Here is a 226,725-nt window from a genome sequence, read left to right on the forward strand (position 1 = left end):
GCATGGGCTGCATGGAAGGCGACCGGTCGCGCCGCTGCGGTATGTTTTGGTGCCCCTCGCATGGCCACCGTTGCCGATGCCTTGCGTGAAAGGTATTCCGCTGCCCGCTTGGTAGTCTTGCCAGACCGGGGAATGGAAACCCAAGCGGCAGCAATTGCCCTAACGATTAACGGGGAATGGTGCGAACTGCCCGGCGACAAGCCCGGCAACTACGATGCAAACGATTTCATGCTTGAGCACGGCGCCGAAGCGCTGGCACACCTGTTAGAACGTACCAAGACCTCGCCCAAGCCAGAACCGCGCTTCAAGCTCCTGGGTAGCTTCGACCTTCGCGTATTGCAGCCGCTGGGCTGGCGGGTTCAGGGCGTTTTTCCCCCCGAAGGTCTGGCCGGGCTGTATGGCCCAAGTGCGTCCGGCAAATCGTTCCTTTGTTTAGATATGGCCGCTGCCATTGCTGAAGGCAACCGCTGGTTCGACTGCCGCGTGGAGGCGACGCCGGTGGTATACGCAGTCTTGGAAGGCGAGGCAGGGTTCCGGCAGCGCGTGGCCGCATGGGAGGCGCATAACCGGCGCAAATTGCCCGATGACTTACGTATGGTGATGCAACCGTTCAAGCTGACCGAGCACGCCGACGTACGAGACTTGGCAGCCGTGGTGCCTGCTGGTGCTGCAATTTTTATCGATACATTGAACCGTGCTGCGCCGACTGCCGACGAGAACAGTAGTCGTGACATGGGCCAGATTCTGGAGGCAGCTAAGCATTTGCAAGCCTTGACCCGCGGGTTGGTTGTGCTGGTCCACCATACCGGTAAGGACTCCACCAAGGGACTGAGGGGCCACAGTTCGTTGTTCGCTGCCTTGGATGCCGCCATCGAGGTCTGCCGGGACGGTGAGCGCCGGGAATGGAGAGTAGCGAAATCCAAGGATGGGAGGGACGGGCACGCCCACCCGTTCAAGTTGCAGGTTGAAACGCTTGGCATCGACGAGTACGGCGACATCATTACATCATGCGTAGTGGTGCCCGATACTGCCGCCGAGGACGTAAAGCGGGTAAGGCTGCCCCAGGGGGGCAATCAAAAACTAGTGCTAGATGCATTGCGCCCTTTGTTCAAGAAAGATGGCAAGACCGGCAAGCCGGGCGCGCCGCCGCTAGTGCCTTGCATTGAGCTCGAAGGCGCGATTGCATCAGCATCGAAGCATCTAACCTGCGAAACATTCCGCCGCGCTACACGCGCCAAGGAAGCAATCACTGGGCTTATTTCCCGCGGCGTGATTGGTTGCAATGAAGGGTGGATATGGCTGGTGCAATAACCGAAAACATCCGGTTTCCTCGTTTTTGGTTGTTTCCGGTAACCGAAAACATCCTCTCCCCCTATAAGGGGAGGATGTATTCGGCGGTTAGCTGATGGGCTGTTACGAAAGGCTTTCCGGTAACGAGCAACAGTCAATGTGGGACAACGACAAGTCCGAAGAAATCGAGCTAAATGAGGTGATAAAGGCCGTTGATACTTCTTGGCCGGCAGATAAATATAAAAGAGCTATCTGCATGATGTCTCGACTGGTCCTGCTCGGCTTCGCAGGTTCTAAAAGTTCGCTGGGCAAGTTGAAGGGAGGGCCTTACGGGCGTGGCGAATTGCCATTAGCAGAAATTGGTCCGCAAAGTCCGCATAACTCCGCACCCTGCAAAGGACCATTCTTGGCGCCCCGGTGTCAAGTGCGCAGATTGTCCGCAGCAGAGCAGGGGCAATTAAGTAGCGTATTTCGGCATGGCGCCGTTTATCCCATGCCAACAAACGGCAATGACTTCAAGGTTTGTGTACAGGTTTGAACTCTAATGAATGCAGGAGATAAGAGCAATTAGTTCGCACTAAAGTACGCACCAAAACGTCGACAAGAAATGAAAGCCACCGCCGGCTTAACTGGAGAAGGCCAAGAGTCATTGTAGCCTTCGACATCGGACTGCCACTTAGCACTCCACAGCCATTTCAAGCCAGCCTCACTTTTTCACTGTAGCGTGCAGCTTTAGAGATAAGACAATTTGTCCTTACTCACACCATGCTACTTGACGTCCACGGTTCTTAAGCGCTTTAGAGAAAGCGAGTTAAGGGACTATGCAGTTGAAACATTACACAGCGCTGTCCCTGCCTTCGTCTTGACCCGATACAAAGGGGACATTTCCCCGATGAGTAGCAGGACAAGAGTTTGATATTCCAAGTTCTTTTTGCCACACTTGGCTTCCAAAACCATCACAGGAAATCGATATGAGCACCTTTTTGCTTCCAGCCGCTCGAAAGCAAATCGTTAACGCACTCCGTGAGGCACAGGTATCGTGGACGGATACAATGCTACGGGAGGTCTTCGAGGAACCCTCGGCTATTGCAAACCTTGAGTTGTTCGTCGATGCTCAGGTAGAAGCGATTGCACAGTGGCTTGCGGCACACCCGAACGGCGCGGTGCTTCTAGAAACGTTCGCATTGAGTCTTCTAGACGAGGCAGCGAGGAGCAGTCGTGCCAAATAATGAGATGGCAGGAAGTGCAGATACTCCTGGCACGTGATTTGGAAAATTAAAAGACGTCCGGTGATATTGGTTCGAGAGCGTCATAGAACAACGTTGTCATGTCAATAATCGAAACGTCGAGATGAAATATTAGGCCTTGTGCAAAGCGCAAATCAATGATGACCCGAGAACGTTCTCAGAACGAGCCAAGTGAAGTTATTTCAGCTGTTGCGGAGGCCCAAGCCGATTGGCTGGACCGCATCACTAGCGAAAACCTCAAATGGCCCTACACGCACGAAGAAGTTTCTTGGATTCTCGAAGGTCAAGCACGCGGAACGATTCAATTCTTACAAAAGCGATGGAATCGGAATGCAATGCTTCGCAGCGTCGCACTTTTGATCCTAAGCGAGCTCGACGATGAACTTTCCGAAGAGGAGGAGTTATTCCTTGAGCGGATGGGCATTGACTCGTCGGAAGTGTTCAACGCTAAAGGGATGAAGCCGCGGAAAGCATGGCAGGACGCAATGTATCGGGTTGGTGCGAAGGTCGCGCTAAATGCTGGCATTTGCAGTAGCGGACATCGACTGAAGTGGCATTCCGGCCACTGCGCTCAATGTCGTACTGAAAACCCGGCATACAGCGCCCGCCACAAGGCGAGCGGAGAAGTGTACATCGCCTACTCGCGTAGGGGACGGCTGGTAAAGGTGGGTTTTTCGCAAAGCTCGTCCAGACGAATTACCGAACTTTGCAGTGGGAAGCACGGAGGGTTTGACGATTGGGAAATCAAACATGCAGTGGCATGTCCCGCCGCCGGCAACGTTGAGTGCAAAGCGCAGCGCCTTTTGAGCAAGTACCGTGTACCTCGTCTTTATATTAAAGACGTGGGTATCGTAAAAACCAGGGAAACGTTTTCGTGCAGTCTTGCCCAAGCCCGAGATGCTCTGGAGAAGGCGTGTAATGAAGAGCAGTAGTCAGGTGACAGCGCGCATGGGCAGAACATAGTGAGTAAAAATAGGCCCATTCTGTCAAAATGACTGTTTCCTGGCGCCTTGGCCGCGACTGAGGTACTAGATACTCATGAGTCCGCCGCTTGCGACTACACAAAGAATGCAGCTCAGATTCATCGGGCGCGTCTTCGGCGCGCTTTTCGTCGTAGTGTTAATTAGCTTTGCTGTTGGGATGCTTGCTGGTCCGCTTTGGGGCTTGGGAACTCTCTTGTTCTTGATGTTCGCTCTTCGTTTTAAGGAATGGAAATAGATGGAGTTTCCATTTGGTGGGTGGATGCCCGAAACGGGAAATCCGGGAAAAAGCGGGAAGTCACTCCTTGCCCGGCGAAGGCTTTAAATAGCTTACGAGGCTCTGCCAAGGCACTCGAAATGACTATGGGCAGTTGGCGTTAGAACTCAAGCGTCAATACGACCGAGTAACACTCGGGACAACCAAAAGCATTAAAGCGGCATGTTACCAACCGCCGCATTAACTTACAGGAGTGTACTCAATACCGTTTTGAATACCGACCAGCGTTGCCTTATAGTTCTCGGGACTCTCTGAAAAGTTAATAAGTAGTTGTGAGCGTGACAGGCCATTTTCCAAGGCATTTACCTGATAAGCATATCCATCACTATCGGGAGCACGATGTAAAACATTGGCGTAGAGCTGGTTGACAAAAGAGCCATTGGACAAAGCCGCGCCGTACTTGGTCTTGAACTCGGGCGAGTCAATGAAGTTCTGTGCGACTTGCTGAAGTGTCAGACCTGAGTCAAGTGCGTTTATTTGAAACCCTAATCCGCCCTTGTCGGGGGGGCGGTTAAATGACGCCTGGTATAAGCGATACGCTTGACCGGCTACTCCATCTACATCGAAAGCAAGGCTTTTGTCGGCAAACTGAAGGCGTTCCACATCGTGCAGATAATCGGTCCCATCTCGACCGCTTGACGAGTCTGATACAACGGTACCCTTTACGAGAGCTCCATCTGGCTTTCGATAATCCCGCAGTCCATCGCTGAATGTCACTTTGTATTCGCTATACCTTCCTTGATATGTTGCTACGTCGTTTCCTGGACCCCCAAAGAACACGTCTGGCTTCGAATAGTCTGAGCGTCCTGTAAAACGATCATTGCCGGTAAGTCCTTGCACAAGGTCGGGACCGTCGGAGCCATAAAACGTGTCATGTCCAGTGAGCAGAGGTGGGAGGTTTGTGTCTTCAGTTCTTATTGATTCTGGAATGCTTGCATTAAGTACACCGTTCCGGTATCCATTGAACGATGTCAATACAATGTAGTTGCCGGCATCTAGATAGGTCGGTCCGCTACCTGGGTACGTTACGAAGTTCAAATCGCGGTCAAAGACAGCTGCCCTTGCGCTGTCACCACTGGCAATAAGAAAGAGATTTCCACCACTCTTTATATTCAACGCATAAAAGTTTACATAGCTACTAGCTTGATAGCTTCCGCTAGAAAGGTCGCGTAAGGAGTCGAAAGCTAATTGCGATGGAATATAGACATTCATCACGCCATTGGTAGGGCTGCTATATTTGGCGTGTACGTTATACGTTCCAGCCTCAAGGAACAGTGGCGTTCCAGTCGTGGTTCGGCTGACATACTGCATATTGCTATCGTAAATAGCGGAAGTCCCATTGTCTCCAGACACTTCAATGAAGACGTTGCTGCCTTGCCGAAGATTTAGCGTGTAAAAATGATCATATGTGCTTGCGCGGTAGGTGCCAGTTGTTAGATCCACACATTCTCCCAAAGATGCGCTATCGCTCTCGCTTATTAGCAAGCTAGAAATTATGTCAAAAGATTGGGCCTTCAGTAACCATCGCAGAGCATACTAGTAGTCAACTAGAACCAGCGAGTAAGATTGGCTTCTAGGTCGGTTTGGGTCGAAATCCTGAGTTGCAGGATGGCCTGTCTGCTCGTGTTGAAGTCCCGTTTCGGCTATTCAATCCCTTATCTCATCCTATTTAACGGATTAGGTAATTACGTGAGTTGCCCGTCCAGATTTTAGACAGCAGGGATATATTCAAACCCGTTCTGAATGACGCCAATGAGTGAGGCTTGGTTCTCCGGTGACTCAGAAAAACCAACGAGGGTTTGAGCGCGGGACATACCGTTAGCCAAGTTCTTGACGTGATAATCGAGTCCGTTTGCATCAGGCCCGCGATGGAGCACATTTGCGTAGAGCTGCGTGACAAACTGCATGTCATTGAGACTTCCGTAGGTCTGGCTGAACTCGGGACTATTAATGAAGTTCTGAGCGATTTGTGTAAGAGTAGCGCCATTATCGAGGTCATTCATATGAAAACCAAGGCCGCCCTTATCCGGGGTGCGATTGAACGCGGCCTGGTACAACCTGTAGGCTTGTCCACCAGAGCCAGAGATGTCTAAGGCAACCGTCGCGTCCACGAATTTGATTCGCTCGACGCTCGTCAAGGTATCGGTGCCGGTCGCGCCGGTGGCATCCGTTAGCCTTATCGAGTTGCCGGAGCGGGTGATTGTCACATTGCTACGCGAGGTATTGAGCACCACAGTATCGATGCCGTCGCCTCCATTGATTGAATCGTTACCGGCTCCACCCGTTATAACGTCATTGCCGTTATAACCTACCAATACGTCCGCGTATGCAGAGCCGGTTATCTGGTCATTTCCAGCCAGGACATCGTAGATCAGCACGCCTGACGAACCCGAGTTGATGTATTTGGCCGCAAGGTTTGCATCGTAGGTGAACCCATTAGCCGTATAGGTCAGTCCTGTAGCTGTGTTGATGTACCGCGTCCCGGTAAGGACGCCGAAAACGTCGGTGGCGCTATAGTTGAAGCTGCCGTAATAGTCTTGGCGCTGTGATCCTGACGCTACAGTCAGTTGGGATGTAGTATTTGTGATAATCGAGCCATAGAAGGTTGTGTTATCACTCATGTTCACGCCGGCTTGACTCGCCGCAGCGGTAAATACTGTCACTGTTGGTCCTTATTGATTGTCTTGGGCAATTGATCACCATACTGCAATGTCATGAGTGGGGGAATCTCATGTTTATGGGGGGGATGCAGCATCAAACATGTAGGAGAGGCGCCCGATGTAGCAATTAGGTTTGCACTTTAGTTCGCGGCTAGTGCGCAGTTAATTGCGTCAAAAGCTAGTGCGCAAGTTAATGCTCTGCTGCGCCTCAAACTACCTTCTGCTAAGAGCTTTAGTTCATGCGCGCTGGTCGTACTACGTGCTAGTGAGAGTGATGAAATCTTGCGCCTTTGGACGGATATCCCGCATTCATGGGATGTTGGCACACTCTGCCATAGATATCATCACTCCCAATTTTTCTATTCTAAGGCAGCTATGATAAGAAACACTGCTTCACTTATCGATAGACCTCTACGCTCCGTCACCTTGTGGGATGGCCAGCTGTACTGGACTGGCGTTACCGAACAAAGTCTTACCGCAATTGCAGAGCTTGGTGCAAGCGCGGTAACACTGAGTTGGTGCGAATACGTCGACCCGACTACAGGCAAAATTCTTGATCACAATGGTGCTGGATGGCAAAGGGAGACTCTCAAAGATATCGAGAAGGTTTCCGCAATCGCCAGTGAGAAGGGGCTAGAAGTCATCCTGCAACCGTACTTCCAGTTAGCTACCACGTCTGCCGGCACCGGCGTTAACACGTCCTTTGGGGAGTATTTCGGAAACTACGAGGAGATTGCTAAGGACCGAAGCAAGCTAGACAGCTTTGTTACCATCTTTAAACCAAGCTATCACGAATATCTGGCAAAACTGGGAGGGATTGCACAGAGGATTGAGGCAGTTTACGTCGCAATCGGCGGGGAAATGAACCCGCTTGACTCAAGGCTCTACAACTTGTTCTGGAAAGAAGCCGTTTCCGTAATGAGAGACAGCTATAAGGGGCTGCTCTCCTACACGGCGTGGGGCTCAATTCTTGACGAGCACCCGTGGGCGTACGCAAATAGTCCAATGAAGAACACAGAACTTTGGCAATACCTCGACTTGATTGGCCCGCAGATTCACGACCTCCTTACCCGAGAAACGACGAAACCAACTTATGAGCAAGGAATACAAGGCTGGATAGCGAATAAGGCATATACGACAAGCCCAACAAGCATCATTGATGCTTATAAGGCGCTTTCTGTGAAATATGGCAAGCCGGTTGTTTCGGCGGAAAGCGGCTTTGCGAGTTCGCCGGACCCATGGTCGGCTCCTAGTCTAGCAAACCCTTACATGGGGGAGCCTTCGGACTATGTAATGCAGGCTGTAATGACGCAGGCCTATCTGGATACTTGGAAAAGCGTTGATTCGAAATGGTTTGCTGGTTTTTCCTACTGGGGATGGGTGAACCTTGAGGTGACAAATCAGGTAGACCCAAAGCACGACGAGCCACTCTCACCTTTCTGGTGGTGGGATAACGGATGGGCGATTTACAACAAGCCCGCCTTTTTCACGCTCCAAGCCGGCCTCAAGAACACTGACAATTTGGTGGGAACGGACGACGAAGATACGATTGTTGCCCTCGTCGGGCGTAAGAGCGCGATTACTGGCCTTGCAGGAAATGACACGATTATCGTACTTCAGGCCGAAGGTAGTCGATATGACGGAGGAAGCGGAAATGATACCGCGAAGTACAGCGGGAACAGTGTCGGCTATTCGCTATCGCATGATAATGGAAACTGGTCAGCAGCTTCACGAGCGACCATTGGTAAGACCGATACGCTCGTAAGCATTGAGCGTATAAGCTTTGAGGACAAGGCAATAGCCTTAGATATCTCCGGCAACGCGGGACAGGCTTTCAGGCTGTACCAGGCTGCTTTTAACAGGACTCCCGACAAGGAAGGTCTTGGATACCAAATGAACGCCCTCGATACTGGACTTTCTCTGACTCAGGTTGCCCTAAACTTCATTAACAGTCCTGAGTTCTCTCAAACCTACGGTAGCCTCGATGACGTCCGCTTTGTTACACAGCTTTATGCGAACGTGCTCCATCGCGTTCCGGATTCCAGCGGTTTGGATTTTCATGTTAAAAATCTCGCAGGCGGAACTTCACGGGCGGCGATACTCGTGGGCTTTTCGGAATCTCCGGAGAATCAAGCAGCCCTTCTTGGCGTAATTCAAAATGGTATAGAGTACATTCCGATAGCCTAAACCCAGACTTTCTTAAGAGGGGCAGTGGGCCTCGCAGTTTCTAAAGGAGCTGTATTTCGCATCGTTCAAGCTGCATACGCAGCGAAAAAGTCACAACACCCAGTAGGGCAACTCTACTCGGCTTTCGCTTTAGTCACTTTGGCAGAACGGTCACACGCGAGGATTCCCTTGATAAAAACAGCCCAGTCCGAAGGGCTGGGCTAAGTGCTCGAGAAGAAGTACTGGGAGGCTATAGATCACCAACGTAAGGCTTCCTTTGCAGCCCTAGCGTCTGAAGCCTCACCTTCGTTGATCCACATTTGAGCAATTGCGGCAAGCATGGTGGCGGTGCGGGGAAACGCGGGAACTGCTCTAGACCATGCTCGGGCTTGCTCAGCCAGGTCCCGCTCCTGCTGACCACCTTCACCAACAGCTTTACTGTATACGCCTCTCATGTTAAATCGCTCAAGACGTATAGCATTCTCAACTCTATCAGACGAGAGTTGCTCTAAGAGTCGTCGTACTGACTTATGGGGCCAAACTTGGTCATCCGGGTCTACTGGCGCATGAGCAAGCAGGTGGCCTATACGGCCATCAGTAACGGACCTTCTGTCGACGTCAGCCGAGCGCCGCTGTACCTCATCACACCATGCGCTAAGTTTCGCGAAGTCTACTTGGGCGCCAACTTGCCCGGGCAGTACGTCCAACCCATTCAATAGTTCGTATGCAGCGGTCGCATGTCGCCGCTCACTGTCGGACAAGGCTGGCGACTCTCCGTTTTCCGGTTTGAAGACAGCACAAATTGTGGAAACGAAGAATTCAGGGCTTTCTGCCATCATCTTGTGCAGTGTCAAGGGACGCTTGCGTCGATGAAAGAAGGGTAGATATATAAACTCCATTCGGGCCAACTCGTCCTTCATCACGTCGGTCCGTCTTTCCAGTTCCTCGAAGATGTGCTCAATGTAGTACCTGAGCATATTGGCACTATTGCCCCCAGATGCGTTGATTTCTACTACTGCTGAATCTAGCAAGCTCAATAGGGTTGGAGAGTCAACATCTTTCAGCCGGCGATGTGTCGCTTCAATTGCTCCTAGCGTTCGACCATGCTCCTGATATCTTGTTATAGCGTAATGGAGGTCGTCGAGCGTTCCTGTGAAGCCGGAGGCGCTTTTCTGACGCCAGTACTCCGCGTCAATCTCAGCTCCAAAAGTGCTGACTAGTTCCCATGTGGGCCTCGTATCTTCAAAGGCTAAGAAAAGCCGTGCGCTATCTGTTGGACTAAGCTGAAGGTCTGAAATGAGATTGCGAATCGAGGCGGCCCACGAACTGCCATATACAACGAAGGCTTGGGCAATTAGAACTGCTCCGAGCGACTTGCACTCTCCATCCATCCCCAGGAGGCGACTGATGAGACCGTAGAGAGGCATCTCATCCAATGCTAGTCGGCGAAGTGCAGTTGTCATCTGGATTGGTAGTTTGACTCGTTCTGCCATCATTGCCAAGCCATCAAAGCCATATGCTATGACGACGTCTTGAAGCGCCTTCGTTCTAGCATCTTCAATCGCTTCCATTGGCTCATCATCATTAAGCTTGCCAGGAACGTCCGGCATCCAGTCGTCGAACAGCCAGGTGTTGAGCAATATGGGGTCATCAGGCTGGAACTTGGCTACAAGGGCCTCTAGCCGTTGAAGGGGGGCATCCCGAAGCGCCCATTCGGCGCCACTAAACGCTCGATGTTTATTCAATTCCTTTCGCAAAGCATCCCACGTCGTCATCAGTTCCTTAGGCGTCTGCCTACTCATGCAGTCTTCGAGTGCAATCAAGACGCGCTCAAAGCTGTCTGGCTGCAATTGGCTGAGTGCCTCGATAAGAGTTGCCCAACGCTCTGGCATGAGGCCCGCATTCTCGACGGCCAAGTCAACAATTGCCGACTGGGTCTCCCAAACAATACCGTAGGTGAGGGTCTCTTGGCCTCCAGGGGACGCTTCTGCAAATATCGGCTTTTGGGTTGGACTTACGCTGTCGTGATGCTGAGGTAAGAGCTTTACAAGAAGTGGCCAAGCGATAGAAGGCATGGCCCGTACGACATGTGCAAGAACGCTAATGCGCCGCTGATAGGTCGCGTTTGTGTGCGGTGACCAAGACAAGAGTATGTCTCGGAGGCTGTTTATGGGGCGGTTCGATAGCTTGCCTCCCGGGTCAATGGCAGCCAGTTTTGCCAGACACATTGCTGAACGAAGAAGGTAGTCAGCGTCCCAAGCAAGCAATTCCAAAGCCCAAAGGAGTCCTGTATGGGAGCTCTGAGGCGCAAAGAAACTGTCCTGTTCGGAGAAAATGGCTTTGATGTTCTCGGCGTCGCCCTCAAGCAGGCGCTCGAGGGCCTCAAAGAAAGGGACGGGTGCAGCCTCCGCAAGCAGTGGAAGTTTGTCTCCGAGGCTTCCAAGCAGACGATGGTTGGATGACAGTCCTGGCAGATTTCGAACGATTTGATCAACGAAGTATTGAGGCGTTGAGCCCGTTACGACAAATCCTGCTTTTTCATGGAGCGCTGCCATGTGAAGCATCGTTGTCATCATGCCCTCTCGAAGCCAAGTGCTATGTTGGTCAACCCTTGATTTAGACAGGCGAAACACATCCTCGGCTTTTGGAGGCTCAGTAATCTGAGAGAACACAGATTTAGCCTGTTCAGCAAATCGCTGTAGGTGTTCGCCACCAAGGAGATGGCCGAGGTGCAAGAATGCGTCGACAGAGGAGCGCATAGTCCATACGTCGTCAACTCGGTCGACCGGCGGGTCTTTTAGCTTGGTGAGTTTCCGAAGCGGAGCCTCAACCTCTTCGTAAGTTGCGCGACCACCCAATGCTGTAAGCACGTCGGCGTCTGCTTTAACCGATGGTTTCCATGCACCTGCCAATAGTGCGGGTATTAGAGCGTCTGAGGATTGGAGCCACTCAGGAGGCTCTGCTGTCCCGCTGGGTATTTGGCGGGCGAGTACCGCCAGACTTCGGCCGCATCTACGCGCCAGTTCATAGCCTTCGGATTCAGTAATACCCATCGAGACGAAGGATTTTGCCAGTTGAGAACTGGTCGGTCTTGTTAGGACTTCATGGTGAGAGCGTTGATCATCGGCGCCGGCACTAACAACTGTTGGTCCAGCTTGCGCCAAGAGGCCAACGAATGAACGTGCTTGTCCCCTTGGTAGGAATATCAAGCCCTTTCTAACGGCGAGCTGCCGTGCAGCGTCCGCGCTTTCGACCACGAGGACGCGGGTTTCCAAGAGCTGGCGGACTTCCGGCTCGGCACGTCGAATGGCCGCGATTGCGAAGGCAATTACTTCGTCCGCGGAGTCTGCGGCATAAGCTAACTTGCTACCGCCATCGCCCAGCAGCCTGATTAGCTCAGCTGCTTGCGACTCACGTCCAGCAAGCAGTACATCCTCCACCAATGCTGGAGCGAAACGGGTCGAGAACTCGTCCCAGAACTCGTTTGAGCTATACGCTCCCGTATGTGGAGAAAGGCCCAGTTCGTACCGGGCATACCGGGCCGCGACTGCGGGGTGCATATCGAGCCAGTGTTCGAGTGCCGCACCATCGAAATACTCGACTCCCTTCCACGCTCCTAGGGCTCGCTTTTCATTCAGCCATTCAGTTATTTGTTTTTGTGGGCGGTCCCAAGTTCGAGGCGTCGCAAACACAAACGTTGTACTTGCTCTGACTTCTGCGTCGAGTTCCTCCGTTCGTTTCTTGAAGTCCTTATCCGCTTTGCCAATCACATCGCCGTTTACTCCGAACTCCCATATGGAAGCACCGTCGGGGACGAACGGCGGGACGCCCGTTGCTTCAAGAACGCCGTCAAAGCCCCGAACCTGTCCTTTCTCGCGATTTGGGAACCGGAAGGCTGTAATATCCGGGACTGACGCTGCCACAAGGTCAGCTATGAGGCCCGGGAAAACAGTCCGCGCTGCAAGTGACTCGGCCCATTGCTGGAGGTTGTGGGCAGTTATCCATTTCATCGAAAGTGTCCTTTTCGTCTCGCTTATCTGTAGCGACGATTGATGCTCGCTTCTTTCCGATGCGTTGAGGCGGAGGAAGTGGCAACACGCTGAAGAGGCGAGTTTAACAACTGCTTCGCATGATGGACAGTAACGTGGCTCCGTCTTTTCGTTACTTGCCTATGGAATTTGACGGTGTGGCGGAATGACTGGCTGAGAATTTCGCAAATCGGGTTACACACCGGTTACATGAGAACTTTCGGCCGCTAAAAAGCAAAAAGCCCAGTCCGAAGAACTGGGCTAAGCGCTTGAATTATTTGGGGTGGCCGATGGGACTCGAACCCACGACGACAGGAATCACAATCCTGGACTCTACCAACTGAGCTACGGCCACCACTGAAGTCTTTGCCGGACTGCATGTCAGGCAAGCCCGTCATTATACAAACTTCGGGGCAAAGTGGCAAATACTGCTTTTTCAACCCGTCGCGCCGACTGTGGCGACCGGCGGGGTGAGGTGGAGAAGGCGGGAAAACGCCGTCTTCAGGGCGGTTTCACTGCCGGTGGTGAACGCTGCGATCTTGCCCGGCCCTTGCTGCCGGAGGAGGCCGCGCGCAGTAAGCAGCCGGACCAGCTGGCGCGCAATCGGCTCTCCGGTGTCGACGATGGCGACCGGTCGAGTCGTCAGTTGCCCGACGATTTCTTCGATCAGCGGCAACACGAACGGGTAATGTGTGCAGCCGAGCACGAGTGTGTCCGCGCCTTCCGCAATCAGCGGTTCGACGTAGCGGCGCAGGAGAAGGGCGGTCTCGGCCGATTGCAGCTCACCTTTTTCCACCTGGTCGGCCAGGCCGATGCACGCTTGGGGGAGGAATTGCACATGGGTCGCAGTGCTGATCTGCTCGCGCAGCAGCCTGAATTTCTCACTCGCCAGTGTTCCCTTAGTCGCCAGTACACCAACGTTGCCGGTCTTCGACAAGGCCGCCGCCGGCTTGAGGCCGGGCTCGACGCCGACCAGTGGGATGTCCGGATAGCGTGTCCGCAGCGCCTTGATCGCGGCAGCCGTTGCCGTATTGCAGGCGACTACCAGTGCTTTTGCCTCGTACTGCATCAGGAATCCGGCAATGGCGAGCGAACGTTCGACGATCTCGTCTTCCGTCCGTCCGCCGTAGGGGGCATAGCCGGAATCGGCGAAGTAAAGCAACTGCTCGTTGGGCAGGCTGGCGTGGATGTATTTCAGCACCGACAGACCGCCGATGCCCGAGTCGAAGATGCCGATGGGCTTGTCTGACATGGGAGTGGGAATTGCGAAGACGAGCAATTTTACACCCGGCAATCCACCGCGTTGAACCGGCATCCTCCGCCGCACTCCTAAGGTCAGGGTCGCTTGACCTTTTGTCATTGTCGATTGACAACCCAAGGAGAACGAAGATGATCAGACTGGCTATCATTGTCGGCAGCACCCGGCCCGGACGAAAGGCGGAAGACGTCGCGCGCTGGGTGTTCGAGATCGCAAGGCAGCGCAACGATGCCCAGGTGGAACTGGTGGACATCCAGGATTTTAATCTGCCCCTGCTGGACGAACCGGTGCCGCCGTCGATGGGGCAGTACAGCAATGAGCATACGAAGGTCTGGGCGGCGAAGATTGCGTCCTTCGACGCCTATGTGTTTGTGACGCCCGAATACAATCACGGCACCTCGGGGGCGTTGAAGAACGCGATCGACTACCTCTATGCGGAGTGGAACAACAAGGCCGCCGGCTTTGTTGGTTATGGCAGCGCAGGCGGTGCACGTGCGGTGGAGCATCTGCGTCTGGTGATGGGCGAGTTGATGATCGCGGACGTGCGGGCGCAGGTGATGTTGTCGCTGTTTACGGATTTCGAGAACTTTGCGACTTTCAAGCCGGCGCAGCATCATGAAAAATCGGTGACGGCGATGCTGGATCAGGTGATCAGCTGGGGGACGGCGTTGAGGAATGTGAGGAAGTAAGTTGCACGCCTGGCGAGGTTGGAATGCGGGCTCGCACTCTTGATGATTCACTCGCCTTTTCCCCGTCGTTCCCGCGCAGGCGGGAACCCATGGTGACGTAGAACGAGCGGATTGCTTATGGGTTCCCGCCTTCGCGGGAACGACGGGGATGGGGCAAGGTGCTGAGCATTTGTAGTCGCCCGCGTGCAAACGCATTCAGAAATAAAAACGGGCCGCATCGCGGCCCGTTTAACTTCCAGCAGTCGCAGCCTTACTTCACCGCGACCGGAATCCCACCAAGGTTGCCAGAGGCAATCCGCTCCGACCATTCCTTCGGCCCGGTGTTGTGCACCGAAATACCGTTGGAATCGACCGCCACCGTCACCGGCATGTCCTTCACCTCGAACTCGTAGATCGCTTCCATGCCGAGGTCTTCAAAGCCCAGCACCTTGGCCGACTTGATCGCCTTCGATACGAGGTAGGCCGAACCGCCGACCGCCATCAGGTAGGCCGACTTGTGCTTCTTGATCGACTCGATCGCAACCGGGCCGCGCTCGGCCTTGCCGATCATGGAGATCAGGCCGGTTTTCTCGAGCATCATGTCGGTGAACTTGTCCATGCGGGTCGCGGTGGTCGGGCCTGCCGGGCCGACGACTTCATCACGTACCGGATCGACCGGGCCGACGTAGTAGATTACGCGGTTGGTGAAGTCCACCGGCAGCTTCTCGCCCTTGGCCAGCATGTCCTGGATGCGCTTGTGCGCGGCATCGCGGCCGGTCAGCATCTTGCCGTTCAGGAGCAGGGTCTGCCCCGGCTTCCAGGATGCGACTTCTTCCTTGGTCAGGGTGTCCAGGTTGACGCGCTTGGACTTCTCGGTGTCGGGCGCCCAGCTCACGTCCGGCCATTCGGACAGTGACGGCGGCTCGATGTAGGCCGGGCCGGAACCGTCGAGCACGAAGTGCGCGTGACGGGTTGCAGCGCAGTTCGGGATCATGGCGACCGGCTTGGATGCGGCGTGCGTCGGGTACATCTTGATCTTGACGTCGAGGACGGTGGTCAGGCCGCCAAGACCCTGCGCGCCGATGCCGAGCGCGTTGATCTTCTCGCACAGTTCAAGACGCAGTTCTTCGGTCTTGTTCTGCGGGCCGCGCTTTTTCAGCTCGTACATGTCGATGTCTTCCATCAACGATTCTTTCGCCATCAGCATCGCCTTCTCGGCGGTACCGCCGATGCCAATGCCGAGCATGCCCGGCGGGCACCAGCCGGCGCCCATCAGGGGCACGGTCTTGAGCACCCAGTCGACCAGCGAGTCGGATGGGTTGAGCATGACGAACTTGGTCTTGTTCTCGGAGCCGCCGCCCTTGGCCGCGACCTGCACGTCCACCGTGTTGCCGGGAACGAGTTCCATGTGCACGACGGCCGGCGTGTTGTCCTTGGTGTTCTTGCGATCGAACTGCGGATCGGCGACGACCGATGCGCGCAGCACGTTGTCCGGGTGCAGGTAGCCGCGGCGCACGCCTTCATTGACCGCATCGACGATCGATCCCTTGAAGCCCTCGAAGCGCACTTCCATGCCAATCTTCAGGAACACGTTGACGATGCCGGTGTCCTGGCAGATCGGACGCTTGCCTTCGGCGCACATGCGCGAGTTGGTCAGGATCTGCGCGATCGCGTCCTTCGCGGCCGGGCTCTGCTCGATTTCGTAGGCGCGTGCGAGGTGCTGGATGTAATCCACCGGATGGTAGTACGAGATGTACTGCAGCGCGGCGGCGACCGATTCGATGAGGTCTTCTTGCTTGATGATAGTCATGATGATGTCAACAGAGGGTCAATGGGATTGCTTGGAGTGGGAATCGGGGCCGCTCATCAGGCGGTCGCAGTAGGCGATGGCCATCGCCGACAGCAGGAACGTGATGTGGATGCCGGTCTGTGCGATCAGCGTCTTGGCGTCATAGGCGTTGGCGTTGATGAAGGTCTTCAGCAGGTGGATCGACGAGATACCGATGATTGCTGTAGCGAGCTTCACTTTCAGCACGGAGGCGTTCACGTGCGACAGCCATTCCGGTTGGTCGGGGTGGTGTTCGAGGTGCATGCGGGACACGAAGGTCTCATAGCCGCCGACGATGACCATGATCAGGAGGTTCGAGATCATCACCACATCGATCAGGCCGAGCACGACCAGCATGATGGTGGTTTCGGTCAGTTTGGTCGGGCGGGGCGCACCTTCGATGGCGACCGCACTGATGATGTGTTCCAGTGCGGCTTTGTTACCCATCGCCGCACCCACCAGGTCGACCAGTTCGACCCAGAAATGGTAGACGTACACGCCTTGCGCGAGGATCAGGCCGATGTACAGCGGAAGCTGCAGCCAGCGGCTCATGAAGATCAGGTTGGGCAGGGGGCGGATTGGTCGTACAGCGGCAGGGATCTTGTCGTTTGAACTCATGTCTTATGGGAAAACAGGCAGGAATGAAACCCCAGCATTTTACACGGGCTGGCGTTTTCGCTCCGCCGATTCTTGCAATGCAACAGGCTGTTGCAAGTCGCTCATCTTGATATTAAAAATGCAATTTTGCTATGCTTTCGCGCGCTGCCTTGACGCGCTTGTGCGCGGGGCGCATGAGCATATGCAATTGACATGTAAGGCTTTAGTAAGAGTAAAAGCTTAACTTCGCTTCAATTCAACATGAGCGCGGGAGAGACACAAATGTCCGATATCGAAACCCTGAAACAGGAAAATCGCATTTTCAACCCGCCGGCAGATTTCGTTAAGAACGCGAACATCTCCGGCATGGAAACCTACAAGGCGATGTGCGCTGCAGCAGAGCGCGACTACGAGGGTTTCTGGGCGCAACTTGCACGCGAGAACATCGCTTGGCAAAAGCCCTTCACCAAGACCCTGAACGAGTCCGAGGCACCGTTCTACCGCTGGTTCGAAGACGGCCAGCTCAACGTTTCCTACAACTGCCTGGACCGCAATCTGCAGAACGGCAACGCCGGCAAGACCGCGATCATCTTCGAAGCGGATGGCGGCCAGGTCACCAAGGTCACCTACAAGGAGCTGCACGACAAGGTTTGCCAGTTCGCCAACGGCCTCAAGTCCATGGGCATCAAGAAGGGCGACCGCGTGGTTGTCTACATGCCGATGTCCGTTGAAGGCGTCGCCGCCATGCAGGCTTGTGCCCGTATCGGCGCGACCCACTCGGTGGTGTTCGGCGGCTTCTCCGCCAAGTCCCTGCAGGAACGCATCATCGATGCCGGCGCCGTGGCCGTCATCACCGCCGATGAACAGGTCCGCGGCGGCAAGCACCTGCCGCTGAAGTCCATCGTCGACGAAGCGCTCGCCATGGGCGGCTGCGAAACGATCAAGAATGTCGTCGTCTACAAGCGCACCGGCGCCAACATCAACTTCGTCGCCGGCCGCGACAAGTGGCTCGACGACGTCCTCGCCGGCCAGGCCGCGACCTGCGAACCGGAATGGGTCGATGCCGAGCATCCGCTGTTCGTGCTCTACACCTCGGGCTCCACTGGCAAGCCGAAGGGCGTGCAGCACGCCTCCGGCGGCTACCTGCTGTGGGCGATGCTCACGATGAAGTGGACCTTCGACATCAAGCCGTCCGACGTGTTCTGGTGTACCGCCGACATCGGCTGGGTCACCGGCCACACCTATATCGCCTACGGCCCGCTGGCCGTCGGCGCGACGCAGATCGTCTTCGAAGGCGTCCCGACCTACCCGAACGCCGGCCGTTTCTGGGACATGATCCAGAAGCACAAGGCAACGATTTTCTACACCGCACCGACCGCGATCCGTTCGCTGATCAAGGCGTCCGACGCCGATGCCGACGTGCATCCGAAGAAGTACGACCTGTCGTCCCTGCGCCTGCTCGGCTCCGTGGGCGAGCCGATCAATCCGGAAGCCTGGATGTGGTACTACAAGAACGTCGGCAACGAAAAGTGCCCGATCGCCGATACCTTCTGGCAGACCGAAACCGGCGGCCACATGATTTCCCCGCTGCCGGGCGTCACGCCGATGGTTCCGGGTTCCTGCACGCTGCCGCTGCCGGGCATCATGGCAGCCGTCGTGGACGAAACCGGCCATGACATGCCGAACGGGCAGGGCGGCATTCTCGTCGTCAAGCGTCCGTGGCCGTCGATGATCCGTACCATCTGGGGCGATCCGGAGCGCTTTAAGAAGAGCTACTTCCCGGAAGAGCTGGGCGGCAAGCTTTACCTGGCCGGCGACGGCGCCGTGCGTAACGAACAGACGGGCAACTTCACCATCACCGGCCGTATCGACGACGTGCTGAACGTCTCGGGCCACCGCATGGGCACGATGGAAATCGAATCCGCGCTGGTTGCCAACCCGCTGGTGGCGGAAGCCGCCGTGGTCGGCAAGCCGGACGAGACCACCGGCGAAGCGATCTGCGCCTTCGTCGTGCTGAAGCGTGCACGTCCGACCGGCGACGAAGCCAAGGCAATCGCGAAAGAACTGCGTGACTGGGTGGCGAAGGAAATCGGTCCGATAGCCAAGCCGAAGGAAATCCGCTTCGGCGACAACCTGCCGAAGACCCGCTCGGGCAAGATCATGCGCCGCCTGTTGCGTGTGCTGGCCAAGGGCGACCAGATCACCCAGGACGTTTCGACACTCGAGAATCCGGCCATCCTGGAGCAACTGAAGCAGGCTCAATAAGCCAAGCCGAACAACGCGAGGAGACTGAAAGGACCGGTGCGGCCACAAGCCGCACCGGTTTTTTTATGGCTTTTCCGGCATGAAACAGAAAATGTGCAACAAATCGAAAAGTCTTTGCTATAATCTTTGGCTTCGCGCTTGCGAACCCGAATCCAGGAGAGGTGGATGAGTGGTTTAAGTCGCACGCCTGGAAAGCGTGTATAGGTTCATAGCCTATCGGGGGTTCGAATCCCCCCCTCTCCGCCAAGTCGTAAAGAAAACCCGCATCGAGCTGTCAGCTGATGCGGGTTTTTTGTTTTCCGGTACTGCCATTTTGTGTGTGGCGTTTCAAGTCGCGAACGGCAGGCTGGCGCGGGTGTCCAAATACATCAAGCCTGCGAAGGTTCATCATGAAATGGCATTGCCTCCCCCTCTGCGCCATGGTTGTCATATCTGCATGCGCGCACCTCAGTGCCGAACCGCCGGTGAAGATGCTGGGTGATCCCGCGCCGGACACGGCTGCCACCCAGACCATCGAGATCCGCTCCGACACAAAATGGGTCAACGTTACTGGCGGCGACATCGTGAAGTTCGTTGTCGGCGGCAAATCTTTCGCCTGGGCGTTCAACGTTGGCACCGGTGTAAGCCGCTTCGATCTCAGCCGGGTTGCTCCACCGGGTGTGCTCGACCGTCCGGTATTCGTCTACCTGGCACCCGACCCCCGGTACATCGGAGGAGGGGATGGAGATCGCGGACTTGGCCTATAAAAGCATCGGCCAGGCGTCACCTGCCTGAAGCGGTCAGGCGAGGTTGTACAGTTCGGTGCTTGAGTGACGGCGCCGCTACACGCTGGCCTTGCCCGATATCTACGACGCGTGCATCGCCTCCGCCTTCATTTCCCAGCTTGAACACCGCAACCGCTTGCACGAGCTGCTGAGCCTGCGTGCGCAGACTCTCGGCTGCGGCGGCGCTTTCCTCGACCAGCGCTGCATTTTGCTGGGTGCTCTCGTCCATCTGCTGCACGGACTCGTCGATCTGCTGCATGCCGCGGCTTTGCTCGGCACTGGCTTCGCTGATTTCGCCGACGATCTCGGTCACGCGACGGATCGCACTGACGACCTCGTTCATCGTCGCGCCGGCGCGGTCGACCAGGGCAGTGCCGTGCCCGACACGCTCGACGCTGGAGTGGATCAGTTCCTTGATTTCCTTCGCGGCGTCGGCGCTCCGGCGAGCGAGGCTGCGCACTTCCGTCGCCACGACGGCGAAGCCGCGGCCCTGTTCGCCCGCGCGGGCTGCTTCGACCGCGGCGTTGAGTGCGAGGATGTTGGTCTGGAAGGCGATGCTGTCGATGACACCGATGATGTCGGCGATCTTCTTCGAGCTGTCGTTGATGTCGCGCATCGTGCCGACAACCTGGGTGACGACTTCGCCCCCGCGTGCGGCGACTTCGGATGCATTGACGGCGAGTCCGTTTGCCTGCCTCGCGTTGTCCGCGTTCTGGTGCACGGTCGAGGAAAGCTCTTCCATGGACGCGGCAGTTTTCTGGAGAGCGGCCGCCTGCTGCTCGGTGCGGGCGCTGAGGTCGCTGTTTCCAGCGGCAATCTCATTGCCGGCAGTGGCGACGTTTTCGGCATTGGCGCGCACGGCCGAGACCGTGGTGGCGAGGCTGGACTGCATTTCGCGCAGGGCCTTGAGCAGGTCGCCCATGGGGCCCTTGTCATGGGCAATCTGGTTGGCGAGATGGCCGTCGGCGATGCGGCGGGCAACGGCGGTAGCGTGGGCGACCGGGCCTGTCAGTACGCGGATGATCCAGGCGGCGAGGGCGACGGCGACCGCCAGGGCGAGCATGCTGACGGCGATGACCATGACGCGCACGCGGCTCGCTTCGGCCTCCAGCTCCTTGATCCTGTCCTGGGAGGCCTGGGTGTGCAGGCGGATCTGTTCATCGAATGCCTTGACCAGGGATGCGCCGACCGGGGTGGTGAACTTTCCGCGGTATTCCTTTGCTTCATCGGCCTTTCCCTCCAGACGCAGTTTGAACCACGGCGGGCGCACTTCGGTGTAGCGTTGGAACACGTCCCGCAGTGCGGTGAGGGCGCGGGCTTCCTCGGTGCCGAGGTTGGTCTGCCGGTATGCGTCCAGCGCTTTCCAGATCGCTTTATAGATGTCTGCTTCCGCATCTGCATACTTGCGCACGCCCGCGTCATCGGCAGAGGTCGCCTGTGAAATGGCGTAACGCAGCTGCCAGAGCCCGCTTTCGGCGGCTGCCAGTTCGGCCGTGCCTTCGGTTTTCAGGTGCAGCGAGCGATAGTCCGCCGCGGCTTTCCAGGTGAACCAGCCGGCGACACCAGCGCCAAGGGCAATCATCAGGATCATCATGCCGAAAGCGGCAAGCAGGCGGGTGTTCAGTGAATTCTTCATTTCGCAGTCCTTTGGGTTGGGCAACGGACAAATGCGCCGGATGTACACGCAATGTCACTCCAGCAGCGCGCGGAGCTTGCTTTTGGCTGGCGGCGCGGAGCTAGCAAAACGAACGGGGGAAGGCAATGACAGGAGTCAAGAAATATCTAAATGGCTTGCCTTTTTGCAATTAGAAAGGATGCAGTTGCTTTTTTGCATACCATATTCATGGGATTTTTTTGCCATGTGATGACATAGCTTAAGTGTGAAGTGGTGTGTGAACAACAACGATCACACTGAGCCACTGTCTAATCGCCACTGCTACCCCAACGAGGTGCGCTTTGACATCCACGATGCCATTTGGCGAAGAGTCGATCCGACAGCTCGCAAAGGCCGACATCGTCCCCATGTGCTGCTGGAAGCTTGACGGCGGCATTGTCGAGGCGAACGACCTGTTCTGCCGGATGACCGGATATACGCCGCAGGAACTCCAGGCGGGCACTGTCAGGCTTGCCGACCTCAGCGCGCCGGGAGCGCTTTCCGTGGACTTCCGCGTGCGCGAAAGCCTGCGCGCTTCCGGAAGCATCCTTCCCTTCGAGACGGCAATCACCGCCAAGGACGGTCGTCGCGTCCGCGTCCTTGCCGGCTGCGCGCTCTTTGCCGATTCACAGGAACGGGGCGTCGCGTTTTTCTTTGCGCTCGACGAACGACGCCAGCTTGATGCGGTTCCGGAAAACGAGGAGATATACCGCCAGGCAGCGGAAGCGGCGGCCGATGCCATCCTGATCCTCGATCGCGATGGCGGGATCACATACGCCAATGCTTCCGCGGGACATGCCTTCGGACTTCAGACGGATACCTTGACCGGGCGGAACCTTGTCCGGATGATTCCCGCGCATTGCGCCGGAGACGCGAGCGCCCTCAGGGAGGCGCTTGGGAGCGGCAAGGCTTCGGAAAACTGGCAGAGGATCGAGGCGACCGTGCGCCACGAGGAAGGTCACACCATGCTGCTCGAAATTTCCCTGGGAAAGTTCCGGCATTCCGGCAAAACCTTGTTCGCCGCCGTCGTATTCGACATTACGGAACGCAAAAAGACGCAGTTGATCTGTACCGGCCAGAACCAGCTGCTGGAAATGATCGCGCTTGGCGCGCCGATGGATGAGGTACTGGAGAAGCTCGTTCTCCTGATCGAGTCGCAGACGCCAGGCATGCTGGGTTCCATTCTGCTGCTGGACAAGGATGGCGTCCACGTCCGGCATGGCGCTGCGCCCAACCTCCCGATCGAATACATCCGTGCCGTCGATGGGCAACCGATCGGACCGACCGCCGGTTCGTGCGGCACGGCGATGTACACCGGCAAGCCAGTGATCGTGAGCGATATTCTCGTCGACCGGCTTTGGACCGATTACCGCGAAGTCGCCACCCGGCACAAGCTGCGGGCATGCTGGTCAACGCCGATCCGTGTATCTGGAGGGCAGGTGCGAGGTTCCTTTGCCATGTATTACGTCGAGCCGCGCAGTCCCAAGCCCGAAGACCTGCGGGTGGCGGAACTGGCTTCGCATATTGCAGGCATTGCGATCGAGCGCAGGGATGCCGAAGAACGCATCAGTCATCTGGCCCGACACGACGCATTAACAGGTCTGCCCAATCGCACGATGCTGCACGGCGCGCTGGTCCAGGCGATTGCGCACGCCGGGCGCCGCAAGTCCATCGTCGGCCTGCTGTTCATCGATCTCGACAATTTCAAGCGCATCAACGACTCGCTTGGCCATCATGTCGGCGACCTGTTGCTGCAGGGCGCGGCACGCAGGTTGCAGGCCTGCCTGCGCAAGGACGATATGCTGGTGCGGCTGGGCGGCGATGAGTTCGTGATCCTGCTCGCGTCGCTGCGGCACTCGCAGGAATCGGCACTGGTCGCCGCGAAAGCACTGAGCGTACTCGATGCGCCGTTCGAGCTGGAAGGGCATGTCTTGCATACAGGCGGCAGCATCGGCATCAGCCTGTACCCGGATGACGGGAAGGACGCGGAAACGTTGATGCGCGCCGCCGATACCGCCATGTACCACGCAAAGGCGAAGGGGCGCGGCAACTACCAGTTCTTTACGGAGGAACTGAACGCGTCGATCCAGTATCGCCTGGCGACCGAGAACCAGCTGCGTTCGGCTCTCTCTCGCGGCGAGCTTTCCTTGCATTTCCAGCCGCAGGTGGACATGGAGAGCAGCCGCATCTTTTGCGCGGAGGCGCTGGTGCGCTGGCATCATGCGGAACGGGGCATGGTCCCGCCGGAACAGTTCATTTCCATTGCCGAAGAGAGCGGACTGATCGTGCAGATCGGCGAGTGGGTGTTGCGCGAGGCGTGCGCGCATCTGGCGCAATGGCATGCGCGCGGACGGATGGATATGTGCGTGTCCGTGAACCTGTCGGCCAGGCAGATTTTCCAGCAGGATTTTCCCGAACTCGTGGAACGGGTCCTGAAGGAATTCGAGGTGCCCGCGCGCGCGCTGGACCTCGAGATCACCGAGACGATGCTGATGCAGCCGAGTGACGACAACATGGGCACGCTCACGCGCCTGAGCGAGATGGGCGTCCAGTTGTCGGTGGACGATTTCGGCATCGGGTATTCCAGCCTGTCCTACCTGAAGCGCTTTCCGATCCATGCGCTGAAGATCGACCGCTCCTTTGTCAGCGGCATCGGCCGCGACCAGAACGATATGGCGATCACCAGCGCCATCATGGGCATGGCCCAGGGGTTGCATCTCAAGGTCGTGGCGGAGGGCGTGGAAACCACCGAACAGGCACATTACCTGAGGTCGATCGGCTGCACCTCGGCACAGGGTTTCCTGTTCGGGAAGCCCGTCGCGGCGGACGCCTTTTCGCGTCTGCTGTAACGCCCTTCCGCGCGGGAATCGAGCGCGCGTTGTCACATTTTCAAGCATCAAAATCTCATCTTTCATCACATCCGGCTTGAATCGCCGGTGCGCTTCCTATAATCAATTTCATAGACAGACACGTCGGCGGGCAAGACCCGGCGGCCCATCCGGGAGGAGCGCACCATGTTTCATCGACTTCAATCCATGAGCATCGCCAGAAAACTCGGCATGCTGACCGTAAGCGCCGTCCTCGGCATCATCGTTCTCGCGGCGCTGTTCCTGTATTCCGAACGCAGCCTGATCCTTGACGAGCGCAAAACGAGCGTTCGCCAGTCAGTTGAGACCGCGCACGGACTCCTCGCGCATTACGAACAGCTGGCGTCCAAGGGCGTGCTGGGGCAGGAAGAAGCGAAGCGGCAGGCGATGCAGGCAGTCAAGGCGCTGCGCTACGGCGGCAATGAATATTTCTGGATCAACGACATGCATCCGAAGATGGTTATGCATCCGATCAAGCCTGAACTGGACGGCAAGGACCTGTCGGAAAACAAGGACCCGACGGGCAAGCGGCTGTTCGTCGAATTCGTCGACACGGTCAAGGCAAGCGGCGCCGGGTACGTTTTCTACCTGTGGCCGATGCCCGGCAAGGACCAGCCGGTGCAAAAGGTTTCCTACGTAAAGAGTTTCGCGCCGTGGGGGTGGGTGATCGGATCCGGTGTCTATGTGGACACTGTCGATGCGGCGGTCATCGCCCGCGTGCAGAAATTCTCGGTCGGCACCCTGGTCCTGGCGACGGTGCTGGCAGCCATCTGCCTTCTGATCGCGCGCGGCCTGCTGCGCCAGCTCGGCGGGGAGCCGGAATATGCAGCCGAAGTCACGCGCCGCATCGAACAGGGTGACCTGACGGTCGACATCGTCCTCAAGCAGGGCGACAACAACAGCCTGCTGCATGCGATCAAGGGCATGCGCGACAGCATCGCCTCCATCGTCACCCAGGTCCGCACCGGCACCGATACTATCGCCAGTGCATCGAGCGAGATCGCGGCCGGCAACCTTGACCTGTCGGCGCGCACCGACCAGCAGGCAAGCTCCCTGGAAGAGACGGCATCGTCGATGGAGGAACTCACGTCGACGGTGAAGCAGAACGCGGACAATGCGTCGCAGGCCAACGGCATGGCGCGCTCGGCGGCAGAGATTGCCCTGAAGGGCGGCATGGTGGTATCGCAGGTCGTCGACACCATGTCCTCGATCAACGAGTCGTCGAAGAAGATCGTGGACATCATCGCGGTGATCGACGGGATTGCGTTCCAGACCAACATCCTGGCGCTGAATGCGGCTGTGGAAGCGGCAAGGGCTGGCGAACAGGGCCGTGGCTTCGCGGTGGTGGCCGCGGAAGTGCGCAGCCTCGCCCAGCGTTCGGCCACCGCGGCAAAGGAAATCAAAGCCCTCATCGGCGACTCGGTCGAGAAGGTCAATGCCGGCACCCGTTACGTGAACGATGCCGGCGACACGATGCAGGAGATCGTGGATAGCGTGAAGCGCGTCACCGATATCATGGGCGAGATCACCTCTGCCAGCCGTGAGCAGAGCGCCGGCATCGAACAGGTGGGGCTGGCGATCAACCAGATGGACGAGGCGACCCAGCAGAACGCGGCGCTGGTGGAGCAAGCCGCCGCAGCGGCAGCCTCGCTGCAGGAGCAGGCGCATTCGCTGAAGGAGATCGTGCGCCTGTTCAGGATCGACGCATCGGAAGAATCCACGGTGGAAGCCGGGCAGGACGCACTGGCAAGAACCGCCGCGCCGAGGCCGACCGGCCGGGTGATCAGCCTGGGAAGCTGGCGAGCGGCGTGATCGCTCGGCGATGCACAAAAGAAAAAGGGGGCTGCATTGATGCAGCCCCCTTCTGAATTTTGGCTCCCCGACCTGGACTCGAACCAGGGACCTGCGGATTAACAGTCCGTCGCTCTACCGGCTGAGCTATCGGGGAAGAGAGGCGAGATTGTAGTGGCGCATCGTCAAAAAGTCTAGTGTCGCCGTGCAATGAATGCGGACGCCTTGGTTTCGGCACCAATCCCACTCTCAGTGTAGACCGGTCTCGCCGAAATGCGAGTCGCGATTCTCCGGCCGTCCCGGCGCTTTTCTGTCCGGCATTTCATTTGCTGAAATGTCAGCCGTAAGGGACGTGGCTGCCTTCCACGATCACTTCCGCCGAGCTCAGGTAGCCTTCCACCGGGTCGACGGAGCGACGGCGCCGGCCTGTCTGTCGAGGGCTGAGCAGCTCAGGCGCGATGCGTTCGAGCAGGTCGGCCGGCAGCGATTCCGCGCACGCAGCGACGACTTGTGCCGTTTCCGGGTCGATGCCTCCGTGCGTGGCCGCTTGTTCGGCCACTGCGGCAAAGCGTTCGCGCGCGACCTGCATCAGCAATGCATGCATGCGCGCGGATGAGGGGTTGATGTCCGCGGCCTCGCGAAGGCTTGCATGGTCGATGACGGGAATCGGTGCGACTCCGGTCCCCGGCCGAGCGAGCCGGAAGGCATCGAAGCCGGCTTTCAGGAGGAATTCCAGGAAGCGTTCGTGGAAGACATGGTGTTCGACGCCATCCAGCGCGAGTGCATGAAAGGAGGGGCCCGCACCCTCGTTGTATGCCTGTGCGCCGTCTCGTGCCAGGGTTTCCAGTCGCGTCCAGTCGAAGTGCGCGGGATCCTTTTCCCAGGTTTCCTGCAAATCAGTGAATTCGCCAATGAGGCGGTTGATGTCATTTACGCCAGTCTGGCCCATGTGCAGCCTCCAAAGCTCGTTTGTCGCCGTATCGCCGGAATCGTTCACGCTGTCATGCTATCGCCCGGGCCAATCGATAATGTGTACGGCACAACGCGCTCCTGTTCGTTCGCATCATTGCGTGCGACCACTGCGCGCGCCGGTTCCGTTTCGCTCAGGTTGATGGCCTCATGCGGGACGCCCGGTGGAATGAAGAGGAAATCGCCGGCCACGGTCACCACGGCGTGTTCCAGCGCCATGCCGTAGCGCGTCTCCACGCGACCCTCGAGCACGTAAATGGCTGTTTCGTACTCCGCGTGCACGTGGGGTGCAGCACGCGCGCCGGGTGGAATCACCACGAGATGCATCGACAGGCCACGCGCGCCGACGGTTGCTTCGGATATCCCGATGAAATACGGGAGACGCTGGCGTGTCAGGACTTCCGCATCCGGCCTCACGACGGTCACGCGCTGCTCTGCATTTTGTTCGTGCATGCATTTTCCTTTGGCAGGAGAAACCCGATCACCGCGACAGTATATGTCTGTCGCGGCGGCGGAGATTTGTCCGTCCTCGACCGCGGTGTTTGCTGCCAGGGTCTTAACTTGTGTCAAGGAATCCGCAATAGTCTCTCATTGCCGACTGGAAATCCCATATCCATGTCTTGAGGCCAACATTGCTGCTCCCTACAATTCGACCCGGCGTTGCATTTTCAATAGTTGGCAGCAAGGAGCGGGAAGTGAATAAGGGAGCGGGATTCTTCAAGGCAGTCGTGGGCTGCGCAGTGATCACGCTGGTCGCGGGATGTGCGTCGAACAAGGCGGAAAACGGAACGTCGAAGCGCGCCGGCGGCGAGCGGCAGCTGAACCAGGTATGGGCCGGCAAGCCGTACAAGGACCTGCTCGAAACCTATGGCGAACCAAGCACCGTCATGGACTATCCGAACATGCGCAACACCACGGTCGTCGTCTACCGCGATCATGCGAAGCTTCCCGCGAACTGCGCGCACGCCTTTACCGTCAATCACGCAGGCGTCCCGACCGTCGTGAATTACTTCTGCCGTTAAGAGCGGTCCCCGGGGCGCGTCACGTGCCTGCCAAGCCGTACTGCATGTGCTACTATCGATCGGCCCGCTTACCCGGGCCTTCATGCATATCCAGGACGCCATGCTCGAGCTGTACAGCGATTCTTCCATAGAAATTTTCCTCGACTCAGACACTCACATCCTTCATGCCTGCTGGAAGGGGTACCAGAGCATGAACACTGGTACGCACGGATGCGCGCATCTCCTGGACATGATGGTTCGGCACAAGGCGTTTCGCATCCTGAACGACAATACCGAAGTGCGCGGCCTGTGGATGGGCGCGGCGGAATGGGCGGCGAAGGAATGGTTCCCGCGCATGAAGGAACTGGGCATGCAGCGTTTTGCCTGGGTCTACAGCCCGGCAAAGTTTTCCCAGATCTCCGCCGACACCGCCATGGCTCTGCTCGATCCCGATGAACTCGGCGTCAAGGTATTCCGCGCGAAGGCGGACGCGCTCGACTGGCTGGCAGAGCCTGCCTGAGACGGTCGAACCCTCCCTCCCGGACACGCTCTAACTTCATCGAACGCGTATCCGGAGGCATTATGAAATTCTCACTTCTCGCGCTACTGGGTGCGGCTTGCCTGGCGGGCTGCGCATCGGTTCCCAACGGCCACGACACGGCAGCCGCAAATGATCCCAACAGCGTCTACAGCGATCCAACCTACCCGGGCGCCGGTGTTCACATCGGCATCGGTGCCGGATCGTGGGGCGGCCGCAGCGGGGGCGGCGTCGGCATCGGACTGGGATGGTGACGGAACATGGGGAAGCTTGTCATCGCGCTATGCATCGCGGCTGTCATGGCCGGATGCATGATTACCCCCGAAGGGGCGCGCCTGAGCCCGCCGCCTCCTGCAGTGCAGGGGTCAAATGATGCACAAGGCGCACCTCTCTCGGTTCCTGGCGCGGGCATGGGAGTCGGGGCCGGCAATCCTGCGGCTCCGGGACCCAGTGGCATCGGTGCGGAACCCGCCCGATAGGCACTCCATTGCGGCCCTGTCAACCTTCGCTGTCAACATGACCATAAAAGGGGCCTGAATTCCTCTTTTTCGGGTAACGGGTTGAACCGCGGAAACGATTTGCGGTCTAGGACGGTCACCGCAGTGAAGAAGGTAGACCATGCCCCCACGTCCCACGCCTGACCGACTTGCCATTCTCGTACTGATCGTCGTCTCGGTTGTCGCCGCATGCGACCGTCGGCATGACGATGGCAACAAGGCGAAAGCTGTAACACCGCGACCAGGAGGAGGGACATTGCCGCCGGTCGTGCCGGCGCTTGGCATACGTGGATAAATGACACTCCATCGGCTGTTGTTTTTGCGGCGGCGCAATTGCGATTGTGCTTGCTGTCACATTCCCGTCATGACCTGCTTCCTATAATTTCTGTAACTGGATGTTTCCAGTGATCGGAGGAGACGACATGGGAAGGTCATTGCACAACAGGATACGTTTAAAGGGAAACCGCCTTGCGCTCTTGAATATGGGCAGGCTGCGTTCAGCGGCTATCAGGGCATCGGCGTCGATCGGGTTGATCATCCTCGCCGTCAAGTCGTTCAAGTAAAGCGTTCGTTGCCCGTCATATTGACGTGAACGGCAGGCCGCTTCCACACGCAAGGTGGAAGCGGAGCGCTATTCCTTTGCCGGCGGCGTGGTGGATTTCGCTTTCTGCGGCGCCTTCGCGGGCTTCGGCGCGCAGACCACCTTCAGCAGCAATTCCTCAATCGAATCGGGCACGACGTCGGCGAGCTCCGCCTTTGAGCGCGATGTGCCCACCACTGCGCCGAATCCGAATCGCTCGGAATAATAGGCGACATCCGTGGTTCCCGTGCGTGCGCCCTTGCAATCGACAAGCATGCGGTCACGCGTGGAGAGATAATGTTTCTCCTTGTCGATGTACCCCGGTGAGGGCAATTCATGATGCGTCCACACCGACAGCATGCCGTTGTCGGCCTTCCTGATCTCCTGGTGGACAAATACCGCAGACTCACGGGTCTTCCCCAAGCCGCGCCAGTTCGGCGCCATTTCGCGCTGTCCTCGTTCGTAGAGGGAATCGAGGATCTTGTCACCATTTGCCTGGGCGAAGGATGGCGATGCCGAGATCGCCATCGCCGCAGCGATGCATTTCGCCAGGAACCTGTTCATTGCGCTCACTCCCCGATGTTATTGTTTTCCGCCAACTCTGGAATAGTAGCGGCTTCACGGGGACATTTCTATCGCTTTGCAGGTACGGTGTGATGAGGATGCGCCGAGGGCGCCGTGCTGAGGGAGAGTGAAGGGATACCGCCCGGGGCGCAAATTATTCCATTGCGCTCGCGGGATGTTGTAGTATTCGGTATCCCCAAGCCCTACAAGGGTCCTTCTCAAGCCGGCCACGAGCCGGTTTTTTATCGCCTATTCGAACCGCTTCATGGAAGGATTTCGTCCCGCCCAGGGACGGCTCGGCAGACACAGGTCGCCGGGCTCCGCTGCATCATCCTCATTGAGGTACAAGCTTGCCCAGATGTTGATGCATCGCGAAATATCTTCGCGGCTCAACTTGTCCTGCGGCGGCTCTCGCTTGGCGGAAGCGCCGCGCTGGCGAACCACCACATTGAGGTTGAACGCATCCTTGCTGACGGGCGGCACACGCTTGGTCAATGGCCGCGAATGTGATTTTTCCATGATCGCCTCACAGGTCACTGCATCGCACAAATTTCAGTATAAGTCTCGATCTCCGGCTCGTACCACGGGACGGTCAGTTTTAGAGTTTTTATTCTGACGGTGTCGATAAATCGACACACACTTTCCAATCGTCACGTCCATTTCTCTTCGCTCGCGAAATCGTCTCAGCCATGCCAATGCAGGTCGTTCCGTGCGGCATCTCACGCGCGCTGTTTCGACCAGTCGTAACAGTGTGTTGCAGGCGATGCGCAAATGCACCTGCCTTAATAGTTCTCAAGAAGCGATTTTTCGAAGCAATAGATGATGAGCTTCAGCCGGGAAAGCAACGGGTATCGCGCCGCCTCTCCGGCATGCGTATCTGTGCATTGGAATGGCGGCGTGCCGTTCAGGTTCCTGCCGGCAGAGAGAAATCGACACGGATCCTCGTGCTCAATCGGGGAACGTCAATGCGACAAACATGAAAGGTTCGGGATGGAAAAGCTCATCGATAAAAAAGGAGCGGTGCAAGCGTTCTCGGGAAGGCACCGCAATAACGCCAGCGCTGGGGAGCGAGACATGGAAGGCCATCGCTTCAGCATCAAGCCGCTCTGCGCCGCGCTCATTGCCGCCGCAGTATTGACTGCCTGTGGTGGCGGTGGCGGCGACTCGCCGGCAGCGGCACAGCCGGATACATCAACCGGTGGAACGCCCTCGACTGGTACGCCGTCAACCGGCACGCCCTCGACTGGTACGCCATCGACAGGGACACCGACTTCGCCCGGCACGGTAGCAGGGGCGACGACGATGAGCTGCGCCGATGGTGCAGGGTTCCAGTGCAGCGGCGGCGGCATCATTCGCACAGACAACGGTGTCGGCCTGTCGAGCTCCGGTGTGCAGGTCTACGGCAAGTCGACCAGCGACCTGGCGGCAAACAACACGATGAAGACGAGCGCCTCGGGCTTCGCGCTCGAAGATGGTAATGGTGTGGCGGAGATGCGCATTGCCAAGGACGCGGCCGGCAACGTGACGACCGCCGGCCTGCTGCTGAGCAACCTCGGTTTGTCCTGGGATGGTCGTACGGAGCGTCCGCCTATCATCGAAACCTTCCGCACGGCACTGAGCCGCGCGCAACTGAACGCATCCGGCGCGCTTGCATTCAGCACATTGCCCGACCCGTCCGATCTGAACTTCTATGACTTCGCCACGCGCGGCACATCAGGTACCCAGGCGAACTACGCCAACAATGCCTATTTCCCCCGTCCCAACAATCCGTCACGCTGCCCGGCGGACGTCACTCCCTGCCCAACCGTTGAATCGGCCGGACTGCAAAACCAGGCCGGCGATTGGCGCGCAGGCGGAACGACACCGGATTGGGTAAGCGCGGGCCGGCTCCATGAGGACGGTGACATTCATGCCGGTAACGGCACGCCTGGTCCGAACGGTAGCGTCACGATTCTTTCGGGCGGTACGGGTGTCGGCGTTCCTTTCCCCGGATCGAAGGGCTATCGCAACTTCTCGAACTGGGGCCTGCAATATGCGAACCTTGGTACCTGGGTGTCGCAGGACACGGTCCTGATCGAGGAATGGGCCAACCTCGGCAACGAGCACAACAAGAACCGCCGCGGCATTGTTGCCTTCGGTGATGTGACGGCGCCGGCGTCCGTGCCGACGACCGGCACGGCAACCTATACCGGCATTGCCTATGGCTGGTATGGCAGCGGCACGCTGACGGAGCCGCCGGTATTCCGCGGCACGGCAACGGTCACGGTCAATTTCGCGACGCGTCAGGCGACGGTATCGGTGCAGAGCACGGCGACCTTTGATGCGGCAGGAACACCTGTCCCGGCAACGTTCACCGCGACGACTGCCTTGGGTGCGTCCGGCGCCAACGTCGCCAACTACCTGACCGGAACGGCAAGCAACGGCACGTTGAGCGGTGGCGTCGGCGGCCGCTTGTTCGGTCCGGTTGTGGCGACAGGGTCCAGCGGTTCCGGGCCTGCCGAAATCGCCGGTGCCTTCCGCATGTCGGCTGCAAGCGGTGCAGCGGTCATTGGTGGCTTCATCGGCCGCAAGCAGTAGTATTTTTCCTGAGTTGCCACGGCCTGTCAGGGGCCGTGGCATTCCGCGTCCCCGCGTTTATTTCTTCACGCAGCTAAGGAATACGTAGCTGCTCGTCAGCAGCGCAATCACAATGCAGGAAAACGCAAAACCAATGCCGGCGCTCATGCAGAACAGCGTCGCATAGAGATGGTTTGCACTTTCAACCGCAGTGGCGGCCATGAGTCCGGATAGCAGGCGCATGATCTGGAACATGCAGATCGCGATGCCAATCCATTTCCACACGTAAAAGGGAAGGATGTTTCGCTGCGAGCGGTTATGCCGGTAGTTCGCAATGCGCTGTTCCAGCGTTCCTTTGCCGGCGTCACGGAAGCGCCAGAAAGGAACCGCCAGGCGCCAGATGTACTGCACACTGTGAACCAGCTTCTGCCATCGAGACCGATCGTTGCAATCCATTCGTCGGTACCTCCTCCTGCTTAGTCACACCGAGATGACACGCGTTCACTATTGTAGCGATGAAACCTGAGGGAAGGGGAGCGACAGAGGGCGCTTTCAGTGCGCGTTGTCGATATCCTCGAGCTGCAGAAGGACGTTGATGCATGCGCCGGCGACAAGTCCGGCCGTAATGAGTCCTGCGAGCGCGATCACGGCAAACAGCATGGAAGTCTCCTTGATGGTTGTTGTTTTTCCTGATTACACCATCTCGCGGAGGCCAGGGAATTGCGTCTCGTCATCGGCCTGGCGCGCCCTGGCTGCGCGCGCTCAAATGGCGATTACGTCTTACGGAAGAGCTTGCGCGAATACCGGTCCAGCATCATGCGGAACTTGTGGGCAGCGCGCTGGAGCGCCGTTTCATAGCGCAGATAGTAGTAGGCAAAAGAGTGCCGGCGACGCGAGCGCCGCGAAGAACGCGCGCGGGTCGGGCCTTGCGAAACACTGCATTCCCTGAATTCCGGTTCACCGATATTGCGTGCCGACGCTTCATTGCGGACGATCCAGTCATCATGCTCGCGGCGCTTGGCCGGATCTGACAGCACCGCGTAGGCGGAGTTGATGATCTGGATGATGCGAATCGCCTCGGCGCTATTGCCGTGGCGGTCGGGATGGTATTTTTGGGACAGCGTCTTGTAGGCGGCGCGGATCACTTCAGGCGGAGCATCGCGGGCGACCTTCAGGTTGTCGTAATGCGTGTGGATCCGTGCCATGGCGGCAGCTCGAAAAGGGTTTCTTATGTAATGGATTCAAACGGCTGCGCGACGTTCGCAGAACCTTGTGCCATGGTAGACGCATGGGAATGCATCTCATTGCACTTTATCAAGAGGGAGTGCTGTTGCCAGGATACGCCGTGTCAGCGGCAGAAATAGTCCGACACCATCACGTCGTCCTCGGATCCTGGACGAATGACGGTAAAGGCATCGATACAGTTGGAAACCTTGTCTACGGTGCCGTAGACAACGACCTCGGTTCGGATGACGCGGTAGCCCGGAACGTTCATTACCATGCGCGGCGTGCCGAAAGCATCCAGCAGGGACTGATAAGGCCGCCCGCGCCATGCGGCTCGCAATGCGGCTTCACGTTTCAGCCGCAGACCCGACTCGCCCCACTGGCGTACCGGGCCGTCTCCGGATGTCGTTGCGCATCCGTGCAGGAAAGGCGCAAGGCCTAGAAGCAGCACAAATTGACTGCCTCTGCGTGGCCAATCTTTCATAAGCCCTTCCTTGAAATGAAACGCATCCGAGGCCAAGGGCCGGATGGCCGGTCGCATGCGGGACGATCTGATTGCAAGGATGACCGGTGGGACGTGCATGCACAGTTCGCCACAAGACCATTATGCCAACAGGGACAAGAAATGACATTATCCCAAGTCAACGAAATCCTGTCCCTAGGGAAACGAAGTGACGCAGTAAAGAGGTCAGAGCCGGCCGGATTCGATAAGCGAGGTGCCGGCACGACGCGCAACGTCGATCGCGTCTTCGTAAGTGGGGCACGGGTGGTCGCTCGCATGCCGCTTTTCGACGACGCATCGGAAATCCTGCTGTTCGTCGTCGAAGCGGAGGATAGTAATAAAAGGATCCCACGCCGCCTGGCCGGGCAGTTCGTGCGCGATGAGGTGAAGCTGGTATTTTCCGATGGTCTCGATCTGCATTGCCTTTCCTTTTCAATCATCCTACCAAGCGAACTTGCAGGCTTTTTGACGAGGATCACGCGCGCGAAGGGCGAAGGGAAAGGGAACATGTTTGCCGATACGGAACAAAGCATCCAGGAAGAGGTCTAGGGAGTTCGGATCTTCTTTAACGGAAATAAAAGCATGTCAATGCACTCATGTTCCGGCGAACTCGCCGCATTGCGCAAACTCGAGCAGGCTGTGCGAGCTTGTGGTCTTCCGACCATGATGGTGTCGGGCCAGGTGCAACTCGACATGCTTGCGGAGGCGTTGCGGGAGGTATTGCAAGCGCGTACCGAGGCACAGCACGCCGGAGCGGAAGCCGCGGTTTAATCCCCGCTGTTCCACCATGCACCCATCAGGCCGCTGAGATAGGTGGCTCCGCCAATCGTTAGCGCAACGGTCGCGGCAATCGGTGATTCCGCGAAGGCAGCGAATACCCCTGCTGCGAATACGACTGCCCCGAGCAACTGGACCAGCTTGTATTCCAGGTCGGCGTTTCCCGAGCTCTCGTGCCGGATGTACTCGCGGGTGTGAGCGGTCACCGGATAACCGCATTCCGAGCAGGCTTCGGCTTGCGCGGGCAAGCGCGACCGGCATTCGGAACAGTAAACCATCGGGTTGTTCTTTTTTCTCCACATGGCGTCGAGCGGTGGCGTGCAATGAGTCGGTTTTCAAGTGTGCATTTAAACACCGCACTTGTTGCCGGCCTAGCCATATATATGGGAGAGTCGCCGCTTTTTGCCTCTTTACGCCCGGTTTTGGCGCGGCACGTATTTTGCTGGAGAAACACGGCGCGTCCCGGAGAAACATGCGCGCGCCGGATTCCGTAACGCTGATGTGACAACGGGACGCAAAAGCCGATGGCCGTTCATTGGCGCGTCATAAAGCACGTTCAGACTGTGTAGGTGAGGAATAAACGTGCGTCCAATCATGGGAGGTCCAGCATGAACACACGGGTGACCGAAGAGATGCTCGAGGCGGCCTTGAAAAAGGCCGTGGAAGCCGGCCTGCTTCCACGTACGGCATGCCGCGAAGACAGGCCGGAGTACCAGGAGCTCGTACGCTATGTCGTGCAGGCAGCGCTCGATGTCGCCCCAACGACCGCCAGGACGTACCGGCAAGGTGCACAGCCAGCGAGAAATGCGATTCGAGAACGCCTCGCGGAGGTGCGCGACATGGCGCACTGGCTGCATGGCTACACGGGTAATCAGCGGGCGCGTTAGAGGTACCGCGCGTAATACAGCGCCGGATACGACATGGCGCGCCAGTATTCCATCGCCGCACTGACGAAATAGGCGTTCAATGTTGCTGCTGCATTCAGGCCGTCCTTGTAGTTTTGCATGGCAATTCCCTCCCTCGTTGTGAGCGAGCAATGTAGCAGGCGGCACGTCCGCGCGGCTTGAGCATTGTCAAGCAGGGTGCGTGCGTTCTCGGGGAAGGCGACGCCTTACTGCTGCCCGGGCAAGTTTGATTGCACATCGGCGCGCAGGCGCGGCAAGTGGCCTGGAAATTCCCTCTGGATGTAATCGACCAGCCCCTCGCGAATCCGGCAGCGCAAATCCCATGCGCGCCCGGCATCTCCCGCGCTGACCAGGACGCGCACATGCATCGCGCGCTCGTTCGAGTCGACCACTTGCGTCACGCAGAGTCGGCCATCCCATTCGGGCGCATCACGGCAAATGCGTTCCGCCTCGGCCCGCAAGGCAGGAACGGGCATGCTGTAATCCACCCAGATGCTGACCGTTCCCAGAATCTCGGAGCTCATCCTGGTCCAGTTCTGGAACGGATTCTCGATGAACCATTGCAGGGGCACGACCATGCGCCGCTGGTCCCACAGGCGGACGACCACATAGGTGCCGGTGATTTCCTCCACGTGTCCCCATTCGTTCTGGACGATGACCACGTCCTGCAGGCGTATCGGCTGGGTCAAGGCGATCTGCATGCCAGCGAGGAGATTGCCGAGAACTGGCTTCGCCGCGAAACCGACAACAAGGCCGGCGACGCCGGCGGACGCGAGCAGGCTGGTGCCAATCTGCCGCAGGCCGGGCAAGGTCATCAAGGCAGATCCGCCACCGACCAGCACGATCAGCACGATCATGCTGCGCGAGAGGACCTTGGTCTGCGTCTGGATGCGCCGCGCCTGGAGGTTATCCGGCGCATCCGACGGATTCATCTCCACGATGGTCATCGCCACAGCCTTCACGCATCGCACGCCGAGCCAGGTCAACGCGGTGATCAGGAGCAGCGTATTCGCGTGCCGCGCAAGATCGAGGCCGGGCAGGGTATCAGGGGCGTTGCGCAGGATGACCTGGGACGACAGGAAGAAGACAACGACGCCGCCGGCACGGTGTCCATAGTCCACCAGCTTCCTGGAGAACGGCAGTGTTGACGTAATACGCGCAAGGAAGCGGGTGCCCACGCGATGAAAGATCATCACGGCGAACAGCGCCACCAGCAATTGCACGACGACGCCAACCCAGGGAATCCGGTGCAGGAGGAAGGCCCAAGGCATGACCGCGTAGGACAATGTCTCGAGCCAGTCGGGCATGCGCTCGGTCATTCAACGCGACAATGCAAGGAGGGCTCCAGCTGTTTCATTGGAGCGGTCATCAGAGGGATGCGGCGGGCAATTGCGCCGCTGCGTCTTATTCGCGCGCGGCGTCGACGTCTTTGCGCCGGGCAAGTCTTGCGACGGGGTTGTGGTCGGGAACCGGATCATCGCCGGGGGCAGGGAGTTTTTCCGGCACGGGATCATCAGCGGGTACAGGTTCCGGCGGGACCTGGTGCTCATCGTTTATCAACATCGCTCGCTCCAATGGATGATGTGATCGTACGCCGTGCATGACCTGCTTTCTTGAGCAATGTCATGCATGCGGAGGCACACGGCGCGCGCGACCGCAGCGAATCATTCCATCCGCGGTAGCAGGAGCAAGCGCGCAACGACGACTCAGCCGAAAGTGCACGGATCCGCGGGATCAAGACTGTCGTCCGCGTGCGGCATGCGGACGACAACGAACGCAGATCGCCAGTGCGGCTATCAGGCGGCAGTATTGGCCGAGCCCGACACGCCGGCCTTCGGCTTGAACTGCTTGTCGCTGATGCGGAACTTGGTCCGACGATCGCCCATCAGGTGGCGCAGGTCGCGAATGCTCAGCTGCGACACTTCATGCATGCGGATCAGGAGGGAGGCGCCAACCGGAAGGCGACGATGGCGGATTTTGCTGATCAGCGGTGGAGCCACCTCAAGCGCACGCGAGAGCGCAGCATCGTTTTTCAAGTTCAGTTTTTCAATCAGCGACTCCAGCAGGTTGTTGGGGTCGTATTGATACTGGTCCTGGGCGCTTAATTCTTTAGTTTCGTTCATCTGGCTTTTCCCCGTTTCTGGTTCGATCTGGATCTTATTCTGACCAATCGTATGGATGCATTTTTGATAATTGTCAGAGGTGCTTATTTCTTTGCTGTCAGCCGCGATAGTGTGCGCTTGCGTTTGATTCAATCGGACTCGCACGCGCGATGCAAATCAAACGAACACGCTCGACGCGTGCGTCGCGATGTCACACGAAGTAGGCTGCGCCCAACACAAGTGGCGAGCCGCTCACACCAGCGACGACAAGCCGTCGCGCGACGCTGTGGATCTGGTCCTCGAATGCTCGGTACGTCTCCATGAAATCCATCTGGCCGCCCTTCATGCGGCGCAGGTGCGCAAGCGCATTCTTGGATACCAGGCACTCGCGGTCGGCGAAGCCGACTTCAACAGTGAAGGTCACGCCTTCCTCTGCAACGCGCGGTTCGGCTGCGGTTCTGATCATGCGATGTCTCCGTTGTTGGAATGAAGTGAAAGGAACCTGCTTGTGTTCTCGATGGTAATGAGTCAACCCGGCAAGGTCTTGAGAGTTGTCAATTTCGAGAGCGGTCGCCGGCATGTGCGGTCGGCGCCTGGTACAAGGTCAACTCCCACTCGCGCGTCGCATGAAAATGACGGAGGATGAAGATGGAGGATTCGTCGGCCTCTACCTTGAAATAGCTGCAATCCGCTGACAGCCAGCGGTCGAGAATATTCACGACAACGACGCGCCGGGCGCCGAGAAGGAACGCGACAGGTTCCCGATCTCCATGGGGACCGGGTAGGGTTTCGACATCGAGAATCATGATCTTTCGGCATGAGGGTCGATGTCTGGTTCCTTCACGCGGAGGGTGCATAGTTGCACCGGAACCCATACAATGCGCGTATACGCAGCAACCACGGAGACGAACGCGATGTACCTGGACCATCCGAAAATCAGTGCTACCAACAGCGGGACGGAACCCGACCGCATCGAGCGGGTGAACCGCGTGTATGGCTACGCCGTCGCCCTGTCCGACGTTGCGGGCGACACGGAATTCCTTGGCAAGCTCTCACACCTGCACGACCACAAGGGAACCCTGATCGTGGTGTGGTTCGAGGAGCCGAGCGAGGCTCAGAAAAACTTCTTTGTCTCGGCGTGGAAAAGCAAGGTGGGAGATGAAAGCGCCAATGTCGAACATGAAATCAAGACAGCCGGCACGTGAACTGCCCTTGACATGAGTTGCATGACATGCAACTTGCACTGTCTGAAAAAAGCCCGCCTGCGATTTGCATCGGCGGGTTTTTCTTTTGACCTCAATGTCATCGCTGCTTATTTGGTCGCGGGGACCAGTGTGATGACGTTGTTGCTCGAGATCTGATCCTGGATCTGCTCGATTTCTGCCAGCAGATTCATCAACGCACGCAACCACGGATAGCGGCTGTAGCGAATCGTCCTGTTGCTGGTCTCGAGGTCCTGGATGAACTGGATCGTCATGATGTGCGGATGCCGTGTGCTGCACACCCCTCCGTGCAATTGGGCGCGCTTGCCGAGATAGGCCATCGCACACGCACGCTTGTATTCGGCTACGCTCCCGTAACGATCAAGGACGCTCTTGTCGTCCCTGCAGCGCGCGATGCACTGGAGATAAGCCTTCCAGTCGCCCTCGCGTATTTCGATGGCCGCCGACCTGACCGCGCTGACGCTGGAAACCGTATTTTCTGAATCTGGAACTGCTGACACACTACCTCCCGGGCGTCGCGATGTTGTGGGTATTGCTTGATGGCCTTCTTTGACGCAGGGCGAAGGGGAAAAGTTCACCACGGAAACACCACAAAAGCGACCACGCCACGTATGGCGGAGCGTGCGTTGAGGGTAAGTATTCACGTGCTGGGCGAGTCGTGCCTGATGCACCGAATTGGGCAGCAAACCCCTGTCTGATCGCAAGCTCGCTTCACCTCCGGAATGGTGAAATACAAGAGGCGCGAATGCTTCTCGCGCCGGTGTTCCTTCCAAGGTTGAGAGATTCGCCCGCCGCCGCAAGGCCGGCGGGCATTTTTCTTTCCGCTGCAGCGAACAATGCAGCCCGTCAAATTTTTTGCCATACTTTTCAACTCGTCCAGGCTTCGGACTATACTTCTCGCATTGCAGCCTCATTGCGGTTGCAATCGAGCAGGCACTCCTGGCCGGCCCGCACGGCACCTGAGCAATCGCAGGTGCACTCCAGTACCTTTTGATGGCGGCTGAATCATGAGTGATGCAGACCAGATTGACGATCGTACTGAGCCTGTCCGACAAGCGAAGGCCGCGCAGCCCGTCAGCCTCGCCGATCTGAAGCCCAAGGGAGCATGCTGGTATTGCAATCAGCCGCTGGACAATGTGCGGCGGTTCTGCAGCAAGACGTGCGCCGACGATTACCGCGTTGAGGAAGAAGCCTTCAATAATCCCTCCTGACTGGACATTCGATATCGGAACGGTCCACTCAAGAAGCTTGAGCCATGACAATTCAGCCGGCTCTCCGATCGCGGTTACCGCAGAATGAAGGTCAATAGTCGGAGATATCTTTCCGGGGACGCTGTCCAATCGCACACCGCCCGCAACGGGCGGGGTCCAGGAGCTGGAATATGACCCCCGATGAAATAGTGAACGACATTAATACAATGAACCGCGAAGCGCTGTACGGCCGCGTGGACTATCACAATCTGACGCACGAGGAAGTGCTCGAGTTGATGGACGCCGCTGCGATGCAGGGCTTCCGCATGGGAAGCAATCTCGCGCTGTCGATGGTCAAAGGTGCGCTTCTCGTGCAGCTTACACGCGCCGCCGATGCGCCACGTGACACACCCGTATAGCGATCTGTTTCCGGCGTTGCCGGCGATACATATCGTTACAAAGTTCCTGTACCGTCTTTGTCCGCTTCCTGCGTTAACCCTGTGGTTGATACAGGGAGGCTAATCATGAACAAGACGCGAGCGGGACTGCTGGTTTCCCTCGTATGTGTCGGCACACTGTCTAGTGCCTTTGCAGCAGATTACGAAGATTTTGCGCGCGTTGTCAGCGTGACGCCGCAGCTTGAGCAGGTCAATTATCCGCAGCAGGAATGCCGCACCGAGTACGTCCCCGTGCAGCGTCAGCAGCAACGCGGCATGGGCGGCTCGATTGTCGGCGGATTGGCCGGCGGCATCATCGGCAACCAGGTGGGCGGCGGAAGCGGTCGCACCGCTGCCACAGCAGCCGGCGCGATTGCCGGCGCCATCGTGGGCGACCGCCTGGAAAACAATCAAGGTAGTGTCGTGAACGAGCAGCAGCCGGTGCGTCAATGCAGGACGGTCGACAACTGGCAAAGCCGTACCAACGGCTACGCGGTGACCTACGAATACCACGGGCGCATGTACACCACGGTGATGCCCTACGACCCCGGTGAGCGCATGCGTGTGCGCGTATCGGTCATGCCTCGCTGACATTTGTCGCCAGGAAATGCGCCGCTTCCTGTCGCTGCTGCCGGCCGTGCTGATCGCCGGCTGCGCCAGCCTCTCCCCCGAACAGTGCAGGCACGCCGACTGGCGGCAGATCGGATTTGCCGACGGTGCGGGCGGCGCTTCGGCAGCCCGCATCAATGACCATGCAAAAGCCTGTGCCGAAGTGGGCGTGAAACCGGATCTGGATGGTTACCTGCGCGGCCGCGAACAGGGACTGGTCAATTATTGTCGGCCAGAAAACGGATTTTCCGTTGGAAGGGGAGGAGGGGCCTCCAATGCGGCCGATTGCCCTGAAGGCATGAGGCTGGCATTCATGGACCAGTACCATCGCGGACAACAGATTCACTTTCTGGAAAGCGACCTCGCGCGGCGGCGGCAACGCATCATCGACAATAACCACCGTATGCGCCGGGATAACGAGCGCATTGCGCGCGTCCGTGAGGAATTGCGCAAGAATGACCTGCCGGATGAGCCGCGCAAGGCGCTTCTCGAGGAATTCGAACGTCTCGTTGAACGCAAAAACGCGGCAGGCCGCGAGAACGCCTTTCTCATTCCTGACGCGGATCGCCTTCAATTCCACCTGCAAATGAAGCTGCGAGAGGCCGGATACTGGCAGTAGTCCGATTTCATGACGCCCGTCAGAATCGGACCCTTATCAAGGGAACAATTGCGCACCTGCGGAGTCTGCACGGTACGTTCAACCGGTACGCCCATCCCAAGAATCAACGAGTCGAACAGGTTGAAGCAGTCCTTGTTCATCCACATCGGTCGGATTTGACCGAGCATGACATTCCTGCAGGAAGCCCGGGCGCTCGAGCGACTCCTTCCGGTTCCCTTTCCAATCCCATTTGCGCATGAATTCTTACCGTTCCCAATCTTCGTCAAGACTAACGGCCACGCCAGCCCTGGAACTATGGGGCGGGATTGAATGCACAATCGCACGGATCGGTGACCGATTCCGTGACCAGTCGGCGGAGACCGGGCACAAGGACAGGGAGGGGGATCTTGATGCGATCGCCGCTCTCGGGATCAAGACGCTGCGCTTTCCCATCCTTTGGGAAAGTGTGTCGCCCGAACGGCCGGACGAATCGGACTGGCGCTGGCACGACGCGCGACTTCAACGGCTGCGGGAACTGGGTATCGCGCCCATCGCTGGTCTCGTTCATCACGGCAGCGGCCCAAAATACACGAACCTGCTCGACCGGGATTTTCCCGTGATGCTTGCACGTCACGCGGAGCGCGTCGCTCGGCGCTACCCGTGGATTTCAATGTACACGCCGGTCAATGAGCCATTGACTACCGCGCGCTTCAGCGGCCTCTATGGGCATTGGTACCCGCATGGTCGGGACGTGCCAACGATGCTTCGCGCGCTCTACAACGAATGCCTCGGCGTCGCATTGTCGATGCAAGCCATCCGCCGCATCGTCCCCGATGCCAGGCTGGTCCAGACAGAGGACATGGGCAAGACGTTTTCGCTTCCCGACCTGCAGGGACAGGCCGACTACGAAAATGAGCGGCGCTGGTTGTGTTTCGACCTCCTGTGTGGACGCATCGATCCGGCGCACACATGGTACGAGGAGTTCCTGCGGGCCGGACTCACCGCGCGCGACATGGCGTTTTTTATCGACACCCCGTGCGTCCCGGATGTAATCGGCATTAATCACTACGTCACCAGTGAGCGCTTCCTGGACCGGCGCAAGCGCGACTATCCGGCGGCCTTCCGTGCGGAGGGCGTGCCCTATGTCGATGTTCACGCCACTCGTGCTTATGACGCGGATGGATTGACTGGGCCCGCCGCCCGCCTGCGTGAAGTGTGGGAGCGTTACCGCCTGCCGATAGCCGTGACCGAAGCGCATCTCGGCGGATCACGTGACGATCAGCTGCGTTGGCTGCAGGAGATGTGGCAGGCCGCACACACAGTGCGGAACGAAGGCGCCGACATCCGTGCCGTCACTGTCTGGTCGCTCTTCGGTTGCGTCGATTGGAATTCGCTGCTTACCCAGGACCATGGGTTCTATGAAAGCGGTGTCTTCGACGTGCGTGGAAAGGCGGCTCGGCCGACTGCGCTCGCGGATGCTGCTGCGTCCCTGGCCGCAACAGGGCACTTCGACCATCCCGTGCTGGACGGCGCGGGATGGTGGCAGCGCAATGACCGTTTCTTCTTCACCCCGTCCAAGGTTACAGCCGCGCCCAACATCATGAAATCGACGCAACGCAAACTGATCATCACCGGCGGCACGGGTACGCTGGGACGCGCGATCTCGCGCGTGTGTGACCATCGCAGTCTCGCGCACGAACTGCTCAGGCGGACCGACATGGACATTGCCGACGAGGCGTCGGTGGAAAGGGCGCTCGGCAGCCGGCGTCCCTGGGCGGTGATCAATGCGGCCGGTTATGTACGCGTAGCGGACGCGGCGCGTGAATCGGAACGCTGCTTCCGCGAGAACGCAGCGGGCGCGGAAGTGCTTGCGCGGGCATGCGCAAAACTCGGCATTCCTTACGTGACGTTTTCGTCCGACCTCGTCTTCGACGGCAGCCTTGGACGCGCGTATGTAGAAAGCGACCAAGTCTCGCCGCTGTGCGTTTACGGTTCCAGCAAGGCCGAGGCGGAGCGGCGCGTGATGCAGGTCTTTTCCGACGCACTGGTCGTGCGCACCAGCGCTTTCTTCGGGCCCTGGGACCGGTACAACTTCGTGCACATGGTCTTGCGCGAGCTGGCAGCCGGCCGGACCATCGAAGCCCATGGCGATGTGCATGTGTCCCCAACCTACGTGCCTGACCTCGCGCACGCTGCACTGGACCTGCTGATCGACCGGGTGAACGGAATATGGCACCTGACGAACCAGGGTGTCACCTCGTGGCACGAATTTGCCGAGCGTGTGGCCCGCGAGGCCGGAATGGATACGTCCGCGATCGTCAGGACGCACGGCGGCGGGCGCGGCATGACCGCGCTGACGAGTGAACGTGGCTTGATCCTGCCGAGCTTTACAAGCGCAGTGGAGCGTTACGTCCGGGAAAACACGGTCGCCTGGAATGATGACGCATCGGGACGCGCCGCGGCCTGACTGGCTGCACCGCAAATCTCCTGACAGTAGCGGGAACAGCAATGCGTTGAAATACTCCAACCCGGATATTGTCCGTATGGAGGAACCGGCATGGCAGAGAACGCATACCCGCGCCCGCAACTGGTACGTGAGCACTGGCAGTCCCTGAATGGCCAGTGGAAATTCACCTTCGATGATGAAAAGAAATACCGGCGCCCGAGCGACCCGATCCAGTGGACGCACGAGATCACGGTTCCGTATCCACCCGAGTCGAAGGCAAGCGGGATCGGGGACCGCGGCTTCCACCGGGCATGCTGGTACCAGCGCGAGTTCGACATCGCCGCCGAAGGGCAGAGGGTGCTGATCCATTTCGGCGCTGTCGACTATCGTGCGCGCGTGTGGGTCAACGGGCATCGCGTCGCCGATCATGAAGGCGGGCACAGTTCGTTCTCCGCCGATGTCACCGATTACCTCAAGGACAGTACCCGCCATACGGTGACCGTCTATGTCGAAGACGACCCGCACGACCTGGCCAAGCCGCGCGGCAAGCAGGACTGGCAGCTGGAACCGCATTCCATCTGGTATCCGCGCACGACGGGCATCTGGCAGCAGGTATGGATCGAGCGCGTGCCGCGGACCTACCTCCAGAAGCTGCGCTGGACTCCGCATTTCGAGGGCTTCGAGATCGGCTGCGATACCTATATCGCCGGCGACGACCCGGAAGAAGATCTGTTCGTTGAAGTGAAGATCCGGCATGGCAGCAAGATGCTGGCCGACGACTACTACAAGATCATCGGCGGCGAGGCCAGCCGGAAGATTTCGCTTTCCGACCCGGGCATCGACGACTCGCGCAACGAATTGCTCTGGAGTCCCGAACATCCCCGCCTGCTGGATGTGGACATCACGCTGCGCCAGAAAGACAAGGTGCTGGACAAGGTGAAGTCCTATACCGCCTTGCGCTCGGTGGCCATCAACCGCGACCGCTTCATGCTCAACGGGCGTCCCTATCACCTGAAGCTGGTCCTGGACCAGGGTTACTGGCCGGACACCATGCTTGCGGCGCCGGACGACGATGCCCTGCGCAAGGATGTTGAACTGGCCAAGGCGATGGGCTTCAATGGCGTGCGCAAGCACCAGAAGGTCGAGGACCCGCGCTACCTCTATTGGGCCGACCGTCTTGGGCTGCTTGTCTGGGAAGAGATGCCGTCCACCTACCGCTTTACACCGCAGGCGATCAACCGTCTTGTGCGCGAGTGGAGCGAAGTGATCGAGCGGGATTACAGCCATCCCTGCATCATTGTATGGGTGCCGTTCAACGAATCCTGGGGCGTGCCGAATCTGACCTCGACCCAGGCGCACCGCAATGCCGTCGAAGCCTTGTACCACCTCACGCGCACGTTCGATTCAACGCGTCCCGTGATCGGCAATGATGGGTGGGAGGCTTCCGCCACCGATCTGCTGGGCATCCACGACTACGACGGTGACCCGGAGCGTCTCGCCGCGCGTTACTCGGTCAATCCGCAGGAACTGTTCGACCGGCGGCGTCCGGGCGGACGCATCCTCACTCTCGACGGCTACCCGCACCGCGGCCAGCCGATCATCCTGACGGAGTTCGGCGGCATCACGTATGCAAAGATTCCCGAGGCGGGCGTGAAGGATGTTTGGGGATATTCGATGGCCGACAGCGACCAGGACTTCCATCAGGTCTATAGCCGGCTGCTGGAAGTGGTGAGCGAGACGCCGCTGTTCAGCGGCTTCTGCTATACGCAATTCGCGGACACCTTCCAGGAGGCGAACGGTCTGCTGACTGCGGACCGCACGCCGAAACTGCCCATCGAGCAGATCTACGCGGCCACGCGCAACATCAAGCCGAATGCGAAGGCGCAGTACGGCGTATGAGGCTTACGCCGGTTCCTGCTGCGCGCCGCAGCATTTCTTGAACTTCTTCCCGCTGCCGCACGGGCAGGGATCGTTGCGGCCTGTCTTCGGTGTTTCGTTCTTTACCTGTTGCACCGCCGATTTGCGATGCGGCTGCCAGAACTTGTGGACGTGGGGAATCGCCGCCTCCATTTCCACCGCAAGCTTGTGGCGCTTGACGGGATCGTCGACCAGCGCCATTTCCTCTTCTTCAATTTCCTCCGCACCGAGCAGATAGACCGGCTTGATCATGTCGGCGAGGTTCGATTCCCAGATGGGCGCCCAAGCGTCCGCACGCAAGTTCATGCCTTCCCAGAAACCCCACGCCCACGCATCGCCGTCGAGCAGTGAACGGCCTTCAACCTCGTGTTCGCAGAATAGCGGCTCGAACTCCTTCGGCGCGACTTCAAAGGTGATCGCGATTTCGTTCATGAAGCGCGCGATCAGCATCGCGATGCGTTCGGCTTCCTTCGGCGTCTTGAACTTCGGGCCATCCTTGCCTGCGGAGCCCCAGACTTTGGGCAGCCACTCTGCCATCAGGACTTCCTCGGGGCCGATCGCCAGCGCGGTCAGGAAACCGTGGAGCGAGTCCATGGTCATGCCATCGTCGGCGCAACGGTCGGAGAGCAGGAATTGATCGAGTTCGTTAAATTCCTTGTCGGAAAGGGGTTCGTCGAGGTGCATGGAATGGCAGGCGGAAAAAATGGCGTCCGGTAGTTCACTTGCGTGACGGACAGAGAATGAGGACCAAAGACCGCATCATACACTGTCGCCGGGCTGCCCCGACGGTACAATCCGCACCATGAACCGAATCTTTTCCCATGCGTTCTCCGGACTGAGCCCGGAGGTTGTCCTCGATGCGATCGAAAGCATCGACCTGCGGCCGGACGGACGGCTGCTTGCATTGAACAGTTACGAGAACCGGGTTTATCGCATCGGGATGGAGGAGGGGCCGCCACTCGTGGCGAAGTTTTACCGTCCGCAACGTTGGAGCGACGAGGCAATTCTTGAAGAACACACCTTCGTAGAGCAGCTCGCGGAACACGAAATCCCGGCGGTGCCCGCCATGAAAGCGGGTCGCGGCGGGACATTGCACACGCACGAGGGATTCCGTTTTGCCGTGTTTCCGATGCAAGGCGGCCGGGCTCCGGAGCTCGATGATCGGGGAACGCTGCAGTGGCTGGGACGCTTCATCGGCCGTATTCACGCCATCGGCGCCACTTCACCTTTCCATGCAAGGCCGCAGATCTCATTGACGACCTTTGGTACGGAATCCGTGGAATACCTGCTTGCGCACGATTTCATCCCGGAAGATTTGCGCGACGCATACCGCAGCGTCAGTACCCAGGCGCTCGAGAGCGTACGCCATTGCTACGAACGCGCTGGTGACGTACGCATGCTGCGCCTGCACGGCGACTGCCACGTCGGTAACGTCCTCTGGACGGAGAAGGGGCCGCACTTCGTCGATTTCGACGACAGCAGGATGGGACCGGCGGTGCAGGACTTGTGGATGCTGCTATCCGGCGAGCGAGCCGACATGGCCAGACAACTGGCCGACCTGCTGGCGGGCTACGAGGACTTTCTCGAATTCGACGAGCGGGAATTGCAGCTCATCGAAGCGCTGAGGACACTGCGCCTCCTGCATTACTCGGCCTGGCTCGCACGCCGCTGGGAAGATCCGGCATTTAAGGTCGCATTCCCCTGGTTTAACACCCAGCGCTACTGGCAGGACCGTATCCTCGAAATCCGTGAACAGATTGCCCTCATGAGCGAACCGCCGCTCTGGGGCGGCTGACGCAAAGCCGTCTCCCAACTGTTTCATCCTCTCGCCGGCCTCAATCCCCTGCCTCCCCGCGTCGCCTCCGTGATCCTGTCGGCTTGATTCCGGCAGGAAACCGCTCGTCTGGCAAAAACGACCGCTGGTCGGCGTGACAACTTGCAATATTTCCTTTTTGATAATCTTGCTTGTCATTTTTATATTGCCAATTTGACCATGCGAACCTCTCCGCACTCAGGCTTTACGCTTATCGAATTGATGGTGACGGTCGCCATTGCCGCAATCCTGGCCGCAGTCGCATTACCGTCGTACACGGATTACGTGAAGCGGGGAAGAATTTCGCAGGCGACCAGTACCTTGGCCAGCATGCGTGTAAAGCTGGAGCAGTATTACCAGGACAACCGCACCTTCGAGGGTGCATGCAAGAGCGGCACGGTTGCCGCGCTTCCTGACAACGATGACTTTGCCTATAGCTGCCCGACACTGAGCAATACCGAATTCGTGGTCCAGGCCACCGGCCTCGCCTCCGGCACGATGGATGGTTTCACGTATACGATCGACAACGACAACAAGAAAACGACGACGGCCCTCCCGAGCGGCTGGGGCACGGCACCCGTCAACTGCTGGGTCACGAAGAAGGGTGGCGCATGCTAACGCGCGCGCGATGCGGCATGAGCCTGGTCGAACTCCTTGTGGGCCTGGGGATCGCGGCATTCCTGATGATGGCCGGCGTCCCAGCCTTCGTTACCTGGCTCCAGAATGCGCAGAACCGGACAGCCGGAGAGCTGATCATGAACGGCATCCAGCTCGCCCGCCTTGAGGCCGTCAAGCGCAATGCGGTTGTCCGTTTCGATCTCACCGACGAGACGGGACGCATTGCATGGAATGTCGGATGCATCACCGTTACCGACGAGTGCCCGGCGACGATACAAAGCCGCCCCGCCGACGAAGCCGCAGCCAATGCAAGGGCAGGCGTCAGCAAGACAGTACTGCCCACCTCCATCCCCCCTGGCTACTTTTCATCCCCCATTTCGGCAGGCACAGAGTTGGCCGCAGGCGTCAGCTTTAACGGGTTGGGCAGGGTGGTGAACGAGGGCACGGATATCGCCCGCGTCGACATTACGAACCTCGCCAGCGCGGACGCGCGGCGATTCGTCGTCATGGTGTCTTCCGGCGGCCTCGTACGCATGTGCGATCCCGCTCTTTCCCTCGCAAAGAATCCCCAAGGCTGCAGTTAAGGACCGCATCCATGAACCGTCGATTCCATTACAAGCAGGAACAAGGCATGGCCCTCCTCGAGGGGTTGATTGCCATTCTTATTTTCTCGATCGGCATTCTGTCGATCGTGGGTCTGCAAGCGGCCAGCCTTCGGCACGCCAACGATGCAAAGTATCGCGTTGACGCCAGCTTCCTGGCCAACCAGGCGTTGGGCGCCATGTGGGCAGACCGCGAGAACCTCACCGCATATAAGACGGAGGAAAGCCTTCCCGCACTGCCGAAAGGCAAGCGCACGATCGATGTCGATGGCAGCCAGGTCACGGTGACCATTACCTGGCAATTGCCGGGAGAGCCCGCGCCGCATCGCCATGTCGTCGTTGCAAATATCAACGGTTAAGACATGGAGTGAACGAATGCATCATCGTCAGAATGGTTTCAGTCTTGTTGAAGTGATCGTCGGTCTGGGAATCGGCCTGATTTCCATGCTTGTCGTCATGCAGGCATTTGCCGTGTTCGAGGGGGAAAAGCGCACGACGACGTCGGGTGTGGATGCGCAAAACAATGGCGCCATCTCCTTGTACATGATTGAACAGGATGCACGGATGGCCGGCTGGGGAATGGATGCGACGGTCTATACCGGCTGCGACACGACCTATTCCTATTGCGATGGCAGTGCGGAATGCGGGGGCGCGGTCGGGGCACTTCCTGGTCTGGACTTCGCGTCGCTTAAAGCGGTCGACGGCGGCACAAGGCCGGATACCTTCGCCGCCCAGTATTTTGCAGACGTCAAAGTGGCGTCGTTCAGCCTGCCGACCAATACAACTTTGCAAAAGACCATGCCCCGGCCGTCCGCCGAGTTGGACGTGGGCAGCGTCAACGGCTGCAACGAGGGGGAATTCGTACTCGTCCAGCAGGCGGGAAGCTGCACGCTGATGCAGATCACGCATATCCAGGACACGGCGCTCAAGATCCAGCACAACCCCGGTTCAAGCGGCCCCTACAACCCGCCGGAAGCCTACCAGAAGGAAAACGGCTGGCCGGCTTATACGAGGGGAGCCAGGCTTTCCTGTTTTGCGAAGCCAAATGCCGGTGCGCTTTTCCAGCGCAGCTATTCGATCGATACCAAGACCTGGCATCTGCAGCGCACGGACTCGGGCAATAAGGAAGTCATCGCGTCGGACATCATGGACTTGCAGCTTCAGTACGGCATTACGGCAGGAGGCGGCAGCCAGGTCGTGAATGATTGGGTCGACGCCGCGGGCGAGACCTGGGGAAATCCATCCAGTGACGACGCCAAGCGCATCAAAGCGGTACGGATCGCATTGGTAGCGCGCAGCACGCAGTATGAAAAGCCCAAGGACGGCGTGTGCAAGACAACGACGCCGGAGATGGTCGAAAAGTGGTCGGATTGGGCGGCGTTCAAAACGGGCCACTACCCCGACGATTGGCAGTGCTATCGGTACAAGGTATTCGAAACCGTCGTCCCCTTGCGCAACGTCCTGTGGGCAAAACTATGAAAAAAATACACTCGCCTCGTCAGGAGGGCGTCGTCCTCATCATTGCGCTCATCGTGCTTGTTGCCATGACCCTGGCAAGCGTGGCAATGGTGCGTTCGGTAGATACGTCGACGCTAATTGCCGGCAATCTCGCCTACAAGCAAAGCGGTGTAACGAGCGGCGATGCGGGGATCAACGAAGCGATCAAGTGGCTCGACGGGAATGGTGCCTCGCTTGAGAAGGATGTGGCGGCGGACGGATATTACGCGACCGCCCAGACCTGTCTGGACCTGACGGGGAACGGCAATGTGGATACAAAGAAGTGCCTTCCCCCATTCACCAAATTCAATTGGGCGAGCGGAACCGGCTCCAGGACGCTGGCGGGTAAAGACGCCGCGGGAAACGAAATTGCCTACGTCATACATCGCATGTGCACTTCCGCAGGCGCACTGACTGCGGAGAACTGCACCGTCGAAGAGAGCGAGCAGACAGGCAGCAGCCTCGGGAGCGCGAGGCAGATGCTTACCTATCAGCCGGGCAGCTGGAATTCGGTTGCCAATCGCGGCTACTACCGGATCACCGTACGTGTGACCGGCGCGCGCAACAACGTGAGTTTCGTGCAGGCCGTCGTTTCGCGATAACGCAATCATTTCGGGTTGTAGGGCCAGGGAAGGAAAATAATGATGAGTTGGAAGCTGCTTTTTAACTGGCGCTTGCAGGCCGCTTTGATGTCGGCGGGCTTCATGCTTGCGAGCGCGACGCGCCTTGCCGGCGCCGCCACCGATCTTTCAGACGTCCCCTTGGCGAACGCATCGTCTGTCACGGTTCTCCCCAATATCGCGTTCGTCCTGGACGACTCCGGCTCGATGTCGGACGAGAATATGCCGAATGATGGCGATACCAACCTGGGTCGCAATTGCTACGGCTGGTACCGCTACAATACGCTGGCTTATAACCCGGCACAGCTCTATCGGCCTCCAATGAAGTCCGATGGCACCCGATATCCGAATGCTGTGTTTACAAGCGCACTGAAGGATGGATATTTTGGTGAAAGCGAAAAGCAGTTCGACAATACGAAGAACAGTACAGTAAACCTGTCCACGCCCGGCAACGCATTCCCGACGACTGCCGTCATCGCATTCGAACCGTTCGGAAAGAAGTCGAGTTACTACGTGACCTCGATCAAGGTAAAGCTGCTGGACGGGACCTCAATTGAACTGATGAAAACGAGTCCGGCGCCGAGCGATGCGACGGGCAATGTCGACACGCTGGGCAGCAAGGTCCGTGACAGCATCAATGAGTTGAAAGGCGCGACGGGTTTCAGCGCGACCTATAACAGCGCGACCGACGAACTCATCCTGTTTGCACCAACCTCGCAGGCAGGACTGACGAGCACACCCACCATTACGCGCGTGAACAAGGGCAGCGATGATCGCAGTGTCACCATCACGCCATTCACCAGCATCTACTATGCAACGCACAAGACGACTCCCGGCAGCACTGCATGCGATAGCAATGCAAGCTATGCCACAGCACTGTCGCCTTCGCAGATTGCGGCACCAGGTGTTGCAACCGGCAGCGCCGACGCGCTGACCAACTTCGCCAACTGGTACTCCTACTACCGCAAACGCGCCTACCTGATGAAGGCGGGTGTTGGCGAGGCATTTTCGAAGTTGGAGAATGGAAAGTTCAGGGTAGGTCTCTTCTTCATCAATGGATTCCGCTCGAAACCGAGCAACAGCAATTTGCAGATCGACGCGTATGCCGGAGATCACCGGGCCACCTGGTTCAGCCGGCTCTATGGCGCGCACGAAGGGGGAACCACGCCGCTGCGAGGGGCGCTTTCGAGGATGGGGCAGATGTATGCGGGGAAGATCGGCGGATGGGATCCCGTCCAGTACTCTTGTCAGCGTAACTACACCATCCTGTCGACTGACGGCTACTGGAACGAGTATGACGAGAGCTCGGCGTTCGGGCCGTTGAAATCGGATGGGGCCACAGAAGTGGGCGACCAGGATGGCACCTCAGACAGCCGACCATCAAAGGACGACCTGAAGGCGCCGAACACGCTTGCGGACGTCGCCTATTACTACTATCACAATGACTTGCGACCCGGCGCATGCTCTGCGCCGGATGTGTGCACGAACAACGTGGCACCCTCGGGAACGAATTCGAACGTCGATGACGTTGCCACGCACCAGCATATGACCACGTTTACGCTCGGGCTCGGTGTCAGCGGCAGCCTTTCTTACACAAGCGGATACAAGACCTCCGCATTCGGGGATTACTTCGCCATCAAGGAGGGCAGCAAGTCATGGCCCCATCCAAACGACAACGTCAATGACAGCGCACATCGCATCGACGATCTTTGGCATGCTGCCGTCAATGGCCGGGGCACATACTTCAGCGCAAAGGATCCGGTATCGCTGGCGAATTCGCTCGCGTCGTCGCTCAATGCGATCGAGGCGGTATCGGGCAGCGGCGCCGCTGCAGCGACGAGCAACTTGCAGCCGACGACCGGGGATCAGTCCATCTATATTGCGAATTACCGTTCGGTGCACTGGGATGGCGATATCAGCTCTTATACCGTCAACCTGTTGGACGGCAAGATCTCTTCGGAAGTGAATTGGGAGGCGGGAACGCTGCTGGCCTCGACGATCAAGTCGCCGGGAAATGCCGACACGCGGACGATCTATACCTCCGATGGAACAACCAGGACCTTGTTCAAGGAGGGGACTGGAGGCTTGACCACGGCCCAGCTGGCATTTTTCAACAATGCGAAGCTGAGCCAGTTTGCCGAGTGGAGCGACGACCGGAAATCGACGGCGACATCCGCCCTCCTGGTGAACTATCTGCGCGGCCATTACATGCATGAGGACCAGGACGGTAATGCAGAGAATAACCGCCTCTACCGCGACCGCCAGAAGGTACTCGGAGACATCATTCACTCCCAGCCAGTTTATGTGAAGGCCCCACCGCATGACTTCAAGGACGACGGTTATTTCGAGTTCAAGTCCGACTTGAAGGATCGCACGGAGACCCTGTATGTCGCCGCCAACGATGGCATGCTGCACGCGTTCAACGCGACAACGGGCGAGGAACGATGGGCATACGTTCCACCTATTGTCATTCCCGAGATGTGGCAGCTGGCGGACAAGACTTATAGCGCGAACCATCGATTCTTTCTTGATGGTCCGATCACGATCAGTGATGCGAAGATTGGCGGTAGCTGGAAAACGATACTTGTTGGCGCGCTCGGTAAGGGAGGACGCGGGTACTACGCGCTGGATATCACCAATCCGTCGGATCCAAAGCCGCTGTGGAGCTTCGCTCCTACGGCCACCGAAAATCACAACATCGGCTATTCCTACGGTACGCCATTCATTACCAAGCTGAACGATGATGCAAAGACGTGGGTGGCGGTGCTGACGTCCGGCTACAACAACATTCCAGAAGGCGGCAAGTACATGTCGGCAGACGGGAAGGGATATGTCTTCGTCGTCAACCTCGCTACCGGAAGCCTCATCCGATCGACTTCAACGAATGAGGGCTCGGTTGCCAGCCCCAGCGGACTTGCACGCATCAATGTGGAAGTCGAGGACTTCTCGAGGGACAACACCGCCGTTGCCGCGTACGGCGGTGATCTTTACGGGAACATGTGGCGGTTTGACCTCGCGACCGGTGCAGTACGAAAGGTGGCTGTCCTCGGCAGCAGCAAGCCAGTCACGGCAGGCCCCGAGATTGGTGATATCGACGGAAAGAAAGTCATCTTCTTTGGCACGGGGCGTTACCTCGGCACGACGGACCTTTCAAAATCCGCAAGTGCCGACACGCAATCGATTTACGGAATCAGGGACGACGGGACCACTACGGTATCCGGTACCTCCGGCCTCGTGCAGCAGACGGTTTCGACAGGCGGGACGACCCGGAATATCAGCACGTCGTCGGTGGATTGGAACAGCGGGCACGGATGGTTCTTCAACCTGCCGGAGGCCGGGGAGCGCGTCGCGATCGAGCCGCAGCTTTACTTTGGTACGCTGGTCGTGGCCAGTATCGTTCCGGAGGCGACAGAATGCCAGCCGGGCGGCCATAGCTGGCTTTATCAGGTCGATTACCGCACCGGGGGAAATGTGACAAGCGAAAAGCCGGCTGCAAGTTTTCAGGGGGCGCCAATTGTCGGCGTCACTGTGTCGAAGTTGCCGGGTGGGTCAGCGATTATTTATCCTGTTCCCGCAGATGGACGGAAGCCGCTTCCGGTCGAAATGAACCTGCCGCCTTCGGGAAGCACCGGTGGCTCCAAGCGGGTGCTCTGGCGTGTATTGAGTGACTGAGCAGGTGAAGCGTACAACGTGGAAATCGTCATGGATAAGCTGCGCGGCCCTGGCGGCAGCGTTGACGGTGCATGCTGCTTCCATTCACTTCTTGACGCACAGTTCCGCTGGTCGACCCGTTTCGGGGCCTGCGGCGTCAAATGCCGTAATGAAGGTTGTACGCGTCGACGCGCGGCCAGTAGCGCAGAGCAGCGCTGAGGCGCAGTTGGCGCGCCAGCCATTAATAGAAAATCCTGCCACCGGGCCGCAGCGGGAATTGCCGCAGGAAGCACAAGGGCTCGTCGTGGCGCAGCCGGCAGGACCACGTTACTTTCGCCTGAGCGAACTGACGCAACACCCATCCGTCAAGCAGGATGCGTTGACCGGCCTCGTATTGCATCATCCCGGATTGCCGCCGCAACCCGTGATCCTGCGTCTTTTGATCAGCGACGAAGGCAAGGTCGACCGGGTCCTCGTGGAGAATTCCTTCGTCGGCGCCGACGTCGAGCGCCAGGTAAATGAGGCTCTGTCCCGCGTCATGTTCGAGCCGGGGAAAATCGGTCGGATTGCCGTTCGCAGCCAGTTACGGGTCCAGGCGAGGCTGGAACCGGTTGTGCACAAAACCCTCTAGAACGGCGGACTGAACGACGTCAGACCTTTTGCCCCGCGGCCGCCAATTTGTCCAGTTGCTCGATGACCTTTTCGGCAGACTCGCTGCTGTTCGAAATGAGTACTGCCCGCTCGATCGCATCGTCCCTGCTGTTTTTCGAATAGAAGTTCAGCAGGTAATCCGCATTCTCCGTTCCCGGAACCCCGAGACCGCCGTCCTTCGATAGCTTGCGTACGTACCACACCGCATAACCGTTCGACTCTTCGCAGCAATACACCTCGGCCGAGTGGTACGGGCCGAGCGGATGTTCGTCCGGGTCGGTGTGCCAGATCACTTTTCGCCACAAGTGATTCTTCTTGGTCTCGGCGATGGTATGCATGGAAAGCTCCTTGGTATCTTGGTGAGTCTAGCCAATTCGGCGGCGGCTAGATTGGACTGCGGTCAATTCTCTTCGTCAGGATGATGGACGTCGAAGTCTGCCGTACGCCGTCGGTTGCGCCGATCTGGTCAAGCATGCGGTCGAGTTCGCCCGTCGACTGGCAGCGTAGCGTCAGCATGTAATCCACTGGCCCGCTGACGGCGCAGAGCGTTTCCACCTGCGGCATTTTGTCCAGCACCTTGACCAGCGCCGACGCCTTGCGCGGATCGACGGCGATGCCGACATAGGCACGTACCGCCGGCTGGTAGAGCTCTTGGTTCAGGCGCACGCCGTAGCCGGCGATGATGCCGCGCTTTTCAAGGTTGCCGATGCGCGCGATCGCCGTGGTGCGGGCAATGTCCACGCGCTTGGCAATGGTCGCCACCGGCATGCGGGCGTCATCCATCAGCAAGGCGAGGATCTGGTTGTCGATGTCATCCAGCTCGGGCTTCATTTCGTGCGATCTGTCCTGTTGTTTCGACGATTTGTCGTGCAATCATACACTTTGACGACGCTTTGCTCTCTATTTTCTGACAGCAAGCGGACTTAGACTTTTTGCATCGTCACACTACAACACGAGAGCAAGAAAAATGAAGACCAAACTGATCCTCCTCGGCGCCGGCAAGATCGGCGACGCCATCCTGAACCTGCTGTCCCATACCGGCGACTTCAAGATCACGGTTGCGGACCGCGACGCGCACCGCCTCTCGCATGTAGCCGCCATGCAGTTCCCGGATGTGACGACTGTGCATACGGACATTTCCGACCATTCGACGGTCGTCGGTCTCATCGACGGCCATGATGTCACGCTGTCCGCCTGCCCGTATTTCCTGACGCCGGTCATTGCCGGGGCAGCAAAGAAAGCGGGCTCGCACTACTTCGACCTGACCGAGGACGTGGAAAGCACACGCATCGTCAAGCAGCTAGCGGAGGACGCCGCTACGGCCTTCGTCCCGCAGTGCGGACTCGCGCCCGGCTTCATTTCGATTGTCGCCAACGATCTGGCCGGTCGTTTCGACAAGCTGCGCGACGTCCACATGCGCGTGGGCGCATTGCCGACGTTTCCGAGCAATGCCCTGAAGTACAACCTCACCTGGAGCACCGACGGCCTCATAAACGAGTACTGCAATCCCTGCGAAGCGATCGTCGACGGGCAGCTGCGTGAAGTGTCGCCCCTGGAGGAGGTGGAGCATTTCTCGCTCGACGGGATCGACTATGAGGCCTTCAATACTTCCGGCGGTCTCGGCACCCTGTGCGAAAGCCTGGCCGGCAAGGTGCAGAACCTGAATTACAAGACCGTGCGCTATCCGGGACACAGGGATATCATCAAGATGCTGGTGCGTGACCTGCAGCTCGGCCTGCTCGACCGCCGCCCGATCCTGAAGGAAGTGCTGGAGTCCTCGATTCCGATCACGAAACAGGATGTGGTGCTCGTCTTTTCCAGCGTATGCGGCATGCGGGAAGGCCGGCTGGAGCAGGAGACCTACGCGAAGAAGATCTACAGCCAGCACGTTAACGGCCACTTGCTGTCGGCCATTCAGGTGACGACCGCCGCGGGCATTTGCACGATGGTGGACCTGGTAACGCAGGGCAAGCTGCCGAAAAAAGGACTGATCAGGCAGGAGCAGGCGAAGCTGGACGACTTCCTGTCCAACCGCTTCGGCCGCTTCTACGCCGCTTGAACAAAGGAAAACAAGGATGGAGACCGTACAGAACCTGTTGGCTGCGATGGGCGCGGACCTGTCGCGCTACCGTGGCAGCGATATTCACAGCAGGACCCCGATCACCGGCGAGACGCTTGCGGCGTTGCACGCCGATACGCCAGCGGCGGTGGCGGAAAAGATCGCGCGCGCTGACGCCGCCTTCCTCGCATGGCGCAATGTGCCGGCACCGAGGCGAGGAGAATTGATCCGCCTGTTCGGCGAAGAACTGCGTACGCACAAGGAGGCACTCGGCCGGCTGGTCACATTTGAGGCGGGCAAGATCCTGCAGGAAGGACTGGGCGAAGTGCAGGAAATGATCGACATCTGCGACTTTGCAGTCGGGCTGTCGCGCCAGTTGTACGGACTGACGATCGCGTCGGAACGTCCTGGCCATCGCATGATGGAAACCTGGCATCCGCTTGGCGTGGTCGGCGTCATCTCGGCCTTCAATTTCCCGGTCGCGGTCTGGTCGTGGAATGCCGCGCTGGCTTTCGTCTGCGGCAACAGCGTCGTGTGGAAGCCGTCGGAGAAGACGCCTCTCACTGCGCTCGCCGTGCAAGCGCTGTTTGAAAAGGCGGTAGCGAACTTCGGCAGTGATGCGCCTGCGGGATTGTCGGAACTGATTATCGGCGGACAGGAATGCGGACAATTGCTGGCCGATGATCCACGCGTGCCTTTGATCAGCGCCACCGGCAGCACGCGCATGGGCCGTGCTGTCGCGCAGGCCTGTGCGCAGCGCTTGGCGCGTACCATCCTCGAACTCGGCGGCAACAACGCCATGATCGTCGCACCGAGCGCTGATCTCGAACTGGCGACGCGCGCCATCGTGTTCTCCGCAGTCGGAACGGCAGGACAGCGCTGCACTACGTTGCGCCGGTTGTTCGTGCATGAAAGCATCAGCGATGCGCTTCTCCCGCGTCTCAAGAAAGTGTATGCCTCCCTGCCTGTCGGCAATCCACTGGAGAAGGGCACGCTGGTCGGTCCGCTGATCGACGGCGGCGCGTTCGACGCCATGCAGAATGCGCTGGCGAAGGCAAAGGCGGATGGCGGCATCGTGACGGGCGGCGAACGCGTACAGCCGCCCGGTGGTGACGACGGATTCTATGTGCGTCCGGCGCTGGTCGAGATGCCCGCACAGACGCCGGTCATGCACCACGAAACCTTCGCCCCCATTCTCTACGTCGTGCGCTACCGCACGCTGGATGAGGCGATTGCCTGGAACAACGCGGTGCCGCAAGGCCTGTCGTCGAGCATCTTCACCACCGATATCCGCGAAGCAGAACGCTTCATGTCGGCCAGCGGCAGCGACTGCGGCATCGCCAATGTGAACATCGGACCGAGCGGCGCCGAGATCGGCGGGGCATTCGGCGGCGAGAAGGAAACCGGCGGCGGCCGCGAGTCCGGTTCCGATGCGTGGAAGGCCTACATGCGCCGCGCGACCAATACGGTCAACTACAGCCACGCCTTACCCCTGGCGCAGGGCATCAGCTTCGATCTCTGAACAGGTAGTTCCCGGCGTCGAAGCGGTCTTCAAACTGGCCGCTTCGGCACGCCGGCCAGTTTGCGCCGATAATAGGCGCCCTCCAATTAGTAACCAATAATCGATGCCTAAGCATATTCAGGGCGTAGCCGCGCTATTGATCGTCACGATCGTCTGGGGAACGACCTTTCCCGCCATGAAAGACTTGTCGGAGCATTTCTCCGCGGTCTGGATTGCCTTCCTGCGCTTTACGCTGGGCGGCGTGCTGCTGGTGCCTTTCCTCTTGCGCGGGAAGCGGGTGGATTTTGTTGCGGGTGGCATTCTCGGCCTGCTGCTGTTCGCCGCATTCATGTTCCAGGTGGAAGCGCTGGGACAGATGAGCGCCAGCCGCAATGCCTTCATCACCGGCCTGAACGTGCTCATCGTGCCGTTGCTCGGCGTGGTGGCGGGCCGCATGCCGGAAAACCGCATCATCATCGCCGTGCTGCTGTCCATGGCGGGGCTGTTCGCCATGTGCTGGGACGGCGGTTCCTGGAGTGCGGGCGATACGCTGGCGCTGGCCGGTGCGCTCTGTTTCGGTGTGTACGTGAAGCTGATGGAGGTGCTCACGCGCCGCGCGAACGACATGATGGCGCTGACAGCGGTGCAGATCATCACGGTCGCCCTGTGTGCCGCGGCATGGATCGTCATGACCGAACCGCAGACGATCGACTGGACCGACGTGGGCGACAGGATACGCGGCAATTTCTACAACCTTGTGTACCTTGGCGTATTCGCGACCGCGGCCATCATTTCGCTGCAGACCTGGGGGCAGCGCCACGCGAGCGCCAACGAAGCCGCCATCGTCTATGCGTTCGAACCCGGCTGCGCGGCGATTGCCGCCTACTTCTGGTTGTCGGAAACCATGACCCTGCGCAGCATCGCCGGCGGCCTCTTGCTAATCGCCGGCATGGTCGTCAGCCAGTGGCGTCCCACTGCGCGGACGGCGCCGGCCTGAATTGTGTAAAAGCGACGGACTCTTTTGAATTTCCGGCAAGGGTATTGGTGCGGCGTCAATGTTGGATGACAATGCGGTTGAATTAACGCCACCACTTTCCCTTCATGCCATTTTCCAGTCTCGCCAGCCTTGGACAGGAAGCGCCCCTGCGCATTCTCTTGGTCGATGCGGGGAAGAGCATGTCGATTGCGGCTGCCGGTGTAGTCCAACCCTGGCGCACCGTCGCGCGGCTGATGGGGCCGCAGTGCCTGCAGGTCGAGGTGCTGCCCATGCAGGACATCTTCGACGGGCGCGCGCCGCAGGGGCAATACCGGCACATCTCGCTGGTCGTTTCAGATGAAGAATTCGTACCGCTCGTTCCCGCCCATTTGCGTGCGCTGAGCGAATATTGCCAACCCTCGAAAGTGTGGGGCGCCGTCGGCTCCGCCGTACTCTGGCTGGTGCAGGCCGGCGCGATGGATGGCTTGCGCACCGCATTGCCATGGTCGCTGTACGGTGAGACCGACGAAGCGGCCGACCGTGCAATCCTCACACCCAACCTGTTCGAGTTCGATGGCGGGAGATTCTCCTGCTGCGGCGGCATGGCGAGCGTCGATTTCACGCTTACCCTGATCGAGGCGTTGTACGGCTCCGATGTGCAGGCTCAAGTGAAGGAAATTCTCTGCATCGATCGTGTGCGCGCACAGTCCGATCGCCAGCGCGTCGCATTGCAGGCGCGCTTCGGCGCACTGCAACCCAAGCTGTCCGAAGCCGTGGCCCTGATGGAAGCGAACATCGAAGAGCCGCTCGCCACCGACGACATCGCCAACCTCGTCGGCATCTCGCGCCGGCAGCTCGAACGCCAGTTCAAGCAATACCTCGGCAGCGTCCCGTCGCGTTACTACCTGGAGCTGCGTCTGCAGCGCGCGCGGCAGTTGCTTCTCGATACCAATCACTCGATCGTGCAAGTCGGCCTGATGTGCGGATTCTCGTCGGGCTCGCATTTCTCCACAGCCTATGGCGCGCTGTTCGGCCTCACGCCGCGCGACGAGCGCCAGCGCAAGCTGCGTCCCGCGGCTGGCTCCTCTTCCGTCATCTGATAGTTTTTTGACAATACCGCGCCGCGATTTTCTGAAATTCGGCGTCGCAGATTGAAAAGAGTTTTGCCCGCGCGCTTTCTATAATTCCATCATCAAGACAGAGGAGCATGGAATGAATTCGATTGAGCGAGTTGATATGACGGCAATTTCCCTGGCGGAACCGGTGGCGCGCCAGACCTTCGACGAAGTGATGGTGCCGACCTATGCACCGAGTTCCATGGTGCCGGTGCGCGCGCAGGGGCTCAAGTTGTGGGACCAGGCGGGCAAGCAATACCTCGACTTCACGGCAGGCATCGGCGTCACCAGCCTCGGTCACGCGCATCCCGGCATCGTTGAAGCGCTGCGCGTGCAAGCATCAAAGCTGTGGCATGTCGGCAATGGTTTTACCAACGAACCGGTGCTGAAACTGGCCCGCGCGCTCACGTCCGCCACTTTTGCGGATCGCGCCTTTTTCGCCAACTCCGGCGCGGAAGCCAATGAGGCGGCGTTCAAGCTGGCGCGCAAATATGCGCATGCGAAGTACGGCGCGCACAAGTCGCGCATCGTTTCCTGCGTCAATTCCTTCCACGGTCGCACGCTGTTCACCGTATCGGTTGGCGGCCAGCCGAAATACACTGAAGGCTTCGAGCCGCTGCCGCCGGAGCTCCAGCATATTCCCTTCAACGACATCGATGCCGCCTGTCTCGCAGTCACCGATGACGTCTGCGCGGTCGTGGTCGAACCGGTGCAGGGCGAAGGCGGCGTGCTGCCGGCCGACGTCGAGTACTTGAAAGCCTTGCGCACGCTCTGCAATGCAAAGGGCGCGCTGCTGATCTTCGACGAAGTGCAATGCGGCATGGGGCGCACCGGGAAGCTGTTCGCCTACATGGACTACGGCGTGACGCCGGACATCCTGACCTCAGCCAAGGCGCTCGGCAACGGCTATCCGGTCGGTGCGATGCTGACGACCGACGCGATTGCCAGCGCGTTTTCGGTCGGCTCGCACGGCACGACCTATGGCGGCAATCCGCTGGCTGCGGCGGTGGCGCTGGAGGTACTGCAGACCATCAACACGCCGGCCTTCCTCGACCGCGTGAACGCGGCATCGCAAAACATCATCGGCAAACTGAACGCGGTGGTGCGAGACTATCCGCAAGTGTTCGAGAAGGTACGGGGCCGCGGCTTGATGCTGGGCATGGTGCTGGCCGATGCCTGGCGCGGCAAGGCCAAGGACATCACCAAGGCTGCCGAAGCCGAGGGCCTGATGCTTCTCATCGCCGGACCCGATGTCGTGCGCCTGCTGCCGGCCCTGGTGGTGTCGGACGCACAGATCGACGAGGGCGTCACGCTCCTGCGCCGCGCGCTGGATGCCGTGCTGTCGGCGGCGAAATAATCAACGACAGGATTGGAGAACCCTATGTACGTCGTCCGGCCTGTGGAAGCAGCGGATATCCCGGCGCTCGAAGCCATGGCGAACGTGGTTACGCCAGGCGTGCACACCCTGCCGCGCACGCGCGCGACGATCGAGCGCGCCGTCGAGCGATCGGTTGCGTCGTTCACATCGCAGCCCGACGTGCCGACCGAGGAGTCCTACTTCTTCGTCCTGCAGTCGGCCGAGGATGGAACGATCGCGGGCACCGCGGCGATTGCAGCGACGGCCGGAGCCAGCGGGACCTTCTTCGCATTCCGCAACGATGTGCTGAGCCAGGTCTCGCGCGATCTCAATATCAGCCACAACGTCCATGCGCTGACGTTGTGCTCGGACCTTACCGCGTGCTCGCAACTGTCGAGCTTCTACCTGCGCAACCGCGTCGAGACGGGAGATGAGGCGGCCTTGCTGTCGCGCGCACGCCTGTTGTTCGCGGCGGTGGCACCGCATCGCTTTGGCGAGAAATTTTTTGCGTCCATGTCGGGCATTACCGATGCCAATGGTCGCTCACCCTTCTGGGAAGCGCTGGGCCGCAAGTTCTTCCAGATGGATTTTCTCGAGGCCGAGCGCATGATCGAAGGCGCGCGCAACCGTACGCTGATTGTCGAACTCATGCCGCACTATCCGGTCTACGTGCCGCTGCTGCCGGGCGATGCGCAAGCTGCGATGGGGCAGGTGCATGCGGAAGGCGAGCTGCCATTCCACATCCTGACCGACGAAGGCTTCGAGCCCGACGAGTACATCGATATCTTCGACGGCGGCCCCATTTTGCAGGCGCACAAGAATGCGTTGCGGTCCTTCTCGCAATCGACTATCCGTACTGTCGTCGCGCGAACCAATGACGATGCCCCGCCCGCAAACTTTCTCGTTGCCACGGTGCGAGAAGAGCGCTTCCGCGCCGTCATGTGCCCGGTCCCGGGGCAGTCCGACCTTGCGGCGCTGGATGCGCAAGCAATGCGCGCGCTCGATGTCGCGCCCGGCGATTCCGTACTGTGTGTGAAACTGTGAGGCCGCCGATGCTAGTCGTACGCGCAATCAGGGAAGAGGATCTGGACGGACTAGTCGCCCTGGCCGAAAAGGTCGGATCCGGCATGACGACGCTCAAGCCGGACCGCAAGTCGCTGGCGCAGCGCGTGGAAATCGCCTGCGCATCGTTTGCCGAGCAGATCGCGCCGCCGCAGCGCGACTATGTGTTCGTGATGGAAGATACCGAAGCCAGAAAGGTCGCCGGTGTCTGCGCCATCAAGAGCGCGGTCGGGCTGGAAGAGCCGTTCTACAACTACCGCATCGGCACGCTGGTCCACTCCAGCAAGGAGCTCAAGGTCTTCTCGCGCATGGACACGCTGTACCTGTCCAATGACCTGACCGGCTGCGCCGAATTGTGCTCGCTGTTCCTGCATCCGGACTATCGCCACGGCACCAACGGCAAGCTGCTGTCGAAGAGCCGGTTCATGTTCATTGCGCAGTTCCCGCACCTGTTCTCCGAGAAGCTGATCGCGGAGATGCGCGGCTTCCAGCGCGCCGACGGCCGCTCGCCGTTCTGGGACAGCCTGGGGCGTCATTTCTTCAAGATGGAATTCGACCGCGCCGACGATCTGACTTCGCTTGGCAAGAAATCGTTCATCGCGGAGCTGATGCCGCGCCACCCGCTGTATGTCGCCTACCTGCCGCAGGAAGCGCAGGAAGTGATCGGGCGCGTCCACGTCGACACCGCGCCGGCGCGCCGCCTGCTGGAGCAGGAGGGCATGTACTACGAGGGCTATGTCGACATCTTCGACGCCGGCCCGGTCATGCAGGCACGGGTGGCCGAGCTTCGCGCGCTGCGCGAGAGCGACCTTGCCATCGTCGATACCGGCCTGACGCTGGAACGCGAGGAGCCGCCCAGCCTGGTCGCGACGACGCGCATGCAGGACTTCCGCGTCATCGTCGCGCCGACCCACGCCCACCGCAGCCGCATCGCGCTGTCGATGGAACAACAGCAACTGCTGGCCTGCCGCCCCGGTGAAGCCGTGCGCGCCATGCCGCTCAACCCGAAGAAGCCGCATCATGCATAGTCATTACCTGAACGGCCGGTGGATTGCGGGCGATGGCCCCCAACTGGCCACTCATGATCCGTCCACCGGATTGCAGACCTGGAACGGCCACGCTGCCACCGCCGGGGAAGTGGACACCGCGTGCAAGGCCGCACGCACCGTATTCGAGGCGTGGGCCATGCAGCCTTTCGATACGCGCGCAGGCATTTGCCAGCGCTTCCGCGACCTGCTTAAGGAACACAGCGATGAGCTGGCGACGCTAATTTCCATGGAAGTCGGCAAGCCGCTTTGGGAAGCGCGCACCGAAGTCACGACGATGGCGAACAAGGTCGATATTTCGCTGCAATCGTATCAAGCGCGCACCGGCGAAACGCACAGCAAGGTGGCCGACGGCGATGCGGTGCTGCGGCACCGTCCGCACGGCGTGTTCGCGGTGTTCGGCCCGTACAACTTCCCCGGCCACCTGCCGAACGGCCACATCGTGCCGGCACTGATCGCGGGCAACACCATTGTGTTCAAACCCAGCGAATATGCGCCGCAAACGGCGATCAGGACAGTCGAGCTGTGGATCAAGGCAGGCCTGCCGGAAGGCGTGCTCAACCTTGTCAATGGCGCGCGCGACACTGGCGCGGCACTGGCGGCCCATCCGGACATCGACGGCATCCTTTTCACGGGCAGCTACCAGACCGGCGCGATCCTGCATCGTCAGTTCGCCGGCCAGCCGGGCAAGATGCTCGCACTGGAAATGGGCGGCAACAATGCGCTGGTGGCATGGGACGTGGGAGATATCGACGCCGCAGTGCATCACACGATCTTCTCGGCCTTTGTCAGCGCCGGACAGCGCTGCACCTGCGCGCGGAAGCTGATCGTCGAGGATTCGGAAAAGGGCAGGGCGCTGGTCGACCGTCTGGTGGAAGTCGCATCGAACATCGCCGTCGGCCGCTACGACCAGACGCCGGCGCCGTTCATGGGTCCGGTCGTCTCGGCGCAGGTCGCGCGCAAGCTGGTGCAGGCGCATGACGACCTCGTGGCGCGCGGCGGCAAGAGCCTGTTGCCGATGCGCCTGCTGCAGGAAGGCTGCGGTTTCGTGTCGCCGGGCATTGTCGATGTCACCGGCGTCTCTGGGATTCCCGACGAGGAATGGTTCGGCCCCTTGCTGCAGGTGATTCGCGTTGCGACCTTCGACGAGGCAGTGCGCGCGGCAAACGCCACGCAATACGGACTCGCGGCGGGACTGCTCAGTGACGATCCGGCGCTGTGGCAATCCTTCCTGGTTCGCGCCCGCGCCGGCATCGTCAACTGGAACCGGCCGACGACCGGCGCCGCGAGCACCGCGCCGTTCGGCGGTATCGGTAAGTCGGGCAACCACCGTCCCAGCGCCTTCTATGCCGCGGACTACTGCGCCTACCCGGTCGCATCGATCGAAAACAGCGCGCTGGAAATGCCGAAGCAGCTCTCGCCCGGCCTGGCATTCTGAAGGAAACATTCATGAGCACTGCACGCGAATTCAACTTCGATGGCCTTGTTGGCCCGTCGCATAACTATGCCGGGCTGTCATTCGGCAATGTCGCATCCCACAACAACATCAACAGCGTCTCCAATCCGAAGGAAGCGGCGCTGCAGGGATTGGCGAAGATGCGCGCCCTGGCGTCGCGCGGCTTCGCGCAGGCCTTGCTGCCACCGCAGGACCGGCCCAATTTCCGGCTCCTGCGCAGCATCGGCTTCAGCGGCAGCGACGCCGACGTGATCGCGCGTGCGTACAAGGACGCGCCCGTCGTCCTGGCCAGCGCGTATTCCGCCTCGCCAATGTGGACGGCGAATGCGGCGACCGTCAGCCCCTCCGCGGATACCGCGGATGGACGCACCCATTTCACCGTCGCCAACCTCAACAACAAGCTGCATCGTTCCTACGAGCATGCGCAGACGGCACGGGCGCTGCGCGCGCTGTTCCGCGACGAGAAGCATTTCGCGGTGCATGATGCGCTGCCGCCAACGCCGGCCTTCGGCGACGAGGGCGCGGCCAACCATACCCGCCTGTGCGCGGCGCACGGCTCGCCCGGCGTCGAAATGTTCGTCTATGGACGCGTGGAGTTCGAACCCGAAGCGCGCGCGCCGAAGCGTTTCCCCGCGCGCCAGACCCTGGAAGCCTGCCAGGCCGTCGCGCGCCTGCACGGACTGGATGCGCAGCGCGCCGCATTCATCCAGCAGGATCCCGACACGATCGATCAGGGCGTGTTCCACAACGACGTAATCGCGGTCGGCAATGGCAACGTGCTGTTCTACCACGAGCAAGCCTTTGTCAACGAAGCCAGCACCATCGCGACGCTGCGGCAAGCGATGGACGGTGTGAGGGCTGAACTGCGTCCGGTACGCGTAGCGGCGAAGGATGTCACCGTCGAGGACGCGGTCGGCAGCTACCTGTTCAACAGTCAGCTGCTGTCCCGGCCGGACGGAAAAATGTCGCTGGTCGTTCCGCAGGAGTGCCAGGAAAACCAGGCTGTCGCGCGTTACCTGCAGGGCCTGGTCGCCAGCGGCGGTCCGATCGACGAACTGATCAGCTTCGACCTGCGCCAGAGCATGCGCAACGGCGGCGGTCCCGCCTGCCTGCGCCTGCGCGTCGTGTTGACTGATGCCGAGGCGGCGGCGATGCACCAGGGGGTGATCATGACCGATGCGCTGTACACGGGACTGGTGGACTGGGTCGGCCGTCATTACCGCGATCGCCTCGCGCCGTCAGACCTCGCGGATCCCGCGCTCGCCGTAGAAGTGCAGACTGCTTTGGACGATTTGACAACGATCCTCGGGCTCCCCGGCCTGTACGACTTCCAGAAATAGCCGATTTGCATTGCCGCTCCATTGGGGGCGATAAATCGGGCGCAAACCCGCGTGGATGCTAGTGTGTGCCCGATTTTTCATTGTGTGCCGATCGTACGCCGGCGCAAAAATAGGTCGTTTGACCGAATTTTCTTTTATTTCCCCACATCACTTCCGATCTTTCTTCGCGCATCGGCGGGTTAAGATCGCGCGCCTTTTCGATATCGGAGTATTACCCCTTTCGATGTCGCATTTTTTCAAGATTCCGTCGCGATGCTGTTTTGTCCATGTTGCCGCAACTGGTCCAATAGCCACTCGACAGAACACCCGTCTTGAAAATAAGAGCAAATAAACCTTTCCAACCCGGAGGAACACATCCATGAAGAGTCTCAAGCACTTGCTGGTCGTCGTTGCCGGCCTGGTCGTCGGCATGACGGCGCAGGCCCGCACATTTGAAGAAATCAAGGCGAGCGGCAAGATCATCGTCGCCACCGAAGGCGCCTACCCCCCGTTCAACTTCTTCCAGGGCTCCAAGCTGACCGGCTTCGAAGTCGAGCTGGCTGAAGCGATGGTCAAGAAGATGGGCCTGGCCCTCGAGTGGAAGGCGCTGTCCTTCGACGCACTGCTGGCCGGCCTGCGCCAGGACCGCTGGGACATGGTGATCGCATCCTTCGGCATCACCGAAGAGCGCGCCAAGGCCGTGACCTTCACCAATCCGCACTACTGCAGCGGCGGCGTGATCGTGTCGCGCGACGGCTCGATCCGCACGCCCGACATGCTGGCGGGGAAGACGATCGCCGTGCAGACCGGCTCCACCTACATGGAAAACGTCAAGAAGCTGCCCAACATCAAGGAAGTGAAGAACTTCCCGCAGGACACCGATGCCCGCGCCGCACTCATGAACGGCCGCGTCGACGCCTGGGTCAGCGACCGCTTCGTGGTCAAGAATGCCATCGAGAACAACCCGAACGCGCCGCTGAAGCAGGGCGGTTACCTGTTCGTCGAAAAGGTCGCCACCGCAGTGAAGAAAGGCAACACCTCCCTTGCGGCAGCCGTGGACAAAGCGCTGGCGGAAGTCATGGCGGACGGCACCTACAAGACGCTCTCCGAAAAGTACATGAAAGAAGATATCCGCTGCCAGCAGTAACACAGCGCATCGATATCGAGTAAGGAGAATGCGGTGAGATCAGCAATCAGTTTGTTACCGGCGGAGTGGTCGCGCGAGAAGCGTAGCGCAGTGTCCATCGCCATTTCCGTGGCGGGCCTGTTCGCCTTCCTGTGGCTGATGGCCATCCCCCTGAGCTGGATGCCGGAACCGATCGGTTCCAATGCAGACCAGTTCGCGGAAGGGGCCAAGACCACGATCATGCTGACGGTGGTGTCGGGCGTCATCGGCATCGTTTTCGGCATGCTGGCCGCGCTGGCCAAACTGTCCAAGGTCATTCCGTTCCGGCTGGCCGCTGACTTCTACGTCTGGGTCATCCGCGGCACGCCGCTGCTGGTGCAAGTGCTGTTCGTGTTCCTCGCGCTGCCCGCGCTGGTACCGGGCCTGCAACTGTCGGACTTCAATTCGGCGGTCGTTGCACTGGCGTTCAACGTCGGCGCTTACAACGCCGAAGCGATCCGCGCCGGCATCCTGGCGGTGCACAAGGGACAGACCGAAGCCGCACGCTCGCTCGGCCTCTCGCCCTTCATGACCTTCCGCGATGTGATCTTCCCGCAGGCGTTCCGCATTTCGCTGCCGCCTTTGGTGAACAACATCGTATCGCTGCTCAAGGATTCTAGCCTGGCCTATGTGATCGGCGTGGTCGAGTTGTCGAACATCGGCAACCGCATCCAGTCGGCCACGTTCCAGCCGATCCCGGTATTCATTACGACCGCAACCATCTACCTGCTTCTGACCACCGTGCTGACACAGATCTCCGGTGCAATCGAGCGGCAGCTGGATGTGGAACGCCACCATTGAGCGGGGAAAAGGGGATGAACATGGCAGAAGTACCGGCAGGCGCGCAGGACGCGTCCAAACCCGCAACCAGGGAACCGCTGATCGTCGCGGAAAACATCAACAAGCACTTTGGTCAGTTCCACGTGATCAGGGACGTATCGACGAAGTTCTACCAGGGCGAGGTGACCGTCATCATCGGCGCGTCCGGCTCGGGAAAGTCGACCTTCCTGCGCATGCTGAACCGGCTCGAGACGCACGATTCCGGCCGCATCGTGATCGACGGCATCGTCCTCGACGATGACCTGAAGCATATCGACGCCGTGCGGGCCGAAGTCGGGATGGTGTTCCAGAGCTTCAACCTCTTCCCGCACCTGACGGTGATGGACAACGTCACGCTGGCGCCTCGCCGCCTGCGCGGCGTCACCCGCGCTCAGGCGGAAGAGGCGGCCAAGGCGCTCCTTACGAAAGTGGGCATGGCGGCCCACGCCCACAAGTATCCGCACCAGCTTTCCGGCGGACAGCAACAGCGGGTGGCGATCGCGCGTTCGCTCGCGATGCAGCCCAAGGTGATGCTGTTCGACGAGCCGACTTCTGCGCTCGATCCGGAAATGATCAAGGAAGTGCTCGACGTGATGAAGGACCTCGCGCGCGGTGGCATGACCATGATCGTGGTGACGCACGAAATGGGCTTCGCACGCGAAGTTGCCGACCGCGTGATCTTCTTCGAGAAGGGGCAGATCCTCGAGGAAGCGCCGCCTGCCGAATTTTTCAGCAACGCCCGCAACGAACGCATTCGCGCGTTCCTCGGGCAGATTGCTTACACAGCAAGATAAATAATCCAATTGGGAGAAACAAGAATGCAATTCAAACTGACGACCCTGACTGCATCCATCGCACTGATGTTCGCCGCCGCCATGCCGGCCCAGGCGCAGACCGCGAAGGAATTCGAAGAACTGCGCGCCGAGATGCGCAAGCTGCGCGCCGAACTGGAAGCGCTCAAGGGCCAGAAGCAGGAAACCTCGAACGCAGTACTGGCCGACCGCGTGGAACAGGTGGAACTCCGTGCCAAGGACGCCGTCGTCCTGGGCGATATCCCCAACTCCTTCCGCCTGCCGAATTCCGATACCTCGCTGCGCGTGTACGGCTTTGCCGAGCTGAACGCGGTGCATGAATTCAAGGGTGACAACAGCGACCAGGACTACTCCACCTTCCTGCCGTACGCGCCCCTGAAAGGCACCGCCGCAGGCAACCGCAAGGGCCGCACCTACCTGACCGGCCGCACCTCGCGCTTTGGCATTGAAGCCGCGACGCCGTCGCCGTACGGCCCGATCGCGATGAAGATCGAAGGCGACTTCAACAACGACCCGCGCACCGGCAATTCCGCCGTATACGGCACCGCCGGCAACATCTTCACCCAGCAGGCGACGAACAGCTACAACTTCCGCCTGCGCCATGCCTACGGCCAGTTCGGCGGCTTGCTTGCCGGCCAGACCTGGTCGACGTTCATGGACCTCGACAGCCTGCCGGAAACCGTGGACTTCAACGGCCCGATCGCCGCCACCTTCATCCGCCAGCCGCAGATCCGCTACACCTACCCGATGGCCGGCATGGGCAGCTTCACGGTCGCCCTGGAAAACTCGGTCAGCTACGTGCTGGACAATACCGCCACCGTGACGCCGGCCGGCTTCTCGCGCGTGCCCGACCTGGTCGGCCGCTGGGACAAGGGCTTCGACTGGGGCACCGTCAGCCTGCGCGCACTCAGCCACGAGCACCGCCTCGACGACGGCGCCAGCGTGAACCTGTCGCGCCGCGGTTGGGGTGTTGCGGCAAGCGGCATGGTCAAGACGGTCGACAACGACTTCCTGACCTGGACCGTCACCGGCGGCAACGGCATCGGCCGCTACCTCAACTACGTTGAAGGCGCGTTCTACGACGCCGGCACCAACCGCATCCTGATGGAAAAGGCAGCGGGCGTCGTGCTCGGTTACCAGCACAAGCCGTCGGACACGCTGCGCTACAACTTCGCGCTCGGCTACCAGAAGAACTTCAAGAACGAGTACACGGACTTCGCAGTGGCCAACGGTCTCGACAGCGGCCGCTTCGGCATCAACCGCAAGCTGTGGCAGGCGCACATCGGCGCCATCTGGAATCCGGTCAAGGGCGTGGACATCGGCACCGAGTACATCTTCGGCCGCCGTACCACCCTGGCGGGCGAGGATGGCGACATGAGCCGCATCAACCTGTCGGCGAAGTACAACTTCAACTGATCGTAGTCGCTTTTTGCAGCACGAAGAAAGCCCCGGAAACGGGGCTTTCTTTTTTTCGCTTCATCCGCATCAATTCCGCCCCGATAAATCACCGGCAGACCGCCTGTTTGGCGGCTATATTGGAAAAGGAATTTCCATCGTCAAATAGATGCGCTGCAGCATCACGAATAAGCTTTTGCAAACAAAGGAATTAAAGAATTTCACACGGCAAAACCATCGCTAATATTTGAAGTACTGGTCCCCACAAGGGAAGCATGTGTGCCGTGCCGATATAAATCGGTGTCGCTCAGCTGCAAGACAGCGAAAGCGAGACGGCGCAGACTAAAACCATATTCATGGAGAAGCGCATGACCCAGCAACCGCAAGACCTCCGTACGCGTACATTGGAACGTGTCCTCGCCGGCATACAGAGCCCGGCACCCGCCACCGAATCCCTGATCCGCGCCTGGCTCAATTCCCTGGAGGAAGAAGACCTCGCCGGCATCACCTTCGATTGCCTGGCGTCCTCGCTGTGGGAGGGCTTCTCCCGCCTGGCGAAGTGGACGCCGAAGGAAGGTTGCCGCATCGAAGCGCTCACCTACGCCGACGGTCGCGGCGGCAAGGCGACTGCGCTGCTGATCCTGAATCCGGACATGCCTTTCCTCGTCGACTCCATGGTGATGGCGATGCGCCGGATGCGCGTGCCGTCGCGCGCGGTGCTCAACGCGGTCCTCTCTGTCGAACGTTCAGCGGACGGGAACATTCTCAAGGCGGATAAAGTCGGCAATGGCGGGGGCGCTCCCGAGTCCTATGTCCTGTGCCTGATGGCGGAAGAGATCGGTGGACAGGACCTCGACACCTTGCTGGCGGGTATCCGCATGGCGGCGGGTGATGCCTCGATCGTCAGGCAGGATGCAGCGGCGCTGAAAGCGAAGATGTCCGAGGTTGGCGCGGCCGCCGTCGCACGCGATGCCACCGGGCAGGAGGTCGCAGCGTTCCTCGACTGGGCAAGGAATGAGGGCTTCGAGGTCTTTGGTTATGCCCGTTACCACGTCGTTTCCGGCCAGCGCGAACTCGTCCGCGAACCTGGCAGCGCGCTAGGCGTGTTGAAGGACAAGAGCCATCCGGTCTACGGCAATTGCCTTGCCGGCATCCCGGGCGATTTCGATACGCTTGCCGCGCGCAAGGAAACGCTTTCGGTGGTGAAGGCCGATGTGCAGTCCACGCTGCATCGCGACCAGCAGCTCGATTTTGTCGGCGTGCGCGACAGCGACACCCAGGGAACGATCCTTGGCGAGCACTGCTTTGTCGGACTGTTTTCCCGCGCTGCAACCGCAAGCACGTTGCCGCAGCAGCCATTTGCGCGCGTGCGCATCAAGCAGGTGCTCACCCTTGCCGGTGTGCGCTCCGAAGGCTTCCGTGCCGAGAAATTCCTCGAAATTCTTGAATCCCTGCCGCGGCCCGAAGTGATGGAAGCCGAGCCATCCTGGCTGGCCGCCGTTTGCGGTGCCGTGGTAGCCCTGTACAAGCAGCCGCGCGTCAAGGTGTTCGCACGCCGCGACGTCTATGGCCGCCACCTGAACGTGCTGGTCTACATGCCGCGCGAGCGTTACGGCGCGCATTCGCAGGAAGTGCTGGCACAGACACTGCGCAGCATTTCCGGCGCACGCGACGTACGCGTGCAGGCGCTGCTGGCGGATGGACCGCTGGCGCGCGTGTACATGATCGCCAACGGCGCCAACATGGGACTCGACCTGGAAGCCGACGTCCAGCAGCCGCTGCTCGCCGTGCTGGAAGGCTGGCACAACACCTTCGACAGCCTGGTCGATACAACCGAGGACGCCGGCATCCGTGGCGGACTGCGCAAGCTGCGCGCTTCCCTGCCTACCGATTACATCAACGGCGTATCGCCGCAGGTCGGCTATCGTGACTTGTGCACGCTGCTCGGCAACCCGCAGCCATCGCGCGTCAAGGTGCGCATCGAGATCGGGGCAGGGGATGCGGTCAACATCCGCCTGCATTCCGTCAACACGGTGCCGCCGCTGTCGTCCATCCTGCCGGCGCTGCAGAATGCGGGCGTCTCCATCCTGCGCGAACGCACGCATGCGATTCCCGCGCTCGACGGTTCCCGCTTCTTCGTCTCGAGCCTGTCGGTTGATGCCCAGAGCGCGGTGAACCTCGCCAAGCCGCACGTGGCGCAGGCCGCGCAGGAACTGTTCGAATCCCTGTTCAATGACGAGGCGGAAGACGGCCGCATGAATGCGCTGGTGGTGGAAGCCGGCCTGCGCATGCGGGAGGTGCAGCTGATCCGCGCCTATGCCAGCTACTGGCGCCAGGCGGGCTGCCGCTTCAGTTTGCGCTATATGGCGGAGCGCCTCAAGACGCAACCGGCGCATGTGCGCACGCTGGTCGAAGCCTTCCTGGTACGCTTCAATCCAGTCTTGTCCGATGAGCAGCGCGCATTCGGCACGACGACATTGTCGACCTTCAAGCAACGCCTGGCTGATGTCAATCATGCGGATACCGAAAACATCCTCCGCGCCATTGCCGACCTGATGCTCGCCACGCTGCGCACGTCCTATTTCCAGAACGCGCAGGCGGGCGACACGATCATCTTCAAGTTCGACAGCAGCCAGCTTGCGCTCTTGCCGCAGCCGCGTCCGTACCGCGAAATCTTCGTCTTCGCACGGCGGTTTGAAGGCGTGCACTTGCGCGGCGGCCCGGTGGCACGCGGCGGCCTGCGCTGGTCCGACCGGATGGAGGACTACCGCACCGAGGTGCTCGGCCTGGTCAAGGCGCAGATGGTCAAGAATGCCGTAATCGTGCCGGCGGGGGCCAAGGGCGGCTTCGTCTGCAAGATGATGCCCAAGGACGCGACGCGTGAAGTCATCGCGGTCGAAGGCGAAGCCGTGTACCGCCTGTTCATCGCCGGTCTGCTGGATGTCACCGACAATCGGCTGCGCGGCGAAGTAGTGCGTCCGTCGGAGACTGTGTGCTACGACGATCCCGATCCCTACCTCGTGGTGGCGGCAGACAAGGGCACTGCGACGTTCTCCGACATTGCGAACGGCATCGCGGTCAAGCGCGGTTTCTGGCTGGGCGACGCCTTTGCCTCGGGCGGTTCCAACGGCTACGACCACAAGAAGCTGGGCATCACCGCCAAGGGCGCCTGGGAAGCGGTCAAGCGGCATTTCTATGAAATGGGCCACGACCTCAACACCACGCCGATCACCGCCGTCGGCATCGGCGACATGTCCGGCGACGTCTTCGGCAATGGCGTGCTGCTGTCGCGCCAGCTGAAGCTGGTCGCGGCATTCGACCACCGCCATATCTTCATCGATCCCAATCCCGACGTGGAGAAGTCCTTCAACGAACGCCAGCGCATGTTCGCGCTGCCGCGCTCGTCCTGGGACGATTACGACAAGTCCCTGATCTCGGCGGGCGGCGGCGTCTGGCCGCGCACGGCACGCAGCATCGACCTGTCGCCCCAGGCGCGGGCCGCACTTGGCATCGAGGCAACGAGCATGCTGCCAGAGGAATTGCTCCATGCCATCCTCATGGCGCCGGTGGATCTGTTCTACAACGGCGGTATCGGCACCTATATCAAGGCGTCGACCGAATCGCACGAGCAAGTCAAGGACCGCGCGAACGACGCCATCCGCGTCGACGGCAAGGAACTGCGCTGCAAGGTGGTCGCGGAGGGCGGCAACCTCGGTGCGACACAGGCGGGCCGCATCGAGTTCGCGATGAAGGGCGGACACATCTTTACCGATGCGATCGACAACTCCGCCGGCGTCGACTGCTCGGACCATGAAGTCAACGTCAAGATCTGGCTGGATACGGAAGTCAATGCCGGCAAACTGGACGCGGACGAACGCAATCGCCTGCTGAACGAAATCACGCCGGACATTGTGCGCCTGGTGTTGCGGGACAACACGTTGCAGACGCACCTGCTGGTGCGCGAGCTGCAGGCCCAGTCCGATCATGTCGTACTCGACAGCTATGCGTCCCTGATTGCAAAGCTCGAGGCGGAAGGCGTGATTTCACGCAAACTGGAGCAATTGCCCGCCGCCGCCGAGCTGGTGACGCGCAAGAACGAGAGCCGCGGACTGACCACGCCGGAGCTGGCGGTGGTCGTGGCGCATGTGAAGAACCGCTACAAGCGGCTGCTGTCCGAGCTCAACCTGACGCAATTCACTTGGGCACGCACCATGCTTACGCCGTATTTCCCGCATGCGCTGGTGTCGACGCGCGATCCACTCGAGCATCCGCTGGCGAATGCCATCCTCGCCACTGTCCTGGCGAACGAGGCGGTCAACCGCTGCGGGCCGGTGATGCTGATGGAAATTGCGCAGGCACGTGGTGTGAAGGAAACGGACGTCATCTGCGCCTGGGCGCAGGCATGGTCGGCACTGAGCCTCGCTCCTGTCTTCGGCACACTGGATGCTCATGCACTGCAGGTGCCGCGCGAGGTGTCGCTCGCGGTCGACCAGCGCACCCGGGCGCTGCAGAAGGTCGTAATCCAGGGCGTGCTGTCGGTGCCGGAACAACAGCTGCGCGAGTCGAGTGCGCTTGCGGAGCTGACCACGCTCTTCCGCAAGCCGGAAACCGTGCAGGAATTGGCGCCGTCCGTGCCGTCCGCATTGCCGCTGGAAGGTATGCCCGCATCCTTCGTGCAGTCGTGCGAAACGGTGGAAGCGATCGAAGGCATTGCCGACTTCCTGTTCGCCGGCCTCTCGGTGCCGCGTCCGGAGGGCATGAGTCTGACGCAGTTCCTCCAGCTGGGCATGGCATTGCGGCGCCAGGCCGGCATCGACGGCCTGGAGCGCGTGCTGATGCATGCGCCGGCCAGCGCGACGCAGGAACCCTTGCGCGACCACGCACTCCAGGCATTGCGCCGTGCCCAGCAGCGCTTGCTGATGCGTGTGCTGAAACAGGCGCCCGCCGGCGGCAAACCTTCGGACGACCCGGCGTCGGTGGTAGCTGCCCTCATCAACAAGCTCAAGGTCGGCGCGCGTACCGCCAGCACGGGCGGCCAGCAAAACCTCGAACTCGCGGTGCTCGACGTCTGGGCGTTGTCAGAGGCGGCGTCGACGGCCGTTGATGCAACATGATGGCGGCTGCAATGGAAAACGGTATTCACGACAGCGTGCGCTTGTTGGCGGAAGGGGATTTCACGCACATTGCGGACAGCTTCGCCAATGCCGGCTTCAAGGTGCGCCTGCCGGCAAGGGGAATCCTGCAGGTCGTATCGTCGAGCCATATGCTGCGCCGGCCGCGCCTGCTGATCTCCGTCGGCGTCCATGGCGATGAAACGGCGCCGATTGAAATGCTGGCGCAGCTGCTGGCGGTGCTGGAACGCGGGCCGCATGCACTGGCGGTCGATCTCATGGTCGCGGTGGGCAACATGGCGGCCATCGTGGAGGGAAAGCGCTTCATCGACGCCGATCTCAACCGTATGTTCCGTGCCGACCGCGGCGATCTCGCGTCCGCTGCCGAGGCCACGCGCGCCGATGTCCTCATGCGCGCGACGGCCCAGTTCTTTGCAGGCCCGGATGCCGACAAGTGGCATCTTGACCTGCACACAGCCATCCGGCCTTCGGTCTACCCGACCTTCGCGGTCGTGCCGGCTGTGATTGCGGTCACCCGCAGGGACGCGCTGCTTGGCCTGCTCGGTCGCGCCGGCATCGAAGCAGCCATTCTCAATACCAAGCCGGCGGGCACGTACAGCGCGTATTCCGCTGCCAGTTTCGGGGCGGCGAGCGCGACCGTGGAGCTCGGGCAGGTGGGCGTCCTCGGCAGCAATGACCTTGGCGTCGCTGCAGTCATGGCTGGTACGCTGGATCGCTTTATGCGGACAGGGCGGCTGGAAGCGGACGAGGCGCGACCGCGGGTGTTTCGGGTTGCCCAGGAACTGGTCAAGCAGTCTGATGCATTCCGGATGACATTCGGCAAGGACACGCAGAACTTCACGGCGCTCCCGCCGGGCAGTGTGATCGCCGAGGATGGCGACACGGTCTATCGTGTCGGCGGCGAGTCGGAGTACGTGGTGTTTCCGAATCCCGACGTGCGTCCGGGATTGCGTGCCGGGCTGATGGTCGTGGAAGAGCGTTAGCGCTTTTGCTTCATGCAGTGGTCGATTGCTTCGACGACCTTCACGGCGTTGAAAGGCTTGACGACAAAGCCGCTGATGCCAATTTGCAGCGCCTTCTGCACATTCCCCAGCGTTGGCAAATTGGTCACCATGATCATGCCGACGCCGGGCGCCGCCTGCTTGATCCGCTCGGCGGCGGAATGGCCGTCCATGCGCGGCATGTCGATATCGAGGAAGGCGATGTCGGGTTTGAACATGCCGCACAGCTCGACCGCCTTTTCCCCATCCTGGGCTTCCGCCACGACCTGGTGACCGTGTTCGCGGAGCAGCAGGCGCAGGACATAACGGGTGGTGCTGTCGTCGTCGGCAATCAGGATGTTCAGTTCTTTTTGCAAGGCCGGCATGAAGTTACCTCAGGGCGTGAGCAGGGATTGCAGCTTGCCGCAGACGCGACGGTATTCGTTTTCGATCGCGTCCATTCGCTGTTCGAAGCTTTCAAGCGAGCCTGCCTTGGCGGCGGTTTCGACCGTCTTGCTCAGGGCCGACAGGCCAGTCGCACCGATGGATGCGCAACTGCCGCCGAAGGCGTGTGCGACCTTTGCAAGCTTCGCGCAATCTCCTGCAGCAGCCGCTTCGCGCATCGCCGCCAGTCTTGGCGCGCCGTCGTTCTGGTAGAGCGATGCCAGCTCCGAAAAGTCGGCACCAAACATTTCCTTTACTTCATCGAGTTCATCTTCACAGGGAGTGGCGTCGTTCGTCGTCACCGCCGCAGCGCGCGGCAGCCAGCGGGCGAGAACGTCGCCAAGCAGTTGCGGGCGGATGGGTTTGGACAGGAAATCGTCCATGCCCGCCGCGAGGCAGCGCTCCTGTTCGCCCTGGCCGGTACATGCAGTGAGGGCGATGATGGGCGTTCTCCGTTCCGTGCCCTCGGCTGCTCGAATGCGCTGCGTGGCTTCCAGCCCGTCGAGCACCGGCATCTCGCAATCCATCAGGATCAGGTCGAAGCGATTCCAGGTATGCATTTCGATTGCCTGCATGCCGTCGGCGGCAACAGCAGCCTTGCAGCCCAGCTTCTCCAGCATCCGCGCGGCAACCTGCTGGTTCACCGGGTTGTCGTCGGCCACCAGAATCTTATAGCCGGAATAGTCGGGCGCCGCGTCTTGCTTCCGTTGTATTCCCTGTAAGCCGGATGAGGAGGGCGCCTCGCCATTGCCCGCCATGCACAGCGATGCCAGCGCGGCTTCCATTTCCACGGCATTCGCCGACATGCTCAGGCTCCCGGCAAAGTTATCGTCCGTCCTGGGCGAGCGATGGACCGCATCGTCCATCAGGACAATGAGCGTATCGCGATGTGCCTGATTGGTCTTGATTGCGCTGCCCAATACCCCTGCGTCCATGCCCCCGAGATGGGGTTCAAGCACGACGACACGATAGGGCGCGCCGTTGCGGGCAGCCAGGTCGATGGCCGCGAGACCTTCGTGGGCGGTTTCAAGGAAATCGACCTGCAGCCCGTGGCGTGCCAGGGTGGCCGCCGCAGGGGCCATTTGTCCCCTACGCGTCGCAAGGACAAGAACGCGTGTTCCTTCCAGGGCATCCGCGGCGATGGGAAGGTCGATGGACGTTCGTAGCAAGGTCGCTGGCGGGTTTGCCTGATCGATTGTGATTGTTCCCTTCATCATCTGCACGAGCCGGGTGCAGACTGCCATGCCGAGCGTGTCGAGCGAACCTGCACCGGCTGGCATCGGGTCGGCGCTGCCGAGCACGGATGCAAGACGCGCACTGTTTTGCGACGATTGCGGAATTTTCGCTTCCAGCCCGATCCTGCACTTGCCTCCCGGCAGGTAACGGGCGCTGCAGGCGAGCGTCATGAACTCGCCGGCCGCGCAGTGAAGTGCGACGTCGCCAAGTGCAGAGAGCGCCGCGCGCAGGCGTGCCGCATCGCCATGAAGGCGGATCGGCGCGGGATAGGTGATCGAGACTTCCAGCCCCTTCACGCGGCCGCTTTCCTGCTTGCCCGCCAGGGCAGCATGGACTTCCTGCAGCAGGTCGAAGGGAGCTTGGTTGAAACGGAAGCTGTTGGTCTCGATCAGGGACATGTCGACTATCCGCTCCAGCGACTCCAGCAGCGTGTCGACATTGTGCTGCGCAGTCCGCGCATAGGCCTGTTGCGACGGCGTCAGGCCGGTATCAATCAAGAGTTCGAGGATTCCCCGCACACCGTTCATCGATGTGCGGATGTCATGGTTCATCTCGGCCAGCAGCGAGCCCATGGCCAGCGTGCTGTTTTTATCATGGCCGGCCGCTACGGCCATCTCGTTATGTTTATGCATGTCTCTCCCAGTGGCGTGCAAGACCGTTGCGTCCATGGCAACGGCCGAGCTTGTCCGCCGATGACAATCATATCTGCCCGGCGACTGAATGGCACGCAGACAGATATTGAAACGCCAACTCTCCCTTATCCACCACCCCATAAACATGGGAAATCGTGTAATTCGGAGCCATTTCCCTGAAATGGCTCGCAATTCCCCTTCTTTTCAAGGGGCTGTTTTTCCCGGTCGGTCCCGATAATGCACCTTAAGAAATTCCGGCCCAGCGCGCGCACAAAACAACCGCCGGAATCGCTCATCCAGCGGGAGCAGACATATGGACACAAAGCAGGCGATGCACAACAACCCCGAACTTCAAGGAACAACCCTTGAGGACGAGGATATGGGCGATACGGGAACGCAGGCAGGTTCGCCGCAGTCGCGCACGGGCGGTGTCGACCTGAAAGCCATCCGCGAGGCGATCGCCCGCGTCGAAGCCGAAGCCAAGGCGACGGTTGCCGCTGAAAACCGTGCCCACGCCGAAGCACGTGCCCGCGCACTCGCCGAAGACCGTGCAAGGCTGGATGCCGCCGCCGCGGCCGAGGCCTACCAGAGCGCACGCGCCGCGGAAGAAGCCATCGAAGCCAGCCGCACCCGCTTCGAAGCAGAGCGTCAGGCACGCGAAGCGGCCGAAGCGCGCGCCGCAGCCGTCAAGAAAGAAATTGCCGAACTCCGTGCCCGCGCCGAAGCGGAAGCCGAAGCGAAACGGATTGCCGAAGAGCGCGCCCGCACCGAAGCCGAAGCTCGCCAGCGCGCTGCGGAACAGATCGCCGCGGAAACCCAGCTTGCCGCGCGCGCCGCGGCCGCCGTGGAAGAACTGGCACAGGAAACTGAACTTGCCCGCTGGCAGGCTGCACAGCGCGTTGCCGCTGCCGAAGCCGCCAAGCAGGAGGCCGAGGCACGCGCTCGCGCCGATGCACGCATCGCCGAACTGGCCCGCGAACAGGAGCGCCGCGAAAAGGAAGCCCGCGTGTCGGCGGAAATGCTGGCCAAGGCACGCAGCGAAGCACTCGAACTCGCACGCGAGCGCGAGCGCGCCGAAGAGATGGCCCTGCAGGCTGCCCTGAGCCGTGCACCGGCCGAAGTCCGCGCCCGTGAAGAAGCGCGCGCGCGTGCCATCACCGAACAGGAACAGGAAGCGGTCGCCCAGGCGCGCATCGATATGGAGCGCAAGACCGCGCAGGCGCTTTCGGTGCGCCTGCAGGCCGAGTCCGAAATGCGCGAAGCCGCCGCACGCCGCCAGCATGCGGAATCCGTCGCTGCCGCAGCGGCGGAAGCCCGCCGCGAAGCAGAAGAGAGCATCCGCCTCGCCACCGAGGCACGCATCCGCATCGAGCGCGAACTGCAGGAAAAGGCCTTGTCTCGCATCGAGGCTGAACACAAGGCCGATGTGCAGGCGCGTGCACGCGTCGCCGCCGAAGAACGGGCCATCCAGGAAGCCCGCGAGCGCGCCGTCGCCGAACAGAAAATCATTGAAGCAGTCAAGGCACGCGAACAGGAAGAGCAACGCGCCCGTCAGATTGCCGAAAAGCGCGTGGAAATCGAACGTGCTGCGGCACGGATCGCTGCCGACCAGGTCATCGCCGAGCAGGCCGCCTTTGACCGCGCCGCCGAGCACGCGGAGCTTCAGCGCCAGAACGCCGAGATTGCCGCCCTGAAGGCGCGCGAAGCAATGGAAACAGCCCGCGCCGAGCGCGAACGTGCCGATGCGGAACAGAAAGCCGTCGTCGCGTTGCAGGAAAGGGTGCGCGCCGAGGAAGCCGCCGTCGCGGAGGCCGATGCGCGTGTGCAAGCGGAAAAGCTGCACACGAGCCTGCTGCGCGACCAGGAGCAGGCAGAGCACGTCGCCCGCGTTGCCAAGGAACAGGAGTGCGAAGCGGCAAAGCTTGCACTGGCGAAAGCGATCGAACGCGCCGACGCCCAGCGCGAAGCCGCGCAGGCCGCCCTGCTGAAGGCGCGCGAAGCGGTGGAACTGGCGCGCGTCGAGCGCCAGCGCGCCAAGGATGAGCAGGAAGCGCTGCAAGCCCTGCAGCAAAAGGTCCAGATCGAACGCCAGCGCGCGGAAGTTGCGCAGAAGGCGCTCAGGGCTGCCCAGCAAAAGCTGGCCGCCGGGCAGGCTGCACATGCCCAGGCCGAAGCGCGCCTGCGTGCCGAAGAGGAACAAACCGCCGCGTTGCGGGAACGCGAGGAAGCTGACCGTGCCTTGGGTGCGGCGCGCTTGGCGGAAGCCACCGCCGAGAAGCATTCCGCCGAACAGACCCGTGCCGCCGCCGAATTGCAGCGCAAGGCCGCACAGGCGGCGCTGCTGAAGGCGCGTGAAGCCACCGAACTGGCGCGTGTCCAGCGCGAACGCGCCGAGGCCGAGCAGCGTGCATTGCTGGCGGAACAGGATCGCCGCCAGGCGGAAGAAGCCGCACGCAACGAAGCCGAAGCACGCGCACGCGGCGAGGAAGGCCACACTGAATTGCTGCGCGCCCGCCAGCAGGAAGAGCTGGAAGCGCGCCGCGCCATTGAAGCGAAATCCGCCGCCGAAAAACTCGCGCTCGAACAGGCCGCGCAGCGCGCCGACCTCGAACGCCAGGCAGCCGAAGCGGCGGAAGCCAAGGCGCGCGAAGCCATGGAACTTGCGCGCACCCAGCAGGAACGTGCGCTCGCCGAACAGCAGGCCCTGGAAGCGATCCAGAAGAAGCGCGCTTCCGAAGAGGCCGCGCGTAACTACGCCGCCGAACGCGCGCGGATCGAGACGGAACTCGCTGAAACCATTCGTGCCCGCGAGGAAGCAGAGAAAGCAGCGCACGACGCCGTGACTGCAAAGCAGGCCGCCGAGAAGCAGCAGCGCGAAGCTACGGAGCAGCAAGCCGAACAGGCACGCCAGGCGGCCCAGGCCGCCGAAGCGAAGGCACGCGAAGCCGTGGAGCTGGCACGTGCCGAGCAGCAGCGCGCCGAAGCCGAGCAGAAGGCACTCGAAGCCGTGCGACAGCACCTCGCCGCCGAGCAAGCCCTGATGGCGGAGGCGGAGACCCGCACCCGCGTCGAGCGCGAGCATGCCGAAACGATCGCCGCGCGCGAACAGGCCGAGCAGCTTGCCCGCAAGGCGGTCGAAGCACAGCTGATGGCCGAGAAGCAGCAGTTGCAAAAGGTCGCCGAGCGTGCCGAGTCGGAGCGCCGTGCCGCGCAGCTGGCCCTGAAGAAGGTCCGCGAAGCCATCGAGCTGGCCAAGGTCGAGCAGGCCCGAGTCGTCGCCGAGCAGCAGGCGTTGGTCGCGATCCAGAGCAAGCTCGAAGCCGAGAAGAAGCTTCGCATCGAAGCCGATGCCCGCACCAAGGCTGAAGAAGAGCAGGCCGCCCACATGACGGCCCGCGAACAGGCCGAGCGCACGGTGCGCGAAGCCATCGAAGCCCAGGCTGAAGCCGAAAAGCAGCTGGTGGAAAAGGCCGCCGAACAGGCAGCATTCCAGCGCAAGACGGCCGAAGTTGCCATTGCCCGGGCGCGTGAGGCGATCGAACTGGCAACCGCCGAGCGCCAGCGTGCCAAGGCGGAGCAGAAAGCCTACGCCGCGCTGCAGGAAAAGATGCGTGCCGAGCGTGAGCGCACTGCCGCCGCCGAAAAGGCGCTGGCAGCAACCGAACTGAGGCTGGCCGCCGAAAAGAGCGCTTGCGAGGATGAAAAGGCCCGCGAACGCATCGAGACCGAACTGGCAACCATCACCCGCGCGCGTGAGGAAGCCGCACGCACGGCACGTCTTGCCATCGAGGCAAGGGCAGCCGCCGAAAAGCAGTTCCTCGAGAAGGCCGCCGAGCAGGCACAATCGCAGCGCGCCGCTGCCGAGGCGGCTGAAGCCAGGGCACGTGAAGCCATCGAACTTGCTCGTCTTGAAAGTGCACGTGCCAAGGCCGAGCAAGAGGCGCTGGCATCGATTGCCGAAAAGGTCCGCGCGGAAGAGGTTGCGCACGCCGAGGCGGAAAAGCGCGCCGCGCTGGAGCGCGAGGCCGCCGAACTTGCTGCCCGCCGCATGACGGCCGAAACCGAAGCGCGCGCTGCCGAGGAAATGCGCGCCGAGGCAGAGCGCCGCGCCCTCGAAGCCGCCCGTCGCCAGAAGGAATATGCCGCATCGACGACCGAACAGGCCGACGCGCTGCGCGAGCAATGCGAACGTGAGCAGGAAGAAGCGCAGGCTGTCGCCAAGGATCTGCTGGAGCGGATGAAGGGCAAAAGCGAAGCTGTCGGCCAGTGGCGCGTCCGTGCGGAAGCCGTGCTTGCGGACTCTCCCGTCCCGGCTTCCAAATCCCGGACGGTGCGCCGTCCGCTGGTCGCCATGCTGGGCGGCGCTGCCTTTGTTGCCGGCGTTGCCGTCGCCGCAACCTTCACCATGCAAGGAAGCCAACCTGTCCAGGTGATGGCTTCGCCGTCACCGGTGATGGTTCCCGTGGAAGCCGTGGTTCCGGCAAAGTTGCAATTGTCGTATCAGCTCAGCACCGCCGCGCTGCCGGCACAAGCCGGCAACGACGGCAAATGATGTTCCTTTGACATGCCCGGCGGCCCATGTCAACTTCATGTGCCGCTGGTACTTTTCCCTCTTGTTCCCCGGTTGTCCCAGTGGTACGCACAGTGTTCCAAAATGGCGTATTTAAGCCAGTGAGGTTAGAATGCACTGGTTTCAAAATGCCGCCCGCCGCGCTTTCCGCCGCCGCCGGAAGCCGGGTTGCATGAGGCCAGTTGCCGCACCAGACACCAACAATCACCCATGACTTTCTCGACGCGCCGCATGATCAATCTTCGTTTGCGCCCCGTACTGAACAACACCATCGCCATCTCCGGTCTGGTTGCCGCGCTGTTCGCCGCTCCCGCATTGGCCGACGAGTACGCCGATGTGACCAAGTTCATGCGTGGCGGCCAGTACACCGAGGCGCTGTCGCGCGCCGATGCGTTCCTCGCACGGAACCCGCGCGATGCGCAAATGCGGTTCCTCAAGGGCGTGATTCTGACGGAGCAGAACAAGACTTCGGAAGCGATCACCGTCTTTACCAAGCTGACCGAAGACTTCCCGGGCCTGCCCGAGCCATACAACAATCTCGCCGTGCTGTACGCGGCGGCCGGGCAGTACGAAAAGGCACGCCTCGCACTCGACTCCGCGATCCGCACCAATCCAAGCTACGCGACCGCCTACGAGAACCTGGGCGACGTCCATGCGAAGCTAGCCAGCCAGGCCTATGACAAGGCGCTCCAGCTTGATTCCGGCAATTCCGCGGCCAAGTCGAAGCTGACCCTGGTGCGCTCGCTCGTCGGCAACATGGGCGGCACCAATGCCAGCGCCAAGGCGCCTGCCGCAGCACCCGCCCCGACGGTGGTCGCGAAGGCGCCTGAGCCTGTCGCAGCCGCTCCGGCTCCCGCGCCTGCCAAGCCTGTGCCTGCCGCGCCTCCGACAGTCGCAGCACCGGCACCCGCACCTGCACCTGCTGTGAAGGCGCCTGCACCGGCACCGGCGCCGGCTCCCGCACCGCAGGTGGCCAAGGCCGAGCCGAAGTCTGAGCCGGCCAAGACCGAACCCAAGCAGGCCCGCAACGACGACGATCGCGATGACGTACTCAAGGCCGTCAACGGCTGGGCGCGCGCATGGAGTTCGCAGGACGTGAAGTCCTATCTCAATCATTACGGCAACGACTTCCAGACTCCGAATGGCGTCGCGCGCAAGGCATGGGAAGAGGATCGCCGCGCACGTATCGCCGGCAAGGGCAGCATCAGCGTCAAGGTCGAGGCGCCGCAGGTATCGGTCAACGGCAATACGGCGACGGTGAAATTCCGCCAGGTCTATGTATCTGATCGTCTGACTGCCAACACCCGCAAGACGCTCGTGCTGACGAAGCAGGGCGGCAAGTGGCAGATCAAGCAGGAGACGACGGGTAGCTGATGTTTCGCTTCCAATTGAAAATCGGTGGCTCGGGAGCGCGTCCTTCGAAGGCAGTGCTCCTGGCAATGACGTGGCTGTTGGCCGCCAGCGTGGGTTCCTCGCCGGCGACGGCAGCGTCGAAGAAGTCTGCGCGCGCGCAGGCGCAGCCCCAGGCAGCCGCACCGGCGCCTGAAGTCGAGGATCCGGAAGTCCTGCTTATCGAGGTGTACAAGGCGCTTGGGTCGAACAACCTGCGCAAGGCACTGGCGCGGGCAGACAAGTTGGTGGAGGCGTATCCCACCTTCCGTCTCGGTCACCTGATCCGCGGCGACCTGCTGCTGATGCAGACCCAACCGGTCAAAACGCTCGGTGCGGTCGACGGTCCTGAAGACAAGCTCAAGAACCTGCGCGAAGAAGCGATGGTGCGCCTGAAGTCGCTGCGCGAGCGTCCCGATCCCGATCTCGTTCCCCGCCTTGTGCTCAAGCTGCGCGAGGACCAAAAACATGTGCTGGTCGTGGACGCGCGCCGTTCGCGCCTGTATGTGTACGCCAACCGCGGTGGCCAGCTCAAGTTCGTGACCGATTATTACGTCAGCCAGGGCAAGCTCGGCGTCAACAAGCTCAAGGAAGGCGACCAGCGCACGCCGGTCGGTGTGTACTACATCACCAGCCATCTTCCTGGGGCGAAGCTGCCGGACTTCTATGGTTCCGGCGCGCTACCGATCAATTACCCCAACGAGTGGGACAAGATCAACGGGCGCAGTGGCTCCGGCATCTGGCTGCACGGCACGCCGTCCGACAGTTTCAGCCGGCCGCCGCTGTCGTCCGACGGTTGCGTGGTGCTGACCAATCCGGACCTGCACAAGCTCACGAATTCAGTCGAGATCGGCAAGACCCCGGTGGTCATCGCCGAGAGCGTCGACTTCGTCAACAAGACGAAATGGGACAATGACCGTCATCTCGCTGCGCGCCTGGTGGAGGGGTGGAAGCGCGACGTGGAGACGCTCAACACCGCGCGCATTGGCGAAAATTATTCGCGCAAGTTCAAGTCGGAACGTGGCGAAAGCCTGGATTCCTGGCTGGGCAAGCAGCAACAGTCCATGAATGGCGTCCGCGGCTTGTCGGTCACGCTGCGCGACATGACGCATTTCTTCTATCCGGGACGCGAGGACATGCTCGTCAGCACCTTCACGCAGGAGTCCCAGTTCGGCAAGAACAAGACATCGATCCGCAAGCGCCAGTACTGGGCCAAGGAAGGTTCGCACTGGAAAATCGTGTACGAACTGAACCTGTAATGCCCCTGCATTCCATTGTTTGAACGGCTGCCTTCTGGCAGCCGTTTTTCCTTGTGCAAACGCACCGCGCAAACCCCCGGAAACATTGCATTGACGCAGCGCGCTTGTCGGCCTGATTCGGATCAATCACCGTTCGAATTCATCGATCAAGTTATGTGAAAGCGCAGGGGGCGCGCCTATCCTGTTGAACTTGGATCTACTGCCGAAGGTCATTCATTTGCGCATGCAACTGGATGGCGTGCGCAGGACGACATGCAATGCCCGAATTGCGGGACGGACAATCCGGAAACTGTCCGGGTTTGCGTCTCATGTCACATGACACTGCCGGCCATGCGTGCCAATGCACGCCGGCAAAAGGGCTACGTGTACGCAAGGCATGACGGGGGCAGCACCTGCCTGCACCCGACGCTTTCCACTGCAGACAGATACAGGAGGACGCGTCTCTTGACAGGCTCATCATCTGCAAGGACCACAACAACCGGTACGTCAAACCAGCGCGGTGCACCTGGCAACGAGGCCACTGGACAGTGGTCTGCCCGCACCGACCGCGCTCCCGGTGATCCGCCAGCCAATCAGCGCATCGAACCGCGTATTGACGACAACGCCTTCCCCCAGGGGCCGAGCAGTGCGTACGAACGGCTGCACGGCTTGGGGCCGGAATTCGGCGAGAGCGGATTCCAGGCGCCCGTCGGTTCACGGCTGCGGCGCGTCGTCATGATGGCAAGCGTGTTTGTCGTCGGCGCCGGCGTTGGCCTGGCGGCGGCATGGTGGTTCCATCAACCTGCGACGGTGGCGCCAATTTCCGCTGCTCCTGCTTCCACGGTGCGGAGTGCGCCAGCGTTGCCCGCTACCGAAGTCAACCGATCCGCGGCTATCCGGGGCATCAGTCCCAGCGAGCTCCCGTACGACGGTGCTCCGCCACCGGCAGCAGGTCAATCCACCCCGGAGCCGGTGGCGTCGAAGGAGCCTGCCTTGCCGGAAGCCGGGGTCGGCACGTCAGGCGCCAATCCGTCCGGCGAGCGTAATGCCGGACGAGGGGGCGCCGAAGCGGACGCGGCGCTGTCCGCGGCTCCACCGAGTATCGAACAGTCCGCGCCCCAAGCGGCGCAGGCCGTTGACGATGCAAGAACAACGAATGCCTCCAAGGCAACGAAGCAGGGCGGCGCCAGTGTGGCGAGCACAGTGCCGAAGCGTAAGAGTGTCGCAAGATCCGATCGCGAAATTGAGCGCATTCGTCGCCAGGTCGACGAGGAATTAAAAAAAAAGACTGAGCAAGGCCGCGGACTGAGTTCTGGAACCGGTCAGGGCGCGCGCAACGACCGCGGCGGTCGCCGTGATGCCATCGCCTCGGGTGCCGTTTCACGTGTCTCTGCAACACGGGCTTCGCTGGCCCGTTGCGACAAGAAGACAAACTTCATCCGCCGTGAATTCTGCCGCTGGCAAGTCTGCAACGGCTCCTGGGGCAAGAACGGCTGTCCCTCCTACCAGCAGCAAGCCTCCACGTACTAATTGCCCTTCCCGGCGTCGACCGACGCATGGCGCCGGGATTGACCCCAGTTCCGCGAAATTCCTGCCTCTTCCTCCTTGAACGGCATCGCTCTCGCCGCCCCCTTCTGAGTTAACACTTCAAGTCATTCATTAAAAATCTCTACAGTAATTTCTTAAATACGTATGTACAACGTTAATACCATGTTGTAACAAAAGCTGCCAAGTTCCAACATTGTTCAAATAAAAATATTCCCATTGGCAAATATGTAGTACTATGTTCGAACATTCTGTTAAAGGAATTTCCATGAAGACTGCCATCCGCAAGATGGGTAACTCGCAGGGGGTGCTGATCCCCAAGCCGTTCCTGTTACAGACCGGTCTTGATATTGGCGAGGTAGAAATCGAGGTCGAAAACGAGTCGATCGTGATTCGCAAGCCGAAGCGGAAATCCCGTGAGGGGTGGGCACAGGCATGTCAGCGCCTGGCGGAAAAGGCAGCAGCACAGGCAATCGCCTGGCCGCTTATCGGCAATGACGTGGAAGCAGATTTTTCATGGTGATGCGCGCAGATGTTTGGCTGGTCGACTTTGAAAAGCCGGTCGGCAGCGTGACGCAGCAACGATGGCCGTGCGTCGTGGTCTCGCCCGAGGAAATGGACGAGTACCTGAGCACGCTCATCCTGGCGCCCATGAGCACGCGCGAACTTCCGGCGCCGTTCCGGATTCCGGTGCGCTTCGTGGGCAAGGAAGGACTGATCCTGCTGGATCAGATTTGTACGATGGAGAAGTCGCGGTTGATAAGAAAGCTCGGATCCATCGATGAAGTGACGATGGCCAAGGCTCTTGAAGTTCTACAGGAAGTTTTCGCTTACTAAGATAAGGACCGACTCACATGACCAACGATTATTTGGCAGAAATTCGCGACGTCAATCTCAGCTACCTGATGATTGCGCAACAGATGATTCGCCACGACCGCGCGGAAGCGATTTTCCGCCTCGGCATCAGCGGCGAGATCGCCGATCTGCTGGCGGGCATGAGCAATGCCCAGGTGCTGAAGCTGGCAAGCTGCAACGTCATGCTGTCGCGCTTCCGCTTTACCGACACCGAGATCCTCTCGACCCTGCTGCGCGACAAGGCGGGCAATGCGACCGCGCCGGTCCATGCTTCGATCATCATGTCGTCGCAGGCGCCGGAAACGATCCTGTAAGGACGACAGGCGAGGCCATGTCGATCCTGTCCCTTCGTGCCGTTGGTTGCGTCGCGTTGCGCCTTGCCGCAGCGGCGTACGCCTGTCGGCTGACGGGAGAGCGCTGACATGCACGCCCTCGAATTGCGGGACAACGCCCTGCAGTGGGAAACCGAGCGGCAGAACCGCCTCTTGCAGAGCGCCGCGGAGCAAAAAAAGAAGCAGGCGCGGCTCGAAGCCGTCCAGCGGCAGCAGGCACCCGCAGCGGGAACCGAAGCTGCTCCCGCCATGCAGTTGAATGAGTGGGTGGACAAGGTCAACGCCATCCCGGAGATTCGCTCGGCACTGATTCCGCTGGATGACGCGGATGGCTGGAGCAAACCGTTTTCCCTCGCCAAGGCCGATATGGAGCCTTGGTTTTCGTTTTTCAAAGGCTATCGCCAGTCGCGCCTGTTCATGAGCCAGGCCGCGCCCGACGCCGCCAATCCCGACGCCGCCACCATCGATTACCCGGTGCGCGCGCTCCTGGAACTCAAGAACGCCGACACCCGCATCATCACGGAGCCGCCTGTTCAGATCAACGGGCAGGTCGAGTACTTCGACACCGACGGCTCGCTGAACGCCGGCTACGATGCCAGCGAGTTCAGGGCGTTGTTGCGCGGCGCCATCCTCACCCACGACAAGCAGTTGAAGCTGGCCGAGGAGAAGGGGCGCGCCATGGGTGACGCCTTGTACGACGCATTGATGGGCGAGGGACACTCCAATCTTATCGGGGCCTGGGAGAAGGTGTTCCATCGCAAGCCCAATATCGATGAATTGCACCAGATGCTGACCTCGGGACGTGTCCGCGTCGCGGCGGACAGGAAGGCGGCCGCCGTTGCGGCAAGGAAGACCGCCGCGGAGATCCCGCCGGCAACGCCTGCACCGCGTCCTGCTCCAGAACGCAGGGCGGCCATTCCACCGGTTGAAGTCCAGCATGTGCCGCGGCCGGTGCCGGTCGCCCAAATGGATACGGAAGACGATGAAGACGACGAAGATGACGTCGTTACGCTTTTCAGCCCCAAGAAAAAGAGCGGACTTCCGCGCAAGGTCTTGTGGTCGGTTGCGCATGCCGCGATCGGCTTCGTCGCGGTCGCTGCCTACATCTATCTGTTCTAGCAAATACGGGGCAATTGCTCCCCGCTGAGCCAGTCTACGTTCCGCCGCCCCCCAAATGCCGTCCGCATCTGGACGAAACAGTTCGTATCCTCACGGACCTCACCAATGATGGCGGCATCCCTGCCGAGCGGGTGTGACCGCATGGCATCCAGCAGGCGAGGCGCATCCGTAGCGCTGCAAATGGCAACAAGCTTGCCTTCATTGGCGACATAAAGCGGATCAAGGCCCAGCATCTCGCACGCCGCCCGCACTTCCTGCCGCACCGGCAGCGCGCGCTCATCGATATCGATCCCGACCTGTGACTGCCTGGCGAATTCATTCAGGGTTGTCGCCAGGCCGCCACGCGTCGGATCGCGCAGGCAATGGATGTCCGGCACGGCGGCGACCATCGCCGCGACGAGGCGATGCAGGCTCGTAGTATCGGAGGCGACCGATGTCGAAAAGCTCAGGCCCTCGCGCTGCGACATGACGGCAATGCCATGGTCGCCCAGCGTGCCGCTTACGAGGACTTTGTCGCCGGGTCGCGCACGATTGCCGGAGATGTTCACGCCCGGCGGCACGATCCCCACGCCGGTTGTCGAGATGAACACGCCGTCGCCCTTGCCTTGCTCGACCACCTTGGTGTCGCCGGTCACGACAGGCACGCCAGCCTCACGTGAAGCGGCAGCCATCGACTCCACGATCCTGCGCAAGTCCGCCAGTGGAAAGCCTTCCTCCAGGATAAACCCCGCAGCGAGGGTCAAAGGCGTTGCGCCTGCCATTGCCACGTCATTGATCGTTCCGTGCACCGAGAGACATCCGATATCGCCGCCCGCAAAGAAGAGTGGCGACACGACATGGCTGTCGGTTGCCATCACCATGCGCCCGGCCGGGACGGTGAAGGCTGCCTGGTCGTTCATCTGACGGAGGGCTGCGTTGTCGAAGGCCGGCAGGAAGAGTTCGTCGATCAGCTGCGCCATCGCACGGCCACCGCTGCCATGGCTCATTTCCACGCGGCCGTGCTTGAAATCGAGACGGCGGGCATATCCGGGTTTGATGCTGCTCATGCGTTTGCTTCCACAATCGGGATGGTGAATCGGCCAAAGGTGTAATAGGCGGCGCAAGCGCCTTCGGAGGAGACCATGCAGGCGCCGACCGGGTTCTCCGGGGTGCACACGGTGCCGAAAATCTTGCAGTCCTTCGGTTCCTTCCTGCCGCGCAGGATAGCGCCGCATTCGCAAGCCTTGGCATCGGCAACCGCGCGTCTTTCGAGCGTGAAGCGCGCTTCGGCGTCGAACTGGCGATAGCGTTCGCGCAGCTGAAGCGCCGACCAGGGCACTTCACCGAGACCACGCCATTCGAAACTCGGCCGTAATTCGAACATGTCTTCCACCATGGCCTGCGCCTTGCGGTTGCCTTCGGCGGTGACGGTACGCGTGTACTCGTTTTCGACCTCCGCCCGCCCTTCGTTAAGCTGGCGAATCAGCATACGTACCGATAGCAGCACATCCAGCGGTTCGAAGCCGGCAATGACCAGTGGCTTGCGATAACGCGCGGTGAACGCATCGTACGGCTTGCTGCCGATGATGGTCGACACATGCGCAGGCCCGACGACACCGTGGACCAGCGACGCGTCCTCGTCTTCCGCGCTGAGGATGGCGTCGAGTGCCGCCGGCGTCAGCACGTGGTTGCAGAACACGCTGAAGTTGGGCAGTCCGAGCGCCTCGGCCTTCTTGACCGCAACGGCCGTCGTCGGCGTGGTCGTTTCGAAGCCGATGCCGAAGAACACGACTTCCTTGTCCGGATTCTGCTGTGCGATCGTCACTGCGTCGAGGCTCGAATACACCATGCGGATATCCGCGCCCCGCGCCTTCGCCTTCAAGAGGCTCATCTGGCCCGATGCAGGAACGCGCAAGGTATCGCCGAAACTGCACAGGATGACGTTCGGACGGGATGCGATGTCGATCGCATTGTTGATGCGTCCGATGGGCAGGACGCAGACCGGGCAGCCGGGGCCATGGATCATGCGTACGTTGCGCGGCAGCAGGTCGGGCAGGCCGTAACGCGCGATGGCATGCGTGTGCCCACCGCAGAACTCCATCAGGTTGTATTGCCGTTCGGGATCCACTTCCCGGCGGATGGCGGCGCCAATGGCCTGCGCCAGTTCGCCATCGCGGAACTCATCGATGTACTTCATGATCCAGCCTCCGGCAGCATGCCGGCTTCCGCCATCACGCGCAGGGTTTCTTCCGCTTCCTCGGGATCGAGCCGCTGCAACGCGCAGCCGACGTGCAGCACGACATAATCGCCGACGACGATGTCATCCACGAGCGCCAGCGAGATTTCCTTGCGCACGCCGCCGACATCGACCAGCGCCATCTGTTCCGGCCGCAGTTCGACGACCTTGACGGGTATTGCGAGGCACATGCCTTGCTCCTTTACGAATCCAGTTGTTGAAGCGCGACCCATGCCTGACCGAGGCTGAGGCCGCCATCGCCGGGCGGTGCCGCCGCCGCTTCGAATACGCGCAGGCCCTGTGTTTCCAGGCGCGCGCGCAGGGCGGCGCTCAGCAGCGCGTTGATGAAACATCCTCCGCCCAGCACGACGTCCTCCACGCCGTGCGCAGACGCCATTCGGGCGACCCATTCCGCCAGCCCGGCCGCGAAGGTGGCGTGGAAGAGGGCGGCAGCCTGGGCCTTGTCATCCATGCCTGCAATCACGGAGAGCAGCGGCATCATGTCCAGGACGCCTCCCGCGATGGCATAGCCTTGCTGCAGTGGTGCAACCTCGCCGAGCCCGACCGGCAGGCCTTCCAGCAAGGACGCTGCCTGTCCCTCGAAAGTCGTCACCTTGCTTACCCCGAGCAGTCCGGATGCCGCATCAAACAGGCGGCCCGCGCTACTGGTTCGTGGGGAGTTCAGGTTCCTTTCAAGCATGGTTGCGATTGCCGACGAGGCAGGACCGAATCGCGCCGTGATCTGCTCGCGTTGTCCCATTTCGAACAGCGCCGACGCGGCCATTCGCCAGGGTTCGCGTGCTGCGCGGTCTCCGCCGGGCAGCGGGAGCGGACGCAAGTGGCCAAGGCGCCGCATGGCTGCGCCCTCCGCAAGCAGCAGTTCGCCTCCCCAGGCGCCGCCGTCGCTGCCCAGTCCAAAACCGTCGAGCGCAACGCCGAGCGCCGGGCCCCGCAAGCCGTGTTCGGCCATCACTGCGGCGACATGGGCGTGGTGGTGCTGGACCTCGACCACGGGCAGGCCGCGTTCGGCCGCGAGGGCGTACGCGAATCGCGTGCTGTGGAAATCGGGATGCAGGTCGCAGGCAACCCAGCGGGGCTCGACCTGCAGGATGTCGAACAGGTGGGTCACCGTCGTGTCGAAGGCCGCGCAAGCCATGCGCGTTTCGAGGTCGCCAATGTGTTCCGACAGGAAGGCTTCGCCGCGCCGCGCAACGCATACTGTGTTGTTGAGGTACCCGCCGACGGCAAGGCCCGCGGCTCCAGTGGTTGCCAGCCGCACCGGCGAGGGCACGTAACCGCGCGAGCGGCGGACAAACTGGACATGCCTGGTCGAGGTGGGGCGCACGACGCTGTCGTCGCAGCGAATCAGGATCTCGCGGTCGTGCAGCAGGAAGGCATCGGCAATCCCCGACAGGCGTTCCAGCGCTTCGTCATTGCCCGTCACCAGCGGTTCGCCATGCGGGTTGGCGCTGGTCATTACGAGGACGGTCGGTTGCGGAGCGTCCAGCCACTGCGTGCCGTACGGGCGGCCCGCTGCTTCGTGGAACAACAGGTAATGCAACGGTGCGTAGGGCAGCATGCAACCGAGCGAAGCGAGTTGCGGGGCGACACCGGGAAGCATGGCGTCGCAGTCCGCACGTTTAGGCAGCAGCACGATGGGACGCTGCGCAGAGGAAAGTAGCATGGCCTCGGTCTCGCGCATGTCTGCGAACACCGGGATCGACGCGAGATTGGCAAACATGACCGCGAACGGTTTCTCTTCGCGTGCCTTGCGTTCGCGTAGCCTGCGCACCGCGTCTCCATTACGGGCATCGCAGGCGAGGTGGAAACCGCCGAGACCTTTGACCGCGAGAATTTCACCTCGCGCCAGCCGTGCGAGGGCTGCCGCAATGACGTCTTCCTCCTGCACCAAGTGGCCGGACGCGTCGGCCATCCAGATTCGCGGGCCGCACGAAGGGCAGGCATTCGTCTGCGCATGGAAGCGGCGATTGCCCGCATGCTCACGCTCGTCGCGGCACTGCGGGCATTCGGTAAAGGCGGCCATGCTGGTATTTGCGCGGTCATAGGGAAGTCGCGCGCTGATGGTGTAGCGCGGCCCGCACTGAACGCAATGCGTGAAGGGATGCCGGTAGCGGCGGTTTGACGGATCAAACATGTCGGCAAGGCAGTCCTCGCAGACAGTGCTGTCCGGCGAAATCGAGGTGGCAGTGACGTCCGCGGTGCTGTCGATGATGGCAAAGCCGGCCGTGCTCACTTCGGTCGTACGCGTCTCGCGTTCGATGCGCTCAATCCGAGCGGCACGGGGAAGCTCACGGGTGAGGCGATGAACGAAGCGTTCCACTTCAGCCTGCCTTCCCTGGACTTCAATCTCGACGCCGATCCCGATGTTCCGCACCCAGCCGTCCAGCGACATGCCGGTCGCCAGGGTGAAGACGAAGGGGCGGAAGCCGACGCCCTGTACCTGCCCGTACACACGGAGTCCGGCGCGAACCGTGCCGGACAGGTCGAGATCGGTCGGAGCGTCCATGGTCGTCAGCCCCGCGCGGCGGCGTCCTCGATCCATTCGTACCAGGCCGGCATGCCGTGTCCCGACGTGGCCGACACTTGCAGTACCTGTATTTGCGGATTGACCCGGCGCGCGTTGGCGATGCACTGTTCGACATCAAAGTGCAGGTAAGGCAGCAAGTCCACCTTGTTCAGCAGCATCAGGCTCGCGGCGCGGAACATGTCGGGGTATTTGAGCGGCTTGTCTTCGCCCTCCGTCACCGAGAGTACGACGACCTTGTGCGCTTCGCCGAGATCAAATCCCGCCGGACAGACGAGGTTGCCGACGTTTTCGATCATGACGATGCTGCCGTCCTGCGGCGCAAGGCGGGTGAGCGCGGCGCGAACCATGGCCGCGTCGAGGTGGCACCCCTTGCCGGTGTTGATCTGGATCGCTGGCGCGCCCGTCGCACGGATGCGGTCCGCGTCGTTCGTCGTCTGCTGGTCGCCCTCGATGACGGCAATCCGGTGCCGGTCGCGCAAGGCGAGGATCGTTTCGGTCAGCAGCCTCGTCTTGCCGGAACCGGGACTGGACAGCAGGTTGAGGGCGAGGATGCGCTGTCCGGCGAGCTGCCGGCGGTTCTCCTCGGCGTATTGGTTGTTCCTGGAAAGAATATCCTGTTCGATCTGCACCATGCGCCCTTGCGACAGGCCGGCTGCGTGGGAATGCGCGGGCCCGAGGCCGAAGTGCAGGCCGCGTTCCTCTTTCACGACCGGCGCCGCCGGTTTGCGGAAATGGTATCCAAGAGAGGCAGGATGCAATGCACCGAAGGGCTTGAGCCGTTTCAGATCGCTTTCATCATCGCCTTCAATGCGCAATTCACCCGTTGCGCAGCCACAAGTCGTACACATAACACCCTCTAGACAACATCCAGTTCCTTGACGCGCAAACCCCTGCCACCTTCGACCTGTACGGCGACGCTGCCGCATTGCGGGCAGGCGTCGATCAGGTTGGCGACCGGATGCACGCTTCCGCACTCCGGACAGGTGCCCTTGCCCGGCACCTCGACAATCTCCAGTCGCGCGCCTTCCGCCAGCGTGTCGCGCGTGACGGCGTCAAAGCAGAAGCGCATTGCATCCGGTTCCACGCCGGCCAGGCTCCCGACTTCAATCCACACTGCGCGCACCTTCGTGAACTGTTGCGCGACGGCAGCGTCCTCGATGATCTGGATCACGCTCTCGGCAAGCGACAATTCATGCATGGCAGCCCGCAGTGCAATGGGTGGAAAGCCATTTTTCCACTGTTGAAAGCGCCGCGGCGAGATTTTTTTCTGCCTGCGGTGACAGCGGCACGCCGAGGTCGAAGTCGTATCCGCGGATGCCGAGAAGAAAGGCCGGCGGCGCATCTTCGCCGTGGAAGTTGCGGTAGACCGCGAGCAAGGCCGCTGGCGAAAGAGCGTGCGAGGAAATCGACGCGTCTTCTTTCGCCACCAGCGGCCCGAAGAAAAACGGCTCCGTGCCGTTGGCAGCCGCATCGATGAACACGATGCGCTCACGCCCGGCCAGGTCGGTCACGAACTCGATCTGGAGCTGGAAGTCCGTGACCGTTTCGACGTCGCCCCATTCCGGATGCCCGGCTGCAAGCCGCTCGATCGCTTCAATGGCGGCCGGCCCCAGCGCGTCGTCGCCGCGACTCGGATTGCCGTAACCGATGATGAGGGTAGGTGCGGTCATGATGGCACGCTCAGTCGCGCGTGAGGCTGTGCACCACCCGGCCCTCGGCGTCGACCAGCTCGGCCGTCAGCGGCATCTTGCCCAAGGCATGCGTAGCGCAGGAAAGACAGGGATCGAAGGCACGAATCGCCACCTCCACGTGGTTCAGCAGTCCCTCGGTGATCTCGTTGCCGTCAAGGTACTGGCGGGCCACGGTGCGGATCGCTTCATTCATTGCCTGGTTGTTATGCGTGGTCGACACGATCAGGTTGCACATCGTCACCAGGTCGTTGTCGTCGACCTCGTAGTGATGGATCAGCGTGCCGCGCGGCGCCTCGATCACGCCCACGCCCTGATGCGCGCGCTTGCCCGTGGCGACGAGATCCTTGCCCAGCAGGTCGGGATCATCCAGCAGGTCGCGGATGACTTCGGCAGCGTGCAGCAGCTCGATCATGCGCGCCCAGTGATAACCGAGCGGGGCGTGCATCGGCCCTTCGGAGTACGCGATGAATTCCTTGCGCTCCTGTTCCGCCAGCGGCGTCGGGATGAAGTCGCAGTTCTGGATGCGCGACAGCGGGCCGACGCGGTACCAGCCGTCCGCCGGGCCGATGGATTTCAGGTACGGGAACTTCATGTAGCTCCAGGGCTTGACCTCTTCCTGGATCAGGGACTCGTACTGCTGGTAGTCGACGCCGTCGAACAGGATCGCGCCCTTGTCGTCGCGCACGCGCAGCGTGCCGTCGTAGAAATCGAGTGCGCCACTGCGGCCGACGAGCGACATCATGCCCGAGCGGAAGCTGCCGAAGCTGTCGTACAGCGCTGGGTTCTGGCGATGCAGGTCCTTCACCATCTGCACCGAAGCAACGCCCCAGTTCACGATCTCGTCGATGTCTTTCCTGAGCTGGTCGCGTTCTTCGGTGCTGAGCGACTTGTTCATGCCGCCCGGAATGGAACCGGTGCCATGCACACGCTTGCCGGAGGTGATGCGGATCACTTCCTGGCCATACTTGCGCAGCAGCACGCCGCGCTTGGCGGCCTCCGGATACTGGCGCGCGACGCCAACGATGTTGCGCAGTCCGACTTCGCTGTCGAAGCCGAAGAGCAGGTCGGGCGAGCACAGGTGGTACAGGTGCAGGGCATGCGACTGCAGCATCTGGCCGTAGTGCATCAGGCGGCGCAGCTTCTCGGCAGCCGGCGTGATCTGTTTTGCGCCGACGATCAGGTCGAGCGCCTTCGATGCCGCCAGGTTGTGACTGACCGGGCAGATGCCGCACAGGCGCTGCACCATCACCGGCACTTCCCAATAGGGACGGCCTTCGATGAATTTTTCAAAGCCGCGGAACTCCACGATGTGCAGGCGCACCTGCTGTACCTGATTCTTGTCGTCGAGCAGGATCGTGACCTTGCCGTGGCCTTCGACGCGCGACACCGGTTCGATCGCGACGCGACGCAGGTTTTCCGGTTGGGCCGCTGTTTCGAGGTTGGAAATCATAAGGGTGTTCTCAATCGAAATGGATCAGCGGGTAATCGAGGTTGGGCTCGCGTCCGCCCAGCAGGTCGGTCAGCACCTTCCAGATGGTGTCGGCGGAGGGCGGGCAACCGGGGATGGAGTAATCCACATGGACGACTTCATGCAGCGGATACACCTTGTCGAGCAGCAGCGGCAGTTCCGGATCGTTGGGAATGCCGGAGTTGCTCATGCCCCGGCGGTCGACATAGACCTTGTTCATGACATCGTCAAGCGGGAGCGCGTTGCGTTGCGCGGGAAGACCGCCGTTGATCGCGCAGGCGCCAATCGCAATCAGCGTCTTGCAGTTGGCGCGGAACTCGCGCAGCACATGCACGTTCTCCGCATTGCAGAGACCGCCTTCGATGATGCCGATGTCGCACGGTCCGCAATGCTTGATGTCGGTCAGCGGCGAACGGTCGAACTCGACCAGGTCGATCAGCTGGAGGAGGCGTTCGTCGATGTCCAGGAAGGACATGTGGCAGCCGAAACATCCGGCCAGCGACGTCGTGGCGACGCGAACCTTGGGTGGGGCGGGGGCTGTCACGTCTTTTCCTTTCGTTCAATGGCGGTGAACACGCTGATCGGCTTCTCATCATAGGTGCGCTCGCCGATCGGCACCGCAAAACCCTTGCGTTTGGGCAGGATGGCGCCCACCGGACAGACTTTCGCAGCCTTGTCGTCGGCCGAGAACTCCGTGTCGCCAAGCTTGCCCGACGCGGAGTTGACGATCAGACGGGTATGGATGCCGCGACCGCTCAGGCCGAAGATGTTCTTTCCATCCACGTCCCGGCTGGCGCGCACGCACAGCGAGCACAGGATGCAGCGGTTGGTGTCGAGCAGGAAATCGGGATGGGACGCGTCGACCGGGCGGTTCGGGAAGAACTGCGGGTAATGCGGCGTCATCATCTTCATGTCGTAGGCCGTGGCCTGCAGTTGGCAATTGCCGCTCTTTTCGCACGACGGGCAGAAGTGGTTGCCTTCGACAAAGAGCATCTGGATCAGGGACAGCCGCTCTTCATGCAGCACCGCCGAATCGCTCTCGACCACGAGGCTCTCCTGCGCGAGCGTGGTGCACGACGCGATGAAGCGTTCGCCGACCTTGACCGTGCATACCTTGCACGAGCCGTGCGCCTTCATGTCCGGGTGGTAGCACAGGTAGGGAAGGTAATGGCCGGCGTCCATAGCTGCCTGGATGATGGTCTGCCCGGGGGTGAACGGGATTATCTTCCCGTCAAGGGTAAATGAATGTTCACTCATGTTCTTCACCAAAATGGGCTGCGGCATCGTCGCGCTGGGTCAGGCGACGCGCCGGTGCAAGGGCGCCGTCGAGATCGAAGGCGGGCACGAAGTTCTTGTGCACCAGCCGGCGCTCGTACGCTGGCCGGAACTTGGCGATGGTTTCCAGTACCGGGTTGCATGCCGAATGGCCGAGTCCGCAGTGGCTGAGCTTGAAGAGGTGCTTGTTCAGGTCCTTGATTTCCATGAAATCGGCCGGCGAGCCTTTGCCTGCTTCCAGCTTGTCCATCATGTTCACAAGCAACGACGTGCCGACGCGACAGGGTGTGCAGAAGCCGCAGCTTTCGTGCGCGAAGAAGTGCGTGAAGTTGCGCGCCACTTCGAACATGTCGCGGCTGTTGTTGAACACCATGAAGGAACCGGCGGTCGGAATATCCTCGAAGGCAATCTTGCGCTCGAATTCATCCGGTGCGATGCAAACGCCGGCGGCGCCGCTGATCTGCACCGCCTGCACGTTGTACGCGCCGCAATCGGCCAGGACCTGCGCGACCGTGACGCCGAATTCGTATTCATAGATTCCCGGACGGTCGCAATCGCCGGAAATGCTCAGGAGCTTGGTGCCGGTCGATTTCGGCGTTCCCAGCTTCGCGTACCACTCGCCGCCCTTGCGCGCGATCATGCACGTCTTGAGCAGCGTTTCGACGTTGTTCACCACCGTGGGCTGGTTGAGATAGCCGCTGGTGACGGGGAAGGGCGGGCGGTTGCGGGGCGTGCCACGCTTGCCTTCCAACGATTCGATGAGCGCCGATTCCTCACCGCAGACATAGGCGCCTGCGCCAAGGTGGATCTCGATGTCGAAATCGAATCCCTGTTTTCCCTGGATGGCTTTGCCAAGCAAGCCTTGGGTGCGGCGACGCGCAAGCACCGCGTTCAGCGGTTCCAGCAGGTAGCGGTATTCACCGCGCAGGTAGAGGAAGCCGCGGCGTGCGTTGATGACGGATGCACAGATCGTCATGCCTTCAAACACCTGGTCGGCGCAAGAGGTCAGCAGCACCCGATCCTTGAACGTACCCGGTTCGCCTTCGTCCGCGTTGCAGACGACGTAGTGATCGGTCCCGGCCGCCTTGCGGCACAGTTCCCACTTCAGGCCGGTATGGAAGCCCGCGCCGCCGCGTCCGCGCAGGTTCGATGCCTTGATCTGTTCCAGCATGCCGTCGCTGCCGAGGGCAAGCGCGGCAGCGATTGCTTCGCCGGGCTTGAAGCCATCTTTCAGCAGGACGTCCGCACGCCGGATGTTGTCCGTGACCTGGAAAAATCCGCATGGCCAATGGTCAACGGGTACCTCCTTGCGGATCAGTTCGCAGATCTGGTCGATGCGTTCCGCTGTCAGGCGGCTAATGGCACGCGTGTTGACCAGCATGGCAGGACCCTGGTCGCACATGCCGGTGCATGAGGTGGTGTCGATGCTGACCAGCCCATCCTGCGAGACCTCGCCGCGCTTGATCCCGAAATGCGCCGCCATGCGGTCGAGCAGGGCCATGTTGCCGAGCATGCGGTCGGTGATGTTGTCGCTGAACAGCACGCGGTACTTGCCGACCGGTTCGGTGTACAGGAAGGAGTAGAAGCCGGCGACCGCCTCGATCTTCGTCCGCGGAACGTCCATCGCAGCCTCAAGGGTGCTGATCGCGTCGGGCGAAATCCATCCTTGCTGTTCCTGCACTTCGCGCAATATCTGCAACAGGTAATTGGGGTCGGCGCCGTAGCGTTCGACGATGGCGCCCAGGGGGCTGCCGGCGCCAATGCGCGGATCGGTCATGTCTGCTGGTCCTTGAATGAATGACTGCCTGAAAGCTTCTGCCCCGATTGGAGGAAAGTCAATGAACTCGATCAAACAAGCCAAAGTGCCTTTGCATAAGGATTGTCCACATCCCGTTTCGGACGTGAAATGGCTGAAATGCCGGCATTTTCGGCAGACGCGGGGTTTCAAAAAATTATTGCACTTTCACTATATGCCGAAAATTGCGTGCGCCAAACAGTGCAGTCCGAACCCCGCGAATATGATGAATGAAGACGACGCTCCCTCATCGCTTAACCATGGAGGTACCAATGACGGCAAGTGCAGGGCGCTCCGCGGCGCCGGGAGGCATACAACTGACTCCCCGTTCGGGCAAGGATTTCGTCAATGAAGTTCAGGTTCCCTGGACCCCTTGGGTCATGCCGGGAACCAGCTTCAAGCTTTTCTGCGTCAACTACCAGACCGGCGGATTTACCATGCTGCTGAAAATCGAGCCCGGTGCTGACACTCGGGTTTACAAGCATATCGGCGCAAGCGAGGCGTTCCTGCTTGAGGGCGATATTCGCTGCAATGAAATCGACCGGGGAACCGCCGGCGACTATTTCTATAAGGGCGGTGGTGTCGTGGACAGGCCGCGCACGGCAAATGGCTGCATACTATTCGCCATGGCCCACGGCCCGAGCGTCGAGCTGGATCCGGGTGGCCAAGTGATTCTGTCTGTCGATGCCACGACCATGATGCAGCTCGCTCGTGCAAACCGCGCGCACGAGCATGTCGCGGAGGTCGGCAAGATCTAGTACAGAACCCCCGATGTCGGCACTTTCCTCATTTCTGCTTTCTCTCTTCCCTTGCGGCGGCCACCGTGCTTGATCGTACGCCCGGCGTCCGCCCGTATCGTTGATTCGCTTCCTGCTCCTGGCTCCTGCATCGCCCGCCTGACCGCGCGTCATCTCCCGGCCGCATCCAGTTTTCAAAAAAATCGCGATTTCTCTCTTATGCCGGACATGCGCCCGGCGCGCAGTCCAGCGCCTGATGGCGCGACTAATATTTAATCAGGCGATTTGCCTTTACATCATAAATTCGAGGAGACAGTGATGAATGCACCCGTCATGACAGCAGTATCCGAAAGCGACCGTTTGCTTTCCGCACGCACCGGTAAAGACTTCTGCAACGAAAAGGACGTTCCCTGGACACCCTGGGTGATGCCCGGCACCTACTTCAAGCTGTTTTGCGTCAACTACCAGACCGGCGGATTCACGACGCTGCTCAAGATCGATCCGGACTTCCGGGCGCCGGTCCACAGGCATCTCGGCGCAGCGGAGGCATACATCCTGGAAGGTGGCTTCTATTACGACGAAGACGACCAGGGCATGGCGGGCGACTACACGTACGAAGCGGGCGGCATTACGCACGAGCCGTACTCGACGCACGGATGCGTGATGTTCGCCATCGTCCACGGTCCGAACGTTGGCCTGGATGACAACGGCAATCCGAACTTCGCGATCGACGCCACGATGATGATGCAGATCGCCCGCGAGAACAACGTGCATGCCCACGTTATCGAAGTCGGCAAGGTCGGATAAGAAAAACAGACAACCCACGAGAGGAGGAGGAGCCATGAGAACGAGAATAGAGGGGCGCGGGGTTGCAAGGGGTCGGATCGCTGCCGCTGTGGCAGCCGTATGTTCAGCCGCTGCATGGAGTCCGGCGCATGCCGGGGACTTCACGCTCGGGGAGGGCATCGAAGGCACATGGAGTTTCTCCAGCAGCCTGGGCACCAACGTCCGCATGCAGGGACGCGATCCGGCCCTGACGTCGGCGGGTAACGCCAACCATAACGGCGGCGTCGCCGGCAACGGAGGCGGCACCACCGATGACGGCGACCTGAACTTCGGCAAGCATGACGTGTTCTCCACGGCGCTCAAGATGGTCGGCGATGTGGACCTGCGATACAAGAACGTCGGCGCCCTTGTGCGTGCGAAGGCGTGGTATGACTACACGCTGGCCAACAAGTCCGTTCCTCATGGCAGCTTCGATACCGCTTATGTCCCGGGCAAGCTGGACGACCGGAATTTCGACAAGGTCGCCAAGTTCCAGGGTGTGGACTTGCTCGATGCATTTGTGTATGGCACATGGGATGTAGGCGACACCAACAAGCTCAATTTCCGACTGGGCAACCAGGTCGTGAACTGGGGCGAGAGCATCTTTATCCAGGGCGTCAATGTCATCAACCCCATCGACGTGCCCGCGGCGCGGCGTGCCGGCGCCCAGGTGAAGGAACTCCTGCTGCCGGTGCCGCTTGCGTACGCCAACCTGGGGATGGCCGATGGCCTGAGCCTGGAAGCGTTCTACCAGTTGCGCTGGAAGAAGACGGTCGTTGACGGTTGCGGCACGTTCTTCTCTCCCGCGGACGTCATCAATTGCGGCGGCGCGCAGTTCGGGCCCGACCTGTTCTCCGACAAGGAACTCTACGACGGCGTTCCGGCGTTCGGCGGACTCAACTTCCGCGCAGATCGCCTGGCGGATCGCAAGCCGAAGAACATGGGGCAATACGGCGTCGCGATGCACTACGTCGAACCGACGACGCAAACGGACATCGGGTTGTACTACCTCAATACGCACACACGAGTGCCTTATCTCAGCCTGTCCAGCCAGCCGTCCACGCCCACGTCCCTGTACGGGACGTTGGCGCCGCTTTCGTACGCTATCGATTATTCGGCCGAGAACATCAAGACGATCGGCCTGAGCCTGTCCAATACCATCGGCGGCGTGTCGGTGGGCGCAGAGCTGTCCTATACCAAGGACTTGCCGGTGCAGGTCAATGGCGGCGACCTCGTGCAGTTCGGTATTTCAGGCGGCACGCAAGGCCCGCTGGTCGGATCGCGCGCCTACAACCCGGCTGGCGGCCTGATCCAGGGTTACGACCGCAAGGACAAGGTGCAGTTGCAGCTCGGTGCGATCAACGTGTTCAGCCGTGTCCTTGGCGCCCAGTCGCTGCTGGCCGTCGGAGAAGTGGGCTTCAGCTGGACGCGGGGATTGTCTGACCCGGCCTCCGGCGTCCGTTATGGCCGCGCCTTCACCTTCGGCACGGCATGGTCGCCGACGTACACCAACCCGGCGCTTTCCACCCAGGCCGGCTGCGCGGCGGCAAACACGGCCGGCGGCACCAACCCCGGCAACTGCGACCAGAGCGGCTTCGTCACGCCCTTTGCCTGGGGCTACCGGCTCCTTGGCGAGCTGGAATACGCGAACGCCCTGGCGGGCTGGACGGTCAAGCCGCGCGTGTTCTGGTCACACGACGTGCGCGGCAATTCCGCCGACGGCGCATTCCTCGACGACCGCAAGACCCTGGGAATCGGCGCGAGCATCACCAAGCTGATCGACAGGTGCCGTTGGACGTTCGACGTGGCGTACACCAATTTCCTTGACCGTTCGCGCTGGGACACCAACCGCGACAAGGACTTCCTCGCCGCCAGCCTCAGTGTGTCGTTCTAAAAAAATCAATGGAGACGAACGTGTTCAAAATACATGCAAATACACTGGCGATCCTGTGCTTCGCAGGCGCCATGGCGGGACAGGTCCACGCCAAGTTGAACAGCGATGAGATCGCAAGGCTCGACAAGGACCTGACGCCGGTCGGCGCGGAACGCGCCGGCAACAAGGCCGGTACCATTCCGGAATGGAAGGGCGGGCTCACCAAGCCTCCCGCGGGCTTCGACATTGCGAAGGGACACACCAGTCCGTTCGCGAATGAAAAGCCGCTCTTCACCATCACCGCGCAAAACTGGGAGCAGTACAAGGAACATCTCTCGGCCGGGCATATCGCGATGCTCAAGCGCTATCCGAACACCTACAAGATGCCGGTCTACCCGACCCACCGCACGGCCGCCTTGTCGGATGCCGCCTACGACAAGATCCGCAAGCAGGCGGACAAGGTGGAGCTGACCGGCGGCGGCACCGGGATCGCGAACTGGGGAACCTCTCCCGTACCGTTCCCGATCCCGAAGAATGGCGCCGAGGCGATCTGGAATCATGAAGTGCGGAACCGCGCCGGCGGCATCGATCGCCGCCACCTGATCGGCGCGGTGAATCCAGACGGCTCCTTCAATGCCTACGGCATCGATGAAAGCTGGATCTTTCCCGAAAACATGGACAAGCCGGACGAGAACCGCTTTTTCTATTTCCTCGCCAGGCTGTATGCGCCGTCCGACGTGACGGGCGACGTGGTCCTGATCCATGAGCCGCTGGATTTTTCCAAGGACAGCCGGCTTGCCTGGGTCTACAACTCCGGCCTGCGTCGGGTGCGTCGTGCGCCGCAGATCATTTACGACTCGCCGGGCAGCTTCTCCGAGGGCACGCGGACGGAGGACGACTACGACATGTACAACGGCCCGATCGACCGTTTCGAGTGGAAGCTCGTCGGGAAGAAGGAGATGTACATCCCGTACAACGCCTACGCTTTGCATAGCAAGAGCCTCAAGGCCAAGGATGTGCTGAAGGGGAACCACATTGAGCAGAACCTCGCTCGCTACGAGTTGCACCGCGTGTGGGTGGTGGAGGCGACGCTGAAGCCGGGCGCGCGCCACATTTACGGCAAGCGCGTGTTCTACATCGATGAGGATTCCTGGACCGTCGCCGTCAAGGAGCAGCACGACGGGCGCGGCCAGCTCTGGCGCGTCGGCGAGGCACAGATGATGCAGTTCTACGACGTGCCGCTGCCGTATTACGCGTTCGAGAACATGTACGACCTGCAGGATGGCCGCTACTTCGTCGCCGGCTTCTCGAACGAAGAGAAACCGTGGCGCTTCGCGGCGAAAGCACGGCGCAACGACTTCGATCCTGACGCGCTGCGCCGCGCCGGGACCAAGTGACCCGCGAGGAGACTGTCATGACTCATTCAGCCGCATCGTCATCCCGCAATACGCTTATTCCGCCTCGTATCAGATGGGCGATTGCAGCGGGGTGCGCAGGCATCCTGGCGGCCGGCATGCTTTGGACGCGAGATGGCGCTTCGGCTGCCGCCAACAAGACGCCGCCGGAACTCATCCCGACGGCGTCCGCGGGCGGGCAACCGTTCGACCTGCTCGAAACGCCGGCCCCGCAGTCGCCGCGCGCCGCCGCGCAGCTCATGAATGCGCTTGCGCGGGCCGGGTCGCGGCTCGTTGCGGCCGGCGCGCGCGGGACCATCATCTACTCCGATGACGAGGGAACTAGCTGGAAGCAAGCCTCGGTACCGGTGTCGGTGATGATCACGGGCCTGGCATTCCCGACCGAGAGCAAGGGATGGGCCGTCGGCCACGACGGCGCCATCCTGCACACGGCCGACAGCGGGCAGACCTGGGTGCGGCAGTTCGATGGCGTGGCCGCGGGCAAGCTGATGCTGGCGCATGCGGAAAAGCGCGTGGAACAGCTGCGCAAGAAGGTGGATGGGCAAAAGGCGCCCTCGGGCGAGCTTGCCGATGCCCTGGAGGCGGCGGAGGATGCGCTGGCCGGTATCGAGTCCGCATCGCGCTTCGGTCCGTCGCGTCCGCTCCTGGGAACGTGGTTCAAGGATGAGAACGAGGGATATGCGGTCGGTTCGTTCGGCATGGCGTTTTCCACGCAGGACGGCGGCAAGACCTGGACGCTGATGTCCGACCGCTTCCCCGATGCGGGCGAGCGCCACTACTACACGATTACATCGCCGATGCACGGCGTCATCCTGATCGCGGGCGAGGAAGGCACCATCCTGCGGTCGGCCGATGGCGGCAAGACCTGGCGCGAGCAGCCCTCCCTGACCAAGGGAAGCATCTATGGACTATTGACCAGCCGGCATGAAGGGAAAACGCGGGTGCTGGCATTCGGCTTCGGCGGCGTGCTGTTCCGCAGCGAGGATTTCGGCGCCACGTGGTCCCAGATTGAACTCGACACCAAGAGCGCGCTGTACGGCGGCGCCGCGCTGGACGGCGGCAGCGTGCTGGTCGCAGGGAACAACGGTGCGCTTGTCAGCAGCGAGGATGGGGGTGCTTCATTTGCCTTCACCCGAACTGCCGGCGGGCGACCGTTGACCAGCGTGGCGAGATTGAAAACCGGCGTGCTGCTCGCCGGATGGGGCGGCGTCATTCAACAGGGAGTAGAGCGATGAACAAGCCTGTGCATTCCGCCGACACGGCCGGGAAGGACGCGGGTGGCGGCCCGCTGCATCAACTGGAACAATTCCTGGCCCACCTCCTGTTTCAACATCGGAAGGGCGTGCTGATCCTCTTTTCCGTGCTCACCGTTCTGTTCGCGTGGCAAGCGTCGTCGCTGCGGCCGAGCGCCAGTTTCGAGAAGATGATTCCCACCCGTCATCCCGCCATCGTCAACTACCTCAAGCACGAGGGCGAGCTGCGCGGACTGGGCAATGTGGTGCGCGTGATCGTGCAGAGCCGCAATGGCGACATCTTCACGCGGGAGTTCCAGGAGGTGTTGCGGAGCGCCACGGACGAAATATTCTACATTCCGGGCGTGGACCGAGCGGCGATGCGGTCGGTATGGACGCCCAATGTACTGTGGGGGGAGGTAACGGAAGAGGGTTTCGAAGCCGGGCCCGTCATTCCGCAGGGCTATGACGGTTCGATGGCGGCGCTGGACCAGCTGCGGCTGAACGTCTACCGGTCGGGCGAGGTGGGATCGCTGGTGGCGAACGACTTCAAGTCGGCATTGATCCTCGTGCCGCTGCTCGAACGCAATCCCGATACCGGCGAGGCGCTGGACTACGCAAGGTTCTCGAAAGACCTGGAAGAAAAGGTGCGACGCAAATACCAGAACGCGGACATCGAAATCCGCATCGTCGGCTTCGCGAAAGTGATCGGCGAGCTGATCGACGGCGCGGTACCCATCCTCGGTTTCTTCGGCCTGACCCTGCTCCTGACCGCTGGCTTGCTGTACTACTATTCGCGCTGCGCCCGCAGTACCGCCACCACGATCTTCTGCTGCCTGGTCGCGGTGGTCTGGCAGCTCGGCTGTGTCGCGCTGATGGGGTATGGCCTCGATCCCTATTCGATACTCGTGCCCTTCCTCACGTTCGCCATCGGCATCAGCCATGCGGTGCAGAACATCAATGCGACCGCGCTGGCGGTGGCGAATGGCGCCGGACGCATTGAGGCCGCCAAGGCGTCGTTCCGCACGCTGTTCGTCGCCGGCACGGTTGCCCTGCTGTGCGATGCCGTGGGGTTCGCCACGCTGCTCATCATCGACGTGGGCGTCATCAAGGAACTGGCGATTGCCGCGAGTATCGGCGTGGCCGTCATCATCTTCACCAAGATGTTCCTGCTTCCCGTGCTCATGTCCTACACGGGCGTCAGTCCGGCGGCCGTCACACATGCACGGAACAAGTGCAGCAGCGTATCCGGCATTTGGCGCGCCGTCGCCCGCTGCGCGGAGCCGAAGACAGCGGTTGCGGTAGTGCTCGTCAGTGCGGCAGTCCTGGCATTCGGCTTCATCGCCAGCCGCGACCTGCGCATCGGCGATCTGGATCCCGGCGCCCCGGAACTGCGCAAGGACTCGCGCTACAACCGTGATGTCGACTATCTCGTCACGCACTATGCGACCAGTACCGACATGCTGGTGGTCATGACGAAGACGCCGGCCCAGGGATGCCGCGACTACCAGGTGCTGGCCGGCATGGACCTGCTCGCCGCCGAGCTGGAGAAGATTCCGTCGGTGCAGCGCACCCAGTCCGTTTCGGATTTTGCCTACCGCGTCCTGGCAGGCAACAACGAAGGCAACCTGAAATGGTACGCCATCAGCCGCAACAAGTACGCCCTGGGCAGCGCGTTCAACAAGACGCCCAAGGAATATATCGGCAGCAATTGCGCAATGACGCCCTTCATCGTCTACCTGAACGACCACAAGGCGGAAACCCTGTCCGAGGTCATGAAGGCGGTACGCGACTTCAGCCGGACCAACGACTCGGAACAGGTGCGCTTCGTGCTCGCCGGCGGCAACGCAGGCATCGAGGCGGCCACGAACGAGGTGATCAAGGAAACGGAACGCACCATGCTCCTGCTGGTGTATGGCATCGTCGGCTTGCTGCTGCTGCTTGAATTCCGCTCATTCAAGGTCATGGTCTGCATTATCGTTCCGCTGTACATCACGTCGGTGCTGTGCGAAGCGATCATGGCGCGCATGGGGCTTGGGGTGAAGGTGGCGACCTTGCCGGTGATCGCATTGGGCGTCGGCATCGGGGTCGACTACGGCATCTACATCTACAACCGGCTGCAGCAGTACATGGAGCAGGGATACGAGTTCAGCGAAGCCTATGCCAGGACGCTTATGACGACGGGGCGGGCGGTCGCCTTCACCGGGCTGACGCTGGCGGTTGGCGTGCTGACGTGGATCGGTTCGGAGATCAAGTTCCAGGCCGACATGGGCTTGCTGCTGACATTCATGTTCCTGTGGAACATGGTGGGAGCGCTCGTCCTGCTGCCGGCGCTGGCGCGTCTCATCCTCGTGCGCAGGCCCGCACTGGCTGGCGTCCCCGCCTGATCGTCGGGTGACTCAAGAAAAAGGGGCTGCCTTGGCAGCCCCTCATGCATTTCAGAGGCAGTTTTTCGTCGCGTCAATGACGGCGGCCGGCTCTGCAAGATCGACAACGTTGCCGACGAGGGGGACGGATTGTCCGCGGTAAGCGGAGGGCGTCAACGATGTGTGACGCCGGAAGGTGGTGGAAAAGTGCGCCAGGTTCTTGAAGCCCGTCAGGCGGGCAATGTCCCCGATCGGGAGTTGCGGCTGGTCGCGCAGCAGGCTTCGCGCACGCTCCATCCGTGTGGCGAGCACATAGTCATAGGGCGTCTGCCCGATCGTTTCCCGGAAGGCCGACAGGAAATGGCTCTTGGACATGCATGCCAGGTCGGACAGGTCCTTGAGGCAGATGTCGTCGGCGAGCCTGTCATGGATCATCTGCTCGATCTTCTTGAGCACGGAGGGGCGGAGGCGGCCCACTGCGCGCATGGCGAGCAGGTCCGGATCGCTCTTCTTTTTCGAGTAGTTCTTGACGAGGTGGCGGATCACCAGGCTTTGCATCTGGTCGACCAGCAGCGTCTCCATGTGGGTGCCGGAGTCGGAGGATGACGCCGACTCGGTGACGAGCATCCTGAAAAATCCGTCCAGCCAGGGATCGATGACAGAGAAGAAGTCGGTGATACCCAGGGGTTCCCGGGCGTCGTGCGCATCCGCCGAGAAGGCGCCCAGCGCGCTGTCCGGAAAATACAGGTGCAAGACCTGGGTCTTGCCGCGCAGGAGCCAGTCGCATTCCTGGTTGGCCGGTATGAAGGTGACGCTGCCGACCTTGGACCGGGATCCGGTGACGCGGCCTGCGCGCAAGCGCTCCACGTCGGTATTGCCCGAGATGTGATAGCTCAGGACGTGCTCGGTCGTTTTGCGCGGATGCGCAATGCACGGACCGAAGTTGAAGCGGGCGCCGACAACGGAACCGGTATAACTGCTGATGACGTAGTCGGGTGCCGACTGCGTTGCGTCCCCGATGATTTGCGGGGTCGCCAAGAGGGATGCCATGCAAAGTCTCCTAATTTCTTGTTTTTGATGGATGTGGTGCCGGCAGGCATGATTTTTCTTGTTGGATGGCACCTATTCTTGTCACTTTAGTTCATTTTTCAAGGCCTTCAAGACAGGTTGTTTCAGTTTCGGACGATTTTTGGCAACCGCGTGGCAAGCCGCCGAAGCGCTGATAAAAATACGATGCTGCACTCGGTGCGACGTCATCTTCGCGCTTCAACGTATCGTCGATGTACTGTTCGGCGAGGACGCAGGTCGCCTTGTACACGGCGCAGCACAGTTCATACGCGGTCTTGCCCGGCCAGTCCTTGGGAAGCAGGACCAGCGGAAGCTGCGGATCGTGCAGCGTCACGCGGCGGAAAGCATGCGTGACGAGAATGCGTATAGCGAAGGCTTGCTCCGGTTCGATGCCGCCCCTGCCCGCCAGCAGGTCCGTCAATGGCGAGAAGCGCGCGATGAAATGCGCATAGTCCGCGATTGCCGGCGCCAGATCCCAGTATTCATTCACCATGGCATCAGTCGGACGTCCCGACGGCAGGCCCGCATCCTGTGCCCGGCATACATAGACGTCACCCGTCACGCCCACGCGGTGCAGGATTTCATTGAGCGGCTCGTCGTCGCGCCCGGGATGAGCGAACACCATCGGGGCAACCATCGCATAGCCCTGCCACACCAGTTCCCGGCGCAGGCTCGACCGCTGCTCTGTCGTGAGGGATGCCGAGTTCGCCATCAGCAGGGTCCATTTTCCATCCCAGGACTGGAACGACGGGGCATAGATGCGCTCATAGGCACGCTCGAACCGCGGCGCCGATTTCGGGTTGAGCGCGTATTGGCTGCGCCGGCCTTCGCGCTGCGCATCCAGCCAGCCTTCTTCCGCGAGCCGGAAAACGCTCGTGCGCACCAGGCGGTCATTGATCCCGAACGGTGCGAGAAGGTCGATCAGGCTGCCGAGCCAGACCTTGCCTCCATGCGGCGTGATGACGTCGCCGAACAGCGTCATGACCAGCGACTTCGCGCGCGGCGGATCGCTGGCCAGGTAGGCGTCGATCCATTTTTTCAATGTGCTGCTTTTCTTTGTCATGAAAGTGCGTGTGGCATTGAGTTGATCGTGATTTACCGAAAAAAGCGATACGATTTGAATAATATGATACACGAACGCGCGTTTACATTCATGAATACGTATCATATTATCGAATCAATGGAATTCAAGGTTGGCCGGATAAGAAAACGGTTGAATGAACAAAGGAGACTTTCGTGTACGCACAGTTGGTTGAAACCGGCGTCAAGGCGCTGCGTTCCGCGGAGGAGATGGCGCCCGAGGAGCGCGCATTTCAGCAGCGTATCGATGCGGGCGTGAAGATCGAGCCGAAGGATTGGATGCCGGCGGCGTACCGCAAGACGCTCATTCGCCAGATATCCCAGCACGCCCACTCCGAGATCGTCGGCCAGTTGCCGGAGGGGAACTGGGTGACGCGCGCGCCGACGTTGCGGCGCAAGGCCATCCTTCTGGCCAAGATCCAGGACGAAGCCGGCCACGGACTCTATCTGTATTCGGCGGCGGAGACCCTCGGCGTGTCGCGGGAGGCGTTGGTGGAGGACTTGCATGCCGGCAAGGCGCGGTACTCGAGCATCTTCAATTATCCGACGCTTACTTGGGCCGACGTGGGGGCAATCGGATGGCTGGTCGATGGCGCGGCTATCGTCAACCAGATCCCCTTGTGCCGCTGCTCTTTCGGGCCCTACGCGCGGGCAATGATCCGTGTCTGCAAGGAGGAATCGTTCCATGCACGGCAGGGGTACGACATCATGCTTTCGCTCTGCCGGGGCACGCCCGCGCAGAAGCAGATGGCGCAGGACGCGCTGAACCGCTGGTGGTGGCCGGCGCTGATGATGTTCGGTCCGTCGGATGCCGAGTCGGTCAACAGCGCCCAGTCCGCGGCCTGGCGCATCAAGCTGTTTTCCAACGATGCGCTGCGGCAGAAGATGGTCGATCAGACGGTGCCGCAAGCCGAGTTCCTCGGCCTGAGCATTCCCGATCCCGATCTGAAATGGAACGCCGAGCGGCAGCACTTCGATTTCGGCATCCCCGACTGGGACGAGTTTTATCGCGTACTGCGCGGGGACGGTCCATGCAACCGGCATCGCCTTCGGACGCGGGTGAAGGCCTATGAGGATGGGGCCTGGTTCCGCGAGGCGCTCGTGGCCTACTCCGCCAAGCACGCCGACGATAAGCATCGGTCGCACAACCCGGCCTGAGCAGGAGATCTCGTGGATACCAAGTGGCCCCTCTGGGAAATTTTCATTCGCAGCCAGCACGGTCTGGCGCACAAGCATGTCGGCAGCCTGCACGCGACGGATGGCGAAATGGCGATCAACCATGCGCGCGACGTCTACACCCGGCGTAACGAAGGCGTGAGCATCTGGGCAGTGCGCGCCGTCGATATCACCGCCAGCAGTCCCGGAGACAAGGGGCTGCTGTTCGAGCCGTCGAACAGCAAGGTGTACCGGCATCCCACTTTCTTCCCCTTGCCCGACGAAGTGCGGAACCTGTAATCGACGCCGGGGAGAAACAGCATGCATGATCATCGATTCGAATACCTGCTTCGCCTTGCGGACAATGCGCTGGTCCTGGCCCAACGTCTATCCGAGTGGTGCGGCAAGGGGCCGGTCCTCGAAGAAGACATGGCCTTGACCAACGTGGCGCTTGACTTGATCGGGCAATCGCGCCAGTGGCTTGCCTACGCCGGGGAGGTCGATCCCGCGGGGCGGGATGAAGACACGCTCGCGTTCCTGCGCGATGCGCACGAGTTCCGGAACCTGCTGCTGGTCGAGCAGCCGAACGGCACCTATGCCGACACGATCGCCCGCCAGTTCTATTTCGACACCTGGCATTTCCTGCTGCTGAGGGGTCTGCTCGGATCGTCCGATTCACGCATCGGGGCGATTGCCGAGAAATCGCAGAAAGAAGCGGCATACCATGCGCGGCGCAGCGCCGACCTCGTCGTCAGGCTGGGCGAAGGCACAGAGCTTAGCCGCACGATGATCCAGGCGTCGCTCGATGGATTGTGGACGTATACCGGCGAAATGTTTGCCCTGGATCCGGTCGCCGCGGCGATGGCACGGGCAGGCATTGCACCGCTTCCGGCCGCGCTGCAGTCCCCGTGGATCAATCATGTGCGCTCGGTTTTCGACGAGGCAGGACTGACAATGCCGTCGTCGGAAGCATGGATGCAGCAAGGCGGCGTGCGTGGCGTGCATACCGAGCACCTGGGCTACCTGCTGGCGGAGATGCAGTTCCTGCAGCGCGCCTACCCGGGGGCGCAATGGTAGGAAAAACGGGGTTCAGCGTGCAACAAGTCTGGGAGTGGCTGGAGACGGTTCCCGATCCGGAAATTCCTGTGGTCTCCGTCGTCGACCTCGGCATCGTGCGCGCAGTTGGCATTGCCGGCGAAGCCTGCACGGTCCTGGTGACGCCGACATACAGCGGTTGTCCGGCGATGCAGACCATCCTGGACTGCATCCATGCGGTCCTGCGCGAGAAGGGGATCGCGGACGTGCGCCTGGAAACGCGGTTGTCGCCGGCGTGGACGAGCGACTGGATATCCGCGAAGGGACGAAGGCGGCTGGAAGAGTACGGCATCGCGCCGCCGGTGACCTCCGCCCGGGCGCAAGTGATCGACATCAGCCGCCTGCACCGCGGGAACGATCGCGAGGCACATGTGCCATGTCCACGCTGCGCCTCGTCGGACACGCGCGAGGTCAGCCGATTCGGTTCGACTGCCTGCAAGGCCCTGCATGTATGCAACAGATGCCGGGAACCCTTTGATTACTTCAAATGCCACTGACGGTTTGTTCGGGCAAGTCCCGGGCTTCCCGCGTGGCCGGATAACTCTTGTCATGAGCACGTTTCATCGACTTACGGTAGCACAGGTGCAGCCGGAGACTCGCGACGCGGTCGTCGTCAGTTTCGACATCCCCGACGACTTGCGCGAGACGTTCAGGTTTACGCAAGGCCAATACCTGACCCTGAGAGCGACGATCGACGGAGAAGAAGTCCGGCGATCCTATTCCATCTGTTCGGCGGTGCAGGAAGACGCGCTGCGCGTGGCAATCAAGCACGTTTCGGGCGGTGTGTTCTCGACCTGGGCCAACACAGCGCTGAAGGCCGGTGCGTCCCTCGACGTCATGCCCCCCGAAGGCCGCTTCCACGCACCGCTGGACAAGTCCAGCGCCCGGCATTACCTGGCCATCGCGGCGGGGAGCGGCATCACGCCGTTGATCTCGATTATCAAGACGACCCTGCATGCGGAACCTGGAAGCCGGTTCACGCTGGTCTACGGCAATCGTTCGTCCTCATCGGTCATCTTCAAGGAAGCGCTGGCCGACCTGAAGGACAGGTACATGGAGCGCTTTCGCCTGGTGCACGTCTTGAGCCGGGAACACCAGGATGTCGATCTCTTCAACGGCCGACTCACGCGCGCCAAGTGCGAGGAGCTGTTCCGGAACTGGATTCCCCTGAGCGGCATCGACCTGGTGTTCATCTGCGGTCCCGGGGAGCTGATACGAGAAGCCTCCGAGGTGCTGACGGCGAACGGCATGCCTGCAGAGCGGATCAAGGTCGAGATGTTCTCGGCTGGCGCACCGACACGCAAGAAGCATTCGCAGGCGGCGGGCACACTTGCCACGTCGCACTGCGCGGTGACGGTGATCTCCGACGGCGCGCGCATGGGATTCACGATGGAAAAGGACAAGGAGTCCGTCCTGGATGCCGCCCTGCGGCAGGGGATCGACTTGCGCTACTCCTGCAAGGCGGGCGTGTGCTCGACCTGCCGCTGCAAGGTCCTGCAGGGGAAGGTCGACATGGACGTGAACTATGCGCTTGAAGACTATGAGGTCGCGCACGGGTTTGCCTTGTCCTGCCAGAGCTTCCCGGTGACGGACGAACTTGTCCTGGACTTTGACCAGGGCCACTGACGCCGAACACAACGCATTCCCATTCCACCTATGACAGACGAGGAAAGCATGACGCATCCCTTTTTCGAACGCCACCGATTGTTGCTGCGCGAAGCGGTGGACGCCATCGCGAGCCGCGCGTACTGGAGCGCCTATCCGGAGATGCCCAGCCCGAAGGCATATGGCGAGCATGCCGCCACGGAGGGCAAGGCGGCCTTCGACGGTTACCTGGACAAGCCTTTCCCCCTGGAGCAACCGGCGACGGCAAGGACCACCGGAGATGAACGCTCCCCGTACGGCTTCCGCCTGGGCGTCCGCTATCCCAAGGTCGAAATCGACGACGTGTTAGAAGCGGCCGGTCGCGCCCGCAAGGCCTGGCACGCGGCGGGACCGGCAACCTGGGCCGGCGTGTGCCTGGAAATTCTCCATCGCCTGAACCGGCGCAGTGTCGAGATTGCCCATGCGGTCATGCATACCAGCGGGCAGTCCATCATGATGGCGTTCCAGGCAGGCGGACCGCATGCGCAGGACCGGGGACTCGAGGCGGTCGCCTATGCTTGGCAGGAGTTGCAGAAGATTCCCCCGCACGCTGACTGGGAGAAGCCGCAAGGAAAGAATCCTCCTTTGCGCATGCGCAAGACCTACACGGCTGTCCCGCGCGGCATCGGCCTGGTGATCGGCTGCTGCACCTTCCCGACCTGGAACGGCTATCCCGGTCTGTTTGCGAGCCTGGCCACCGGCAATGCCGTCATTGTGAAGCCGCATCCTGCAGCGATCCTGCCCCTGGCAATCACGGTCCGCGTGGCGCGTGAGGTATTGCGTGACGCCGGCTTCGATCCCAATGTGGTGATGCTCGCTGCCCATGAGGCCGGCGAGAGCATGGCGCAGGATCTTGCCCTGCGGCCGGAGGTGGGGCTGATCGACTTCACCGGCAGCTCGGCCAATGGCAACTGGCTGGAGCAGAACGCGCGGCATGCGCAGGTCTATACGGAGAAATCCGGCGTCAACCAGATCGTCATCGACTCGACGGACGACTTGCAGGGAATGGCACGCAACATCGCCTTTTCGCTGGCCTTGTATTCGGGGCAGATGTGCACGGCGCCCCAGAACATCTACATCCCGCTCGGCGGCATCGATACGCCGGATGGCTGCGTCGGATTTCACGAGGTCGCCCAGGCGATCGGCGCCGCGATCGACAGGCTCGTCGCTGATCCGGCCCGGGCAGTCGAGGTGACCGGTGCCATCCAGAACCGCGCGGTCCTCGAGCGCATCGATGCGGCGCGCCACCTCGGGGAGGTGGTCGCCGACAGCCGGCCGGTGGTGCATCCCGCGTTCCCGGATGCATGCGTCCGTACACCGCTGTTCCTGAAAATGACCGAGGTCGACGAGAGCAAGATCATGCAGGAACTCTTCGGCCCGATCTCACTGGCCGTCGCCACGGACAGCACAGCACACAGCCTCGCGCTCGCCGGGAAGACGGCCCGCCAGCACGGGGCGCTGACCTTGTCGCTTTATTCACGCAAGCCGGAGGTGATTGCCCGCGCCCGGGAAGTGGCCGCGGAAGGCGGCGTTTCGTTGTCGATCAACCTGACCGGCGGTGTCTACGTGAACCAGTCGGCGGCCTTCAGCGACTTCCACGGCACCGGCGCCAATCCCGCTGCCAATGCGTCGCTCTGCGATACCGCCTTTGTGGCTAGCCGTTTCCGCGTCGTGCAGTCGCGGGAGCACGTGTGAAGCCCCGCCATGAGGCAACCGTGAGCTACCGCCATATCCTGTTCGAGGTCGAGGCCGGCATCGCATGCCTGACCTTGAACCGTCCCGAGAAGTTGAACAGCTTCAACCTCGCCATGCATGACGAGGTGCGTACCGCCCTGGAGCGTGTCCGCGCGGACCGTACTGTGCGTGTACTCGTGCTCACCGGTGCCGGACGTGCCTTCTGCGCGGGGCAGGACCTCGGCGACCGCGCGGTGGCACCGGGCGACAACGCCGTCGATCTCGGGGAGTCGGTGGAAAAGTATTACGGCCCGCTCGTGATGGCGCTTCGCGCGCTTCCTGTACCGGTCCTCTGCGCGGTCAATGGCGTGGCCGCGGGGGCCGGCGCCAATCTCGCCCTTGCCGCCGATATCGTCGTCGCCGCACGCTCGGCGTCCTTCATCGAACCGTTCTGCCGTCTCGGACTGATTCCCGATACCGGGGGGACCTATTTCCTGCCCCGGCTTGTCGGCACCGCCCGCGCCCTAGGCATGACCCTGCTTGGCACAAAGCTGGATGCGGAACAGGCGGCGCAGTGGGGGCTGATCTGGAAGGTGGTGGACGACGACGCGCTCGGAAGCGAAATCGAGATGCTCGCGCGCGAACTGGCACGCGCAGCGACACTCGGCCTGGCGCGCACGAAGCAGGCGATCTACGCCAGCCCGTCCAATACCTTGGAACAGCAACTCCGGCTTGAGCGCGACCTCATGCGCGAGCTCGGATACAGCCACGATTACCGCGAAGGCGTGAACGCATTCATGGAGAAGCGGCCCCCCTGCTTCAGGGGAGACTGATGATGCACAGGCATGCGTACGTCTGCTCGAAGAAAAAAGCGAATTCCCTGCCACAAGAGAAATGGATGACTGGAGCCTTATATGCTGCAACGACGCAAACCTGATCCACGCGAGTTGGAGCCCATCGAGCTGGCCAGCAAGGATGAACTGCAAGGCCTGCAGGTCGACCGGCTCAAATGGTCGCTCGCACATGCCTACAAGAACGTGTCCCACTACAGGCGCATGTTCGACCGTGCCGGCGTGCATCCGGAAGATCTGAAGACATTGGCGGACCTCGCCCATTTCCCGTTCACGACCAAATCCGACCTGCGCGACAACTATCCGTTCGGTATGTTTGCCGTCCCTCGGGAAAAAGTCGTCCGTGTGCATGCATCGAGCGGCACGACCGGGAAAGCGACAGTCGTCGGTTATACCCAGCACGACATCGATACCTGGGCGGATATCGTCGCGCGCTCCATTCGAGCCGCCGGCGGCAGGCCCGGAGATGTTTGTCATATCGCCTATGGTTATGGTTTGTTTACCGGCGGGCTGGGTGCGCATTACGGAGCGGAACGCCTCGGCTGCACCGTTATTCCCGTGTCGGGAGGCCAGACGGAAAAGCAGGTGCAGCTGATCATCGACTTCAAGCCCGACATCATCATGGTCACGCCGTCCTACATGCTCAACATCATCGAGGAATTCCAGCGCCAGGGACTCGATGCGGCAGGCAGTTCGCTGCGCATCGGGATCTTCGGCGCGGAGCCGTGGAGCGGCGCCATGCGAACGGAAATCGAAATGCGGGCCGGCCTGGATGCCGTCGATATCTATGGTCTTTCGGAAGTCATGGGGCCGGGCGTGGCCAACGAGTGCATCGAGAGCAAGGATGGCCCGGTCATCTGGGAGGATCACTTCTATCCGGAAATCATCGACCCGGACACTGGAGAGGTTCTGCCCGACGGCGAGGAAGGAGAACTGGTCCTGACGTCGCTGACCAAGGAGGCCCTGCCCATCATCCGCTACCGTACCCGCGATCTCACGCGCCTCCTGCCGCCGACCTCGCGTTCGATGCGGCGCATCGGCAAGATCACGGGACGCTCGGACGACATGCTCATCATTCGCGGGGTGAACGTCTTTCCATCGCAGATCGAAGAGCAGATCCTCAAGGAGCAGGCACTGGCGCCGCAGTACCAGCTGATCGTCACGCGCGACGCGCATCTGGATAAATTGGAGGTGCTCGCCGAACTGCGTCCGGAGCTGTCGGGCAGGCTCTCACACGAGCAGATGGGAATCATCAGCGGCGATCTGCAGCATGCGATCAAGGTGCACGTCGGCGTGACGACAAAGGTGCGTGTGGTGCCAGCGGAGAGCATCGAGCGTACGCTGACCGGAAAGGCGCGGCGGGTGGTGGACCTGAGGGCGAAATACACTGGCTGAACGCGAGGCGCAATCGCACATCCGGACCCAAGGGTTTTCAAAAATCGCTCGATTTTTTTCTTATTCCGGACTTCGCGCCGGTTGCCTATCGGTCCAGGAAATCCATCGATATGATTTGTTCATGCCGTGCAGATTTGTGTGCGGCACGTCGAGGGAGGCAATCATGGATTTGCGGAACTATCGCATTGGCGTACGGCTCGGAGGCTGCTTCGCAGCGATTCTGATTGCCCTGGTCGGCATGATATGGGTGACGTATTTCACGGGGGAGGAGGAAACGCGCACCGCCTGGTCGCAGACGCGCAACCTGGCGGCAAAGGCCAGCGCAATCGCCGAACTCCAGGCGTCCATCCTGCTTGCAAAAAATGCGGCGGCGGAAAGCGCGACGCATGCGGACTCGATCGTGAAGGACCGCGCGGCGCTGGCGATGCATCACTATCTGAACCGGTATGCCGCGGCGCGTGAACGCATCCTGGGCAGTGCGTTATCCAGTGATGAACTCCGCTACCTGAACGATATCGAGGATGTGGCGAGTGAACTGCAGACGATGCTGCATATTGCGTCTGCCAGCAGCAGCAATGGCGCGAGCGTGGCGACGGAATGGCGGGACGGCATTTTTGGACAAGTCACGGCACTCTCCAAGGCGCATGAAGCGGCTATCGAAGAGCAGGTGAATACGGCGCGCAGCAGCGGGAGAATGGCGGTGCTGCTGATGACATCCTTGATCGCCACGGCACTCGCATGGCTCCTGGCGCGGCGGTTGTCGCATTCGATCACCGCTCCTTTGCAATCCGCCTTGTCGCTTGCGAAGCGCGTTGCCGCCGGCGATCTTTCTTCGCAGCCGAAGGTGACGGGAAAGGATGAAGTGAGCGATCTGGTCGGCGCGTTCGCCACGATGAATGCACAGTTGCTCAAGATCGTGACCCAGGTCCAGGCCAGCACGAAGATGATTGCGCAGGCGTCGGACGGTGTCTCAACAGGCAGTGCGGACCTCTCGGAGCGGACGGAGAGCCAGGCCAGCTCACTGGAAGAGACGGCGTCGGCCATGGAGGAGCTTACCGGCACGGTACGCCAGAACGCCACGAGTGCGTCTTCCGCCAGCCGGCTGGCGGGAAGTTCCGCCGCGATTGCGGAGGAGGGTGGACGGACCGTGCAGAACGTCGTGCGCACGATGGAGGCGATCAAGGACCGTTCGCGCCGCATCGCGGACATCGTTGGTGTCATCGATGGTATTGCGTTCCAGACGAATATCCTGGCATTGAATGCGGCCGTCGAGGCGGCGCGGGCGGGAGAGCATGGCAGGGGATTTGCCGTGGTGGCATCCGAGGTGCGTGCATTGTCGCAGCGTTCCTCAGCGGCGGCACGGGAAATCAGGGACCTGATCGACGGGGCGGTCAAGCAGGTGGAAAGCGGGAACGCGCTCGCCGAAGATGCTGGAAGGACCATGCACAACATCGTGGCATCGGTTCAGGAAGTGGCGGCACTCATCGGCGAAATCGCGCAGGCAAGCGGCGAGCAGAGCGACGGCATCGACGCGGTAAGTCAGGCCATCTCCAGCATGGATGCCATGACCCAGAAGAACGCCGTGCTGGTGGGCCAGAACAAGGCGTCCGCGGAGAGCCTGCACGAGCAGGTCGCAGCGTTGTCCGGGGCGGTGAGCGTATTCCGTATTGAAAGCAACGTGGATGAAGCCGTGGCCATGGTTGGGCGTGCCGTGCGCGAAGTGAAGCAGAGCGGAAGGGAGCCGGCGCTGGAGGCGTTCTCGCGTCAGGATCCGACCTTTAAATACCAGGACCTGTATATCAACGCGATCGATGTGCGCGGAAACATGCTGGCATCCGGAGAAAACCGGGCACTTGTCGGAAAGAACCTGATCGACCTGAAGGACGCCGACGGCAAGTCGTTCATCAAGGAGTTTGTCCGGGTGGCCACCAGCGTAGGGAAGGGCTGGGTCGATTATCGATGGAAGAACCCGGTGAGCGGCGTCGTGGAATCGAAGTCCACCTACATCGAACGGGTCGGCGATCTTATCCTCGCTTGCGGGATTTACAAGTAGCCGGCGAGCGGGGCGAATGATTTTTATTGGTCATCTAGGACAGGATCAGGAATGACGGGCGTCACACATTTTTTGCAAGCCAGGGATTTTCTGCTGGAACACCGCACGGACTATGGAAAGGCCAATGTGGGCTTTTCCTGGCCGGTGCTGGACGAGTTCAATTGGGCGCTCGACTACTTCGACGCCATGGCGCAGGGGAATTCCAATCTCGCGCTCTGGATCGTTGGCGAAGACGGCTCCGAGAGAAAGCTGACGTTCAGGGAGCTGTCGAAGCGTTCAAACCAGGTCGCCAATCTCCTGCGCAGCCTCGGCGTGTCGCGCGGCGATCATGTCCTGATCATGCTGGGGAACGAGGTGCCGCTATGGGAAACCATGCTGGCGTTGATCAAGCTGGGCGCCGTACTGATTCCCGCTACCATGCTGCTTTCCAGCGACGACTTGCGCGACCGGATTGAACGCGGCAATGTCAAACATGCCATCGTCGGGGCGGCGCATGTCGAGAAGCTGGCGGGACTGGTCGACCGCTGCACGCGCGTGTGTGTCGGCGGAAGCCGCGAGGGATGGACATCCTACGATTACTCCAGGCATGGCTGCGAATTCATGCCCACTGGAGTGACCAAGGCGCGGGATCCGCTCCTCTTGTACTTTACCTCAGGCACGACGTCCAAGCCGAAGCTCGTGCTGCACTCGCATCAGAGCTATCCGGTCGGGCACTTGTCCACGATGTACTGGATTGGCCTGAAGCCGGGCGACATCCATCTCAATATTTCATCGCCTGGTTGGGCGAAGCATGCATGGAGCTGCTTCTTCGCGCCCTGGAATGCTGGCGCCTGTGTGTTTGTGTTCAACTACACGCGCTTCAATGCCAAGGCAATGCTGGAAGTGCTGGCCTCCTGCGGCGTCACGACGATGTGCGCGCCGCCGACGGTGTGGCGGATGCTGATCCAGGAGGACTTGCCGGCCTACCGGGATCGCATGCAGCTGCGTGAGCTGATCGGCGCCGGCGAACCGCTGAATCCGGAAATCATCGAACAGGTACGCAGCGCGTGGGGCGTCGCCTTGCGCGATGGTTTTGGGCAGACCGAGACGACGGCACAGATCGGCAACCCTCCCGGGCAATTGATGAGACCCGGTTCCATGGGGCGCTCGCTTCCAGGCTATCGCGTCGTCTTGCTCGATGCCGATGACCGTGAGGCTGACGAAGGTGAAGTATGCCTCGTCCTCGATCCCGCCCCGCTTGGCCTCATGCTCGGCTATCTGGACAGCCCGGAAAAGACAGCGGAAGTGATGCGCAACGGGTATTACCGCACGGGCGATGTCGCGCGCAGGGACGACGATGGGTACATCACCTATGTTGGCCGTGCCGACGACGTGTTCAAGGCGTCCGATTACCGTATCAGCCCATTCGAACTCGAAAGCGTCCTGATCGAGCATCCTGCGATCGTCGAAGCGGCGGTTGTACCCAGCCCTGATCCGATCCGCCTGGCTGTTCCGAAGGCGTTTATCGCGTTGCGCCAGGGATGCAGAGCGGATAGCGCGCAGGCAAAACATATCTTTTCATTCCTGCGGGACCAGCTTGCGCCCTACAAACGCATTCGCAGGATCGAGTTCGCCGATCTGCCAAAGACCATCTCCGGCAAGATCCGGCGCGTCGACCTGCGGATGGCGGAGGCGGCAAGGCGACGGCACGGTGAGAAGGGAACCATGGAATTCTTCGAGGAAGACTTTCCGGAAGTGAAGGGATAAAGCGGGCATTCCCCGACCGGGAATGCCGTCGGCATCAAAGACGTATGTTGTCTCTCCTGCATCCAGGGGCTTGCGCGGACCAAAAGTCCGCGTTTTTTTTGGGATGTGCAGATTGAGGCTGCAAAGCAAAAAGCCCACGAACGTAAATTCGTGGGCTTCCTGGATATTTCTGGTAGGCCGTGCGGGACTCGAACCTGCGACCAACGGATTAAAAGTCCGCTGCTCTACCAACTGAGCTAACGACCCGAAAGACCGAGATTATATGTAAGTTTCATGCTACCTGTCAAATCACCCATGATGATTTTTATCAGGAATCTTGATCTTGCATCCCAGGCGGAAACCGCGTGTCCGAAAAACGCTTACTTCAGGACCGTCAGCCGCTCCTTGGCCGTCTGGGCTGCCGGAGCGTCCGGGTATTGGGCGATCAGCGTTTCCAATGTCTTTTTGGCGGCTGCACGGTCCTTCAGTTCCATGTAGCAGCTTGCGATGTTGAGCAGCGCATCCGGCGCCTTCGGATTGTCCGGATAGTTCTTCACCACCACCTGCTGGGCCGTGATCGCGTTCTTGTAGTCGCGCTGCGCATAGTAGGTGTTCCCGAGCCAGTATTGTGCCGAGGGGGCAAGACCGGATTCGGGGTAACGGCGCGTGAAGTCGTAGAACGAAGCACCGGCATTGCGGTAATCGCCGGCCTTGAAGAAGGCGAGGGCGGCGTCGTACGCCTTCTGCTCGCCTTGTTCCATCATGACTTCCTTGCCGTCGATGGTGACCTTCTGCGGCTCGAGCTTGCGCACGCGGTTGTCGAGGTCGACGTAGAAATCCTTCTGGCGCTTCTGCGTGTTCGCCAGCTCGTTGGTCAGGATTTCGATCTGGCCGCGAAGGCGCGCGATTTCCTGGCGCAATTGTTCATTCTGGTTATTCAGGTCGAGGTTGTTGCTCTTGTCCGCCTTGGCATTGATTTCCGACTGCATGTTGGTGAGCCGGGCGCGGATTTCGAGAATGGCCTTGCGTGCCTCCTCGTCCTCGAACAGTGCCGCCTGCGATTGCAGGGGCATCAAAGAAAACGCGGCCACGAAGGCCGCTGCGAGTGATGATTTGATGGTCTTGTTCATGATTGCTCTTGAACGCCTCGTTAACCGGTTGTGCCCTTGTCGGGATCCCCTTCCCTGGAAGCAGGGAAGGGGGCGGAGGATGAGTTTTGGAGACCGCCACCCATCACTGCAGTATTACTGATAAGCGATGTCGGCGCGGCGGTTTTCTGCCCATGCCGCTTCGTCGCTGCCTTGCGCCTTCGGCTTTTCTTCGCCGAACGACACTGCCTCGACTTGCGCGTCGGACACGCCCAGCAGGTTCAGCGACTTGCGAACGGCTTCAGCGCGCTTCTGGCCCAGTGCCAGGTTGTACTCGCGGCCACCGCGTTCGTCGGTGTTGCCCTGGATGATGACCTTGCGGCCCTTGTTTGCAACCAGGTACTTGGCGTGCGCTTCGACCACCGGTTTGAACTCGTCCTTGACGATGAAGCTGTCGTAGTCGAAGTAGACGCTGCGCTTGGCCAGGATGCCCTTCGGATCGTTCAGCGGATCGGTGGAGCCGGTGGTGATCGGAGCAACGGTGCGTGCATCGGCGGTGCCGGTCGGGGTGGCGCTACGCTCTTCTACCTTGACATTGTCATCCAGCTTGACCGAAGAGCCGCAGGCGGTGAGTGCAAAAACGCCCGCGAGCATGAGGGCAAGAGTGGTGGTGTTACGCATTAATGGTTCTCCCAAGAAAAAATTTCCAAAACCCATATTATTTCATGAACGGGCCCCATGTGGGCTCCCGGATGTCGCCTGTCTGGGTTGTCAGGCGGTGTTTGACGCGGCCATCCACCGACACGACGGCCAGTGCGCCGCGGCGTCCCGCCTCGGTGGCGTACATGACGTACTTGCCATTTGGCGAGAAGCTAGGCGACTCATCCTTCGCCGTGTCGGAGATGCGCAGCTCCTGGCCGCTTTGCAAATCGAGGATGTAAAGCTGGAAACGGCCTTCGCGGCGCGAGATGTAGGCCAGGCTCTTGCCGTCGGGCGCGACACGCGGGCTGATGTTGTAGCCGCCGGAGAAGGTGACGCGCTGGGCGTCGCCGCCATTTACGCTCATACGGTAGATCTGTGGGCCGCCGCTGCGGTCGCTGGTGAAATAGATGAATTGGCCGTCGGCGGAGAACTGTGGCTCGGTTTCGATGCCGTTGGTGTTGGTCAGCTGGCGCAGTCCGCTGCCGTCCGCATTGACGATGTAGACCTGCGTAAAGCCGTTGCGAGACAGTGCCAGGGCCAGCCGGCTGCCATCCGGCGACCACGAGGGCGCGGAATTGCTGCCGCGATGGTTGGCCACGACGGTGCGCTGGCGGCTGGTCAAGTCCTGCACGTAGACGACCGGCTTCTTGGCTTCGAACGACACATAGGCAACCTTGGTGCCATCCGGCGACCATGCGGGCGAGATGATCGGCTCGTTCGAGCGCAGCGCAACCTGCGTGCCTTCACCGTCGGAATCGGCGACCTCGAGCCGATACTCGTTGCCGGACTTGGTGACGTACGCGATGCGGGTCGCAAATGCGCCGCGCACACCAATCAGCTTTTCATAGATATCGTCTGCGATCTTGTGTGCCGCAACGCGCAGGCGATCCGGTCCTGCCACCTGGCCGAAGCCGGACAGGTTGGCTGCCTTCACCGTATCCAGCAGGCGATAGCGTACGTCGTAGCGGCCATCGGCCAGGCGCTGCACGCTTCCGATCACCAGTGCGTCGGCGCCATGTGCTTTCCACTCGCCGTAGTTGATACTGGTCGTTTCCGACATCGTGTTGCCGGTATCGATGATCTTGAAATAGCCGCTGCGCGCGAGGTCGGCCTTGATGATCGCCGTAACCTGCTGCGGTGCCATGGTCTCGTCGGCAAAACCCGCAATCGCAATCGGGATCTGGGTCGCCCCGACGCCAGAGGTTTCCACCCGGAGCTGCGCCTGCGCCACGCTGGACAGGCAGAAGGCAAAAACGGCGAATCCACGCAAGAAGAGATTTTTCATCATGGTTGCTTACTGGTCTTTCGGTTTATGGATGCCAATAAAAGTGGCGGGGACGGCGCCGGACTTGTCCCGTGGATAGGGCTGCGAACGCTCGATTGCACGGGAAACCGCCTCATCGAAGCCGGGCACGCCCGAGGGCTTCAGCTTGCGGATGCCCGCGACTGATCCGTCCGGCAACAGTCGAACCTCATATTCTACCGGCGGGTTGCCCTGCAAGCCTTCCGGCACGATGAACGCGATGTTCGAGCGAATCTTCGCCGCAATGCGCTGCACATAATCGCCGTCGGCACGGCCGCCCTGCGACTTCGGTGCTTCGCCGGTGCCGCCGGTTCCCACGGCGCCGGTCATGCGCTTCAGTTCATCCTCGCGCAGTTTCGCCATGAGCTTCTGATCGGCTTCTTCCTTGCGCTTCTTGTCTTCGGCTTCTTTCTTCGCCTTCTCCGCCTTGGCTTTTTCCTGACGCTTGGCTTCCTCGAGCTTCGCCAGCTTTTCTTTTTCTTCTTCCTGGCGCTTCTTTTCCTTCGCTTCGTCTTCGAGGCGCTTCTTCTTCTCTTCTTCCTTGCGCTTCTTTTCCTTTTCCAGCGCGATGTCAGGCTTCACGACCGGCGGCTCCTCGACCTTCGGCTTCGGCGGTTCCTTGACCACGGGCTTGGGGTCGGGTTCGGGTTCCTTCTCCTTCGGCGGCTCGGGGAGCGGCGCGGCTTCGCGCGGCACCGGATCCCATACCTCGGCTTCGATCGTCACGGGCGTTTCGCTCTGCCAGGTAACGCCAACCCAAAGGAACAGAAGCAGCGCAGCATGGACCAGCGCCGCAAAAACGAGCGCACGTCCGCCGCCGGGTTCCTTCGGGACGATATACGGAGTTGCGTCAGTCATTGCTTCGTCGCCAGCCCCACGCGGGTAATGCCGATTTTCTTGGCTTCCGAAATCACCTGGATCACTTCGTCGTACTTGATGTCCTTGTCCGCCGAAATCATGACGGGCAGCTCGGGATTGGCGCCGTGCATCGTCTTCAGTTTCTGGACGAGCGCGCTGCGGCCGCCCACCTTCTCGGGCTGCGCGCTTGCACCCTTGCCGCCGTTGAGACCGATGGTCGCGGAGGTGTCAGGCTTCAGTGAAATCTGGATGTACTCGGACGGCGGGAGCGAGGATTTTGCCGCCGTCGGCAGGTTGATGACGCCAGGGTTCGTCAGCGGCGCCGCCACCATGAAGATCACGAGCAGCACCAGCATCACGTCGATATACGGCACGACGTTGATTTCAGACTTGAACTTGCGGCTGCGCCCGCCGCGCATGGAACTGTTTGCCATCAGCGTACCTGTCGCTGGAGGATGTTCGAAAATTCTTCAATGAAGCTCTCGAATCGGATCGCGAGGCGATCGATGTCGTGCGAGTAGCGGTTGTAGGCGACCACGGCGGGAATTGCGGCAAACAGGCCGATTGCGGTAGCGACCAGTGCCTCTGCAATGCCCGGTGCGACGGATGCCAGCGTGGCCTGCTGCACGTTGGCGAGGCCGCGGAATGCGTTCATGATGCCCCACACCGTGCCGAACAGGCCGACGTACGGCGACACTGAACCGACGGAGGCGAGGAATGCGAGGTGCGATTCGAGCGCATCCATTTCGCGCTGATACGCCGCGCGCATCGCCCGACGGGCGCCGTCAATCATGCTGCCTGGATCGACCGTTCCTTTGCCGGCAAACGTTGCCTTGCCTTTGATGAACTCGCCCATTCCGGATTCGAAGATGCGCTCCAGTGCACCGCTCTTGCCGCCGCTGCGGCGGCGATTCGACGTCGCTTCCTCGTACAGGGCATTCAGGTTACCCCCCGACCAGAATGCGCGCTCGAAGTCCTCGGTCTGCGTTTGCGCGCTCTTGATGGCAAACATCTTCCGGAAAATGTAGGTCCAGCTCATGATCGAGACGAGCAGCAGCAGGGCCATGACCAGCTGCACCAGGAGGGATGCGTTGCTGATGAGTGAAATGAAAGACAGGTCTTGGGTGACGGTCATGTGTTTCTGTTAAATGTTTGCAAATTGGTCCCGCGGCACGAGTTGCTGCATGCGGGCAGTCGTCGTGAGGCGAGGAAATTCATCCAGTGTTCTTTATCCGGTCAAGTACTTCGTCCGGAATGGGGCTCGGCCGGAATGTGGATGTGTCCACGCAACCAACCTTGATGCGGCCGCTGGCCAGCAGCCGAAGATCCTCTCCCTCGACGCGCCAGGCTTCTTGTATGAATTGCACGGAGGCGCGTCCGAGTCGTTCGACAACGACGGAGAGTTTCAGTTCATCATCTAATTTCGCGGGGGCATGATAATCGACCGCCGTGCTTTTGACCACGAACATTACATGATGTGACACAGTCAGGAGCTGCTGCTCGATCCCGGCGGCGCGGAGCCATTCGGTCCGCGCGCGCTCGAAGAACTTCAGGTAATTTGCATAAAAGACAACGCCGCCGGCGTCGGTATCTTCATAGTAGACCCGGATATTCCAGGTGAAATCGGAAGTCATCGCCGGCGGATCCGTTCTCCGCGACGTGTTACGCAGGATTCGTTCATCAGATATTTCGTTTGATATTGAAGGGGGAGAAACCCTGGCACGTGGGCATCATCTCGATGTAGTTGATGTTGACATGTGGCGGCAGGGTGGCGATCCAGTATGCCGACTCGGCAATGTCCTTCGCGGTCAGCGGAACGGTGCCTTCGTACACCTTCGCTGCCGCGGCATCGTCCTTCAGGCGGACATTCGAAAACTCGGTTCCGCCGCACAGGCCGGGCGCGATATTGGTCGCGCGCACACCGGTGCCGACGAGGTCGGCACGCAGGTTCATCGTGAACTGGTCGACAAAGGCCTTCGTCGCGCCATAGACATTACCGCCCGGGTAGGGGTAGGTGCCCGCCACCGAGCCGATGTTGATGACGGTGCCGCGTCCGCGCGCCACCATGCCGGGGAGGACGGCGTGCGTCATGGTGACCAGGCCCTTGCAGTTCGTGTCGATCATGGTTTCCCATTCCTCGAGCGACGCCCTGTGCGCGGGTTCAATGCCGAGCGCGAGGCCAGCATTGTTGACGAGGACATCGATCTCTTTCCACTCCGTGGGGAGCGCCGCAAGCGCGGCATTGATCGACGCCTTGTCGCTTACGTCCATTGCAATGGGCAGAAGCGATGCGCCGAGTTCGGCCGCGAGGCCGTCCAGGCGTTCCTTGCGGCGCCCCGTGGCGATGACCTTATGGCCCGCCTGGGCAAATCTGCGCGCCATTTCTGCGCCAAAACCGGAGGTTGCACCTGTAATCAGGACGATCATGTTGTTTTCCTTTCGTGCGGGCGGATGGTTGCCAAAATTGTAGCCGAAAGGGGCTGTCTTCATCCGCCCGGCATGCTGCGCGGAAGCGAATACGCGTTCGAAACGGCGATCCTTGCTGAAAAGTGGTGGCTATCTTACAATCTAGCTCCATTTCGTCTCACGTAACTGGCGAGAAGCCGGGGCTGCGCCCCAGCGAAAAGGTGGGAATCCACCGGGGAACGTGAGATATCCATAGCCGTTCGCCTGGGCAGCCCAAATGGAATGCACGACTGAGGCTGCCTGTCATTTCCCATTGGCCCTCATTCGATTCAGGCAAACCCGATTTGCAATCGATTGGAGTTTTTCATGTTCGCAAAAGACCACACCATCGCCAAAGTCGATCCCGAACTTTGGTCCGCCATCCAGCAGGAAAACACGCGTCAGCAAGACCACATCGAGCTGATCGCTTCCGAGAACTACACCTCGCCCGCCGTGATGGAAGCGCAGGGTTCCCAGCTCACCAACAAGTACGCCGAAGGCTATCCGGGCAAGCGTTACTACGGCGGCTGCGAGTACGTCGATATCGCCGAGTCCCTGGCCATCAGCCGCCTGAAGGAACTCTACGGCGCGGAAGCCGCCAACGTTCAGCCGAACTCCGGTTCCCAGGCTAACCAGGGCGTGTTCTTCGCCATGCTCAAGCCGGGCGACACCATCATGGGCATGTCCCTCGCCGAAGGCGGCCACTTGACCCACGGCATGGCGCTCAACATGTCGGGCAAGTGGTTCAACGTTGTTTCCTACGGCCTGAACGAGAAGGAAGAGATCGACTACGACGCGATGGAACGCCTCGCGCACGAAAAGAAGCCGAAGATGATCATCGCCGGCGCATCCGCTTATGCACTGCGCATCGACTTCGAGCGGTTCGCCAAGGTGGCCAAGGACGTCGGTGCCTACTTCATGGTCGACATGGCCCACTACGCGGGCCTGATCGCCGCTGGCGTCTATCCGAACCCGGTGCCGTTTGCCGACTTCGTTACTTCGACCACGCACAAGTCGCTGCGCGGCCCGCGCGGCGGCGTCATCCTGATGAAGGCCGAGCATGAAAAGGCCATCAACTCCGCGATCTTCCCGGGTATCCAGGGCGGTCCGCTGATGCACGTCATCGCAGGCAAGGCCGTGGCGTTCAAGGAGGCGCTGTCTCCTGAGTTCAAGGCTTACCAGCAGCAGGTCGTGAAGAATGCCGACGCGCTCGCGAAAACCCTGATTTCCCGCGGACTGCGCATCGTTTCCGGCCGCACCGAATCGCACGTGATGCTGGTCGACCTGCGCGCCAAGAAGATCACGGGCAAGGAAGCCGAAGCCATCCTCGGCTCCGCGCACATGACCTGCAACAAGAACGCCATTCCGAACGATCCGGAGAAGCCGTTCGTCACTTCCGGCATCCGCCTCGGCAGCCCGGCCATGACCACCCGCGGCTTCAAGGAAGCGGAAGCGATCAAGGTCGGCAACCTGATTGCGGACGTACTCGACAACCCGCACGACGCGGCGACGATTGAGCGCGTGAAAGCGGAAGTCAAGACGCTGACCGACGCTTTCCCGGTCTACGCTTAAGGCCTGAAAATAGCGCTACACTGATCGCCATCCCATAAGCATGGGATGGCGATATTTGCAAAAAGATAACAGAATTGCTTTATTGCTAACTTTATGCGTCCCTTAACGGGACGCTTTTAGATAGGGCTGCGGCACTGCCATGAAATGTCCCTTCTGTCACCACGAAGACACCCAGGTCATCGACACACGCGTGTCGGAGGAAGGGGACACCATTCGCCGCCGCCGGCGCTGCGCGCACTGCGACAAGCGCTTCACCACCTATGAACGCATCGAGCTCTCGATGCCCGTCATCGTCAAGAAAAACGGCAGCCGTGCCGATTTCGACCCCTCCAAACTGCGCGCCAGCCTCATGCTGGCATTGCGCAAGCGGCCCGTATCCGCCGAAGCTGTCGACAACGCCATCCATCGCATTGAAGAGAAGCTGCTCTCGACCGGTGCAAGGGAAGTGATTTCCGGCCATATCGGCGAGCTCGTCATGCGCGAGCTCAAGCGCCTCGACAAAATTGCATACATTCGCTTTGCCTCCGTCTACAAGAGCTTTGAAGACGTGGCGGAATTCCAGGACGCGATCGCCGAAGTCGGCCGCGAACGCAAAGCTCCCGCCAAGTAAGCCGGTTTTTCCCTGATCGTGATTTCGCACGTCTAAAATGTTGCATAAAAGACAATATAAGTAGGGTCGAGAGAATGAAAATGAAGTTGAAACGCCACGCGGGCTTCTCGATGACGGAAGTCCTGGTATCCATTCTTCTCCTGTCATCAGGTGTCGTCGGCGTGATGGGCCTTCAGCTGGCATCGACGCGGACCACGCAACAATCTTCCTACCAGACGATGGCATTACTGCTCGCCGCTGATATTGCAGATACGGTCGGCTCCATGATGTCTGACGAACGATATGCTCACGCTGTAGAACCCTTGTTCGACGTGGACTACACGTCGTCGCCTGGAACATCGCCCGCAACCGATGGCTCCTGTCATTTCTCCCGTTGCGGGACCAGCGAGTTCGCCGCTTTCGAAATCAACGAATGGAAAGCGAGCTTGGCCGCAAACTTTCCCACTGCGCGCCTGCGCATCTGCCGCGATGGCAATCCCTGGAATGAAGCCGCGCATGTATACACGTGGGACTGCAGCTCGGGCATCGCCGGCGCCCCGTTCGTCGTAAAGGTCGGATGGAAGGTGAAGAATCCGGACGGAAGTTATTCGGCGGATGGTGCCGGCTTCCCGCCGAGTGTTGTCATTCCGGTTGCATCGATTTAGCAGAGGGTGTCCCGCATGCAGCAAGTCATTCCCCTACGTGCCGGACGCAGGCGTGAATATGGTGTGACACTCGTCGAGCTAATGGTCTCAATGACCGTCGGTCTGTTCGTTGTCGCGATCGCCACCGTCGTACTGGTATCCGCGAAGTCAGGTTATGTTGCTCAGACCGAGAGTGCCCAGATTCTTGATACCGGCCGGCATGCAATCGACATCCTTTCCAGAACTGTCCGGCAGGCGTCCTATTTCAACTGGGATGGCACCGATTTCAGTGCATTGAAGGAAGGCGACGGGCCAGCAATCTTCGGAATGGATGCCAGGAGCCTGAAAAGCCGCTCCGAGGATATTTCCTCGCCGCTTGCCCGTTCAATCAATGGCAGCGATGTCCTCGCGGTTCGCATTGGCGGATCCGGCGAGGGGAGCAATGGCGACGATTCGGTGCTCAATTGTGCCGGCTTCGGTATCGGAACAGGCGATGCGCCGGAAAAGCATGAACGCGGGTGGAGCATCTTCTACGTCGCTGAAGACGTCAGCGGCGAACCGGAGTTGTACTGCAAGTACCCGGGCGAGGATGGCTGGGCGGCGCAGGCGATTGCGCGCGGCGTGGAGTCATTCCAGGTCCTGTACGGGCTCGACACCGATGGAGACGGCTATCCGAACTCGGTCGTGAACGCAACGGAGGTTGAGGCAATGGCGAAGCTTGCGTCCGACAAATTCGAACCATGGCGGAAGGTGGTCGAGGTGAAGGTCGCGGTCCTCGTTCGAGGCGCCGGTGCCATCCTTGCCGAAGGTGAGTCCCGGGATTATGACCTCTTCGGCGAGACTTATTCATCCGTCCACGCTGCGCGCGACAGGGGCGTGCGGATACAGGTTTCGGACTTGCCGAAGGCGGTCCGGAATCGCGCACGCAAGGTGTTTGCGACGACAGTCTGGTTGCGTAATCGACCGGCAGGCGGATGAACATGCGACCTGACTTCTCGCGCGTGCACGAGGAGGGCGCCGCGCTGATCGTTTGTCTGCTGATGATGGTCGTCATTCTCCTGCTCGGGACATCCGGGGCACAGATTGCCCTCCAGGAAGAGAAAGCTTCCCGTCACGAGCGCGACAGGCTTATGGCCTTCGTTGCGTCCGAAGCGGCGTTGAAGGATGCCGAACTCGATATCTCGAAGTCTTCCAGAGTCTTGCTGTACACGAAGGAGGCCAAGGATCTTGCAGCCGGTCGATGCGAATCCGGTGCTGCAAACCCCTTGCTTGGACTGTGTCAGCCCGCTGCGCCCGGCATGTTCCCCGCGTGGCAGAGGATTCACCACAATCCTGGAATGATTTCTGTCCCATTGGGTTATTTCACAGGGCGTAGCAGTGCGCTGGTCGACAGCGCCGCCCCGCCGCGCTACCTGATCGAAGTCTTGCCCGATCCTGCACCGCATCTGGAAAGTACGGACAGCATGGCCAGGACGAGCTTTCGAATCACCTCGATCGGATATGGAAGCAATGAACAAACGCAGGTCGTGCTCCAGTCCTATTTCCGGAGAGCGGCGGATGGGCGGTGGGGCAGGCTGGGTTGGCGTGAAATCCTGAACTGGGAGGAGCTTCGTGAGGCACTTGAACGGGAATAATTGGGCGAGGGGATTTTCGCTCCTCCAGGTGATCATTGCGCTCGCCGTCGTCGGGATACTTGCAGGGTTTGCGTTTCCCTCCTACACGGAGGCGTCACGCAAGGCCAAGCGTGCAGAGGGGCGCGCGGCACTATACCAATTGATGCTCCAGGAAGAGCGCTTCTATTCCCAGCGCAACAGCTATATCGCTTTTTCCGCGGGCTCCTCGGGAGAGGATGAAAAACAGTTCAAGTGGTACTCGGGAAATAGCCCTGAAAGCAGCGGCTATGAAATCAAGGCGGAGGCATGCTCCGGCGGCAAGATACAGGACTGCGTTCGCCTCGTCGCCATCCCAGGAACCGCCAACGTGAACGCGAACTTTGAGGATCCATTGTGCGGAAATCTCTCCTTTGCAAGTACCGGGGAAAAGGAAGCGAATATGCCGGAATGCTGGAGGTAAGCCGGAATGAAACGACGCTCGCCATTTCTTCTGCGCTCCAGCCGGGGATTTACGCTGATCGAACTTGCCGTCACGTTGTCCGTAGCAGCGATTCTCTTTACGGCGGCTGTGCCCAGTTTTGTCAGCTTGATCCGGAATACGCAGATTACCGCCACAACGAACGATTTTTTCGCAGCGATCAACCTTGCCCGTGCCGAAGCCGTACAGCGAGGCATACGCGTGGACATGGTGCCCGCCGGCGAAGAGGGGGATTGGGCGCAGGGGTGGGTTGTTTTCATCGACAAGAACCGCGACCAGCGAGCCGGAGACAAGGATGTCATCATTTTCAGGCATGGGCCGGCGCCTAAGGGCATGCATATCACGGCCAGGCTGACGGATTCGACAGTACAATACCTTGCATACAACGGGGCGGGGCGTACACGGACCCATGACAATGGGTATCGGACTCAGTTCGGAACCTTTACTTTCGAGCTGGAAAGCAAGGTCAGGAAGATCAAGCTGAACTTCATCGGTCGTCCCCGCATCTGCAATCCGGAAATCGATACGGACACCTGCTAGCCTGCCATATGCGGGCACAGTCCCCGTGAACCAGACAGGCAATCAGTGAGAATCGACAACGACATGCAGGGCATGGAGCTGGCCCTCCAATGGGCAGCAAAATCCATGTTCATTACGACGCCCAACCCACGCGTTGGGTGCGTCATCGTCAAGGACGGTACGGTCATTGGGGCGGGGAACACGCAACCTCCCGGCCAAGCGCATGCGGAGGTGCAGGCGATGAACGATGCCTTGGACCGGGGTTATGACCTCCGAGGAGCGACCGTGTATGTGACGCTTGAACCGTGCAGTCATTTTGGACGTACCCCTCCTTGCGCCGACGCCTTGATCAAGGCAGGAGTGGCGAAAGTCGTCATGGCGGTCGGCGACCCCAATCCACTCGTTGGGGGGCAAGGGCGGTCGAAGCTTGAGGCGGCGGGCATCGAGGTCGTGTCCGGTGTGCTCGAAGAACAGGCGCGCGAAATCAACATCGGATTCATGTCCCGCATGCGGCAGGGCAAACCCTGGGTGCGGATGAAAGCTGCTTCCAGCCTGGACGGCAGGACTGCCCTGCACAATGGACTGAGCCAGTGGATCACGTCGCCGGGTGCGCGCGACGATGGGCATTGGTGGCGCGCCCGCGCCTGTGCAGTCCTGACCGGCATCGGTACGGTGCTGGAAGATGACCCGCAACTGACGGTCCGTGCCATTGAAACGCCTCGGCAGCCGCGACGGATCGTCGTCGACAGCCGCCTTCAGATCCGAACAGACGCGCGAATCCTTGAAGGAGGTGGTACATGGATTGTCACGGCAGTTTCGGACACCGAAAAAGAGGCATGCCTGCGTGACAAAGGCGCTGAAATCATCCAACTGCCCAACGCCGCTGGCAAGGTCGACCTACCCGCGCTCATCAAGGAGTTGGGTGCGCGCCAGATCAATGAATTGCATGTCGAGGCCGGCTTCAAGCTGAACGGCTCCTTGATTCGCGAAGGATGTGTCGACGAACTGTTGCTGTATCTTGCTCCGAGTCTCCTCGGGGATGCGCGCGGCCTGTTCGATCTTCCCGCGCTCGAATCGCTCGACGGCCGAAAGCACCTCACATTCCACGAAATCAAGCAAATCGGTCCCGATTTGCGTATCCTTGCCCGTTTTACCTGATCGGATCTGCCCATGTTTACCGGAATCGTTGCCGCCGTCGGCAAAATCACATCCATCACTCCGCTTGGCGGCGAGGCGGACGCCGGCGTCCGCTTGACGATCGACGCTGGCGGACTGCCAATGGCAGACGTCGCCCTGGGCGACTCGATCGCCCTGAATGGCGCGTGCATGACTGTGGTCAGCAAGACGGAAGCCGGGTTCACCGTAGACGTTTCCCGCGAGAGCCTGAATCGCACGGCAGGACTGGACGCTACGGGTGAGGTCAACCTGGAAAAGGCGCTGACGCTGGCCGATCGGCTTGGCGGCCACCTTGTTTCCGGCCATGTGGACGGGCTGGGTGACGTGCGCAAGTTCGAGTCGGTGGGCGAGTCGATGGAACTCGTGATCGCCGCCCCCAGGGAGCTGGCGAAATACCTCGCCTACAAGGGGTCCATCGTCGTCAACGGGGTTTCCCTGACGGTCAATCGGGTCGAGGACACAAAGGATGCCTGCGCGTTTTCGATCAACCTCATTCCGCATACTGTCGAAGTAACAACGCTCAAGCACTTGAAGCCGGGAGTCAAGGTGAACCTCGAGATCGACCTGATCGCGCGTTACGTCGAGCGGATGTTGAGCGCCAAGGCCTGACGATTTGGCCGCGCCGTCCGCACAAGTTTCAAACTTGAAAGTGGGACGGCCCCCAAATCCTTTAAAATAGCGAGCTACACAGGATTCAAGTCATGGCTATTTCAACAACTCAAGAAATCATTGCCGAACTGCGCGCGGGCCGCATGGTCATCCTCGTTGACGAGGAAGACCGCGAAAACGAGGGCGACCTCGTCCTTGCCGCCGAGTTCGTCACTCCGGAAGCAATCAACTTCATGGCCAAGTTCGGGCGCGGCCTGATCTGCCTGACCCTCACCGAAGAACGTTGCAACCTCCTGAACCTGCCGATGATGACGACCCGGAACGGGACGTCCTACGGCACCAATTTCACGGTCTCGATCGAAGCGGCGGAGGGTGTCACAACCGGTATTTCCGCAGCGGACCGCGCAAAGACCGTCCAGGTCGCGGTGGCCAAGAATGCGAAGCCGTCCGATATTGTGCAGCCGGGCCACATCTTCCCGCTGAAGGCACAGAAGGGCGGCGTCCTGATGCGCGCCGGTCATACCGAGGCAGGTTGCGATTTTGCCGAACTGGCCGGGCTGACCCCCGCAGCCGTAATCTGCGAAATCATGAAGGACGACGGCACCATGGCGCGTCTGCCGGACCTCATCGAGTTCGCAAAGGAGCATGGGCTGAAGATCGGCACCATCGCCGACCTGATTCATTATCGCAGCCAGAACGAAAGCATCGTCGAGCGCCTGGCCGAGCGCACCATGCACACCGTGCATGGGCCGTTCAAGGCCATCGCATACCGTGACAAGCCGAGCGGCGGTGCGCACCTCGCCCTGGTTCATGGCGATATCACCCCGGATGGCGAAACGCTGGTGCGTGTGCATCAGCCGGTTTCCATCCTGGACCTGCTCGAAACACAGGCGACTACCCATTCATGGAACATGGCTTCGGCAATGGCGGCCATCAAGGCGTCCGAACGCGGCGTCATGGTCCTGCTCAACTGCGAGGAGTCGGCTGAACAAATGTTTGCGCAGTTCGATGCGCTTAGCAAGCCCGAGCAGAAGCCGCAACCGCGCGAGTCGCGCATGGACCTGCGTACCTACGGCATTGGCGCCCAGATCCTGAAAGACCTCCAGGTCGGCAAGATGAAGCTGCTTGCCAGCCCGCGCAAGATGCCATCGATGACCGGTTTTGACCTTGAGGTGACCGGCTACCAGGCAAAGCCGGAGAACTGACATCTCCCCCCCGGGCGCCAGCGCGCCGAGGGCTGATGACATGTCGAATAAGAAATGGCCAAGCACTGCCTCGTCGGACGAACGTGGTGCTCGGTCCCAATACCCATGAGCGCAATCGCGCATGAAGGAAATACCATGACCGTAGGAACTTACGAAACGAATTTGAGCGGCGAAGGCCTGCGTATCGGCATCGTGCAAGCCCGCTTCAATGAAGACGTTTGCCACGGCCTCCTGTCTTCCTGCCTCGCCGAACTGAAGCGTCTTGGCGTCGCCGACGAGGATGTATTGCATGTCACCGTGCCGGGCGCACTCGAAATTCCGCTGGCGCTGCAGAAGATGGCGGAAACCCAGCAATTCGATGCACTGATTGCGATTGGCGCGGTCATACGCGGCGAGACTTATCACTTTGAACTGGTATCCAACGAATCCGGCGCCGGTATCACCCGCGTCGGCCTGGATTTCGGCATTCCCATCGCCAACGCAGTCCTGACGACGGACACCGACGAGCAGGCTGAGGCGCGCATGGCAGAGAAGGGCGCCGACGCTGCGCGTGTCGTCGTGGAAATGACCAATCTTTCGATTGCGCTGGAAGAACTCGCAGAAGTGACAGAGGAAGAGTAAGCAATGACGCAAAAGACGACTGTCCACGCGAATCCGAACAAGAATCGCACACCGCGCCATCGTGCGCGAGAATTTGCGCTGCAGGGCCTCTATCAATGGCTCCTGAACAATGAGGATGCCGGCGCGATTGACGCCCACATTCGCGAGGCGCACGGTTTCAACAAGGCTGATGCCGAGCATTTCGACGCGCTGCTCCACGGCGCGATCAAGCAGGCGGTTACCTTGCGCGAAGGCCTTGCCCCGATGATCGATCGCCCGATCGACCAGTTATCGCCAGTCGAGCATGCCGCCCTGCTGATCGGTGCATACGAGCTGACCAACCACATCGAGATCCCCTACAAGGTAGTGATTAACGAGGCAGTGGAGCTGACCAAGTCCTTTGGCGGCATCGATGGTCACAAGTATGTCAACGGTGTCCTCGACAAGTTTGCAGCGACTGCACGCTCCGTCGAGGTCGAAGACGCGAAGAAGCGCGGCCAGCACTGACCGTTCTGCCGCACCTCCCCTTGTCGCCGGCCACCAGCCGGCGATTGCACGACTCACATCCTGCGATGAATCCAATCCTCGCTTCCCGCCTTGCCAATATCGCCCCCTTCCACGTCATGGAGCTGGCGAAGATGGCAACCGAACTGGAACGGCAGGGCCGCTCCATCATTCACATGGGCATCGGCGAGCCCGACTTCACGGCGGCGCCACCGGTTATTGAGGCCGCGGCGCGCGCCATGGGTGACGGCCGGCTCCAGTACACGTCTGCTATCGGCATTCCCGCGCTGCGCGAAGCAATTTCAGAGCATTACTTGCGTGTCTACGGGTTGCAGGTCGCGCCTTCACGCATCGTGGTCACGGCCGGCGCCTCGGCTGCGTTGCTCCTTGCTTGTGCTGCGTTGGTCGAAACTGGTTCCGAAGTGCTGATGCCGGATCCGTCGTACCCTTGCAATCGCCATTTCGTCGCCGCGTTCAATGGGCAAGCGAGGATGATTCCGAGCGGCCCGGAGCAGCGTTTCCAGCTGTCCGACGACGTGGTCCGGGAGCAGTGGACCGACAAGACGCGGGGCGTGTTGCTCGCGTCGCCTTCGAATCCGACCGGCACATCGATTCCGCATCACGAGCTTGCAAAGATCGTAGGGACCGTTCGGGACAAGGGTGGTTTTACGATCGTCGATGAGATCTATCAGGGACTGACCTACGACGAAGAGCCGTTTTCGGCGCTGTCGCTCGGCGAAGACGTTATCGTCATCAACAGCTTTTCAAAGTACTTCAACATGACGGGCTGGCGCCTGGGCTGGCTGGTCGTACCTGAGTTCATGGTGCCGCAAGTGGAAAAGCTGGCGCAGAACCTGTTCATCTGCGCATCCAGCATTGCTCAACATGCGGGCGTCGCCTGCTTTGCGCCCGAGTCGATCGCTATCTACGAACAGCGCAAGGCGGAGTTCAAGCGGCGGCGGGACTACATCGTTCCTGCGCTCAGGCAGCTGGGCTTCAAGGTGCCGGTAACTCCTGATGGAGCTTTCTATGTATATGCGGACTGTTCAGCACTTTCGGATGATGCCGACAAGCTGACGATCGACATGCTGAACCAGGCAGGGGTTGTGCTGGTGCCCGGCCTCGACTTCGGGCCGTTCACGGCGAGGCAGTACATCCGGCTCTCTTATGCGACCTCGCTGGATAACCTGCGCGAGGCTGTTTCACGTTTGGAGAAATTCTTCGCGGAGCGCCGCTGAAATCAGTCACCAGGAATAAAAAAAGGAGCCGCAGGCTCCTTTTTTTATTGGCTAAACGCCGCAATTACAGTGCGGACGCGTGGTCGGCCTGTGCGAGCGGTTGGTTGGCAGAACCCGAAGCAGCCGCTTCCTCGACGGCTTCGACCTTGCGTTCCTGCGGACGTGCCTTCTGCACGGTCGAACTCGCGGAGGTGGAGTAGACCGGCACCTTCTTGCCCATCGCGACTTCCTTCAGTCGCTGGTACTCCGCCAGCACCTTGGCACCGTAGCCAGCGTCCGACTCGGATGCGCCTGCGCCAACGTACAGCTTCAGGCCCGCTTCGACGGAGCCACCACGGTTCACATAGTCCTTCAGGATCAGCGAGCCGACTTTGATGTTGGCGATCGGATTCAATGCTGCTTTTACGCCGCCGAGTTCTTCAAACTTGTCGCGGTGGACCTTGGACATTACCTGCATGAGGCCTTGTGCGCCGACAGGGCTTTCTGCAAACGGATTGAAGCGGGATTCAATGGCCATGACCGACAGGATGAGCAGCGGATCGAGCTTGATTTCCTTGGCCGTCAGGTAGGCGGCAGACACCAGCATGTCGGTCGCATCGGTCGCGACACGGTACCGCTTGGACAGCCATGCGGTCACCCATTGCTGCTGTCGGGTGCTGGCGGCCTGATTCTTCGCGTCAGTGCGCACGGCGGCATCTGCCTTCTCAGCCACGTCTTGCTTGGCGATAGTGGGCGCGGGCATATCCAGCAGCTCGGCGGTCTGGGGCAGTTCCGCTTCTTCGATTTCTGCCTGTGCGAACGGCGACAACGCCTTCAGGTGGTCGGTGACCTCGGGCTTGACGAACATGATGCCCAGCGCTGCGATTGCGAGAATGCCGAGCACCATCAGCATGTGGTGCGCGGTGGTGATGAAGCCGCTGACGGTGTCACGGGCGACGACCGCCCATGCCGCCGACTGGCTGGCTTTCTTGCGGGTGAAGTCGGACGTCACCCTGATGAAACGATTAATCATTTGAATCTCCCTGAAATCTCGCGGCAAGCGAAGAGCCCACTACAGAGCCTTGTAGACGCTTGTGTTTGCCGTGAATCAGTTACATCGTCTGTCATCGCGCGCGGCGCAATCGGCAGACGTCGGAATTGCTTGCTCAGGACTGGCGGCGCAGAAGGGGCCGGAACAGTGGCAAGCAACTTTTTTCGGGGATAAGGCAGACGCCTTTTGAAAACACTCCTTAAAATGTCATGTGGGACCCCGATCCCGTGAGTGATGAGGATTCTCGATGCGTAGCCCTGCTTCCCCCGGCCCGCTTCCTCATCAAGTTGGGCGAATTTTAGGGGGGTGTTTATATCGAGTCAATACTATAGAATCAAGTCTTTATTACTTTTGAATCTTGAAATCTCGCTGCGGCGCAACATTAAGCCAATAAAATCAACGACTTGGGCTTGAATTTTAAAAACAGAAGTTGCCCTCACACTTTGTCAAAAATCATGAAATATTCCGATTTGCGGGATTTTATTTCCCAACTGCAACAGTTGGGTGAATTAAAGCGCGTCCAGGTTGCGGTTTCGCCGTATCTCGAGATGACCGAGGTTTGCGACCGCACGTTGCGCACGGGCGGCCCGGCGCTTATTTTCGAGAAGCCTGAAGGGCATTCCATCCCCGTCTTGGGAAACCTGTTTGGCACGACGCGCCGCGTCGCGCTCGGCATGGGGGCGAACGATATCAGCGAGCTGCGCAAGATCGGCCACGTGCTGTCCTCGCTAAAGGAGCCGGAACCGCCGAAAGGCTTCAAGGATGTGCTCGGATTGGGTTCCATGGTGAAGTCCCTCTGGGACATGGCGCCGCGCGAGCATCGTTCCGCGCCGTGCCAGGATGTGGTGTGGGAGGGTAATGACGTAGATCTCGCAAAGTTGCCGATCCAGCATTGCTGGCCTGGCGACGTGGCACCGCTCATTACCTGGGGGCTTGTGGTGACCAAGGGGCCGAACAAGAAGCGGCAGAACCTCGGCATCTATCGCCAGCAGGTCATCGGCCGCAACAAGGTCATCATGCGCTGGCTGGCGCATCGGGGTGGTGCGCTCGACTTCCGTGAGCACGGCATCGTCAACAAGGGCAAGCCTTATCCGATCGCTGTCGCGCTTGGCGCTGATCCCGCGACAATCCTGGGCGCAGTGACGCCGGTGCCGGATACGCTCTCCGAATATCAGTTTGCAGGCCTGCTGCGTGGCAGTCGTACTGACCTGGTGAAGGCCATCGGCAGCGAATTGCGAGTGCCGGCTTCGGCGGAGATCGTGCTCGAGGGGCACATCTATCCCGACGAGTCTCATCCGAGCGGCTACGAGCATGCACTGGAGGGGCCGTACGGCGATCACACCGGTTATTACAATGAGCAGGAGTGGTTCCCGGTCTTCACCATCGACCGCATTACCATGCGCCGCGATCCGATCTATCACTCTACATATACGGGCAAGCCGCCCGATGAACCGGCTGTGCTCGGATTGGCCTTGAACGAAGTCTTCATTCCACTGCTGCAAAAGCAGTTCCCTGAAATCACCGACTTCTACCTTCCGCCGGAAGGCTGCAGCTATCGCATGGCCGTGGTTCAGATGAAGAAGTCCTATCCCGGGCATGCGAAGCGGGTGATGTTCGGCGTGTGGAGCTTCCTGCGTCAGTTCATGTATACGAAGTTCATCGTCGTGGTCGACGACGACGTGAATGTGCGCGACTGGAAGGAAGTGATCTGGGCGATTACGACGCGCGTCGATCCTTTCCGCGATACCACGCTGGTCGACAACACACCGATCGATTACCTCGATTTCGCCTCTCCGGTCAGCGGCTTGGGCAGCAAGATGGGAATTGACGCCACGAATAAATGGCCGGGGGAAACCAGTCGCGAGTGGGGGCGCACGATTGAAATGACCCCCGAAGTGAAGGCGAAAGTCGACGGAATCTGGCAGCAACTCGGACTTTGATTCCAGTCAACTCGAGAAATTCAGGGGCGCGCGGAGGCTATTGCTGATAGAATGGCGCTTGGCGGGCCCCTGCGCATTGTGGCATGGTCAACCTGGTCAGGTCGGGAACGAAGCAGCCACAGCCATTCCCCGCAAGTGCCGTAGACAAGGCTCGCCTCTTCTCTTTTTATTTCCCTGCTTTTTTTTGCGGTGATCCGCGTCTTGCGCGACGGATACGTCCACCGTCACCATTCGCGCAATCCGCGGCTATAACTTGCATCAGGTCAGGTAAAATGCGACCACCACTTATCAGCCTGCGCAGCCATGTCTTATCAAGTTCTCGCCCGCAAGTATCGCCCCAAGAGCTTTGAAACGCTCGTCGGGCAGGAGCACGTCGTGCGGGCGCTCACGCATGCGCTGGACCAGCAACGCTTGCATCACGCCTATCTGTTCACCGGAACGCGCGGCGTCGGCAAGACGACCTTGTCGCGCATCCTGGCCAAGTCGCTCAACTGCGAAACGGGCATTACCGCCAAACCGTGCGGCGTATGCGAAGCCTGTACCGCCATCGACGCCGGCCGTTTTGTCGACTATATCGAAATGGACGCGGCCTCGAATCGCGGCGTCGATGAAATGGCGCAGTTGCTGGAGCAGGCGATCTACGCACCGTCGAATGCGCGCTTCAAGGTCTACATGATCGACGAAGTCCACATGCTCACGAACCATGCGTTCAACTCCATGCTGAAGACGCTGGAGGAGCCGCCGGAGCATGTGAAGTTCATTCTCGCGACCACGGACCCGCAGAAGATTCCGGTGACGGTTCTTTCGCGCTGCCTGCAGTTCAATCTCAAGCAGATGCCGCCGGGCCATATCGTCGGCCATCTCGAAAACATCCTCGGCCAGGAAAGCATTTCCTACGATCCGCCGGCGCTGCGACTGCTCGCTGCGGGCGCGCACGGCTCAATGCGCGATGCGTTGTCGCTGACTGACCAGGCTATCGCTTATGCGGCGGGGAAGGTGACGCTCGAGTCCGTGCAAGGCATGCTTGGCGCACTCGATCAGTCTTACCTCATCCGCGTGCTCGACGCGCTTGCGGCAAAAGATGGAGCCGGACTGCTGGCAGTTGCCGACGAGATGGCAACGCGCAGCCTGTCGTACAGCGCGGCCTTGCAGGATCTCGGGACCTTGCTGCACCGGATCGCACTCGCGCAGACCGTGCCCGCCGCGCTCGCTGACGATGTCCCCGAACGTGAGGACATCGTTCGCCTGGCCGGCGCCTTCGACGCGGAAGAAGTTCATCTTTTTTACCAGATTGCCGTCCACGGCAAGAATGAGCTTGGCCTTGCACCGGACGAGTTTGCAGGCTTCTCCATGACGCTGTTGCGCATGCTTGCATTCCGCCCTGGTGTCGGCGGCGCCGAAGCGAAGCCGGTTGCCCGCGCGCCGGTTCAGGCCGCGGCTCCCGCTCCGGCGCCTCGGCCAGTTGCGGCTCCCCAGGCGGCCCCTGTCGCTTCTTCCGCCCCCGCGCGTCCTGCAGGCGCCATGAGTCCAGCGCGGGCCGCACTCGAAGCCGCACGCAATGCCGGCAAACCGCAAGCGGCCGCATCACCGGCACCGGTTGCGGCACGGCCGCCCACGCCTCCGGTGCAGCCGCCTGCGCCTCCCGCATCAGCTTCTGCGCCGCCTTGGGAAGACAATCCTCCGCCGCCAGCGCCGGAATGGGCGGACTTCGACTCTGCTCCGGCAGCGGCTCAAAAAAAAACTGAACTGAAACCGGCGGACGACGCATTCGGCGACACCGCGGTCATGGAAGAAGAGGCAGCGCCAGCGCCTCCGCCGGAGCCGCCTGCGCCGCGTGCCAAGGCATTGCCCGCCACTCCCATTCCCTCGCTGAACTGGGATGGCGACTGGCCGACGCTCGCCGGTGCCTTGCCGCTTCGCGGCGTCGTCCAGCAGCTTGCCCAGCAGAGTGAGCTCCTGCAATGCGAGGACAACGGTGATGGCGTGTCTATTCACCTGCGCATTCCGCTCGACACCTTGCGCTCTGCCGGATCCATTGAAAAACTGACGGCGGCGCTGACCGAGCATTTCGGGAAACCCGTGCGTATCACTACAGAAATCGGTGCGGTCGAACAGACCGCCAACGCGCAGGCGGTTGCCGACCGAGAGGCAAAGCTGCGCCAGGCCGAAGAAAACCTCCAACGTGATCCTTTTGTGCAGGCGATGATGCGCGAGTTTGGCGCAACCATCGTGCCGGGATCGATCAAACCCATTTAGACAAGGAGTACGACCATGATGAAGGGCCAACTCGCAGGGCTGATGAAGCAAGCGCAGCAAATGCAGGACAACATGAAGAAGATGCAGGAGCAACTGGCGACGATCGAAGTCGAAGGCCAGTCCGGCGCCGGCATGGTGAAGGTTGTCATGACCTGCAAAAATGACGTCAAGCGCGTGTCGATCGATCCCTCGCTTCTGGGTGACGACAAGGATATGCTGGAAGACTTGGTTGCCGCCGCGTTCAATGATGCGGTCCGCAAGGCGGAAGCGACTTCCCAGGAAAAAATGGCCGGCATGACGGCAGGCCTCCCGCTGCCGCCCGGTTTCAAGATGCCGTTCTGATAGTGAAATCCCCGACCAGCCTCGAATTCCTCACCGAAGCATTGCGCCGCCTGCCGGGCGTTGGCCCGAAATCGGCCCAGCGCATGGCCTATCACCTGATGCAGCATGACCGCGACGGCGCGGCCATGCTCGGACGTGCGCTGTCGCAGGCGGTGGAGCGCATCCACCACTGCGACAGGTGCAACACCTTTACCGAGAATGAGGTCTGCGAGACCTGCCTCGATTCTGCGCGCGACGCGAGCCTGCTTTGCGTAGTCGAGACGCCGGCCGATCAGATGATGATCGAGCAGACCCTGACCTACAAAGGGCTGTACTTCGTGCTGATGGGGCGGCTGTCGCCGCTGGACGGCATCGGACCGAAGGACATTCACCTCGAAAAGTTGATCGCGCGTGCAACCGACGGCATCGTCGCCGAGGTCGTGCTGGCAACGAATTTCACCAACGAGGGCGAGGCAACCGCCCATTACATTAGCGAGACACTCAAGGCGCGCGGCCTGAAGGTCAGCCGGCTGGCGCGCGGCGTGCCCGTGGGTGGCGAGCTCGAATATGTGGACGCGGGCACGATTGCACGCGCCATGCTGGACCGCCGATCCACCTAGTCTCCAACCGACGCCATGACAGAACAAAAACCATCCGGGCCGCTCGCCGGCATCAAGGTCCTCGAACTCGGTACGCTGATCGCAGGCCCGTTCTGCTCGCGCATGCTTGCCGAATTCGGTGCCGAGGTGATCAAGATCGAGGCACCGGACGGTGGTGACCCGATCCGTCAATGGCGTGTGCTGAAGGACGGCACCTCGCTCTGGTGGTATGTGCAGTCGCGCAACAAGAAAAGCGTGGCCCTGAACATGAAGGATCCGCGCGGGCAGGAGATTGCAAAGCGGCTTGCGCTCGAGGCCGACATCATCATCGAGAACTATCGCCCGGGCGTGCTGGAAAAGTGGGGCATCGGTTACGAGGATCTGAACAAGGTCAACCCGGCCACAATCATGGTCCGCCTGTCGGGCTACGGCCAGAGCGGCCCGATGAAGGACTTGCCTGGCTTTGGCGCAATCGGCGAATCCATGGGCGGCATGCGCTATGTGTCCGGACATCCTGACCGTCCGCCGGTTCGCATCGGCGTATCGATCGGGGATTCCGTCGCCGCCTTGCACGGTGTAATCGGTGCGATGATGGCATTGCGCCATCGCGACGCGACCGGAGGCCGCTGGAATGGCAAGACAGGCGATGCATGCGTTGCAGGGCAGGGCCAGATGGTCGACGTGGCCTTGTACGAAGCCGTGTTCAACATGATGGAGTCGCTGGTTCCGGAATATGACTTTGCCGGCGTGGTCCGCACTCGAACCGGCGGAGCATTGCCCGGCATCGTTCCGTCGAATACCTACACGACGAAGGACGGCGAGAACATCGTCATCGCCGGGAACGGCGACGCGATCTTCAAGCGCCTGATGGTTGCCATCGAGCGGCAGGACATGGCCGACGATCCGCAACTTGCGCGAAATGACGGACGCGTGCCCCGCACGGAAGAAATCGACGGCGCTATCCAAACGTGGTGCAGTACGAAGACCATCGATGAGGCTTTGAATATCCTGAAGGCGGCGGACGTCCCGGTCGGCAAGATCTATTCGGTAAAAGACATGATGAGCGATCCGCAATTCCTCGCGCGCGGCATGTTCGAGCAGCACGCCTTTGCGGATGGAACACCGATCAAGCTGCCGGCCATTACGCCGAAGCTTTCGGCAACGCCCGGCGAGACGAAATGGCTCGGGCCGGCGCTTGGCGAGCACAATGCCGAAGTCCTGCGCAGCCTGGGCTACGATGACCGGCATATCGCGCAGCTCAGGGAAGACAATGTCATTTAAGAGGCCACGACATGTTTAACAAGAAATTCTGGAAGCAGTTCGCGATCGCGTTGGCACTGTTCCTCGCCGGGTACTTCACCTTCAACAGCAATCTTTTCTCCTGAGCCCATTCCTGGCCGGGCGCGGCTTTTGCTAACTCTGTCATCGGGCAGTAAAGCGCCTTGAACTGGTGCGTCGTCGCGCCAATGCGGGGCAAATTCAATGACAATGCAATCTGCGGAGGAAGAAATGGTCCAGACCCCGGGCAGGAAAATCGTTCAATGTTCTGCTGCGCTGACGGCAATCGTTTCCATGCCGGCGCTGGCGCATCCCGGCCTGCATCACGTCGCGGGCTTCGCTTCCGGCTTTGCGCATCCCCTGGCTGGGTGGGACCATCTCCTGGCCATGCTCGCCGTCGGTTTCTGGGCGTCGCAGCAGCGTCGAGCCATGGCTATTGCCTTGCCTGTCGCTTTCCCCCTTGTGATGGTGCTTGGCGCATTGATCGCCACGGAGGGATATGCGCTTCCGTATGCTGAAGTCAGCGTTGGGGGTAGTGTCCTCGTATTGGGACTGCTGGTCGCATTTGCCGTGAAAATGCCGGCATGGGGCGGATTGCCGATCATTGCATTGTTTGCCGCAGCACACGGATACGCACACGGCCTCGAAATCCCAGGCGGAAGCGGCCTTGCGGCCTATGCCATGGGCTTCGTCACGGCAACCGTCATGCTGCACCTCGCGGGCCTGTCCGTCGGCCCGCTCGTCCGTACGCGATCAGTGGGGCACGCCGTTCGCGCGTTCGGCGCCGGCATTGCGGCGGGTGGCGTCTACCTCCTGGCAGTGATCTGATCCTTATTCATCGAGGACGTCCCGCAGCGCGGGCGCAGCCTGCCGGATGTCCTTGATCGGGATCGGTGCAAAACCCAGCACCAGCCCAGTCAGGGATTCAGCAGAGGTACTGTCGTCCAGATAAAACTGGGACAGCGCCCTCAGCTCGATCCCTTTCTCCCCGGCCCGCAGGGCAATCTCCTGATCGTCACGGCGGGCAACAAATGTCGTCGTTAGTTGCAGACCCGCGTCGGCCGCGCCTGCTTTCACATGCTCGCCCAGATGCGAATCGATCGCTTCCAGCAAGGTGATGCGCCGTTCGCCGTAGGCTTCGCGCGTACGCTTGATGTGGCGTCCGAAGTGTCCCTCCGTAATGAAATCGGTCAGCACGATCTGGGGGACGATGGCAGCGTGGCGGTCGAGGATGGCACGCGCCTGGACGAAGGCGTCGACGAGGGCGGGCGGCAATACCATGTAGCCCATCCGCAGGCCGGGGAACAGGACCTTGGACAGCGTGCCGACATAAATGACGCTCCCTGTCTTGTCGAGACTTTGCAACGAAGCCAGCGGCGGCCCGGTGTAGCGGTATTCGCTGTCGTAGTCGTCCTCCACGATCCACGCCCTGTTAGCCTTGGCCCATTCCAGCAGCTCCAGTCGACGGGCGAGACTCATCGTCGTGCCAAGGGGGAGCTGGTGTGAAGGCGTGACGTACGCCAGCCTTGCATCCGAATAGGCTGATTTACCTGCTGAAACCACGATGCCCTGATCATCAACGGGCACCGGGCACACGAGTGCTTCGGCGGCGCGCAGGGAGGCGCTGATGCCGCGATACCCGGGATCCTCGACCCATGCAGCGTCACCCGGATCAAGGAGCAGGGAGGCGATCAGGAACAGGGCCTGCTGCGAGCCGGAAGTGACGACGACCTGGTCCGGATGGCAGTGGACGCCCCGCGAAGCGCCAAGATAGCCGGCCAGTGCTTCCCGCAAGGGTTTGTAGCCGATCGGCGCGCTGTAGCCGAGCTCGTGCGGTGTCCGGCGCCAGCGCCTTGCCTCGAGCCGCGCCCAGACGTCGAACGGGAAGAGGTCGAGCCCCGGCATGCCGATGCGGAACGCCTTGGGTGGGCCTTCGTGCGTATTCAGCGCGACCTCCGGCCCGATGAAACGTGCACCACGCGCGGACAGCGGCCGCAGCGGGTGCGCGTCTGAACGCTTTGAGAACGTCGCTGCGACGGGCAAGATCTTGCTGACGAAGGTTCCCTTGCCAACCGTGCCCGCCAGATAGCCTTCCGCCACGAGATGCTCATACGCATTCAGCACCGTCTGCCTGGATACACCAAGCTGTCGCGCGAGATCGCGTGTCGGCGGCAGTTGCGCGCCCGGAGTAATCCTCCCAGCCAGCACCGATTGCTTGATGCCTTCATATAATTGGCGAAACATCGGTGTGGCCGAGGCCGGCGAAAGCTGAATGGTGGCGAGGGAATCGGCGAGGTGCATGTCGTACTACTCCAATTGGTATTCTAAAAATAGCACTTATTGGCACTTCAAGAAAGCCAATGATCTCGTTACGCTATGCTTTTACCGATGCAAAGGGAAGGGACTGGCCATGCATAGCTACGATGCAACGATTACCTGGCAGCGAGGCGACCAGGCGTTTGCCGACAACCGCTACAGCCGGGGGCACCGCTGGACGTTTGACGGCGGCGCCGACGTGCCGGCGTCTTCCTCGCCGCATGTCGTTCCAGTTCCCATGTCCGATGCCGCCAGCGTCGATCCGGAGGAGGCTTTGGTCGCGGCCACGTCAAGCTGTCACATGCTGTTCTTCCTGAGCTTCGCGGCAAAGCGCGGATTCATTGTCGACAGTTATATCGACCGCGCGTCCGGAGTCATGGAAAAGAATGCGGACGGAAAGATGGCGATGACACGCATCACGCTGCGGCCCGACATCGTGTTTTCCGGCGAGCAACGGCCCACGCCGGAGGAGCTCGCCCGCATGCATCACGATTCGCACGAACAGTGCTTCATCGCGAATTCATTGAAATCGGAAATCGTTCTCGAACCAGTGACCTGAAGGCTGCACATGTACATTCCCTCGCAATTTAACGAAAGCCGCTTCGACGTCCTGCACGGCCTCGTGCGTCAACACCCGTTCGGCACGATTGTGACGATGGGCGCGTCTGGCCTCAACGCCAATCACATTCCGTTCGAGTTCGATGCCGACGGGGAGCATGGTGTCCTGCGCGCACACATTGCCCGGGCCAATCCCCTCTGGAAGGACTATTCCCCGGATGTGGAAGCCCTCGTGATTTTCCAAGGCGCACACGGCTACATCAGTCCGTCGTGGTATCCGACTAAGGAAGTGGATGGCCGCGCGGTCCCCACCTGGAACTACATGGTCGTGCATGCCTATGGTCCGCTAAAGGTCATCGACGACACGACATGGATCCGGGCACAGCTGGAACGGCTGAGCGGGCAGCATGAGGCAGGGCGGAAGCAGCCTTGGACCATCGACGATGCGCCTGCGGACTACATCGAGAAACTTCTGAAGGCGATTGTCGGCATCGAAATACCGATTTCGCGTCTCGCGGGTAAATGGAAGGTGAGCCAGAACCAGCCTGAGGAGAATCGTGCCGGCGTGGTGCAAGGATTGCGCGAGCAGGGCGGGGATACGGCGTTTGCCATGGCGGACGCCGTAGCGGGACGGTGAAACTTTGCGTGCCGCCATGTCCGGCGGCACGCATTCAGGCGGTTAGCGTAGCGCTTCCACCATCTTTTCCAACTTCACGGCGTCCGCGCAGAACAGGCGGATGCCTTCGGATAGCTTCTCGGTGCCCATCGCGTCGTCGTTGAGCATCAGGCGGAAGGTCTTCTCGTCGAGCGTCAGCTTCTTCAGGTCGGACGCATTCGCTTCCTCAACGCTGAGCTTGCGCGCAACCGGCGCTTGGGTTTCGGCCAGCTTCTGCAGCAGCTCCGGGCTGATCGTCAGCAGGTCGCAGCCGGCCAGTTCGACGATCTGCGAGGTGTTGCGGAAGCTCGCGCCCATCACTTCGGTCTTGTAGCCGAACTTGCGGTAGTAGTTGTAGATCCGCTTCACGGACTGCACGCCCGGATCGTCCGCGCCGGTGTATTCCTGTCCGGTCGACTTCTTGTACCAGTCGTAAATGCGGCCGACGAAGGGCGAGATGAGCTGCACGTTGGCGTCCGCGCAAGCGATTGCTTGCGGCAGTGCGAACAGCAGGGTCATGTTGCAGCGGATGCCTTCTTTTTCCAGCACCTGCGCCGCCTGGATGCCTTCCCAGGTTGATGCAATCTTGATCAGCACGCGCTCGCGCGAAATGCCGGCAGCTTCGTACAGGGCAATCAGGGCGCGACCCTTGTCGATGGTGCCTTGGGTGTCGAAGGACAGGCGGGCGTCAGTCTCGGTCGAGACGCGGCCGGGGATCAGCTTGAGGATTTCGAGGCCGAAGGCGATCAGCAGGCGGTCGATCACGTCGCCGGTCGGCAGGCGGACGTTGTCGCGCACGGCCTTTTCCAGCAGCGGCTTGTATTCATCCTTCTGCACGGCCTTCAGGATCAGCGACGGGTTGGTCGTCGCGTCGCGCGGGGCGAAGGCCTTCATCGCCTGGAAATCGCCGGTGTCGGCGACGATGGTGGTGTACTGCTTGAGTTGTTCGAGCTGGTTCATGACGGGGTGGTCAGCGGCAAAAAAGGCCAATGATACCCCCATCGGCGGCGCCGCTGTTGGATCTGGATCAGAGGTGAAAGTCCTACAACTTCGGCGGGTGGCGCAGGAATGAATCGAATTGCATGTCCAGCTTCTGCAAGGCTTTTTGTGCGTTTTGCATCTTCTTGCGGAATTCCGGTCCGCGCTTGAGCGCCAGGCCCACGGCGAGGATGTCGATGACCACGAGATGCGCGAGCCGTGCCGAGATCGGCGTGTACGGGTCGATGTTGAAGCTGAGGTCGATCGGGACGAGCACCGTTGCTTCTTCCGCCAGCGGCGTGCCGCTCGGCGTGAGCGCAATGACATCGGCGCCAACCCTGCGCGCAAGTTGCACACTGTGCAGCAGGGCGGTGCTGTTGCCGCGCTGGGAAATGGCAACCACCGCATCACCCTTGGTCAGCAAGGCGGCAGAAATGGCATGGATGTGCGGGTCGGCGTAGGCGACCGTGTGCACGCCAGAGCGGAAGAACTTGTGCTGCGCGTCCGCTGCTACGATACCCGACGTGCCCTGTCCCCAGAATTCGATCTTGCTGGAACGCGCCAGCACGTCCAGTGCCTTCTCGATCGCCGCTGGCTGCAGGTTGTTGCGCAGGTCGAGCAGGGTGTTGATGGATCGGCTACAGATCTTGCTGACGAGGTCGGCGGCAAGGTCGTCCTGCAGCGGCGACTCGTCGGCCTGCGGCAGGGCCAATGCCAGCGTCTGCGCCAGCTTGAGCTTGAACTCGTGCCAGCCGTCGTAGCCCAGTGCTCGGCAGAAGCGCACGACCGTCGGTTCCGATACCTGCGCATTCTTCGCCAACGCCGTGATATTGCCGGAGACGGCCAGGTCGGGATTCTTCAGGACGGCCATGGCCACCTTCTTTTCCGACTTGGACAGGGCGTCAAGCTGGGTCTTGATCGAGTCGAGCAGCATAGGGGTTCAATGAGATGGTCGGGGCCGGATCACTCTTCCGGCAGCGCTTCTTCCCGCCATTGTAATCCGTCGCGACCGATCAACGCGCTCGCAGCAGGTGGGCCCCAGGTGCCCGAGGTGTAGGGCATCGGCTCGTCGCCCTCCTGTTCCCAGAATTCGAGAATGGGCTCGACCCATTCCCAGGCCGCTTCGAGTTCGTCGCTGCGCATGAAGAGGGTGAGCTGGCCGCGCAGCACGTCGAGCAGCAGGCGCTCGTAGGCGTCCATGCGCGGCATCTTGAAGGTTTCGCGGAAATCCAGTTCCAGCTCGACCGGACGCAGGCGCATGCCGTCACCGGGCGTCTTCGCCATCAGGTTCATCTGCAGGCCTTCGTCCGGCTGCAGGCGGATGATCAGGCTGTTGGCCTGGAAGCTACGGTTGGGTTGGGCGAAGATCGAATGCGGAATGGTCTTGAAGCGCACCACGATTTCCGCAAGCTGGTCGGCCATGCGTTTGCCGGTCCGCAGGTAGAACGGCACGCCGGCCCAGCGCCAGGTATCGATTTCCGCCTTCAAGGCGACGTAGGTCTCGGTGCGCGAATTCGGATTGGCGTCCTGTTCCTTGCGATAGCCGGGTACGGGTTTGCCTTCGACATGGCCAGAGCGGTACTGGCCGCGCACGACGTTCTGCGCGATGGTATTGGCCGTGAAGCGTTTCAGCGAGCGCAGCACCTTGAGCTTTTCATCGCGTACGGCATCCGGCGTCGCCGACACCGGCGGCTCCATCGCCACGATGCACAGGAGCTGCAGCAGGTGATTCTGCAGCATGTCGCGCAGCGCGCCGGCGGTTTCGTAATAGTCCATGCGATTGCCGACACCGAGTTCTTCCGCGATCGTGATCTGCACGTCGGAAATCCATTCGCGCCGCCACAGCGGCTCGAACAGCACATTGCCGAAGCGGAGTGCGAGCAGGTTCTGCACCGTTTCCTTGCCGAGATAGTGGTCGATGCGGAAGATCTGCGATTCAGAGAAGACCCGGCCGACTTCCGCATTGATCTGCTTCGCGCTCGCAAGGTCGCGCCCGAGCGGTTTCTCAAGCACGACACGCGATTCCGGTGTTGCCAGACCGCTCTGCGAAAGGTTGTGACAAATCTTCGCAAACAGGCTTGGCGGCGTCGCCAGGTAGAACACGCGGGTAATTGGCTCCCCTCCAGCCGAGTCGCGCATCGCCTTTACGAGCAGCGGATAGGTCGACGCATCCGTTGCGTCGAGCGCGACGTAATCGATCCGTTTGCAGAAGGCCTCCCAGACACCCGCATCGGGCGAACCGGACGCGGTGTGCGGGCGGGCGCTGCGGTTCACTTCTTCCAGGAAGCTTTCGCGCGTCCATTCATGGCGTCCGACACAGATAATGCGGGCGGACGCGGCAATGTCCTTTGCGCGTTCGCGGTTGTACAGCGCGGGCAACAGTTTGCGCATTGCAAGGTCACCGCCGCCGCCGAACAGGACCAGGTCAAAATCGGATAGAGCCATGATGATCAGATGGTTACTTCAAAAAAATTGCCGCAAGCGCACGCGCAAGCCTTCCGGCTCGGCGTGTGGATAAATTCGATGGCAAAGCGGAGGCCGGGTTCGTCGTCGGACAGGAGATTACTCCGACAGTGAGATCTTCGCCCGTGCAATCAAGCCGTTGGTCGAGCCATCGTGGGCATCGGGATGTGCGGCACCTGTCAGCTCCGCTTCGATGTTCTTGGCAAGCACCTTGCCGAGCTCCACTCCCCACTGGTCAAAACTGTTAATGCCCCAGATTACACCCTGCACGAACGTCTTGTGTTCATACAAGGCGATGAGCGCACCAAGGGTTGACGGCGCCAGCTTGTCCATCAGGATGGTATTGCTCGGACGGTTGCCGGGGAACACGCGGTGCGGGAGCAGGGATTCGATTTTCTCATCTGGAATTTGCTGGGCGCGCATTTCGACGCGTACTTCTTCTGCGGTCTTGCCGCGCATGAAGGCTTCCGACTGGGCAAAGCAGTTGGCGAGCAGGACCATATGATGCCCTTCGAGGTCATGCGCGGCCTTCAGTGCCGCGATGAAGTCGACCGGCGTCACGTCCGTTCCCTGGTGCAAGAGTTGGAAATAGGCGTGCTGCCCGTTGGTGCCGACGTCGCCCCACACGATTGGGCAAGTGGCAGTCGAAACCGGTTGGCCCGCAGCGGTAACGCGCTTGCCGTTGCTCTCCATGTCGAGCTGCTGCAGATAGGCGGGAAACTGGCTCAAATCCTGATGGTAAGGAGCGATGGAGAGCGAACTGCTGCCAAAGAAATTGCGGTACCAGATGCCGATAAGGCCGAGGATGACCGGCATGTTCTTTTCCAGGGGAGCAGTCTGGAAGTGCTGGTCCATGGCATGGGCGCCCGCGAGGAATTCGGAAAACCCTTCAAATCCGATCGCGAGTGCGAGAGGGAGTCCAATGGCCGACCACACCGAGTAGCGTCCGCCGACCCAGTCCCAGAACGGGAACATGTTCTCGGTATCGATGCCGAACGATCGCACGGCTTCCGTGTTGGTGGATACCGCGACGAAATGGCGCGGCAGGTCCGGTTCCGCGTGCGCCTGCAGAAACCATGAACGCGCCGACTGCGCGTTCATCATCGTTTCGCGGGTGGTGAAGGTCTTCGAGGCGATAATGAACAGCGTGCTTTCGGAGGGGACTTTCGCCAGTACGGCGTCGAGGTCGTGCCCGTCCACGTTGGAAACGAAATGCATTGTCAGCCGTGGGTGGACGAACGGGCGCAGCGCGCGGCAGGTCATCTCCGGGCCAAGGTCGGAGCCACCGATGCCGATGTTGACGATGTCGGTGATTGCCTGCCCGGTGCACCCGGTCCATTGCCCGGAGCGTACGCGATCGCTGAAGGCCTTGATGTGGTCGAGCACGGCATGAACCTCCGGCACGACGTCCTGTCCATCCACGACAAGCGATGCGCCGCGCGGCAGGCGCAACGCGGTGTGCAACACCGCGCGGTTCTCGGTTGTATTGATTTTTTCGCCGGAAAACATTGCTGAACGCTTCGACTCCAGGTCGCACTCGCGGGCCAGCTGGAACAGCAAGTCCATCGTTTTCTCGTTGAGCCGGTTCTTGGAGTAGTCGAGCAGGAGGCCTGCGGTTTCAATCGAGAATCGGTTGAAGCGATCGGATTGTTGCGAAAACAGAGTGCGCATCTGCCATTCCTTCGCTTCGGCAAAATGCTGTATCAGGGCCTGGAAGGCCGGTGCATCGGTCAGATTGGATTGGGGCATGGCGATTAACTGTTCCGGTCGGGTAGACAATTTGTATAGAACGTCAACGTGTTCAACTATACAACATGTTAAGGTAAATTCACTACAAGCTTTTCCCGACATGCTTCTTTCTTGCGAAATCTCAGCGGGTGGGAGTACGGGTTCCTGTATGCGCTTTATTCGAGCGTGGTCATGGATTTCTTGTGTAGTAAAATTACGTAATAAATGTCAAGGATTGCATCATGTCTCTTCACCCCATACTGGCTTCCACAACCGACAGGATCATCAGGCGCAGCCGCCCGTATCGCAGCGCCTACCTTGCGCGCCTCGATGCGGCACGGCTGAAGGGAGTGCAGCGGGGCGCACTGGCCTGCACGAACCTGGCGCACGGCTTTGCTGCCTTCCCGGCCAATGACAAGCTCAAGCTCAAGCAGCAATCGGCGCCTTCGGTCGCCATTGTTTCCGCCTACAACGACATGCTGTCGGCACACCAGCCATTCGAACGCTTCCCGCATCTCATCAAGGACGCCGTGCGTGCAGCCGGTGGCGTGGCGCAGTTCGCGGGCGGCGTGCCGGCCATGTGCGATGGCGTCACGCAGGGGCAGCCGGGTATGGAGCTATCTCTGTTTTCTCGGGACGCGATTGCGATGGCAACGGCAATCGCGCTTTCCCACAACATGTTCGATGCCGCGGTGTACCTCGGCGTGTGCGACAAGATCGTGCCGGGCTTGCTGATCGGCGCGCTGCACTTCGGCCATCTTCCTGCCGTCTTCATTCCCGCCGGCCCGATGACGACGGGTATCTCGAATTCGGAAAAGGCCAAGGTCCGCCAGCTCTACGCACAGGGCAAGGTCGGTCGCGACGAATTGCTGGAGTCCGAGGCGCAGTCGTATCACGCCGCTGGCACATGTACCTTCTACGGCACTGCCAACAGCAACCAGATGCTCATGGAGGTCATGGGCCTGCATATGCCGGCCACTGCGTTCATCACCCCGAACACACCCCTGCGCGATGCGCTGACTGCTGCCAGTGCACGCCGTGCGGTCGAGATCAGCGCGCAGGGCAAGGAATACATTCCTGTCGGCCATGTCGTCGACGAAAAGGCCATCGTCAATGCCATCGTCGCCTTGCTGGCAACGGGCGGTTCCACCAACCATACGCTTCATCTCGTTGCGATGGCAAAGGCAGCGGGCATTGTGATCGACTGGAACGATTTCGATGCGCTGTCCGCCGTAGTCCCGCTGCTGACGCGGATCTATCCGAACGGCGAGGCCGACGTCAATCACTTCCATGCGGCGGGCGGCACGGGATTCGTCATCCGCGAATTGCTCGATGCCGGGTTGCTGCACGAGGACGTGACGACGGTAATGGGCAAGGGGCTGCGCGCACATTGCTCCGAGCCCTTCCTGCAGGGGGAGGACGTGGAGTGGCGGCCAGCGGTATCCGTGAGCGGCGACCTTGATGTTCTGAGGCCGGCTGCTGAACCATTCTCCCGCGATGGCGGGCTCCGCCTGTTGTCGGGCAACCTTGGCCGTGCCGTGATCAAGGTGTCCGCGGTCAAGTCGCAGCATCGCGTGGTCGAGGCGCCAGCGATCGTCTTCAACTCCCAGGAAGATTTCATGTTCGCCTTCAAGGCAGGCAAGCTGGATCGAGACTTCGTTGCCGTCGTGCGCTACCAGGGGCCGCGTGCCAACGGGATGCCGGAACTGCACGCGCTCACACCCGCGTTATCGAGCCTGCAGGACGCCGGTCGCCGCGTGGCGCTGGTGACGGACGGGCGTATGTCCGGCGCGTCGGGCAAGGTGCCAGCGGCTATCCACGTCTCGCCCGAGGTGCTTGCTGGCGGGCCGATTGGACGCGTGCGAGACGGCGACATGATCCGCGTGGATGCGGAAACTGGAGTGTTGCAGGCCCTGGTAGCGGAGGCAGAATGGAATGCACGCGGGACCGCGCCTGCGGACCTGTCCGCCAATCAGGTGGGCATGGGGCGCGAACTGTTCGCCATGTTCCGCGGCTCGGTAAGCGCAGCGGAAGAGGGCGGTGCGACATTCAGCCTGCCGCCGCCGCTCCATCTACCCCAAGAACAGGACAACCCGCTCGCCGTCCCTGAAGAACAATCGTTCTCCGACGAGGATTCCCTCGTGACCCGCCGATAAGAAGAAAGACCATGACACTACTCGACATCATGCGCGTTTCGCCGGTTATTCCAGTGATCGCGATCGACAGCATCGACCAGGCGGTTCCCCTCGCCAGGGCGCTGGTTGCTGGCGGCATTCGTGTGCTGGAAGTGACGCTACGCACCGAGCACGGCATCCCGGCGATACGGGCGATGGCAGAGCAGGTACCGGATGCGATCTTAGGCGTTGGTACGTTGACGCTGCCGGAGGAGTTCGCAGCAGCGCGCGACGCCGGAGCAGTCTTTGGCGTATCGCCCGGGCTGACGCCCGCGCTCATCGACGCGGCAAGGCACTCCGGTCTGCCTCTGCTGCCCGGAGTGATGACGCCGTCCGAAGTCATGGCTGCGCGAGAAGCTGGCTTTCACCAGCTGAAGCTGTTCCCTGCGGTGCCAGCCGGTGGACTCGGGATGCTCAACGCAATTGCCGGTCCGCTGCCCGATGTGATGTTCTGCCCGACGGGCGGGATATCGCAAGAAACCGCGCCGCAATTTTTGGCATGCAAGAACGTTGCGTGTGTAGGCGGGTCGTGGCTGACGCCGAAGAATGCAATGCAGTCGGGAGACTGGCAGCAGATTACCGAACTGGCCCGTGCGGCCAGCGCCCTGCGTCAGGCCTAAACCTGGTCCGCCTTTTTTCTCGAATCGGAATACATCACTACGCAATTGCGCCCCGACCGTTTCGCCTGGTATAGCGCACGGTCTGCGGCGTGGATGAGACTGCCCGTCTTTGCCGTGTGTTCCGGAACGACAGTGCTGACGCCCAGGCTCACGGTGACGAACTTCGCCACGCCCGAGTAGGCGTGCTCGATGTTGAGCCCTTCGATTTCCGCACGCATGGCTTCGGCGATTCGCATTGCGCCGTCTTCGTTGGTCTCCGGCAGGACCACGGTGAACTCTTCGCCGCCGTAGCGCGCCACCAGGTCGCACGCGCGGTGGAGCACACCACCCAGCGCCGAGGCAATCTGCGCCAGGCACTGGTCCCCATGTTGATGGCCGTAGTTATCGTTGTAGTCCTTGAAGTAATCGACGTCGATCATGATCAGGGACAGTGGCGTCGCATTGCGCTTGGCGCGGCGGAATTCGTCGTCAAGATGCAGGTCGAAGCGGCGCCGGTTGGCGATCCCCGTCAAGCCATCCACGAGGGTCTGCGATTCGAGTTCCGTCGCCAGGTCACGCAGCTTCTTCTCCCGCGCCACGGCCATGCTGACATCGGTGATCTGCACCACGCAGTGCCGGGGCAGGCCGGTGATTTCCAGCGGCATGACATGCACCGCCTGCTGCATGCGCACCGCGTTCGCCGCGTCTGCGGAATTGGCATAGAGCGGGAAAGGCGCCTTGTTCAAGGTCTGCGACAGCAGCGAAGCGAAATTGTTTTCGAGCGCGGCGAGAATCGCGACATGGGTACGGCCATCGGCCATGCCGGGAAATACGTCGCAGAAGGCTTTGCCCTGGATGTCGGCGGAAGGCAGCAGCGAGTGCTGCTCCATCCACTGGTTCCACATGACGATCCTTTGGTCCGGGTCGATCACGATGATGCCGGCCCGGACGGTCTTCAGTACACCCTGTAGCAAGCTCAGCTGCATGCCTATCCCATCAGCTTCGCAAGGTAGTCGTCGATGTAGTGCTGCAAGTCGTGCAGTGCGGGCATGTCGAGCAGGAAGGCGACATAGCCGTAAATATGGTGGCGCTCGATGTTGAAGTCGATCTTCAGCGTCAGCACAACGCCGTCCCATTCCTTGCCGGTGGTGCCAAGGATGTCGTCGCCGGTGCCGGCAAGGTAGGTGGGGAGGGAACCGCGCAATTCCTTGCCGGCGGCGTTGGCGAAGGAGCCCATGCAGGAGTTGAGGATGATGTTGCCGATCTCGCTCATCGCCTCCTGTTCCATCTCGCTGAGCTCTTCAAGGGAAAAACTCTGGCCGACCATCAACCGGACAATTTCGAGGCTTTTCTCTTCCGGGAACATCAGGAAGGCTTCGGTATTGAAGGCGCCCTCGAAATGCTGCGCGACCGCCGAGATGCGGCGTCCTTCGTCGCTTCCCAATGTCTTTGCGACCTCAGCGCGGCTCTGGAAGCTGATCATGGGCACCGACATGGTGACCTCTTCATCCACGATGCGGCTCATCGCCGCGGCCGCCCGGCCAACGCCGAGGTTGAAGATCTCAACCAGGGCGTCGTGCTGAAGTTCGGTGAGCTGGAACATTACTGGTTTTCGAAGACGGCGATGATGCGGTCGATGCAGGCTTCGGTGATCGGCTTCTCGGCAAAGGCGATGCCGAGCGCGTTCGCCTTTTCACGCGTGGCGTCCTGCACGTTTGCCGTCAGCAGCGTAATGTGCGCCGCCGGGCATTTGGCCTGGATCTTGTCCACCGCCGCGAGGCCGCCCATGCCGGGCATGTTCAGGTCGAGGAGGACGAGGTCGGGAGTGACGTTCTGCAGCTTGTCGATCGCTTCTTCGCCGCTGGCTGCTTCGGCGATGGTCCATTCGGGATGGCGGTTGAGGAGGAACTGCTTCGAAAGCAGGCGGGATACCTTGCTGTCGTCTACAACGAGAACGGTTGTCATGTTTGCATCGCTCTATGGATGTTGAAGCAAAATAATGCTTTGTGGTAAGTCTATCATTCGATTGCTTCAGAACGCTTGCAATTGCCGACAAAAAATCCGGTTTTGCGACAGCCGACCGCTTAAAATAGCGGCTTCTTTTTTCACTGCAATGCACCATGACCCAAGACGAAATGAAACAGGCGGTTGCCCGTGCCGCCATCGAATACGTACCGAGTGGCGAAATCATCGGCGTCGGTACCGGTTCCACCGCCAATTTCTTCATCGATGAGCTCGGCAAGATCAAGGATCGCATCAAAGGCGCCGTGGCATCTTCAGAGGCAACGGCTGCACGCCTCAAGTCGCACGGTATCCCGGTGTTTGACCTGAATGACGTGGAATCGATGTCCGTCTACATCGACGGCGCCGACGAGATCGACCCGAAGGGCGCGATGATCAAGGGCGGTGGCGCCGCGCTGACGCGCGAAAAGATCGTTGCTTCCGTTGCAGCGAAGTTCGTGTGCATCGCCGACGGCTCCAAGCTGGTCGACATGCTGGGCGCTTTCCCTCTGCCGGTCGAAGTCATCCCGATGGCGCAGGCTGCCGTCGCGCGCAAGCTCAAGACCTTTGGCGGTGAACCGCGCCTGCGCATGAAGGATGGCCAGCCGCTGCTGACGGACAACGGCTGCATGATCCTGGACGTGGTGGGCCTGAAGATTGCCGACCCGGCTGGACTCGAGGCGCAGATCAACAACATCCCGGGTGTGGTGACGGTCGGCCTGTTTGCGCAACGCGGCGCCGATGTCGCCTTGCTCGGCACGGCGGAAGGCGTGAAAAAGCTGACCTTCTGATAGCTGCACCAATGCAAAAAAGCCCGCTGGTCAGCGGGCTTTTTTGTTTGTGTTACTTGCGGGAGATTATTCGGACGGCGGCACGTAGCCGGTTGCGACATCCGCGCCCGAGCCGAAGAAATGGTTTTCCATCTGCGTCGCGAGGTACTTGCGCGCGCGGGCGTCCGCCAGGTTCAGGCGGTTTTCGTTCACCAGCATGGTCTGGTGCTTCAGCCAGCCGGCCCATGCCTCTTTGGACACGTTTTCGAAAATGCGCTTGCCGAGATCTCCCGGATATGGCGGGAAATCCAGTCCTTCGGCTTCCTTGTTCAGCTTGATGCAGTGGACCATGCGGGCCATGTTCTACTCCTTGTTTATCTGAATGGCGCTGCCACATTGGAGGCAGGCGGGGGGTTAAAGTTGCTTGATCAGTACTTGTGACTTGCGTTGCCAGTTGTACATGTGCTGTCGATCCTTCGGCAGGTCGTCGACATTGGCGTGCACGAAGCCGCGCTTGAGGAACCAGTGCGCGGTGCGCGTCGTCAGGACGAACAGCTGGGCAAAACCGGCCGCGCGCGCCCGGTTTTCCATGTGCTTGAGGATGCGCTCGCCGTCGCCCTGGCTTTGCACTTCGGGATTCACCGTCAGGCAAGCCATTTCGGCCATTTTTTCCTTCGGGAACGGGTAGAGCGCCGCGCAGCCGAAGATCACGCCGTCGTGCTCGATCACCGAGAAATACTCGATCTCGCGTTCGATCAGCTCGCGGCCGCGCTTGACGAGGGTGCCATCGGCTTCCAGCGGCTCGATCAGCTTCAGGATGCCGCCGACGTCTTCAATCGTAGCTTCGCGCAGGGTTTCCAGGTTTTCGGTACTGACCATGGTTCCGACGCCGTCGTGGGTGAAGATTTCCAGCATGGCCGAACCGTCCAGTTCGAACGGCACGATGTGCGCACGCGGCACGCCCGCGCGGGAAGCCTTCACGCAAGCCTGCAGGTAGAAGGCCGAATCCGGCGGCAGCACGCTGCTCTTGAGCAGGGCGTCCGCCTGGGCGGCGGTCAGCTCGCGCACGTCGCGGCCTTCGAGGTCGGTCATCATCGGGGTTTCGGTGATGAAGATGAGCTTGTCGGCGCGCAGCGCGGTGGCTGCCGCGACGGCGACGTCTTCCATGGCAAGGTTGAACGCCTCGCCGGTAGGCGAGAAACCCAGCGGAGACAGCAGGACCAGTCCGCCGGCACTTAGGATCGGATGGATGGTCTCATAGGCAATCTTGCGCGCGATGCCGGTGAATTCGAGATCCATCCCGTCGATCACCCCGATCGGACGCGCCGTGACGAAATTGCCTGAAATGATACGGATGGCCGAATGGGCCATTGGCGTGTTCGGCAAACCCTGGCTGAAGGCCGCTTCGATATCGAGGCGCAATTCGCCGGCAGCTTCCTTGACGCACTCCATGGCGGCGGCATCGGTGATGCGCAGGCCGTTATGGTAGCGGGCGGTCAGGTTGCGCAGCGCCAGTTGCTCCTCCACTTGGGGGCGCGAGCCGTGGACGATAACGACCTTGATGCCCATGGCGTGCAACAAGGACAAGTCCTGGGCCAGCACCGGTAGGGCGCCCGACATCACCAGCTCACCCGGGAAGGCGACCACGAAGGTTTTTCCCCGGAAGGCGTGGATGTAAGGCGCTACGGAGCGCAGCCACTGAACGAATTGAATAGGGTTTTCCATGACGCGCATTATAATTCGCCCCGATATGTCTGCACCCGAACACGTCCAAAAAAGTCCCCCGCGTCAACCCGGGCCGCGCCGGCCCGAGGGTAAGCCCGTCGAGCCCGTCGTCCGCAACCCCTTGCCGCCGATTACCTTCCCTGAAGAGCTGCCTGTCTCCGGGCGCCGGAAGGAAATCGCCGACGCGCTGCGCGCGAACCAGGTCATCATCGTCAGCGGCGAAACCGGCTCGGGCAAGACGACCCAGTTGCCCAAGATCTGCCTCGAACTCGGCCGCGGCCAGAAGGGACTGATTGGTCATACCCAGCCACGCCGGATTGCCGCCTCGTCCACGGCCAAGCGCATTGCGCAGGAACTGGGCACGCCGCTGGGCGAGCACGTGGGTTTCAAGGTGCGCTTCACGGATACCCTGTCGAAAGGAGCGTCGGTCAAGCTCATGACCGACGGTATCCTGCTCGCCGAGACCCAGACCGACCCGTTGCTGCGCCAGTACGACACGATCATCATTGACGAGGCGCATGAGCGCAGCCTGAATATCGACTTCCTGCTGGGGTATCTCAAGCAACTGCTGCCCCGCCGGCCGGACCTCAAGGTCATCATCACCTCGGCAACCATCGATGCCGACCGCTTTGCACGACATTTCGGCAGGGGCGACAAGCCTGCCCCGGTGATTGAGGTATCGGGACGCCTCTATCCGGTGGAAGTGCGCTACCGTCCGGTGGAGCCTGCCGACAAGACGGAAGGAAAGCCCTCCGCGCAAAAGGAACAGCGCGACCTGATGGACGCCGTGGTCGACGCCGTGGATGAGCTTGCCCGCCTCGGACCCGGCGACGTGCTGGTCTTCCTGCCCGGCGAGCGCGAGATCCGTGACGCGGCGGAAGCCCTGCGCAAGCACCATCCGCCGCATGTCGAGATCCTGCCGCTGTTTGCACGGCTTTCGGTGCAGGAGCAGGAGCGCGTGTTCAGGACATCCAACGCGCGCCGCATCGTGCTGGCGACAAACGTGGCGGAAACGTCGCTGACCGTTCCTGGCATCCGTTATGTGGTCGACACCGGCCTCGCGCGCGTCAAGCGCTACAGCTACCGCAACAAGGTCGAGCAGTTGCAGATCGAACCGGTCGCGCAGTCCGCCGCCAATCAGCGCGCGGGCCGTTGCGGCCGTGTCGCCGCGGGTGTCTGCGTCCGACTTTACGACGAACAGGATTTCCAGCAGCGGCCAAAATTCGCCGATCCCGAAATCCTGCGCTCCTCGCTGGCATCCGTCATCCTGCGCATGAAATCGCTGCGGCTGACCGATGTCGAGACCTTTCCGTTCATCGAGCCGCCGATGGGCCGGGCAGTTGCAGATGGTTACCAGCTGCTACAGGAACTCGGCGCTGTCGACGACGCCAACCAGCTTACCCAACTCGGACGCCAGCTCGCCAAGCTGCCGCTCGACCCGCGCGTCGGATGCATGATCCTTGCTGCCCGCGATAACGCCGCGCTGACCGAAGTGCTGATCATCGCTGCCGCATTGTCGGTGCAGGATCCGCGCGACCGCCCGATGGATGCGCAGGATGCCGCCGACAATGCACACAAGAAGTTTGCGGACGAGAAGTCGGAATTCGTCAGCTACCTGAAGATCTGGAAGTGGTTCGAGGAGGCTATCGAGCACAAGAAGTCCAACAAGCAGCTGATGGACAACTGCCGGGCAAACTTCCTCTCGCAACTTCGTTTGCGCGAATGGCGCGACGTGCATTCCCAGTTGCTGACGCTCGTGCGTGAGCAGGGCTGGAGGCTGAATGAAACGCCTGCGACCTATGAACAACTGCATACTGCGCTATTGACCGGCCTGCTGGGCAACGTTGGTTTCAAGGCGGACGACGAGCAGGTGTATCTTGGCGCGCGCGGCATCAAGTTTTACATCTGGCCCGGTTCGCACCTTGCAAAGAAGGCAGGGCGCTGGGTGATGGGCGCGGAGCTGGTGGATACCACGCGTCTTTACGCGCGTTGCATTGCGCAGATCCAGCCTGAATGGCTCGAACGCGTCGGCGGACACCTGCTGAAGAAATCCTGGGGCGACCCGCGCTGGGAAAAACGCACGGCGCAGGTATCTGCCTACGAACGCGCCACGCTGTACGGCCTCGTTGTCTACAGCCAACGCAGGATCGACTTCGGCAAGATCAATCCGACGGAAGCGCGCGAGATTTTCATCCGCAGCGCCCTGGTAGCGGGTGAGTTGGACACGCGTGCACCATTCCTCGCCCATAACCAGAAGCTGGTACGCGAGATCGAAAACCTCGAACACAAATCGCGCCGCCTCGACGTGCTGGTGGACGAGGAACTGATCGCCGCTTTCTATGACAAGCTGGTCCCGCAGGATATTCATACCGGCGTCACCTTCGAGAAATGGCTGAAGGAGGCGACGGCGAAGAATTCAAAGCTGTTGCACCTGAACCGTGATGACCTGATGCGCCACGAGGCGGCCGGCGTGACGACGGACCTGTTCCCGAAGACGATGAGCGTCGCCGGTGTGGCGATGATGCTCACCTACCATTTCGAACCGGGCAGCCCGCGCGATGGTGTAACGATGACCATCCCGCTTTACGCACTGAACCAGGTCTCCGCCGAGCGTTGCGAGTGGCTGGTTCCCGGCATGCTGAAGGAGAAGGTGCATCTGCTGCTGAAATCCTTGCCGCAGAAATTGCGCCGCCATTGCGTTCCGCTGCCTGACTATGCCGCCGGATTCTGCGAGCGCGCAGACTTCGGCAAGGGCAATCTGATCGACGCGATCATAGCGGATGTGCGCGAACAGACAAGCGTGACCGTCAAGACAACTGACTTCAAGCTGGAGACCTTGCCGGCGCACCACTTCATGAACTTCAAGGTAGTCGACGAACACGGCAGGCAGCTTGAGATGGGCCGCAACTTGTCGTCGTTGCAGGCGGAGTTTGGCGGACAGGCGAGGGAACAGTTCCAGAAACTGGCGGAGAAAACAACGATTGCGCCGGCGGAGCAGGGGAGCAAGGCGAGCCCGGAAGCAGCGGCGCCAGCCGCCGCCATTTCCGAGTACCAGAACCTGACCACCTGGTCTTTCGGCGAACTCCCTGAACTGCTCGAAATCCAGCAGGGCAAGCAGACGCTGATCGGTTTCCCCGCGCTTGTCGACAAGCAGACGCATTGCGATCTCGAAGTGTTCGACGATCCGGCGGAAGCGGCGCGTGTGCACCACCTCGGTTTGCGCCGCCTGTTCTCGATTCAGCTGAAAGAGCAGTTGAAGTACCTTGAAAAGAACATCCCGAACCTGCAGCAGATGGGCATGCAGTTCATGTCGCTGGGTACGCAGGAAGAACTGCGCGACCAGATCATCCAGGCGGGCCTCGACCGCGCCTGCATGCAGGACCCTTTGCCGAAGAACGCGGAAGAATTCAACCAGCGCAAGGATGAAGGCAAGAGCCGCCTTGGGCTGCTGGTCAATGAGATCGCGCGTCTCGCGGCGCAAGTGCTTGCCGAGTACTACACCCTCCCGAAGAAGCTGCAGGGCGCCAAGGCGCATGCGCAAAGCGCCGCCGATATGCAATCCCAGCTCCAGGCGCTGGTGGGCAAGCGCTTCATCGCCGACAACGACTACACGCAACTCGCGCACTTCCCGCGCTACCTGAAGGCGATCAACGTACGCCTGGAAAAGCTGCGCGCGGATCCGGCGCGCGACGCGCGGCTGATGACCGAATGGTCGCTGGTTGCCGCCCCGTGGCAGCGTGCATTGAAGGACCGGCAGAAGAGTGCCGATCCGAAGATGGTGGAGTTCCGCTGGCTGCTGGAAGAACTGCGCGTGTCCCTGTTTGCGCAGGAGTTGCGCACACCCATGCCGGTGTCGGTGAAGCGCCTGCAGAAGGTGTGGGAGTCCATGCAACGCTGATCCGTTATGATGCAAGCTCTCATTTCACGAAACTTGCACACTGGAATGGATAGCACCGATCTCGAAGTCCTGAAGGCCTGCGACGCGTGGCTCGCGCAGGGGCGCCGATGCGAGCTTGTCACCGTCATCCGGACATGGGGCGCCAGCCCGCGTCCGGCCGGCGCCATGCTGGCGATGTGCGAGGATGGCAGGGTGGTCGGATCGGTGTCCGGCGGATGCGTCGAAGACGACCTGATCGAACGGGTGCGCAAGGAGGGCATGCAGCGCATGCATCCTGAACTCGTCACTTACGGCATCACCGCGGAGGAGGCGCATCGTTTCGGACTTCCGTGCGGCGGCACGCTCCAGCTTGTCATTGAACCCCTTTCCGGCCCGAGCCGGATTCCTGAGCTGCTGCAACGCGTGACACGGCAGGAGTTGGTTTCTCGTGTCCTTCATATATCGTCCGGGGAGGTCGAACTGGTCCCTGGCCATCCCGACCAGCAGGTCGAGGTCGTCGACGGAAAGCTGGCTGTATTGTATGGCCCGCGCTGGCGCCTCCTCGTGATCGGTGCGGGTCAGTTGTCGGGGTTTCTGGCGCAGATTGCGACCGGCATGGACTATCAGGTCCTTGTCTGCGACCCGCGCGAGGAATGCCGCACGGCGTGGCACGTGTCCGCTGTTGAAGTAGTCCACGCCATGCCGGACGATTTCATTCTCGAGCAGAAACCGGACAGGCGTTGCGCCGTCGTCGCGCTGACGCACGATCCGAAACTCGATGACCTGGCATTGATGGAAGCACTGCGCTCCGATGCGTTTTACGTCGGTGCGATCGGGTCCCGCATCAATAATGCAAAGCGGCGCGAACGTCTGAAGCAGTTCGACCTGACGGGCGATCAGGTAGCGCGACTGCATGGGCCTATCGGCCTTCATATCGGCAGCCGTGTTCCAGCAGAAATTGCCATTTCCATCCTCGCCGAGATGACCGCGGTAAAGAACGGTGTTCCGCTTCAGGGCAAGATCCAGCGCAAGGCGGATATTTCCTGAGCACAGGTTTCCAGGCTTTATGCCTTCTCGTTGACATTATTCAATTGATAACTTTTTCCCGGCGATATAGTGGTTTTCGTCAATCCTCATCCATTAGGGGAAGCGAATGCAAAGACCACCTGCTGCGGCACTCTGCATGCGATCCGGAGCGGTCGCATGAGACACGTCATCATCGGTAACGGACCGGCAGGCATCATCGCCGCGGAAACGATACGCAAGAATGCGCCCGGTGACGAGATCATCGTGATCGGCGACGAGGCCGAAGTGCCGTACTCGCGCATGTCCATTCCGCATCTTCTGGCCGCGAACATCAATGAGGCGGGCATGCATTTGCGGCGCGAAAAGGATTGGTTCGCGCGTCAGCAGGTCATCCCGGTCTTTGGGCGCGCGGTCCATGTCAGCAGCCGCACGCGCACCGTCAAGATGGAAGACGGCACGGCCCTCGAATTCGACAAGCTCCTGATCGCCAGCGGCGCATCGCCGCGTGTCCCTGTCATTCCCGGTATCGACTTCCCCGGGGTGCATGCATGCTGGACGCTCGACGACGCGCGCCGCATCCAGCGGCTGGCGCAACCGGGCGCCAAAGTCGTCCTTATTGGCGCGGGTTTCATCGGTTCCATCGTCATGGAAGCGCTTCTCGCACGCGGTGTGTCGCTGACCGTCGTTGAACGACGCGACCGCATGTTGCCCGGCATGATGGGCAAGAAGGCGGGCGACATCGTGCAGCGATGGTGTGAAAAGAAAGGCGTCCGCATATTCACCTCCACGCGGGTCGTCTCGATCGGCAGCAGCGACCTTGCCCACGCCGGATCAACGCGCCTCGTGCGGCTGTCGAATCGCGAGCAGTTTGTTGCCGACCTGGTCGTGTATTCCGTTGGAACCATGCCCAATGTGTCCTTCCTCAAGGGCAGCGGGATTCGCTGCTTGCAGGGCGTGGTGGTGGATGCGTCGATGCAAACCAACGTGCCGGGCATCTATGCGGCAGGCGACTGCGCCGAAACCTTTGACAGTGTCGCGGGACGTTCCGTCATCTCCGGGGTACAGCCGAACGCCGCGGACCAGGCCTACTGCGCCGCACTGAACATGACCGGCAAGCATGCCTTCCAGCGCGGGGTGCGGCAGATCGATGTGGTCGACACGATGGGACTGATTTCCTCCTCCTTCGGCAACTGGCAGGGCGTGCGCGGAGGTCAGTGGGTGGAGGTCGCCGACGAACGGCACTTCAAGTACCTGCGGCTGGAATTCTTCAAGGATGTGCTGGTCGGCTGCAATTCGGTCGGGGTGACGGAACATGCGACCGTCCTGCGCAGCCTGATCCAGAACCAGGTCCATCTCGGCGAGTGGAAGGATCGCCTGCTGCAAGACCCGACCCGGCTGAAGGAAGCCTATGTGGCCTGCGTCGAGCAGCAGTATGTCGACGAAGCGTCCTGGTTCCACCAGCCGATGGACCGACAGCCTGAGGTCTTCCGCCACGCGGTCTAGCCAATTTGGTAACGGTTGCGGCCGTTAAAACTGATCCAGGTCAATTCCGCTCCGACCGCCCCCAAGTTTGGTCGCTGGCAGGTTGTTTTCGCGTAAAATCGCGGGGATTCGTCGTTTGCAGGCGCTCTGCCGCCTCTGCGACCGCCCCGCAATCCTACTCTCCCGCGAAAACAATGAGCATCAAATCCGACAAGTGGATCCGCCGCATGGCCGAGGAACACGGCATGATCGAACCGTACGAACCCGGCCAGGTGCGCCACGTCGACGGCCAGAAGATCGTCAGCTACGGCACCTCGTCCTACGGCTACGATATCCGCTGCGCCGACGAATTCAAGATTTTCACCAACATCAACAGCACGATTGTCGACCCGAAGAATTTCGACGAGAAGTCGTTCGTCGATTTCAAGGGCGATGTCTGCATCATCCCGCCGAATTCCTTCGCGCTCGCCCGCACGGTGGAGTACTTCCGCATTCCGCGCAGCGTGCTGACCATCTGCCTCGGCAAGTCGACCTACGCCCGCTGCGGCATCATCGTCAATGTCACGCCGTTCGAGCCGGAATGGGAAGGTTACGTGACGCTGGAGTTTTCCAACACCACACCGCTGCCGGCAAAGATCTATGCAGGCGAGGGCTGCGCGCAAGTGCTGTTCTTTGAGAGCGATGAAATGTGCGAGACCTCGTACAAGGATCGCGGCGGCAAGTACCAGGGCCAGCGCGGCGTCACCCTGCCCAAGACCTGATTCCCTCCCAGGGGGAATTCTTCCAAATTTTCTTTGGAGGAAGGTGCCATAGAATGAGACGCACGCCGCCTGCATGAGCGGGCGGCCAATCTCGCAAGGTGGCACCGATGTCCCTCGACTACCAGCACGTCCTCGATACGATCCAGTCCGAAGTCCAGCCGCTCCTCGGGCAGGGCAAGGTCGCCGGTTATATTCCAGAGCTGTCCAAAATCTCGCCGGAACGTTTCGGCATGGCAGTGTATTGCCTCGACGGGCGTGCCTACATGACGGGCGACGCCGATGTGAAGTTTTCACTGCAGAGTGTGACCAAGCTGTTTGCGCTGGCGCTTGCATTTTCCCGCGAAGGCGACGACATCTGGAAGCGCGTCGGCCGCGAACCGTCCGGCAATCCATTCAATTCGCTGGTGCAACTGGAGGTCGAACGGGGAAAGCCGCGCAATCCCTTCATCAATGCGGGCGCCCTCGTCATCACCGACATCCTCGCATCGCGCTTTGTGCAGCCTGATCTCGCCGTCCTGCAGTTCGCGCGCCAGATCGCGGATGAGCAGGGCATCGACTTCGACCAGACTGTTGCGGAGTCCGAGCGAAAGACCGCGAACCGGAACAGTGCCATTGCCTACTTCATGAAGGACTTCGGCAATCTGCACAATCCGGTCGATGCCGTCATCGACAGCTACTGCCGCCAGTGCTCCATCACGATGACCTGTGCCGAACTTGCGAAGGCCGGAAGCTTCCTCGCCAACCATGGCACCATTCCTTGGAGCGGCACACAGATTCTCGGCCTCAGTCCAGCCAAGCGGCTCAATGCACTCATGCTTACCTGTGGAACCTACGATGCGGCTGGAGATTTTGCCTTCAGGGTCGGATTGCCGGCGAAGAGCGGTGTGGGTGGCGGTATCCTTGCGCTGCTGCCCGGAGAGGCATCGGTGGCGGTCTGGTCGCCCGGCCTGGACCCGACCGGGAATTCGCTCGCGGGGACTTATGCACTGGAGCGTTTCACGACGCTAACTGCCCGCTCCATTTTCTGAGCGCACAAAAAAAACCCTCCCCGTGCAAGGGGAGGGGCAGGTAAGGGGTAGGGTGTTCGCTATACAGCCGAGGTACTTCAACCATCCTGCCCCCAACCCAAGCTCCCTTTGCAGGGAGGCGGCCCACCTCTGGAGGATCTGGTGCTGCGGTCGCTACGAGGAGCGACGTAATGATGTTGTTGCATCGATGATGCGCGCAAAAGCCGGCACCGTCTGTTTCTGAAGTGCGACTGATGTTGCCAAATGTAAATTCGGTCAACGCGAAGAATAGGAGAGAGTTGTCAGGACGGGCAATGACTCCGGGAGCAACGCGGGATAGTATGTGCGCATTGCAGATGGAGAACATTCTGATGAGTAATGCGGACATCCTGACGACCGTCTTTCTGGTATTGATCGTGGGCATCGCCGTGTACGCGCTCGGCTACTTCGGCGGACGCCAGTACGGCTATCGCCAGGGTCTGGCGAAGGGCGAAAAGCTGAACGGACAGGTGCAGCACCTGAAAGGCATGACGGATGGATACGTGATGGCCCTTCAGCACACGCCCGCGCAGCGTAATGAGTACATGAACAACGTGCTGTTGAAAATCGGTGCCGTTACCCCTTCGGAAATCGAGGCGCGCCGGCAGCGTCGCTTTCGTGCGCAAATGGAAGGATGACGGAATATTCGTTACATGCCTGACATTCCTGTCCGATATCCGCTATAATTGCGGCCTCTCGGTAAGCCCAGATGGCGGAATTGGTAGACGCGCAACGTTGAGGTCGTTGTGTCTTAGGATGTGGAGGTTCGAGTCCTCTTCTGGGCACCAAATGTTTCAAAGGCTCGCTTCGGCGGGCCTTTTCTTTTTTAGCCGTTAGCGTTACGGCCTTGAAAACAAAAAAGCCAGCGGCGAAACCGCTGGCTTTTTTTCTGCACCCGCGAAGCGTCCTCCGCGTTACTTCACGCAGTCCACGTAGTAGCCGCGCTTGCCATCGACATCCTGCGTCACGAGGCCGTGCACATCGGTCTCGAAACCGGGGAAGCGCTCATTGAAGTCGCGCGCAAACTTCAGGTAGTCGACGATGGTCTTGTTGAAGCGTTCGCCCGGGATCAGCAGCGGGATGCCCGGCGGGTAGGGCGTCAGCAGGATCGCCGTGACGCGGCCTTCCAGCTCCTCGATCGACACGCGCTCGATCTCGCGGTGCGCCATCTTTGCAAAGGCATCGGACGGCTTCATCGCCGGCTGCATGTCGGACAGGTACATTTCCATCGTCAGCCGCGCCACGTCATAGGTCTTGTACATGTCGTGGATGCTATGGCAGAGCTCGCGCAGGCCGACGCGCTCGTAGCGCGGGTTGGCGGCGGCGAATTCCGGCAGGATGCGCCAGATCGGCTGGTTCTTGTCGTAGTCGTCCTTGAACTGCTGCAGCGCGGTCAAGAGCGTGTTCCAGCGGCCCTTGGTGATGCCAATGGTGAACATGATGAAGAACGAGTACAGGCCGCACTTCTCGACGATGACGCCATGCTCGGCCAGGTACTTCGTGACGATCGAGGCCGGGATACCAGTCTCGCCGAACTTGCCGTCCAGCGCGAGGCCCGGGGTAACGATGGTCGCCTTGATCGGGTCGAGCATGTTGAAGCCCGGTGCCAGCTTGCCGAAGCCGTGCCAGTCGTCTTCCGCGCGGATCATCCAGTCCTCGCGCGAGCCCATGCCTTCGTCCGCGAAGTTGTCCGGCCCCCAGACCTGGAACCACCAGTCCTGGCCCCATTCCTGGTCGACCTTGCGCATCGCGCGGCGGAAGTCCAGCGCTTCGAGGATGCTCTCTTCGACCAGCGCGGTGCCGCCCGGCGGCTCCATCATCGCCGCCGCGATGTCGCAGGAGGCGATGATCGCGTACTGCGGCGAGGTGGAGGTGTGCATCAGGTAGGCTTCATTGAACATGTCCTGGTCGAGCTTCACCGTCTGCGAATCGCGCACCAGGATCTGCGAAGCCTGCGACAGGCCGGCCAGCAGCTTGTGGGTCGATTGCGTGGAGAAGATCAGCGATTCCTTGGCGCGCGGACGGTCCTTGCCGATTGCGTGCATGTTCTTGTAGAAGTCGTGGAAGGTGGCGTGTGGCAGCCAGGCTTCGTCGAAGTGCAGGGTGTCGATTTTCCCGTCGAGCATTTCCTTGATGGTCTCGACGTTGTACAGCACGCCGTCGTAAGTCGACTGCGTGATGGTCAGGATGCGCGGCTTCTTGTTCACCGCTTCGCGCGCAAACGGGTTGGCCTCGATCTTCTTCATGATGTTTTCCATCTTGAATTCTTCGAGCGGGATCGGGCCGATGATGCCGAGGTGGTTACGCGTCGGCATCAGGAAGACCGGGATCGCGCCGGTCATGATGATCGAGTGCAGAATGGACTTGTGGCAGTTGCGGTCGACGACGACGATGTCGCCGGGGCCGACGGTGGAGTGCCACACCATCTTGTTCGAGGTCGACGTGCCGTTGGTGACGAAGTAGCAGTGGTCGGCGTTGAAGATGCGCGCGGCATTGCGCTCGGACGCGGCAACCGGGCCGGTGTGGTCGAGCAGCTGGCCGAGTTCTTCCACGGCGTTGCAGACATCGGCGCGCAGCATGTTTTCGCCGAAGAACTGGTGGAACATCTGGCCGATCGGCGACTTCAGGAACGCGACGCCGCCCGAGTGGCCGGGGCAGTGCCAGGAATACGAACCATCCTTCGCGTAATGCACTAGCGCGCGGAAGAAGGGCGGTGCCAGGCTGTCGAGGTAGGACTTCGCTTCACGGATGATGTGGCGAGCTACGAACTCCGGCGTGTCCTCGAACATATGGATGAAGCCATGCAGCTCGCGCAGGATATCGTTCGGGATGTGGCGCGAGGTACGGGTTTCGCCGTACAGGTAGATCGGAATGTCGGCGTTCTTGTAGCGGATTTCCTCGACGAAGGCGCGCAGCGATTTCAGCGCGACGTCGGTTTCCTCGGACGTGCCGCCGCCGAATTCTTCATCGTCGATCGACAGGATGAAGGCGGACGCGCGCGACTGCTGTTGCGCGAACTGCGACAGGTCGCCGTAGCTGGTCACACCCAGGACTTCCATGCCTTCGTCCTCCATGGCTTGCGCCAGGGCGCGAATGCCGAGGCCGGAGGTGTTTTCGGAGCGGAAGTCTTCGTCGATGATGACGATGGGGAAGCGGAATTTCATGTGGTCTCCAGGTAGGACAGAGACGCCTGGGCGGGAAAGCTTGCGCGCCGAAAAAAGAAAACCCGAATTTTCGCAGATATGGCGGGGGTGTGCGCAAAATGGCCGCGATTTTGCGAAGATAATAAAAAGTTGTTGTTTTGATACTCGCGCCGTGCTCCCCGCCACGGCGCGATATGCGGTCAGCTCGGGTAGATCGCCTGTTCTGCGGCGATATCCACGCCTCTTGGTGGCGCGTTGCCTTCGATATGCGTTTTCATGCGCAGCAGGTCTTCTTCCAGCTGGTGCTTCGGATTGCCGTTAAACAGTGTGGCGACTGCATCGCCCACCATTCCGGCTGGCGGCCTGTAAGTCATGTGCACGGAGACGCGGGTGCCGTCGCCCGCCGGTTCGAAACGCACCCGTCCCGTATGCCCGACCTCTGCGTCCTGGGTGGTGCGCCAGGCGAGCGTGCGCGGTCGGTCGCTCTCCGTTACCATCGCATCCCATTCGATCTGCACCCCCGCCGGTCCGCTGACCTTCCAATGCGTGCGGCCTTCGCCGATGTCACGCACTTCACGCACGTTGGACATGAACTGCGGGAAGTTTTCATAGTCCGACCAGGCGTCGAAAACGGCTTCGGGGGACGCATCGATGTAAATCGACTTGTGGAGTTCGACGGTCTGCGCGCCTTGGCGATTCGATACCTGCCGTCCCTTCACCATGCCGCGTGCGAACAGGCCGATTCCGAGCGCCGCTGCAGCGAGACCCAACGCGGATCGCTGCCGCATGCCATAGGCGCCAAGTGCGCCGCCCCCGACGGTTGCTATGGCGCGCCAAGCAGGCGGCCAGTTCGCCTGGAGGATGGGGGTATGGAGCTGGCGCGGGCGCCCTTCGCCTTGCAGCGACGGCACCCCTTCCGCGCGCTCGTGCACCTGGAGTGCATCATCAATGCTCTTCACACCGGACACTGTGCGTACTGCTTCCAGCAGCTGTGCTTTCTCATGCGTGAGCACAGGGCCGCTCAGAATGACGCTGCCGTCCTGCGCATGCACCTTGATGGCGTGGGGATGGGATACGGCGCGGCCGACCATGGAGCGCACACGTTCGACCAATAGCTGGTCGCCGGCACCTTTGGGACGACGCGAGAACAGGCGTCCGGTCTTCGCGCGCACGCCTTGCATGCGGTTGGCAAGGTCGCGCGATGCGGTGCCAAGCGCGCCTTGCGAGCGGTGCGCGGTACTCACCATCTTGTCGCGGATGAGGGCGCGGCGGCGCCTGCCTCGGTCGGGGTCGGACAGATACATGGCCGCCGCACCAATTGCGGCGCCAGCCAGCCATTTTCCCCACGCTTGCGATGTTGCCGACTCCTGGTCCATGACGATCTCCTTTTGTACGTTGACGGAAACGTGCAGCCGGTCAATGCCGGTAACCGGCCACAGGCGGATAAATGAGACAGGCGAGGAGGGGAGGAGTTGCCCGGCGAATGCCGGGCAAAGGAGGAATTACAAATGCAGCCAGGCAAGCACGCCAAGGCCGAGGCCTGCAGCGGCGACGCCGTAGGAGGCGTATTCAAGCCACTTCTTGCGTGTGAGCAGGGTAATGGCCGCCAGCGAGATCGCGATTTGCTCGGCGGTCATGGCCTGCGCCCAGCGGTGGTGCTGGTGCATCTGCTCATCGGACTGCTTGTCCCAGTTCACGGCCGAGACTTCCAGTTCTTCAGCCTTGCCCTTGATGTCAGCCTTTTCCGACTTGTAACGTTCGACCTCGGCCTTGTATTTCTCGGTGTCGGTGCCCGGCAAAGTCAGGGCCAGCTCGGCGAGGTTCTGCTTGTTGGACTTGGCCTGGTAGTAGTTCCACTGGTTGGATGCCTCGGTCTTCTTGATCGCGGCATTGTTCTTGTACAGCGCGGCGTTGTTCTGCGTGGCGCCAGCCTGGTAGCCGAAGATCGCGCCGACCGTGGCGAGGATCGCCGTCGTCACCGCAATCTTGTTGGAAAAACCGTCGCTGCCGTGGGCAGCGTGTTCCACTTCATGGTCGTGCGGGCCATGAACATGAAAACCGTGTCCTGACATTTATTCTCCTGTTCGTACGTAAGTGACGTAGGCGTAGTTGAATCCGTTGGATTCGGAATGGTGGGATTCGCGCGCGACTTCTTTCCATTGCTTTGGATCGATTGCAGGAAAGAAGGCGTCGCACTCGAAGGTCTTGCCGATTTCGGTCACGACCATGCGGTTCGTGATGGGGAGCGCCTCGGCGAAAATCTGGCCGCCGCCGATGACGCAGGACGGTGTTTCGCCGACCAGCGCAAGCGCCGCTTCGAGCGAATGCACCGTGTCGACGCCGTCGCGCTTCCACTCGGGATTGCGCGTGATGACGACATTGCGGCGGTTGGGCAACGGGCGTCCGATGGAATCGAAGGTCTTGCGTCCCATGATGATGGGCTTGCCGGTCGTCGTGCGCTTGAAATGCGCGAGGTCCTCCGGCAGATGCCAGGGCAGCTTGTTGTCGATACCGATGCCGCTTTTTTCGTCGAGGGCGACGACGATGGTGAGGTCCGCCATCAGACCGCCACCGGTGCCTTGATGGCCGGATGGCTCTGATAGCCCTCGATCTCGAAGTCCTCGTACTTGTAGTCGAAGATGGAATCCGGCTTGCGCTTGATAACCAGTTTGGGCAACGGGAAGGTGTTGCGCGAAAGCTGTTCCTTCACCTGTTCCATGTGGTTGGAATACAGGTGGCAGTCGCCGCCGGTCCAAATGAAGTCGCCGACGTCGAGTCCGGCCTGCTCGGCCATCATGTGCGTGAGCAGCGCGTAGGACGCGATATTGAACGGCACGCCGAGGAAGATGTCTGCGCTGCGCTGGTACAACTGGCACGAGAGCTTGCCGTCGGCCACATAGAACTGGAAGAAGGCATGGCAGGGCGGCAGCTTCATCTGCGGAATGTCGGCCACGTTCCAGGCGGAGACGATCATGCGGCGCGAATCCGGATTGTTGCGGATCTGGTCCAGGACCTGCGCAATCTGATCGATGTGCTTGCCGTCCGGCGTCGGCCAGGAGCGCCACTGATAGCCATAGATGGGGCCCAGATTGCCTTCCGGGTCGGCCCATTCGTCCCAGATCGAGACGCCATTGTCTTTCAGGAACTTGATGTTGGTCGAACCGGCCAGGAACCAGATCAGTTCGTGGATGATGGATTTCACATGGACCTTCTTGGTGGTCAGCAGCGGAAATCCTTCCTGCAGGTTGAAACGCATCTGGTAGCCGAACACAGAGCGCGTGCCCGTGCCCGTGCGGTCGGTTTTTTCGGTGCCATGTTCATGGACATGGCGCATGAATTCGAGGTATTGGCGCATGGATTTGCTTTTTGTAAGGTGGCGCTATTTTAAAGGATCGTGGGGCAATCCTGCGGCTTGTTACACAGTTCTACTCTTGCCCGAATTGCAATGCGGCGAGGCTCGCGTACAGTCCGCCCTGCGCGACGAGCGACGCGTGCGTGCCGGTCTCGACGATGCGGCCGTGTTCCAGCACGATGATCCTGTCCGCGCGCTGCACCGTGGCCAGGCGGTGGGCGATGACCAGCGTTGTCCGTCCGACCATGGCGGCCTCCAACGCCGCCTGCACGAGGCGTTCCGATTCCGCGTCGAGTGCGCTTGTCGCTTCGTCAAGCAGCAGCAGGGGCGGATTTTTCAGGAGCGCACGGGCGATCGCAATGCGCTGCCGCTGTCCGCCCGACAGGCGGACGCCGCGTTCGCCCAGGAACGAGCGGTAGCCATCGGGCAGGCGCTCGATGAATTCGTGTGCTGCTGCCAGGCGCGCGGCCTGAACCACTTCCTCGTCGCTGGCATCGGTACGACCGTAACGGATGTTCTCCATCGCGTCGGCCGAAAAGATGACGGTGTCCTGCGGGACGATGCCGATTGCGCCGCGCAAGGCGTGCAGGTCGAGGCGACGGATGTCCATGCCGTCAAGCAGGATCTGCCCCTGCTGCGGATCGTAGAAGCGGAGCAGGAGCTGGAACAGTGTCGTCTTGCCTGCGCCCGACGGGCCGACCACGGCCACGGTTTCACCGGGTCGAATATCGATCGATACATCGGACAGCGAGGCGTTCTGCGGACGCGAGGGATAGTGGAAAACGACATCCCGCAGGGCAAGCGATGCACCATTCGCAGTGCGTGCCGGCAAGGAAACCGGCGACGGAGGCGGTTGTATCGGTGAACGCACGACGAGCAGTTCGAGCAATCGTTCCGCCGCGCCGGCCGCGCGTTGCGCCTCGCCCATCACTTCCGACAGCGCGCCGGTTGCACCGGCGACGATCGAGGCGTACAGGATGAACTGGCCGAGTTCTCCACGCGTCATCGTGCCCTGTATGACGGCATGCGCCCCCAGCCATAGCACGAACACGATGGCGCCGAACACGAGCAGGATCGCCAGCGCGGTCAGCATCGAGCGGGCGCGGATGCGCTGCATGGCGGTATGGAAGGCGCGTTCGACCGACTCGCCGAAGCGCCGCGACTCGTTTTTCTCCTGCGTGAAAGCCTGGACCGTCGGCATGGCGTTGAGGATCTCGCCAGCAAGCGCCGACGCATCCGCCACGCGATCCTGCGAGTCCCGCGACAGCCTCCTGACGCGGCGGCCAAACAGGATGATCGGTACGACGACCGCCGTCAGCAGCACGAGGATGATCGAGGACAGCTTGACGCTGGTGACGAACAGCATCACCAATCCGCCTGCGAAGAGCAGGCTATTGCGCAGGGCGAGCGAGATGCTCGTGCCAACCAGGGTTTGTATCAGCGTGGTGTCGGTCGTGAGGCGCGACAGCACTTCGCCGGTCTGCGTGGTCTCGAAGAATTGCGGGCTCTGCAGGACCACGTGCCCGTACACCGCGCTGCGCAAATCGGCGGTGACGCGCTCGCCGAGCCAGGACACCATGTAGAAGCGCGCCGCCGTCGCCAGGGCGAGTATCGACGCGACGCCGAAGAGCGCAAGGAAATAGACGTCGATATGGGCGCTGTCCTGTATCCCTTCGCCGCCGAAGCCGGCATCGATCATGCGGCCAAAGGCATAGGGGATCGCGAGCGTGGCACCGGCGGCAATGAGCAGCGCCACGCCGGCCAGCATGAACTGCTTCCGGTATGGCGACAGGAAGGGCAGGAGCCCCTTGAGCGTCGCGATGCTGCCTTTTTGTTCTCGTGGTGCACTCATAGTTTCAGGGGTTTCACGTACCCGGTCAGTTCGAGGTAGCCGCGCCCGACGCGCTGTCCGTTGCGCCGGAGGGTCACGGCCCCCTCCCAATATACCGAACCTGTGGACTGCCGCGAATCAAGCTCCTGGTCGTCCTGCAGCGGTTCCAGCTCCCAGGTCGTTGTGCCGGCACGCACCTTGACGGCAACCGGATAACTCGCGCCGGTGCGCGGTGAGCGCCAGGTGCGCGTGGGGGTGAACTCGACCTGGCCCGGATCGAAATGCGATATCCGGCCCGACTTGTCCCGCAGTGCGGCGTGGGACCAGAGGACGCCGCCGTTTTTCCGGCGGATGCGGAAGACCATCAAGGCTGCGCCGTCGTCCATGTTGGCGCCGATCCAGTCCCATCCTGCCGCTTCCGGATCAAGCACTGTCGTCGACCATTCGTGATCCAGCCAAGCCGTGCCGGTAACCTGCGCCGTGCCGCCCGATCGTGTCACCGCACCTTCCACCTTCAGTTGCGGTTCGCTGTAGTAGTAGCTGGCCTGCGCCGCCTTCGGCCCCTTGCGGGAAAAGCCGTTCTCGCCTTGCAGCATCGGCGGCTGCGTCGGTGTCAGCACAAGGTCGAGCGTGAAATCGCGGGCGGGAAGGGTGGCGCGATAACGTCCGTCGGCCTCTCGCACGAAGCGCCAAGCATCGAGCTTGACGTCGGTGTTGCCGGTCCGCGCAAACGCGCGACCGAATCCTTCGCGCGCGCTTTTCTGTTCATGCAGCAGTTTCCCGACGCCGGGATCGGATACGGCAGCGTGAGCAATGATCAGTTGCTTTGGCGCGAAGCGGCTGGGATTGCCCGCGTCGTGATCCGTGGCCGAGCGGAAGAAGGTGATCTGGAATCCCAGCGCACGGCCGTCCGCCGTCTCGAGCCACCCGGTCACGTACCACCATTCGGTGCGGTAATCGGGATGTGCACCGAAGTCCTGGGGCAGCGTCACCGTTCTTCCGGGCGTGACGGCGGAAAGCTGCGGCGGCGCGGCAAGAGCCGGCAGTGCAAGGGCGAACGAGAGCAGGATGCAGGCGATGCGCGAGATCATTACCAGTCCTCCCTGACGGCGCGGACCGCATCGCCGGAAACGGCGTATCGGCCCGAGGCAAGTGCGGTCAACGCCGCGGAAACCAGCAGCAGTGCGGCCACCGACAGCAACATGCGCCATGGCATGTGCAACTGCATGGTCCAGTGGAAGGACTGCGGATTGACGACGAAGACGAGGATAAGACTGACTGCGCTGCCAAGCAGGAATCCGACGGCGATACCGAGCACGGTGAGCAGGCTGCCCTCTGCCGCGAGCATCGCCAGGATCTGGCGGCGCATGAGGCCGATGTGCCGCAGCATGCCGAATTCTTTCGCCCGTGCCAGCGTCTGTGCGGAAAATGTCGCGGCCACGCCGAACAGGCCGATGACAATGGCGACGGCCTCCAGCAGGTAGGTGACGGCAAAGCTGCGGTCGAAGATGCGCAGGCTGATGGCCCGGATCTCGGCCGGTTCGGAAAACTCCAGCGCGCCGCCGAACGGCAGCCGCCGAAGACCCTCGATGACCTGTGCGCTGCTTGCGCCGTCGCGCAGCCACAGCGCCGCGTCGTTCACCTCTCTGTCGCCCGTCAGCTGCCGGTAGTCGGACAGGCGCATCTGGATGGCACCCGACTGCCGGGCATAGTCGCGCCAGATGCCGGCGACATACACTTCGTGCTGTTGGCCTGCCACCGGAAGACGCTGGCGTTTGCCGGGTTGTAACCCGTAGAGATCGATCATCGCCTCGGATACCCAGACCGGCACGGCGCCCGAAGGAATCTGCGCCGCGGGTACCGAATCCCCGATCAGCGGCAAGGTGCGCGCAGGATCGGCGGCATCGATCGGCCGGGCAAGCAAGGCGACGGAAGGCCGCGCCGGGTCGAGCACCAGTTGCGTCACACGCAGGAAGTCGGCGCGGGCAATGCCGGGCGCCTTCGCGATGGCCTCCTGCTCGGCAGCGGAAAACGCGCCGGTATTGCCGCCAGTGGACGAACGCACGTACAAGTCCGCTGACAGCACCTGCGAGAGCCAGTCGTCCACGGACACGCGGAAGCTTGCCACCATGATCGCCATCGCCACCATGAGGCTGAAACTCGACAGCACACCGCCAAGCGCGATCGATGCCTGGTTGGGCGCGTTGGCAAGGCGCCCGAGGGCAAGCGCCGCCACCGCGCTCGAACCGGGCCGGATGAGCAAGCGTGACAGCAGGGAGAACACCCACGCCGCCACTCTCGGCATCAGGCCGATCCCGCCGATCAGCAGGAGCGCGATCGAGAGGTACCCGAACACCGGCAACTCGAACACCGGCGGCAACTGCGACATCGCACTGCCGGCCGCAAGGCATACGAGCGCAGGCCAGGGCGTGGCAAGTCGTGACAATGCAACGTCTTCGCTTCCGGATTTGAGCGCATGGGCGGGCCGTGCCCGTGCTGCTTCCCATGCCGGACTGGCACAACCGAGCAGGCCTGCCGCAGTGCCAAGCAGAAAAAACGCGACGGCTGCGGGCAGCGAAAATTGGACGGTCGGCTGCACGCCGGGAAAGTATCCGCCACCCAGGTCGCCGCCGAACAAGCGCAGGGCGGTACCGGCAATCGCGTAGCCACCGGCAAGGCCAGCGAGCGAGCCGGCCACGCCCAGCACCGCCCCCTCGGCAAGGATGTGCACCAGCACCTCCCGGCGCGTCATGCCGGCGACGCGGAGCAGGGCGAGCTGGCTGCGGCGTCGCAACACGGACAACGCCTGTGTCGAAAACACGAGGAATGCGCCGGTGAACAGTGCCACCAGCGCCAGCATGTTGAGGTTGACCCGGTAGGCGCGCGACATGTTCGCCGTGCGCGCTTCCTGATCTTCCGTCTCGGTGACGATCAGGCCCGCCGGGAGGTCCTTCGCAAGCACGGACTTGAACGCGCTGCGGCTGATGCCCGATTCCAGTTTCAATTCGATGTGCGACAGGCGGCCAAGCCGGTTGAAGCGCCATTGCGCCGCGCCGATGTCCATGACAGCGAGCCGCTGTCCCGCGCGGGCGCGAATGAGCCCGCCGGCAACGCGCAGGCGCACGGCCTTGGTTCCGGCCTGCAAATGCACGGTATCGCCTTGTTTGACCTGCAGCCACTCCATCGCGGCGGGTGAAAGGAAGATGGCATCATCGGCGAGCGTGTCGAAGGCGCGGTCCTCCGCCGGCATGCCAATGAGATCCGGGGCGATGAGACCCGCCTGAAACACATCGATGCCCAGCACCTTCAAGGAGCCTTGCCGTCCGGGGACCGCAGCCTCGACTTCGAGAACAGGACTGGCGGCAGCGATTTCCTTGCGCTGCGCAAGCAGTTCATAGAGCGCCTCATCAAAGGTCGGCTGCACGCCGCGCAACTGCAGGTCAGCCTCTCCGGACAGGCTTTTCACCGCGGCGGAAAATTCGTTGTAGGCCGCGGCATTGATCAGGTGAATCGCAAAACCGAGGGCCACGCCAAGTGCAATGGCGGCAGCCGCGACGAGGGCGCGAACCGGATGGGCCCGCCATTCGCCGAACGTCAGCCAGCGCCGCAGCACGGCGGTCGAGCCCGCGTTCATGCGGGCTGCAACCCGTCACGGGTCAGCACCAGGACCCGGTCGGCCGTGGCGGCAGCGGCATGGGAATGGGTGACGATGATGCCGGATGCGCCGTTGTCCTTGATCTCCTTACGCAGCAGCAGCAATACCTCGTGCGCCGTGTCGGGGTCAAGGTTTCCGGTCGGTTCGTCGGCCAGCAGCAGTTTCGGCCGGTGCACGAGTGCCCGCGCAATTGCGACCCGCTGCATTTCTCCGCCCGAGAGTTGCCGCGGATAGTCGTGGCCGCGAGAGCGCAGGCCGACGGCGTCCAGCATCTCCGCCGCGCGGTCAAGGCCTGACCTGTTCAGCATCAAGGGCAGGGCGACGTTCTGCATGACCGTCAGATGCGGCAGTACGTGGAACGCCTGGAAAACGAAGCCGAACTTTTCGCGCCGCAACTGCGTCGCCGCATCGTCATCCAGCGCAGTCATGGCGACGTCGTCGATCAGGATTTCGCCGGAATCCGGTACGTCCAGGCCGGCGATCAGGTTCAGCAGGGTTGACTTGCCAACGCCGGATTCGCCCATGATTGCCACGTATTCGCCTGCTTCCAGCGTGTAATCGAGTCCCGCGAGCACTTGCCTTCCACTTGCATACGATTTCTTGATGTCCCGCAGGATGAGCATTCTGGTCTATGGGTGGCGGGTGAGAGGAATTGTTACTCCACGAGCAACGAGCGGATTGATGTAAGGAAGATCATGCGGTTTCGACATAAGCAAATACGAAACCATGCTTGTGTCGCCTCAAGGCCGAGGGGAGCACGCCAAATATGATAACGAAAAACCTTGCCCTTCATTGCACACCGCCTAATCTGGCATTTAAGCAAGCTTGCTTGAGCGAATCCATGGTACCCAGTCCCCATTCCGACCAGCCGCACTTTCTGCAGTTGTATCGCATGGACCCGAAGGCGACCCGGTCGGAGTTGGACAGGGGGCTTCGCGCGCCGGTGGCGACGATTGCGGCCAAGTATCTGTACGACGCATTGGGATCGAAGCTGTTCGAAGCGATCTGCGAGCTGCCGGAGTATTACCCGACGCGCACCGAGGGCAGCATTTTCAGCACGCACCTTTCCGATATTGCCCGTTCGACCGGGCGGGGCGCGACCTTCATCGATCTCGGTGCAGGCAATTGCGCCAAGGCCGAAAGCCTGTTCCATGCGCTGCAACCCACCCAGTACGTGCCGATCGACATTTCCGTGGATTTCCTGCGCGATGCCGTGGAGCGGCTTCGCTACCGTTACCCCATGATCCGCATGATGGGGATCGGCATGGATTTCTCGCACTCGCTCGAATTGCCGCAGAGCGTACGGCGCGAAAAGCGCCTGTTTTTTTATCCGGGCTCATCCATCGGCAATTTCTCGCCGGAGGAAGCCGCGGGACTGCTTGGACAAGTACGCGACGCGTGCGGCGCGGATGGCGGCCTGCTGATCGGCGTCGACTTGCTGAAGGATAAAGCGGTGCTCGACGCCGCCTACGATGATGCCATCGGCGTGACCGCCGCGTTCAACCTCAACATGCTGCGTCACCTCAATGGGCTCATCGATGCCGATTTCGATGTGGCCGACTGGAAGCACCGCGGCTTTTTCAATGAAGCCATGGGACGCGTAGAAATGCACCTCGAGGCGCGGCGAAGCGTGACTGTCCGCTGGCGAGACGGGATGCGCCATTTTCACCAAGGCGAGCGCATCCATACCGAGAACAGCTACAAGTACACGCGCCACGACTTCCTGCAACTGCTGGAGCGTGCCGGTTTCGGCACCGTACGTGCGTGGACCGACGCGCGCGAATGGTTTATGGTCTGCCATGCACGCGCATTGTGACGGAGAGCGACGATGAACGTCGATACGATTGCCGCGCGCTTCCTGGAAGTCCGCAAGCACACCATGGCGCTGGCCGAGCCGCTGTCGGAAGAGGATTGCTGCGTACAGTCGATGCCGGACGCAAGTCCTATCAAGTGGCATATGGCGCACACCACCTGGTTCTTCGAGACCTTCATCCTGGAGCGGCATGAACCGCGGTTCCAATCCTTTCATCCGGCTTTCCGCGTCCTCTTCAATTCGTATTACAACGGTGTCGGCGACAAGCACCCACGCCCGCAGCGCGGCATGCTGACGCGCCCCTCGCTGCGTGAAATTGAAGCGTACCGTCATAACGTGGACGAGCGCATGTCTGCGCTGCTCGCGGAACAGACGCTGACAGCCGAATTGCTGGCACTCGTCGAAACCGGCATGCAGCACGAGCAGCAGCACCAGGAACTCATGCTGACCGACGTCAAGCACATGCTGTCGATGAATCCGCTTTTCCCGGCGTATTCCTCCGCGCCGTTCAAGCCGGCGGCACCGGCAGCGCCACTGGCGTGGGTGGCGCATGAGGCGGCACTGGCCGGGATCGGGCATGCAGGCAACAGCTTCTGCTTCGATAACGAAACACCGCGCCATCGCGCCTTTGTCGAGCGTTATGCCATTGCGTCGCGCCTGGTCAATAACGCCGAATACCTTGCATTCGTGGAAGACGGCGGCTACCGCACGCCATCGCTGTGGCTGTCGGAAGGCTGGGACTGGGTGCAGGCGAACCGCCTGGAACATCCGCTGTACTGGCGCCGCGATACGGACGAATGGAAGGAATTTACGCTGCACGGTTTGCAGCCGCTCGATCCGAACCGGCCTGTCACCCATGTGTCGTTCTTCGAGGCCGATGCGTTCGCACGATGGCGCGGCGCACGATTGCCTACGGAAACGGAATGGGAACATGCGGCGCAGGCCGCCTCGTCTTTTGGCACGGGCGGATTGCATCCCATGTCATCGTCCCTGGAACAGGCGAACGGGTTGTGCGAACTTTTCGGTGCCGGGTGGCAGTGGACACTGAGCAGCTATGCCCCCTATCCCGGCTATCGTGCCGCGAACGGCGCCATCGGCGAATACAACGGCAAGTTCATGTCAAACCAGTACGTGCTGCGCGGATCTTCCTGCGCCACCTCGGCCGGCCATGCGCGCATTACCTACCGCAACTTCTTCCCGTCGTCGGCGCGCTGGCAGTTTTCCGCCATCCGCCTTGCAGACTCGCGCTAACACAGCGATCAGTCGAGCGGCAGGCTGTAGTGGATGAATTCATCATCCTTCATGTAACCGTGCGATTCATACAATTTCCGAGCGGGATTATCGTGTGCCGTGGACAGTTCGATGCGCTTGCTGCCCGTCGCGGCGGCATGGGCACGCGCGGCCTCCAGCAAGATGCTTCCAACGCCGTTTCCTCGCGAGGAGGGCGTGACGTACAAGTCGTTGAGCACCCAGATGCGCCTGGCGCCGACCGATGTGAATGAAGGGAACAGCTGGGTGAAACCGACCGCCTCTGCTGCGGCATTTTGCGCAAGAAAAATGACAGACTCATGCCTGGCGAGGCGCTCCGCGATGAATGCGCGGGCCAGTTCCGGATGTGATGACTGGCGGTAAAACTGGCGGTACTGGTCAAACAGCGGGGCAATGATGTCGGCATCCGACAATCCGGCTTGCCTGACGGTGATGCTCATGTTGATCCTTTGCTGTGGCGGTGGTGGCAGCGTTCAAAATTATCACAAATGCGCCGAGGGCGATTTGCGTCGTCATTGGCATTTGCATTGATGGCATCGATAATGAAAAGCGGGAACCGGGATGCCATCAAGACAGCAATGAATTTTTCCTTTCGCACGGCCACATCAAACGAAATCGCCGGCGCGTTGCAGGATGCGCGCGAAGTCACGCTGGATCTGTTCGAATGCTATGCGGCGGAAGGGTTGGACGTTGCGGGCAACGTGCCCATCCTGCCCTTCATCAACCCGCCATTGTGGGAACTCGGACATATCGCGTGGTTCGCCGAATGGTACGTCTTGCGCGAAGCGTCCTCCAGCGATCCGTCCTCGGTAAAACGTGGTTCGCTGCTGACCAGGGGCGACGATTGGTTCGATCAGGGGAGAGTGCCGCACGCCTCGCGCTGGTCCTTGGAATTGCCGAGCACGGGGGCGCTGAAGACCTATTGCCATGAAGTGATGGACCGTGTGCTGGACAAGCTCGGCAGGACAAGGAACGAACCGGAAGCCCTCTATCCTTACCGGCTCGCGCTCGCCTATGAGGACATGCGCGGTGAAGCGCTTGCGCAAGGATTGCAGACGTTCAGCATTCCCGCGCCGCAGCAACTGGGGCAGCGCAACCTCCCAGCTTGGGCACAAGGCGAGATTCGCTTTCCCGGCGGCACAATCGAGCTCGGAAGCAAGCAGGACACCGGCTTTGTATTTGACAACGAGAAGTGGGCACACTCCTGTCACGTTCCGGCGTTCGAAATGGATTCCACACTCGTCAGCAATGCGCAATATGGGGAGTTCGTCGATGACGGCGGCTACCAGAAGCCGCAGTTCTGGAGCAACGCGGGGCGTGCATGGCTGATGGCCGGAGACAGGTCCGCCCCGCGCGACTGGATTCGCGACAGCCGGCGCTGGCGCTGCATGCGTTTCGGCGGGCAGATGACTCTGGCGCCTGATGAGCCTGCGCGACACCTTAGCCTGTACGAGGCGCAAGCGTATTGCATGTGGGCGGGCCGGCGGCTGCCAACCGAGGCGGAGTGGGAATACGCGGCGCTCTCGGGACACGCCGCATTGCGCTGGGGAGATCTGTGGGAGTGGACCTGTACGCCGTTTGAGCCTTATCCGGGCTTTGCGCCGGATGCCTATCGCGACTATTCGGCGCCGGCATTCTTGACGCATCAAGCAGTGCGCGGCGCATCGTTTGCCACGCGCCTGCGCTTGCGTTCCGCCAAGTTCCGTCACTTCTGCCTGCCCGAGCGGGACGACATGTTCATCGGCTTCCGGACCTGCGCGCTGTAAACGAAAAAACGGCCACCGAAGTGGCCGTTTTCACGAAGCGGATGCGGATCAGCGATCGCCGTAGGAACGGCGTCCGCCGCCATTGTCACCGAAGTGAGAACCCTTGTTGTAGCCATCCTTGCGGGGGGCGCCCGGCTTGCTGAAGCTGCGCTGGCCCGGCTTGCCGCCGCGGTTGTCGCCCGGCTTCCAGCCGCCCGGCTTACGCGGGCTGCGCGGCGCGGATGCCGTCTTCTTCGGCTCGTAGCCCTCGATCACGTCGACAGGGATCAGCTGCTTGGTGAAGCGTTCGATGCGCTTGATGTTGATGTTTTCCGAGTGGTTCACCAGCGAGATCGCCAGGCCGTTGCGGCCGGCGCGGCCGGTGCGGCCAATACGGTGCACGTAATCTTCCGGGAACTTCGGCAGATCGTAGTTCACGACGTGGGTGATGCCCGGGACGTCAATGCCGCGGGCGGCAACGTCGGTCGCCACCAGCACGCGCACGTGGCCGCGGCGCAGTGCGTCGAGGGTGCGGTTGCGCGCGCCCTGGTGCATGTCACCGTGCAATGCCGCGGCGGCGAAGCCGGCAATGTTGAGGCGATCGGCGATGGTATCGGCATCACGCTTGGTTGCGGTGAAGACGACAGCCTGGTCGAGGGAAGTATCGCGCAGCAGGTGGTCGAGCAGGCGGTTCTTGTGCGACAGGTCGTCGACGAAGTGCACGCGCTGCTGGATGTTCTCGTGGCGGCTCGCCGCGCTGGCAATTTGGATGACCAGCGGGTCGCGGGTGATGCGCTTGGCCATGCTGCCAACCACGCCGTCCAGCGTCGCGGAGAACAGCATCGTCTGGCGGGATTCCGGCGTCGCGGCAACAATCTTCTCGATGTCTTCGATGAAGCCCATGTCCAGCATGCGGTCGGCTTCGTCCAGCACGAGGATCTCCAGTTGCGAGAAATCGATCTTGCCCGATTCCATGTGGTCGATCAGGCGGCCAGGCGTGGCCACCAGGATTTCCGGATTCTTGGCCAGCAGTTGCATCTGCTTCGGATAAGGCATGCCGCCGAGGATGGACACCGTGCGCACGCGGCGCAGGTAGGTGCCGTACTTGGTGGTCGCGGTCGTGACCTGCAGTGCCAGTTCGCGCGTCGGGGTCAGGACCAGCATCTTCGGCTGGGCAGGCTGGAAGCGCGGACGCTCGCCGCGGGAACGTGCGGACTGGCGCTCCTGGTTCGGCGTCTTCAGGCCGGGCTGGAATGCTTGTTCTGCGAGGGCAAACTTGTTCAGCGCCGGCAGCATGAATGCCGCGGTCTTGCCGGAACCGGTCTGCGAGGAAACCATCAGGTCACGGCCTTGCAATGCCGCGGGAACTGCCTGCTCTTGGACGGGGGTCGGTTTGGTGTAACCGGCTTCCGTCAATGCCTTGACGATGGACGAGTGCAGGCCGAGTGTTTCAAATGTCATTGTGTTTCTTTCTTGAATTACAACGCCGCGACCACGCTCATGACGCGTGCGCGGACGTATTGAAAAGGCAACGCCAACCAACGAAACAACTGAGAATTTTTCTGAGAAATTTCGGCACAAAGCTTTGCGCCGGGACGGTGTCTATCAAGAGCGACACCAAGAGGCGGGATGCTTTATCGTTTATTGCTAAAGGGTTGCGATGCTGCGAGGTACTTCGTGCTGCAATGCACAGCGGCGCATTATACATACTATTTGCATGCGCCGCCGGCTTATTTTGCAAGGGGCGGGGTGATCCGCCCGCTCCGGTATTACTCTTCCGGTGCGTACATGACGTGCGAGAAGCCGCCATCGACGTAGGTGATCTCGCTGGTGATACCGGAGGCGAGATCGGACAGGAAGAAAGCGGCGGTGTTACCGACGTCTTCGATCGTGATGTTGCGACGCAGCGGGGCATGGGCGGCAACGATGCCGAGCAGCTTGCCGAAGTCCTTGATGCCGCTGGCGGCGAGGGTCTTGATCGGGCCGGCCGAAATGCCGTTCACGCGAATACCCTTGGGGCCCAGGGATTCCGCCAGGTAGCGCACGCTGGCTTCGAGCGAGGCCTTTGCCAGACCCATCGTGTTGTAGTTCGGAGTGGCGCGGGTTGAACCCATGTAGGTCAGGGTCAGGAGCGAGGAGTTCGGGCGCAGCATCGGCAGGGCCGCTTTGGCCATGGCCGGGAAGCTGTACGATGAAATGTCATGTGCGATACGGAACGATTCGCGCGACAAGCCATCTAGGAAATCTCCGGTAATCGCTTCGCGTGGCGCAAAGCCGATCGAGTGAACGAGTCCATCGAGGTGATCCCAGGACTTGGCGAGATCGGCGAACGTTGCATTGATCTGCTCGTCGCTGGAAACGTCGCAGTCGAATACCAGTTCGCTGTCGAATTCCTTGGCGAACTCGGTGATCCGGTCCTTGAAGCGCTCGCCCACATAGGTGAATGCCAGTTCCGCGCCTTCGCGCTTGCAGGCCTGGGCGATACCGTAGGCGATGGAACGGTTGGACAGGAGTCCGGTGATCAGAATTTTTTTGCCTTGCAGGAATGCCATGAACGACTCCAGAAAATTTGGTGCGTATTTTAGCGCGATACGAGGGTAGACCACCTCGCCGCGGTCAAGAATCACCGGAAACGCGCCAGTTTTCGCGGTTTTCGGGCTTCTCTTTTTCAGACTGGGCAAGATTGTAGGTTGGGTTGGGGCATAGGGCAACCTTTTGCGAGCGCTTGGGAAAAATCAATCGTGTTGGCGGTCTGGCATGTTAAAACGCTCACACTTGCTTACCGAAGGGCAAGGGCAACTTGATGAATTGGTAATCCTTGCCGTCCCTTTCGGTAAAATAGCCCGGCCCAGGGTCGCTGGGGTGCACTATATATAAGAGGCGCATGCGCAAATTCCTTTTCCCCATCCTGCTCGTCAGCATGGTGTCCGCCAGCGGAAGCGCTTTGGCTGCCCATGCCTTCTCCTTGTACGGGACATCGAAGTATCCGGAGGGTTTCAAGCATTTTGACTATGTCAACCCGGATGCCCCGCGCGGCGGCGAGCTGTTCCTGGCCAATCCCGACCGGCGCACCAGTTTCGACAAGTTCAATCCGTTTTCCTTCAAGGGCGTTTCTGCCGCCGGTGTCTCCAATCTGATGTTCGAGACGCTGGCAGTCGGATCCTCCGATGAGGTCGCCACCATCTACGGCCTTCTCGCCGAAGACATGCAGCTTGCGCCGGACCGCATGTCCATGACTTTCCGCCTGAACCCGAAGGCGAAGTTCAACAATGGCGATCCGGTGACCGCGGCTGACGTGAAACATTCGTTCGACACGCTTGTTGCAAAGGGGGCGCCCTCCATCAAGATTACCTTCGCGGAAATCAAGCAGTGCGTTGTGATCGATGAGCGAACGGTGCGATTTGACTTCAAATCCCTCAATCACGAGCTGCCACTGATCGCTGGCGGCGTCCCCGTCTTCTCGCGCAAGTGGGGGCGCAATACTGATTTCGACAAGATCCAGCTTGAAGCGCCGATCGCCACGGGGCCGTACCTGATCGACCGGTACGACGTCGGCCGCTCGATCAGCTTCAGGCGAAATCCGAACTACTGGGGCGATGATGTGCCGGCGCGGCGCGGCATGTTCAATTTCGAACGGATCAATTATCAGTTCTACAAGGACGATGTCGCGCGCCTGGAAGCGTTCAAGGCCGGAGAATTCGATGTGGTTGTCGAATACTCCGCAAAGAACTGGGCGCGTTCTTATGTCGGGCCGAAGTTCGAGAGCGGCGAGATTATCAAGCGCGATATGAAACACTCGAACGGCGCAGGCATGCAGGGCTTCATGATGAACTTGCGCAAGCCGCAATTCCGCGACGTTCGCGTACGCAAGGCACTAAACCTGGCGCTGGACTTCGAATGGATGAACAGGCAGCTCTTCTACTACCAGTACAAGCGCATCTATTCCTTCTTCAACAACAGCGAACTTGCTGCCACAGGGACGCCGACTGCCGACGAACTGAAGCTGCTGGAACCCTTGCGCGCCCAGCTTGACCCCGCAGTGTTCGGACCCGCACCCGTGCAGCCGGTCACGACCGCGCCGTCGTCCTTGCGAGCCAACCTGGTCCAGGCGAAAGCCTTGTTCAAGGAAGCTGGCTGGGAGTACCGGGACGGTGCGCTACGCAATGCCAAGGGCGAGCCGTTTACCCTCGAAATCATCGATGACCAGGGCGCCATGTCGCGCATCATCAGCGTGTACGTACGCAACCTGCAAAAACTTGGCATCCAGGTGAACCAGCGCACGTCCGACTTCGCGCTGATACAGCGGCGCATGCAGGAGTTCGACTTCGAGATGACGAGCCTCAACCTCGGTGCGTTTACGAGTCCTGGCAACGAATTGTTCGACATGTACAGTTCATCCGCTGCCGATGAAAAGGGCTCAAGCAACATTTGGGGCCTGAAGGATCCGGCCGTCGACAAGCTTGTTGCCGCCGTGGTCGCCGCGACGACGTGGAAGGATCTTGTTTCCGCGTCGCGCGCGCTTGATCGCGTCCTCCTGCACAAGCATATCGCCGTGCCGCACTGGTTCTCCGGGACGCATCGCGTTGCCTATCGCAATCGATTCGGCATTCCAAAAGTCGTGCCCTTGTATTACCAGGCCGACGGCTACGTCATCTCCACTTGGTGGCAAACCGGGCCGCGATAGGAAATCAACATGAGGATTGAGCCATGAACCTGTGGGCTTATATCGGGAAGCGCCTGCTGCTGATGCTGCCGACGCTGATTGGGGTCATCGCGATCACGTTCGCCGTCATCCAGTTCGTGCCGGGCGGCCCGGTCGAGCAGATGCTGTCGGAACTGAAGGGGCAAGCCGGAGCGGGCGAGGTCTCGACGCGCGGGCCGTCGGAGTACCGCGGGCGGCAGGGCGTCGATGCAGAGCGCGTCAAGGAAATCCAGGCACTCTACGGTTTCGACAAGCCGCCGATGGAGCGCTTCTGGCAGATGCTCAAGGGCTTTGCCACGTTCGACCTCGGGCAAAGCTTCTACCATCACAAGGATGTCTGGGGACTGGTGAAATCGAAGCTGCCTGTTTCGATCAGCCTGGGGCTGTGGACATTCTTCCTGACGTATTTCATATCGCTGCCGCTCGGCATTGCGAAGGCCGTCCGCGAGGGCAGCCGGTTCGACGTGGCAAGCAGCATCGCCGTGCTGGTGGGTTATTCCATTCCGGGCTTCGTGCTCGGCGTGTTCCTGCTCGTGTTGTTCGGCGGCGGCAGCTTCGTGCAATGGTTCCCGTTGCGTGGGCTCACTTCGGACAACTGGGAACAGCTTTCATGGTTCGGCAAGGTGACGGATTACTTGTGGCACATCACGCTTCCGGTGACAGCATCGGTCGCCGGATCCTTCGCCGTGATGACCATGCTGACCAAGAACACCTTCCTCGAGGAGATCCGCAAGCAGTACGTGCTGACCGCGCGCGCCAAGGGCCTGAGCGAGAAGACCGTGCTGTACAAGCATGTCTTCCGGAATGCGCTCATCCCGCTGGTGACCGGTTTTCCTGCCGCCTTCATCGGAGCCTTCTTCGCCGGCAGTCTCCTGATCGAAACCCTGTTCTCGCTCGACGGACTCGGCCTGCTGTCCTATGAATCGGTGGTCCGGCGCGACTACCCGGTCGTCATGGGAACCCTGTACCTGTTTACACTGATCGGCCTGGTGGTGAAGCTGCTGGGCGACCTGTGCTACGTGTGGGCCGATCCGCGCGTGCAGTTCGAAAGCCTGAACCGATGACAACAACGACAACATCCATCTCGCCGGGCCGTCGCATCTGGCTGCGCTTCAAGCAGAACCGCCGCGGCTACTGGAGCCTGGTTATTTTCTGCGTGCTGTTCGGCGTCAGCCTGTTAGCAGAGATTGTATCGAACGACAAGCCGCTCGCCGTACGCTACAACGGCCAGATCATGTTTCCGATCGTGCAGACGTATTCGGAAAAGGTCTTTGGTGGCGATTTCGATACGCCGGCCGATTATCTCGATCCCTTCATCCAGGAACAGTTCGCGCGCGACGGCAACTGGGCGATCTATCCGATCAACCGCTACAGCTATAACACGCTGAACTATTTCGCGAAATCGCCCAATCCGGCGCCGCCTTCCGGGGACAACTGGCTGGGGACGGACGATCGCGGCCGCGATGTCTTCGCGCGCCTGCTGTACGGCTTCCGGGTATCGGTACTGTTCGGACTGGCGCTGACGATCACTGGCATCATCCTTGGCGTGCTCACCGGGGCGATCCAGGGTTATTTTGCCGGCAGGACTGACCTCTTGTTCCAGCGCTTCATGGAAATCTGGGGATCGATGCCGGAGCTCTACCTGCTGATCATCTTTGCATCGATCTTCGAGCCGGGCTTCGGACTGCTGCTGATCCTGCTCTCGCTGTTCGGCTGGATGGGCCTGTCGGATTACGTTCGCGCCGACTTCCTGCGCAACCGCAATCTTGAATATGTGCAGGCAGCGCGCGCGATCGGCCTCTCCAACCGCCAGATCATCTGGCGTCACGTGCTGCCGAACAGCCTGACGCCCGTCGTTACCTTCCTGCCATTTCGCATGAGCGCCGCGATCCTTGCGCTGACCAGCCTCGACTTCCTCGGTCTCGGCGTCCCGCCGCCGACACCAAGCCTGGGCGAGCTGCTGGCCCAGGGCAAGAACAACCTCGATGCATGGTGGATCGCCATGTCGACTTTCGTGGTCCTCACCATGATGCTGCTGCTCCTGACCAATATCGGCGATGCCCTGCGCAACGCGCTCGACGTGCGGAGGAAGGCATGAGTTTGCTGGATGTGCAGAACCTGCGGGTCGGCTTCGGCCCCGCCACCGTTGTGAGCGATGTCAGTTTTTCCATCGCGCCCGGCGAGAAATTCGCGCTGGTGGGTGAATCCGGATCGGGCAAGACGGTCACTTCGCTTTCCATCCTGCGGCTGAACCACGACGCGCAGTACAGCGGCCGCATCCTGTTCGAAGGTCAGGACCTGCTGCAGAAGCCGGAGGCAGCAATGCGCGCGGTGCGAGGCAAGGATATCGCGATGATCTTCCAGGAGCCGATGACGGCGCTCAATCCGCTGTTCACCATCGGCAACCAGATCGCCGAGGTATTGATGCTGCATGAAGGCATCAGCGCAAAGGTCGCGGCCCAGCGGACGGTTGAGCTGCTTGACAAGACGGGCATTCCCGAGCCCGCGCGCAGGGCCATGGCCTTTCCGCACGAGCTCTCCGGAGGGCAACGTCAGCGCGCCATGATCGCCATGGCGCTCGCCTGCAAGCCGAAACTGCTGATTGCGGACGAACCGACCACGGCGCTTGACGTGACCATCCAGGTGCAAATCCTTGAATTGTTGAACCAGCTTCAGCGCGAGGAAAACATGGCCGTGCTGATGATTACGCATGACCTGAACCTGGTTCGTCATTTTGCCGACCGGGTTGGCGTGATGGAGAAGGGACGGTTGATCGAAACGGCGAACACGCACGACCTGTTTGCCCAGCCACGCGAGGCCTACACGCGCAAGCTGCTGGCGAGCCATCCTCAGCGCGTGGTGGACACCGTTGACGAAAATACGGCACCTTTGCTGTCCGCGGAGCGCATACGCTGCACGTTCTCAATCAAGCGCGGCTGGTTCAAGAAGACGCCCTTCGTCGCGGTCAATGATGTCGACGTGCAGCTGAAGCCGCATGAGACGCTCGGTATTGTCGGCGAATCCGGATCGGGCAAATCGACCCTCGGCATGGCCCTGATCCGCCTGTCGTCGGCAGCGGTCAATGGAAAGATTGCCTTCCTCGGCAAGCCGATCAGTGACATGTCAAGCGTTGAGCTGCGCCCCATGCGCGCCAAGATGCAGGTCGTGTTCCAGGACCCGTTTGCATCGCTGTCCCCGCGCAGGACGATCGAGCAGATCGTCGGCGAAGGCCTGGAACTGCACCAGCCGCATCTCGGCCGCGACGGATTGCGCAGGGAGGTCGCCAATGCCTTGTCCGAAGTCGGACTGGCGCCGGAGATGATGTCCCGCTATCCGCATGAGTTCTCGGGCGGGCAACGCCAGCGCATCGCCATTGCGCGCGCACTCGTGCTCAAGCCGGAACTGATCCTTCTCGACGAACCAACATCATCGCTCGACGTGTCGGTCCAGCAGCAGGTATTGCTGCTGCTCGCGGAGCTGCAACGCAAGTATGGTATGGCCTATCTGTTCATCAGCCATGACCTGGCCGTGATCCGTGCGATGGCGCATCGCGTGATGGTGATGAAGGATGGGAAGGTCGTGGAGGCGGGAAAAACGGAGGAGGTGCTGTCGAATCCGTCGCAGGCATATACGCAACGCCTGTTGGCCGCGGCGACCTATTCGACCCTGAGCAAGACCGGAACCGTCCGGAGCCACGCGGGCGCGGCTCCGGCCTGAGGTCCAACCCTTAGCTCGAACGCTTCCTGCTGTTCTTGCTGTTGGCCGCCGTCGCCTTGGTCTTGCGCGCCGGAGCAGGAGCGGCCTTGCGATAGGTCGGCGCGCTCTTTGCAACCTGACGTGCAGGAGCCGATTTTCCGGCCGCCGCCTTGTTCGGCACATTGAGTTCGAGGCGCGTTCCGGCGGAGACCTTGTCGTGTTTCAGGTCGTTCCATGACTTGATCTGCGCGACGCTGACACTGTGGCGATGCGCAATCGTGGCGAGGTTGTCTTTCTTGCCGACCTTCACGTAGATTTTGCGGGTTTCCGGGACATCCGGCGCCGTCACCAGCTTGGCATTGTCGACCAGTTCCGGCGCGATGTCTTTCTCGGGAGCGTTGTCGCTCCTCGGCACGAGCACGGTCGAACCCGCCTTGACAACCATCTTGGGCGGAATGTTGTTGGCTTCCCTGATGACTTCCGGCGTCGTGCCGAATTTCTTCGCGATGCTGGCGATGCTCTCGCGCGCACCGGTAACCTTGTGCGCGGTCCAGGACGACAGGGCGCGTCCCCAACGGGCCAGGTTGGACTTGAATTTCTCTGCGTTGCTCTGCGGCAGGAGGATCTGCGTTCCCGAGCCGGCCGGGATGACCGGGCGGTTGAACTGGGGATTGAGCGCCTTGAATTCGTCAATCGACAATTCCGCCAGTTGGGCGGCAACCTTGACGTCGATGTCGCGCGTCTTGCCAATGGTGACGAAGTAAGGCTGGTTGTCCACCTTCGGCAGGGCGATCCCGTATTCGCCGGGCGCCGCAATGATGTTCTTTACTGCCTGCAGCTTGGGGACGTAATTGCGCGTTTCCGCCGGCATGAATTGCGAGAGGCCGTTGAAGTCCGGCTGGACGCCGGCCGCACGCGCCTTGTTGATGGCGCGCTGCACCGACCCTTCGCCCCAGTTGTACGCGGCGAGCGCCAGTTGCCAGTCGCCGAACATCCCGTACAACTTCTGCAGATAAGTCAGCGCGGCGTCAGTCGAGGCGAGCACGTTGCGGCGCTCGTCCTTGAACATGCTTTGCGTCAGGTTGTAATCACGGCCGGTAGACGGGATGAACTGCCACATGCCGGCGGCATGCGCACTCGAATAAGCCTGCGGATTGAACGCGGATTCGATGAAGGGCAGCAGTGCCAGCTCGGTCGGCATGTTGCGCTTTTCCAGTTCCTGCACCACATGGAATAGGTAGCGCGAAGCGCGCGTCGTGGTCCGCTGGATGTAGTCCGGGCGGGCGGTGTACCAGTCCACATGGTTGGCGACCAGCGGGTTGTCCAGGTCGGGAATGGCAAAACCTTTTCGGATCCGCGCCCAGACGTCCACTTCCTCCATCGACAGCACTTGTGCCAGCGGGTCGTTCGGGTCGTAGGGCTTTTCCAGGATGGAAACTTGCGACCAGTTGTAAAGGGGAAGGGAAAGATCGGCTGCCTGCGCGGCGAGCGGTGCTCCGAGGATGAGTAACGCTGCAACTTGGAGGTTTCTTGTTTTCAGCGGCTGCATGGTTCCTCGCTTGCTGTTATTGGCCTGCGGCGATCGTCGGCGCCGGGTTGAATCGCGTGAGTTTACGTAATGGTGTTTTCCTGCGTCAAGATTTATTGCATGAATTGCACAACCAGCAATGCCTTAACGGAAGGAATTCTTCCACTCGCGTAAGGCAGCAAAAACAGCAATTGGTTCCCGGGTGGAAATGATTCCACGGGACATGAGCCGATCCGCAATAGTCGGCTCGCGGAACCTGAGAAACGGGTTGGTCGCCTTTTCCAGGCCTACCGTTGACGGCACCGTCGGGATGCCTTGTTCGCGCTTGGCTTGTTCGCTCCGGATGCGCGTTGTCAATTGCATATTATCCGGCTCGACCTCGTTAGCAAAGCGTAAATTGGCAAGAGTATATTCATGCGCGCAGAAGATTTGCGTTTTGTCAGGAAGTGATGCCAGCTTGTCGAGCGAATTGGCCATCTGCTGCGGTGTTCCTTCGAACAACCTGCCGCAACCGCCCGCGAACAGTGTGTCCCCGCAGAAAAGCCAGCCCTGCTCCTCGCTGTAATATGCGATGTGCCCGCGCGTATGGCCGGGGACATCGATCACGCGCAGCGTCAGTCCAAGCGATGGGACCCGAATTGTGTCATTTTCGACAAGCGGTACAGTTACCTGCGCAATGCCATCCGAACGCGGACCGAAGACTGGTACCGGGAAATCTTTCAGCAGGGCGGGTACGCCGCCGACATGGTCAGCATGGTGATGTGTCAGTAGAATAGCGGCCAAGGCAAGGCCGTGATCCGCGAGCGCCGCCCGAATCGGGCCGGCATCGCCGGGATCGACAACGGCAGCATGAACGCCATCGTGTATCAGCCACAGGTAATTGTCCTGGAATGCCGGAACAGTCAATACATTCAACATACGATGGAACGCCCTTCCGCTGAAAAGCCCATTATAGCCCTCGGCCCCTGGCTCGATACGCCAGCGGGGAGCTATGTCCGCGCCTGGCAGCAGGCGCGGCTGGATATGCTGACGGCGGACATTTTCGGCTTCAATGCCATGCAGGTCGGCTTGCCGCAGGTGAACGCCCTGCAGGCGAATCGCATGCCGAACAAGTGGCTGACCGATACGCATGTCCCTCCTGACAATGGCATGGACGGACGGGCGCCGATCGTCGTCGTCCATGATTTCGCGGAGTTGCCGTTCGCTTCGCAGAGCCTGGACCTCATCGTCCTGCCGCATGTCCTCGAATTCGCCTCCGAGCCGCATCAGGTGCTGCGCGAGGTCGAACGTGTCCTGCGTCCCGAAGGCCAGGTGATCATTGTCGGCTTCAATCCCGCCAGTATGTGGGGATTGCGGCACATCGCGGGGCGCCTCACCGGCGCTCATTTCCTCCCGCCCGAGGGCGAATTCATCAGTGTCCCGCGGCTCAAGGACTGGCTCAAGCTGCTCAACATGGAAGTCAGCCGCGGCCATTTCGGCTGCTATGCGCCGCCTTGCCTGACGGAGAAGTGGCTGACCCGCTTCGCCTTCATGGAAGGGGCGGGCGACCGCTGGTGGCCCTACCTCGGCGCGGTCTATATCGTCCACGCCATCAAGCGCGTGCGCGGCATGCGCCTCATCGGCCCTGTCTGGGCAAAGAAATCAGCCACCGCCGCCCAAGGCGTGCCGGCGACCAACCGAATACAAAAGAAACCTCAATAAGCATGGATAAAGTAGAAATTTTTACCGACGGGGCATGTAAGGGAAATCCTGGCCTCGGCGGATGGGGAGCTTTGATGATTGCCGGCGCGCACAAGAAAGAGCTCTACGGCGGCGAGCGAAACACCACCAACAACCGGATGGAACTGAAAGCCGTGATCGAAGCGCTCTCCGCGCTGAAACGACCGTGCGATGTGATTGTCCATACTGATAGCCAGTATGTGCAGAAAGGCATCAGCGAATGGATCCACGGCTGGAAGGCGCGCGGCTGGAAAACAGCAGCGAAGGAGCCGGTGAAAAATGCCGATTTGTGGCAGGCGCTCGACGCCGCGCAGGCGCAACACAAGATCGAATGGCGCTGGGTGAAAGGACACGCCGGACACGAAGGAAACGAGCGCGCCGATGCCTTGGCCAACCTCGGCGTAGCCTCCGTGTCCTGATTGCACCAATATGCTACATTCGCTCGTTGGCAACAAAGATTGCCGCTGAACATCACCACCCTCGAACGAGCACATGAACGCCCGGAGAATCCTGTATCCCGCCATCGCCGCCATCGGCATTTCCGCTCTTGGTGCCTATGCATACTTTGCCCAGCGCCAGCCGCAGGGGCCGTCTGAGCAGACGGCGGCACCGCAAGCCGGCGCGGCGAAATCGGGCGGCGGCACGACCTCTCCGGTATCGGTCGATGCAACCCAAGTTAGCACCGCCCGCCTGATCGACGACATCAACGCCGTCGGCTCAATTCGCTCGAACGAGGCTGTGGTCATCCGGCCGGAAGTCTCGGGACGGATTGCCAAGCTGAACTTCAGTGATGGCCAGCAAGTGAAGAAGGGCCAGCTGCTGATTGCGTTCGACTCCACTGTTAACCAGGCGGAAGTGCAGCAGGCGAAGGCGGAACTCGGCATTGCGCGCGCCAACTTCGAACGCACCGTCGACCTCGCGAAGCAGAAATTCATTTCCGAACGTGCACGCGACGAGTCGCAGGCCAACGTGCAGGTGCTCGAAGCAAAGCTCGCACTTGCCGAAGCGCGCTTGTCCAAGCTTGAGATCCGCGCACCGTTTTCCGGCATTGTCGGCATCCGCACTGTAAGCGTCGGCGATTACGTGAAAGACGGCACCGACCTGGTGAACCTGGAAGACATCTCCAGCGTCAAGGTCGACTTCCGCGTTCCGGAACGCTACGTGGACCAGGTGCAGAAGGGGCAGGGGATCGAAGTTCTCGTGGACGCATTGCCGGGCCGTCCCTTCCGTGCCCGCGTCGATGCGATCGATCCCCAGGTGGACAGCTCCGGGCGTTCCGCATTGCTGCGCGGCCGTATCGACAATCCCGAAGGCAAGCTGAAACCCGGCATGTTCGCACGCGTCCGGCTGATCCTCGCCGAACGCGACAATGCGATGGTCGTCCCCGAAGAGGCCATCGTCCCGCAAGGCAACAAGGTCACGGTGTGGAAGGTTGTCGACGGCAAGGCAACGCGCACGGAGGTCAAGACCGGCCTGCGCCGCGCCGCCAAGGTGGAAATTGTGGAAGGTTTGCAGCCGGGCGACACGGTCGTGACTGCCGGACAGATTCGTTTGTCGAAGGATGGGACGCCGGTTCGGATCGCCCAGATGAGCGGGCCGGACGGAAAGCCCGTCAGCGTTTCGACGGCACCGGCCCCGAAGAGTTAAGCGGAGCGCATCATGGTCTTGTCAGACATCTGTATCCGCCGTCCCGTGTTCGCGACGGTGATGTCGCTCATCATCCTGCTGGTCGGCCTCGTATCGTACAAGCGGCTTGCGGTGCGGGAATACCCGAAGATCGACGAACCGGTGGTGACGGTGGAAACGCGTTATCCCGGTGCCAGCTCCGAGATCGTCGAGTCCCAGGTCACCAAGCCGATGGAAGACTCGATCGCCGGCATTGATGGTATCGACGTCCTGACATCGATCTCACGCGCGGAACAAAGCCAGATCACTGTGCGCTTCCGCCTTGAAAAGGATCCGGACTCGGGTGCCAACGACGTGCGCGACCGCGTGTCGCGCGTGCGTTCCAAGCTGCCCCAAACCATTGAAGAGCCAGTCATCGCCAAGGTCGAGGCCGACGCGAATCCCATCATCTGGCTCTCGTTCTCGAGCGACAACATGTCGCAGCTCGACCTGACCGATATTGCCAACCGCATCGTCAAGCCGCGCTTGCAATTGCTGCCCGGCGCCGCGGACGTGCGCATCGGCGGCGAGCGCAAGTATGCGATGCGCCTCTGGCTGAACCGGGACAAGCTGGCGGCTTACCGTCTCACGCCCGCCGACGTCGAGGATGCGCTCAGGCGGCAAAATGTCGAAGTGCCCGCCGGACGGATCGAATCACGGCAGCGCGAATTTTCCGTCGTGTCGCAGACTGACCTGACGACACCGACGGAATTCGAAAACATCATCGTTCGCACCGTGAACGGATATGCCGTACGCGTGAAGGATGTCGCGACCGTCGAGGTCGGCCCGGCCGCCGAACGGACCTCCGTGCGCTTCAACGGACAGAACGCCGTGTCGCTCGGCGTGATCAGGCAGGCAACAGCCAACCCGCTGGAACTTGCCGGTTACGTCAAGACCGAGGTACCCAAGCTGAACGAGGAACTGGCGCCGCAGGGCGTGAAGATTGCAATCTCCGTCGACAACACCCTGTTCATCGAACGCTCCATCAAGTCCGTCTACTCGACCATTGGCGAGGCCATCGTGCTGGTCGCGCTGGTGATCTTCGTGTTCCTGCGCTCCCTGCGCGCATCGATCATTCCGCTGGTGACGATTCCCGTGTCGCTGATCGGCTCGTTCGCGCTGATGTCGCTGGCGGGCTTCACGATCAATACGCTCACCCTGCTGGCCCTGGTGCTGGCCATCGGCCTGGTGGTGGATGACGCGATTGTGGTCCTGGAAAACATCTACCGTCACATTGAGGACGGGATGAAGCCCTTCCAGGCGGCCCTGACCGGCGCCAAGGAAATCGGCTTCGCGGTGATCGCCATGACACTCACGTTGGCTGCCGTCTATGCGCCGGTCGCTTTCACACCGGGCCGTACCGGGCGCCTGTTCGTCGAATTTGCCCTGACCCTCGCCGGCGCGGTGATCGTCTCCGGCTTCGTTGCGCTGACCCTGTCGCCCATGATGTGTTCCATCATGCTGAAGCACCAGGAAAAGCACGGCGCCGTCTACCGCGCGATCGAGAGCACGCTGAACGCCATTACCGAAGGCTACCGGCGCGTCCTTGCAATGACGCTGTCTGCCCGCTGGTTCGTGATCCTGATTTACGTGCTTGTCATTGGCGCACTTGCATGGCTGGCAACCGGCATGAAGAAGGAACTGGCGCCGATCGAAGACCGCGGCACCATCTTCACCTCGATCACCGGTCCGGACGGCGCGTCGCTGCAGTACACCGAAAAATATGCCCGCCGCCTGGAGCAGATTGCCGCGGATGCCAAGGAAATCGACCGTGTATTTATTGTTGCGGGCAATCCGACCGTCGAGCGCGGCGTCGCCTTCTTCCGCACGGTGGATTGGAGCGAGCGCAGCCGCAGTACGCTCGACATCATCAAGGAAATGCAGCCGAAGATGGCAAGCGTTCCCGGCGTGCTCGCCTTCCCCAATGCACCCCCTTCGCTCGGCCAGTCCATTCGCGAACGTCCCGTCAACCTGGTGGTCCTGACCAACGCGTCCTATCCGGAGCTGCAGGAAGTCGTCCAGCAGATCGTGGCCGAAGCCAGCAAGAATCCTGGCCTTGCCAACATCGATACCGACCTGCGCCTGAACAAGCCCCAGGTCAACGTCGAGGTCGACCGCGACAAGGCAGCCGATGCCGGGGTGCAGATCGAAACCGTCGGGCGGACCCTCGAGACCATGCTCGGCGGACGGAACGTCACGCGCTTCAAGAAAGGCGGCGACCAGTACGACGTCGTCGTGCAGATCCAGAACGGTGAACGTGACGCGCCTGACGACATCAACAACATCTTCGTGCGCGCCACTGGCAAGAACGGTACGCCCGACCAGATGCTGCCGCTGTCCAGTCTGCTGAAAGTCCGCGAAACCGTTGCTCCCCGCGAGCTGAACCACTTCGGCCAGCGTCGTGCGGCAGTCATCACCGCCAACCTGGCCAACGGCTACACGCAGGGCGAGGCCATCGAGTTCATGGAGGAGACGGCCAAGAGCATCATCAAGCCGGGCTACGCAACCGACCTTTCCGGATCGTCGCGCGAATACCGTGCGTCGAGCGGCAGCCTGGCGCTGACCTTCATCCTCGCGCTCGCCTTCATCTACCTTGTGCTTGCGGCGCAGTTTGAAAGCTTCATCGATCCGTTCATCATCATGCTGACCGTGCCGCTCTCGATGGCCGGCGCGCTCGCTGCGCTAAAATGGAGCGGCGGCACGCTTAACGTGTACAGCCAGATCGGCCTGATCACGCTGGTCGGCCTGATTACCAAGCACGGCATCCTGATCGTCGAGTTCACCAACCAGTTGCGCGAGCAGGGCAAGGAAATGCGCGAAGCCATCGTCGAAGCGGCCATCCTGCGCCTGCGCCCGATCCTGATGACCACTGGCGCCATGGTGCTCGGCGCGGTACCGCTGGCGCTTGCCACCGGCGCGGGCGCAGAATCCCGCATCCAGATCGGCTGGGTCATCGTCGGCGGCATGACCTTCGGCACTTTGCTCACACTGTTTGTCGTCCCGACCTTCTATACTTTCCTCGCCCGGAAGAAGGCGCATGCCGCGTCCGATGACGCACACGCCCAACCAACACCTGCAACCGTACATCAAGCATGAGACAGATCGTCCTCGATACCGAAACCACCGGCCTGAATCCGCGCTCCGGCGACCGCATCATTGAAGTCGGTTGCGTGGAGATCGTGAACCGCCAGCTCACCGGCAATAACTTCCACAGCTACATCAATCCCGAGCGCGATTCGGAAGAGGGCGCGCTCGCGGTGCACGGCTTGACCACGGAATTCCTGAGCGACAAGCCCAAGTTCGCGGAGATCGCGAACGAACTCCGCGATTATGTCCGTGACGCGGAGATCATCATCCACAATGCACCGTTCGACCTGGCCTTCCTTGACGCGGAGTTCAGCCGGCTCGGGTTCCCGCGCTTCGCAGACCACGTGGCCTGCATCACGGATACCTTGGTACAGGCCAAGGAAATGCACCCGGGCAAGCGCAATTCGCTCGACTCGCTATGCGATCGCTACGGTATTTCCAATGCCCATCGTGCACTTCACGGCGCCTTGCTGGATGCGGAATTGCTGGCGGAGGTCTATCTCGCAATGACGCGAGGCCAGAACAGCCTCACGATCGATCTTGCCGCGCCAGAACAAGGCGTGACCCAGGATCAAGTCATCGAGATCGTGTCAATGGCTGAAATCGTCATCCTTCAAGCAACCGAAGAGGAGTGCAAGGCGCACGAAGCGCTTCTGGATCGTCTCGACAAGGATGTCAAAGGAAAGTGTCTTTGGCGCGTCGAGCCCGAAACAGCAACGAATTGATTCCGCGCACGGTTTATGCCATAATGCGCAGCTCTTCGGACAGTTAGCTCAGGGGTAGAGCACCGCCTTCACACGGCGGGGGTCACTGGTTCAATCCCAGTACTGTCCACCAGAATTTGCACCATCATCAACTGTCAAGGTCCCTTCGGGTGGGTCGCAGTTGGGTCAAGAAAGCCTGCCTCGTGCAGGCTTTTTTATTTTTTCAAATAGGACAACCATGCCAGCAAACGTAAAAGGTAAGCACAATCTCCGCCAGCGCAAAAAGCTCCGCCTCGGCGAATTCCAAGAATTCGGATTTGACGTTACCGCGGGTCTGACGAAGGAGTTGAACCAGGCAGAGCGTGAAGCATTCATTGATGCGCTGATTGTTGCAGTCGGTGAGCAAGGCCTGCTCTTCGGCGGCGGTTTCAACGGCGGCTTTGAGGGCTTTGTCGTGGTTGATGCGCTTCGTGGTTCTGTCACCGAGGAACAGCGCGAGGCATTCAAGAAATGGCTCGAGACGCGTCAAGAGCTGAAGGACGTTGTGGTTGGTCCGCTGAAGGACGCCTGGTACAGCACCTGATGTTATCCGGCGGGCGGTGAGGAGACTTCTTTCAGCCTGCCGATTTCCCTTTGCTCGTCGAGAATTTCCTTCAAATCCTCGACCGTCGTCAGCATATTGGTCAGGACTACGCGCAGTACGGTAGCCTGGCCAGGGTAGGGTGTCGATTCGAGCAATGTACGGGACACGAAGCTCAGTCCTCTGCGCTTCTGTTCGTCCTGAAGGGCGATATTCATCCGGTTCAGCTTCTCGTTGATGCTTGCGGCTTTCTCGATATCGCCTTCATTCATGCTCTCCTTGAGTCGCACCTGCATTTCACGCGGCGCAAACCGGTACGTGAGGATGAACGTATCCGAACAGGTGATGAGCTCGAAATCGGGGTCCTGCGTGACCAGCTCGCGCATGTTCGTCGCTAGCCACCTGCATTGATCAAGCAAGGCCTCGTATCCCCTCAGGCCGAAGAGCTTGAATGAGAACCACAGCTTCAATGCATCGAAACGGCGCGAGCCTTCAAGCGAAGTGCGCCCCAGGTCGCCGGAGCTCTTGCGGATGATGTAGTTCGCCGCATGCAGCAGGTGGTTCAGGCTGGTTTCGCTCTTGAACAGCACCATCCCTTGCGCCATCGATACCCAGAACAGCTTGTGTCCGTCGATGACGACCGAATCGGCCATCTCGATGCCGTGGAACATGTCGCGGTATTTTTCAGCCAGCAGGAGAGCGCCTCCCCATGCGGCGTCCACATGGAACCAGATGTCTTCGCGTTGCGCGATCTGGCCGAGTTCTTCCAGCGGGTCGATGCTGCCGGTTTCGGTTGTGCCGGCAACGCCGATCAGTGCGAGGATTTTGATCTTGCGGCGTTTCAGGTCTGCGATGCGCTCTTCCAGGAGATCAAGCCGTATCCGGTTGTTTTCGTCCGTGGGAATGACGCAGAGCGCGTCTTCGCCGAGGCCGAGCGTCGCCAGCGACTTCTTGATTGAATAGTGCACGCGTGCCGAGGCAAGCACGGCAAAACCCGAATAATCCTTCTCGCGCAGGATCGTGAGAAAGCCTTTCTTCCTCAGTCCTGGCAACTGGCTTTCGAGGGCAACCGACAGTGCGGTGAGATTGCCCATCGTGCCGCCATTAACCATATTGCCCAGTGTGGCGTCATTGGACTGGAAGCAGGAGCGATAGAACCCATCGTCACGCCGGTAGATCTGCCTGTGCATCCATCCAAGGACCTGCTTCTCGACCAGCGTGGAGCTGTAGGCGGTCTCGATCTTCACCTGGTTCTGGTTGAGCGTGGCGATGAACGTCTCGACCAGTACGGATATCCAGGGGAGGGCCTGCGTCATGTGGCCGATATATTTCGGATGGTTGACGGGAACCGAATGCGCAAGAACCTGCTCCTGAAGAGCCTCCAGCACAGCGGTCATCGCAGTCCCATCCTGCGGCATCGCCGGCGCATTGAAATCCTTCTTCAGGCTTTCGAAATCGGAAGGCGGATACGCGTGACGCTTGTCGACGAAGAGCCATTCGCGGATCAGGCGCATGGACTGCTGCAGGAGCGCAGGATCCTTGTCCAGGCCCTGGGCCGAAAAGTAGGTTTTCAGGAGCTCTTCCATGTAGATTCCAGACCGCCGCGCGATCCGCGGCGAAGCGGCGCGATTATACAGGGCCTGCCCGGTCGTCGCTAAATGCGGGCTGGCCGGCCATACGGAATCGCTGGAAGATGCGGTTATTCCAGGCGCGGAATGCGCCCGGGGAAGACGGTCGTTACGACGATGCGCGGTTTAGAACAGACTCTTGATCGCCCAGTAGATGATCGCGATGCTGACTGCGGAGGAGGTCAGGATGCAGGCGGCAGCCTGGAGCTTGTTGACGTTGAATTGCGCGTTGGCGGTGCGGGCTACAGCTCTGTGGTGTGCGTTTCTCATGTCTGCCTCGTCTTGAATTGGCGCAATTCTCTCATTGCTGGAATTCATTCTATAGAAGAGGTGACTGGAATCAATAGTCTGACCGGCAACTTCCTGAAAATTTATTGGGATCAGAGGAACATGTTTCCCACATTTCCTGTGGCTAATTCTGTGGACAAGTGTATGCCAGAGGGGCTAAGTCTTTGATTTCAGGAAAATTTTCCCCGCTGATTAAAATCAAGGCGGCAAAGAAACAAAAAAAACTGAACGCGGAAAAAAGAAAGCCCGCAGTCCTTTCGGTTTGCGGGCTAAATCCAATTCAAGAAGAGTTGGAGGAGACAGATTCACTATAGTTGAGCCACTCCTTCTCGTCTGCTTTATTGTTGCAATAACAGATATTCGAACTATTTATATCTTTTATGGGGGCACTATTTCCGGCCGGTTTTATTCGACGTAGATGGTCCCTTCCGCGCCGGTTTTGCGCGGTTTTGCGGAAGGGGCTTCCCCACTGAGCGCTGGGGCGCAGTGACGCGGGGCGACTTGCTGGAAGCCTGAGGCGCGCCAGGCGGCTGGAAGCGCGGCACGAGGTGGCGGTCGCTGTTGCCGATCAGGTCCGAGCGGCCCATCCGTTGCAACGCTTCGCGCAGGATCGGCCAGTTTTCCGGATCGTGGTAACGCAGGAAAGCCTTGTGCAGTCGACGGATCTTGCCCGTCCGTGGCGTTTCGACGACTTCGGAATCGGCGGAAACCTTGTGCAGCGGATTGCGTCGGCCGTGATACATCGCTGTGGCCATCGCCATCGGCGTGGGCATGAAGTTTTGCACCTGGTCGAGCTGAAAGTTGTTCTGCTTCAGCCACAGGGCGAGGTTGAGCATGTCTTCATCGGTCGTGCCCGGATGGGCAGCGATGAAGTAGGGGATCAAGTATTGTTCCTTGCCTGCCTCGCGCGAGTAGCGTTCAAACATTTCCTTGAACTTGTAGTACGCGCCCATCCCCGGCTTCATCATTTTCGACAGTGGGCCTTCCTCGGAATGCTCGGGGGCGATCTTCAGCAGGCCACCCACATGGTGGGTCACCAGTTCCTTCACGTATTCCGGCGATCGCACGGCGAGGTCGTAGCGCAGGCCGGAACCAATCAGGATCTTTTTGATGCCTGGGATGGCGCGTGCCTTGCGGTAGAGCTGGACCAGTTTGCTGTGATCGGTATTGAGGTTGACGCAGATGCCTGGATACACGCAGGACAGGCGGCGGCAGGTTTCCTCGATCTTCTTGTCCTTGCAGGCGAGGCGGTACATGTTCGCCGTCGGCCCGCCGAGGTCGGAGATGGTGCCGGTAAAGCCCTTTGTCTTGTCGCGGACGAGTTCGATCTCGCGCAGGATGGAGGGTTCGGAACGGCTCTGGATGATGCGGCCTTCGTGCTCGGTGATCGAGCAGAAGGTGCAGCCGCCGAAGCAACCGCGCATGATGTTGATCGAGAAGCGGATCATCTCCCATGCAGGAATGCGCGCCTTGCCATAGCGCGGATGCGGTCCGCGGGCGTAGGGGAGGTCATAGATGCCGTCCATCTCGTCCATGGCGAGCGGCAGCGGCGGTGGATTCAGCCAGACGTCGCGCTCGCCGTGCGCCTGTACCAGCGCGCGGGCATTGCCGGGATTGGATTCGAGATGCAGGATGCGCGAGGTGTGCGCATACAGGATCGGATCGTCCTTGACGTCTTCATACGCCGGAATGCGCACAACGGTCTTGTTGCGCTGTTCCTTCAGTGCTGCCTGGCGCTCTTCGCGCGACAGGATAAGGACGGGTTGTTCCGCCGGCTTTTGATCGGTCGCGCAGCTCGCGGACTGTTTGTCCTTCATCTCGTACGGATCGGGATGGGTCTCTACGCGTCCCGGGGTGTCGTAGCGGGTTGAGTTTGCTTCGCTCCAGTCTTCAGCGGGCTTCCATCCGCGCTTGACCATGAAGGCAGTGCCGCGAAGGTCGCGGATCGACTCGATCGGTTCGCCCGCGGCGATCCGGTGCGTGAGCGCGACCAGTGCGCGCTCCGCATTGCCGAACAGGAGGAGGTCGGCCTTGGAATCCGGCAGGACGGAGCGGCGCACCTTGTCCGACCAGTAGTCGTAATGCGCGATGCGGCGCAGGCTTGCTTCAATGCTGCCGATGATGATGTTCGTATCGGGATAGGCTTCACGGGCGCGCTGTGCATAGACGGTGACTGCGCGGTCGGGCCGTTTGTCCGGCTCGGCCCCGGCGGTGTACGCATCCTCGGAACGAATCTTCCGTTCTGACGTGTACCGGTTGATCATCGAGTCCATGTTGCCCGCGGTGACGCCGAAATACAGGTTTGGCTTGCCGAGCGCGCGGAAAGGCTCTGCGGAATGCCAGTCCGGCTGGCTGATGATGCCGACGCGGAATCCCTGTTTCTCCAGCAGCCGTCCTACCAGCGCCATGCCGAAGCTCGGATGATCGATGTACGCATCGCCTGTGACCAGGATGACGTCGCACGAATCCCACCCGAGCGCCTCCATCTCCGCGCGCGACATGGGGAGGAAGGGCGCCGGCGTGGTGTAATCGGGCCGGTAACGCGGATAGGAAAACAGGTTTTTCGGGGGATTCATCGTGGGGCGGATTGTACAGGATCTGTCTTGCACGCAAGGCTTGCCGGAATGGCATCAACGGCGCAACAAAATAAGACCTCGCACGGTCGCTGAAGTTGCGCAGGAACGGTTGGAACTAGGTTGTCAGGCAGTTATCAAATGATTCCCCCGATTGCGAGGGAAACCGTTAGGAGGCATGACATGATGCAAGCAAACGAACTGCAGCAACGCCTGGTTCATGTGGAGAGCACGATCCACGAAGCGGCCCAACGTTGTGAGTCGGCGCAGGCTGTTCCGATGGATATCAAGAACTGCATGCAGGAGCTGGACCAGAGGATCGGTCAGGCGCGAAACATGGTGCAGTCGGCGCAGGATGAGCAGCAGGTGCGCCAGTGCGTCGATGACCTGGAACAGCTGGGCGATCGCGCAAAAGATGCATGCGAACATTCGACGGGCAATGTGGATGACGAATTGAAAAACGCCATTATGCAGGCACACCGCGAACTGTCAGACTTGAAACACCAGCTTCACTAAATGGCTTTTCCTTCGAAGGCGCAACGCCTTCGAAGGAAGCGGCCAAACATCACTTGCCGGGCATGACGTCCGGCAGAACCACGTTCACATCCAGCACTTCCAGGTTGCCCTGGCGGTCGAGCGAAATCTTGATGTCGTCGGCGTTCACCTTCGCATACTTCGAAATCACTTGAATCAGTTCCTTGTGCAAGGCCGGCAGGAAGTCCGGGCCGTCTCGGCCATTGCGCTCGCGCGCGATGATGACCTGAAGGCGCTCCTTGGCTGCACTGGCGCTTTTCGGTTTGGTATTGAACAGGAAGGAGAGCAGCGCCATGTTTACTTTCCTTTAAAGAGTCGCTGGAACAGGCCCGGCTTTTCGTAGGCGGTAAAGCGCAGCGGCACTTCATGGCCGAGGAAGCGGGCGACGACGTCCTGGTAGGCTTCCGACACGTCGGAACCGGTCAGGTGGATGGCCGGGTTGCCCTGGTTGGACGCATGCAGCACGGACTCGGATTCCGGGATGATACCGATCAGGGGAATGCGCAGGATTTCCTGTACGTCGGTGAACGACAGCATTTCGCCGGCTTCGACGCGCTTGGGGACGTAGCGGGTGATCAGCAGGTGTTCCTTGACCGGCTCCTGACCGTTCAGCGCGCGGCGCGACTTGGCTTGGATGATGCCGAGGATGCGGTCGGAGTCGCGTACGGAGGAGACTTCCGGGTTGGTGACGACGATGGCTTCGTCGGCGAAGGTCAGGGCCATCACGGCGCCGTGTTCGATACCTGCCGGGGAATCGCACACGATGTACTCGAAGCCCATGGTAGCCAGATCGTTCAGCACGCGTTCGACGCCTGCTTCGGTCAGCGCGTCCTTGTCGCGCGTCTGCGAGGCGGGCAGCACGAACAGGTTTTCGCAGTGCTTGTCCTTGATCAAGGCCTGGTTCAGGGTCGCTTCATTGTTGATGACGTTGATCAGGTCGTACACCACGCGGCGCTCGCAGCCCATGATCAGGTCAAGGTTGCGCAGGCCGACGTCGAAGTCGATCACTGCGGTCTTGTGTCCGCGCAGTGCCAGGCCGGAGGCGAAGCTGGCGCTGGAGGTGGTTTTGCCGACGCCCCCTTTGCCGGACGTTACAACAATGATTTTTGCCACGAAAAACTCCTTTCAGAATTCAAAAAAACTAGACGCGAATGGACAGGACATCTATCCGGTCGCCAGCAAGACGGACCTGCGCCGGTTTTTTCGCCAGATCCTGGGGTAGACCGCTCTCGAAAGTGCGGTAGGTGCCGGCAATGGAGACCAGTTCGGCTTCCATGCTCAGCGTGAAAATGCGTGCTTCGTTGTTGCCGCTGGCGCCTGCCAGCGCGCGGCCGCGCAACGGTGCGTAGACGTGGATGCTGCCATCGGCGATCAGCTCGGCGCCCGGGTTCACGATTGCGTTCACCACGAGGTCGGCGCCACGCGCATAGATGCGCTGTCCAGCGCGGACCGGGGTGTCGATGATCATGGCTGCCGGTGCTGCGGCCGGCGCAACAGGTGCTGCGGGTGCAGCAGGCGCCGGAGCGGGAGCGGGTTCAGGCACGACGACCACGGGCGCTGCTTCCTCGGCCGGCCGGCGCGGCTGCACCAGGGTGTCGATGGACAGGCCGCTGGCGAGAATCGCTTCTTCCATTTGCGCCGGCGCGCCGCGTACGGCCACCGGGTTCAGGCTGTAGGACTTGAACAGGGAAATCAGCGCGGGCCACTCGATCGCGGTCGGCAGGGTTTCACACGACGTGACGTCGAGGATCGCGAATTCATTGTCGAAGTAGTCGGATGCGCCACCGGTCATCGCCTGCATCGCTGCATCGAGGATGGACAGGTCGGAGGTGTGGAGGATGGCGGAAACGGCAACGACGGTCGAAATCTTGATTTCTATCGGTTTGCTGCTTGGATTCTTGGACATAAGGCGCTATCAGTGAATGCGGGCGAACTATGAGCAAAAGGCCATGTTCCGGCTGCCAAATGAAACGGGCCGCATCGAAAGCGGCCCGAACATGAGGGGGAACCATTGACTTCATTACAGCGTATTGAACAATTGCCCGCCGCTCGCTCTGTGCTTCGCGCCGTATTATACCTGTTGCCGCCGCGCTACCCCCCGTCAAATCGGCCTTGTTGCGGAAAAATTGGCGTCAGAGCGCGGTGCGCAGGGCGAACAGCTCCGGGAAGAGGACGACCTCCAGCATTTTCTTGAGATAGCTGGCCCCGGCAGTGCCGCCGGTGCCGGTCTTGAAGCCGATGATGCGTTCGACCGTGGTGACGTGCCGGAAGCGCCAGAAGCGGAAGGCGGTTTCCAGATCGACCAGTTTTTCCGCCAGTTCGTACAGTTCCCAGTGCTTTTCCGGCGATTGGTACACCTTGAGCCAGGCCGATTTCACCGACTCGTCCGCGACGGTCGGCGTCGTCCAGTCTCCCTTAAGGCGGCTCTTGTCGATACTGAAACCGCGACGTGCCATCAGCAGCAGGGCTTCATCGTAGATCGAAGGGGAGCGCAGGGCACTGTCGAGGCGCCCGTGTGCTTCCGGCGACGAAGCATGGACATTCAGCAGCGCGGCATTCTTGTTGCCGAGAATGAATTCCAGCTCCCGGTACTGGTAGGACTGGAATCCCGACGACTGCCCGAGGTAGGGGCGGATTGCCGTGTATTCCGGCGGCGTCATCGTCGCCAGCACGTCCCACGCGTGCACGAGCTGGTCCATGATCCGCGCAACGCGGGCGAGCATCTTGAACGCCGGCTGCAGGTCGTCCTTCTGCATCTGGCGCAGCGCGGCGTGCAGCTCATGCAGCATCAGCTTCATCCACAATTCGCTGGTCTGGTGCTGGACGATGAACAGCATCTCGTCATGCGCGGGCGAGCGCGGATGCTGCGCGGACAGCACCTGGTCCAGTGCCAGGTAGTCGCCGTAGCTCATGGCCTTGCTGAAGTCCATCTGTGCGCCGTGCCATTCGGCGGGTTTGTTCGAATCCATGTTTTTCTCGCTCAGGTGACTGCGTCGCGCTTGGCGCTGACGTCGTATTTTTGTCCGTCCAGTATGTCGGCCAGGATATCCACTGCGTCCCACACATCAATGAAACGCGTGTACAGCGGCGTAAAGCCGAAGCGCATGATTTCCGGCTCGCGGTAATCGCCGATCACGCCGCGTTCAATCAGCGCCTGCATGACCGGGTAGCCGTGCGGATGCGCAAAGCTGACCTGGCTGCCGCGCACACGGTGCTCGCGGGGCGTTGCCAGTGTTAGCGGATGGTGCGCGCAGCGGCGTTCGACGAGCGCGATGAAGAGGTCCGTCAACGCCAGCGACTTGTTCCTGATCGCAGGCATGCTCGTCTGCGCAAATACATCCAGGCCGCATTCAACCAGGGCGAGCGAGAGAATGGGTTGGGTGCCGCAGAGCGCACGCCGGATGCCGCTGGCCGGGGTAAATTCCGGCTGCATGGTGAAGGGCGTTGCATGGCTCCACCAGCCGGACAGCGGGTGCCTGAATGCGGCCTGGTGGCGTGGTGCGATCCACGCGAAGGCGGGTGCGCCAGGACCGCCGTTGAGGTACTTGTAGGTGCAGCCTACGGCGAAGTCCGCGCCGTCCTCGTTGAGGTTGACGGGAACGGCTCCGGCCGAATGCGCCAGGTCCCACACTGCCAGTGCGCCTTGTGCGTGCGCATGTTCCGTCACAGCGCGCATGTCATGCATGTAACCCGTTCGGTAATTCACATGCGTCAGCATGACGACCGCGGTTTCGCTGTCGATGGCCGCGCTTAATTCGTCCGATGTGTCGACCAGGCGCAGGCGATAGCCGCGATCCAGCCATTCCGTCAGGCCCTGGGCCATGTAGACATCGGTCGGGAAGTTGGCGCGTTCGGTGACGATGGTTTTCCTGCCTGCGGATTCGCTCTTTTCCGATTGGATGCGCAGCGCGGCCGCAAGCACTTTGAAGAGGTTCAGGGAGGTGCTGTCGGTGACGGCAATCTCTCCCGGATTCGCCCCAACCAGCGGCGCAAGCTTGTCGCCCAGGCGCAGCGGCATGTCGAACCAGCCTGCCTTGTTCCAGCTGCGGATGAGGTCGTTGCCCCATTCCTGCTCGAGCACTGCGCGTGCGCGTTCGAGCGCTTTCTTCGGCCGAACGCCGAGCGAATTGCCGTCAAGGTAGACGACGCCGTCGGGCAGGTCGAACTCCACGCGCAGGCCGGCCAGCGCATCCTTTGCGTCCAGCGCGGCGCAATCGCTTCTTGTCAACATCATGCATCTCCTTGCGGAAGGGTTCGGAGGATGGCGCGGACGGGGCTTGCGTCCATGCCGGCAAGTTTCAGGGGCAGGGCGATCAGTTCGTAGTCGCCCGCGGGCACGTCGTCGAGGACGATGCCTTCAAGGATCGCCATGCCGTGCGCTCGGATTGCATGGTGCGCATCCATGGTCTTGGATTCTTGCGGGTCGAGCGAGGGCGTGTCGATGCCGATGAGCCGCACGCCGCGTTCCGCCAGCAGCGCTACCGTATCAGCCGCCACGCTCGCGAAGGCGCTGTCCCAGCGCTCCACTGGTGCTCTTGCATAGGTGCGGAAGAGGACGCGTGCGGGGATGCCGTCAAGCACTCCCTGGAGATGTTCCGGTTCGACGCGCTTGACGCCGGTACAGTCCACAAGTCGGCAGCGGCCCAGGTAAGCATCAAGCGGCACGGCATCGATTGCAGCGCCGGCTGCGTCATAGTGGGAAGGCGCGTCGCAATGTGCACCTGTGTGGGTGGACATGGTCAGCCGGCTCACCTTCACCGGGCAGCCGTCTCCGATTTCCCATGTGGTCACGGCGCTGAACGGGGTATCGCCGGGCCAGACGGGGGCTGCGGAGGATACCGGTGGCGTAATGTCCCAAATCTGTAGGGGTTCTGTCATCGCTGTTGCCTCCAATCGTTGTGTTTCGAAGAAGTTTAAGGTGAAATTCGAGACGATTTGTTGCAAAGTGCAGCGGAAAAATCGCCAAAAATGAAATAGGATTCGAAAAGAGCACCACAATTTGATTGGATATTCGAATGAACCTCGATCATGTCGATCTCAAGATCCTGACGCTCCTCCAGGAGGATGGACGGATGAGCAACCAGGAACTCGCCGAGCGGGTTTTCCTGTCACCATCATCCTGCCTGCGTCGGGTGCGGCTGCTCGAAGAAAACGGCGTCATTGGCCGCTACAGCGCCGTGCTCGACACCGCAGCGCTCGGTCTTGAGGTCGACGCCTTCGTCCAGATCACGATGCGGCGCGACGTCGAGCGTTGGCACGAGAACTTCTCCGCATCCCTGAAAGCCTGGCCGGAGGTGGTTGGTTCCTACATCATCACCGGGGAGGCGAACTATCTCCTTCGGGTGCGTGCGCGCACCCTCAAGCACTTTTCCGCCTTCATCCTCGAAAAACTGTACAAGACCGACGGTGTGCTCGACATCCGCTCCAACATCGTGCTGCAGACCATCAAGGACACCCACGCGATCGCCGCCGAACTCCTGTCCGACCGTCCCGTTTGACCAGCCCGTATTTCGTACGATAATGAATCGATGCCGAAGGGCATCAATCGGCGAGCCCAGGGAGGTCCATGGAGCACGATTCAGAACAACTGTCTTCAGGTACTGCGGATTGGCTGCCGGCCGACTTTGACGGCAGTCCCATCGCTGCTTTTGCCATTGACCTTGCACACACCGTAGTGCGCTGGAACAAGGCCTGCGAGAGCATGACCGGTATGGCGGCGGACAAGATTGTCGGCACCGGCAATCATTGGCAACCCTACTACGTGCAGCCGCAAAAGGTGCTGGCCGACTTCGTCATGCTGGACCGGCCGGCAGACGTTGCCGAGGCGTTTGCCGGATTCCGCTTCCGATCCGTTCCGCTCGTTCCCGGCGCCTACGAAGTCGAGGATTTCTTTCCGCACCTGGGCGAAAGTGGCCGGTGGATCGCGTTTTCGGCGGCACCGCTGCGCGACGGACAGGGCCGGATTGTCGGCGCAGTGCAAACGATGCACGACATTACCGAAACGCGCCTGGCCGAAGAATCGCTGCATGCAGCGCAGGTGCGCGTCGAGCGGTTTGCGGGAAAGCGCAGCGAGATGCTTGCGCAGGCCAGCGGCCACGCCGGCAACCAGCAGGGAGACAGCGCGACCAGTCTCGAAAAGGGCATGTCCGCCGAAACCATCCGTGCATCGAATGACATGCCGGCGACCGCAGACACGGCCGCCGTACCCGTGCAAGGCGGCCTTTCGTCAAAGACAGACGCCTCCACGACGCCAGCCTTGTCCGCTTTCTTTGACGGCAGCCCGGTCCCGGCCTTTGCAATTGACGCCAACCACGTGGTTACGCACTGGAACCAGGCGTGCGAACGGACCATCGGCGTTGCCGCCTCGCGCATGATCGGTACGCGCAACCAGTGGGCGCCCTTCTATCCCAAGGAGCGGCCGGTCCTCGCCGACCTCATCGTTTCCGGGGCGGTGGAAGAGATGGTCGAGTCCTATTACCACGGGAAGTTCAGGCGTTCGCCCATCATTCCGGGCGCCTTCGAGGCGGAGGACTTTTTCCCGAACATGGGGGAAAGCGGACGCTGGCTGTTTTTCTCCGCCGCGCCGCTGCGCGATGCAAGCGGACGCGTGATCGGCGCGATTGAAACGCTGCAGGACGTTACCAAGCGCAAGCTGGCGGAACGAGACCTGCACAAGGTCCAGGTCGATCTGGAGCATCTGGTCGCCAAGCGCACCGCCCAGCTTGCGCAAGCCAATCGCACCCTTGAGGATGACATCCGCAGGCGCGAAGAGGCGGAGGCGGAGCTCCTGCGGCGCAATGCGGAATTGACCGACCTGAACAAGAAGCTGTCGATGGCGCAGGAACAGCTGATGCAGTCCGAAAAGCTGGCCTCGATCGGGCAACTGGCAGCCGGTGTCGCGCACGAGATCAACAACCCGATCGGCTACATCTTCTCGAACTTCGGCGCGCTGGAACAATACCTTTCGGGCCTCCTCGAAATGCTGGAGGCCTATGAGGAGGTGGAGCATCTCATCGATGACGAGGCCACGCTGGCGCGCCTGAAGTCGCTCAGGGAGCGCGTGGAGTTCGACTACCTGAAGGGCGACCTTCCCTACCTGATGGAGGAGTCGCGCGAGGGCTTGATTCGTGTCCGCAAGATCGTGCAGGACCTCAAGGATTTTTCACGTGTCGATTCGCACCTGCAGTGGCAATGGGCGGATGTCCATCAAGGCATCGACTCGACGCTGAATATCGTCAACAACGAGATCAAGTACAAGGCCGACGTCATCAAGGAATACGGCGTCCTGCCGGAAATCGAATGCCTGCCGTCACAGATCAACCAGGTCGTCATGAACATGGTCGTCAACGCGGCGCAGGCCATCGGCGAAGAGCGCGGGCGCATTGTCATCCGGACCGGCAGCGACGGGTCGCATGTCTGGATTGAATTCGAGGACAACGGCTGCGGAATGACGAAGGAAACCATGTCACGCATTTTCGATCCCTTTTACACGACCAAGCCGGTCGGCAAGGGGACCGGCCTTGGATTGTCCCTCTCTTACGGAATCGTGCAAAAGCATCAGGGCCATATCGACGTGCGCAGTGAAGTCGGCAGAGGATCGACGTTCCGCGTTGTCCTCCCCGTGCGGCATGCGGCAGCTTGAGCGGACAAGAGTGGCGCGTGCCCTCGGACTCGGTTAGGATGGCGCGGACTTTGTCATCCCACCGTACTCGAGACATGACTTCTTCAGTAACCGTTCCATCGAGCGCACCTCTCCTTGCCTGCGACACGAATGCGCTCCCTTGGATTCCCTGGGCGATGCCCGGCGCACAATTCAAACTGTTGAGCGCCGATCCCGCCAGCGGCCGCTTCTCCCTCATGATCCGACTGGAAAAGAACTGCGCCGCGCCGATGCATCGGCATGTCGGTGCCGTCGAGGGGCTGGTGCTGGAAGGGGGCTTTCACTACGACGACGCGCCGCACATGCACTATTCGGCAGGGATGTATGTCCTCGAACGTGATGGCGCGGTGCATCGTCCCGTCAGTCAGGAGGGAGCGGTCATGTTCGCGGTCTTTCATGGCCCGATTGAGGGGCTCGACGGTGAAGGAAATGTCACCGGCCGCATCGGTTGCGATTGGCACATGCGCGTATGGGGGGAAGCAACCGCAGGCTGACGTTGCCACGCTCAACTGGCCGCAACCTTTTCATTGAGACGCCAGTATTTGCGGAGGAACTCCACGACGTTCGCATCCGTTCCCGGGGATGCATGTGTCCATTGCATTCCGTGCTTGCGCAACCGCTGAAGACGCCGCCAGCGGATGTTCGCCCAGTACACGGGCAGCCCTTGCACCTGGTACGCAGCCAGCTCTGACTCGATGTGCTCATCGTCGCCGAAGAACAACCAGTCCGCCACGAACTGGGATTGCATTCGCTCCAGTTCGTGCAACTGTGATTCGGTGAGAGGACAGCGAATCTGGTTGCGCGTCGGGGGATGATCGATCGTCCACGGCCCATGCACGTCGTCTTCGACACTCCGGTACAGCCGCATGTCGTGATCGGCGTAATAATTCTCGATCATGAAGAACGCGGCCGAGAAATAGGTCTCCCTGGTTTCTATATGCCAGCCGCAGAGGTCGTCGCCCGATTCGCAATAGAACAGCGCAAAGACAGAGCCTGCTTTGTCGGGCGAATACGAGATGTAAATCCTGGACTGCATCCGTACATAGCCTGGTCTGAAGGAATGCCGGCGGCAGCCGGCAGTGGATGCGCACAACATGCATGCGCCTTGTACGCCTTATAGACAGCCTGAGGCTGAACCGGTTCGACCGCCGGCGCAGGAAGTGCGGAGCGGCAGGAAGCCTGTATCGCTGCTGCAGCATTTCCGGACATTTCCTTTCCTCGAACTAATCCATGCAGCCGAACTCCAACAGACCTGGTGCATGCGCCAGGTGTTCCTACGTCTGTTTCGGACGAGCAGTGCAAGGGCTGACAACTTCAACATACAGCAAGGGGTGCATCATGGACGACAGAAAGGTGGCATTGGTAACAGGGGGCATGGGAGGACTGGGCGAGGCCATTTGCACGAGGCTTTGCCATGCGGGTTATCGCGTGGCGGCAACCTATTCGCCTCGCAACGAATCCGCGGCGGAATGGGTGGACATGCACAAGAAGGAAGGCGTCGAGGTATTGGCGTACAAGGTCGACGTTGCCGACTACGCATCCTGTGACGCCGGCGTAAGGAAGATCGTCGGCGACACAGGGCACATCGACATACTGATCAACAATGCCGGCATCACGCGGGATTCCACGTTGAGAAAGATGTCCTATGACGACTGGCAGGCGGTCATGAGGACCAATCTCGACAGCGTATTCAACATGACCCGGCCCGTGCTCCATGGCATGCTTGAATCCCAGTGGGGACGCATCATCAACATCTCGTCGGTCAATGGCCAGAAAGGTGCGTACGGTCAGGTGAATTACTCCGCGGCCAAGGCCGCCATGCATGGCTTCACCAAGGCGCTCGCGCTGGAGGTGGCGAACAAGGGGATTACCGTGAACACGGTTTCACCGGGCTACCTGCGCACCAGCATGGTGATGAAGGTACCGAAGGACATTCTCGAATCGAAGATCATTCCTGAAATTCCTGTCGGTCGTCTCGGCGAGCCCAGCGAGATTGCAGCACTCGTCGCTTACCTTTGTTCTGACGAGGCCGCATTTGTGACCGGCGCGAACATCGCCATCAATGGCGGGCAGCACATGCACTGACATCACGTCCTCCTCGCGCCCGGAGGTGCGTCCCACAGGCAATCGCGGCGATTGATCTGCCTCAAGCGTACGCCGGGGCGAGTGGAAGGCCGGGGGGAATGCGGACAGAATATACCAACCCCGATTCACATCCGGCAGGAGCGGCAGGAACCTCGCAAGCAGGGCATGGTCCGGCAGGTGAGGCGTCGCTGCCTGAAACGCGTAGCGGGACGGTGATTGCCGCATCCAGCCGAGTCCCATCCTCTTCTTCTCATTCCCAGGAGAGTCATCATGCAGAACGGTAGCAATCCTTTGGTCACGATGTACAACACGCAACTTGAAGCATCGCGAAGATTTGCCGAGGCCGTATTTGCCGGTTCGGAGAAAATCGACCGTGTGATGCGAGGCGCGACGCAGCGCGTCTTCAACGAGCAGTTGAACCTTGTGCAGGCAATCACGTCTGCGCGCGATCCACGGACGGTCGGATCGACGCTTCAGTCGACCTTGTTCAGCCGTAATCCGGACGACGCCATGAACTATCAGAAGGAGATCGTCCGCATCGTTGCGGAAATGCAGAACGAGATCAGCCGCTCGATGCAGGAGTGCATGACGGAGATCCGGACCGGCGCGACGGCGAGCGCAACGCGTCCCTTGCAGGCAGCACAGTCGCAGGCCAATGATGCGGTGTTCAATCCGATGACCAGCATGTTTTCAGTATGGGAATCGGCGTTCAAGGAAGTCGCGGAACTGGCCAAGAAAAACATGGTAGCCGCGCGAGGCGCAGTCGAACAGGCCGCAGGCAGGTCGGCGCAGGAGATGGCAACCTATGTCGAATCAGTGTCCGCAACAGCACAGGACGCAATGCAGCGCGCGGTCGACCAGGGCGCGACGGCCGCCACCCAGGCAGCGCGTAGTGCGGCGACCGCAGCGGCGGACACGGACGCAGTCACAACCGCCGACGACAGGCGCGGCAGTCATCATCCTTCCGGCCCGGGTCGCAAGAGGTAAGGGCCAATAAAAAGGCCCTGTCCGATGGACAGGGCCTTTCGTTAAGGCTGAAGATGTAGTCAGGCGGTGGCGAGCGTGCCCCATTCGTCATCCGGTTGCTCAGGATCTTTCGCCGCTGCCTTCGATTTTTTCGAGGCAACCTGTTTTGCGCGCGCGCTGGACGGCGGCAGGCGACGCAAGGTTTTCAGAGCGTCGAGGTCCTTGATGCCGATAGAGCGCTGGTCGACGGAAATGAGGCCGATTTCATTGAATGCCGACAGCGTGCGGCTGACGGTTTCCAGGGTCAGGCCCAGGTAGCTTCCGATTTCGTGGCGCGTCATGCGCAGGTTGAACAGCTTGCTGGAATAACCCATGTCGGCATAGCGTTCGGAAAGGTTTACGAGGAAGCGTGCGACGCGCGCTTCGGCGCTCAATGCGCCAAGCATGCTGACCATTGCCTGTTCACGCACCAGTTCGCGGCTCATGACGCTGTACATGGCATGTTCGAACTCGGGATGTGCACGGCCCAGCGCGGTCAGCTTCTTGAAGGGCAGCAGGATCAGGTCGCAATTGGACAGTGCGACAGCTTCCGATGCGTAGCGCTTGGTATGGATGCCATCGACACCGAACAGATCGCCCTTCATCGGGAAGCTCAGTACCTGCTCGTTGCCGAACTCATCGATCAGCACGGTCTTGAGGAAACCGGAATGAACGATGTACAGGGTATCGAAAGGCTGGCCGATCGTATGGATGCGTTGACCGGTCTTGAACTGCACGTGCTGGAAAAGGAGTTCTTCGTCAGTATGGACTGCGGCGGACGGAATGCGCAGTACGTCGCACAGTTCCTTGAGGTTGGACCAGAGCTTCCCCTGACGCTGCCAGCCGGCTTCCACGGAAGATGAGTGCATCGCCGGGACAGGCGTCTCGGGGCGGGGGTCATTCATTTGCGTGGATAACATGGGCTTCTCCTAATTCTGGGTGATTCGGTCTGTTCATCCGGCCTGCGACGGTGTTCATTGTGCAATCGCCGTCTCGCGCTTGCCGAAACGCCTTTGTCCCGATTTCAACGTCATGAAACAAAAGCGCGTTGTTTGCTTGTCATGCTTTGCTGTGAATGACCAGTATCGCAACCGCAACAGCCGATGGCTATCGGGGTGGGCTGAATTGACATGTAGGGAGCGGTTGCGCGATGTAGGATTTTCCTTACATGCGCCAAGGAAGTTTTCCTATAGGACTTCCGATGGGAACGTGCGTGCGACTAGCCTCGAATCCGCGAGGAGGGGACGGGCGAGGGATGTTTCAGTTTTTCAGTGGGCCAAGCAGGCGGTGCTGAACTGCGTACTGGACCATTTCCGCCAGCGAGTTCATGTTCATCTTGGTGAGAATACGCGTCTTGTGCGTACTGACCGTCTTGGCGCTCAGGTGCAACAAGTCGGCAATTTCGGTAATCGACTTGCCGCTAACGAGAAGGGTAAATACCTCGAATTCCCGGTTGGAAAGCTGCTTGTGGGGCAAGTCCTCGTTCGACGGCATCACATCCATCGCCAATTGCTCGGCGACTTCGAGGCTGATGTACGGCCGACCGGAAGCAACCTTCCGGATCGCGCTCACGAGCTGCGTACCCGCGCTTTCCTTGGTAAGGTAGCCGCGTGCACCGGCGCGAATCGCGCGTACCGCGTACTGCTCTTCTTCATGCATCGTCAGGATAAGGATGGGCAGCTTGGGGACTTCATCCTTGATCTGGCGAATCAGCTCGACGCCGCTGCGGCCCGGCATGGACAGGTCCAGCATCAGCAGGTCGAAGCCGCCTTTGCGGACGTGGGCAAGCGCTTCGAAGCCATCGACGGCTTCGCCCACGACCTGGATGTCGTCGGCTCCATCAAGAATGCGCTTCAAGCCTTCGCGCATGATAGTGTGGTCGTCGGCGATAACAATACGGATCATGGGTTTGTGGTCGGCGGGTGAGGGCTCTGTTCTGTGTTGAAAATAGGATCGATCGGAATCGATGCGTGGATCGCCAGACCATGTGGCGCCGCGTTCTCGATGCTGATTGTACCTCCCAGGACGAAAATACGTTCCTGCATGGCGATCAGGCCATAGCACCCCGGCTTGAACTCGCTGCCGGCGGCCATGCCGATACCGTCATCCTGAATCATAACATCGAGTTGGTTTTCGGTACGTTCGAATAATATGCGCGCATTGCGGGCATGGGCGTGCCGCTCGATATTGGATAACCCTTCCTGTACGACCCGGAATACTGCTGACTCGACCGGGTCGTCCAGCTTGCCGGTCATGCCCACACTTTCAACTGTGCACGCAATCGAGGTCTTCTTCCGGAAATTTTCAGCCATCCACTCGACAGCGGGGAGCAGACCGAAATCATCGAGGAGCGGCGGGCGCAATGCTGACGCCATGCTCTTTGTCATCGTGATCACGTTGTCCAGGAGTCCTTGCATCTGCGCAAGCCGAGCCGGGAGACCGTCATCGGTTTCCGGCAGGCTGTTTTCGAGCCAGTCAAGGTCGAGCTTGAGGACACTCAGACGCTGGCCGATCTCGTCATACAGCTTGCGTGAAAATCGCCGCTTTTCGATCTCCGTCGCCTGCTGCGAGGACAC

At 60.7% G+C, this 226,725-nt stretch carries 204 protein-coding genes, 6 tRNA genes, 1 other RNA gene and 1 riboswitch (2 of these 212 running past the window's edge); of the genes, 122 read left to right on the top strand and 89 right to left on the bottom strand.

The features are described 5' to 3' along the window. From ACNOHI_RS18855 to ACNOHI_RS18865, 3 genes are all read left to right on the top strand, one after another. Positions 1 to 1,311, top strand: partial view of an AAA family ATPase gene (locus tag ACNOHI_RS18855; protein ID WP_420476243.1) — the 3' portion only. It extends 675 nt beyond the left edge of the window; the window shows 1,311 of its 1,986 coding nt (coding positions 676-1,986); the start codon falls outside the window, past its left edge; it ends in the stop codon at positions 1,309 to 1,311. A 136-nt stretch (positions 1,312 to 1,447) separates the two neighbouring features. Next, positions 1,448 to 1,828, top strand: coding sequence for a hypothetical protein (locus ACNOHI_RS18860; protein ID WP_420476244.1), 381 nt, complete (start codon positions 1,448 to 1,450; stop codon positions 1,826 to 1,828). Positions 1,829 to 2,674: 846 nt separating this feature from the next. Then, positions 2,675 to 3,469 (top strand): GIY-YIG nuclease family protein, encoded by a 795-nt coding sequence (locus tag ACNOHI_RS18865; RefSeq protein ID WP_420476245.1) that lies wholly within the window; start codon positions 2,675 to 2,677, stop codon positions 3,467 to 3,469. A 505-nt stretch (positions 3,470 to 3,974) separates the two neighbouring features. Here the strand turns inward: ACNOHI_RS18865 and ACNOHI_RS18870 are convergent. Together ACNOHI_RS18870 and ACNOHI_RS18875 are read right to left on the bottom strand one after the other, a co-directional pair. Continuing rightward, positions 3,975 to 5,237 carry a DUF4214 domain-containing protein gene (locus ACNOHI_RS18870; protein ID WP_420476246.1) on the bottom strand — a complete coding sequence of 421 codons (1,263 nt, stop codon included), beginning with the start codon at positions 5,235 to 5,237 and terminating at the stop codon, positions 3,975 to 3,977. Positions 5,238 to 5,503: 266 nt separating this feature from the next. Then, a complete protein-coding gene (locus ACNOHI_RS18875; RefSeq protein ID WP_420476247.1) occupies positions 5,504 to 6,457 on the bottom strand; it encodes a DUF4214 domain-containing protein in 954 nt (317 codons plus the stop codon). Between the two features lie 372 nt (positions 6,458 to 6,829). Between ACNOHI_RS18875 and ACNOHI_RS18880 the strand changes: the two genes are divergently transcribed. Further along, a complete protein-coding gene (locus tag ACNOHI_RS18880; RefSeq protein WP_420476248.1) occupies positions 6,830 to 8,641 on the top strand; it encodes a DUF4214 domain-containing protein in 1,812 nt (603 codons plus the stop codon). Positions 8,642 to 8,877: 236 nt separating this feature from the next. On the opposite strand, the gene ACNOHI_RS18885 is transcribed toward ACNOHI_RS18880, so the two are convergent. The 3 genes from ACNOHI_RS18885 to murI all read right to left on the bottom strand — a co-directional run bounded on the left by ACNOHI_RS18885 (position 8,878) and on the right by murI (position 13,900). Further along, positions 8,878 to 12,630 carry a hypothetical protein gene (locus ACNOHI_RS18885; protein ID WP_420476249.1) on the bottom strand — a complete coding sequence of 1,251 codons (3,753 nt, stop codon included), beginning with the start codon at positions 12,628 to 12,630 and terminating at the stop codon, positions 8,878 to 8,880. A 297-nt stretch (positions 12,631 to 12,927) separates the two neighbouring features. Continuing rightward, positions 12,928 to 13,003: transfer RNA gene (locus ACNOHI_RS18890), tRNA-His, on the bottom strand. 81 nt (positions 13,004 to 13,084) lie between these two features. Next, the gene (gene murI, locus ACNOHI_RS18895) at positions 13,085 to 13,900 is read right to left on the bottom strand and encodes a glutamate racemase (RefSeq protein WP_420476250.1); all 816 of its coding nucleotides are present in this window, start codon (positions 13,898 to 13,900) and stop codon (positions 13,085 to 13,087) included. A 137-nt stretch (positions 13,901 to 14,037) separates the two neighbouring features. On the opposite strand from murI, the gene ACNOHI_RS18900 reads away from it, so the two are divergent. Continuing rightward, positions 14,038 to 14,595, top strand: a complete 558-nt coding sequence (locus ACNOHI_RS18900) for an NADPH-dependent FMN reductase (protein ID WP_420476251.1) — start codon at positions 14,038 to 14,040, stop codon at positions 14,593 to 14,595. Positions 14,596 to 14,845: 250 nt separating this feature from the next. Here the strand turns inward: ACNOHI_RS18900 and ACNOHI_RS18905 are convergent, their stop codons facing one another. Continuing rightward, entirely contained in the window at positions 14,846 to 16,384 is a 1,539-nt protein-coding gene (locus tag ACNOHI_RS18905) for a fumarate hydratase (protein WP_420476252.1), read from the bottom strand. 18 nt (positions 16,385 to 16,402) lie between these two features. Continuing rightward, positions 16,403 to 17,020, bottom strand: coding sequence for a YqhA family protein (locus tag ACNOHI_RS18910; RefSeq protein WP_420476253.1), 618 nt, complete (start codon positions 17,018 to 17,020; stop codon positions 16,403 to 16,405). A 261-nt stretch (positions 17,021 to 17,281) separates the two neighbouring features. Between ACNOHI_RS18910 and acs the strand changes: the two genes are divergently transcribed. The 3 genes from acs (at position 17,282) to ACNOHI_RS18925 (ending at position 20,010) form a co-directional block, all read left to right on the top strand. Continuing rightward, complete coding sequence (gene acs / locus ACNOHI_RS18915; RefSeq protein ID WP_420476254.1) at positions 17,282 to 19,264, top strand: acetate--CoA ligase; 1,983 nt, start codon at positions 17,282 to 17,284, stop codon at positions 19,262 to 19,264. Between the two features lie 155 nt (positions 19,265 to 19,419). Further along, positions 19,420 to 19,510, top strand: a tRNA-Ser gene (locus tag ACNOHI_RS18920). 173 nt (positions 19,511 to 19,683) lie between these two features. Continuing rightward, positions 19,684 to 20,010, top strand: a complete 327-nt coding sequence (locus ACNOHI_RS18925) for a CzcE family metal-binding protein (RefSeq protein ID WP_420476255.1) — start codon at positions 19,684 to 19,686, stop codon at positions 20,008 to 20,010. A 16-nt stretch (positions 20,011 to 20,026) separates the two neighbouring features. On the opposite strand, the gene ACNOHI_RS18930 is transcribed toward ACNOHI_RS18925, so the two are convergent. Further along, the gene (locus ACNOHI_RS18930) at positions 20,027 to 21,664 is read right to left on the bottom strand and encodes a methyl-accepting chemotaxis protein (RefSeq protein WP_420476256.1); all 1,638 of its coding nucleotides are present in this window, start codon (positions 21,662 to 21,664) and stop codon (positions 20,027 to 20,029) included. A 332-nt stretch (positions 21,665 to 21,996) separates the two neighbouring features. Here ACNOHI_RS18930 and ACNOHI_RS18935 point away from each other — a divergent pair, with 332 nt between their 5' ends. Further along, complete coding sequence (locus ACNOHI_RS18935; RefSeq protein WP_420476257.1) at positions 21,997 to 24,531, top strand: EAL and GGDEF domain-containing protein; 2,535 nt, start codon at positions 21,997 to 21,999, stop codon at positions 24,529 to 24,531. A 165-nt stretch (positions 24,532 to 24,696) separates the two neighbouring features. Continuing rightward, positions 24,697 to 26,361, top strand: a complete 1,665-nt coding sequence (locus ACNOHI_RS18940) for a methyl-accepting chemotaxis protein (protein WP_420476258.1) — start codon at positions 24,697 to 24,699, stop codon at positions 26,359 to 26,361. A gap of 60 nt (positions 26,362 to 26,421) precedes the next feature. Here the strand turns inward: ACNOHI_RS18940 and ACNOHI_RS18945 are convergent. The 3 genes from ACNOHI_RS18945 to ACNOHI_RS18955 form a co-directional block, all read right to left on the bottom strand. Beyond that, positions 26,422 to 26,497, bottom strand: a tRNA-Asn gene (locus tag ACNOHI_RS18945). A 180-nt stretch (positions 26,498 to 26,677) separates the two neighbouring features. Continuing rightward, positions 26,678 to 27,289: a hypothetical protein gene (locus ACNOHI_RS18950; RefSeq protein ID WP_420476259.1), complete on the bottom strand. Its 612-nt coding sequence runs from the start codon at positions 27,287 to 27,289 to the stop codon at positions 26,678 to 26,680. A 44-nt stretch (positions 27,290 to 27,333) separates the two neighbouring features. After that, complete coding sequence (locus ACNOHI_RS18955) at positions 27,334 to 27,762, bottom strand: cupin domain-containing protein (RefSeq protein WP_420476260.1); 429 nt, start codon at positions 27,760 to 27,762, stop codon at positions 27,334 to 27,336. A gap of 242 nt (positions 27,763 to 28,004) precedes the next feature. Here ACNOHI_RS18955 and ACNOHI_RS18960 point away from each other — a divergent pair, with 242 nt between their 5' ends. The 3 genes from ACNOHI_RS18960 (at position 28,005) to ACNOHI_RS18970 (ending at position 29,102) form a co-directional block, all read left to right on the top strand. After that, positions 28,005 to 28,331, top strand: coding sequence for a hypothetical protein (locus ACNOHI_RS18960; RefSeq protein ID WP_420476261.1), 327 nt, complete (start codon positions 28,005 to 28,007; stop codon positions 28,329 to 28,331). Between the two features lie 190 nt (positions 28,332 to 28,521). Beyond that, a complete protein-coding gene (locus tag ACNOHI_RS18965; protein WP_420476262.1) occupies positions 28,522 to 28,830 on the top strand; it encodes a hypothetical protein in 309 nt (102 codons plus the stop codon). Between the two features lie 62 nt (positions 28,831 to 28,892). Continuing rightward, positions 28,893 to 29,102, top strand: coding sequence for a hypothetical protein (locus ACNOHI_RS18970; RefSeq protein WP_420476263.1), 210 nt, complete (start codon positions 28,893 to 28,895; stop codon positions 29,100 to 29,102). 874 nt (positions 29,103 to 29,976) lie between these two features. On the opposite strand, the gene ACNOHI_RS18975 is transcribed toward ACNOHI_RS18970, so the two are convergent. Then, on the bottom strand, positions 29,977 to 30,489 hold the full coding sequence (locus ACNOHI_RS18975; RefSeq protein ID WP_420476264.1) for a surface-adhesin E family protein: 513 nt from the start codon (positions 30,487 to 30,489) through the stop codon (positions 29,977 to 29,979). 249 nt (positions 30,490 to 30,738) lie between these two features. Next, complete coding sequence (locus ACNOHI_RS18980; RefSeq protein WP_420476265.1) at positions 30,739 to 31,008, bottom strand: hypothetical protein; 270 nt, start codon at positions 31,006 to 31,008, stop codon at positions 30,739 to 30,741. Positions 31,009 to 31,563: 555 nt separating this feature from the next. Here ACNOHI_RS18980 and ACNOHI_RS18985 point away from each other — a divergent pair. After that, a complete protein-coding gene (locus tag ACNOHI_RS18985) occupies positions 31,564 to 33,066 on the top strand; it encodes a hypothetical protein (protein ID WP_420476266.1) in 1,503 nt (500 codons plus the stop codon). Positions 33,067 to 33,123: 57 nt separating this feature from the next. Here the strand turns inward: ACNOHI_RS18985 and ACNOHI_RS18990 are convergent, their stop codons facing one another. The 3 genes from ACNOHI_RS18990 to ACNOHI_RS19000 all read right to left on the bottom strand — a co-directional run bounded on the left by ACNOHI_RS18990 (position 33,124) and on the right by ACNOHI_RS19000 (position 34,720). Then, entirely contained in the window at positions 33,124 to 33,501 is a 378-nt protein-coding gene (locus tag ACNOHI_RS18990; protein ID WP_420476267.1) for a hypothetical protein, read from the bottom strand. A 317-nt stretch (positions 33,502 to 33,818) separates the two neighbouring features. Then, positions 33,819 to 34,250 (bottom strand): J domain-containing protein, encoded by a 432-nt coding sequence (locus ACNOHI_RS18995; RefSeq protein ID WP_420476268.1) that lies wholly within the window; start codon positions 34,248 to 34,250, stop codon positions 33,819 to 33,821. Between the two features lie 143 nt (positions 34,251 to 34,393). After that, positions 34,394 to 34,720, bottom strand: a complete 327-nt coding sequence (locus ACNOHI_RS19000; RefSeq protein WP_420476269.1) for a hypothetical protein — start codon at positions 34,718 to 34,720, stop codon at positions 34,394 to 34,396. 174 nt (positions 34,721 to 34,894) lie between these two features. On the opposite strand from ACNOHI_RS19000, the gene ACNOHI_RS19005 reads away from it, so the two are divergent. Together ACNOHI_RS19005 and ACNOHI_RS19010 are read left to right on the top strand one after the other, a co-directional pair. Next, positions 34,895 to 35,320, top strand: coding sequence for a hypothetical protein (locus tag ACNOHI_RS19005; protein ID WP_420476270.1), 426 nt, complete (start codon positions 34,895 to 34,897; stop codon positions 35,318 to 35,320). A gap of 33 nt (positions 35,321 to 35,353) precedes the next feature. Beyond that, positions 35,354 to 35,542, top strand: coding sequence for a hypothetical protein (locus tag ACNOHI_RS19010; protein ID WP_420476271.1), 189 nt, complete (start codon positions 35,354 to 35,356; stop codon positions 35,540 to 35,542). Here ACNOHI_RS19010 and ACNOHI_RS19015 read toward each other — a convergent pair. Beyond that, a complete protein-coding gene (locus ACNOHI_RS19015; RefSeq protein ID WP_420476272.1) occupies positions 35,539 to 35,826 on the bottom strand; it encodes a hypothetical protein in 288 nt (95 codons plus the stop codon). The two genes, ACNOHI_RS19010 and ACNOHI_RS19015, sit on opposite strands and share 4 nt — an antisense overlap. A gap of 330 nt (positions 35,827 to 36,156) precedes the next feature. Between ACNOHI_RS19015 and ACNOHI_RS19020 the strand changes: the two genes are divergently transcribed. Next, entirely contained in the window at positions 36,157 to 36,435 is a 279-nt protein-coding gene (locus ACNOHI_RS19020; protein ID WP_420476273.1) for a hypothetical protein, read from the top strand. On the opposite strand, the gene ACNOHI_RS19025 is transcribed toward ACNOHI_RS19020, so the two are convergent. The 6 genes from ACNOHI_RS19025 to ACNOHI_RS19050 form a co-directional block, all read right to left on the bottom strand. After that, positions 36,432 to 36,554: a hypothetical protein gene (locus tag ACNOHI_RS19025; RefSeq protein ID WP_420476274.1), complete on the bottom strand. Its 123-nt coding sequence runs from the start codon at positions 36,552 to 36,554 to the stop codon at positions 36,432 to 36,434. The two genes, ACNOHI_RS19020 and ACNOHI_RS19025, sit on opposite strands and share 4 nt — an antisense overlap. Before the next feature lie 105 nt (positions 36,555 to 36,659). Beyond that, positions 36,660 to 37,760 carry a mechanosensitive ion channel family protein gene (locus tag ACNOHI_RS19030; protein ID WP_420476275.1) on the bottom strand — a complete coding sequence of 367 codons (1,101 nt, stop codon included), beginning with the start codon at positions 37,758 to 37,760 and terminating at the stop codon, positions 36,660 to 36,662. 97 nt (positions 37,761 to 37,857) lie between these two features. Then, positions 37,858 to 38,016 (bottom strand): hypothetical protein, encoded by a 159-nt coding sequence (locus ACNOHI_RS19035; protein WP_420476276.1) that lies wholly within the window; start codon positions 38,014 to 38,016, stop codon positions 37,858 to 37,860. Between the two features lie 233 nt (positions 38,017 to 38,249). Beyond that, positions 38,250 to 38,576, bottom strand: a complete 327-nt coding sequence (locus ACNOHI_RS19040; protein ID WP_420476469.1) for a hypothetical protein — start codon at positions 38,574 to 38,576, stop codon at positions 38,250 to 38,252. Positions 38,577 to 38,766: 190 nt separating this feature from the next. Beyond that, positions 38,767 to 39,021 (bottom strand): hypothetical protein, encoded by a 255-nt coding sequence (locus tag ACNOHI_RS19045; RefSeq protein ID WP_420476277.1) that lies wholly within the window; start codon positions 39,019 to 39,021, stop codon positions 38,767 to 38,769. An 88-nt stretch (positions 39,022 to 39,109) separates the two neighbouring features. Next, entirely contained in the window at positions 39,110 to 39,361 is a 252-nt protein-coding gene (locus ACNOHI_RS19050) for a hypothetical protein (protein WP_420476278.1), read from the bottom strand. A 72-nt stretch (positions 39,362 to 39,433) separates the two neighbouring features. On the opposite strand from ACNOHI_RS19050, the gene ACNOHI_RS19055 reads away from it, so the two are divergent. Then, positions 39,434 to 39,760: a hypothetical protein gene (locus ACNOHI_RS19055; RefSeq protein WP_420476279.1), complete on the top strand. Its 327-nt coding sequence runs from the start codon at positions 39,434 to 39,436 to the stop codon at positions 39,758 to 39,760. A gap of 107 nt (positions 39,761 to 39,867) precedes the next feature. Here the strand turns inward: ACNOHI_RS19055 and ACNOHI_RS19060 are convergent, their stop codons facing one another. Then, a complete protein-coding gene (locus tag ACNOHI_RS19060) occupies positions 39,868 to 41,040 on the bottom strand; it encodes a hypothetical protein (RefSeq protein WP_420476280.1) in 1,173 nt (390 codons plus the stop codon). Between the two features lie 119 nt (positions 41,041 to 41,159). On the opposite strand from ACNOHI_RS19060, the gene ACNOHI_RS19065 reads away from it, so the two are divergent. The 5 genes from ACNOHI_RS19065 to ACNOHI_RS19085 all read left to right on the top strand — a co-directional run bounded on the left by ACNOHI_RS19065 (position 41,160) and on the right by ACNOHI_RS19085 (position 46,957). Next, complete coding sequence (locus tag ACNOHI_RS19065) at positions 41,160 to 41,387, top strand: hypothetical protein (protein ID WP_420476281.1); 228 nt, start codon at positions 41,160 to 41,162, stop codon at positions 41,385 to 41,387. A gap of 105 nt (positions 41,388 to 41,492) precedes the next feature. Continuing rightward, positions 41,493 to 41,996, top strand: a complete 504-nt coding sequence (locus tag ACNOHI_RS19070; RefSeq protein WP_420476282.1) for a glycine zipper 2TM domain-containing protein — start codon at positions 41,493 to 41,495, stop codon at positions 41,994 to 41,996. Between the two features lie 16 nt (positions 41,997 to 42,012). Further along, positions 42,013 to 42,633: a DUF2799 domain-containing protein gene (locus ACNOHI_RS19075; RefSeq protein ID WP_420476283.1), complete on the top strand. Its 621-nt coding sequence runs from the start codon at positions 42,013 to 42,015 to the stop codon at positions 42,631 to 42,633. A gap of 235 nt (positions 42,634 to 42,868) precedes the next feature. Beyond that, on the top strand, positions 42,869 to 45,079 hold the full coding sequence (locus tag ACNOHI_RS19080; RefSeq protein WP_420476284.1) for a family 1 glycosylhydrolase: 2,211 nt from the start codon (positions 42,869 to 42,871) through the stop codon (positions 45,077 to 45,079). A 90-nt stretch (positions 45,080 to 45,169) separates the two neighbouring features. Further along, a complete protein-coding gene (locus tag ACNOHI_RS19085) occupies positions 45,170 to 46,957 on the top strand; it encodes a glycoside hydrolase family 2 protein (protein ID WP_420476285.1) in 1,788 nt (595 codons plus the stop codon). Positions 46,958 to 46,960: 3 nt separating this feature from the next. On the opposite strand, the gene ACNOHI_RS19090 is transcribed toward ACNOHI_RS19085, so the two are convergent. Next, positions 46,961 to 47,659: a UPF0149 family protein gene (locus ACNOHI_RS19090; RefSeq protein ID WP_420476286.1), complete on the bottom strand. Its 699-nt coding sequence runs from the start codon at positions 47,657 to 47,659 to the stop codon at positions 46,961 to 46,963. A gap of 118 nt (positions 47,660 to 47,777) precedes the next feature. Between ACNOHI_RS19090 and ACNOHI_RS19095 the strand changes: the two genes are divergently transcribed. The 8 genes from ACNOHI_RS19095 to ACNOHI_RS19130 all read left to right on the top strand — a co-directional run bounded on the left by ACNOHI_RS19095 (position 47,778) and on the right by ACNOHI_RS19130 (position 56,407). Beyond that, positions 47,778 to 48,770 (top strand): serine/threonine protein kinase, encoded by a 993-nt coding sequence (locus ACNOHI_RS19095; RefSeq protein ID WP_420476287.1) that lies wholly within the window; start codon positions 47,778 to 47,780, stop codon positions 48,768 to 48,770. 198 nt (positions 48,771 to 48,968) lie between these two features. Next, positions 48,969 to 49,406 carry a type IV pilin protein gene (locus tag ACNOHI_RS19100; protein ID WP_420476288.1) on the top strand — a complete coding sequence of 146 codons (438 nt, stop codon included), beginning with the start codon at positions 48,969 to 48,971 and terminating at the stop codon, positions 49,404 to 49,406. Next, a complete protein-coding gene (locus ACNOHI_RS19105; RefSeq protein WP_420476289.1) occupies positions 49,400 to 49,990 on the top strand; it encodes a GspH/FimT family pseudopilin in 591 nt (196 codons plus the stop codon). Before ACNOHI_RS19100 ends, ACNOHI_RS19105 begins: the two co-directional genes overlap by 7 nt. An 11-nt stretch (positions 49,991 to 50,001) precedes the next feature. After that, positions 50,002 to 50,367, top strand: a complete 366-nt coding sequence (locus tag ACNOHI_RS19110; RefSeq protein ID WP_420476290.1) for a type IV pilus modification PilV family protein — start codon at positions 50,002 to 50,004, stop codon at positions 50,365 to 50,367. A 16-nt stretch (positions 50,368 to 50,383) separates the two neighbouring features. Continuing rightward, the gene (locus ACNOHI_RS19115) at positions 50,384 to 51,487 is read left to right on the top strand and encodes a PilW family protein (protein ID WP_420476291.1); all 1,104 of its coding nucleotides are present in this window, start codon (positions 50,384 to 50,386) and stop codon (positions 51,485 to 51,487) included. Then, the gene (locus tag ACNOHI_RS19120; RefSeq protein WP_420476292.1) at positions 51,484 to 52,107 is read left to right on the top strand and encodes a pilus assembly PilX family protein; all 624 of its coding nucleotides are present in this window, start codon (positions 51,484 to 51,486) and stop codon (positions 52,105 to 52,107) included. Before ACNOHI_RS19115 ends, ACNOHI_RS19120 begins: the two co-directional genes overlap by 4 nt. Before the next feature lie 39 nt (positions 52,108 to 52,146). Continuing rightward, positions 52,147 to 55,797 carry a pilus assembly protein gene (locus ACNOHI_RS19125; protein WP_420476293.1) on the top strand — a complete coding sequence of 1,217 codons (3,651 nt, stop codon included), beginning with the start codon at positions 52,147 to 52,149 and terminating at the stop codon, positions 55,795 to 55,797. A gap of 148 nt (positions 55,798 to 55,945) precedes the next feature. Further along, complete coding sequence (locus ACNOHI_RS19130; protein ID WP_420476294.1) at positions 55,946 to 56,407, top strand: hypothetical protein; 462 nt, start codon at positions 55,946 to 55,948, stop codon at positions 56,405 to 56,407. A 19-nt stretch (positions 56,408 to 56,426) separates the two neighbouring features. Here the strand turns inward: ACNOHI_RS19130 and ACNOHI_RS19135 are convergent, their stop codons facing one another. Together ACNOHI_RS19135 and ACNOHI_RS19140 are read right to left on the bottom strand one after the other, a co-directional pair. Beyond that, on the bottom strand, positions 56,427 to 56,765 hold the full coding sequence (locus tag ACNOHI_RS19135; RefSeq protein WP_420476295.1) for a hypothetical protein: 339 nt from the start codon (positions 56,763 to 56,765) through the stop codon (positions 56,427 to 56,429). 46 nt (positions 56,766 to 56,811) lie between these two features. Further along, positions 56,812 to 57,258 carry an Lrp/AsnC family transcriptional regulator gene (locus ACNOHI_RS19140; RefSeq protein ID WP_420476296.1) on the bottom strand — a complete coding sequence of 149 codons (447 nt, stop codon included), beginning with the start codon at positions 57,256 to 57,258 and terminating at the stop codon, positions 56,812 to 56,814. 136 nt (positions 57,259 to 57,394) lie between these two features. Here ACNOHI_RS19140 and ACNOHI_RS19145 point away from each other — a divergent pair, with 136 nt between their 5' ends. The 15 genes from ACNOHI_RS19145 (at position 57,395) to ACNOHI_RS19215 (ending at position 78,624) form a co-directional block, all read left to right on the top strand. After that, positions 57,395 to 58,486, top strand: coding sequence for a saccharopine dehydrogenase family protein (locus ACNOHI_RS19145; protein ID WP_420476297.1), 1,092 nt, complete (start codon positions 57,395 to 57,397; stop codon positions 58,484 to 58,486). A 16-nt stretch (positions 58,487 to 58,502) separates the two neighbouring features. Further along, on the top strand, positions 58,503 to 60,008 hold the full coding sequence (locus tag ACNOHI_RS19150; RefSeq protein WP_420476298.1) for an aldehyde dehydrogenase family protein: 1,506 nt from the start codon (positions 58,503 to 58,505) through the stop codon (positions 60,006 to 60,008). 103 nt (positions 60,009 to 60,111) lie between these two features. Beyond that, entirely contained in the window at positions 60,112 to 60,984 is an 873-nt protein-coding gene (locus tag ACNOHI_RS19155) for a DMT family transporter (RefSeq protein WP_420476299.1), read from the top strand. Positions 60,985 to 61,088: 104 nt separating this feature from the next. Beyond that, a complete protein-coding gene (locus ACNOHI_RS19160; RefSeq protein ID WP_420476300.1) occupies positions 61,089 to 62,063 on the top strand; it encodes a GlxA family transcriptional regulator in 975 nt (324 codons plus the stop codon). Positions 62,064 to 62,199: 136 nt separating this feature from the next. After that, positions 62,200 to 63,435, top strand: coding sequence for an acetylornithine/succinylornithine family transaminase (astC, locus tag ACNOHI_RS19165; protein WP_420476301.1), 1,236 nt, complete (start codon positions 62,200 to 62,202; stop codon positions 63,433 to 63,435). A gap of 24 nt (positions 63,436 to 63,459) precedes the next feature. Then, positions 63,460 to 64,479, top strand: coding sequence for an arginine N-succinyltransferase (locus tag ACNOHI_RS19170; RefSeq protein ID WP_420476302.1), 1,020 nt, complete (start codon positions 63,460 to 63,462; stop codon positions 64,477 to 64,479). An 8-nt stretch (positions 64,480 to 64,487) separates the two neighbouring features. Beyond that, positions 64,488 to 65,525: an arginine N-succinyltransferase gene (astA, locus tag ACNOHI_RS19175; RefSeq protein WP_420476303.1), complete on the top strand. Its 1,038-nt coding sequence runs from the start codon at positions 64,488 to 64,490 to the stop codon at positions 65,523 to 65,525. After that, positions 65,518 to 66,981: a succinylglutamate-semialdehyde dehydrogenase gene (gene astD, locus ACNOHI_RS19180; protein ID WP_420476304.1), complete on the top strand. Its 1,464-nt coding sequence runs from the start codon at positions 65,518 to 65,520 to the stop codon at positions 66,979 to 66,981. The genes astA and astD overlap by 8 nt, the downstream gene beginning before the upstream one ends. 11 nt (positions 66,982 to 66,992) lie before the next feature. Continuing rightward, entirely contained in the window at positions 66,993 to 68,339 is a 1,347-nt protein-coding gene (astB, locus tag ACNOHI_RS19185) for an N-succinylarginine dihydrolase (RefSeq protein WP_420476305.1), read from the top strand. Positions 68,340 to 68,697: 358 nt separating this feature from the next. Next, complete coding sequence (locus ACNOHI_RS19190) at positions 68,698 to 69,465, top strand: ABC transporter substrate-binding protein (RefSeq protein ID WP_420476306.1); 768 nt, start codon at positions 68,698 to 68,700, stop codon at positions 69,463 to 69,465. Between the two features lie 138 nt (positions 69,466 to 69,603). Further along, positions 69,604 to 70,284, top strand: coding sequence for an amino acid ABC transporter permease (locus ACNOHI_RS19195; RefSeq protein ID WP_420476470.1), 681 nt, complete (start codon positions 69,604 to 69,606; stop codon positions 70,282 to 70,284). A 20-nt stretch (positions 70,285 to 70,304) separates the two neighbouring features. Then, positions 70,305 to 71,096: an amino acid ABC transporter ATP-binding protein gene (locus ACNOHI_RS19200; RefSeq protein WP_420476307.1), complete on the top strand. Its 792-nt coding sequence runs from the start codon at positions 70,305 to 70,307 to the stop codon at positions 71,094 to 71,096. A gap of 24 nt (positions 71,097 to 71,120) precedes the next feature. Further along, the gene (locus ACNOHI_RS19205; RefSeq protein WP_420476308.1) at positions 71,121 to 72,530 is read left to right on the top strand and encodes a DcaP family trimeric outer membrane transporter; all 1,410 of its coding nucleotides are present in this window, start codon (positions 71,121 to 71,123) and stop codon (positions 72,528 to 72,530) included. Between the two features lie 347 nt (positions 72,531 to 72,877). Next, the gene (locus ACNOHI_RS19210) at positions 72,878 to 77,623 is read left to right on the top strand and encodes an NAD-glutamate dehydrogenase domain-containing protein (RefSeq protein ID WP_420476309.1); all 4,746 of its coding nucleotides are present in this window, start codon (positions 72,878 to 72,880) and stop codon (positions 77,621 to 77,623) included. Positions 77,624 to 77,634: 11 nt separating this feature from the next. Beyond that, positions 77,635 to 78,624, top strand: a complete 990-nt coding sequence (locus ACNOHI_RS19215) for a succinylglutamate desuccinylase (RefSeq protein ID WP_420476310.1) — start codon at positions 77,635 to 77,637, stop codon at positions 78,622 to 78,624. Here the strand turns inward: ACNOHI_RS19215 and ACNOHI_RS19220 are convergent. Further along, positions 78,621 to 79,007 (bottom strand): response regulator, encoded by a 387-nt coding sequence (locus ACNOHI_RS19220; protein ID WP_420476311.1) that lies wholly within the window; start codon positions 79,005 to 79,007, stop codon positions 78,621 to 78,623. The two genes, ACNOHI_RS19215 and ACNOHI_RS19220, sit on opposite strands and share 4 nt — an antisense overlap. 9 nt (positions 79,008 to 79,016) lie before the next feature. Further along, positions 79,017 to 80,933, bottom strand: coding sequence for a response regulator (locus ACNOHI_RS19225; RefSeq protein WP_420476312.1), 1,917 nt, complete (start codon positions 80,931 to 80,933; stop codon positions 79,017 to 79,019). A gap of 313 nt (positions 80,934 to 81,246) precedes the next feature. Here ACNOHI_RS19225 and ACNOHI_RS19230 point away from each other — a divergent pair, with 313 nt between their 5' ends. From ACNOHI_RS19230 to ACNOHI_RS19265, 8 genes are all read left to right on the top strand, one after another. Then, the gene (locus tag ACNOHI_RS19230) at positions 81,247 to 85,485 is read left to right on the top strand and encodes a hypothetical protein (RefSeq protein ID WP_420476313.1); all 4,239 of its coding nucleotides are present in this window, start codon (positions 81,247 to 81,249) and stop codon (positions 85,483 to 85,485) included. A 249-nt stretch (positions 85,486 to 85,734) separates the two neighbouring features. Then, the gene (locus ACNOHI_RS19235; RefSeq protein ID WP_420476314.1) at positions 85,735 to 86,877 is read left to right on the top strand and encodes a tetratricopeptide repeat protein; all 1,143 of its coding nucleotides are present in this window, start codon (positions 85,735 to 85,737) and stop codon (positions 86,875 to 86,877) included. Positions 86,878 to 86,942: 65 nt separating this feature from the next. Beyond that, positions 86,943 to 88,151, top strand: a complete 1,209-nt coding sequence (locus ACNOHI_RS19240; protein WP_420476471.1) for a L,D-transpeptidase family protein — start codon at positions 86,943 to 86,945, stop codon at positions 88,149 to 88,151. A gap of 444 nt (positions 88,152 to 88,595) precedes the next feature. Then, positions 88,596 to 89,660 (top strand): hypothetical protein, encoded by a 1,065-nt coding sequence (locus ACNOHI_RS19245; RefSeq protein ID WP_420476315.1) that lies wholly within the window; start codon positions 88,596 to 88,598, stop codon positions 89,658 to 89,660. A 283-nt stretch (positions 89,661 to 89,943) separates the two neighbouring features. Continuing rightward, complete coding sequence (locus ACNOHI_RS19250) at positions 89,944 to 90,198, top strand: AbrB/MazE/SpoVT family DNA-binding domain-containing protein (RefSeq protein WP_420476316.1); 255 nt, start codon at positions 89,944 to 89,946, stop codon at positions 90,196 to 90,198. After that, positions 90,192 to 90,512, top strand: a complete 321-nt coding sequence (locus tag ACNOHI_RS19255) for a type II toxin-antitoxin system PemK/MazF family toxin (protein ID WP_420476317.1) — start codon at positions 90,192 to 90,194, stop codon at positions 90,510 to 90,512. Before ACNOHI_RS19250 ends, ACNOHI_RS19255 begins: the two co-directional genes overlap by 7 nt. Positions 90,513 to 90,529: 17 nt before the next feature. Further along, positions 90,530 to 90,844 (top strand): flagellar transcriptional regulator FlhD, encoded by a 315-nt coding sequence (gene flhD, locus ACNOHI_RS19260; RefSeq protein ID WP_420476318.1) that lies wholly within the window; start codon positions 90,530 to 90,532, stop codon positions 90,842 to 90,844. A 108-nt stretch (positions 90,845 to 90,952) separates the two neighbouring features. Then, on the top strand, positions 90,953 to 91,981 hold the full coding sequence (locus ACNOHI_RS19265; RefSeq protein WP_420476319.1) for a hypothetical protein: 1,029 nt from the start codon (positions 90,953 to 90,955) through the stop codon (positions 91,979 to 91,981). On the opposite strand, the gene hypE is transcribed toward ACNOHI_RS19265, so the two are convergent. Genes hypE through ACNOHI_RS19320 form a run of 11 tightly spaced genes read right to left on the bottom strand, consistent with a single transcriptional unit; the run spans position 91,978 to position 102,955 of the window. Next, entirely contained in the window at positions 91,978 to 93,027 is a 1,050-nt protein-coding gene (hypE, locus tag ACNOHI_RS19270; protein ID WP_420476320.1) for a hydrogenase expression/formation protein HypE, read from the bottom strand. The two genes, ACNOHI_RS19265 and hypE, sit on opposite strands and share 4 nt — an antisense overlap. Continuing rightward, complete coding sequence (gene hypD / locus ACNOHI_RS19275) at positions 93,024 to 94,157, bottom strand: hydrogenase formation protein HypD (protein ID WP_420476321.1); 1,134 nt, start codon at positions 94,155 to 94,157, stop codon at positions 93,024 to 93,026. Before hypD ends, hypE begins: the two co-directional genes overlap by 4 nt. Beyond that, positions 94,154 to 94,387, bottom strand: coding sequence for a HypC/HybG/HupF family hydrogenase formation chaperone (locus ACNOHI_RS19280; RefSeq protein WP_420476322.1), 234 nt, complete (start codon positions 94,385 to 94,387; stop codon positions 94,154 to 94,156). Before ACNOHI_RS19280 ends, hypD begins: the two co-directional genes overlap by 4 nt. A gap of 11 nt (positions 94,388 to 94,398) precedes the next feature. Next, on the bottom strand, positions 94,399 to 96,723 hold the full coding sequence (hypF, locus tag ACNOHI_RS19285) for a carbamoyltransferase HypF (RefSeq protein ID WP_420476323.1): 2,325 nt from the start codon (positions 96,721 to 96,723) through the stop codon (positions 94,399 to 94,401). 5 nt (positions 96,724 to 96,728) lie between these two features. Continuing rightward, complete coding sequence (gene hypB, locus ACNOHI_RS19290) at positions 96,729 to 97,592, bottom strand: hydrogenase nickel incorporation protein HypB (protein ID WP_420476324.1); 864 nt, start codon at positions 97,590 to 97,592, stop codon at positions 96,729 to 96,731. Between the two features lie 8 nt (positions 97,593 to 97,600). Then, the gene (gene hypA, locus ACNOHI_RS19295; protein WP_420476325.1) at positions 97,601 to 97,942 is read right to left on the bottom strand and encodes a hydrogenase maturation nickel metallochaperone HypA; all 342 of its coding nucleotides are present in this window, start codon (positions 97,940 to 97,942) and stop codon (positions 97,601 to 97,603) included. Next, positions 97,935 to 98,414 (bottom strand): hydrogenase maturation protease, encoded by a 480-nt coding sequence (locus tag ACNOHI_RS19300; RefSeq protein WP_420476326.1) that lies wholly within the window; start codon positions 98,412 to 98,414, stop codon positions 97,935 to 97,937. Before ACNOHI_RS19300 ends, hypA begins: the two co-directional genes overlap by 8 nt. A 10-nt stretch (positions 98,415 to 98,424) precedes the next feature. Then, positions 98,425 to 99,885: a Ni/Fe hydrogenase subunit alpha gene (locus ACNOHI_RS19305; RefSeq protein WP_420476327.1), complete on the bottom strand. Its 1,461-nt coding sequence runs from the start codon at positions 99,883 to 99,885 to the stop codon at positions 98,425 to 98,427. A 10-nt stretch (positions 99,886 to 99,895) separates the two neighbouring features. Continuing rightward, positions 99,896 to 100,447: an NADP oxidoreductase gene (locus ACNOHI_RS19310; protein WP_420476328.1), complete on the bottom strand. Its 552-nt coding sequence runs from the start codon at positions 100,445 to 100,447 to the stop codon at positions 99,896 to 99,898. Continuing rightward, on the bottom strand, positions 100,444 to 101,160 hold the full coding sequence (locus ACNOHI_RS19315; protein WP_420476329.1) for a 2Fe-2S iron-sulfur cluster-binding protein: 717 nt from the start codon (positions 101,158 to 101,160) through the stop codon (positions 100,444 to 100,446). Before ACNOHI_RS19315 ends, ACNOHI_RS19310 begins: the two co-directional genes overlap by 4 nt. Next, on the bottom strand, positions 101,153 to 102,955 hold the full coding sequence (locus tag ACNOHI_RS19320) for an NAD(P)H-dependent oxidoreductase subunit E (RefSeq protein ID WP_420476330.1): 1,803 nt from the start codon (positions 102,953 to 102,955) through the stop codon (positions 101,153 to 101,155). The genes ACNOHI_RS19315 and ACNOHI_RS19320 overlap by 8 nt, the downstream gene beginning before the upstream one ends. Positions 102,956 to 103,203: 248 nt before the next feature. Between ACNOHI_RS19320 and ACNOHI_RS19325 the strand changes: the two genes are divergently transcribed. The 6 genes from ACNOHI_RS19325 to ACNOHI_RS19350 all read left to right on the top strand — a co-directional run bounded on the left by ACNOHI_RS19325 (position 103,204) and on the right by ACNOHI_RS19350 (position 111,442). Beyond that, complete coding sequence (locus tag ACNOHI_RS19325) at positions 103,204 to 103,731, top strand: cupin domain-containing protein (protein WP_420476331.1); 528 nt, start codon at positions 103,204 to 103,206, stop codon at positions 103,729 to 103,731. A gap of 297 nt (positions 103,732 to 104,028) precedes the next feature. Continuing rightward, positions 104,029 to 104,517, top strand: coding sequence for a 2,4'-dihydroxyacetophenone dioxygenase family protein (locus ACNOHI_RS19330; RefSeq protein ID WP_420476332.1), 489 nt, complete (start codon positions 104,029 to 104,031; stop codon positions 104,515 to 104,517). A 34-nt stretch (positions 104,518 to 104,551) separates the two neighbouring features. Then, the gene (locus ACNOHI_RS19335; RefSeq protein ID WP_420476333.1) at positions 104,552 to 106,429 is read left to right on the top strand and encodes a DUF1302 domain-containing protein; all 1,878 of its coding nucleotides are present in this window, start codon (positions 104,552 to 104,554) and stop codon (positions 106,427 to 106,429) included. Between the two features lie 20 nt (positions 106,430 to 106,449). Next, entirely contained in the window at positions 106,450 to 107,805 is a 1,356-nt protein-coding gene (locus ACNOHI_RS19340) for a DUF1329 domain-containing protein (RefSeq protein ID WP_420476334.1), read from the top strand. A gap of 17 nt (positions 107,806 to 107,822) precedes the next feature. Continuing rightward, the gene (locus ACNOHI_RS19345) at positions 107,823 to 109,058 is read left to right on the top strand and encodes a WD40/YVTN/BNR-like repeat-containing protein (RefSeq protein WP_420476335.1); all 1,236 of its coding nucleotides are present in this window, start codon (positions 107,823 to 107,825) and stop codon (positions 109,056 to 109,058) included. After that, positions 109,055 to 111,442, top strand: coding sequence for an efflux RND transporter permease subunit (locus ACNOHI_RS19350; RefSeq protein ID WP_420476336.1), 2,388 nt, complete (start codon positions 109,055 to 109,057; stop codon positions 111,440 to 111,442). Before ACNOHI_RS19345 ends, ACNOHI_RS19350 begins: the two co-directional genes overlap by 4 nt. A gap of 51 nt (positions 111,443 to 111,493) precedes the next feature. Here ACNOHI_RS19350 and ACNOHI_RS19355 read toward each other — a convergent pair whose 3' ends face one another. Both ACNOHI_RS19355 and paaX read right to left on the bottom strand, forming a co-directional pair. Continuing rightward, entirely contained in the window at positions 111,494 to 112,471 is a 978-nt protein-coding gene (locus ACNOHI_RS19355) for a helix-turn-helix transcriptional regulator (RefSeq protein ID WP_420476337.1), read from the bottom strand. Between the two features lie 91 nt (positions 112,472 to 112,562). After that, a complete protein-coding gene (gene paaX, locus ACNOHI_RS19360) occupies positions 112,563 to 113,552 on the bottom strand; it encodes a phenylacetic acid degradation operon negative regulatory protein PaaX (RefSeq protein WP_420476338.1) in 990 nt (329 codons plus the stop codon). Positions 113,553 to 113,725: 173 nt separating this feature from the next. Between paaX and paaA the strand changes: the two genes are divergently transcribed. The 10 genes from paaA to ACNOHI_RS19410 all read left to right on the top strand — a co-directional run bounded on the left by paaA (position 113,726) and on the right by ACNOHI_RS19410 (position 125,182). Further along, on the top strand, positions 113,726 to 114,727 hold the full coding sequence (gene paaA, locus ACNOHI_RS19365) for a 1,2-phenylacetyl-CoA epoxidase subunit PaaA (protein WP_420476339.1): 1,002 nt from the start codon (positions 113,726 to 113,728) through the stop codon (positions 114,725 to 114,727). 12 nt (positions 114,728 to 114,739) lie between these two features. After that, positions 114,740 to 115,024: a 1,2-phenylacetyl-CoA epoxidase subunit PaaB gene (paaB, locus tag ACNOHI_RS19370; RefSeq protein WP_420476340.1), complete on the top strand. Its 285-nt coding sequence runs from the start codon at positions 114,740 to 114,742 to the stop codon at positions 115,022 to 115,024. A 21-nt stretch (positions 115,025 to 115,045) separates the two neighbouring features. Next, a complete protein-coding gene (gene paaC, locus ACNOHI_RS19375; protein ID WP_420476341.1) occupies positions 115,046 to 115,801 on the top strand; it encodes a 1,2-phenylacetyl-CoA epoxidase subunit PaaC in 756 nt (251 codons plus the stop codon). Further along, a complete protein-coding gene (paaD, locus tag ACNOHI_RS19380) occupies positions 115,795 to 116,316 on the top strand; it encodes a 1,2-phenylacetyl-CoA epoxidase subunit PaaD (RefSeq protein WP_420476342.1) in 522 nt (173 codons plus the stop codon). Before paaC ends, paaD begins: the two co-directional genes overlap by 7 nt. Before the next feature lie 52 nt (positions 116,317 to 116,368). Beyond that, positions 116,369 to 117,445 (top strand): 1,2-phenylacetyl-CoA epoxidase subunit PaaE, encoded by a 1,077-nt coding sequence (gene paaE / locus ACNOHI_RS19385; RefSeq protein WP_420476343.1) that lies wholly within the window; start codon positions 116,369 to 116,371, stop codon positions 117,443 to 117,445. A gap of 48 nt (positions 117,446 to 117,493) precedes the next feature. After that, positions 117,494 to 119,158: a phenylacetic acid degradation protein PaaN gene (gene paaN / locus ACNOHI_RS19390; protein ID WP_420476344.1), complete on the top strand. Its 1,665-nt coding sequence runs from the start codon at positions 117,494 to 117,496 to the stop codon at positions 119,156 to 119,158. A gap of 20 nt (positions 119,159 to 119,178) precedes the next feature. After that, complete coding sequence (gene paaG, locus ACNOHI_RS19395) at positions 119,179 to 119,970, top strand: 2-(1,2-epoxy-1,2-dihydrophenyl)acetyl-CoA isomerase PaaG (RefSeq protein ID WP_420476472.1); 792 nt, start codon at positions 119,179 to 119,181, stop codon at positions 119,968 to 119,970. Positions 119,971 to 120,051: 81 nt separating this feature from the next. Next, positions 120,052 to 121,383 carry a phenylacetate--CoA ligase PaaK gene (paaK, locus tag ACNOHI_RS19400; protein WP_420476345.1) on the top strand — a complete coding sequence of 444 codons (1,332 nt, stop codon included), beginning with the start codon at positions 120,052 to 120,054 and terminating at the stop codon, positions 121,381 to 121,383. A 163-nt stretch (positions 121,384 to 121,546) separates the two neighbouring features. Beyond that, positions 121,547 to 123,436 carry a methyl-accepting chemotaxis protein gene (locus ACNOHI_RS19405; RefSeq protein ID WP_420476346.1) on the top strand — a complete coding sequence of 630 codons (1,890 nt, stop codon included), beginning with the start codon at positions 121,547 to 121,549 and terminating at the stop codon, positions 123,434 to 123,436. 51 nt (positions 123,437 to 123,487) lie between these two features. Continuing rightward, positions 123,488 to 125,182, top strand: coding sequence for an AMP-binding protein (locus ACNOHI_RS19410; protein ID WP_420476347.1), 1,695 nt, complete (start codon positions 123,488 to 123,490; stop codon positions 125,180 to 125,182). A 170-nt stretch (positions 125,183 to 125,352) separates the two neighbouring features. Here the strand turns inward: ACNOHI_RS19410 and ACNOHI_RS19415 are convergent. From ACNOHI_RS19415 to ACNOHI_RS19455, 9 genes are all read right to left on the bottom strand, one after another. After that, positions 125,353 to 125,428, bottom strand: a tRNA-Lys gene (locus ACNOHI_RS19415). A gap of 113 nt (positions 125,429 to 125,541) precedes the next feature. Continuing rightward, the gene (ybgF, locus tag ACNOHI_RS19420) at positions 125,542 to 126,291 is read right to left on the bottom strand and encodes a tol-pal system protein YbgF (protein WP_420476348.1); all 750 of its coding nucleotides are present in this window, start codon (positions 126,289 to 126,291) and stop codon (positions 125,542 to 125,544) included. A 114-nt stretch (positions 126,292 to 126,405) separates the two neighbouring features. Then, entirely contained in the window at positions 126,406 to 126,930 is a 525-nt protein-coding gene (pal, locus tag ACNOHI_RS19425; protein ID WP_420476349.1) for a peptidoglycan-associated lipoprotein Pal, read from the bottom strand. A 37-nt stretch (positions 126,931 to 126,967) separates the two neighbouring features. After that, on the bottom strand, positions 126,968 to 128,239 hold the full coding sequence (tolB, locus tag ACNOHI_RS19430; protein ID WP_420476350.1) for a Tol-Pal system beta propeller repeat protein TolB: 1,272 nt from the start codon (positions 128,237 to 128,239) through the stop codon (positions 126,968 to 126,970). A gap of 6 nt (positions 128,240 to 128,245) precedes the next feature. Beyond that, positions 128,246 to 129,112: a cell envelope integrity protein TolA gene (tolA, locus tag ACNOHI_RS19435; protein WP_420476351.1), complete on the bottom strand. Its 867-nt coding sequence runs from the start codon at positions 129,110 to 129,112 to the stop codon at positions 128,246 to 128,248. Further along, on the bottom strand, positions 129,109 to 129,546 hold the full coding sequence (locus tag ACNOHI_RS19440; protein WP_420476352.1) for an ExbD/TolR family protein: 438 nt from the start codon (positions 129,544 to 129,546) through the stop codon (positions 129,109 to 129,111). Before ACNOHI_RS19440 ends, tolA begins: the two co-directional genes overlap by 4 nt. Beyond that, positions 129,546 to 130,247 (bottom strand): protein TolQ, encoded by a 702-nt coding sequence (gene tolQ / locus ACNOHI_RS19445; protein WP_420476353.1) that lies wholly within the window; start codon positions 130,245 to 130,247, stop codon positions 129,546 to 129,548. The genes ACNOHI_RS19440 and tolQ overlap by 1 nt, the downstream gene beginning before the upstream one ends. A gap of 79 nt (positions 130,248 to 130,326) precedes the next feature. Further along, a complete protein-coding gene (ybgC, locus tag ACNOHI_RS19450; protein ID WP_420476354.1) occupies positions 130,327 to 130,746 on the bottom strand; it encodes a tol-pal system-associated acyl-CoA thioesterase in 420 nt (139 codons plus the stop codon). A gap of 46 nt (positions 130,747 to 130,792) precedes the next feature. Continuing rightward, the gene (locus tag ACNOHI_RS19455) at positions 130,793 to 131,539 is read right to left on the bottom strand and encodes an SDR family NAD(P)-dependent oxidoreductase (protein WP_420476355.1); all 747 of its coding nucleotides are present in this window, start codon (positions 131,537 to 131,539) and stop codon (positions 130,793 to 130,795) included. Between the two features lie 151 nt (positions 131,540 to 131,690). Next, positions 131,691 to 131,795, top strand: a riboswitch (ZMP/ZTP riboswitch). A gap of 89 nt (positions 131,796 to 131,884) precedes the next feature. Between ACNOHI_RS19455 and glyA the strand changes: the two genes are divergently transcribed. The 13 genes from glyA (at position 131,885) to ACNOHI_RS19520 (ending at position 142,304) form a co-directional block, all read left to right on the top strand. Next, positions 131,885 to 133,129: a serine hydroxymethyltransferase gene (gene glyA / locus ACNOHI_RS19460; RefSeq protein WP_420476356.1), complete on the top strand. Its 1,245-nt coding sequence runs from the start codon at positions 131,885 to 131,887 to the stop codon at positions 133,127 to 133,129. 139 nt (positions 133,130 to 133,268) lie between these two features. After that, positions 133,269 to 133,739: a transcriptional regulator NrdR gene (nrdR, locus tag ACNOHI_RS19465; RefSeq protein ID WP_420476357.1), complete on the top strand. Its 471-nt coding sequence runs from the start codon at positions 133,269 to 133,271 to the stop codon at positions 133,737 to 133,739. Between the two features lie 80 nt (positions 133,740 to 133,819). Beyond that, the gene (pilV, locus tag ACNOHI_RS19470) at positions 133,820 to 134,383 is read left to right on the top strand and encodes a type IV pilus modification protein PilV (RefSeq protein ID WP_420476358.1); all 564 of its coding nucleotides are present in this window, start codon (positions 133,820 to 133,822) and stop codon (positions 134,381 to 134,383) included. Positions 134,384 to 134,398: 15 nt separating this feature from the next. After that, entirely contained in the window at positions 134,399 to 135,340 is a 942-nt protein-coding gene (locus ACNOHI_RS19475) for a PilW family protein (protein WP_420476359.1), read from the top strand. 2 nt (positions 135,341 to 135,342) lie between these two features. Further along, positions 135,343 to 135,996, top strand: coding sequence for a pilus assembly PilX family protein (locus ACNOHI_RS19480; RefSeq protein ID WP_420476360.1), 654 nt, complete (start codon positions 135,343 to 135,345; stop codon positions 135,994 to 135,996). Positions 135,997 to 136,024: 28 nt separating this feature from the next. Continuing rightward, positions 136,025 to 136,435: a type IV pilin protein gene (locus tag ACNOHI_RS19485; RefSeq protein WP_420476361.1), complete on the top strand. Its 411-nt coding sequence runs from the start codon at positions 136,025 to 136,027 to the stop codon at positions 136,433 to 136,435. A gap of 6 nt (positions 136,436 to 136,441) precedes the next feature. Further along, complete coding sequence (locus ACNOHI_RS19490; protein ID WP_420476362.1) at positions 136,442 to 136,993, top strand: GspH/FimT family pseudopilin; 552 nt, start codon at positions 136,442 to 136,444, stop codon at positions 136,991 to 136,993. 63 nt (positions 136,994 to 137,056) lie between these two features. Further along, complete coding sequence (ribD, locus tag ACNOHI_RS19495; RefSeq protein WP_420476473.1) at positions 137,057 to 138,130, top strand: bifunctional diaminohydroxyphosphoribosylaminopyrimidine deaminase/5-amino-6-(5-phosphoribosylamino)uracil reductase RibD; 1,074 nt, start codon at positions 137,057 to 137,059, stop codon at positions 138,128 to 138,130. 12 nt (positions 138,131 to 138,142) lie between these two features. Next, entirely contained in the window at positions 138,143 to 138,757 is a 615-nt protein-coding gene (locus ACNOHI_RS19500) for a riboflavin synthase (RefSeq protein ID WP_420476363.1), read from the top strand. A 92-nt stretch (positions 138,758 to 138,849) separates the two neighbouring features. Then, positions 138,850 to 139,962: a bifunctional 3,4-dihydroxy-2-butanone-4-phosphate synthase/GTP cyclohydrolase II gene (gene ribBA / locus ACNOHI_RS19505; RefSeq protein ID WP_420476364.1), complete on the top strand. Its 1,113-nt coding sequence runs from the start codon at positions 138,850 to 138,852 to the stop codon at positions 139,960 to 139,962. 135 nt (positions 139,963 to 140,097) lie between these two features. Next, the gene (gene ribH, locus ACNOHI_RS19510) at positions 140,098 to 140,583 is read left to right on the top strand and encodes a 6,7-dimethyl-8-ribityllumazine synthase (RefSeq protein WP_420476365.1); all 486 of its coding nucleotides are present in this window, start codon (positions 140,098 to 140,100) and stop codon (positions 140,581 to 140,583) included. Between the two features lie 3 nt (positions 140,584 to 140,586). Continuing rightward, entirely contained in the window at positions 140,587 to 141,069 is a 483-nt protein-coding gene (gene nusB, locus ACNOHI_RS19515; RefSeq protein ID WP_420476366.1) for a transcription antitermination factor NusB, read from the top strand. A 65-nt stretch (positions 141,070 to 141,134) separates the two neighbouring features. Next, positions 141,135 to 142,304: a pyridoxal phosphate-dependent aminotransferase gene (locus ACNOHI_RS19520; RefSeq protein WP_420476367.1), complete on the top strand. Its 1,170-nt coding sequence runs from the start codon at positions 141,135 to 141,137 to the stop codon at positions 142,302 to 142,304. A 64-nt stretch (positions 142,305 to 142,368) separates the two neighbouring features. Here the strand turns inward: ACNOHI_RS19520 and ACNOHI_RS19525 are convergent, their stop codons facing one another. Further along, a complete protein-coding gene (locus ACNOHI_RS19525; RefSeq protein ID WP_420476368.1) occupies positions 142,369 to 143,316 on the bottom strand; it encodes a transglycosylase SLT domain-containing protein in 948 nt (315 codons plus the stop codon). A gap of 473 nt (positions 143,317 to 143,789) precedes the next feature. Here ACNOHI_RS19525 and ubiD point away from each other — a divergent pair, with 473 nt between their 5' ends. The 7 genes from ubiD to ACNOHI_RS19560 all read left to right on the top strand — a co-directional run bounded on the left by ubiD (position 143,790) and on the right by ACNOHI_RS19560 (position 150,556). Next, positions 143,790 to 145,274, top strand: a complete 1,485-nt coding sequence (gene ubiD / locus ACNOHI_RS19530) for a 4-hydroxy-3-polyprenylbenzoate decarboxylase (protein ID WP_420476369.1) — start codon at positions 143,790 to 143,792, stop codon at positions 145,272 to 145,274. 60 nt (positions 145,275 to 145,334) lie between these two features. Continuing rightward, an RNA gene (gene ffs / locus ACNOHI_RS19535) (signal recognition particle sRNA small type) lies at positions 145,335 to 145,433 on the top strand. Between the two features lie 144 nt (positions 145,434 to 145,577). Continuing rightward, the gene (locus tag ACNOHI_RS19540; RefSeq protein WP_420476370.1) at positions 145,578 to 147,530 is read left to right on the top strand and encodes a DNA polymerase III subunit gamma/tau; all 1,953 of its coding nucleotides are present in this window, start codon (positions 145,578 to 145,580) and stop codon (positions 147,528 to 147,530) included. A 15-nt stretch (positions 147,531 to 147,545) separates the two neighbouring features. Next, entirely contained in the window at positions 147,546 to 147,872 is a 327-nt protein-coding gene (locus ACNOHI_RS19545; protein WP_420476371.1) for a YbaB/EbfC family nucleoid-associated protein, read from the top strand. Between the two features lie 2 nt (positions 147,873 to 147,874). Beyond that, positions 147,875 to 148,471, top strand: coding sequence for a recombination mediator RecR (gene recR / locus ACNOHI_RS19550; RefSeq protein ID WP_420476372.1), 597 nt, complete (start codon positions 147,875 to 147,877; stop codon positions 148,469 to 148,471). 15 nt (positions 148,472 to 148,486) lie between these two features. Continuing rightward, complete coding sequence (locus ACNOHI_RS19555) at positions 148,487 to 149,731, top strand: CaiB/BaiF CoA transferase family protein (RefSeq protein WP_420476373.1); 1,245 nt, start codon at positions 148,487 to 148,489, stop codon at positions 149,729 to 149,731. A gap of 201 nt (positions 149,732 to 149,932) precedes the next feature. Continuing rightward, the gene (locus ACNOHI_RS19560; protein WP_420476374.1) at positions 149,933 to 150,556 is read left to right on the top strand and encodes a HupE/UreJ family protein; all 624 of its coding nucleotides are present in this window, start codon (positions 149,933 to 149,935) and stop codon (positions 150,554 to 150,556) included. 3 nt (positions 150,557 to 150,559) lie between these two features. Here ACNOHI_RS19560 and ACNOHI_RS19565 read toward each other — a convergent pair whose 3' ends face one another. Next, the gene (locus tag ACNOHI_RS19565) at positions 150,560 to 151,972 is read right to left on the bottom strand and encodes a PLP-dependent aminotransferase family protein (protein ID WP_420476375.1); all 1,413 of its coding nucleotides are present in this window, start codon (positions 151,970 to 151,972) and stop codon (positions 150,560 to 150,562) included. Between the two features lie 166 nt (positions 151,973 to 152,138). Between ACNOHI_RS19565 and ACNOHI_RS19570 the strand changes: the two genes are divergently transcribed. Then, positions 152,139 to 152,603 (top strand): OsmC family protein, encoded by a 465-nt coding sequence (locus ACNOHI_RS19570; protein WP_420476376.1) that lies wholly within the window; start codon positions 152,139 to 152,141, stop codon positions 152,601 to 152,603. A gap of 9 nt (positions 152,604 to 152,612) precedes the next feature. Next, a complete protein-coding gene (locus ACNOHI_RS19575) occupies positions 152,613 to 153,239 on the top strand; it encodes an FMN-binding negative transcriptional regulator (protein ID WP_420476377.1) in 627 nt (208 codons plus the stop codon). Positions 153,240 to 153,281: 42 nt separating this feature from the next. On the opposite strand, the gene tal is transcribed toward ACNOHI_RS19575, so the two are convergent. The 4 genes from tal to pgi all read right to left on the bottom strand — a co-directional run bounded on the left by tal (position 153,282) and on the right by pgi (position 158,447). Next, entirely contained in the window at positions 153,282 to 154,217 is a 936-nt protein-coding gene (gene tal, locus ACNOHI_RS19580) for a transaldolase (RefSeq protein ID WP_420476378.1), read from the bottom strand. Positions 154,218 to 154,299: 82 nt separating this feature from the next. Next, a complete protein-coding gene (locus ACNOHI_RS19585; RefSeq protein ID WP_420476379.1) occupies positions 154,300 to 155,169 on the bottom strand; it encodes an SIS domain-containing protein in 870 nt (289 codons plus the stop codon). A 29-nt stretch (positions 155,170 to 155,198) separates the two neighbouring features. After that, on the bottom strand, positions 155,199 to 156,680 hold the full coding sequence (gene zwf, locus ACNOHI_RS19590) for a glucose-6-phosphate dehydrogenase (RefSeq protein ID WP_420476380.1): 1,482 nt from the start codon (positions 156,678 to 156,680) through the stop codon (positions 155,199 to 155,201). 117 nt (positions 156,681 to 156,797) lie between these two features. Continuing rightward, positions 156,798 to 158,447, bottom strand: coding sequence for a glucose-6-phosphate isomerase (pgi, locus tag ACNOHI_RS19595; RefSeq protein WP_420476381.1), 1,650 nt, complete (start codon positions 158,445 to 158,447; stop codon positions 156,798 to 156,800). A gap of 221 nt (positions 158,448 to 158,668) precedes the next feature. Between pgi and edd the strand changes: the two genes are divergently transcribed. Together edd and ACNOHI_RS19605 are read left to right on the top strand one after the other, a co-directional pair. Further along, positions 158,669 to 160,582 carry a phosphogluconate dehydratase gene (gene edd / locus ACNOHI_RS19600; RefSeq protein ID WP_420476382.1) on the top strand — a complete coding sequence of 638 codons (1,914 nt, stop codon included), beginning with the start codon at positions 158,669 to 158,671 and terminating at the stop codon, positions 160,580 to 160,582. Between the two features lie 11 nt (positions 160,583 to 160,593). Beyond that, entirely contained in the window at positions 160,594 to 161,220 is a 627-nt protein-coding gene (locus ACNOHI_RS19605; protein ID WP_420476383.1) for a bifunctional 4-hydroxy-2-oxoglutarate aldolase/2-dehydro-3-deoxy-phosphogluconate aldolase, read from the top strand. Here the strand turns inward: ACNOHI_RS19605 and ACNOHI_RS19610 are convergent. Genes ACNOHI_RS19610 through ACNOHI_RS19620 form a run of 3 tightly spaced genes read right to left on the bottom strand, consistent with a single transcriptional unit; the run spans position 161,217 to position 163,164 of the window. Continuing rightward, entirely contained in the window at positions 161,217 to 162,185 is a 969-nt protein-coding gene (locus tag ACNOHI_RS19610) for a diguanylate cyclase (RefSeq protein WP_420476384.1), read from the bottom strand. The genes ACNOHI_RS19605 and ACNOHI_RS19610 overlap by 4 nt on opposite strands. A 2-nt stretch (positions 162,186 to 162,187) precedes the next feature. Beyond that, a complete protein-coding gene (locus ACNOHI_RS19615) occupies positions 162,188 to 162,802 on the bottom strand; it encodes a chemotaxis protein CheX (protein WP_420476385.1) in 615 nt (204 codons plus the stop codon). Continuing rightward, positions 162,802 to 163,164 carry a response regulator gene (locus tag ACNOHI_RS19620; protein WP_420476386.1) on the bottom strand — a complete coding sequence of 121 codons (363 nt, stop codon included), beginning with the start codon at positions 163,162 to 163,164 and terminating at the stop codon, positions 162,802 to 162,804. The genes ACNOHI_RS19615 and ACNOHI_RS19620 overlap by 1 nt, the downstream gene beginning before the upstream one ends. 155 nt (positions 163,165 to 163,319) lie before the next feature. Here ACNOHI_RS19620 and rpiA point away from each other — a divergent pair, with 155 nt between their 5' ends. Then, complete coding sequence (gene rpiA, locus ACNOHI_RS19625) at positions 163,320 to 163,991, top strand: ribose-5-phosphate isomerase RpiA (RefSeq protein WP_420476387.1); 672 nt, start codon at positions 163,320 to 163,322, stop codon at positions 163,989 to 163,991. A 66-nt stretch (positions 163,992 to 164,057) separates the two neighbouring features. On the opposite strand, the gene ACNOHI_RS19630 is transcribed toward rpiA, so the two are convergent. Next, on the bottom strand, positions 164,058 to 164,330 hold the full coding sequence (locus ACNOHI_RS19630) for an oxidative damage protection protein (RefSeq protein WP_088706982.1): 273 nt from the start codon (positions 164,328 to 164,330) through the stop codon (positions 164,058 to 164,060). 54 nt (positions 164,331 to 164,384) lie between these two features. Continuing rightward, complete coding sequence (argA, locus tag ACNOHI_RS19635; RefSeq protein ID WP_420476388.1) at positions 164,385 to 165,695, bottom strand: amino-acid N-acetyltransferase; 1,311 nt, start codon at positions 165,693 to 165,695, stop codon at positions 164,385 to 164,387. 25 nt (positions 165,696 to 165,720) lie between these two features. On the opposite strand from argA, the gene hrpA reads away from it, so the two are divergent. The 7 genes from hrpA (at position 165,721) to ACNOHI_RS19670 (ending at position 174,675) form a co-directional block, all read left to right on the top strand. Further along, positions 165,721 to 169,593, top strand: coding sequence for an ATP-dependent RNA helicase HrpA (gene hrpA, locus ACNOHI_RS19640; protein ID WP_420476474.1), 3,873 nt, complete (start codon positions 165,721 to 165,723; stop codon positions 169,591 to 169,593). 45 nt (positions 169,594 to 169,638) lie between these two features. Further along, a complete protein-coding gene (locus ACNOHI_RS19645; RefSeq protein ID WP_420476389.1) occupies positions 169,639 to 170,619 on the top strand; it encodes an XdhC family protein in 981 nt (326 codons plus the stop codon). Between the two features lie 156 nt (positions 170,620 to 170,775). Further along, positions 170,776 to 172,101, top strand: a complete 1,326-nt coding sequence (locus ACNOHI_RS19650; RefSeq protein WP_420476390.1) for an NAD(P)/FAD-dependent oxidoreductase — start codon at positions 170,776 to 170,778, stop codon at positions 172,099 to 172,101. A 173-nt stretch (positions 172,102 to 172,274) separates the two neighbouring features. Next, positions 172,275 to 172,841, top strand: a complete 567-nt coding sequence (dcd, locus tag ACNOHI_RS19655; protein WP_420476391.1) for a dCTP deaminase — start codon at positions 172,275 to 172,277, stop codon at positions 172,839 to 172,841. Between the two features lie 107 nt (positions 172,842 to 172,948). Beyond that, entirely contained in the window at positions 172,949 to 173,869 is a 921-nt protein-coding gene (locus tag ACNOHI_RS19660; RefSeq protein WP_420476392.1) for a glutaminase, read from the top strand. Between the two features lie 350 nt (positions 173,870 to 174,219). Continuing rightward, positions 174,220 to 174,525 carry a hypothetical protein gene (locus ACNOHI_RS19665; protein ID WP_420476393.1) on the top strand — a complete coding sequence of 102 codons (306 nt, stop codon included), beginning with the start codon at positions 174,220 to 174,222 and terminating at the stop codon, positions 174,523 to 174,525. A gap of 65 nt (positions 174,526 to 174,590) precedes the next feature. Then, positions 174,591 to 174,675 (top strand) — tRNA-Leu (locus ACNOHI_RS19670). Between the two features lie 126 nt (positions 174,676 to 174,801). Here ACNOHI_RS19670 and ACNOHI_RS19675 read toward each other — a convergent pair. The 9 genes from ACNOHI_RS19675 to ACNOHI_RS19715 all read right to left on the bottom strand — a co-directional run bounded on the left by ACNOHI_RS19675 (position 174,802) and on the right by ACNOHI_RS19715 (position 186,491). Further along, positions 174,802 to 177,051 (bottom strand): Orn/Lys/Arg decarboxylase N-terminal domain-containing protein, encoded by a 2,250-nt coding sequence (locus tag ACNOHI_RS19675; protein WP_420476394.1) that lies wholly within the window; start codon positions 177,049 to 177,051, stop codon positions 174,802 to 174,804. Between the two features lie 179 nt (positions 177,052 to 177,230). Continuing rightward, complete coding sequence (locus ACNOHI_RS19680; protein ID WP_420476395.1) at positions 177,231 to 178,406, bottom strand: SRPBCC family protein; 1,176 nt, start codon at positions 178,404 to 178,406, stop codon at positions 177,231 to 177,233. A 126-nt stretch (positions 178,407 to 178,532) separates the two neighbouring features. Beyond that, complete coding sequence (locus ACNOHI_RS19685; RefSeq protein ID WP_420476396.1) at positions 178,533 to 179,102, bottom strand: DUF4337 domain-containing protein; 570 nt, start codon at positions 179,100 to 179,102, stop codon at positions 178,533 to 178,535. Beyond that, complete coding sequence (locus ACNOHI_RS19690; RefSeq protein ID WP_420476397.1) at positions 179,103 to 179,591, bottom strand: dihydrofolate reductase; 489 nt, start codon at positions 179,589 to 179,591, stop codon at positions 179,103 to 179,105. Then, positions 179,591 to 180,385, bottom strand: coding sequence for a thymidylate synthase (locus ACNOHI_RS19695; protein WP_420476398.1), 795 nt, complete (start codon positions 180,383 to 180,385; stop codon positions 179,591 to 179,593). Before ACNOHI_RS19695 ends, ACNOHI_RS19690 begins: the two co-directional genes overlap by 1 nt. Positions 180,386 to 180,455: 70 nt before the next feature. Continuing rightward, a complete protein-coding gene (locus ACNOHI_RS19700) occupies positions 180,456 to 182,234 on the bottom strand; it encodes an ABC transporter transmembrane domain-containing protein (protein WP_420476399.1) in 1,779 nt (592 codons plus the stop codon). Continuing rightward, positions 182,231 to 183,304 carry a lipocalin-like domain-containing protein gene (locus ACNOHI_RS19705; protein ID WP_420476400.1) on the bottom strand — a complete coding sequence of 358 codons (1,074 nt, stop codon included), beginning with the start codon at positions 183,302 to 183,304 and terminating at the stop codon, positions 182,231 to 182,233. The genes ACNOHI_RS19700 and ACNOHI_RS19705 overlap by 4 nt, the downstream gene beginning before the upstream one ends. Then, positions 183,304 to 185,847: an FtsX-like permease family protein gene (locus ACNOHI_RS19710; protein WP_420476401.1), complete on the bottom strand. Its 2,544-nt coding sequence runs from the start codon at positions 185,845 to 185,847 to the stop codon at positions 183,304 to 183,306. Before ACNOHI_RS19710 ends, ACNOHI_RS19705 begins: the two co-directional genes overlap by 1 nt. Continuing rightward, the gene (locus tag ACNOHI_RS19715) at positions 185,844 to 186,491 is read right to left on the bottom strand and encodes an ABC transporter ATP-binding protein (protein WP_420476402.1); all 648 of its coding nucleotides are present in this window, start codon (positions 186,489 to 186,491) and stop codon (positions 185,844 to 185,846) included. The genes ACNOHI_RS19710 and ACNOHI_RS19715 overlap by 4 nt, the downstream gene beginning before the upstream one ends. 269 nt (positions 186,492 to 186,760) lie before the next feature. Here ACNOHI_RS19715 and egtD point away from each other — a divergent pair, with 269 nt between their 5' ends. Together egtD and egtB are read left to right on the top strand one after the other, a co-directional pair. Beyond that, positions 186,761 to 187,684 carry an L-histidine N(alpha)-methyltransferase gene (gene egtD, locus ACNOHI_RS19720; RefSeq protein WP_420476475.1) on the top strand — a complete coding sequence of 308 codons (924 nt, stop codon included), beginning with the start codon at positions 186,761 to 186,763 and terminating at the stop codon, positions 187,682 to 187,684. Between the two features lie 12 nt (positions 187,685 to 187,696). Then, the gene (egtB, locus tag ACNOHI_RS19725; protein WP_420476403.1) at positions 187,697 to 188,932 is read left to right on the top strand and encodes an ergothioneine biosynthesis protein EgtB; all 1,236 of its coding nucleotides are present in this window, start codon (positions 187,697 to 187,699) and stop codon (positions 188,930 to 188,932) included. A gap of 8 nt (positions 188,933 to 188,940) precedes the next feature. Here the strand turns inward: egtB and ACNOHI_RS19730 are convergent, their stop codons facing one another. After that, positions 188,941 to 189,390, bottom strand: a complete 450-nt coding sequence (locus ACNOHI_RS19730; protein ID WP_420476404.1) for a GNAT family N-acetyltransferase — start codon at positions 189,388 to 189,390, stop codon at positions 188,941 to 188,943. A gap of 138 nt (positions 189,391 to 189,528) precedes the next feature. Here ACNOHI_RS19730 and senA point away from each other — a divergent pair, with 138 nt between their 5' ends. Beyond that, positions 189,529 to 190,716: a selenoneine synthase SenA gene (gene senA, locus ACNOHI_RS19735; protein ID WP_420476406.1), complete on the top strand. Its 1,188-nt coding sequence runs from the start codon at positions 189,529 to 189,531 to the stop codon at positions 190,714 to 190,716. Positions 190,717 to 190,764: 48 nt separating this feature from the next. Here the strand turns inward: senA and ACNOHI_RS19740 are convergent, their stop codons facing one another. After that, entirely contained in the window at positions 190,765 to 192,156 is a 1,392-nt protein-coding gene (locus ACNOHI_RS19740; RefSeq protein ID WP_420476407.1) for a DEAD/DEAH box helicase, read from the bottom strand. A gap of 308 nt (positions 192,157 to 192,464) precedes the next feature. Further along, positions 192,465 to 193,247, bottom strand: a complete 783-nt coding sequence (gene fabI / locus ACNOHI_RS19745; RefSeq protein WP_420476408.1) for an enoyl-ACP reductase FabI — start codon at positions 193,245 to 193,247, stop codon at positions 192,465 to 192,467. Positions 193,248 to 193,579: 332 nt separating this feature from the next. Between fabI and ACNOHI_RS19750 the strand changes: the two genes are divergently transcribed. From ACNOHI_RS19750 to ACNOHI_RS19765, 4 genes are read left to right on the top strand one after another with little or no spacing between them, the layout of a single operon-like run. After that, positions 193,580 to 195,379 carry an extracellular solute-binding protein gene (locus tag ACNOHI_RS19750; protein WP_420476409.1) on the top strand — a complete coding sequence of 600 codons (1,800 nt, stop codon included), beginning with the start codon at positions 193,580 to 193,582 and terminating at the stop codon, positions 195,377 to 195,379. A 23-nt stretch (positions 195,380 to 195,402) separates the two neighbouring features. Beyond that, positions 195,403 to 196,461, top strand: a complete 1,059-nt coding sequence (locus ACNOHI_RS19755; RefSeq protein WP_420476410.1) for a microcin C ABC transporter permease YejB — start codon at positions 195,403 to 195,405, stop codon at positions 196,459 to 196,461. Continuing rightward, positions 196,458 to 197,495, top strand: coding sequence for an ABC transporter permease (locus ACNOHI_RS19760; RefSeq protein WP_420476411.1), 1,038 nt, complete (start codon positions 196,458 to 196,460; stop codon positions 197,493 to 197,495). The genes ACNOHI_RS19755 and ACNOHI_RS19760 overlap by 4 nt, the downstream gene beginning before the upstream one ends. Next, a complete protein-coding gene (locus ACNOHI_RS19765) occupies positions 197,492 to 199,114 on the top strand; it encodes an ABC transporter ATP-binding protein (RefSeq protein ID WP_420476412.1) in 1,623 nt (540 codons plus the stop codon). Before ACNOHI_RS19760 ends, ACNOHI_RS19765 begins: the two co-directional genes overlap by 4 nt. Before the next feature lie 10 nt (positions 199,115 to 199,124). Here the strand turns inward: ACNOHI_RS19765 and ACNOHI_RS19770 are convergent, their stop codons facing one another. Next, on the bottom strand, positions 199,125 to 200,642 hold the full coding sequence (locus ACNOHI_RS19770) for a transglycosylase SLT domain-containing protein (protein ID WP_420476413.1): 1,518 nt from the start codon (positions 200,640 to 200,642) through the stop codon (positions 199,125 to 199,127). A 123-nt stretch (positions 200,643 to 200,765) separates the two neighbouring features. After that, positions 200,766 to 201,539: a hydroxyacylglutathione hydrolase gene (gene gloB / locus ACNOHI_RS19775; protein ID WP_420476414.1), complete on the bottom strand. Its 774-nt coding sequence runs from the start codon at positions 201,537 to 201,539 to the stop codon at positions 200,766 to 200,768. 3 nt (positions 201,540 to 201,542) lie between these two features. On the opposite strand from gloB, the gene ACNOHI_RS19780 reads away from it, so the two are divergent. From ACNOHI_RS19780 to ACNOHI_RS19810, 7 genes are all read left to right on the top strand, one after another. Then, positions 201,543 to 202,322: a class I SAM-dependent methyltransferase gene (locus ACNOHI_RS19780; RefSeq protein WP_420476415.1), complete on the top strand. Its 780-nt coding sequence runs from the start codon at positions 201,543 to 201,545 to the stop codon at positions 202,320 to 202,322. Between the two features lie 2 nt (positions 202,323 to 202,324). Beyond that, complete coding sequence (rnhA, locus tag ACNOHI_RS19785) at positions 202,325 to 202,759, top strand: ribonuclease HI (protein ID WP_420476416.1); 435 nt, start codon at positions 202,325 to 202,327, stop codon at positions 202,757 to 202,759. 73 nt (positions 202,760 to 202,832) lie between these two features. Then, positions 202,833 to 203,987, top strand: coding sequence for an efflux RND transporter periplasmic adaptor subunit (locus tag ACNOHI_RS19790; RefSeq protein ID WP_420476417.1), 1,155 nt, complete (start codon positions 202,833 to 202,835; stop codon positions 203,985 to 203,987). A 12-nt stretch (positions 203,988 to 203,999) separates the two neighbouring features. Further along, complete coding sequence (locus tag ACNOHI_RS19795) at positions 204,000 to 207,101, top strand: efflux RND transporter permease subunit (RefSeq protein WP_420476418.1); 3,102 nt, start codon at positions 204,000 to 204,002, stop codon at positions 207,099 to 207,101. Next, a complete protein-coding gene (dnaQ, locus tag ACNOHI_RS19800) occupies positions 207,098 to 207,817 on the top strand; it encodes a DNA polymerase III subunit epsilon (RefSeq protein ID WP_420476419.1) in 720 nt (239 codons plus the stop codon). Before ACNOHI_RS19795 ends, dnaQ begins: the two co-directional genes overlap by 4 nt. 37 nt (positions 207,818 to 207,854) lie before the next feature. Further along, a tRNA-Val gene (locus ACNOHI_RS19805) sits at positions 207,855 to 207,929 on the top strand. Positions 207,930 to 208,034: 105 nt separating this feature from the next. After that, positions 208,035 to 208,379 (top strand): 50S ribosome-binding protein YggL, encoded by a 345-nt coding sequence (locus ACNOHI_RS19810; protein WP_420476420.1) that lies wholly within the window; start codon positions 208,035 to 208,037, stop codon positions 208,377 to 208,379. Between the two features lie 2 nt (positions 208,380 to 208,381). On the opposite strand, the gene ACNOHI_RS19815 is transcribed toward ACNOHI_RS19810, so the two are convergent. The 3 genes from ACNOHI_RS19815 to ACNOHI_RS19825 all read right to left on the bottom strand — a co-directional run bounded on the left by ACNOHI_RS19815 (position 208,382) and on the right by ACNOHI_RS19825 (position 212,868). Continuing rightward, positions 208,382 to 209,962: an aminotransferase class V-fold PLP-dependent enzyme gene (locus ACNOHI_RS19815; protein WP_420476421.1), complete on the bottom strand. Its 1,581-nt coding sequence runs from the start codon at positions 209,960 to 209,962 to the stop codon at positions 208,382 to 208,384. A gap of 168 nt (positions 209,963 to 210,130) precedes the next feature. Next, the gene (locus tag ACNOHI_RS19820) at positions 210,131 to 210,274 is read right to left on the bottom strand and encodes a hypothetical protein (RefSeq protein ID WP_420476422.1); all 144 of its coding nucleotides are present in this window, start codon (positions 210,272 to 210,274) and stop codon (positions 210,131 to 210,133) included. 407 nt (positions 210,275 to 210,681) lie between these two features. Next, positions 210,682 to 212,868, bottom strand: a complete 2,187-nt coding sequence (locus tag ACNOHI_RS19825) for a YgiQ family radical SAM protein (RefSeq protein WP_420476423.1) — start codon at positions 212,866 to 212,868, stop codon at positions 210,682 to 210,684. A gap of 180 nt (positions 212,869 to 213,048) precedes the next feature. Here ACNOHI_RS19825 and ACNOHI_RS19830 point away from each other — a divergent pair, with 180 nt between their 5' ends. Continuing rightward, entirely contained in the window at positions 213,049 to 213,381 is a 333-nt protein-coding gene (locus tag ACNOHI_RS19830; protein WP_420476424.1) for a hypothetical protein, read from the top strand. A gap of 49 nt (positions 213,382 to 213,430) precedes the next feature. On the opposite strand, the gene minE is transcribed toward ACNOHI_RS19830, so the two are convergent. The 6 genes from minE to kynB all read right to left on the bottom strand — a co-directional run bounded on the left by minE (position 213,431) and on the right by kynB (position 218,277). Next, positions 213,431 to 213,694, bottom strand: coding sequence for a cell division topological specificity factor MinE (minE, locus tag ACNOHI_RS19835; RefSeq protein WP_420476425.1), 264 nt, complete (start codon positions 213,692 to 213,694; stop codon positions 213,431 to 213,433). A gap of 2 nt (positions 213,695 to 213,696) precedes the next feature. Then, a complete protein-coding gene (gene minD, locus ACNOHI_RS19840) occupies positions 213,697 to 214,512 on the bottom strand; it encodes a septum site-determining protein MinD (protein WP_420476426.1) in 816 nt (271 codons plus the stop codon). 28 nt (positions 214,513 to 214,540) lie between these two features. Beyond that, the gene (gene minC / locus ACNOHI_RS19845) at positions 214,541 to 215,305 is read right to left on the bottom strand and encodes a septum site-determining protein MinC (protein ID WP_420476427.1); all 765 of its coding nucleotides are present in this window, start codon (positions 215,303 to 215,305) and stop codon (positions 214,541 to 214,543) included. A 226-nt stretch (positions 215,306 to 215,531) separates the two neighbouring features. Further along, positions 215,532 to 216,368, bottom strand: coding sequence for a tryptophan 2,3-dioxygenase (gene kynA, locus ACNOHI_RS19850; protein WP_420476428.1), 837 nt, complete (start codon positions 216,366 to 216,368; stop codon positions 215,532 to 215,534). A gap of 11 nt (positions 216,369 to 216,379) precedes the next feature. Then, positions 216,380 to 217,630, bottom strand: a complete 1,251-nt coding sequence (kynU, locus tag ACNOHI_RS19855) for a kynureninase (RefSeq protein WP_420476476.1) — start codon at positions 217,628 to 217,630, stop codon at positions 216,380 to 216,382. Continuing rightward, positions 217,630 to 218,277 (bottom strand): arylformamidase, encoded by a 648-nt coding sequence (kynB, locus tag ACNOHI_RS19860; RefSeq protein WP_420476429.1) that lies wholly within the window; start codon positions 218,275 to 218,277, stop codon positions 217,630 to 217,632. The genes kynU and kynB overlap by 1 nt, the downstream gene beginning before the upstream one ends. 137 nt (positions 218,278 to 218,414) lie before the next feature. On the opposite strand from kynB, the gene ACNOHI_RS19865 reads away from it, so the two are divergent. The 3 genes from ACNOHI_RS19865 (at position 218,415) to ACNOHI_RS19875 (ending at position 221,553) form a co-directional block, all read left to right on the top strand. Continuing rightward, positions 218,415 to 218,897, top strand: coding sequence for an Lrp/AsnC family transcriptional regulator (locus tag ACNOHI_RS19865; protein ID WP_420476430.1), 483 nt, complete (start codon positions 218,415 to 218,417; stop codon positions 218,895 to 218,897). 68 nt (positions 218,898 to 218,965) lie between these two features. Beyond that, complete coding sequence (locus ACNOHI_RS19870; RefSeq protein ID WP_420476431.1) at positions 218,966 to 221,041, top strand: ATP-binding protein; 2,076 nt, start codon at positions 218,966 to 218,968, stop codon at positions 221,039 to 221,041. A gap of 74 nt (positions 221,042 to 221,115) precedes the next feature. Next, a complete protein-coding gene (locus ACNOHI_RS19875) occupies positions 221,116 to 221,553 on the top strand; it encodes a 2,4'-dihydroxyacetophenone dioxygenase family protein (protein ID WP_420476432.1) in 438 nt (145 codons plus the stop codon). Positions 221,554 to 221,564: 11 nt separating this feature from the next. On the opposite strand, the gene ACNOHI_RS19880 is transcribed toward ACNOHI_RS19875, so the two are convergent. Then, positions 221,565 to 222,095, bottom strand: coding sequence for a hypothetical protein (locus ACNOHI_RS19880; RefSeq protein WP_420476433.1), 531 nt, complete (start codon positions 222,093 to 222,095; stop codon positions 221,565 to 221,567). Between the two features lie 302 nt (positions 222,096 to 222,397). Here ACNOHI_RS19880 and phbB point away from each other — a divergent pair, with 302 nt between their 5' ends. Together phbB and ACNOHI_RS19890 are read left to right on the top strand one after the other, a co-directional pair. Continuing rightward, positions 222,398 to 223,144 (top strand): acetoacetyl-CoA reductase, encoded by a 747-nt coding sequence (phbB, locus tag ACNOHI_RS19885; RefSeq protein ID WP_420476434.1) that lies wholly within the window; start codon positions 222,398 to 222,400, stop codon positions 223,142 to 223,144. 270 nt (positions 223,145 to 223,414) lie between these two features. After that, positions 223,415 to 224,131, top strand: a complete 717-nt coding sequence (locus ACNOHI_RS19890) for a phasin family protein (protein WP_420476435.1) — start codon at positions 223,415 to 223,417, stop codon at positions 224,129 to 224,131. A gap of 59 nt (positions 224,132 to 224,190) precedes the next feature. Here ACNOHI_RS19890 and ACNOHI_RS19895 read toward each other — a convergent pair whose 3' ends face one another. From ACNOHI_RS19895 to ACNOHI_RS19905, 3 genes are all read right to left on the bottom strand, one after another. Beyond that, positions 224,191 to 225,069, bottom strand: coding sequence for a Crp/Fnr family transcriptional regulator (locus ACNOHI_RS19895; RefSeq protein WP_420476436.1), 879 nt, complete (start codon positions 225,067 to 225,069; stop codon positions 224,191 to 224,193). 340 nt (positions 225,070 to 225,409) lie between these two features. Further along, positions 225,410 to 226,054, bottom strand: coding sequence for a response regulator (locus tag ACNOHI_RS19900; RefSeq protein WP_420476437.1), 645 nt, complete (start codon positions 226,052 to 226,054; stop codon positions 225,410 to 225,412). Continuing rightward, a protein-coding gene (locus ACNOHI_RS19905; RefSeq protein ID WP_420476438.1) for a histidine kinase crosses the window boundary here: on the bottom strand, positions 226,051 to 226,725 show its 3' portion. 492 nt of this gene lie beyond the right edge of the window; only the last 675 of its 1,167 coding nucleotides appear in the window; its start codon lies off the right edge, out of view; its stop codon occupies positions 226,051 to 226,053. The genes ACNOHI_RS19900 and ACNOHI_RS19905 overlap by 4 nt, the downstream gene beginning before the upstream one ends.

The sequence above is a fragment of the Noviherbaspirillum sp. ST9 genome (assembly GCF_048799745.1).
In the GTDB taxonomy this organism is placed as follows: domain Bacteria; phylum Pseudomonadota; class Gammaproteobacteria; order Burkholderiales; family Burkholderiaceae_D; genus Noviherbaspirillum.

Excerpts from the sequence above, each read along its gene's own strand:
- ACNOHI_RS18860 (WP_420476244.1), top strand. The coding sequence starts at position 1,448 with ATGTGGGACAACGACAAGTCCGAAGAAATCGAGCTAAATGAGGTGATA.
- ACNOHI_RS18865 (WP_420476245.1), top strand. The coding sequence starts at position 2,675 with ATGATGACCCGAGAACGTTCTCAGAACGAGCCAAGTGAAGTTATTTCA.
- ACNOHI_RS18880 (WP_420476248.1), top strand. The coding sequence starts at position 6,830 with ATGATAAGAAACACTGCTTCACTTATCGATAGACCTCTACGCTCCGTC.
- ACNOHI_RS18885 (WP_420476249.1), bottom strand. The coding sequence starts at position 12,630 with ATGAAATGGATAACTGCCCACAACCTCCAGCAATGGGCCGAGTCACTT.
- murI (WP_420476250.1), bottom strand. The coding sequence starts at position 13,900 with ATGTCAGACAAGCCCATCGGCATCTTCGACTCGGGCATCGGCGGTCTG.
- ACNOHI_RS18900 (WP_420476251.1), top strand. The coding sequence starts at position 14,038 with ATGATCAGACTGGCTATCATTGTCGGCAGCACCCGGCCCGGACGAAAG.
- ACNOHI_RS18905 (WP_420476252.1), bottom strand. The coding sequence starts at position 16,384 with ATGACTATCATCAAGCAAGAAGACCTCATCGAATCGGTCGCCGCCGCG.
- ACNOHI_RS18910 (WP_420476253.1), bottom strand. The coding sequence starts at position 17,020 with ATGAGTTCAAACGACAAGATCCCTGCCGCTGTACGACCAATCCGCCCC.
- acs (WP_420476254.1), top strand. The coding sequence starts at position 17,282 with ATGTCCGATATCGAAACCCTGAAACAGGAAAATCGCATTTTCAACCCG.
- ACNOHI_RS18925 (WP_420476255.1), top strand. The coding sequence starts at position 19,684 with ATGGTTGTCATATCTGCATGCGCGCACCTCAGTGCCGAACCGCCGGTG.
- ACNOHI_RS18930 (WP_420476256.1), bottom strand. The coding sequence starts at position 21,664 with ATGAAGAATTCACTGAACACCCGCCTGCTTGCCGCTTTCGGCATGATG.
- ACNOHI_RS18935 (WP_420476257.1), top strand. The coding sequence starts at position 21,997 with ATGCCATTTGGCGAAGAGTCGATCCGACAGCTCGCAAAGGCCGACATC.
- ACNOHI_RS18940 (WP_420476258.1), top strand. The coding sequence starts at position 24,697 with ATGTTTCATCGACTTCAATCCATGAGCATCGCCAGAAAACTCGGCATG.
- ACNOHI_RS18950 (WP_420476259.1), bottom strand. The coding sequence starts at position 27,289 with ATGGGCCAGACTGGCGTAAATGACATCAACCGCCTCATTGGCGAATTC.
- ACNOHI_RS18955 (WP_420476260.1), bottom strand. The coding sequence starts at position 27,762 with ATGCACGAACAAAATGCAGAGCAGCGCGTGACCGTCGTGAGGCCGGAT.
- ACNOHI_RS18965 (WP_420476262.1), top strand. The coding sequence starts at position 28,522 with ATGAACACTGGTACGCACGGATGCGCGCATCTCCTGGACATGATGGTT.
- ACNOHI_RS18970 (WP_420476263.1), top strand. The coding sequence starts at position 28,893 with ATGAAATTCTCACTTCTCGCGCTACTGGGTGCGGCTTGCCTGGCGGGC.
- ACNOHI_RS18975 (WP_420476264.1), bottom strand. The coding sequence starts at position 30,489 with ATGAACAGGTTCCTGGCGAAATGCATCGCTGCGGCGATGGCGATCTCG.
- ACNOHI_RS18980 (WP_420476265.1), bottom strand. The coding sequence starts at position 31,008 with ATGGAAAAATCACATTCGCGGCCATTGACCAAGCGTGTGCCGCCCGTC.
- ACNOHI_RS18985 (WP_420476266.1), top strand. The coding sequence starts at position 31,564 with ATGGAAGGCCATCGCTTCAGCATCAAGCCGCTCTGCGCCGCGCTCATT.
- ACNOHI_RS18990 (WP_420476267.1), bottom strand. The coding sequence starts at position 33,501 with ATGGATTGCAACGATCGGTCTCGATGGCAGAAGCTGGTTCACAGTGTG.
- ACNOHI_RS18995 (WP_420476268.1), bottom strand. The coding sequence starts at position 34,250 with ATGGCACGGATCCACACGCATTACGACAACCTGAAGGTCGCCCGCGAT.
- ACNOHI_RS19005 (WP_420476270.1), top strand. The coding sequence starts at position 34,895 with ATGACATTATCCCAAGTCAACGAAATCCTGTCCCTAGGGAAACGAAGT.
- ACNOHI_RS19010 (WP_420476271.1), top strand. The coding sequence starts at position 35,354 with ATGTCAATGCACTCATGTTCCGGCGAACTCGCCGCATTGCGCAAACTC.
- ACNOHI_RS19015 (WP_420476272.1), bottom strand. The coding sequence starts at position 35,826 with ATGGTTTACTGTTCCGAATGCCGGTCGCGCTTGCCCGCGCAAGCCGAA.
- ACNOHI_RS19020 (WP_420476273.1), top strand. The coding sequence starts at position 36,157 with ATGAACACACGGGTGACCGAAGAGATGCTCGAGGCGGCCTTGAAAAAG.
- ACNOHI_RS19025 (WP_420476274.1), bottom strand. The coding sequence starts at position 36,554 with ATGCAAAACTACAAGGACGGCCTGAATGCAGCAGCAACATTGAACGCC.
- ACNOHI_RS19030 (WP_420476275.1), bottom strand. The coding sequence starts at position 37,760 with ATGCCCGACTGGCTCGAGACATTGTCCTACGCGGTCATGCCTTGGGCC.
- ACNOHI_RS19035 (WP_420476276.1), bottom strand. The coding sequence starts at position 38,016 with ATGTTGATAAACGATGAGCACCAGGTCCCGCCGGAACCTGTACCCGCT.
- ACNOHI_RS19040 (WP_420476469.1), bottom strand. The coding sequence starts at position 38,576 with ATGAACGAAACTAAAGAATTAAGCGCCCAGGACCAGTATCAATACGAC.
- ACNOHI_RS19045 (WP_420476277.1), bottom strand. The coding sequence starts at position 39,021 with ATGATCAGAACCGCAGCCGAACCGCGCGTTGCAGAGGAAGGCGTGACC.
- ACNOHI_RS19050 (WP_420476278.1), bottom strand. The coding sequence starts at position 39,361 with ATGATTCTCGATGTCGAAACCCTACCCGGTCCCCATGGAGATCGGGAA.
- ACNOHI_RS19055 (WP_420476279.1), top strand. The coding sequence starts at position 39,434 with ATGCGCGTATACGCAGCAACCACGGAGACGAACGCGATGTACCTGGAC.
- ACNOHI_RS19065 (WP_420476281.1), top strand. The coding sequence starts at position 41,160 with ATGACCCCCGATGAAATAGTGAACGACATTAATACAATGAACCGCGAA.
- ACNOHI_RS19070 (WP_420476282.1), top strand. The coding sequence starts at position 41,493 with ATGAACAAGACGCGAGCGGGACTGCTGGTTTCCCTCGTATGTGTCGGC.
- ACNOHI_RS19075 (WP_420476283.1), top strand. The coding sequence starts at position 42,013 with ATGCGCCGCTTCCTGTCGCTGCTGCCGGCCGTGCTGATCGCCGGCTGC.
- ACNOHI_RS19080 (WP_420476284.1), top strand. The coding sequence starts at position 42,869 with ATGAATTCTTACCGTTCCCAATCTTCGTCAAGACTAACGGCCACGCCA.
- ACNOHI_RS19085 (WP_420476285.1), top strand. The coding sequence starts at position 45,170 with ATGGCAGAGAACGCATACCCGCGCCCGCAACTGGTACGTGAGCACTGG.
- ACNOHI_RS19090 (WP_420476286.1), bottom strand. The coding sequence starts at position 47,659 with ATGCACCTCGACGAACCCCTTTCCGACAAGGAATTTAACGAACTCGAT.
- ACNOHI_RS19095 (WP_420476287.1), top strand. The coding sequence starts at position 47,778 with ATGAACCGAATCTTTTCCCATGCGTTCTCCGGACTGAGCCCGGAGGTT.
- ACNOHI_RS19100 (WP_420476288.1), top strand. The coding sequence starts at position 48,969 with ATGCGAACCTCTCCGCACTCAGGCTTTACGCTTATCGAATTGATGGTG.
- ACNOHI_RS19105 (WP_420476289.1), top strand. The coding sequence starts at position 49,400 with ATGCTAACGCGCGCGCGATGCGGCATGAGCCTGGTCGAACTCCTTGTG.
- ACNOHI_RS19110 (WP_420476290.1), top strand. The coding sequence starts at position 50,002 with ATGAACCGTCGATTCCATTACAAGCAGGAACAAGGCATGGCCCTCCTC.
- ACNOHI_RS19115 (WP_420476291.1), top strand. The coding sequence starts at position 50,384 with ATGCATCATCGTCAGAATGGTTTCAGTCTTGTTGAAGTGATCGTCGGT.
- ACNOHI_RS19120 (WP_420476292.1), top strand. The coding sequence starts at position 51,484 with ATGAAAAAAATACACTCGCCTCGTCAGGAGGGCGTCGTCCTCATCATT.
- ACNOHI_RS19125 (WP_420476293.1), top strand. The coding sequence starts at position 52,147 with ATGATGAGTTGGAAGCTGCTTTTTAACTGGCGCTTGCAGGCCGCTTTG.
- ACNOHI_RS19130 (WP_420476294.1), top strand. The coding sequence starts at position 55,946 with ATGAAGGTTGTACGCGTCGACGCGCGGCCAGTAGCGCAGAGCAGCGCT.
- ACNOHI_RS19135 (WP_420476295.1), bottom strand. The coding sequence starts at position 56,765 with ATGCATACCATCGCCGAGACCAAGAAGAATCACTTGTGGCGAAAAGTG.
- ACNOHI_RS19140 (WP_420476296.1), bottom strand. The coding sequence starts at position 57,258 with ATGAAGCCCGAGCTGGATGACATCGACAACCAGATCCTCGCCTTGCTG.
- ACNOHI_RS19145 (WP_420476297.1), top strand. The coding sequence starts at position 57,395 with ATGAAGACCAAACTGATCCTCCTCGGCGCCGGCAAGATCGGCGACGCC.
- ACNOHI_RS19150 (WP_420476298.1), top strand. The coding sequence starts at position 58,503 with ATGGAGACCGTACAGAACCTGTTGGCTGCGATGGGCGCGGACCTGTCG.
- ACNOHI_RS19155 (WP_420476299.1), top strand. The coding sequence starts at position 60,112 with ATGCCTAAGCATATTCAGGGCGTAGCCGCGCTATTGATCGTCACGATC.
- ACNOHI_RS19160 (WP_420476300.1), top strand. The coding sequence starts at position 61,089 with ATGCCATTTTCCAGTCTCGCCAGCCTTGGACAGGAAGCGCCCCTGCGC.
- astC (WP_420476301.1), top strand. The coding sequence starts at position 62,200 with ATGACGGCAATTTCCCTGGCGGAACCGGTGGCGCGCCAGACCTTCGAC.
- ACNOHI_RS19170 (WP_420476302.1), top strand. The coding sequence starts at position 63,460 with ATGTACGTCGTCCGGCCTGTGGAAGCAGCGGATATCCCGGCGCTCGAA.
- astA (WP_420476303.1), top strand. The coding sequence starts at position 64,488 with ATGCTAGTCGTACGCGCAATCAGGGAAGAGGATCTGGACGGACTAGTC.
- astD (WP_420476304.1), top strand. The coding sequence starts at position 65,518 with ATGCATAGTCATTACCTGAACGGCCGGTGGATTGCGGGCGATGGCCCC.
- astB (WP_420476305.1), top strand. The coding sequence starts at position 66,993 with ATGAGCACTGCACGCGAATTCAACTTCGATGGCCTTGTTGGCCCGTCG.
- ACNOHI_RS19190 (WP_420476306.1), top strand. The coding sequence starts at position 68,698 with ATGAAGAGTCTCAAGCACTTGCTGGTCGTCGTTGCCGGCCTGGTCGTC.
- ACNOHI_RS19195 (WP_420476470.1), top strand. The coding sequence starts at position 69,604 with ATGGCCATCCCCCTGAGCTGGATGCCGGAACCGATCGGTTCCAATGCA.
- ACNOHI_RS19200 (WP_420476307.1), top strand. The coding sequence starts at position 70,305 with ATGGCAGAAGTACCGGCAGGCGCGCAGGACGCGTCCAAACCCGCAACC.
- ACNOHI_RS19205 (WP_420476308.1), top strand. The coding sequence starts at position 71,121 with ATGCAATTCAAACTGACGACCCTGACTGCATCCATCGCACTGATGTTC.
- ACNOHI_RS19210 (WP_420476309.1), top strand. The coding sequence starts at position 72,878 with ATGACCCAGCAACCGCAAGACCTCCGTACGCGTACATTGGAACGTGTC.
- ACNOHI_RS19215 (WP_420476310.1), top strand. The coding sequence starts at position 77,635 with ATGGAAAACGGTATTCACGACAGCGTGCGCTTGTTGGCGGAAGGGGAT.
- ACNOHI_RS19220 (WP_420476311.1), bottom strand. The coding sequence starts at position 79,007 with ATGCCGGCCTTGCAAAAAGAACTGAACATCCTGATTGCCGACGACGAC.
- ACNOHI_RS19225 (WP_420476312.1), bottom strand. The coding sequence starts at position 80,933 with ATGCATAAACATAACGAGATGGCCGTAGCGGCCGGCCATGATAAAAAC.
- ACNOHI_RS19230 (WP_420476313.1), top strand. The coding sequence starts at position 81,247 with ATGGACACAAAGCAGGCGATGCACAACAACCCCGAACTTCAAGGAACA.
- ACNOHI_RS19235 (WP_420476314.1), top strand. The coding sequence starts at position 85,735 with ATGATCAATCTTCGTTTGCGCCCCGTACTGAACAACACCATCGCCATC.
- ACNOHI_RS19240 (WP_420476471.1), top strand. The coding sequence starts at position 86,943 with ATGACGTGGCTGTTGGCCGCCAGCGTGGGTTCCTCGCCGGCGACGGCA.
- ACNOHI_RS19250 (WP_420476316.1), top strand. The coding sequence starts at position 89,944 with ATGAAGACTGCCATCCGCAAGATGGGTAACTCGCAGGGGGTGCTGATC.
- ACNOHI_RS19255 (WP_420476317.1), top strand. The coding sequence starts at position 90,192 with ATGGTGATGCGCGCAGATGTTTGGCTGGTCGACTTTGAAAAGCCGGTC.
- flhD (WP_420476318.1), top strand. The coding sequence starts at position 90,530 with ATGACCAACGATTATTTGGCAGAAATTCGCGACGTCAATCTCAGCTAC.
- ACNOHI_RS19265 (WP_420476319.1), top strand. The coding sequence starts at position 90,953 with ATGCACGCCCTCGAATTGCGGGACAACGCCCTGCAGTGGGAAACCGAG.
- hypE (WP_420476320.1), bottom strand. The coding sequence starts at position 93,027 with ATGAGCAGCATCAAACCCGGATATGCCCGCCGTCTCGATTTCAAGCAC.
- hypD (WP_420476321.1), bottom strand. The coding sequence starts at position 94,157 with ATGAAGTACATCGATGAGTTCCGCGATGGCGAACTGGCGCAGGCCATT.
- ACNOHI_RS19280 (WP_420476322.1), bottom strand. The coding sequence starts at position 94,387 with ATGTGCCTCGCAATACCCGTCAAGGTCGTCGAACTGCGGCCGGAACAG.
- hypF (WP_420476323.1), bottom strand. The coding sequence starts at position 96,723 with ATGGACGCTCCGACCGATCTCGACCTGTCCGGCACGGTTCGCGCCGGA.
- hypB (WP_420476324.1), bottom strand. The coding sequence starts at position 97,592 with ATGTGTACGACTTGTGGCTGCGCAACGGGTGAATTGCGCATTGAAGGC.
- hypA (WP_420476325.1), bottom strand. The coding sequence starts at position 97,942 with ATGCATGAATTGTCGCTTGCCGAGAGCGTGATCCAGATCATCGAGGAC.
- ACNOHI_RS19300 (WP_420476326.1), bottom strand. The coding sequence starts at position 98,414 with ATGACCGCACCTACCCTCATCATCGGTTACGGCAATCCGAGTCGCGGC.
- ACNOHI_RS19305 (WP_420476327.1), bottom strand. The coding sequence starts at position 99,885 with ATGATTTCCAACCTCGAAACAGCGGCCCAACCGGAAAACCTGCGTCGC.
- ACNOHI_RS19315 (WP_420476329.1), bottom strand. The coding sequence starts at position 101,160 with ATGAGTGAACATTCATTTACCCTTGACGGGAAGATAATCCCGTTCACC.
- ACNOHI_RS19320 (WP_420476330.1), bottom strand. The coding sequence starts at position 102,955 with ATGACCGATCCGCGCATTGGCGCCGGCAGCCCCCTGGGCGCCATCGTC.
- ACNOHI_RS19325 (WP_420476331.1), top strand. The coding sequence starts at position 103,204 with ATGAAGACGACGCTCCCTCATCGCTTAACCATGGAGGTACCAATGACG.
- ACNOHI_RS19330 (WP_420476332.1), top strand. The coding sequence starts at position 104,029 with ATGAATGCACCCGTCATGACAGCAGTATCCGAAAGCGACCGTTTGCTT.
- ACNOHI_RS19335 (WP_420476333.1), top strand. The coding sequence starts at position 104,552 with ATGAGAACGAGAATAGAGGGGCGCGGGGTTGCAAGGGGTCGGATCGCT.
- ACNOHI_RS19345 (WP_420476335.1), top strand. The coding sequence starts at position 107,823 with ATGACTCATTCAGCCGCATCGTCATCCCGCAATACGCTTATTCCGCCT.
- ACNOHI_RS19350 (WP_420476336.1), top strand. The coding sequence starts at position 109,055 with ATGAACAAGCCTGTGCATTCCGCCGACACGGCCGGGAAGGACGCGGGT.
- ACNOHI_RS19355 (WP_420476337.1), bottom strand. The coding sequence starts at position 112,471 with ATGGCATCCCTCTTGGCGACCCCGCAAATCATCGGGGACGCAACGCAG.
- paaX (WP_420476338.1), bottom strand. The coding sequence starts at position 113,552 with ATGACAAAGAAAAGCAGCACATTGAAAAAATGGATCGACGCCTACCTG.
- paaC (WP_420476341.1), top strand. The coding sequence starts at position 115,046 with ATGCATGATCATCGATTCGAATACCTGCTTCGCCTTGCGGACAATGCG.
- paaD (WP_420476342.1), top strand. The coding sequence starts at position 115,795 with ATGGTAGGAAAAACGGGGTTCAGCGTGCAACAAGTCTGGGAGTGGCTG.
- paaE (WP_420476343.1), top strand. The coding sequence starts at position 116,369 with ATGAGCACGTTTCATCGACTTACGGTAGCACAGGTGCAGCCGGAGACT.
- paaN (WP_420476344.1), top strand. The coding sequence starts at position 117,494 with ATGACGCATCCCTTTTTCGAACGCCACCGATTGTTGCTGCGCGAAGCG.
- paaK (WP_420476345.1), top strand. The coding sequence starts at position 120,052 with ATGCTGCAACGACGCAAACCTGATCCACGCGAGTTGGAGCCCATCGAG.
- ACNOHI_RS19405 (WP_420476346.1), top strand. The coding sequence starts at position 121,547 with ATGGATTTGCGGAACTATCGCATTGGCGTACGGCTCGGAGGCTGCTTC.
- ACNOHI_RS19410 (WP_420476347.1), top strand. The coding sequence starts at position 123,488 with ATGACGGGCGTCACACATTTTTTGCAAGCCAGGGATTTTCTGCTGGAA.
- ybgF (WP_420476348.1), bottom strand. The coding sequence starts at position 126,291 with ATGAACAAGACCATCAAATCATCACTCGCAGCGGCCTTCGTGGCCGCG.
- pal (WP_420476349.1), bottom strand. The coding sequence starts at position 126,930 with ATGCGTAACACCACCACTCTTGCCCTCATGCTCGCGGGCGTTTTTGCA.
- tolB (WP_420476350.1), bottom strand. The coding sequence starts at position 128,239 with ATGATGAAAAATCTCTTCTTGCGTGGATTCGCCGTTTTTGCCTTCTGC.
- tolA (WP_420476351.1), bottom strand. The coding sequence starts at position 129,112 with ATGACTGACGCAACTCCGTATATCGTCCCGAAGGAACCCGGCGGCGGA.
- ACNOHI_RS19440 (WP_420476352.1), bottom strand. The coding sequence starts at position 129,546 with ATGGCAAACAGTTCCATGCGCGGCGGGCGCAGCCGCAAGTTCAAGTCT.
- tolQ (WP_420476353.1), bottom strand. The coding sequence starts at position 130,247 with ATGACCGTCACCCAAGACCTGTCTTTCATTTCACTCATCAGCAACGCA.
- ybgC (WP_420476354.1), bottom strand. The coding sequence starts at position 130,746 with ATGACTTCCGATTTCACCTGGAATATCCGGGTCTACTATGAAGATACC.
- ACNOHI_RS19455 (WP_420476355.1), bottom strand. The coding sequence starts at position 131,539 with ATGATCGTCCTGATTACAGGTGCAACCTCCGGTTTTGGCGCAGAAATG.
- glyA (WP_420476356.1), top strand. The coding sequence starts at position 131,885 with ATGTTCGCAAAAGACCACACCATCGCCAAAGTCGATCCCGAACTTTGG.
- nrdR (WP_420476357.1), top strand. The coding sequence starts at position 133,269 with ATGAAATGTCCCTTCTGTCACCACGAAGACACCCAGGTCATCGACACA.
- pilV (WP_420476358.1), top strand. The coding sequence starts at position 133,820 with ATGAAGTTGAAACGCCACGCGGGCTTCTCGATGACGGAAGTCCTGGTA.
- ACNOHI_RS19475 (WP_420476359.1), top strand. The coding sequence starts at position 134,399 with ATGCAGCAAGTCATTCCCCTACGTGCCGGACGCAGGCGTGAATATGGT.
- ACNOHI_RS19480 (WP_420476360.1), top strand. The coding sequence starts at position 135,343 with ATGCGACCTGACTTCTCGCGCGTGCACGAGGAGGGCGCCGCGCTGATC.
- ACNOHI_RS19490 (WP_420476362.1), top strand. The coding sequence starts at position 136,442 with ATGAAACGACGCTCGCCATTTCTTCTGCGCTCCAGCCGGGGATTTACG.
- ribD (WP_420476473.1), top strand. The coding sequence starts at position 137,057 with ATGCAGGGCATGGAGCTGGCCCTCCAATGGGCAGCAAAATCCATGTTC.
- ACNOHI_RS19500 (WP_420476363.1), top strand. The coding sequence starts at position 138,143 with ATGTTTACCGGAATCGTTGCCGCCGTCGGCAAAATCACATCCATCACT.
- ribBA (WP_420476364.1), top strand. The coding sequence starts at position 138,850 with ATGGCTATTTCAACAACTCAAGAAATCATTGCCGAACTGCGCGCGGGC.
- ribH (WP_420476365.1), top strand. The coding sequence starts at position 140,098 with ATGACCGTAGGAACTTACGAAACGAATTTGAGCGGCGAAGGCCTGCGT.
- nusB (WP_420476366.1), top strand. The coding sequence starts at position 140,587 with ATGACGCAAAAGACGACTGTCCACGCGAATCCGAACAAGAATCGCACA.
- ACNOHI_RS19520 (WP_420476367.1), top strand. The coding sequence starts at position 141,135 with ATGAATCCAATCCTCGCTTCCCGCCTTGCCAATATCGCCCCCTTCCAC.
- ACNOHI_RS19525 (WP_420476368.1), bottom strand. The coding sequence starts at position 143,316 with ATGATTAATCGTTTCATCAGGGTGACGTCCGACTTCACCCGCAAGAAA.
- ubiD (WP_420476369.1), top strand. The coding sequence starts at position 143,790 with ATGAAATATTCCGATTTGCGGGATTTTATTTCCCAACTGCAACAGTTG.
- ACNOHI_RS19540 (WP_420476370.1), top strand. The coding sequence starts at position 145,578 with ATGTCTTATCAAGTTCTCGCCCGCAAGTATCGCCCCAAGAGCTTTGAA.
- ACNOHI_RS19545 (WP_420476371.1), top strand. The coding sequence starts at position 147,546 with ATGATGAAGGGCCAACTCGCAGGGCTGATGAAGCAAGCGCAGCAAATG.
- ACNOHI_RS19555 (WP_420476373.1), top strand. The coding sequence starts at position 148,487 with ATGACAGAACAAAAACCATCCGGGCCGCTCGCCGGCATCAAGGTCCTC.
- ACNOHI_RS19560 (WP_420476374.1), top strand. The coding sequence starts at position 149,933 with ATGACAATGCAATCTGCGGAGGAAGAAATGGTCCAGACCCCGGGCAGG.
- ACNOHI_RS19565 (WP_420476375.1), bottom strand. The coding sequence starts at position 151,972 with ATGTTTCGCCAATTATATGAAGGCATCAAGCAATCGGTGCTGGCTGGG.
- ACNOHI_RS19570 (WP_420476376.1), top strand. The coding sequence starts at position 152,139 with ATGCATAGCTACGATGCAACGATTACCTGGCAGCGAGGCGACCAGGCG.
- ACNOHI_RS19575 (WP_420476377.1), top strand. The coding sequence starts at position 152,613 with ATGTACATTCCCTCGCAATTTAACGAAAGCCGCTTCGACGTCCTGCAC.
- tal (WP_420476378.1), bottom strand. The coding sequence starts at position 154,217 with ATGAACCAGCTCGAACAACTCAAGCAGTACACCACCATCGTCGCCGAC.
- ACNOHI_RS19585 (WP_420476379.1), bottom strand. The coding sequence starts at position 155,169 with ATGCTGCTCGACTCGATCAAGACCCAGCTTGACGCCCTGTCCAAGTCG.
- zwf (WP_420476380.1), bottom strand. The coding sequence starts at position 156,680 with ATGGCTCTATCCGATTTTGACCTGGTCCTGTTCGGCGGCGGCGGTGAC.
- pgi (WP_420476381.1), bottom strand. The coding sequence starts at position 158,447 with ATGCCCCAATCCAATCTGACCGATGCACCGGCCTTCCAGGCCCTGATA.
- edd (WP_420476382.1), top strand. The coding sequence starts at position 158,669 with ATGTCTCTTCACCCCATACTGGCTTCCACAACCGACAGGATCATCAGG.
- ACNOHI_RS19605 (WP_420476383.1), top strand. The coding sequence starts at position 160,594 with ATGACACTACTCGACATCATGCGCGTTTCGCCGGTTATTCCAGTGATC.
- ACNOHI_RS19610 (WP_420476384.1), bottom strand. The coding sequence starts at position 162,185 with ATGCAGCTGAGCTTGCTACAGGGTGTACTGAAGACCGTCCGGGCCGGC.
- ACNOHI_RS19615 (WP_420476385.1), bottom strand. The coding sequence starts at position 162,802 with ATGTTCCAGCTCACCGAACTTCAGCACGACGCCCTGGTTGAGATCTTC.
- ACNOHI_RS19620 (WP_420476386.1), bottom strand. The coding sequence starts at position 163,164 with ATGACAACCGTTCTCGTTGTAGACGACAGCAAGGTATCCCGCCTGCTT.
- rpiA (WP_420476387.1), top strand. The coding sequence starts at position 163,320 with ATGACCCAAGACGAAATGAAACAGGCGGTTGCCCGTGCCGCCATCGAA.
- ACNOHI_RS19630 (WP_088706982.1), bottom strand. The coding sequence starts at position 164,330 with ATGGCCCGCATGGTCCACTGCATCAAGCTGAACAAGGAAGCCGAAGGA.
- argA (WP_420476388.1), bottom strand. The coding sequence starts at position 165,695 with ATGGAAAACCCTATTCAATTCGTTCAGTGGCTGCGCTCCGTAGCGCCT.
- hrpA (WP_420476474.1), top strand. The coding sequence starts at position 165,721 with ATGTCTGCACCCGAACACGTCCAAAAAAGTCCCCCGCGTCAACCCGGG.
- ACNOHI_RS19645 (WP_420476389.1), top strand. The coding sequence starts at position 169,639 with ATGGATAGCACCGATCTCGAAGTCCTGAAGGCCTGCGACGCGTGGCTC.
- ACNOHI_RS19650 (WP_420476390.1), top strand. The coding sequence starts at position 170,776 with ATGAGACACGTCATCATCGGTAACGGACCGGCAGGCATCATCGCCGCG.
- dcd (WP_420476391.1), top strand. The coding sequence starts at position 172,275 with ATGAGCATCAAATCCGACAAGTGGATCCGCCGCATGGCCGAGGAACAC.
- ACNOHI_RS19660 (WP_420476392.1), top strand. The coding sequence starts at position 172,949 with ATGTCCCTCGACTACCAGCACGTCCTCGATACGATCCAGTCCGAAGTC.
- ACNOHI_RS19665 (WP_420476393.1), top strand. The coding sequence starts at position 174,220 with ATGAGTAATGCGGACATCCTGACGACCGTCTTTCTGGTATTGATCGTG.
- ACNOHI_RS19675 (WP_420476394.1), bottom strand. The coding sequence starts at position 177,051 with ATGAAATTCCGCTTCCCCATCGTCATCATCGACGAAGACTTCCGCTCC.
- ACNOHI_RS19680 (WP_420476395.1), bottom strand. The coding sequence starts at position 178,406 with ATGGACCAGGAGTCGGCAACATCGCAAGCGTGGGGAAAATGGCTGGCT.
- ACNOHI_RS19685 (WP_420476396.1), bottom strand. The coding sequence starts at position 179,102 with ATGTCAGGACACGGTTTTCATGTTCATGGCCCGCACGACCATGAAGTG.
- ACNOHI_RS19690 (WP_420476397.1), bottom strand. The coding sequence starts at position 179,591 with ATGGCGGACCTCACCATCGTCGTCGCCCTCGACGAAAAAAGCGGCATC.
- ACNOHI_RS19695 (WP_420476398.1), bottom strand. The coding sequence starts at position 180,385 with ATGCGCCAATACCTCGAATTCATGCGCCATGTCCATGAACATGGCACC.
- ACNOHI_RS19700 (WP_420476399.1), bottom strand. The coding sequence starts at position 182,234 with ATGAGTGCACCACGAGAACAAAAAGGCAGCATCGCGACGCTCAAGGGG.
- ACNOHI_RS19705 (WP_420476400.1), bottom strand. The coding sequence starts at position 183,304 with ATGATCTCGCGCATCGCCTGCATCCTGCTCTCGTTCGCCCTTGCACTG.
- ACNOHI_RS19710 (WP_420476401.1), bottom strand. The coding sequence starts at position 185,847 with ATGAACGCGGGCTCGACCGCCGTGCTGCGGCGCTGGCTGACGTTCGGC.
- ACNOHI_RS19715 (WP_420476402.1), bottom strand. The coding sequence starts at position 186,491 with ATGCTCATCCTGCGGGACATCAAGAAATCGTATGCAAGTGGAAGGCAA.
- egtD (WP_420476475.1), top strand. The coding sequence starts at position 186,761 with ATGGACCCGAAGGCGACCCGGTCGGAGTTGGACAGGGGGCTTCGCGCG.
- egtB (WP_420476403.1), top strand. The coding sequence starts at position 187,697 with ATGAACGTCGATACGATTGCCGCGCGCTTCCTGGAAGTCCGCAAGCAC.
- ACNOHI_RS19730 (WP_420476404.1), bottom strand. The coding sequence starts at position 189,390 with ATGAGCATCACCGTCAGGCAAGCCGGATTGTCGGATGCCGACATCATT.
- senA (WP_420476406.1), top strand. The coding sequence starts at position 189,529 with ATGAATTTTTCCTTTCGCACGGCCACATCAAACGAAATCGCCGGCGCG.
- ACNOHI_RS19740 (WP_420476407.1), bottom strand. The coding sequence starts at position 192,156 with ATGACATTTGAAACACTCGGCCTGCACTCGTCCATCGTCAAGGCATTG.
- fabI (WP_420476408.1), bottom strand. The coding sequence starts at position 193,247 with ATGGCATTCCTGCAAGGCAAAAAAATTCTGATCACCGGACTCCTGTCC.
- ACNOHI_RS19750 (WP_420476409.1), top strand. The coding sequence starts at position 193,580 with ATGCGCAAATTCCTTTTCCCCATCCTGCTCGTCAGCATGGTGTCCGCC.
- ACNOHI_RS19755 (WP_420476410.1), top strand. The coding sequence starts at position 195,403 with ATGAACCTGTGGGCTTATATCGGGAAGCGCCTGCTGCTGATGCTGCCG.
- ACNOHI_RS19760 (WP_420476411.1), top strand. The coding sequence starts at position 196,458 with ATGACAACAACGACAACATCCATCTCGCCGGGCCGTCGCATCTGGCTG.
- ACNOHI_RS19765 (WP_420476412.1), top strand. The coding sequence starts at position 197,492 with ATGAGTTTGCTGGATGTGCAGAACCTGCGGGTCGGCTTCGGCCCCGCC.
- ACNOHI_RS19770 (WP_420476413.1), bottom strand. The coding sequence starts at position 200,642 with ATGCAGCCGCTGAAAACAAGAAACCTCCAAGTTGCAGCGTTACTCATC.
- gloB (WP_420476414.1), bottom strand. The coding sequence starts at position 201,539 with ATGTTGAATGTATTGACTGTTCCGGCATTCCAGGACAATTACCTGTGG.
- ACNOHI_RS19780 (WP_420476415.1), top strand. The coding sequence starts at position 201,543 with ATGGAACGCCCTTCCGCTGAAAAGCCCATTATAGCCCTCGGCCCCTGG.
- rnhA (WP_420476416.1), top strand. The coding sequence starts at position 202,325 with ATGGATAAAGTAGAAATTTTTACCGACGGGGCATGTAAGGGAAATCCT.
- ACNOHI_RS19790 (WP_420476417.1), top strand. The coding sequence starts at position 202,833 with ATGAACGCCCGGAGAATCCTGTATCCCGCCATCGCCGCCATCGGCATT.
- ACNOHI_RS19795 (WP_420476418.1), top strand. The coding sequence starts at position 204,000 with ATGGTCTTGTCAGACATCTGTATCCGCCGTCCCGTGTTCGCGACGGTG.
- dnaQ (WP_420476419.1), top strand. The coding sequence starts at position 207,098 with ATGAGACAGATCGTCCTCGATACCGAAACCACCGGCCTGAATCCGCGC.
- ACNOHI_RS19810 (WP_420476420.1), top strand. The coding sequence starts at position 208,035 with ATGCCAGCAAACGTAAAAGGTAAGCACAATCTCCGCCAGCGCAAAAAG.
- ACNOHI_RS19815 (WP_420476421.1), bottom strand. The coding sequence starts at position 209,962 with ATGGAAGAGCTCCTGAAAACCTACTTTTCGGCCCAGGGCCTGGACAAG.
- ACNOHI_RS19820 (WP_420476422.1), bottom strand. The coding sequence starts at position 210,274 with ATGAGAAACGCACACCACAGAGCTGTAGCCCGCACCGCCAACGCGCAA.
- ACNOHI_RS19825 (WP_420476423.1), bottom strand. The coding sequence starts at position 212,868 with ATGAATCCCCCGAAAAACCTGTTTTCCTATCCGCGTTACCGGCCCGAT.
- ACNOHI_RS19830 (WP_420476424.1), top strand. The coding sequence starts at position 213,049 with ATGATGCAAGCAAACGAACTGCAGCAACGCCTGGTTCATGTGGAGAGC.
- minE (WP_420476425.1), bottom strand. The coding sequence starts at position 213,694 with ATGGCGCTGCTCTCCTTCCTGTTCAATACCAAACCGAAAAGCGCCAGT.
- minC (WP_420476427.1), bottom strand. The coding sequence starts at position 215,305 with ATGTCCAAGAATCCAAGCAGCAAACCGATAGAAATCAAGATTTCGACC.
- kynA (WP_420476428.1), bottom strand. The coding sequence starts at position 216,368 with ATGGATTCGAACAAACCCGCCGAATGGCACGGCGCACAGATGGACTTC.
- kynU (WP_420476476.1), bottom strand. The coding sequence starts at position 217,630 with ATGTTGACAAGAAGCGATTGCGCCGCGCTGGACGCAAAGGATGCGCTG.
- kynB (WP_420476429.1), bottom strand. The coding sequence starts at position 218,277 with ATGACAGAACCCCTACAGATTTGGGACATTACGCCACCGGTATCCTCC.
- ACNOHI_RS19865 (WP_420476430.1), top strand. The coding sequence starts at position 218,415 with ATGAACCTCGATCATGTCGATCTCAAGATCCTGACGCTCCTCCAGGAG.
- ACNOHI_RS19870 (WP_420476431.1), top strand. The coding sequence starts at position 218,966 with ATGGAGCACGATTCAGAACAACTGTCTTCAGGTACTGCGGATTGGCTG.
- ACNOHI_RS19875 (WP_420476432.1), top strand. The coding sequence starts at position 221,116 with ATGACTTCTTCAGTAACCGTTCCATCGAGCGCACCTCTCCTTGCCTGC.
- ACNOHI_RS19880 (WP_420476433.1), bottom strand. The coding sequence starts at position 222,095 with ATGCAGTCCAGGATTTACATCTCGTATTCGCCCGACAAAGCAGGCTCT.
- phbB (WP_420476434.1), top strand. The coding sequence starts at position 222,398 with ATGGACGACAGAAAGGTGGCATTGGTAACAGGGGGCATGGGAGGACTG.
- ACNOHI_RS19890 (WP_420476435.1), top strand. The coding sequence starts at position 223,415 with ATGCAGAACGGTAGCAATCCTTTGGTCACGATGTACAACACGCAACTT.
- ACNOHI_RS19895 (WP_420476436.1), bottom strand. The coding sequence starts at position 225,069 with ATGTTATCCACGCAAATGAATGACCCCCGCCCCGAGACGCCTGTCCCG.
- ACNOHI_RS19900 (WP_420476437.1), bottom strand. The coding sequence starts at position 226,054 with ATGATCCGTATTGTTATCGCCGACGACCACACTATCATGCGCGAAGGC.